Annotated in this window: 210 protein-coding genes, 1 tRNA gene, 1 pseudogene, 2 riboswitches and 1 other annotated feature (1 of these 215 cut by a window edge); of the genes and pseudogenes, 137 read left to right on the top strand and 75 right to left on the bottom strand. The window is 54.1% G+C overall.

Features of this window, described 5'->3' with window-relative positions; all coding sequences use genetic code 11:
* The 14 genes from ML541_RS03565 to ML541_RS03500 form a co-directional block, all read left to right on the top strand.
* Window positions 1–1,368, top strand: the 3' portion of a protein-coding gene (locus ML541_RS03565; protein ID WP_243370912.1) for a tetratricopeptide repeat protein. Its footprint begins 480 nt before the window's first position; 1,368 of the gene's 1,848 nt are visible here — the last part of the coding sequence; the start codon falls outside the window, past its left edge; it ends in the stop codon at window positions 1,366–1,368.
* 34 nt (window positions 1,369–1,402) lie between these two features.
* A complete protein-coding gene (gene purD / locus ML541_RS03560; RefSeq protein ID WP_243370911.1) occupies window positions 1,403–2,674 on the top strand; it encodes a phosphoribosylamine--glycine ligase in 1,272 nt (423 codons plus the stop codon).
* Between the two features lie 34 nt (window positions 2,675–2,708).
* A complete protein-coding gene (gene purE, locus ML541_RS03555; RefSeq protein WP_243370909.1) occupies window positions 2,709–3,215 on the top strand; it encodes a 5-(carboxyamino)imidazole ribonucleotide mutase in 507 nt (168 codons plus the stop codon).
* Between the two features lie 114 nt (window positions 3,216–3,329).
* The gene (locus tag ML541_RS03550; RefSeq protein ID WP_243370906.1) at window positions 3,330–3,602 is read left to right on the top strand and encodes a cytochrome c7; all 273 of its coding nucleotides are present in this window, start codon (window positions 3,330–3,332) and stop codon (window positions 3,600–3,602) included.
* A 209-nt stretch (window positions 3,603–3,811) separates the two neighbouring features.
* Window positions 3,812–5,149 (top strand): cytochrome c biogenesis protein ResB, encoded by a 1,338-nt coding sequence (locus ML541_RS03545; RefSeq protein WP_243371129.1) that lies wholly within the window; start codon window positions 3,812–3,814, stop codon window positions 5,147–5,149.
* Between the two features lie 53 nt (window positions 5,150–5,202).
* Window positions 5,203–6,051, top strand: a complete 849-nt coding sequence (ccsB, locus tag ML541_RS03540) for a c-type cytochrome biogenesis protein CcsB (RefSeq protein ID WP_243370903.1) — start codon at window positions 5,203–5,205, stop codon at window positions 6,049–6,051.
* A gap of 54 nt (window positions 6,052–6,105) precedes the next feature.
* Complete coding sequence (locus ML541_RS03535) at window positions 6,106–7,119, top strand: cytochrome c3 family protein (RefSeq protein ID WP_347710779.1); 1,014 nt, start codon at window positions 6,106–6,108, stop codon at window positions 7,117–7,119.
* 39 nt (window positions 7,120–7,158) lie between these two features.
* The gene (locus tag ML541_RS03530) at window positions 7,159–8,145 is read left to right on the top strand and encodes a cytochrome c3 family protein (protein ID WP_243370895.1); all 987 of its coding nucleotides are present in this window, start codon (window positions 7,159–7,161) and stop codon (window positions 8,143–8,145) included.
* Between the two features lie 33 nt (window positions 8,146–8,178).
* The gene (locus ML541_RS03525) at window positions 8,179–9,276 is read left to right on the top strand and encodes a 6-bladed beta-propeller (RefSeq protein ID WP_243370893.1); all 1,098 of its coding nucleotides are present in this window, start codon (window positions 8,179–8,181) and stop codon (window positions 9,274–9,276) included.
* 276 nt (window positions 9,277–9,552) lie between these two features.
* The gene (locus ML541_RS03520; protein WP_243370889.1) at window positions 9,553–10,242 is read left to right on the top strand and encodes a cytochrome c3 family protein; all 690 of its coding nucleotides are present in this window, start codon (window positions 9,553–9,555) and stop codon (window positions 10,240–10,242) included.
* 411 nt (window positions 10,243–10,653) lie between these two features.
* A complete protein-coding gene (locus ML541_RS03515; RefSeq protein ID WP_243370886.1) occupies window positions 10,654–12,867 on the top strand; it encodes a hypothetical protein in 2,214 nt (737 codons plus the stop codon).
* 25 nt (window positions 12,868–12,892) lie between these two features.
* Complete coding sequence (locus ML541_RS03510) at window positions 12,893–13,882, top strand: glycosyltransferase (RefSeq protein WP_347710778.1); 990 nt, start codon at window positions 12,893–12,895, stop codon at window positions 13,880–13,882.
* A gap of 19 nt (window positions 13,883–13,901) precedes the next feature.
* Window positions 13,902–14,846 carry a glycosyltransferase family 2 protein gene (locus ML541_RS03505; RefSeq protein ID WP_243370883.1) on the top strand — a complete coding sequence of 315 codons (945 nt, stop codon included), beginning with the start codon at window positions 13,902–13,904 and terminating at the stop codon, window positions 14,844–14,846.
* A gap of 61 nt (window positions 14,847–14,907) precedes the next feature.
* On the top strand, window positions 14,908–16,014 hold the full coding sequence (locus ML541_RS03500; protein ID WP_347710777.1) for a glycosyltransferase: 1,107 nt from the start codon (window positions 14,908–14,910) through the stop codon (window positions 16,012–16,014).
* Between the two features lie 73 nt (window positions 16,015–16,087).
* Here ML541_RS03500 and ML541_RS03495 read toward each other — a convergent pair whose 3' ends face one another.
* On the bottom strand, window positions 16,088–18,028 hold the full coding sequence (locus ML541_RS03495; protein WP_243370881.1) for a YncE family protein: 1,941 nt from the start codon (window positions 18,026–18,028) through the stop codon (window positions 16,088–16,090).
* Between the two features lie 269 nt (window positions 18,029–18,297).
* Between ML541_RS03495 and cysC the strand changes: the two genes are divergently transcribed.
* The 46 genes from cysC to ML541_RS03260 all read left to right on the top strand — a co-directional run bounded on the left by cysC (window position 18,298) and on the right by ML541_RS03260 (window position 68,431).
* Entirely contained in the window at window positions 18,298–18,945 is a 648-nt protein-coding gene (gene cysC / locus ML541_RS03490) for an adenylyl-sulfate kinase (RefSeq protein WP_243370878.1), read from the top strand.
* Window positions 18,946–18,958: 13 nt separating this feature from the next.
* On the top strand, window positions 18,959–19,756 hold the full coding sequence (gene cysD / locus ML541_RS03485; protein ID WP_243370875.1) for a sulfate adenylyltransferase subunit CysD: 798 nt from the start codon (window positions 18,959–18,961) through the stop codon (window positions 19,754–19,756).
* 9 nt (window positions 19,757–19,765) lie between these two features.
* Complete coding sequence (locus ML541_RS03480) at window positions 19,766–20,233, top strand: four helix bundle protein (RefSeq protein WP_243370872.1); 468 nt, start codon at window positions 19,766–19,768, stop codon at window positions 20,231–20,233.
* Window positions 20,230–22,029, top strand: coding sequence for a GTP-binding protein (locus tag ML541_RS18950; RefSeq protein ID WP_243370870.1), 1,800 nt, complete (start codon window positions 20,230–20,232; stop codon window positions 22,027–22,029). Before ML541_RS03480 ends, ML541_RS18950 begins: the two co-directional genes overlap by 4 nt.
* Window positions 22,030–22,107: 78 nt before the next feature.
* Window positions 22,108–22,920 carry an ABC transporter permease gene (locus ML541_RS03470; RefSeq protein ID WP_243370867.1) on the top strand — a complete coding sequence of 271 codons (813 nt, stop codon included), beginning with the start codon at window positions 22,108–22,110 and terminating at the stop codon, window positions 22,918–22,920.
* A 458-nt stretch (window positions 22,921–23,378) separates the two neighbouring features.
* On the top strand, window positions 23,379–24,155 hold the full coding sequence (locus ML541_RS03465; protein ID WP_243370864.1) for a hypothetical protein: 777 nt from the start codon (window positions 23,379–23,381) through the stop codon (window positions 24,153–24,155).
* A 344-nt stretch (window positions 24,156–24,499) separates the two neighbouring features.
* Window positions 24,500–26,575, top strand: coding sequence for an FkbM family methyltransferase (locus ML541_RS03460; RefSeq protein ID WP_243370863.1), 2,076 nt, complete (start codon window positions 24,500–24,502; stop codon window positions 26,573–26,575).
* Between the two features lie 77 nt (window positions 26,576–26,652).
* Window positions 26,653–27,651 carry a hypothetical protein gene (locus tag ML541_RS03455; protein WP_243370862.1) on the top strand — a complete coding sequence of 333 codons (999 nt, stop codon included), beginning with the start codon at window positions 26,653–26,655 and terminating at the stop codon, window positions 27,649–27,651.
* Between the two features lie 18 nt (window positions 27,652–27,669).
* Window positions 27,670–28,392, top strand: a complete 723-nt coding sequence (locus tag ML541_RS03450; protein WP_243370860.1) for a sulfotransferase domain-containing protein — start codon at window positions 27,670–27,672, stop codon at window positions 28,390–28,392.
* Between the two features lie 12 nt (window positions 28,393–28,404).
* On the top strand, window positions 28,405–29,373 hold the full coding sequence (locus tag ML541_RS03445) for a glycosyltransferase family 10 (protein WP_243370859.1): 969 nt from the start codon (window positions 28,405–28,407) through the stop codon (window positions 29,371–29,373).
* The gene (locus ML541_RS03440; protein WP_243370856.1) at window positions 29,370–30,422 is read left to right on the top strand and encodes a glycosyltransferase; all 1,053 of its coding nucleotides are present in this window, start codon (window positions 29,370–29,372) and stop codon (window positions 30,420–30,422) included. The genes ML541_RS03445 and ML541_RS03440 overlap by 4 nt, the downstream gene beginning before the upstream one ends.
* A 73-nt stretch (window positions 30,423–30,495) precedes the next feature.
* Window positions 30,496–31,671, top strand: a complete 1,176-nt coding sequence (locus ML541_RS03435) for a glycosyltransferase (RefSeq protein WP_243370853.1) — start codon at window positions 30,496–30,498, stop codon at window positions 31,669–31,671.
* A gap of 56 nt (window positions 31,672–31,727) precedes the next feature.
* Window positions 31,728–32,696, top strand: a complete 969-nt coding sequence (locus tag ML541_RS03430) for a glycosyltransferase (RefSeq protein ID WP_243370851.1) — start codon at window positions 31,728–31,730, stop codon at window positions 32,694–32,696.
* A gap of 19 nt (window positions 32,697–32,715) precedes the next feature.
* Window positions 32,716–35,385 carry a glycosyltransferase gene (locus tag ML541_RS03425; protein WP_243370849.1) on the top strand — a complete coding sequence of 890 codons (2,670 nt, stop codon included), beginning with the start codon at window positions 32,716–32,718 and terminating at the stop codon, window positions 35,383–35,385.
* Window positions 35,386–35,423: 38 nt separating this feature from the next.
* Entirely contained in the window at window positions 35,424–36,341 is a 918-nt protein-coding gene (locus tag ML541_RS03420; protein WP_243370846.1) for a glycosyltransferase family A protein, read from the top strand.
* On the top strand, window positions 36,338–37,261 hold the full coding sequence (locus ML541_RS03415) for an NAD-dependent epimerase/dehydratase family protein (protein WP_243370841.1): 924 nt from the start codon (window positions 36,338–36,340) through the stop codon (window positions 37,259–37,261). Before ML541_RS03420 ends, ML541_RS03415 begins: the two co-directional genes overlap by 4 nt.
* Before the next feature lie 13 nt (window positions 37,262–37,274).
* Window positions 37,275–38,654, top strand: coding sequence for a glycosyltransferase family 4 protein (locus ML541_RS03410; protein WP_243370839.1), 1,380 nt, complete (start codon window positions 37,275–37,277; stop codon window positions 38,652–38,654).
* A complete protein-coding gene (locus ML541_RS03405) occupies window positions 38,651–39,586 on the top strand; it encodes a glycosyltransferase family 2 protein (protein WP_243370836.1) in 936 nt (311 codons plus the stop codon). Before ML541_RS03410 ends, ML541_RS03405 begins: the two co-directional genes overlap by 4 nt.
* 245 nt (window positions 39,587–39,831) lie before the next feature.
* Window positions 39,832–40,368 carry a hypothetical protein gene (locus ML541_RS03400; protein ID WP_243370835.1) on the top strand — a complete coding sequence of 179 codons (537 nt, stop codon included), beginning with the start codon at window positions 39,832–39,834 and terminating at the stop codon, window positions 40,366–40,368.
* Window positions 40,369–40,371: 3 nt separating this feature from the next.
* Window positions 40,372–41,217 (top strand): glycosyltransferase, encoded by an 846-nt coding sequence (locus ML541_RS03395; RefSeq protein WP_243370833.1) that lies wholly within the window; start codon window positions 40,372–40,374, stop codon window positions 41,215–41,217.
* Window positions 41,218–41,234: 17 nt separating this feature from the next.
* The gene (locus ML541_RS03390) at window positions 41,235–41,984 is read left to right on the top strand and encodes a glycosyltransferase family 2 protein (protein WP_243370831.1); all 750 of its coding nucleotides are present in this window, start codon (window positions 41,235–41,237) and stop codon (window positions 41,982–41,984) included.
* The gene (locus ML541_RS03385; protein WP_243370829.1) at window positions 41,981–43,003 is read left to right on the top strand and encodes a glycosyltransferase family 2 protein; all 1,023 of its coding nucleotides are present in this window, start codon (window positions 41,981–41,983) and stop codon (window positions 43,001–43,003) included. The genes ML541_RS03390 and ML541_RS03385 overlap by 4 nt, the downstream gene beginning before the upstream one ends.
* A 92-nt stretch (window positions 43,004–43,095) precedes the next feature.
* On the top strand, window positions 43,096–44,979 hold the full coding sequence (locus tag ML541_RS03380) for a tetratricopeptide repeat protein (RefSeq protein WP_243370827.1): 1,884 nt from the start codon (window positions 43,096–43,098) through the stop codon (window positions 44,977–44,979).
* 42 nt (window positions 44,980–45,021) lie between these two features.
* The gene (locus ML541_RS03375) at window positions 45,022–46,107 is read left to right on the top strand and encodes a DUF2304 family protein (RefSeq protein ID WP_243370824.1); all 1,086 of its coding nucleotides are present in this window, start codon (window positions 45,022–45,024) and stop codon (window positions 46,105–46,107) included.
* Between the two features lie 63 nt (window positions 46,108–46,170).
* Window positions 46,171–46,836 carry a winged helix-turn-helix transcriptional regulator gene (locus tag ML541_RS03370; protein ID WP_243370821.1) on the top strand — a complete coding sequence of 222 codons (666 nt, stop codon included), beginning with the start codon at window positions 46,171–46,173 and terminating at the stop codon, window positions 46,834–46,836.
* On the top strand, window positions 46,833–47,603 hold the full coding sequence (gene rfbF, locus ML541_RS03365) for a glucose-1-phosphate cytidylyltransferase (protein ID WP_243370818.1): 771 nt from the start codon (window positions 46,833–46,835) through the stop codon (window positions 47,601–47,603). Before ML541_RS03370 ends, rfbF begins: the two co-directional genes overlap by 4 nt.
* On the top strand, window positions 47,588–48,730 hold the full coding sequence (gene rfbG, locus ML541_RS03360) for a CDP-glucose 4,6-dehydratase (RefSeq protein ID WP_243370815.1): 1,143 nt from the start codon (window positions 47,588–47,590) through the stop codon (window positions 48,728–48,730). The genes rfbF and rfbG overlap by 16 nt, the downstream gene beginning before the upstream one ends.
* Window positions 48,731–48,744: 14 nt before the next feature.
* On the top strand, window positions 48,745–50,094 hold the full coding sequence (gene rfbH / locus ML541_RS03355) for a lipopolysaccharide biosynthesis protein RfbH (protein WP_243370812.1): 1,350 nt from the start codon (window positions 48,745–48,747) through the stop codon (window positions 50,092–50,094).
* Complete coding sequence (locus ML541_RS03350; protein WP_243370809.1) at window positions 50,091–50,975, top strand: NAD(P)-dependent oxidoreductase; 885 nt, start codon at window positions 50,091–50,093, stop codon at window positions 50,973–50,975. Before rfbH ends, ML541_RS03350 begins: the two co-directional genes overlap by 4 nt.
* A gap of 13 nt (window positions 50,976–50,988) precedes the next feature.
* On the top strand, window positions 50,989–52,023 hold the full coding sequence (locus tag ML541_RS03345) for a GDP-mannose 4,6-dehydratase (RefSeq protein WP_243370806.1): 1,035 nt from the start codon (window positions 50,989–50,991) through the stop codon (window positions 52,021–52,023).
* 7 nt (window positions 52,024–52,030) lie between these two features.
* Entirely contained in the window at window positions 52,031–53,335 is a 1,305-nt protein-coding gene (locus ML541_RS03340; RefSeq protein WP_243370803.1) for an MATE family efflux transporter, read from the top strand.
* 62 nt (window positions 53,336–53,397) lie between these two features.
* Window positions 53,398–54,354, top strand: a complete 957-nt coding sequence (locus tag ML541_RS03335; protein WP_243370800.1) for a glycosyltransferase family 2 protein — start codon at window positions 53,398–53,400, stop codon at window positions 54,352–54,354.
* A 36-nt stretch (window positions 54,355–54,390) separates the two neighbouring features.
* On the top strand, window positions 54,391–55,092 hold the full coding sequence (locus ML541_RS03330; protein ID WP_243370798.1) for a glycosyltransferase family 2 protein: 702 nt from the start codon (window positions 54,391–54,393) through the stop codon (window positions 55,090–55,092).
* A gap of 106 nt (window positions 55,093–55,198) precedes the next feature.
* On the top strand, window positions 55,199–56,107 hold the full coding sequence (locus tag ML541_RS03325; protein WP_243370795.1) for a glycosyltransferase family 2 protein: 909 nt from the start codon (window positions 55,199–55,201) through the stop codon (window positions 56,105–56,107).
* Window positions 56,104–57,093, top strand: coding sequence for a glycosyltransferase family 2 protein (locus ML541_RS03320; protein WP_243370792.1), 990 nt, complete (start codon window positions 56,104–56,106; stop codon window positions 57,091–57,093). Before ML541_RS03325 ends, ML541_RS03320 begins: the two co-directional genes overlap by 4 nt.
* A gap of 31 nt (window positions 57,094–57,124) precedes the next feature.
* Window positions 57,125–58,120: a glycosyltransferase family 4 protein gene (locus ML541_RS03315; RefSeq protein WP_243370789.1), complete on the top strand. Its 996-nt coding sequence runs from the start codon at window positions 57,125–57,127 to the stop codon at window positions 58,118–58,120.
* A gap of 138 nt (window positions 58,121–58,258) precedes the next feature.
* Window positions 58,259–60,685, top strand: a complete 2,427-nt coding sequence (locus tag ML541_RS03310) for a YfhO family protein (protein WP_243370786.1) — start codon at window positions 58,259–58,261, stop codon at window positions 60,683–60,685.
* Window positions 60,666–61,448 (top strand): methyltransferase domain-containing protein, encoded by a 783-nt coding sequence (locus ML541_RS03305; RefSeq protein ID WP_243370782.1) that lies wholly within the window; start codon window positions 60,666–60,668, stop codon window positions 61,446–61,448. Before ML541_RS03310 ends, ML541_RS03305 begins: the two co-directional genes overlap by 20 nt.
* 8 nt (window positions 61,449–61,456) lie before the next feature.
* Complete coding sequence (locus ML541_RS03300) at window positions 61,457–62,389, top strand: glycosyltransferase family 2 protein (protein ID WP_243370779.1); 933 nt, start codon at window positions 61,457–61,459, stop codon at window positions 62,387–62,389.
* Window positions 62,390–62,393: 4 nt separating this feature from the next.
* The gene (locus ML541_RS18845; protein WP_279342329.1) at window positions 62,394–63,326 is read left to right on the top strand and encodes a WxcM-like domain-containing protein; all 933 of its coding nucleotides are present in this window, start codon (window positions 62,394–62,396) and stop codon (window positions 63,324–63,326) included.
* Between the two features lie 13 nt (window positions 63,327–63,339).
* A complete protein-coding gene (locus ML541_RS03285; RefSeq protein WP_243370777.1) occupies window positions 63,340–64,500 on the top strand; it encodes a DegT/DnrJ/EryC1/StrS family aminotransferase in 1,161 nt (386 codons plus the stop codon).
* The gene (locus tag ML541_RS03280) at window positions 64,497–66,134 is read left to right on the top strand and encodes a glycosyltransferase family 39 protein (RefSeq protein WP_243370774.1); all 1,638 of its coding nucleotides are present in this window, start codon (window positions 64,497–64,499) and stop codon (window positions 66,132–66,134) included. Before ML541_RS03285 ends, ML541_RS03280 begins: the two co-directional genes overlap by 4 nt.
* Before the next feature lie 57 nt (window positions 66,135–66,191).
* Window positions 66,192–66,941 (top strand): glycosyltransferase family 2 protein, encoded by a 750-nt coding sequence (locus ML541_RS03275; RefSeq protein ID WP_243370772.1) that lies wholly within the window; start codon window positions 66,192–66,194, stop codon window positions 66,939–66,941.
* Window positions 66,942–67,025: 84 nt separating this feature from the next.
* Window positions 67,026–67,760, top strand: coding sequence for a glycosyltransferase family 2 protein (locus ML541_RS03270; protein WP_243370770.1), 735 nt, complete (start codon window positions 67,026–67,028; stop codon window positions 67,758–67,760).
* A gap of 112 nt (window positions 67,761–67,872) precedes the next feature.
* Window positions 67,873–68,178: a glycosyltransferase family 39 protein gene (locus ML541_RS03265; RefSeq protein WP_243370768.1), complete on the top strand. Its 306-nt coding sequence runs from the start codon at window positions 67,873–67,875 to the stop codon at window positions 68,176–68,178.
* Between the two features lie 28 nt (window positions 68,179–68,206).
* Entirely contained in the window at window positions 68,207–68,431 is a 225-nt protein-coding gene (locus ML541_RS03260) for a hypothetical protein (protein WP_243370767.1), read from the top strand.
* A 53-nt stretch (window positions 68,432–68,484) separates the two neighbouring features.
* Here ML541_RS03260 and ML541_RS03255 read toward each other — a convergent pair whose 3' ends face one another.
* Both ML541_RS03255 and ML541_RS03250 read right to left on the bottom strand, forming a co-directional pair.
* Window positions 68,485–68,958 carry a DUF721 domain-containing protein gene (locus ML541_RS03255; RefSeq protein ID WP_243370765.1) on the bottom strand — a complete coding sequence of 158 codons (474 nt, stop codon included), beginning with the start codon at window positions 68,956–68,958 and terminating at the stop codon, window positions 68,485–68,487.
* Entirely contained in the window at window positions 68,951–69,205 is a 255-nt protein-coding gene (locus ML541_RS03250; RefSeq protein ID WP_243370762.1) for a hypothetical protein, read from the bottom strand. Before ML541_RS03250 ends, ML541_RS03255 begins: the two co-directional genes overlap by 8 nt.
* Before the next feature lie 121 nt (window positions 69,206–69,326).
* On the opposite strand from ML541_RS03250, the gene ML541_RS03245 reads away from it, so the two are divergent.
* The 14 genes from ML541_RS03245 (at window position 69,327) to rsmI (ending at window position 78,392) form a co-directional block, all read left to right on the top strand.
* On the top strand, window positions 69,327–69,584 hold the full coding sequence (locus ML541_RS03245; RefSeq protein WP_243370759.1) for a DUF3343 domain-containing protein: 258 nt from the start codon (window positions 69,327–69,329) through the stop codon (window positions 69,582–69,584).
* Between the two features lie 22 nt (window positions 69,585–69,606).
* Window positions 69,607–70,197, top strand: a complete 591-nt coding sequence (gene yedF / locus ML541_RS03240) for a sulfurtransferase-like selenium metabolism protein YedF (protein WP_243370756.1) — start codon at window positions 69,607–69,609, stop codon at window positions 70,195–70,197.
* A gap of 146 nt (window positions 70,198–70,343) precedes the next feature.
* A complete protein-coding gene (ffh, locus tag ML541_RS03235) occupies window positions 70,344–71,696 on the top strand; it encodes a signal recognition particle protein (protein WP_243370754.1) in 1,353 nt (450 codons plus the stop codon).
* Between the two features lie 50 nt (window positions 71,697–71,746).
* Window positions 71,747–72,013 carry a 30S ribosomal protein S16 gene (rpsP, locus tag ML541_RS03230; protein ID WP_012646575.1) on the top strand — a complete coding sequence of 89 codons (267 nt, stop codon included), beginning with the start codon at window positions 71,747–71,749 and terminating at the stop codon, window positions 72,011–72,013.
* A gap of 51 nt (window positions 72,014–72,064) precedes the next feature.
* Window positions 72,065–72,295, top strand: coding sequence for a KH domain-containing protein (locus tag ML541_RS03225; protein ID WP_012646576.1), 231 nt, complete (start codon window positions 72,065–72,067; stop codon window positions 72,293–72,295).
* Window positions 72,295–72,819 (top strand): ribosome maturation factor RimM, encoded by a 525-nt coding sequence (gene rimM, locus ML541_RS03220; protein ID WP_243370753.1) that lies wholly within the window; start codon window positions 72,295–72,297, stop codon window positions 72,817–72,819. The genes ML541_RS03225 and rimM overlap by 1 nt, the downstream gene beginning before the upstream one ends.
* Window positions 72,816–73,550 carry a tRNA (guanosine(37)-N1)-methyltransferase TrmD gene (trmD, locus tag ML541_RS03215; RefSeq protein ID WP_243370751.1) on the top strand — a complete coding sequence of 245 codons (735 nt, stop codon included), beginning with the start codon at window positions 72,816–72,818 and terminating at the stop codon, window positions 73,548–73,550. Before rimM ends, trmD begins: the two co-directional genes overlap by 4 nt.
* Window positions 73,550–74,143, top strand: a complete 594-nt coding sequence (locus ML541_RS03210; RefSeq protein ID WP_243370749.1) for an RNA methyltransferase — start codon at window positions 73,550–73,552, stop codon at window positions 74,141–74,143. Before trmD ends, ML541_RS03210 begins: the two co-directional genes overlap by 1 nt.
* A gap of 73 nt (window positions 74,144–74,216) precedes the next feature.
* Window positions 74,217–74,573 carry a 50S ribosomal protein L19 gene (rplS, locus tag ML541_RS03205; RefSeq protein WP_243370748.1) on the top strand — a complete coding sequence of 119 codons (357 nt, stop codon included), beginning with the start codon at window positions 74,217–74,219 and terminating at the stop codon, window positions 74,571–74,573.
* 65 nt (window positions 74,574–74,638) lie between these two features.
* Window positions 74,639–75,295: a ribonuclease HII gene (locus tag ML541_RS03200; RefSeq protein WP_243370747.1), complete on the top strand. Its 657-nt coding sequence runs from the start codon at window positions 74,639–74,641 to the stop codon at window positions 75,293–75,295.
* The gene (locus ML541_RS03195) at window positions 75,292–75,675 is read left to right on the top strand and encodes a YraN family protein (RefSeq protein ID WP_243370744.1); all 384 of its coding nucleotides are present in this window, start codon (window positions 75,292–75,294) and stop codon (window positions 75,673–75,675) included. Before ML541_RS03200 ends, ML541_RS03195 begins: the two co-directional genes overlap by 4 nt.
* A 77-nt stretch (window positions 75,676–75,752) precedes the next feature.
* Window positions 75,753–76,604: a nitrilase-related carbon-nitrogen hydrolase gene (locus ML541_RS03190; RefSeq protein ID WP_243370741.1), complete on the top strand. Its 852-nt coding sequence runs from the start codon at window positions 75,753–75,755 to the stop codon at window positions 76,602–76,604.
* Entirely contained in the window at window positions 76,604–77,425 is an 822-nt protein-coding gene (locus ML541_RS03185; RefSeq protein WP_243370738.1) for an NAD+ synthase, read from the top strand. Before ML541_RS03190 ends, ML541_RS03185 begins: the two co-directional genes overlap by 1 nt.
* Before the next feature lie 127 nt (window positions 77,426–77,552).
* Window positions 77,553–78,392, top strand: a complete 840-nt coding sequence (gene rsmI / locus ML541_RS03180; RefSeq protein WP_243370735.1) for a 16S rRNA (cytidine(1402)-2'-O)-methyltransferase — start codon at window positions 77,553–77,555, stop codon at window positions 78,390–78,392.
* Here the strand turns inward: rsmI and ML541_RS03175 are convergent.
* Window positions 78,389–79,981, bottom strand: a complete 1,593-nt coding sequence (locus tag ML541_RS03175; RefSeq protein WP_243370731.1) for a glucose-6-phosphate isomerase — start codon at window positions 79,979–79,981, stop codon at window positions 78,389–78,391. The two genes, rsmI and ML541_RS03175, sit on opposite strands and share 4 nt — an antisense overlap.
* Window positions 79,982–79,998: 17 nt before the next feature.
* Window positions 79,999–80,964, bottom strand: coding sequence for an arsenosugar biosynthesis radical SAM (seleno)protein ArsS (gene arsS, locus ML541_RS03170; RefSeq protein ID WP_243370728.1), 966 nt, complete (start codon window positions 80,962–80,964; stop codon window positions 79,999–80,001).
* A 357-nt stretch (window positions 80,965–81,321) separates the two neighbouring features.
* Between arsS and ML541_RS03165 the strand changes: the two genes are divergently transcribed.
* Together ML541_RS03165 and ML541_RS03160 are read left to right on the top strand one after the other, a co-directional pair.
* The gene (locus ML541_RS03165) at window positions 81,322–81,903 is read left to right on the top strand and encodes a cytochrome c3 family protein (protein ID WP_243370725.1); all 582 of its coding nucleotides are present in this window, start codon (window positions 81,322–81,324) and stop codon (window positions 81,901–81,903) included.
* 41 nt (window positions 81,904–81,944) lie between these two features.
* Window positions 81,945–82,397, top strand: coding sequence for a hypothetical protein (locus ML541_RS03160; protein ID WP_243370722.1), 453 nt, complete (start codon window positions 81,945–81,947; stop codon window positions 82,395–82,397).
* Between the two features lie 95 nt (window positions 82,398–82,492).
* Here ML541_RS03160 and ML541_RS03155 read toward each other — a convergent pair whose 3' ends face one another.
* The 18 genes from ML541_RS03155 to rpsB all read right to left on the bottom strand — a co-directional run bounded on the left by ML541_RS03155 (window position 82,493) and on the right by rpsB (window position 101,590).
* On the bottom strand, window positions 82,493–84,367 hold the full coding sequence (locus ML541_RS03155; RefSeq protein ID WP_243370718.1) for an MXAN_6640 family putative metalloprotease: 1,875 nt from the start codon (window positions 84,365–84,367) through the stop codon (window positions 82,493–82,495).
* Window positions 84,367–84,846: a carboxypeptidase-like regulatory domain-containing protein gene (locus tag ML541_RS03150; protein WP_243370715.1), complete on the bottom strand. Its 480-nt coding sequence runs from the start codon at window positions 84,844–84,846 to the stop codon at window positions 84,367–84,369. The genes ML541_RS03155 and ML541_RS03150 overlap by 1 nt, the downstream gene beginning before the upstream one ends.
* A gap of 281 nt (window positions 84,847–85,127) precedes the next feature.
* Window positions 85,128–86,675 (bottom strand): 2-isopropylmalate synthase, encoded by a 1,548-nt coding sequence (locus ML541_RS03145; RefSeq protein ID WP_243370712.1) that lies wholly within the window; start codon window positions 86,673–86,675, stop codon window positions 85,128–85,130.
* A gap of 88 nt (window positions 86,676–86,763) precedes the next feature.
* Window positions 86,764–87,008: a binding site (T-box leader), on the bottom strand.
* Between the two features lie 127 nt (window positions 87,009–87,135).
* On the bottom strand, window positions 87,136–87,927 hold the full coding sequence (gene pssA, locus ML541_RS03140) for a CDP-diacylglycerol--serine O-phosphatidyltransferase (RefSeq protein ID WP_243370709.1): 792 nt from the start codon (window positions 87,925–87,927) through the stop codon (window positions 87,136–87,138).
* Window positions 87,924–88,565, bottom strand: a complete 642-nt coding sequence (locus tag ML541_RS03135) for a phosphatidylserine decarboxylase family protein (protein ID WP_243370706.1) — start codon at window positions 88,563–88,565, stop codon at window positions 87,924–87,926. The genes pssA and ML541_RS03135 overlap by 4 nt, the downstream gene beginning before the upstream one ends.
* 104 nt (window positions 88,566–88,669) lie before the next feature.
* Window positions 88,670–89,686 (bottom strand): ketol-acid reductoisomerase, encoded by a 1,017-nt coding sequence (ilvC, locus tag ML541_RS03130; RefSeq protein ID WP_347710776.1) that lies wholly within the window; start codon window positions 89,684–89,686, stop codon window positions 88,670–88,672.
* A 156-nt stretch (window positions 89,687–89,842) separates the two neighbouring features.
* On the bottom strand, window positions 89,843–90,334 hold the full coding sequence (gene ilvN / locus ML541_RS03125) for an acetolactate synthase small subunit (RefSeq protein WP_243370701.1): 492 nt from the start codon (window positions 90,332–90,334) through the stop codon (window positions 89,843–89,845).
* Window positions 90,335–90,399: 65 nt separating this feature from the next.
* The gene (gene ilvB / locus ML541_RS03120; protein ID WP_243370699.1) at window positions 90,400–92,100 is read right to left on the bottom strand and encodes a biosynthetic-type acetolactate synthase large subunit; all 1,701 of its coding nucleotides are present in this window, start codon (window positions 92,098–92,100) and stop codon (window positions 90,400–90,402) included.
* 80 nt (window positions 92,101–92,180) lie between these two features.
* Entirely contained in the window at window positions 92,181–93,842 is a 1,662-nt protein-coding gene (ilvD, locus tag ML541_RS03115; RefSeq protein ID WP_243370697.1) for a dihydroxy-acid dehydratase, read from the bottom strand.
* A gap of 167 nt (window positions 93,843–94,009) precedes the next feature.
* On the bottom strand, window positions 94,010–94,699 hold the full coding sequence (gene tsaB, locus ML541_RS03110) for a tRNA (adenosine(37)-N6)-threonylcarbamoyltransferase complex dimerization subunit type 1 TsaB (protein ID WP_243370695.1): 690 nt from the start codon (window positions 94,697–94,699) through the stop codon (window positions 94,010–94,012).
* 19 nt (window positions 94,700–94,718) lie between these two features.
* Complete coding sequence (gene rseP, locus ML541_RS03105; protein WP_243370693.1) at window positions 94,719–95,789, bottom strand: RIP metalloprotease RseP; 1,071 nt, start codon at window positions 95,787–95,789, stop codon at window positions 94,719–94,721.
* 56 nt (window positions 95,790–95,845) lie between these two features.
* Entirely contained in the window at window positions 95,846–97,000 is a 1,155-nt protein-coding gene (gene dxr, locus ML541_RS03100) for a 1-deoxy-D-xylulose-5-phosphate reductoisomerase (RefSeq protein ID WP_243370690.1), read from the bottom strand.
* Window positions 97,001–97,024: 24 nt separating this feature from the next.
* On the bottom strand, window positions 97,025–97,819 hold the full coding sequence (locus ML541_RS03095) for a phosphatidate cytidylyltransferase (RefSeq protein WP_243371124.1): 795 nt from the start codon (window positions 97,817–97,819) through the stop codon (window positions 97,025–97,027).
* 26 nt (window positions 97,820–97,845) lie between these two features.
* Window positions 97,846–98,595, bottom strand: a complete 750-nt coding sequence (locus tag ML541_RS03090) for an isoprenyl transferase (protein WP_243370688.1) — start codon at window positions 98,593–98,595, stop codon at window positions 97,846–97,848.
* Window positions 98,596–98,767: 172 nt separating this feature from the next.
* Window positions 98,768–99,325 carry a ribosome recycling factor gene (frr, locus tag ML541_RS03085; RefSeq protein ID WP_243370685.1) on the bottom strand — a complete coding sequence of 186 codons (558 nt, stop codon included), beginning with the start codon at window positions 99,323–99,325 and terminating at the stop codon, window positions 98,768–98,770.
* 1 nt (window position 99,326) lies between these two features.
* Window positions 99,327–100,046, bottom strand: coding sequence for a UMP kinase (gene pyrH, locus ML541_RS03080; RefSeq protein ID WP_243370682.1), 720 nt, complete (start codon window positions 100,044–100,046; stop codon window positions 99,327–99,329).
* Window positions 100,047–100,132: 86 nt separating this feature from the next.
* Window positions 100,133–100,783, bottom strand: coding sequence for a translation elongation factor Ts (gene tsf, locus ML541_RS03075; protein WP_243370679.1), 651 nt, complete (start codon window positions 100,781–100,783; stop codon window positions 100,133–100,135).
* A 42-nt stretch (window positions 100,784–100,825) separates the two neighbouring features.
* Window positions 100,826–101,590, bottom strand: a complete 765-nt coding sequence (gene rpsB / locus ML541_RS03070) for a 30S ribosomal protein S2 (protein ID WP_243370676.1) — start codon at window positions 101,588–101,590, stop codon at window positions 100,826–100,828.
* Between the two features lie 214 nt (window positions 101,591–101,804).
* On the opposite strand from rpsB, the gene lptF reads away from it, so the two are divergent.
* From lptF to ML541_RS03055, 3 genes are read left to right on the top strand one after another with little or no spacing between them, the layout of a single operon-like run.
* Entirely contained in the window at window positions 101,805–102,974 is a 1,170-nt protein-coding gene (gene lptF / locus ML541_RS03065) for an LPS export ABC transporter permease LptF (RefSeq protein WP_243370673.1), read from the top strand.
* Window positions 102,971–104,044 carry an LPS export ABC transporter permease LptG gene (lptG, locus tag ML541_RS03060; protein WP_243370669.1) on the top strand — a complete coding sequence of 358 codons (1,074 nt, stop codon included), beginning with the start codon at window positions 102,971–102,973 and terminating at the stop codon, window positions 104,042–104,044. Before lptF ends, lptG begins: the two co-directional genes overlap by 4 nt.
* A 54-nt stretch (window positions 104,045–104,098) precedes the next feature.
* On the top strand, window positions 104,099–105,010 hold the full coding sequence (locus ML541_RS03055; protein WP_243370666.1) for an IPT/TIG domain-containing protein: 912 nt from the start codon (window positions 104,099–104,101) through the stop codon (window positions 105,008–105,010).
* A 56-nt stretch (window positions 105,011–105,066) separates the two neighbouring features.
* On the opposite strand, the gene ML541_RS03050 is transcribed toward ML541_RS03055, so the two are convergent.
* The 7 genes from ML541_RS03050 to ML541_RS03020 form a co-directional block, all read right to left on the bottom strand.
* Window positions 105,067–105,486, bottom strand: a complete 420-nt coding sequence (locus tag ML541_RS03050) for a VOC family protein (protein ID WP_243370663.1) — start codon at window positions 105,484–105,486, stop codon at window positions 105,067–105,069.
* A 6-nt stretch (window positions 105,487–105,492) separates the two neighbouring features.
* Window positions 105,493–106,221: a cytochrome c biogenesis protein CcdA gene (locus ML541_RS03045; protein ID WP_243370661.1), complete on the bottom strand. Its 729-nt coding sequence runs from the start codon at window positions 106,219–106,221 to the stop codon at window positions 105,493–105,495.
* Between the two features lie 12 nt (window positions 106,222–106,233).
* Window positions 106,234–106,737 carry a TlpA disulfide reductase family protein gene (locus ML541_RS03040; RefSeq protein ID WP_243370658.1) on the bottom strand — a complete coding sequence of 168 codons (504 nt, stop codon included), beginning with the start codon at window positions 106,735–106,737 and terminating at the stop codon, window positions 106,234–106,236.
* Window positions 106,734–108,098, bottom strand: coding sequence for a sigma-54 dependent transcriptional regulator (locus tag ML541_RS03035; RefSeq protein ID WP_243370655.1), 1,365 nt, complete (start codon window positions 108,096–108,098; stop codon window positions 106,734–106,736). Before ML541_RS03035 ends, ML541_RS03040 begins: the two co-directional genes overlap by 4 nt.
* A gap of 24 nt (window positions 108,099–108,122) precedes the next feature.
* Complete coding sequence (locus ML541_RS03030) at window positions 108,123–109,226, bottom strand: ATP-binding protein (protein ID WP_243370651.1); 1,104 nt, start codon at window positions 109,224–109,226, stop codon at window positions 108,123–108,125.
* Between the two features lie 90 nt (window positions 109,227–109,316).
* Window positions 109,317–109,565, bottom strand: a complete 249-nt coding sequence (locus tag ML541_RS03025; RefSeq protein WP_243370648.1) for a hypothetical protein — start codon at window positions 109,563–109,565, stop codon at window positions 109,317–109,319.
* Window positions 109,566–109,697: 132 nt separating this feature from the next.
* Window positions 109,698–110,666, bottom strand: a complete 969-nt coding sequence (locus ML541_RS03020) for a polyprenyl synthetase family protein (protein WP_243370644.1) — start codon at window positions 110,664–110,666, stop codon at window positions 109,698–109,700.
* A gap of 176 nt (window positions 110,667–110,842) precedes the next feature.
* Here ML541_RS03020 and ML541_RS03015 point away from each other — a divergent pair, with 176 nt between their 5' ends.
* Window positions 110,843–111,814: a response regulator gene (locus tag ML541_RS03015; protein ID WP_243370642.1), complete on the top strand. Its 972-nt coding sequence runs from the start codon at window positions 110,843–110,845 to the stop codon at window positions 111,812–111,814.
* Between the two features lie 13 nt (window positions 111,815–111,827).
* Here the strand turns inward: ML541_RS03015 and ML541_RS03010 are convergent, their stop codons facing one another.
* On the bottom strand, window positions 111,828–113,837 hold the full coding sequence (locus tag ML541_RS03010; RefSeq protein WP_243370639.1) for a sensor domain-containing diguanylate cyclase: 2,010 nt from the start codon (window positions 113,835–113,837) through the stop codon (window positions 111,828–111,830).
* A 224-nt stretch (window positions 113,838–114,061) separates the two neighbouring features.
* On the opposite strand from ML541_RS03010, the gene ML541_RS03005 reads away from it, so the two are divergent.
* Entirely contained in the window at window positions 114,062–114,691 is a 630-nt protein-coding gene (locus tag ML541_RS03005) for an XRE family transcriptional regulator (RefSeq protein ID WP_243370635.1), read from the top strand.
* Window positions 114,692–114,786: 95 nt separating this feature from the next.
* Here the strand turns inward: ML541_RS03005 and ML541_RS03000 are convergent, their stop codons facing one another.
* Together ML541_RS03000 and ML541_RS02995 are read right to left on the bottom strand one after the other, a co-directional pair.
* On the bottom strand, window positions 114,787–114,987 hold the full coding sequence (locus tag ML541_RS03000) for a cold-shock protein (RefSeq protein WP_243370632.1): 201 nt from the start codon (window positions 114,985–114,987) through the stop codon (window positions 114,787–114,789).
* 200 nt (window positions 114,988–115,187) lie between these two features.
* Window positions 115,188–116,216 carry a TIGR00730 family Rossman fold protein gene (locus tag ML541_RS02995; protein WP_243370630.1) on the bottom strand — a complete coding sequence of 343 codons (1,029 nt, stop codon included), beginning with the start codon at window positions 116,214–116,216 and terminating at the stop codon, window positions 115,188–115,190.
* 152 nt (window positions 116,217–116,368) lie between these two features.
* Here ML541_RS02995 and ML541_RS02990 point away from each other — a divergent pair, with 152 nt between their 5' ends.
* From ML541_RS02990 to ML541_RS02965, 6 genes are all read left to right on the top strand, one after another.
* Window positions 116,369–117,652, top strand: coding sequence for a 3-isopropylmalate dehydratase large subunit (locus ML541_RS02990; protein ID WP_243370628.1), 1,284 nt, complete (start codon window positions 116,369–116,371; stop codon window positions 117,650–117,652).
* Between the two features lie 18 nt (window positions 117,653–117,670).
* Window positions 117,671–118,198: a 3-isopropylmalate dehydratase small subunit gene (locus ML541_RS02985; RefSeq protein ID WP_243370625.1), complete on the top strand. Its 528-nt coding sequence runs from the start codon at window positions 117,671–117,673 to the stop codon at window positions 118,196–118,198.
* Between the two features lie 153 nt (window positions 118,199–118,351).
* The gene (locus ML541_RS02980; RefSeq protein ID WP_243370623.1) at window positions 118,352–119,863 is read left to right on the top strand and encodes a hypothetical protein; all 1,512 of its coding nucleotides are present in this window, start codon (window positions 118,352–118,354) and stop codon (window positions 119,861–119,863) included.
* A complete protein-coding gene (locus ML541_RS02975) occupies window positions 119,863–120,639 on the top strand; it encodes an ABC transporter permease (protein WP_243370619.1) in 777 nt (258 codons plus the stop codon). Before ML541_RS02980 ends, ML541_RS02975 begins: the two co-directional genes overlap by 1 nt.
* A 47-nt stretch (window positions 120,640–120,686) precedes the next feature.
* A complete protein-coding gene (locus ML541_RS02970; protein WP_243370616.1) occupies window positions 120,687–121,736 on the top strand; it encodes an MlaD family protein in 1,050 nt (349 codons plus the stop codon).
* Window positions 121,737–121,817: 81 nt separating this feature from the next.
* Window positions 121,818–122,708 carry a carotenoid biosynthesis protein gene (locus tag ML541_RS02965; protein WP_243370612.1) on the top strand — a complete coding sequence of 297 codons (891 nt, stop codon included), beginning with the start codon at window positions 121,818–121,820 and terminating at the stop codon, window positions 122,706–122,708.
* Between the two features lie 94 nt (window positions 122,709–122,802).
* Here ML541_RS02965 and ML541_RS02960 read toward each other — a convergent pair.
* The 11 genes and pseudogenes from ML541_RS02960 to ML541_RS02910 all read right to left on the bottom strand — a co-directional run.
* A pseudogene (locus ML541_RS02960) lies at window positions 122,803–123,702 on the bottom strand (sensor domain-containing diguanylate cyclase); the annotation flags it as partial.
* 1,058 nt (window positions 123,703–124,760) lie between these two features.
* On the bottom strand, window positions 124,761–126,143 hold the full coding sequence (locus ML541_RS02955) for a TldD/PmbA family protein (RefSeq protein WP_243370609.1): 1,383 nt from the start codon (window positions 126,141–126,143) through the stop codon (window positions 124,761–124,763).
* Window positions 126,136–126,411 (bottom strand): DUF4911 domain-containing protein, encoded by a 276-nt coding sequence (locus ML541_RS02950; RefSeq protein WP_243370606.1) that lies wholly within the window; start codon window positions 126,409–126,411, stop codon window positions 126,136–126,138. The genes ML541_RS02955 and ML541_RS02950 overlap by 8 nt, the downstream gene beginning before the upstream one ends.
* A 95-nt stretch (window positions 126,412–126,506) precedes the next feature.
* Window positions 126,507–127,400, bottom strand: coding sequence for a polysaccharide deacetylase family protein (locus tag ML541_RS02945; RefSeq protein WP_243371122.1), 894 nt, complete (start codon window positions 127,398–127,400; stop codon window positions 126,507–126,509).
* 62 nt (window positions 127,401–127,462) lie between these two features.
* A complete protein-coding gene (locus tag ML541_RS02940; RefSeq protein ID WP_243370603.1) occupies window positions 127,463–128,209 on the bottom strand; it encodes a substrate-binding domain-containing protein in 747 nt (248 codons plus the stop codon).
* 81 nt (window positions 128,210–128,290) lie between these two features.
* Window positions 128,291–129,331, bottom strand: a complete 1,041-nt coding sequence (locus tag ML541_RS02935; RefSeq protein WP_243370601.1) for a bifunctional UDP-4-keto-pentose/UDP-xylose synthase — start codon at window positions 129,329–129,331, stop codon at window positions 128,291–128,293.
* A gap of 66 nt (window positions 129,332–129,397) precedes the next feature.
* A complete protein-coding gene (locus ML541_RS02930) occupies window positions 129,398–130,330 on the bottom strand; it encodes a formyltransferase (RefSeq protein ID WP_279342326.1) in 933 nt (310 codons plus the stop codon).
* Window positions 130,311–131,252, bottom strand: coding sequence for a glycosyltransferase (locus tag ML541_RS02925; RefSeq protein ID WP_243370596.1), 942 nt, complete (start codon window positions 131,250–131,252; stop codon window positions 130,311–130,313). The genes ML541_RS02930 and ML541_RS02925 overlap by 20 nt, the downstream gene beginning before the upstream one ends.
* A 13-nt stretch (window positions 131,253–131,265) precedes the next feature.
* Window positions 131,266–132,429: an aminotransferase class I/II-fold pyridoxal phosphate-dependent enzyme gene (locus tag ML541_RS02920; protein ID WP_243370593.1), complete on the bottom strand. Its 1,164-nt coding sequence runs from the start codon at window positions 132,427–132,429 to the stop codon at window positions 131,266–131,268.
* A 70-nt stretch (window positions 132,430–132,499) separates the two neighbouring features.
* Window positions 132,500–134,161 carry a glycosyltransferase family 39 protein gene (locus ML541_RS02915; RefSeq protein ID WP_243370591.1) on the bottom strand — a complete coding sequence of 554 codons (1,662 nt, stop codon included), beginning with the start codon at window positions 134,159–134,161 and terminating at the stop codon, window positions 132,500–132,502.
* A 21-nt stretch (window positions 134,162–134,182) separates the two neighbouring features.
* Window positions 134,183–135,406 carry a U32 family peptidase gene (locus ML541_RS02910; protein WP_243370588.1) on the bottom strand — a complete coding sequence of 408 codons (1,224 nt, stop codon included), beginning with the start codon at window positions 135,404–135,406 and terminating at the stop codon, window positions 134,183–134,185.
* A 145-nt stretch (window positions 135,407–135,551) separates the two neighbouring features.
* Between ML541_RS02910 and ybgF the strand changes: the two genes are divergently transcribed.
* Genes ybgF through topA form a run of 4 tightly spaced genes read left to right on the top strand, consistent with a single transcriptional unit; the run spans window position 135,552 to window position 140,711 of the window.
* On the top strand, window positions 135,552–136,277 hold the full coding sequence (gene ybgF / locus ML541_RS02905) for a tol-pal system protein YbgF (protein ID WP_243370586.1): 726 nt from the start codon (window positions 135,552–135,554) through the stop codon (window positions 136,275–136,277).
* An 8-nt stretch (window positions 136,278–136,285) separates the two neighbouring features.
* Complete coding sequence (locus ML541_RS02900; protein WP_243370583.1) at window positions 136,286–137,287, top strand: LysM domain-containing protein; 1,002 nt, start codon at window positions 136,286–136,288, stop codon at window positions 137,285–137,287.
* A 57-nt stretch (window positions 137,288–137,344) separates the two neighbouring features.
* Window positions 137,345–138,427 carry a DNA-processing protein DprA gene (dprA, locus tag ML541_RS02895; RefSeq protein ID WP_243370581.1) on the top strand — a complete coding sequence of 361 codons (1,083 nt, stop codon included), beginning with the start codon at window positions 137,345–137,347 and terminating at the stop codon, window positions 138,425–138,427.
* A 16-nt stretch (window positions 138,428–138,443) separates the two neighbouring features.
* Window positions 138,444–140,711: a type I DNA topoisomerase gene (topA, locus tag ML541_RS02890; RefSeq protein ID WP_243370579.1), complete on the top strand. Its 2,268-nt coding sequence runs from the start codon at window positions 138,444–138,446 to the stop codon at window positions 140,709–140,711.
* Window positions 140,712–140,826: 115 nt separating this feature from the next.
* Here the strand turns inward: topA and ML541_RS02885 are convergent, their stop codons facing one another.
* Window positions 140,827–141,027 (bottom strand): GSU3473 family protein, encoded by a 201-nt coding sequence (locus tag ML541_RS02885; RefSeq protein WP_243370577.1) that lies wholly within the window; start codon window positions 141,025–141,027, stop codon window positions 140,827–140,829.
* A 44-nt stretch (window positions 141,028–141,071) separates the two neighbouring features.
* Complete coding sequence (locus ML541_RS02880; RefSeq protein ID WP_243370575.1) at window positions 141,072–141,284, bottom strand: GSU3473 family protein; 213 nt, start codon at window positions 141,282–141,284, stop codon at window positions 141,072–141,074.
* A 234-nt stretch (window positions 141,285–141,518) separates the two neighbouring features.
* Here ML541_RS02880 and trmFO point away from each other — a divergent pair, with 234 nt between their 5' ends.
* From trmFO to rplI, 14 genes are all read left to right on the top strand, one after another.
* Complete coding sequence (gene trmFO / locus ML541_RS02875) at window positions 141,519–142,826, top strand: methylenetetrahydrofolate--tRNA-(uracil(54)-C(5))-methyltransferase (FADH(2)-oxidizing) TrmFO (protein ID WP_243370572.1); 1,308 nt, start codon at window positions 141,519–141,521, stop codon at window positions 142,824–142,826.
* 30 nt (window positions 142,827–142,856) lie between these two features.
* A complete protein-coding gene (locus tag ML541_RS02870) occupies window positions 142,857–143,147 on the top strand; it encodes a hypothetical protein (RefSeq protein WP_243370569.1) in 291 nt (96 codons plus the stop codon).
* The gene (locus ML541_RS02865) at window positions 143,131–143,709 is read left to right on the top strand and encodes a Maf family nucleotide pyrophosphatase (protein ID WP_243370567.1); all 579 of its coding nucleotides are present in this window, start codon (window positions 143,131–143,133) and stop codon (window positions 143,707–143,709) included. The genes ML541_RS02870 and ML541_RS02865 overlap by 17 nt, the downstream gene beginning before the upstream one ends.
* 11 nt (window positions 143,710–143,720) lie before the next feature.
* The gene (locus tag ML541_RS02860; RefSeq protein WP_243370564.1) at window positions 143,721–144,419 is read left to right on the top strand and encodes a YggS family pyridoxal phosphate-dependent enzyme; all 699 of its coding nucleotides are present in this window, start codon (window positions 143,721–143,723) and stop codon (window positions 144,417–144,419) included.
* A 143-nt stretch (window positions 144,420–144,562) separates the two neighbouring features.
* On the top strand, window positions 144,563–145,402 hold the full coding sequence (gene ispE / locus ML541_RS02855; protein WP_243370561.1) for a 4-(cytidine 5'-diphospho)-2-C-methyl-D-erythritol kinase: 840 nt from the start codon (window positions 144,563–144,565) through the stop codon (window positions 145,400–145,402).
* Window positions 145,403–145,422: 20 nt separating this feature from the next.
* A tRNA-Gln gene (locus ML541_RS02850) sits at window positions 145,423–145,497 on the top strand.
* A 33-nt stretch (window positions 145,498–145,530) separates the two neighbouring features.
* Complete coding sequence (locus tag ML541_RS02845) at window positions 145,531–146,481, top strand: ribose-phosphate pyrophosphokinase (RefSeq protein ID WP_243370557.1); 951 nt, start codon at window positions 145,531–145,533, stop codon at window positions 146,479–146,481.
* A 47-nt stretch (window positions 146,482–146,528) separates the two neighbouring features.
* The gene (locus ML541_RS02840; protein ID WP_243370555.1) at window positions 146,529–147,125 is read left to right on the top strand and encodes a 50S ribosomal protein L25; all 597 of its coding nucleotides are present in this window, start codon (window positions 146,529–146,531) and stop codon (window positions 147,123–147,125) included.
* An 18-nt stretch (window positions 147,126–147,143) separates the two neighbouring features.
* A complete protein-coding gene (gene pth / locus ML541_RS02835) occupies window positions 147,144–147,719 on the top strand; it encodes an aminoacyl-tRNA hydrolase (RefSeq protein ID WP_243370553.1) in 576 nt (191 codons plus the stop codon).
* 13 nt (window positions 147,720–147,732) lie between these two features.
* Window positions 147,733–148,827, top strand: coding sequence for a redox-regulated ATPase YchF (ychF, locus tag ML541_RS02830; RefSeq protein WP_243370551.1), 1,095 nt, complete (start codon window positions 147,733–147,735; stop codon window positions 148,825–148,827).
* A 264-nt stretch (window positions 148,828–149,091) separates the two neighbouring features.
* Entirely contained in the window at window positions 149,092–149,478 is a 387-nt protein-coding gene (gene rpsF / locus ML541_RS02825; protein WP_243370548.1) for a 30S ribosomal protein S6, read from the top strand.
* 3 nt (window positions 149,479–149,481) lie between these two features.
* Window positions 149,482–149,757: a 30S ribosomal protein S18 gene (gene rpsR, locus ML541_RS02820; protein ID WP_012646659.1), complete on the top strand. Its 276-nt coding sequence runs from the start codon at window positions 149,482–149,484 to the stop codon at window positions 149,755–149,757.
* 12 nt (window positions 149,758–149,769) lie between these two features.
* Complete coding sequence (locus ML541_RS02815) at window positions 149,770–150,711, top strand: YybS family protein (RefSeq protein WP_243370547.1); 942 nt, start codon at window positions 149,770–149,772, stop codon at window positions 150,709–150,711.
* 21 nt (window positions 150,712–150,732) lie between these two features.
* Window positions 150,733–151,176: a 50S ribosomal protein L9 gene (gene rplI, locus ML541_RS02810; RefSeq protein ID WP_243370545.1), complete on the top strand. Its 444-nt coding sequence runs from the start codon at window positions 150,733–150,735 to the stop codon at window positions 151,174–151,176.
* A 54-nt stretch (window positions 151,177–151,230) separates the two neighbouring features.
* Here the strand turns inward: rplI and mutM are convergent, their stop codons facing one another.
* The gene (gene mutM, locus ML541_RS02805) at window positions 151,231–152,046 is read right to left on the bottom strand and encodes a bifunctional DNA-formamidopyrimidine glycosylase/DNA-(apurinic or apyrimidinic site) lyase (protein ID WP_243370543.1); all 816 of its coding nucleotides are present in this window, start codon (window positions 152,044–152,046) and stop codon (window positions 151,231–151,233) included.
* Between the two features lie 226 nt (window positions 152,047–152,272).
* Here mutM and glyQ point away from each other — a divergent pair, with 226 nt between their 5' ends.
* The 8 genes from glyQ (at window position 152,273) to ML541_RS02765 (ending at window position 162,878) form a co-directional block, all read left to right on the top strand.
* Window positions 152,273–153,148, top strand: coding sequence for a glycine--tRNA ligase subunit alpha (gene glyQ, locus ML541_RS02800; RefSeq protein WP_243371120.1), 876 nt, complete (start codon window positions 152,273–152,275; stop codon window positions 153,146–153,148).
* Window positions 153,148–155,214 carry a glycine--tRNA ligase subunit beta gene (gene glyS / locus ML541_RS02795; RefSeq protein ID WP_243370541.1) on the top strand — a complete coding sequence of 689 codons (2,067 nt, stop codon included), beginning with the start codon at window positions 153,148–153,150 and terminating at the stop codon, window positions 155,212–155,214. The genes glyQ and glyS overlap by 1 nt, the downstream gene beginning before the upstream one ends.
* 178 nt (window positions 155,215–155,392) lie before the next feature.
* Window positions 155,393–158,053 carry a pyruvate, phosphate dikinase gene (gene ppdK / locus ML541_RS02790; RefSeq protein ID WP_243370539.1) on the top strand — a complete coding sequence of 887 codons (2,661 nt, stop codon included), beginning with the start codon at window positions 155,393–155,395 and terminating at the stop codon, window positions 158,051–158,053.
* Between the two features lie 149 nt (window positions 158,054–158,202).
* Entirely contained in the window at window positions 158,203–158,403 is a 201-nt protein-coding gene (locus ML541_RS02785; RefSeq protein WP_243370537.1) for a cold-shock protein, read from the top strand.
* A gap of 78 nt (window positions 158,404–158,481) precedes the next feature.
* Window positions 158,482–158,694 carry a hypothetical protein gene (locus tag ML541_RS02780; protein ID WP_243370535.1) on the top strand — a complete coding sequence of 71 codons (213 nt, stop codon included), beginning with the start codon at window positions 158,482–158,484 and terminating at the stop codon, window positions 158,692–158,694.
* A 13-nt stretch (window positions 158,695–158,707) separates the two neighbouring features.
* A complete protein-coding gene (locus ML541_RS02775; protein ID WP_243370533.1) occupies window positions 158,708–159,589 on the top strand; it encodes a radical SAM protein in 882 nt (293 codons plus the stop codon).
* Window positions 159,590–159,619: 30 nt separating this feature from the next.
* Window positions 159,620–160,066, top strand: a complete 447-nt coding sequence (locus ML541_RS02770) for a YaaR family protein (protein ID WP_243370531.1) — start codon at window positions 159,620–159,622, stop codon at window positions 160,064–160,066.
* A 103-nt stretch (window positions 160,067–160,169) separates the two neighbouring features.
* On the top strand, window positions 160,170–162,878 hold the full coding sequence (locus ML541_RS02765; protein WP_243370529.1) for a choice-of-anchor D domain-containing protein: 2,709 nt from the start codon (window positions 160,170–160,172) through the stop codon (window positions 162,876–162,878).
* 304 nt (window positions 162,879–163,182) lie between these two features.
* On the opposite strand, the gene ML541_RS02760 is transcribed toward ML541_RS02765, so the two are convergent.
* The 16 genes from ML541_RS02760 to ML541_RS02685 form a co-directional block, all read right to left on the bottom strand.
* Complete coding sequence (locus ML541_RS02760) at window positions 163,183–163,839, bottom strand: fumarylacetoacetate hydrolase family protein (protein WP_243370527.1); 657 nt, start codon at window positions 163,837–163,839, stop codon at window positions 163,183–163,185.
* A 21-nt stretch (window positions 163,840–163,860) separates the two neighbouring features.
* Window positions 163,861–165,222: a sodium-dependent transporter gene (locus ML541_RS02755; protein ID WP_243370524.1), complete on the bottom strand. Its 1,362-nt coding sequence runs from the start codon at window positions 165,220–165,222 to the stop codon at window positions 163,861–163,863.
* A 16-nt stretch (window positions 165,223–165,238) separates the two neighbouring features.
* Window positions 165,239–166,198, bottom strand: coding sequence for a TIGR01212 family radical SAM protein (locus ML541_RS02750; RefSeq protein ID WP_243370522.1), 960 nt, complete (start codon window positions 166,196–166,198; stop codon window positions 165,239–165,241).
* A 3-nt stretch (window positions 166,199–166,201) separates the two neighbouring features.
* On the bottom strand, window positions 166,202–166,855 hold the full coding sequence (gene thiE, locus ML541_RS02745) for a thiamine phosphate synthase (RefSeq protein WP_243370520.1): 654 nt from the start codon (window positions 166,853–166,855) through the stop codon (window positions 166,202–166,204).
* Window positions 166,852–167,625, bottom strand: a complete 774-nt coding sequence (locus ML541_RS02740) for a thiazole synthase (RefSeq protein WP_243370518.1) — start codon at window positions 167,623–167,625, stop codon at window positions 166,852–166,854. Before ML541_RS02740 ends, thiE begins: the two co-directional genes overlap by 4 nt.
* Window positions 167,626–167,663: 38 nt before the next feature.
* Window positions 167,664–167,864, bottom strand: coding sequence for a sulfur carrier protein ThiS (gene thiS, locus ML541_RS02735; RefSeq protein ID WP_243370516.1), 201 nt, complete (start codon window positions 167,862–167,864; stop codon window positions 167,664–167,666).
* Window positions 167,865–168,025: 161 nt separating this feature from the next.
* Entirely contained in the window at window positions 168,026–168,556 is a 531-nt protein-coding gene (locus ML541_RS02730; RefSeq protein ID WP_243370514.1) for a Yip1 family protein, read from the bottom strand.
* Window positions 168,557–168,597: 41 nt separating this feature from the next.
* Window positions 168,598–169,464, bottom strand: coding sequence for a HAMP domain-containing protein (locus ML541_RS02725; protein ID WP_243370512.1), 867 nt, complete (start codon window positions 169,462–169,464; stop codon window positions 168,598–168,600).
* 90 nt (window positions 169,465–169,554) lie between these two features.
* Window positions 169,555–170,319, bottom strand: coding sequence for a cytochrome c3 family protein (locus ML541_RS02720; protein WP_243370510.1), 765 nt, complete (start codon window positions 170,317–170,319; stop codon window positions 169,555–169,557).
* A 43-nt stretch (window positions 170,320–170,362) separates the two neighbouring features.
* A complete protein-coding gene (locus ML541_RS02715; RefSeq protein WP_243370508.1) occupies window positions 170,363–171,724 on the bottom strand; it encodes a polysulfide reductase in 1,362 nt (453 codons plus the stop codon).
* On the bottom strand, window positions 171,711–172,643 hold the full coding sequence (locus tag ML541_RS02710) for a 4Fe-4S dicluster domain-containing protein (protein WP_243370506.1): 933 nt from the start codon (window positions 172,641–172,643) through the stop codon (window positions 171,711–171,713). Before ML541_RS02710 ends, ML541_RS02715 begins: the two co-directional genes overlap by 14 nt.
* 41 nt (window positions 172,644–172,684) lie before the next feature.
* Window positions 172,685–173,209, bottom strand: coding sequence for a cytochrome c3 family protein (locus ML541_RS02705; RefSeq protein ID WP_243370504.1), 525 nt, complete (start codon window positions 173,207–173,209; stop codon window positions 172,685–172,687).
* A 50-nt stretch (window positions 173,210–173,259) separates the two neighbouring features.
* Window positions 173,260–173,427 (bottom strand): hypothetical protein, encoded by a 168-nt coding sequence (locus tag ML541_RS02700; protein WP_243370502.1) that lies wholly within the window; start codon window positions 173,425–173,427, stop codon window positions 173,260–173,262.
* A 31-nt stretch (window positions 173,428–173,458) separates the two neighbouring features.
* Complete coding sequence (locus tag ML541_RS02695; protein WP_243370498.1) at window positions 173,459–173,704, bottom strand: hypothetical protein; 246 nt, start codon at window positions 173,702–173,704, stop codon at window positions 173,459–173,461.
* A 23-nt stretch (window positions 173,705–173,727) separates the two neighbouring features.
* Window positions 173,728–174,129: a response regulator gene (locus tag ML541_RS02690; protein ID WP_243370496.1), complete on the bottom strand. Its 402-nt coding sequence runs from the start codon at window positions 174,127–174,129 to the stop codon at window positions 173,728–173,730.
* 36 nt (window positions 174,130–174,165) lie between these two features.
* Window positions 174,166–174,408, bottom strand: coding sequence for a hypothetical protein (locus ML541_RS02685; RefSeq protein ID WP_243370494.1), 243 nt, complete (start codon window positions 174,406–174,408; stop codon window positions 174,166–174,168).
* 440 nt (window positions 174,409–174,848) lie between these two features.
* Between ML541_RS02685 and ML541_RS02680 the strand changes: the two genes are divergently transcribed.
* Window positions 174,849–176,264 carry a sigma-54 dependent transcriptional regulator gene (locus ML541_RS02680; protein ID WP_243370492.1) on the top strand — a complete coding sequence of 472 codons (1,416 nt, stop codon included), beginning with the start codon at window positions 174,849–174,851 and terminating at the stop codon, window positions 176,262–176,264.
* Between the two features lie 50 nt (window positions 176,265–176,314).
* Here the strand turns inward: ML541_RS02680 and ML541_RS02675 are convergent, their stop codons facing one another.
* A complete protein-coding gene (locus ML541_RS02675) occupies window positions 176,315–177,931 on the bottom strand; it encodes an ATP-binding protein (RefSeq protein ID WP_243370490.1) in 1,617 nt (538 codons plus the stop codon).
* Between the two features lie 24 nt (window positions 177,932–177,955).
* Window positions 177,956–178,411: a universal stress protein gene (locus tag ML541_RS02670; protein ID WP_243370488.1), complete on the bottom strand. Its 456-nt coding sequence runs from the start codon at window positions 178,409–178,411 to the stop codon at window positions 177,956–177,958.
* Window positions 178,412–178,766: 355 nt separating this feature from the next.
* Between ML541_RS02670 and ML541_RS02665 the strand changes: the two genes are divergently transcribed.
* Window positions 178,767–179,546, top strand: a complete 780-nt coding sequence (locus tag ML541_RS02665; RefSeq protein ID WP_243370486.1) for an IclR family transcriptional regulator — start codon at window positions 178,767–178,769, stop codon at window positions 179,544–179,546.
* An 86-nt stretch (window positions 179,547–179,632) separates the two neighbouring features.
* Here ML541_RS02665 and coaE read toward each other — a convergent pair whose 3' ends face one another.
* The 3 genes from coaE to ML541_RS02650 all read right to left on the bottom strand — a co-directional run bounded on the left by coaE (window position 179,633) and on the right by ML541_RS02650 (window position 182,926).
* Window positions 179,633–180,241 (bottom strand): dephospho-CoA kinase, encoded by a 609-nt coding sequence (gene coaE, locus ML541_RS02660; protein ID WP_243370484.1) that lies wholly within the window; start codon window positions 180,239–180,241, stop codon window positions 179,633–179,635.
* Between the two features lie 44 nt (window positions 180,242–180,285).
* Window positions 180,286–181,722, bottom strand: a complete 1,437-nt coding sequence (locus tag ML541_RS02655) for a FapA family protein (RefSeq protein WP_243370482.1) — start codon at window positions 181,720–181,722, stop codon at window positions 180,286–180,288.
* Between the two features lie 79 nt (window positions 181,723–181,801).
* Entirely contained in the window at window positions 181,802–182,926 is a 1,125-nt protein-coding gene (locus tag ML541_RS02650) for an aminopeptidase (RefSeq protein ID WP_243370480.1), read from the bottom strand.
* Between the two features lie 243 nt (window positions 182,927–183,169).
* On the opposite strand from ML541_RS02650, the gene ML541_RS02645 reads away from it, so the two are divergent.
* The 4 genes from ML541_RS02645 (at window position 183,170) to ML541_RS02630 (ending at window position 189,772) form a co-directional block, all read left to right on the top strand.
* Window positions 183,170–185,185 (top strand): FAD-dependent oxidoreductase, encoded by a 2,016-nt coding sequence (locus tag ML541_RS02645; RefSeq protein WP_243370476.1) that lies wholly within the window; start codon window positions 183,170–183,172, stop codon window positions 185,183–185,185.
* 172 nt (window positions 185,186–185,357) lie between these two features.
* The gene (locus ML541_RS02640) at window positions 185,358–187,886 is read left to right on the top strand and encodes a molybdopterin-dependent oxidoreductase (RefSeq protein ID WP_243370474.1); all 2,529 of its coding nucleotides are present in this window, start codon (window positions 185,358–185,360) and stop codon (window positions 187,884–187,886) included.
* Between the two features lie 79 nt (window positions 187,887–187,965).
* Window positions 187,966–188,613, top strand: coding sequence for a tRNA-uridine aminocarboxypropyltransferase (locus ML541_RS02635; protein WP_243370472.1), 648 nt, complete (start codon window positions 187,966–187,968; stop codon window positions 188,611–188,613).
* Window positions 188,594–189,772 (top strand): aminotransferase, encoded by a 1,179-nt coding sequence (locus tag ML541_RS02630; protein WP_243370470.1) that lies wholly within the window; start codon window positions 188,594–188,596, stop codon window positions 189,770–189,772. The genes ML541_RS02635 and ML541_RS02630 overlap by 20 nt, the downstream gene beginning before the upstream one ends.
* Here the strand turns inward: ML541_RS02630 and ML541_RS02625 are convergent.
* Window positions 189,720–190,943 (bottom strand): ATP-binding protein, encoded by a 1,224-nt coding sequence (locus tag ML541_RS02625; protein WP_243370468.1) that lies wholly within the window; start codon window positions 190,941–190,943, stop codon window positions 189,720–189,722. The genes ML541_RS02630 and ML541_RS02625 overlap by 53 nt on opposite strands.
* Window positions 190,944–191,202: 259 nt before the next feature.
* Between ML541_RS02625 and ML541_RS02620 the strand changes: the two genes are divergently transcribed.
* The gene (locus ML541_RS02620; protein ID WP_243370466.1) at window positions 191,203–192,618 is read left to right on the top strand and encodes an OmpA family protein; all 1,416 of its coding nucleotides are present in this window, start codon (window positions 191,203–191,205) and stop codon (window positions 192,616–192,618) included.
* Window positions 192,619–192,737: 119 nt separating this feature from the next.
* Here ML541_RS02620 and ML541_RS02615 read toward each other — a convergent pair whose 3' ends face one another.
* Together ML541_RS02615 and ML541_RS02610 are read right to left on the bottom strand one after the other, a co-directional pair.
* Window positions 192,738–194,279, bottom strand: coding sequence for a response regulator (locus tag ML541_RS02615; protein ID WP_243370464.1), 1,542 nt, complete (start codon window positions 194,277–194,279; stop codon window positions 192,738–192,740).
* A 2-nt stretch (window positions 194,280–194,281) separates the two neighbouring features.
* Window positions 194,282–196,462: an ATP-binding protein gene (locus ML541_RS02610; RefSeq protein WP_243370462.1), complete on the bottom strand. Its 2,181-nt coding sequence runs from the start codon at window positions 196,460–196,462 to the stop codon at window positions 194,282–194,284.
* A gap of 332 nt (window positions 196,463–196,794) precedes the next feature.
* Between ML541_RS02610 and ML541_RS02605 the strand changes: the two genes are divergently transcribed.
* Both ML541_RS02605 and ML541_RS02600 read left to right on the top strand, forming a co-directional pair.
* Window positions 196,795–197,367: a flavin reductase family protein gene (locus tag ML541_RS02605; RefSeq protein ID WP_243370460.1), complete on the top strand. Its 573-nt coding sequence runs from the start codon at window positions 196,795–196,797 to the stop codon at window positions 197,365–197,367.
* Between the two features lie 42 nt (window positions 197,368–197,409).
* Entirely contained in the window at window positions 197,410–197,598 is a 189-nt protein-coding gene (locus tag ML541_RS02600; protein ID WP_243370457.1) for a tautomerase family protein, read from the top strand.
* Window positions 197,599–197,720: 122 nt separating this feature from the next.
* Here ML541_RS02600 and hcp read toward each other — a convergent pair whose 3' ends face one another.
* Complete coding sequence (gene hcp / locus ML541_RS02595) at window positions 197,721–199,346, bottom strand: hydroxylamine reductase (RefSeq protein WP_243371119.1); 1,626 nt, start codon at window positions 199,344–199,346, stop codon at window positions 197,721–197,723.
* 306 nt (window positions 199,347–199,652) lie between these two features.
* Window positions 199,653–199,729, top strand: a riboswitch (cyclic di-GMP riboswitch).
* A gap of 138 nt (window positions 199,730–199,867) precedes the next feature.
* A riboswitch (cyclic di-GMP riboswitch) is annotated at window positions 199,868–199,944 on the top strand.
* 124 nt (window positions 199,945–200,068) lie between these two features.
* Here hcp and ML541_RS02590 point away from each other — a divergent pair.
* The 12 genes from ML541_RS02590 to ML541_RS02535 all read left to right on the top strand — a co-directional run bounded on the left by ML541_RS02590 (window position 200,069) and on the right by ML541_RS02535 (window position 224,220).
* Window positions 200,069–200,239 (top strand): hypothetical protein, encoded by a 171-nt coding sequence (locus ML541_RS02590; RefSeq protein ID WP_243370455.1) that lies wholly within the window; start codon window positions 200,069–200,071, stop codon window positions 200,237–200,239.
* Window positions 200,240–200,746: 507 nt separating this feature from the next.
* On the top strand, window positions 200,747–208,891 hold the full coding sequence (locus ML541_RS02585) for an isopeptide-forming domain-containing fimbrial protein (protein WP_243370445.1): 8,145 nt from the start codon (window positions 200,747–200,749) through the stop codon (window positions 208,889–208,891).
* A 160-nt stretch (window positions 208,892–209,051) separates the two neighbouring features.
* Entirely contained in the window at window positions 209,052–214,058 is a 5,007-nt protein-coding gene (locus ML541_RS18840; RefSeq protein WP_279342337.1) for an OmpA family protein, read from the top strand.
* 162 nt (window positions 214,059–214,220) lie between these two features.
* The gene (locus ML541_RS02575; RefSeq protein WP_243370435.1) at window positions 214,221–214,751 is read left to right on the top strand and encodes a hypothetical protein; all 531 of its coding nucleotides are present in this window, start codon (window positions 214,221–214,223) and stop codon (window positions 214,749–214,751) included.
* A gap of 2 nt (window positions 214,752–214,753) precedes the next feature.
* Window positions 214,754–216,661: a hypothetical protein gene (locus ML541_RS02570; protein WP_243370432.1), complete on the top strand. Its 1,908-nt coding sequence runs from the start codon at window positions 214,754–214,756 to the stop codon at window positions 216,659–216,661.
* Window positions 216,658–219,984: a tetratricopeptide repeat protein gene (locus ML541_RS02565; protein ID WP_243370430.1), complete on the top strand. Its 3,327-nt coding sequence runs from the start codon at window positions 216,658–216,660 to the stop codon at window positions 219,982–219,984. Before ML541_RS02570 ends, ML541_RS02565 begins: the two co-directional genes overlap by 4 nt.
* A gap of 37 nt (window positions 219,985–220,021) precedes the next feature.
* Window positions 220,022–220,717 (top strand): tetratricopeptide repeat protein, encoded by a 696-nt coding sequence (locus ML541_RS02560; protein WP_243370428.1) that lies wholly within the window; start codon window positions 220,022–220,024, stop codon window positions 220,715–220,717.
* Window positions 220,718–220,764: 47 nt separating this feature from the next.
* Window positions 220,765–221,067 (top strand): hypothetical protein, encoded by a 303-nt coding sequence (locus ML541_RS02555; RefSeq protein WP_243370426.1) that lies wholly within the window; start codon window positions 220,765–220,767, stop codon window positions 221,065–221,067.
* Between the two features lie 126 nt (window positions 221,068–221,193).
* On the top strand, window positions 221,194–221,796 hold the full coding sequence (locus ML541_RS02550) for a MotA/TolQ/ExbB proton channel family protein (RefSeq protein WP_243370424.1): 603 nt from the start codon (window positions 221,194–221,196) through the stop codon (window positions 221,794–221,796).
* 2 nt (window positions 221,797–221,798) lie between these two features.
* Complete coding sequence (locus ML541_RS02545; RefSeq protein ID WP_243370422.1) at window positions 221,799–222,308, top strand: biopolymer transporter ExbD; 510 nt, start codon at window positions 221,799–221,801, stop codon at window positions 222,306–222,308.
* Window positions 222,305–222,808 carry a biopolymer transporter ExbD gene (locus ML541_RS02540; RefSeq protein ID WP_243370420.1) on the top strand — a complete coding sequence of 168 codons (504 nt, stop codon included), beginning with the start codon at window positions 222,305–222,307 and terminating at the stop codon, window positions 222,806–222,808. Before ML541_RS02545 ends, ML541_RS02540 begins: the two co-directional genes overlap by 4 nt.
* Window positions 222,805–224,220: an AgmX/PglI C-terminal domain-containing protein gene (locus ML541_RS02535; RefSeq protein WP_243370418.1), complete on the top strand. Its 1,416-nt coding sequence runs from the start codon at window positions 222,805–222,807 to the stop codon at window positions 224,218–224,220. The genes ML541_RS02540 and ML541_RS02535 overlap by 4 nt, the downstream gene beginning before the upstream one ends.
* Before the next feature lie 904 nt (window positions 224,221–225,124).
* On the opposite strand, the gene ML541_RS02530 is transcribed toward ML541_RS02535, so the two are convergent.
* On the bottom strand, window positions 225,125–226,192 hold the full coding sequence (locus ML541_RS02530) for a nucleotidyltransferase domain-containing protein (RefSeq protein WP_243370414.1): 1,068 nt from the start codon (window positions 226,190–226,192) through the stop codon (window positions 225,125–225,127).
* A 283-nt stretch (window positions 226,193–226,475) separates the two neighbouring features.
* On the bottom strand, window positions 226,476–226,652 hold the full coding sequence (locus ML541_RS02525) for a hypothetical protein (protein ID WP_243370412.1): 177 nt from the start codon (window positions 226,650–226,652) through the stop codon (window positions 226,476–226,478).
* A 637-nt stretch (window positions 226,653–227,289) separates the two neighbouring features.
* On the opposite strand from ML541_RS02525, the gene ML541_RS18945 reads away from it, so the two are divergent.
* Both ML541_RS18945 and ML541_RS02520 read left to right on the top strand, forming a co-directional pair.
* A complete protein-coding gene (locus tag ML541_RS18945; RefSeq protein WP_347710781.1) occupies window positions 227,290–227,373 on the top strand; it encodes an SEC-C metal-binding domain-containing protein in 84 nt (27 codons plus the stop codon).
* Between the two features lie 359 nt (window positions 227,374–227,732).
* Window positions 227,733–229,190 (top strand): Fic family protein, encoded by a 1,458-nt coding sequence (locus tag ML541_RS02520; protein ID WP_243370410.1) that lies wholly within the window; start codon window positions 227,733–227,735, stop codon window positions 229,188–229,190.
* Between the two features lie 67 nt (window positions 229,191–229,257).
* On the opposite strand, the gene ML541_RS02515 is transcribed toward ML541_RS02520, so the two are convergent.
* Window positions 229,258–229,821, bottom strand: a complete 564-nt coding sequence (locus ML541_RS02515; protein WP_243370408.1) for a hypothetical protein — start codon at window positions 229,819–229,821, stop codon at window positions 229,258–229,260.
* Between the two features lie 68 nt (window positions 229,822–229,889).
* On the opposite strand from ML541_RS02515, the gene ML541_RS02510 reads away from it, so the two are divergent.
* The coding region (locus tag ML541_RS02510; RefSeq protein WP_243370406.1) for an IS256 family transposase at window positions 229,890–230,686 on the top strand (797 nt) is incomplete at its 3' end.

Here is a 230,686-nt window from a genome sequence, read left to right as displayed (position 1 = left end):
GGCTATGTCCGGTACCGGGAAGGGGATGGGCGTTCTGCATATCCGCTGTCGATCTTAGCCTTCGGCATGGGGTTACTGACCAAATCGGTGGCTGTGGTGGCTCCGCTTGTCTTCCTCGCAGATGATTTCTGCCGCGGGGATAGGAAGACAATCAGCAAACGACTTCTGGACAAGCTTCCCTACCTGACAGCCGCGGCAATCGTTGCGGTACTGGCCCTGATAAGCCAGCGCCCCGAACTGGGGGGAGGGCGTAGCGGCTATCACGGCGGGTCCCCCCTGGCGACCTTTTACACCATGCTTCCCGTGTTTGCCCGGTATCTGCAGATGCTGGTCTGGCCCGTAGGGCTGAGCGCGGTCTACGAACCGCCGATCAAAAGCGGGTTGGATGGGGAGGTTATCGGCGCTGCCATCCTCCTGGTAGTCCTCGTTGCGGCCTGTTACCTTTGTTACCGCAGAGATCGAATCCTGCTGCTGGGAACGGCGGTCTTCTTTATCGGCTTGCTGCCGGTGTCCCAGATCGTTCCCCTGATCACATTGATGAATGACCGCTACCTGTATTTCCCCATGGCAGGTGCGGGTATCTTCTTCGGCCGGTTGTCGTTTCTGGCAGGCGAAGCCATGGGGCCGGGCCGTCAGCGTATCTTCTACGGCCTGCTCTGTTTGCCGCTTCTGGTGCTCGGTGTAGCTGCCCATGAGCGGACCAAGGTCTGGCAGGATGCCGTAACCCTCTGGAGCGATGCGGCTCAAAAGACTTCCCGGAGCAAAACCGCCTGGTTCGGTCTCGGCAATGCCTGGGACAATGCCGGCAACCCCGGTATGGCCGAAAGTGCCTATCGACGGGCATTGACTATCGCCCCCGATTACCGGGAGGCTCTCGACAACCTGAGTTTTTTGTACTTGAGCGGTGACCGATTTACCGAGGCGCGGGATATTCTGGAAGTTACGGTGCAGAAGTATCCCGACCACCGGGATGCTCTGCTGAACCTGGGGACCAGTCATTACCTGATGCGCAATTTTGCTGCCGCCGAAGGGGCATTCGCACGGGCACTGGCCCTGAAGCCCTCATCAGCAGAAAACATGATGCTGCTGGCAAACGTCAACCTTCATCTGGGGAAACATGCTGCTGCCGTTGGCTGGTATCGTCGGGCAGTGGCCATGGGCTCGCCTTCCAAGGATATGTTGTACGGCATGGGGGCCTATGCCGCACTGGAGGGGAACGATGCCCAAGCCTTTGAATATCTGGACAGGGCTGTGGACGCAGGCTTTGGCGATTGCGTATACCTGCGTCATGACCCTGATCTGGAGCGCTTGCGCTACTTGCCTGCCATGGGACCGATCACGGAGCGCGTCTGCAGAGATAAAAAGTAAAAATAAGATAGCAGATGAATAACGGGAGGCTGAATTGAAAATACTCGTCATTGGAAGTGGCGGCAGAGAGCACGCACTGGTGTGGAAGATCGCCCAGTCGCCTCTGGTGGAGAAGGTATATTGTGCACCGGGGAATCCCGGCATCGGCACCATTGCCGAGAACGTGCCGATCAAGGTTGAAGATCTGACGGGACTTTTGGCCTTCGCCCGCAAGGAGTCCATCGATTTGACGGTTGTGGGACCCGAACTGCCCCTGTCTCTGGGGGTCGTGGACCTTTTCGAGGAGTATGGGCTGAAGATCTTCGGTGCCCGGAAGAATGCCGCCATCATCGAGGCGAGCAAGGCGTTTTCCAAAGACCTGATGAAAAAATACCATGTTCCCACTGCTGCCTATGAGGTCTTTACCGAGGTGGGACCTGCCGTCGACTTCATCGACAAGATTGGCATCCCAATTGTTATAAAAGCTGATGGTCTGGCCGCCGGCAAAGGGGTCATCATTGCCGGGACACGGGATGAAGCCGTTGCCGCCGTTACGGACATGCTCTCGGGCAATGCTTTCGGTACCGCAGGTTCGCGGGTGGTCATCGAGGAATTCCTCAAAGGGGAGGAGGCATCCTTCCTGGCCTTCACCGACGGTAAAAACATCATACCCCTGGCAAGCGCACAGGATCACAAGGCGGTGTATGACGGTGATACCGGTCCCAACACCGGTGGCATGGGGGCTTATTCGCCGGCGCCAGTAGTGACCCCCTCCATACATGAAAAAGCCATGGAAGAGGTTATGCGGCGTACCGTGGACGGCATGGCTGCCGAGGGGCGCCCTTACCGCGGCGTCCTCTATGCTGGTCTGATGATCGATGGCGAGAATGTGAAAACCCTGGAATTCAATGCCCGTTTCGGCGATCCAGAGTGTCAGCCGCTGCTCATGCGGATGAAATCGGATATCGTGCCGGTCTTGATGGCCGTTGCGGATAAGGATATCAGCAAGGTGCAGATCGAATGGCATGATCAGGCTGCGGTATGCGTGGTCATGGCCGCCCAGGGGTATCCGGGGGATTACGCCAAGGGAGATACCATTGCCGGGCTAGACGAGGCGGCAAAGGTCGATGACCTCTACGTGTTCCATGCCGGTACATCCCGGACGGAAGGTTCTTTTGTCACCAGCGGCGGCCGGGTCCTTGGGGTCACCGCATTGGGGACGACCGTCAAGGATGCAATCGACCGGGCCTACCGAGGCGTCGCACTCATTTCCTGGCCGGGGGCGCATTACCGCCTGGATATAGGCAAAAAAGCCATTTGTCGTTGATGGTTGACGACTCAAATACAGCGTGGAGGCCTTAATGCAGAACCCAGTCGTTTTATTGGTGATGGGGAGCGATTCCGATCTGCCGGTAATGGAAGAAGCGGCAAAAATACTGGAAAATTTCGGCGTACCTTACGAGATGCGCATCTCCTCGGCCCATCGTGCTCCCCGGAAAACCGCCCTGCTGGCTGCTGAAGCACGAGCCAGAGGCATCAAGGTCATCATTGCCGGCGCCGGGATGGCTGCTCACCTTGCCGGGGTGGTGGCAGCAGAGACTATCCTGCCTGTCATCGGTGTGCCCATGTCTGGCGGTGCGCTCAACGGGGTTGATGCCCTATATGCAACAGTGCAGATGCCTGGAGGTATTCCGGTGGCGTCCATGGCCATCGGTAAGGCCGGAGCGAAGAATGCCGGTATTTTTGCGGTACAGATATTGGCATTGGCCGATGCTGAACTGGCCGGCAGGCTTGCCGGATTCCGGGAGGCCATGGCAGCCGAAGTGGAAGAAAAGGATGCCCGGGTACAAAAGACGCGGGAAGCCTGATCCCGGGCTGCTGAAGAGTAAGCAGTTTTTTAATGAATGATTTGCCTTGACAAGAGCATCGTCCCTGTATTAATTTTCACACGTTTTTATTTTAATGTGAAGGAGGTGACTCGAATGAAAAGCATTTTTGTTGCGGTTGCATTGACGCTTTCTTGCGCAGTAGCTGCCATGGCAGCAGATACCATTACGCTGCCTGCTAAAAATGGCAACGTGACTTTCCAGCACAAGAAGCATCAGGAAGCCCTGAAAGATTGCAAGACCTGCCACGAGAAAGGTCCCGGCAAGATCGAAGGCTTCGGCAAGGATGTGGCTCACAAGCTTTGCAAAGGTTGTCACGAGACCAAGAAGGCCGGTCCGACCAAGTGCGGAGAATGCCACAAGAAGTAATTGCATGACCAATGTGCGATTCGAAGAGGGGGATGACTATTGTCATCTCCCTTTTCTCGTTTCAAGGTTCTCTTCCGTTCAAATTTTGTTTTGCTGCGGTTTGTGATTTGGTTTATACTGTCGTGTCGATTGCGGATATTCCGCTAAAATGACCATAAATAAACCAGGAGACGGCCTTGACGACGACAAACGATCGCGGAATTGCACAAATGCTGTGGGATTTTTTCTGTTCGCTGAAACTTTCCATCTTTCTCCTCATTGGCCTTGCCATAACGTCTATCATTGGCACAGTCATTCCCCAAGTGCCGGTCCCCTCGGAGTATATTCAGACCATCAGTCCCTTCAAGCTGCAGCTCTACGGCAAACTGGGATTTTTCGACATGTACCACTCCTGGTGGTTCATTCTGCTCCTCTATCTTTTGACGGTCAACCTCATTGCCTGTTCCATCAAAAGGTTGCCGCGAGTCTGGAAAATCATTTCCGAGCCGACACTGGTCATGGACGACGGCTTTGAGCGCTCCCTCTCTCTCACCCATGAGATAAAGGCCACCGGTACCGCACCGGCCCTGAAGGACAAGATGGCCGCATTCCTCAAGGCCGAGTTTGCCGAGCCGATCGTGACAGAAGTCAGCGGAGAGTACCATCTGTTTGCCCAGAAAAACCCTTACTGCCGCCTCGGCGTCTATGTGGTTCATCTCAGCATAGTCATTGTCTTTATAGGCGCGCTCATCGGCTCCTTTTTCGGGTACAAGGCATATGTGAACATCGCCGAAGGCAGTAGTGTCGATTCGGTGGAAAGCCGGTCAGGCAAGATCATGGACCTGGGCTTTTCCGTCAGGTGTGAAAAGTTCGCCGTCTCCTTTTATGACACCGGCGCCCCCAAAGAATTCAAGAGCATCCTTACCATCCTCGAAAATGGGAAACCGGTGCCCGGCTATGAAAATGTAAAGGTCATCGTCAATGATCCCCTTACCTATAAAGGAATCACCTTTTATCAGTCTTCCTACGGCGCTGCAGGCGACACGCTCTATCGTTTCTCAGTCAGGAAAAGGACCGGCGGACAGCCCGTACCCCTCATCACCCACGAGCAGGACCGGACGCCACTGCCGGATGGCAGTTTCATGCAGATTATCGGCATTGCGCCTGAGGTGGGGAGTGATTTTCCCGGTTGCTCCGGGCCGGGGGCAAAGCTGGAGATCACCCGTCCCGACGGCCGCAAGGAATATTCCATTGTATTGCTTAATCCGGCTTGCCGTGATTTCGACGAAAAACGTGGCGGTGACCTGATTTTTACCTTCGACGGCAAGGATGAAAAGTATTTTACAGGGCTGCAGGTTGCCAAGGATCCGGGCGTGTGGGTCGTCTGGCTCGGTTGCTCCCTGATGGTTATTGGCATCTGCATGGCATTTTTCATGTCCCACAAACGTATCTGGATAAGAGTCGGCAACGGTCGTGTGACGTTAGGGGGCACTGCCAGTAAGAATCCCGCGGGATTTGAACTCGTCTTTCAGGAACTGGCGGCAAAGCTCGATAGCGGCACTAAATAGCGATATAACAATCTCTTTATACCCAACTGTAGCCACAGCGGAGGAAAGATCGAATGTCCAGTTCCATGCTCTTTAACGTTACGACAATTTCTTACATGGTTTCCACGTTGCTTTTTCTGGCGTTTCTTGCCACGAAAAACAAAAATGTCGGTTTTTCCGGTACCATGGTCGCTATCTTCGGCTTCCTGCTCCAAACGGCCGCAATCGGGCTTCGCTGGAAGGAGTCCTACGACTTGGGTCGGGGCCATGCGCCGTTGTCCAACCTGTTTGAGTCGGTGGTTTTCTTCTCCTGGACAATTGTCCTGATTTTCCTGATCATTGACTTCAAGTACAAGTACCGGGCTGTCGGTTTTTTCGTCGTCCCTTTTGCCCTGCTGGGCATGGCCTGGGCTCAGCTAGGCCTCGATAGCGGCATAGAGCCGCTGGTGCCTGCCTTGCAGAGTAACTGGCTTCTGTATCATGTCATCACCTGCTTTCTGGGCTATGCTGCCTTTGCTGTTGCCTGCGGGCTGTCCATCATGTATCTAATCCGGGAGAAACAGGAGGATTCCTCTGCTTCCTCGCCGGCAGGTGGGGTAATAGCCATGTTTCCCTCGGTCAAGGTTCTGGATGATCTGAACTACAAGGCGATCATGATCGGTTTCCCGCTGCTGACCCTGGGCATCGTCACCGGTGCCGCCTGGGCGAATTATGCCTGGGGCACGTACTGGAGCTGGGACCCGAAAGAAACATGGTCCTTGATCGTATGGTTCATCTATGCCGCGTTTCTACATGCCCGCATTACCAGGGGGTGGGTCGGCAGGCGGGCAGCCATCCTTTCGGTGGTCGGATTCGCTGCGACTATCTTTTGCTACCTGGGGGTCAACCTTTTCCTGTCCGGTCTGCATAGCTACGGCAAGTGAAGTCCCTCTCTCCCGATTCGCTATTCAGCCATATTGGCGCATAGATAATTACCCATGGTGATGACAACGCCTAGTCGCTCAAATTTCAGATCTTTGGCCCTTGCTGTCCCGGCCTTGCTGTCTTTGCTGGTTCCTGGCGTCGTCAGAGCCCAAATGCAGGATTGCCGGCAATGTCACAGCGATCCGGGAAAAGCCGTGGTCACGCATGCACCATATGCTGCCGGTGAATGCTCATCCTGCCATCAGCTTGCACAGGATAAACGACATCCCGAGGACAGGGGGGCTGTCATTCTCACTGGCACCGGCGCAAGACTCTGCAACCAGTGTCATGACGCCCTAGACACCGCAAAGAATGTACATGGGCCTGTGGCTTCCGGCGACTGCATTCTTTGTCACCAGCCCCATGCATCGAAAAACGGCAACCTGCTCAACAATACCGGCATGGGGCTCTGCTTGAATTGCCATGAGAATACATTCAGTCAAAAAAAGATGCATGGACCGGTTGCCGATGGTAATTGCCTTATCTGTCATGATCCCCATCAATCCGACAATCCATTTTTTCTGAAAATGGGACTGCCTGCTTTGTGTTTCAGCTGCCACAATCCCTCGGCCATGTCGGATAAATCGGTGCATGCACCAGTAAAAAAAGGTAACTGTCTTGCCTGCCATGATCCCCATGGTTCCCCCTACCGCAAGCACCTGCGCAAAGATTTCCCAGAAGCGTTCTATTTGCCATTCAACCCGGAGAACTTCGCAATTTGCTTTGACTGTCACGCTTTGGAAATGATCCTTGAGAGGCGTACCGACAGCCTGACCAATTTTCGTGACGGTGACAGAAATCTGCATTTCCTGCACGTGAACAAGATTGACAAAGGCCGGTCATGCAAGGCGTGCCATGATCCCCATGCTGCCGAACAACCAAAGCTGATCAAAAGACGAATACCCGGGTTCGGCAAATGGGAGATACCCATCGCCTTCGACAAGAAGGCTACAGGAGGCACGTGCGTTGTCGGTTGCCATAAACCTAAATCCTATGACAGAACAAAAGCAGTGAACGATCAACAGTAGGTCTCTGTCAGAACACATCAGCAAGAGGAGAAGCTTTTTTTGAAAGGTAAACCGGCTTTATTTGCGATTCTGTTGGGCTCGCTGGTCGTTTCCTCTGCTGAAGCGGCCATAACCTTCATCTATCCCGCCCCGAAGACTCAGGTCAAACGCTCCGATTATCTGATTCTGAAAATGAACAACCCACAGATTACCGGGATCAGGATTACCGTGAACGGCCTCGCCAGCGACACGATGTTGATCGGCTCTCCCGAATACCGGAAGGCCTTCCAGGACTTGGTCATACTGCAGCCGGTCTGGGACTCTGGAAAAAACGAAATACTCGTTGAGGGGTTTGGCGGAGAGAAAGTAATCGACAGCGCATCAACGGAGATTTTTTTCAAGGACCGGCGCGCTGCTGATGTCCCGGCTACGTATAAAGCGAATGCCATGCATGTGCTCGAAACGGAAAAATATTGCAGCCCGTGCCATGATATGAATCCGACCACTACACAGATGGATAACAACCTGGACAAAAAAAACCCTTGCTATGGTTGTCACAAGAAAATGGCGACCGTCAATTTCGTCCATGGCCCGGCGGGAACGTTTTCCTGTGCCTACTGTCACAGCCTCAAGGACACCCCAAAGTATAAAGTACCTTTGCGCGATGCCCCATTATGCAATGAGTGCCACGCCGACAAGGAAGCCGAGTTCAAAAAAAGGAAATTCCTTCATGGCCCCATCGAGGCGGGGATGTGCGAAATCTGTCATGATGCCCACGGGACGAATTTTCCCAGTCAGCTGCACCAGCCCATCAACGAGCTTTGCCTTTCCTGTCACGAGTCGGTCGGGGCGGGCACCCATGTGGTGCGTTTGTCGACTGGTGGCGGCCATCCTCTGAAAGACAGGCCCGACCCATCCAAGCCAGGTTCGGGAAGGGAGCTCTCCTGTGTTTCCTGCCACAACCCCCATGGCGGGGATGTGCGCTTTTATTTCCAGAATAATTCCGACGACCGGATGCAGCTCTGTCAGATGTGTCACAATAAATAACCCGTCGTATAGACCTGTTGCAGAGGAGAAGTTATGAAAACATTGAAAGTGCTGGTTAGAAGCATTGCGTGTGGACTGGTGGCAGGGACCATCTTCGGCTGCGCCTCAGCTCCGGTGGCCGAAAAAAAGAGATTCTTCTGGCCCCCCCTGCCAGATGAACCGAAAATTGAATGGCTCGGTGCCTACAGGACGCAGAATGACATGCCTAAGACCAGCAACCAGAAGTTGTTTGAATCCATTGTCGGTCAGGAAGAGGTCGTCAAGCTCAACCGAGCCATGGGCATTGCGTCGGACGGCGCCGGCAAGGTTTACGTCAGTGACGCTGCCAGCATGCAGATAGTGGTCTTCGACTTCAACGTCAACAAAGTACATGTCCTTGGCGACAAGGACCTGAAATCGGTCATGAGGGAGCCAATAGGGATTGCACTGGACAATACTGGCAATCTCTATGTCGTCGACTCCTACAATAAACAGGTCCTGGTATTCAACAAGGACGAGGCGTTGATCAACAGGATTAAACTGCAGGAGGATGCAAAACGGCCGATCGGCATTGCCGTGGATGACCAGAGAAAGCGCTTGATTGTGGCTGATCCGGCAGTTCATAACCTGGAGGTCTATGATTTTAACGGCAAGCATATAAAGACAATAGGCAAGATAGGTTCCGAGCCGGGGGAATTCTTCGGGCCCACCTGGGTAACGGTGTTGAAGGACGGCACCATAGCTGTCTCGGAATTCAGGAACTGCCGCATTCAGCTGCTTGATCCCGAGGGCAAGCCGATCCGCACCTTCGGCAAGCGGGGCGATAATCCGGGGGAGCTGCAGATGCCGAAAGGTATCGCCGCCGATTCCGAAGGGCATATTTACAGCGTTGACGGCAAAGCCAACACAATCAACATTTTTTCGCGGGAGGGGGAATACCTGCTGACGGTGGGAGGTACCTATGCCTCGGAAAAACAGATCGCTCCTGGTGGGTTCCTGCTTCCCCAAGGCATTGCCGTCGACAAGAACGACACAATTTATGTTGTTGATCAATATAATTATCGTTTCCAGAAGTTTCAGTATATGAATCCAGAGTACAAAAAGGCAAATCCGGTAGAGCCGATGCAACCAGCGCCAGACGTTAAAAAATGACAGTGCCCTACGTCCGTTAAAAGACCGGGGAAGTAGTTATTGAACCAATTGTATTCGGGGGATTGATTCGCCTCTTTTAAAAAAGTTTGCAATAACAGTTAGTTGCTGACCTTGCGCTTGCTGGCACGCAAGTTGCTAAAGAGTAAATTAAATTTAATTTCATTCGCATTGAATGCATTCAATTTAACCGAAAGGCAGGTGACTCCAAGACAAGGAAGAGTAGCAAAATCACACAACTAACTTTAGCAACACCAATGAAAGAGGAGGATTTACCAGATGAAAAAGATTTTATCCGTATTGGCAGCAACTGCAGTACTCACCGTCGCCACGGGGGCGATGGCGGGAATCGTCACCTCGAAACATAACCTCTCAAGTGGCAACGGTCTGCCTGAGAGAGGTCAAACCAACCAGATCTGTGTCTACTGTCATACACCGCACAACTCGGTAATGACCCGCGCCCTGTGGAACAGAAACAATCCGACGGCGAGCTTCAAACTTTACACCTCTGGCGTTATCAAGGAGGATGATTCCTGGTACGCTACCGGCTCCAGCAGGACATTGGATCCGAACAGCCCGTCTATCCTCTGTATGAGCTGTCATGACGGTACGACAGGGGTTAACGCCGCCGTCGCTACTGCGCCGATCGGTCTAGACGACACTCGCCCAAGCTCTATCCCTCTTAACACCGGTTTTGGGGCTACTGACTTTGTCGCCGGCAAGGCCGCTCTGGGCACCAATCTGACCAACGATCATCCGATCAACATCATTTACAGCAAGGCTGTTGCTGCTTCTGGTACCTTGGCGCCTGCGGATGGAAGTAACAAAGTCGGTGGTGTATTGCCTCTTGCTAAAGAAATCTATCTTGAGTGCAACACCTGCCACAATGTTCACGACAATACCTATGTTCCGTTCCTCAGGGTTTCCATGGAAAACAGCAAGCTCTGTACTACCTGTCATCTGAAGTAATAGTAGCTTGACTAGCTGGCGAAAAGAGGGGGGTAACCCCCTCTTTTTTTTGCAACAACCCAAAGCGTGCTGTCATGACAAGAGTGTTCAATTTATCGGCAGTGATGCGCGGTTGGTGCCCCTTGAGTTTCTTCCCCAGTGATTTGTATGTGGACCGGTTCTCCTTCGACAGTAACTCCCCCCCATGATCCCAACACCCTCTCTTCTTTTGCCATTTCACTGTAAAAAACTATGTCATATAGCGATCAATAAGTTTTTAACTGGTTATTTGAAAATTGCAATGTAAGTTTGGTGAAAAATCGACTAGTTACTGCGTTCTGCCCTGTGTCAAAAATAAAACTGCCGAGGTATGATAATTGCAGAATATACTACGATGAAGATAAATATTTGTTTATAAGTAGTTGGGACCTTATGGAAAAAGGCAAGAAATACGTATATATGCTTCATCCCCTGTCGATTGTGCTGCTTCTCTTGGCGGCTTACTTCTTGCGTTTGCCTTCAGCTGAGGCTGCTCTCGTTGGTGAGGCCGAACTTGGTTATGTCAGCTACGATAGGGAGGTCAACGGTGCCAAAGCCGTTGATGCTTCCAGCTTCAGGCAGCGCTATTCCCTGCTCTACTCTACAGCTGGAGAGCTTGCCAATGGGCGCCTTGGCCAGTATAGACTTTCCCTCGGCTACGAATGGACCTCATTCGACACCAAGCTCAAAACTTTTGTCGGGCCTCAAGCTATCAGCGATAGCTTCTCAGTCAGTGCCGGCCATATTCTCTATCGAGGGGATGTGCGAATTGATCCCCAGGAACTCCCTGTTTTTGCCAGATTTTACAGTTACGACCTGAGTAGAAGCTCTTTTTCCAGTGATGCCGGTTTGCCCCTGCTGCAGAACGACGCGCTGATCCCTCCATCCTTAACTACCTCATTGCGTGACGGTACACGGATACTGAGTGGTTTCAACGTTGACATCGGGAACAAAGGGGGGCAGTACAACTCCATTTTCGGCCAGTTGCCTCGAATATTCATCGACTACCAGGACAATATAATCCATGACCTCAAAACCTTGACACCCGAGGATACCCGGTTGAGGAGGCTTGCATTCGTGAGCCTCAACAAAAAAGATAACTGGTTTCATGTGCGAACCACTAATTTTACCGACTACCTGAATCCGACCCTCAGTTACAAGGAGACGCAGGTCATTCTCGGAACCATCGACCAGCAAATGCAGCGGCGATGGGTGGACTTTTCGAACTGGATCAAAGTTTCTGCCGACGGTCAATACACGAAGCATCAGGAAATGAGCGACAGTTACGAATCCTATGAAGTCGATCTCTTCGGCACTGCCAGCAGATCCCGTTGGGAAGCCAAGACCTATAATTCATTCAGGCGGACCATCGATACATATGGTCTTACGTATGATACCAGAATTCCTTTATATGTTTCGGGAACCATGGGAGCTGATACTGACTGGCGGGTGAGGCTCAATATGGACCAAAGCAAAGTAAGAATTTTGAATAACTATGATACAAGAGATTTTCTTGCCTCCTACCGGATCGATACCTTCAAGAGAGAGCGATTCACCCTCATGCACTCAGGGTCGGTTGAAAGTTACGATGATTCCAATGGCGGAAAAACCCTCAGCCTTAATGGCCATTTGGAGACGACGAGCACCCGGAGATTTTCTTCGGTGTACGGCCTTTTTGCAAGTTACGATATCACCTCAGCGCGTAATCGCTCCCGTAATGCCGAAGAAAGTTCAGTTCTGACCCAGATGTTTTCTGTTAAGGGTGGCTATGCCCCAACGAACAGTTTGAAACTGGATATTACTGAAACTGTTACCATTTCCAACGGCAATGCTGCTGATGATCTGACATCCGTAAGTACTTCTTCCCAGCCCAGCTTCGTCGGCAATGAAAGCTCAGGTTTCAAGACCCCTACTGACAGCTATACGCGTTCCCGTGCCGTGGCCAGTGCCTCTTGGCAGCCAGTTGCACGTCTGAGGATTGGCTTTATTCTCACCGATGATCTGTTGCAGGCCAGGAACCGGCCGACGACCCATGCGACTGAGTTTGCCAACACCATTGATTACACAATAAAGAGCTTCAAAGTCAGGATGAATACCCGCTACGTAACCTATAACGAGACAAATAATTCTCACACGGACTTTAACGGGGACGGCAGTATTATATATTCCCCCGACCGAACCCTTGAATCTTCGGTTCAATACTCTTACAGCAATACGAACAATACTGATGGAACCGGCAGCAGGCTGACTTCTCTTAAGCAAGCAACCAACTACTACCTGTATACGGATTATGGCGTCACTCGGCGGATTCTTGAATTAAATCAAGGGCTGGAATATGATGAACAAACTTACTTTTCATACAGGGCATCGACCAAAAGTCTTATCGGCGGAATTAAGTATTATCCTCTGACCAGGCTATTTATAGCGGCCAGGGCCAAATATTCCCTTCTTTCCCATGAGGATGCCACCCAGAATATTTACAACGCCACCATCGGTTTTAATTTCAACCTCATGCAGGCAACGCTGGACTACAGCTACGGCCGTGAGCACGGCAACGGCAACCGGCTAGAAAAGCGATTCGAAGCCAATCTGAAAAAAGTCTTCTGAGAGACCGGGGTAACCCGGTTTTTCCATGTTTTCCCGAAAAATGGAACCTCTGAAAATATCTGTTATTATCCCCGTCAAACCATCAGGAGCCGTCAAAGCCTTAGGGCCGCTCTGCACTGTGGATTATCCTCAGGAGCTTTTTGAAATCCTAGTTGCTGAGGGATGCCGCCCCAGTGCCCAGAGGAATGCTGCTGCCGCTCTGGCATCCGGAGATATCCTCTATTTTCTGGATGACGATTCCCTCGTGGATCCCCATTTTTTGCACAGGGTGGCAGATCACTACCTGAAGGATCCTGCTGTCGTCGCTGTTGGTGGCCCCTCCCTGACTCCGGAAGATGATACTCTTTTTCAGAAGTCGGCAGGCGCGGTCCTGGCATCGGCGTTCGGCGGGGGGGGGAACCGGAACCGCTACCGGCTTGTCGGCAAGGCTCGACAAACCGACGATGCCGAGCTCATTCTCTGCAACCTCAGTTTTCGCAGGGATGTCTTTCTTTCTTTTGGCGGGCTTGATGAGCGGCTGTATCCCAATGAGGAAAATGAGCTGATGGGTCGCCTGAAGAATGAAGGGCGATTGCTGATACATGATCCTTCCTTGGCGGTCATGCGCAGTCAGCGCCCATCGTACCGCGCCTTTGTCAAACAAATATTTGGCTACGGGCGCGGTAGAGCTGAGCAGGTTCATGTGAGCCGGGAGATAAAAGTCTTTACCTTGGCACCATCATTGTTTATCTTATACCTTCTGCTTATTCCTGTATTCATTGCGACTCCATACGTCATCCCTTTGCTGGTCTATCTTGCCATGGACGCATTTTTTTCACTGCTGAATGGAACAAGAAAAGGGACGGGAATTGCCTGTCTTGCCGCGGTTCTTTACCCGACTTTGCACATATGCTATGGTGCCGGCTTCATTGCCGGTTTGATACGACCGCGGTTTCGCTGGAGTATTCCCTGTGCTGGCGAAATCACAATAAGAAGGATCAAGGATATTGGGCGCGGTTGGCAATCTGCAATTTAAGGAAACGGGAGAGTTCGTAGTGGATCTTAGTGTGGTAGTTCCCATCTATAATGAAGAGGAGAATATCCCAGACCTTTGCCGCAAGGTATTTGCCGCGCTGGATGGCAACGGTCTTTCTTACGAGCTGATTCTTGTGGATGACGGCTCAGTCGACGGTTCGTTCCGGGCTTTAAAAGCCATAGCAATAGAGAATACACTGATAAAAGTGATCAGGTTACGCCGCAACTTCGGCCAGACTGCGGCCATGGCCGCTGGATTTGCAGTTGCCGGCGGCAATGTTGTCGTTCCCATGGACGGAGATCTGCAGAACGATCCAGCGGACATTCCGCGCCTGGTGGCCAAGATCAATGAAGGGTTCGATGTAGTTTCCGGATGGCGAAAAAATCGCCGGGATACCTTTGTCAACCGGAAATTGCCTTCTCTTATTGCCAATCGTTTGATCTCGAAGATGACGGGTGTCCATCTGCATGATTACGGGTGTACATTGAAGGCCTATCGGAGAGAGGTGCTGGAAGGAATCAATCTCTATGGGGAGATGCACCGCTTTGTGCCGGCCCTTGCTTCGCAGGTTGGGGCAAAGGTTACGGAGCTTCCGGTTGCCCATTATCCCCGCGTGCGCGGCGTCAGCAAGTACGGTATATCCAGGACCACCCGCGTCATACTCGACCTGATGACAGTTAAATTCCTGCTGGCGTATTCCACGAAGCCGATCCAGCTATTTGGCAAGTGGGGCATTTATACCTTAGCTGCCGGTGGATTAAGCGGAGCTGCCGTTATTTATATGAAGATTTTCGAGCAGATGAGTATGAATCGTAATCCTCTGCTCATTCTGACTGCCTTCCTGCTGTTCATGGGGGTGCAATTCATCGTCCTCGGACTTCTGGCAGAATTGAATGCCCGCACCTACTATGAGGCCCAGTCCAAACCGATCTATGTCGTTAAAGAAAAGATCAATCTTGCCTGACAACCCATCAAAAATCCTCATGATAGCTCCTACCCCATACTTTTCCGACAGGGGCTGTCATGTGCGCATCTATGAAGAGGCTAAAGCTCTCAGGTCTTTGGGGATCGATGTCAGGATCGTCACCTATCATCTCGGCCGTACCATTTCCCCTATTCCCACTTACAGGACTTGCCCGATACCCTGGTACAAAAAGCGCGAGGCGGGACCCTCCTGGCATAAACCCTACCTGGATCTGCTCCTGTTTTTCAAGGCTCTGCAGATATGCAAATCCTTTGCACCCGACCTCATACATGCACATCTTCATGAAGGAGCGCTGGTCGGCTTCATGCTGAAGAAACTGCTCAAGGTGCCTCTGCTGTTCGATTACCAGGGAAGCATGACGACCGAAGTGTCGGACCATGGTTTCACCGGAAAACAATCGGCACTTCTCAAAGTTTTTGCTATCGTCGAAGACAGAATCAATCGAGCCGCCGATTTCATAATCACAAGTTCAAGTCCCAGTGCCGATGCACTAGTCAACACCTGGAAGATACCGGAAGGGAATGTCGAAGCGCTTATTGACGGCGTTGACACGGAGTGCTTCCGTCCCTATGGAAAAACGGAGAGCAGAGATGAGCTGCGGCTTCCAGTGGATGTGCCTGTTGTTGCTTACCTCGGGCTTCTCAACGAGTACCAGGGCATAGATATCCTTCTTGATGCGGTGGCCAGACTCAAAGCGCAAAAGAGGGACCTTCACTTTTTGATCATGGGATTTCCCGAAGAAAAGTACATTGAGAAAAGCAGGCAGCTCAACGTGGCTTCCGTGGTTACTTTTACGGGCAAGATCGATTATGAGTATGCTCCCAAATACCTTTCAGCCTGCGATATTGCGGTTTCGCCGAAAATCTCCCGCGCGGAGGCCAATGGCAAAATCTTCAACTACATGGCCTGCGGTTTGCCCACTGTTGCTTTCGATACGCCGGTCAACCGCGAAATACTCGGGGAGACGGGTATATTTGCGGAGTATGGTAACGCAGCCGATTTGGCGGAAAAGATCGCACTACTTGTGGCAGATGGCCAAAGGGTCAAGTCGTTGTCGAAACAGGTAAGGGAAAAGGCTGTGCATAATCATTCCTGGCGGGCGAGAGGGGAACGGCTGCTTGTACTGTACAATAAACTGATAAGGTAGGACATGGCATTTAAAAGGCCATAAAAAAAGGCAGCCGATTGGCTGCCTTTTTTTCATTATTTATTCATTCTTATCAGTTGATGGCAATGTTGTTGGCGGTAATAGTGCCACTGGTGATGGTAAGTGATCCGGTGATCAAAGTGGGCGACGTGCTTTGAGAACCATAGCTGTAATCGTTGGGCCAGCCGCCGCTCAGAATAAACGACCTGCCATTGATCAAGTTCGGATTCTCCGTGAACGAAGGGAGAGAAAGCTGAATTTCTGTGGTGGTGGCGTCTGCTGCATTAAAGGCTTCCTGGATTGTGGAGAAATAAGTGCCTTGCGGGAGCATACGTACAGGCCCAACTGGGTTCGTGTCGGAAAACACTGCAGTGACGCTGGTATAGGTGCTCATGGTGAAGGTGCAGGTGGTTGTTTTCTTGCCGTCACAGAGGGCGCCGTTGTTGATCAGGCTACCGTTGCCATCCGTGTCTCCCACCCAGCCAGCAAAAAACTTGCCGGGGTTCGGAGTAGCAGTAAGGGTGATGGGTGTGCCTTCCTGAAACAATACATAACAGAGGCTAGGTGCGGTTGACGCACTGCAGTTGACACCGGCGGGACTGCTGGTAACGGAGCCGTCGGCAGTTGAGCCGGTAGATGCTGCCTTCCTGGTGATGGAAAGATGATCGAAATCCTTGATGAAGGTAGCCTGCAATGAGTGATCGTCGGCGACTGGGCTGAAGGTGTAGGTTTTGGTGGTCTTATTATAGTTGGGGTCGGTGTCGAGGACGATAGGGGCGTTGTCGATGGAAATACTATCGACCCGGTATAGAGGATCAGGGGCAAGGGTATATGCAGGGCGGGTTGCCGGATCCACAACGGACAGAATGGTATTATTGTTGGCGGCACTGGTCGTCTTGCTGTCAGGAGAAGTAACGCTGCCGTTGCTGCCTGCGGTTGCCGTGATGGTGTAGAGCCGGGGACCTATGAAATTGCCGAGAGTAGCCGGTGATTGAAAAAAGTCAGGAAAAGCGGTGGTGTTGATAAGCTCTGTGGTAGGATTCGTGGTATCAGCAGGTACGATCGAAGAAACGCTGCCAATGCCGGAGTCGCCAGTAGTGTTGACGGCATAAATCCTATTACCATCAGGTGTCACTGCTATACCTTGCGGTGTACCGAGGTATGGCAGGGTGTATGTGGTAGTAACGCTGTAAGGGTTGGTGGCCGTACTAATTACGGATACGGAGTCGGAGCCGGAGTTGGACACGTAGACATTGGCACCGTTTGCCGCAACAGCAACGGTGTAAGGAGTTGTACCTACCGTGATAGGTGTCACGGACAGCGTGCCGGCATCTATTGCTGAAACTGTATTAGCACCGGTACCACTACCACTGTTGGCGACAAAGATCTTGACAAAGCCATTTACCTTGCCCACCGCAATGCCTTTGGGGTTGGGGCCTACGTTAATGGTATTTATCAAGGTATTATCCGACGTTCTGATAACGGAAACAGTGCCGGAGCCGTAGTTGGCGACATAGACATTGGTGCCGTCAGGATCAACAGCTACACCTTCGGGATTATTGCCGACGGTGGGGGATGCGACCTGTATTGATGCAGCCGTGGTGTCGCCGGTCAGCGCTGAGACATCGAGCACGGAAACGGAGGCTGTGGAATTGTTTGCTACATAAAGTCGTGTTCCCGCGGGGTTGATCGCTAAACCGCTGGGAGTGCCGCCCAGCGAACTGATGGTACTGACAACCGTGGGATTGGCGATGTCGTTGCGTGCGTCGATGACCGAAATGGATTGAGATGTCTGATTCGACACGAAAACATATTTCCCATCTGGGCTGACGGCTACACCATAGGGATATACACCCGTGCCGAGAGTAACTTTCTTGACGTACCTGTTATCTTTAGTGTCGATAACCGATACGGTGTTATCGCTGAGGTTGGTAATGTAGGCAAACGGAAATGCAGCGGCGTAACTCGCGCACATCAGCAGGCCTGCAAGGGCTGTAAGAAGTCTGAAATACATGGTTTCCTCCTCGTTCGGTACGATATTTAGAAGGTTATTTTTTGTGGTATATGGAATAGTCTGAGTAATTGGCATGCAATTTTAAAACCAATTCTCTGCTGGTTCGGGGCTAGTTAATGAATGTCCTCTTTACTCAATGATCGGCCTGGTAGCACGTTAAGACGGCAAGGAGCAACACAATCGCATTGCCGAAAATTCTATTTATCTTATGTCTTTTTCTGATAGGATTGCTTAATATATCTGGCTAAGGAATAAAGGGGAGATCCACGATGGTTTCCAACGAACTGAATATTGTGTGGCATGACCGGGCCCTGGGTAAAAGCGACTATTTCCACCGCAATGGACATCCCTCGTTGGTCTTGTGGTTTACCGGGCTTTCCGGATCGGGCAAATCCACACTTGCCCATGCCGTTGAAGAGGCACTCTTTGAAAAAGGGTGCTACACGTATATCCTTGACGGCGACAATATGCGCCATGGGCTCAACAGCGACCTGGGGTTTTCCGAAGCAGACCGCAGGGAAAACATCAGGCGCATCGGCGAAGTGGCGAGGCTTTTTGTCGATGCAGGCATCATTGTTCTTGCAGCATTTATTTCTCCATACCGTGAGGATCGGGATCGGGTCAGGGCGCTTTTCGAGCTTGGTGAGTTTGCGGAGATTTTCGTCGAATGCGATCTTGCGACCTGCGAAAGTCGTGATCCGAAAGGGCTGTATCGCAAGGCCCGATCCGGGGAACTGAAACAGTTTACGGGGATCGACAGCCCCTATGAAATGCCGGATGCCCCAGAGTTGGTCATCAACACTGCATGCAGCGGAGTTGATGAGTGCGTTCAGACGGTCCTTGCATTTGTGGAGAAGCGGGGGGTTATGAAAAGGGTGAAGAGTGAACCTCGAACATCGAACATCGAACTAGCGTAATGTGGGGTAGCAGATGAAGCATCTGGAAGAGTTGGAAAACAAATCCATATATATATTGCGTGAGGCTTATAAGAATTTCGACAACCTCTGCATGCTTTGGTCGATCGGCAAGGACTCTACGGTAATGCTCTGGCTGGTGCGAAAGGCGTTCTTCGGCCACTGTCCGATCCCGTTGGTCCACATCGATACATCCTATAAAATAAAAGAGATGATTGCCTACCGGGACCGGCTGGCAGAAGAATGGGGGCTGACTCTTGTCGTGGGGCAGAATAAGGATGCCTTGGAGGCCGGCATGAACCCTGCTTTGGGGCGCATGGAGTGCTGCACTGCCTTGAAGACTGAAGGGTTGCGACGCACCCTTGCCGATAAAAAATACAACGGGGTCATCGTCGGTGTCCGTTCAGACGAAGAGGGGACGCGGGCAAAGGAGCGATACTTTTCTCCAAGGGATAAAAACAACGACTGGGACTTCCGTGATCAGCCACCGGAATTGTGGGACCAGTTCAAAACCAAATTTGAGCCGGGGACCCATGTCCGGATACATCCTCTTTTGGACTGGACCGAGATCAATATCTGGGAATACATTAAAAAGGAAAGTATTCCGGTGATTCCGCTCTATTTCGATCAAGGCACCGGCCAGCGCTACCGCAGCCTTGGCTGTGCACCCTGTACCGGTGCCATTGAATCGACGGCGGGAAATGTTGACGAAATCATCGAGGAACTGCGTAATACCAAGGTGGCAGAGCGGTCCGGGCGCGCCCAGGACGCCGATCGCGGCATGGAGAAACTACGCAAGGACGGGTACATGTGAAGGCAGTGGATGGTGGATGGTGGATGGTGGATGGTGGATGGTGGATGGTGGATGGTGGATGGTGGATGGTGGATGGTGGATGGTGGATGGTGGGAAAGAAGGATCCTTATTGGGGCGGGAAAAGTGAAAGATTATAAAGAATTAGATGTCTGGCAGCGCTCTGTGAACCTTGCTGTATCTGTATATGGAATATTAGGCCAGTTCCCGGTGGAGGAGCGTTTTGGTTTGGCAGATCAGCTGAGAAGATCTGTTATTTCTGTTGCTTCTAATATAGCAGAGGGGGCGGGCAGACAAGGTAACCGGGAATTTTGCCAATTTCTATCGATTGCCGCCGGCTCCATCGCTGAACTTGAAACCCAGCTTATTATTGCACAAAAGCTGGGCTTTGCTGTCGATATAGATTTGCTGCTAGCCGAAGTTGTGATTATTCGAAAGCAGCTCAACTCGCTCCAAAAAGCACTGAGAACTGAACCGTGACAAATACATCAGTATTACCATCGACCAACGACCAACAACATTTTACCGTTGTTTTCGTAGGCCACGTGGACCATGGCAAATCGACCCTGCTGGGCCGCATCTATGCCGACACGAATTCGCTGCCGGTGGGGCAGCTGGAAAAAGTACGGGCGATTTGCGAGCAACAGGGCAAGACGTTTGAATATGCCTTTCTTTTCGATGCCTTCCTTGAAGAGCAGGAGCAGGGTATTACCATCGACACGGCCCGGACCTTTTTCTCCTGGGGTAACCGACAGTACATCATCATCGACGCACCGGGGCACAAGGAATTTCTCAAGAACATGATTTCGGGGGCTGCACGGGCCGAGGCCGCGGTACTCATTATCGATGCCGCCGAGGGGGTTGCCGAGCAGTCGAAGCGTCACGGCTACTTGCTGAGTCTGCTGGGGATCAGGCAAATAGCCGTCGTCATCAACAAAATGGACTTGGTTGGCTACGACCATCATGTGTTCGATGCGATTGCAGCCGAATATTCCTCCTTCCTCAAAGAGCTCAACGTCGTCCCCCGGCAGTTCATCCCTGCCAGCGCCAGGAACGGGGATAATGTAGCGGTCCGCAGCGAGGCCATGCCCTGGTATGATGGCCCCACCGTTCTCGAGACTCTCGGCATGTTCGAGAAACTACCTGCTGGAGAAAGCATGCCCTTGCGCTTTCCGGTGCAGGATATCTACAAGTTCGACGCCCGCCGGATCATTGCCGGCCGGGTTGCGGCAGGGATGTTGAAGGTCGGCGACAGCTTGGTCTTTTCCCCATCGAACAAGACGGCGGTCGTCAAAACCATCGAAGCATTCAACGTCCCCCATTTGCCCCTTTCCGCGGGAGCAGGCAAATCTACGGGTTTTACCCTGGACGAGCAGATCTTCATTGAGCGGGGGGAAGTCGCCTCACTGAAGGAGTCGCTGCCCGAGGTAACGGACCTTTTTCGTGCCAATCTCTTCTGGATGGGTAAAAATCCCATGACCCCCAACCGTCGCTATCTGTTGCGCCTGGCGACACGGGAAGTGGAAATGGAGCTGGCCGAGATCCACCGCATCATCGATGCAGGCAGCCTCGACCCGATGGTGGCCAAGGAACAGATTGACAGGAATGACGTTGCCGAGGTAACCATACGTACTAAAAAGCCGCTGGCGCTGGATCGGTTCTGCGATTGTGACATCACCGGGCGTTTCGTCATTGTTGACGGCTATGATGTGTGGGGTGGCGGCATTGTTACCCAGGTGCTGGATAACGAGCAGGAGACCTTCCGACGGGAGGCCCGGCAACGGGATATCGCCTGGCGCCGCGGCGAGGTTCAGCTCGGGGAGCGGGTACAGCGCAACGGACACAACCCGGGCATCATCTTATTCACGGGGGAAAGCGGCACCGGCAAAGCCCGTCTTGCCCGGCACCTGGAACGGCGGCTTTTCGACAGCGGCCGGCAGGTCTACCTCCTCGACGGCAAGAACCTGCTTCTCGGCCTTGGTTCCGATGTGACCGAGCAGGACAAGGAAGAGATGGTCCGGCGGTTCGGCGAGGTTGCCCAAATCCTGCTAAGGGCGGGGCAGATCGTCGTTTCCACCACCAATACCTTTGCGCAGGCGGACCACCGGATCATCAGTACCTTGGTCTACCCCCACCAGGTCATTTCCGTGCACATGTCCTTCACCAAAGGAGAGGTGCCGGAAAAAACCGACCTGCATTTCCTTGAATCGGACGACCTGAAAAAAGCTGCCAAGCAGATAGTGGAGAAGATGGAGGAGATGGGGGTACTGCTGTAAAGGCCGTGAATGGTGAATGGTGACGGGGTAAGGTTTTGACTTTGAATATGAGAATATAGAATATAGAGGAAAAAATAGATGCAAGCATTAAAGATGTTCAGTAATTTCATTACCGAGTTGTGGTCGCGGCGGCACATGATCATTGAACTGGCCAAGCGGGACTTCAAGACCAAATATTTGGGCTCCTACCTGGGCATGGTCTGGGCCTTCGTTCATCCCACCATATATATCGTCATCCTCTGGTTCGTCTTCCAGGTTGGCTTCAAGTCCCAGCCCCAGGCGGACTATCCCTTTGTCCTCTGGATGATGTGCGGCATCATTCCCTGGTTTTTTTTCAGCGAGTGTCTGCAGAGTGCGACCATGTCCATCATCGATAACAGCTTTCTGCTCAAAAAAGTCGCTTTCAGCATCGGCATGCTCCCCATCGTCAAGATCCTTTCCGCCTTGGTTATCCATATCTTTTTTATCGTCATGGTCTTCATCATGTTCCTCCTCTACCGTTTGCCGATCACCCTGCACAGCCTGCAGGTCTTCTACTATCTCTTTGCAACGATTGTTCTGCTGCTGGGCCTTTCCTGGCTGACCTCTTCCCTGGTTGTTTTTCTGCGCGACGTAGGGCAACTGGTGAGCATGATCCTGCAGTTCGCCTTCTGGATAACCCCCATCTTCTGGTCGGCCAAAATCCTCCCGGTCAAGTACATGAACCTGGTCAAGCTCAACCCGGTCTATTACTTGGTAGAGGGGTACCGGGAGAGCTTCATCTACAAGACCTGGTTCTGGCAAAGCCATTACATGCTTACCCTCTATTTTTGGGTAGTGACTGGCGTTATTTTTGTGCTGGGGGCAGTGGTGTTCAGGCGGCTGCGGCCGCATTTTGCGGATGTGCTTTAGAAGCGGTGATTGGTGAGGAGTGAGGAGTGAGGAGTGAGGAGTGAGGAGTGAGGAGTGAGGAGTGAGGAACCTGTTATTTAACGGTTGCCTGTTTGTTTTAACAACCTCGCACAATGCATGAAATTTTTTGTCCCCACCTAAAGACCCCCAGCTATCGGCCTTCGACCATTAAATGATTTTTGGCTTCTATCTTGCACACATCAAATCGTTCATTTGAGGATTTGAATTTTAATGTGAGTGGGTATCTTAAGACTATTTACTTTATCTCCGGATGTCCTTGTTCTGTCTGAGGCAATAAAGCGGCAAAGGTAATTATGCGTGATAAGGAAACGAAAAGGTGTGGCTCAACAAGCTTTTCACTTTACGCGAAATAAAGAAATAAACCGGTCAAAACACACAGCTGGATGTTCGGATCAGAAAATCTAAATCAAAAGGCACATAAACAGGAGGCAAAGAACATGAAAAGTTTACGGCAGAAAATGGTAGCAATGGCTGCAGTGGTTGCAGTTTCTGGGCTGATGATGGCTTCGGTGGCAGGGGCGGCGGATAAGTTGATTGTTAAAGATTCTGCAGGGGCTAACACGGTTTTTAGTGTTAGTGATAGCGGTGTAGTGGGTGCTGCTTTATGGGATACCACCACTGCTTCCCCTCTTGCCAAATTTGGTGTCGGTACGTTAGCTCCGACTTCTACCCTTACGGTTGTTGATGAGAAGGCTGGTGGGGCTCGTGGTCTCGCAGTTGGTGAGTATGAATCCAGTACCAATGCAGCGATGCTCGTTTTCAGAAAGTCACGTGGTGGTTACGGGGTTAGTAAACAGACACCTGCGCAACAACTCGACTATGTCGGCGCATTCCATGGTCAGGTTTGGGATGGTTCTTCTTGGCTAACGACTGCAACAATTAACTATTACATAGAGGGTGCGGTATCTACAGGGGTTGCGCCACAAGCCTTGCTGTTTTCAACCGGTACTACTCCTGCGGCTAAAGTTGCTCGTATTTATATAGGGTCAGATGGCAAAATTTCAATGGGAAATGGTTCTAGTGCCGCCACAATCTCAGGCAATGGCATTCTGGATATGAACGCAGATGCAGTTCGACTTCGGCAGTCAAGAGTTCCAGCGAGTTCCACTGCGGCTTGCAATCAGGGTGAAATAAGCTGGGGACCTTCCTACGTTTATGTATGTGTTGCAACAAATACATGGAAAAGAATTGCCTACGACACTGCAGCTTGGTAATTGCGTCGCATCAAAAGTGATTTGTATTTAGTTTTACTGAGGAGGGGCGGCTACGAAAGTGACCGCCCCCTTTTTATTGCTAAAAAGAGGTCGAAGGACAAGGTTAGTAGCTAACTTCTACGGAGGCGGGTGCAGCAAGTAACTTGTTGTGCCTGTGATATTTATTAGGTAAAATGCCAGATGCTTATTGATGAAGTCACTGTAGGGTAATGGTAAAACGCTTACTCTTGTTCCCTCAGTAAGTGCGTAGCTTAATAATAAAATAACACTCTAAGCAGCCATGTTTATGGGAATTGAGGCTGAAAATGGGGAGAAATGGATTGTAAGCTATTGGAAATACAACGATGAACGACGATATAGCCATTAAGGTAGATAACCTTACAAAGGTTTACAAGCTTTACCCAACACCTCTCGATCGTTTGAAAGAGTCCCTACATCCGTTTCGGAGAAAGTTCCATACAGACTTTTATGCCTTGAACGACGTCTCCTTCAACGTCAATAAAGGTGAGACAGTTGGGATTATCGGTAGGAATGGGTCAGGCAAATCTACCTTGTTGAAGCTCATCACTGGAGTGCTTACCCCAACTAATGGAAGTATATGGGTGAATGGAAAGATATCTGCGCTACTTGAACTTGGCGCTGGATTTAATCCAGAATTGACTGGAATTGAGAATATCTATTTTAACGGTACTTTCATGGGTTATTCAAAGAGGGCGATTGACGAGAAACTTGATGATATTCTCGCATTTGCCGATATTGGAGGGTTTGCTCGGCAACCTATTAAACTGTATTCGAGCGGAATGTTCGTTCGGCTTGCCTTTTCACTCGCTATATGTGTGGAACCGGATATCCTCATTGTTGATGAAGCACTTTCTGTCGGAGACATCAAATTTCAGCGTAAATGTTACTCAAAGATAGACGATCTCAAATCTGCAAATAAAACGATTTTGTTTGTATCTCATTCAACAGCGGTGATGAACAACCTCTGTGATGAGGCTATGCTGTTGGATAAGGGGAACCTGATAAGGGTTGATGAACCCAGAGTTATAAGTAAGATGTACCACGAGCTTGTTTTCGGAGAACAAATAGACAAAAGTGAAAGGGAACATCTTCCTTCTGCCACAAGCCACATGACCTCGCAGAGAGAAAAACTCAGGAATCAAGCTCTTGACCGTTTATCTAATCATCAGACTGAGCATGCGCCACAGGAACTAAGGCATGGAAATAGAAAAGCCGAAATAATAGATTTCGGCATATTTGACCTCAATGAAACTCGTGTGGCCAACCTTTCAAGCGGCCAGAACTATAGCTTCTGTTCAAGGGCCTTATTCTACGAAAGTTGTGACAAGGTTTTTGCCTCATTTGTCATACGAGATGTTCAAGGAGTGGAACTTTATTATAGCAATACTGAAATATTGCACGTTGATGTTCCCTCGCAAGTTGCAGGAGATATCCTTGAGATTCGTGTTAATGTGACGATGTGGCTTGCTAGTGGCGATTACTTTTTATCTTTTGCCATTCTTGATCGTGAAACATCTGACTTTCTAGATAGAAGAATGGACGCGTTTCACTTTAAGGTTACTTCTGACAGTATTACTTGCGGTGGATACGTGAATCTTGGCAGTGTTTTTGAGATAAAACCTTTGTTCAAGGTGGAGGTGGGTGAAATTATGAAGCCTGATCAACAACAACATACATACTACTCACAACATGGGGAGGATGTTATCTTAGATCAACTGTTCAATAGACAAAAGAACGGTTTTTTTGTGGAGGTCGGATGTATTGATGGCAGACGCTTCAGTAATACTCTTTGTTTTGAGGAGAGGGGCTGGTCTGGACTTTGTATCGAGGCTCATGCAGATTACATTGATTTGCTAAGACAAAACAGGCCAAAAAGTATAATTTGCCATTGTGCTGCTGCTGAGGGCGACGAGAATGATGCAATCTTTTATTCTAACTCGCGAGGAAGCCTGTCGACGCTAGACTGTTCAAAGGAAACTTTTTTTAAAGACAAATATGGAAAATGGTTTACTGGGTTTGAAAAACAAAAAGTTCAGAAAAGAAGACTGGACTCTCTATTTAAAGAGTATAGCATTAATAAGATTGATCTCTTGTCGCTTGACATAGAGGGATATGAAATAGAGGCCTTGAAAGGCATTGATTTTAACCTCTATAGGCCGAAAGTGTTGGTAATTGAAGCTGAAACTAAAGAGGCTGAAACAACTATTGAATCTATCATGGTTTCACATAACTATCACAAATTTTACAAACTGCATCAGAACCTATTTTTTATAGCTAATGAAGTTGAACATTTGTTGGATGGGTTTCATAAAAAGCAAATTTATGCTAATGTCACTCATACGCAACATCCCTTAGATAAGGATGGGGACGCTCTCATAACTGTCAGCTTGAGTACATGATCACAATTTTATTAAATCAGCATGAACTGTTATTTATATAATACCGTAAAGTCAATATATAAAGGCTGAATACCATTATGGGAAATAAACTTAATAATTCAAAACCAAGTTCTTCTTTCAGAGTTTTTGCGACTACAGTCAAAAGGGGTGAAGCCAACCCTGAGATGACGGGTTTCCTTTTGGAAATTGACTGGGCCAGAAACTGTGTCATTCGTCAAATACCAATTCCTATGGATACAACTAATCCGTATTGGAACTCTCGTGGGGGGAACAGAGGTGGTAGAGGCATTGTGGCCACCAAAACAAAATTGTTTGTGGCTACGGCAACATCAATACTGGTATACAACCAGAATTTGGATCAGATTGGAGAGATTTCCCACCCCTACTTAGCAGGACTACATGAGCTGTTCATTGATCATGATGGTATCTGGGTAACGTCAACTGTACACGATTTAGTTATGAAGCTTGATTTCAACGGTGCAATCATCGACACGTGGTGGGGAAGTGAGAGCCTCCTCCTTCAAAAATATTTCGGTTTTTCAGGCCGTGAACTAAATCTGTCCATGAGTTTCCCAGAAGCCACGTTCGAGAAGCAATATGACGAATACTGTAAAGATGAACGTTTGCATATCAACTCTGTCTTTGCACAAGAAGGGTCGGTGTATGTCTTATGTAATAGAAAGAACGCTATAATTAAAATTAGGCCTTTGCCGGAAGAAATAATTATTGTCGATAATGAACTCCACTCACCTCACAACCTTATAATCACCTCAGAAGGGATTGCTGTTGTTAATAACACTCAAAAGCAATCAATTAATATCTATGACCTGAGGCAATATAGATTGTTGACGGAGATTGGTACAGGCATCTTTGATCAGTCAGAATCGGAACAGTTTGCCAGCTCTGGTTGGCAAAGAGGTCTAGCACCTGTAAAAGACTCTATTTATCTCGTTGGCACATCCCCAGCTGCCATTTTTGAAGTGGATATTTCAACAAATAAAATAGGCCAGATATGTCATATAGATAGTGACGTTAGACACTGTATCCACGGACTTGCAGTGACAACTGATTTTTGATGATAATTAGGGATCGTAATGATTAATATTGCTAAGATACTGTTAAGCTTGACTTCTGAGCAAGCAGAATCAATTGAAGGGTCTCTTGCCATTACCGATAAACAGGTTATAGAAGAGTTTGTCAATAATCAAGACAATACTTTTCTTGTTAGCTTTCCTCGCACAGGAAGTCATTGGCTTCGAATGTTAATGGAAAAATATTTTAGGCGTCCTTCTTTGATCAGAGTTTTTTACTATTCAAATGTCACAAGTTATCTCACACTTCATACTCATGACATTGATTTGGATATTGAGCGGTCAAATGTTATTTACTTGTACCGTGATCCTATAGATACAGTGTTTTCTCAACTCAGTTATTATAGTGAACCAACAGATGATCAATCTCGAATCATTCATTGGTCTGATCTTTATGGTCGCCACTTGGATAAATGGCTATACCGAGAACGATTTACAAAATCCAAAACAGTTGTGACGTACCATGGGTTGAAACATAATATGGCAGGAGAATTTACAAAAATCACCGATCACTTTGGTGCCAGTTTGGACAAGGACAGGCTTAGTTCAATTGCCAATAGAATTACAAAGACTGAAGTCAAGCGGAAGACTCTCCATGATAAACAGGTTGTGCAAATAACATCGACATATGAAACCAACCGCCAAGACTTTAAAAATAATTATGGTAGCTTGGTCTGGGACTGCGTGCTCCAAAAAAGAGACTACCTGACGAAGTACTTTCCATAAGCAGACAAACCAATGACACTCGTGCGAATAGTCAAAGATTGGGAATCTCCTGACTTATATCGTCAAACGCCGGGGCACACTGGCCGTTGGGGATCTATCGACTTCACCCTGGCGCCAGTAGCGAAATGTGATTACCTTGTCATACTCAATTGTCCACCTAAAGATTCAACCGTAACAGTAAAATGTCCTTCTGGTAACATTTGGGCCATTATGCAGGAACCTCCAAATGAAGTATGGAAGCCAATGCATGCAGGAGTTAATGAATATAGTCAGATCTTTACTCAAGACATTGACCTTCGTGGCAGACGTTATATTCACAGTCAACCTGTCCTACCATGGCATGTCGATAAAGATTTTGATTTCCTTGTAAAATTTAATGTGCCTACGAAGGACCGTGCCCTCTCTTGGATTACAAGCAACTATACCTACTGGGAGGGGCATCGGAGCCGAATGGCTTTTTTAAACCAGATACAAGAGCATCTTAACTTTGACCTTTACGGAAGGGGGTTCAAGTGGATAGATGATAAATGGGCTGGCCTTGCACCGTACAAATACTCTTTAGCAATAGAAAACTTTCAGAATGCTTACTATTGGAGCGAAAAAATTGCCGATTGTTTTCTCGCTTGGACCATGCCAATTTATTTCGGTTGTACTCGGATCGAAGAGTATTTTCCAAAAGAAGCTATGATCATCATTGATATTGCAGATCCTTCTTCAGCAATTGAGCAAATTCAATCGGCGATCAGCTCAAATCTTTGGGAAAAAAGAATTGATGCAATAGCACATGCACGCGATCTTGTTCTTAACAAACATCAAATTTTCCCTTTTATAGCCGAAGCAATCATGAAACAATCACCACCACTCCTAAAAAGAGTTAAAATTTCCTCCACTACAACAATCAAAGGTTATAACCGCATTCCTCCTATTAACGAGACCAGTTTGTTGTGTCGCATTAAAAGCATGTGCACGAAATTGATATGAGAGCATCTGTAATTATTTGCACATATAACAGATCAGAATTTTTGAAACAATCCATTCTGTCAATTTTAGTTCAGGATTTCACTGAGAATGAATTCGAAATTGTCGTGGTTGATAATAATTCCACAGATTGCACTAAGCAGGTGGTTGACCAATTTATCGAATCGAACGCGAATGTGAAATACGTGTTAGAACCACGCCAAGGCTTGTCCTTCGCCCGGAATACTGGCATAGATGCAGCTAGAGGCGAGATAGTCATTTTTACTGATGATGATGTATTGGCAGGCAAAGAGTGGTTGTATAATATGATGAAAGTCTTTGATAATCTTGATGTGATGGGGGCTGGTGGTCCCCTACGGCCGGTTTGGTTGGCACCACGACCAGACTGGCTACCTGACGAACTGCTCGAACCTCTAACGATAAGCGAATTCCCTTCAGCACATGAAATAGGAGAATTCAAATGGCCGCACTATCCATGGGGCGCTAACATGGCGTTCCGCAAAGATATCTTTGCGGAGGTTGGTAAATTTGCAACAGACCTAGGAAGGATAGGGGATCGACTTCTTTCAAATGAGGAACTGGAACTTTATGCAAGAATTGAATCTAGTGGTAAGCGCATACGCTTTGCTCCTAACGCTGTGATTTACCATAAAGTTGTGCCTGAGAGACTCAAAAAACAGTGGTTTTACCATCGGCACTATTGGCAAGGACGATCCGATGCAGTTTTTGATGTCCGAAAAGGAGAAAGCACGTTAACTAAAGCCAAGCACTGTGTTGGGATAATTTCAAAAGCTCCAAACAACAATTTCACAGAACGGTGTCGATGTCGTTGGGCGAAAGGCTATATTCACCAACTCTTGCTAGCTAACGCAGAGCCTTCTATTCTTCAAATCCGAATTTTAGAGGTGATTTTTTCACAGGGTTCGTTGCTTTCAAACAAATTAAAAAGTGATTTGCCTGGAGCAATGCCCTGTATCAGCACTCAAAGAAAATCCTTAGCTTGGCAGATTACAAGGCCACTACGCTCGTTGAGTAAGCGTTTGCTTTTTTAACAAGTTATAATTGCCTACAAAAGTGCTAACCTTCCTGTATTATTCCGGAATATAACTAGCATAGAATATTATCTTGGAATACCTGATCAAAAGGATGAGCAAGTTGTTAAAAAAAAACATTATTTACTTTAGCAGATTTTACAATGACCCGGGTGGAAATGGAGGAGATAGAAGAACAGCTCAAATTTGTCAGATGCTTTCGCCTCTTGTTTTTACATTCATCAGCATGCACGACAATTCTTACGCTCTTCCATCTTGTAGCAATGTTTTAATGTCTAATGGAACAAGCCTGTTGCAGAAAGTAATTAGGAGTGCCTTCAAACAACATGTCACTTACTATAAATACAATAAGTGGAGCGACAGATACAGAGATAATGTTCTTTATTTTCATTCTCAATCTAGATCATTTATTAAGGTTATAGAAAAACTTAAGCCAAGCATACTTCTCGTTGACGATCCAATTTTTTTAGCTCCAGTTGTCTATTATGCTAAATCAAGGAACATACCTTTAGTTGCATTTTGCCACAATCTGGAAAGCTTAAGCCGCGAGCAGGTCGAATACAAATATCAAAAATACATGTTCAATTATGAACTTAATCTTCTCTCGATGTGTAGATTGGTAGTTACTATTTCAAGAGAGGAAACGTTCCTTCTAAAGAATTTTGGGCTGGATCCTGTTTTCTACCCATACTACCCAGTCAGTGATACTGTCAGGCGATTTCAGAAAGTAAGGGAAAAAAGGCAAAAGGCAAAAAAGTCAAATTTCCTTTTATTTGGTAGTGTTGGTAATCTCCCGACGTTGGATGGCATGAAAAGGCTACTTTGGGCATCAACTCAAAATAACAATATGGGACTACACAATGACCAGTTGATAGTGACGGGCTACGGCACGAATATGTTGTTAAATTATGTTACCGATTCACGTGTCCAAATTCGCGGCCAGCTATCTGACAATGAACTGGATGAAATTTTGGCCGAAACAAAAGGTTGCATTATCTACCAAGAGAATGGTTCCGGCGCTTTAACAAAAATTCCAGAGTTACTTATTGCTGGTATTCCGGTGATAATCAATTCACATGCTGCGAGATCACATTACAATCTGCCGGGTGTGTTTGAGTTTCCTACATTTGAGGGGTTGCATGAGCAGCTTAAGGCTGCTGCACGCGATGACCCAATGCCCAATGCTTTACCTAAGCCGGACACAGTATATTTGCATAAGCGAATGGCGGAAATCATAAGCTCGATTTAACTGAGATAAAAGTTGCCAGTGAGGATAAGAAACCGAATAGACGGAGTTGCTGCAAAGTGGAAAATAATCAGGCAATAACCATTGTCACTCCCACATACAATGCTGCAAAAGACATTGAAGCCTGCATTCTGAGTGTAGCCAATCAGACATACCCTCATAAAGAGCATCTGATAGTTGATGGTCTGTCTTCAGATGGAACGTTGGATATCGTAAAGAAGTACTCAGCAGAATATCCGCACATAAAATTCATTTCCGAGAAAGATAATGGCATCTATGATGCCATGAATAAAAGTATTGATATCGCTGCCGGAGAATGGATCTATTTTTTGGGTGCCGATGATGTTCTTTTTGATGAAACAGTGTTGGCAGGCATTTTTGATACTCCATATATCGGTCCTTTTGAAATAGTTTATGGAAATGTTCTTTGGGGTGATACTGGCACAATATATGATGGAAAGTTTTCTTTGCTCAAATTAATGGACAAAAATATATGTCATCAGGCAATATTTTACACAAAAGCTTTGTTCAATAAAGTAGGCAACTTTGATTTAAACTACAGGACCTGGGCCGATTATCTTTTTAACATAAAATGTTTTTCTTCTGATGAGATCAGAATAAAATATATCGATCGTATAGTTGCTAAATACGGAACACATGGGGTCTCTTCTCAAATGAACGATCCTGATTTTATGAGAGAGAAGGCTTCTATTTTAAAGGCAAACTTTCCCGAAGAGTACATCCATATAAAAGAAAGTCTGTCAGGCCTGCAGCAACAATTGATGGAGTGCGACCGACAGCTGGCAGAGCGGAACTGGAAGCTGGTAGAGCAGGGCAAAAAGTTGGCAGAGCAGGACAAATTACTGAACGAATTAAACCAGCAGCTGGCCGCAACATATTTGATGCTGGACCAGAAGCAAACTTTAATCAATGCCATAAAAACTTCCCTGAGCTGGAAAGTAACAGCACCATTTAGATTTGTAATGTCTCTTTTTAAATCGTTACTTCAATTTAGGTCAAATAGGTAAAGGGAAAAAACTTTCAAAGATGATCAAGTTAGATATTGAAACAAGATTGCCAACGCAGGTCCGGCTCAAAAACAGGAACAGATATCTTATCGAAGGCTGGATTTATGGGAAAGCCAGGATTAAAAATTTATTTGTTCTTGTCGAGAATAAGAGATTTGAGGCAGATAATATTGAAATTTTCAGATCAGACGTAATCACGAAGCATTATTATCAGGACTCAGAGTGTTATTCAGCATTTTCAGGCTTCTCTGTTCCAGTCATACTAGATCCTGTGTCTAGGAATGAAATAAAGGATGTTGTTCTGCAAGCAACTTTTAAAAATGGTGAAAACTTTACTCATCATCTGGGAACAATCGAATTAAGCCCATGGAAAGAAAAAAATCTTGAAATAAAATTGCCCGATTCCGTTAGTGCAGACCGCTTATTAGTTATTTGCATGGCAAGCTATAACCCGAAGCAATCACTATTTCAGAGACAAGTGGAAAGCATTATTGCGCAAGATTACCAAAACTGGATATGCATAGTATGTGATGATAATTCTAAAGAAGATATTAAATTAGAAATGCGAAGGCTGCTTTCTCAAGACCCGCGTTTTATTTTTATAGAACATTCTAAAAATGTAGGTTTTTATAATAATTTTGAACGCTGCCTGGAAGCAGTGCCTAATAATGCTAAATATGTTGCTCTTGCTGACCAAGATGACTACTGGTATCCGAATAAGCTGTCTAAATGCATTGACAAAATTAATGGTAAAATTCAACTTGCCTATTGTGACATGAAAATAGTTGGTGAAAACGGCACAATAATCTCTGACACTTATTGGAAAAACAGAACCAACTATTACGGGTGTGAAGATATTGATTTGCTGGCAATCGCTAATACAGTTACTGGCGCTGCCTCTGTGTTTAGGGCTTCTTTGTTAGAAAATATTCTGCCTTTCCCCCCCCGGTATGGTGCTGTATATCACGACCAATGGATAGCAGTACTTGCCTTGATGAATGGCGGTATTGCTTATGTGGACTTGCCTCTTTACGATTACATGCAATCTGATTCCAACATAATTGGTCATTATGATTTCCCTAACATATCATTGTCCGATTTCTTCGATAAACATTTCTTTAATGACAATTACATGGCCAATATCAAGCCATTGCCGCTTACGAAGAAAGCCCGAGCTCTTTTTTCATACACGATCAGATGGTCTCACAATTTCTATTTCTTCCCGTACCGGGAGGGAAAGTTCATGACGACCATCATTAATACTGCTCGCTTGCGGGTGCCCAATAACCCTCTGGAGCCATTGTTAATGAGATCCAGGACCTTTTGGGGCTTGATCAAGATGCGGCACAAGGTAAATACACAAAGAAAATCTGCTAACAACAATGAGCTGTCGTTACTGATTGCAAATATTGTCAATAAAATTTACGCATGTTGTCTTCCATTTTTGCGGCCACTTTTATCTCGATGGCTTGCCAAACAGCAAAACTTTTTGAGTGCAGTGAATAATATTGACCCATGGGTACTGGAGTTCAAAAGAAAATTTTCGGATAGACGATTTGCAGTAGTCGATAAACTGCAGCAAATCAACGTTTTGCTGCCAAGCCTGGATCCTGCGAATTTTTTTGGCGGTTATATAGGTATGTTTAATTTTGCAAAAAAATTTGCTGAAGCAGGATATTCTGTGCGCATCGTCATCACCGACCAGGACAAGATATGTAGTGCAAACCTGGATAAGATAAAAACTCACGACCAAAGCCTTAACCAGTTTTTATCAAAGGTCGAATTTGTTGCCTGTTACGATTCCGAGCAGATTCTTTCTATTTCTGATGATGACATTTTCGTCGCTACCTCATGGTGGACAGCACATATTGCACATGAGGCTGCTTTGCACACTCGTTATCGTAAATTTATCTATTTGGAACAAGATTACGAACCTATTTTTTACGAACACGGCGCCTACCGTGTTTTGGCGGAAATGAGTTACAAATTTGATTTCTACCCAGTTTTTTCTACTCAATTATTACAAGACTTTTTCATTGAGTCACGAATTTCACCGCATAATGAAGCAGGCGCTTATTTCAATAATCCTGTACTCAAATTCGATCTTGATGGCATGGATCTGAGACGTGACAGCAAAGGTAAAAAGAAATTGCTCTTTTATGGTCGTCCTCAGCCATATAATTCCAGAAACCTTTATCCCATTGGATGTCTGGCCATTGACAGAGCTGGAGAACTGGGACACTTTCAGGAAGATGAATGGGAAGTTATAGCAATCGGGGGAGATGTCGGTGAACAGATACTTCCCAGTGGAATCAAGATAAAACACATTGGTAAATTTGATCTGGAAAAATATCGCGATATATTACCCCAACATGATCTAGGGCTTGCTCTTATGGATTCACCTCACCCGAGCTTGTTGCCGATTGAAATGGCTTCAGCAGGGCTGTTTGTGGTTACTAATACCTATGGCATCAAAAACAAGGAGTTTTTTTCCCATATATCAGAAAATATCATGGCTGTACCGCCAGATCATGAATCTTTGGCTCAGGCCTTGATCAGCGCTGCGGAGAGAGTTGGCGATTTAGAACAACGCCTAGCAGGAAGCAAGGTAAATTGGCCCCATGAGTGGAATGATGCTCTGTCGCTGGATATCATAGAAAAAGCGGTTACTGCAATAAAGAATGGATAAGTCGTATACGATTCTCGGAAATTTCAGTTAGGACGTTCATGAGCGATGCCACACCAGATATTTCTATAATAATACCAACGAAAAATGCTGGTGCTCGCCTGGAACGAGTACTGGCCTCGATTTTTCGGCAGAAAAGCCAATATCTCTATGATGTAATTGCAATAGACTCCGGCTCGACTGACGGGACTCTCGAAACATTGAGAAAGTATCCTGTTGCTGTTACCCAGATAGCTGCGGAACAATTTAGCCATTCCAGAACGAGGAACTATGGCGCCTCCTTATCAACGGCAAGGAAGTATTATGTTTTTTTGAACCAGGATGCCATTCCTACTGATGAACACTGGCTTGATAACCTGGTTTATAGTATGGGACTAGAAGCGGAATTGAAGGCAGTATGTGCTGCCGAACTTGATGAAAACGCACAAGTGTTCAATGTTGCCGGTGTCGCTGCTTTTCTCTTCAAAAATTCCCTTGTTAAAGGCATTTACATCATAGAACCTTTTCTGGAGCGCAACTGGTCCGGCCTTCCCAAATACCGATTCCGACAAATGTTTCCTTTTACAACGGTGTGTGCAATATTCAATAAAGAGCACTTTAACCGTTATCCTTTTGATGAAAATACGGGATGGGGAGAAGATCTTCATTGGGCTGTCCATAATTCCAGGAGGGGATATAAGTCCGCATGTTCCAATTTTGCTCAGGTTTATCATAATCATGACTATACGGATGAAGAATTGAAGGATATTGTAAAGAGGTCGAATCTCCTGTTTGAGAATTTGTTTGGTGTTGCGTTCAATGATCAAAGTGCTCAGATGATGAGTGGTTACTGCTCGATGACCATTCCCGACTGGGCAGATTCAATACTTCAGATCCAGCAATCTGCGTTATGGAAAATACTCAGGCCACTGTTGCCTGTTTACAAAATATTACGAAAGGGACGACTCACAGGTTCATGATGAAATTCTTGATCCTCGGCGGTAACGGCTTCATCGGCTCACACTTGGTAGACAGGCTCCTTGCAGCGGGCCATAAGGTGCGGGTCTTCGACAAATATGAGGAGCACTACCGCAAGCCCATTGCCGGTGTTGACTACCGCTTCGGCGACTTCGGCAACCGGGGGCTTTTGGCTGATGCCCTGGTGGGGGTGAATACTGTCTTTCACCTTATCAGCACCACCCTGCCAAAAACCTCCAATGACGATCCGGCCTTCGATATCCAGTCCAATGTGGTTGAAACAATCTTCCTTCTGGAACAGTGTATCGTCCGGAATATCAAGGTCATCTTTGTCTCTTCCGGTGGTACCGTCTATGGCAAGCCGTTAACCCTGCCCATTGCCGAAAACAGTCCTACCGACCCCGAATGCTCCTACGGCATCACAAAGCTAATGATCGAGAAGTACCTGGCGCTTTTCAAGCTCCTTCATAATCTCGACTATACCATTGTCCGTCCATCCAACCCTTATGGCAGCAGGCAAAATCCCAATGGCATCCAGGGAGCAATCTCGGTATTTCTCGGTAAGGTGGCCCGAAATGAGCCAATCGAAATCTGGGGGGACGGGGAGGTCGTCCGGGACTATGTTTACATAGAGGATTTGGCTGAGGGTATCTATCGAGCAGCCACGAAACCTACTGAATCTCGGATATTCAACCTGGGCAGCGGTACGGGCTACTCCCTGAATGAAATTGTCGAGACGATTCGAACAGTGACAGGCCGAGAGGTGCAGGTAGAGTACAAGCCAAAAAGAACCTTCGATGTGCCGCGCATCTACCTGGACATTGCCCGAGCGAGGACAGAGCTGGATTGGGCTCCGGTTGTTTCACTGCCGGCTGGGATAGCGAAGACCTGGGAGTTTGTCATGGGGTTGCAGGTAATATGACCAGAGCCAGCGAGTGAGAGTACTTCTTACCATCCACCAGTTTCTGCCGGATTTTTCAGCCGGCACCGAAATCCTGACCCTGGAAACAGCGCGGGAGCTGAGGCGCCTTGGTCATGATGTGGCGATATTCACCGGCTATCCCGGCAGCAGAGAGCTGAAGGACGACCAACGCTTCGATCGCTATAGCTACGACGGCTTTCCCGTGGAGCGGTTCCACCATGCCTACGTTCCAATGGGACCTGTGGATAACGTGATCGAGGCGGAATATAATAATCCCTTTTTCGCTGCTCATTTTCGGGGCTTTCTGCAGTGCTGGAAACCGGACATGGTTCACTTCTTCCACCTGCAGCGGCTTTCCGCATCGGCAATCGCTGTTTGCCACGATCTCGGTATTCCGACAGCACTAACCCCCACTGATTTCTGGCCGGTCTGCTTTACTAATCAACTGCGGCTGCCCGATGGGCGGCTCTGTGAAGGCCCAGATTGTCTTGGGGGCAATTGTATTCGCCATGTGGCAGCACTATCGCCAGGGAAAGCCATTCGGCAAGTTGCCGCCTTACTACCGGATTGGGCGGCACGGCAAGCTGCTCGCCTCTCTACCTGCTCTCACCTCAAGAATCTTGCTCCATTCCGCCACGTGAAGGCGCTGGCCGGGCGTGCAGCTTTCATGGTGCAGCAATTGAACAAGATTGACAGGGTTTTAGCTCCCACCAGGATGATGGAGCGCACCTTAACTAGTTTCGGATTGCAACCGGAAAAGGTGATCTTCTGTTCTTTCGGCATTGATCTGAAGCCTTTTCAGAATCGTGAAAAGGTAGAGGGGAAAGGTCCGCTGCGTATTGGTTACATCGGCACCCTCTCTGAACCAAAAGGAGTCCACGTGCTGATACAGGCGGTGCGGGCGCTGCCGGAGACGGAGCCTGTCGAGTTGAAGATTTACGGCAGAGACAAAGACTTCCCCGCATACGCAGCAACAATTAGATCCTCTGCTGATGGCGACCGACGTATTCATTTTTGCGGCACTTTTCCAAACAATCAGATTGGAACTATCTTTGCTGATCTGGATGTGCTGGTCGTCCCGTCTCTTTGGTACGAGAATACACCACTGGTGATTTATTCGGCCCATGCTGCGGGTTGTCCTGTCATTGCAACCAACCTGGGGGGGATGGCGGAAGTCGTTCATCATGGACAGGATGGACTTCTATTTGAATCAGGTGATGCGGGTGCCCTAGCCGAGCTGCTCAAACAGGTGTGTCATGACAGGAAGCTTCTCCGGCGCCTAACAGATAATGTGCAGAAACCAAAGAGCATCGAGGAGTATGTGCAGGAGCTTTTGTGTGTTTACATACAAATGACGGGAAGCATTCCCGCTGGTAATAGTGGCACGGCATGAGCGCTGTTGACCTCCTCCTGGCAACATTCAACGGCGAGCACTACCTCGGTGAACAGCTGGTTTCCCTCTTTGCCCAGACCTGCCAGGACTGGCGAATGATTATCAGCGATGACGGTTCGACCGATGATACCCGTGCCATCATTGAATCCTGCCAGACTGCACATGGCAACGTTACTTCTCTTTCCTCAACCGACACGACCCTCGGTCCCTGCGGTAACTTCGCTCGACTTTTGCAACACTCCACTGCTGACTATGTTATGTTTTGCGACCAAGACGACGTCTGGTTGCCGCGGAAAATTGAGAAGACCCTGGCCAAGATGGGGGAAATGGAGGCTCATTACGGCAAGGAGATGCCGCTCCTTGTTCACAGTGACCTGAAGGTTGTTGACTGCGCATTGCAGCCTCTGGCGCCGTCATTTTGGCGCTATCATGGAACAAATCCCGATGCGATTGCGTTTAATCGCTTGCTGGTGCAGAATGTGGCGACGGGCTGCACTGTCATGATCAATAAACCCCTGCGCGAACTGGCTTTGCCGATCCCAGCCGAGGCACGCATGCATGACTGGTGGCTGTGCCTTGTGGCGGCGGCTTTCGGCAGGATAGGGTATGTAAATGAGCCGACCGTGCTCTATCGTCAGCACGGCAGGAATGACAGCGGCGCCAAGCCAACAGGCTTCGGTGTCGCTCTGGATAAGATCCTTAACCCATCCACACTGATCAGCCGGGATGATTTTGACCTGCAGTTGCAGCGGCAGGCGGCGGTATTCCTCCAAAGGTTTGGCGATCGGCTCCCTCCTCAACAACGGGAACTCCTTGGGATTTACTCTCGTCTCAGGGAACAAGGAAGGCTGAAAGAAGCATATCGTCGCCTGAAGTATGGCTTTCTCTATTCCAACTGGCTGATGAATATGCGTATGCTGCTACTGCGCTGAGTTTCTTTTCATCAGGTACTGGTTTATTTCCGTTTCAGCTTATGCTGCAGGGTCCTATGAGCAAATTATTCTTTTGCCGCCTCCAAAACTGGGCTGTCCTTAATCTGTCACCGCGCCATCGCCTTCGGATGCGTGCCAGATATTCATTGGTTAATTGCTATTTATCTGGGCACGGACTAGAGATAGGGGCGCTGCATCTTCCGCTTCCCTTGCCCGTTGGTGCTCAGGTCCGCTATGTGGACTGCATGGACCAGGCGACACTTCGCAACGCCTATCCGGAACTGGCATTTGTTCCCTTCGTACCAGTAGATATTGTCGACGATGGGGAGGTCCTTGCTTCCATTGGCGATGGGGCTGCGGGTTTTGTTGTCGCCAATCATGTGATCGAGCATTGTCAAAACCCTTTACAGACCTTAGAAAACTGGCTCCGCGCCGTTTCCCGCGGCAACATACTTTTCCTGACTGTTCCCGAAATGACTATGACGTTTGACCGAAGCAGGCGGCTGACCTCGATCGATCACCTGATCAAAGATTATTGTGCCGGGCCTGGCTGGTCCAAGGCCGAACACTTCGAGGAGATTTACGGGGCGAATCAACGGGGGCAAGACGAGGAATTGCCTATTTCTGAATCGGCGAGTCACCCTCACTATCACGTCTGGACGATGGCGTCTTTCGCAGAAACGTTGGCCGTGGCACGTGAAGATCTTGGTCTGCCATTTGTGGTCGAAGAGATGCGCCGCCTAGACGCAGAATTTGCCGCTGTTCTGAGAAAAACGGAGTGAGCGGTGAAAGAGGCTTTGCACGACATACTGGCGGTGGTGGTGCTGTACCGCCGGGACTTGACAAATAGCGAGACCTTTACTTCACTTTCCCGGGCTCTCCAGCGCCTGGATAGTTGTCTTGATCTCTTCGTTTACGATAACAGCCCCAACCGCTTAGGACGGGCGCCGATAGGCCGCTCCGGTATGTGGAATATCCACTACCGCCATGACCCGACCAATCCCGGCGTCAGCAGGGCTTACAACGAAGGTTGCAAACTGGCCCGGCAGCTTGGCAAGAACTGGCTTCTTCTGCTGGACCAGGATACGGCATTTCCCGACACTGCCCTTGATGTCTATTGCAAGGCAAAGGAAGAACACCCTGATGCAGAGGTATTCGTTCCGGTGCTGCAGGGGGATGGCATGATCTGCTCCCCTTGTCGCTACGTTGCCCGGACTGGGTTCCCCTTAGCCCATATTGCCCCTGGCTGGCACAGCTTCAAGGGCAAGGCTGTGGTTAACAGTGGCATGCTGGTAAGTGCGGATCTCTTTGAACGCTGTGGCGGCTTCGATGAGCGGATCAGGCTGGATTTTGCCGATTTCGCCTTCAACAAGCGGCTGAGGCGCCATATTGATGGCTTTTACGTGCTCCCTTTCCAGTGCAGCCATGGTTTTTCCGGGAGGGAAAGGTTGTCTTGTGCCGCTGCCCTGCAGCGTTTCGAGTTGTTCTGCGAAGGGGCGAGGAACTCCATTGATGGTTATGCCGATGCTGTCCTCTACCGGTTGGTGATGCTGAAGCGCTGTTTCAGATTGACGGTGCAATTCCGTTCTCTTGCATTCCTGTCACTCTACAGGAATGCTTTCAAGGATTAGGGGTCCAGTAGTGCTGTATGCCTGAAGAAAACGGCAAAATCTCCGTCTGCATGGCGACACACAACGGCGAGCGGTTTATCAGCCGCCAGCTGGAGACGATTCTTTATCAGTTGGGGCCGGAGGATGAGCTGATCATCTCCGATGATTCGTCCACTGACAGCACGGTCGCCATAATCAAAGTGCTCAGCGATCCAAGGATACGCCTGTCGGAGAGCAACACCTTTTACAATGCAACCTTCAATTTCGAGCATGCCCTGGAACAGGCGACCGGCGATATCATCGTTCTTGCGGACCAGGACGATGTCTGGATTGACAACAAGATTGCGCTGATACGGGAGACGTTCGACCGGCAGCTAAAGCGGCCGTATTTGATCGCCCTTGACGGCTATGTGGTTGACGAGGCGGAAAATATCACCCACGATTCCATTTTCCAGGTAATCAACGCAGGGCGGGGCTTCTGGAAAAATATCTACAACAACCGCTATATGGGGTGCTGCCTGGCCTTTTCCCGGGACCTGCTGGCGGTGGCGCTCCCCTTTCCCCGCCGCATCCCCATGCACGACATGTGGCTGGGGCAGTTGTGCGAGCTGGTGGGGGAGACGGAATTCGTGCCGGTAAAGACAATCATGTACCGGAGACATGGTGCCAGTCAGACCGAATTCGTTATCCGCTTTAAACCCCTTGTCCAGATCAGCCGCCGCTTCTGGCTTGCCTGGCATCTTTTGCTGAGGTGGCGCATGAGATCTGCAACGGTGAAAGACAGATGAAACCGCGCGCTTCCATCATCATCGTCAACTGGAACGGCATCGAGCATCTGCCTTCCTGTCTGGACAGCCTTGCGGCCCAGAGCTTTCGGGACTTCGAGGTTATCCTGGTGGACAACGGTTCCACCGACGGCTCGTCTGCGCTGCTAAGGGATCGCTATCCATGGGTGAAGCTCGTGGAACTGGCTGAAAATACGGGCTTTGCAACGGGGAACAATATCGGTCTTACCCATGCGTCGGGCGATTATATCGTCACGCTCAATAACGATACCTTCGCGGCTACCGATTGGCTTGCCACCATCGTTGCCGTTGCCGACGGCTATCCGGAAGCGGGAATGGTCGGCAGCCGGATCTGTTCATATGATGAACCGGACATGGTGGACTCCATCGGTGTAGGCATCTGCCGTGACGGCATGTCGCGGGGCAGGTTCCGCAGGCAAAGGTTTTCCAGCTTGGGCATGGCCGATGTGGAGGAGATTCTCCTTCCCAGCGCCTGCGTTGCCCTTTACCGACGGGCCATGCTGGAGGAAACCGGGTTTTTCGATGACGATTTCTTTGCCTATGCCGAGGATACGGATCTGGGGCTCCGTTGCCGGCTTGCCGGCTGGAAGGCCCTTTTGGCTACCCGCGCCGTCGTCTATCATAAATATTCCATGACCGGCGGCTTCTTTTCTCCCTTGAAGCTCTACCTGGTGGAACGGAACCATTACTGGGCGGCGCTGAAGACCTTTCCCCCGGGCATGCTGCTGCTGGTTCCATTTTTCACCCTGATCAGGTATGTTGAACAGGGACGGTCCATTCTGTCCGGCCACGGCTCCGGTGGAGAGTTTCTTGCCAGCGGCTCCCGGTGGGCTCTTATTGCAGCTCTGCTCAAGGGCCAGTGGCACGCTGTGCTCGGGGTGCCGCGGATGCTTCGGAAGCGCCGCTCGATCATGGGGAAAAGAAAGATAGGCAGCAGGGATATATCTCGCCTCTTGCAGCAATACCGGCTGACATTCCGGGAGCTTTTGGACAGGGGGTAACTGGCTGCCGAAAAGCTATACATTAACGGCTATTCGTGATAAGAGTCCGCATGGGCAAGAATGCCGAATATTTTTTCCATGGAAGACTTGAGATGACTGAAAAAATTTATGATTTCTTCTGCCGGCCGAGAAGGCACGCCAGCCTGTGGCATATGGCGATCATCCTCATTCTCGGCACCGTTGCTTACGCGAACACCTTTGGCGCCCAGTTCAATTTTGACGATATTTCAGCTATTCTGGGCAATCCGGTGGTGCGGAGCACCGATCTCCTGGCCGATCCCCTGGTGGTCAAGGGGATGCGGGCGGTGGGAGATCTGACCTTTGCCCTCAACTACAAGCTCGGCATGCTGCTTCAGGGCAACGGTTTTGCGGTTCAGGGCTATCATTACGTCAACCTGATCATTCATCTCATTAATGCCCTGCTCGTCTATCTCCTGGTTTTCCTGACCCTTGCTTCTCCCGTCTTTCCCGCTGACGAAACCGGGCGCAAATGGTCCGTTGCCTTCCTTGCCGCGCTTCTTTTCGTGGCCCATCCGCTCCAGACCCAGGCTGTCACCTATATCGTCCAACGTTACACCTCCCTGGCAACCCTCTTCTACCTTGCTTCGCTGCTTTCGTACGTGGGGGCCCGCCGCTTGTGGGGAAAAGGGGGGAAGAAAGCCGTTGCCGCCTTCTGTGTGGCTGTCTCGATCATTGCGGCAATCCTGGCCATGCGTACCAAGGAAATCACCTTCACCCTGCCGTTCATGGTGCTTCTCTACGAATTTTTCTTCTTCAGGGGGAAGCTGCGCAAAAGGATGCTGCTCGTCGTGGCGTGTCTCGCTGCTGCTGCGGTCGTTCCCATCAGTCTGATAGCGGTCACGGGTGGACGAATCTGGAGCAGAATCGATGCCCTGACCCGGGTGCAGACTGATATGCCACGCGCCGATTATCTCTTTACCCAATTCCGGGTGATCGTCGGCTATCTCAGGCTGCTGTTCTTCCCTGCCGGGCAGAACCTGGACCATGACGTCCCGGTATACCATTCGTTTTTCCAACTGCCGGTTGCCGTATCTTTCCTGCTGCTTGCGGCGATTTTCGCCTGCGGCGTCTATTGCGCCTGCCTGAGCAGAAATCCCGGGCCAGAGCTTACAGGTGCGGGGGGCGAAGTGAACTATGCAAGCCATCCATCGCCGTTTACCGTTTTTTACCGCCTCATCGCCTTCGGTATCTTCTGGTTTTTCCTGGCGCTATCTGTGGAATCGAGCGTTATTCCCATCGTCGATGTCATGTTTGAACATCGGGTCTATCTGCCATCGGTCGGATTTTTCATAGCCGTTGCTGCATTGGTGGTTTTGGCCATGGAACGGCTGTCCATGGGGAGCAAAAAGGCTGCCGGTGCGGTTCTGGTAGTGGCGCTGCTGATTCCGGCGGTCCTTGCGGCGATCACCTTCAATCGCAACCGGGTCTGGACTGACGAGATGACCCTCTGGCAGGATGTTGTCGCCAAATCACCGGATAAATCCCGGGCCTGGAACAACCTGGCCTATGCCTATCTCAAGCAGCGTCAGCCGAAGAAAGCGATCCCGGCTCTGATTACCTCTATCAACCTTTCTCCGGGCCATCCCGATGCCTGGAACAATATCGGTATGGCTTTGACCCAGCTGGGGACCTATGCCGGGCGCTACAGCCCGACCTATGAATTATTCGACATAAGTTCCGGGATCAACTCCGTCTATCAGAGCGAGTGGTTTGCCCTTGCCTATAACAACCTGGGGCTCGCCTACGATTCCTTGGGGGAGAATGCCCAGGCAATGGACAGCTTCAGGAAATCCATCGACATGAATCCGCGCCTGGCTGAAGCCCGCTTCAATCTGGCACTTGCCTGCACTGCCGCGGGGGACCGGGCGGGGCTGGCTGAGCAGTACAATGTGCTTAAGACGCTTAATCCGCAGTTGGCTGAGAAATTGCGTATTACCACTGGTGGTGCTCGCTGACAGTTATTTCACGGTTTTTGCCACAGATGGAGTTCGATTGTCGTGACGTTTGAAAAAATCCAGCTTTATTCGCTGATCTTCAGCGTGGTGACCTTCGCCTTCATCTTCAGCCTAGTGCAGAAGCGGCGGATCAAGGAGGAATATTCCCTTCTTTGGTTCGCCATGAGCATGTTCTTCATTTACCTTTCCCTGGACAAGCAATCCATCGACCGCTTTGGCGACCTGTTCGGCATTGCCTACAAGCCGAGCGTCCTCATGCTGTTTACCACCGGTTTTATCTTCCTGGTGCTCGTACATTTTACCGTGGTCATTACCAGGCTTTCGGAACAAAACATCGAGCTGATCCAGGAAATGGGACTTGCCCATCTTCGCGCAATCTGCGCAGTGGGGATGTCGCAGCCAAAGCAAGATACGGTACTGGTTATCGTCCCTGCTTTTAACGAGGAAGCAAATATCGCCGGTGTCATTGCGGAGTTGAAGAGCTGCAATGTGGATCTGGATATCCTGGTGATCAACGATGGCTCAACGGACAATACCTCGGCCGTTGCTGCCGGGACCGGGCAGGCGCTGGTGCTCGATCTGCCGAAAAATCTTGGCATAGGCGGCGCCGTACGGACCGGATTCAAGTTTGCCAGCCGTCAGGGCTATCAGACAGCCATTCAGTTCGACGGTGACGGACAGCATATAGCGGCGGAAATCCACAAACTGCTGACACCCCTCAAGGAGTACCGGGCCCACATGGTGATCGGCTCCCGGTTTCTGGGTAACCACGACGGATTCAGATCAACCTTCATCCGCAGGATAGGCATCAAAGTCTTTCAGATAGTGAATTCGCTGCTTATCGGACAACTGATCACCGACAATACCTCCGGGTTCCGCGCCTACGACCGCAAGGCCATTGAGTTCCTCGCCCGCTGGTATCCCGTCGATTACCCTGAGCCGGAAGCGGTTATTCTACTGGGCCGGAATGGTTTAATGATTACTGAGAAGCCGGTGCTGATGCGTGAGCGCCGTGACGGCAGTTCTTCCATTGCCGGGGTGATATCAGTTTATTACATGCTCAAGGTGCTGCTGGCCGTGTTGATGACTGCCCTGCGCAAGCCGGTCATCCATGGCAGGGATTGCTGAAGAAATCTCTGACCATTAAAATTTTATATTGCCCATTCGGCCCCTTTGCTGTATGTTCATCTCATGAACGATGAAGAAAAAAGCCTCGACAGCTACCGTGCCCTGCGGCTCATGGCGGAAATCGCCACAGAAGAGCCGATCTCCCAGCGGGAGCTGTCCCACCGCCTAGGCATCGCCCTTGGGCTCGTCAACTCCTACCTGAAAAATCTTGTTGCCAAAGGTTTCGTCAGGGTCAAGAACTTTCCGAGGAATCGGTACGCCTACCTGCTTACCCCCCAGGGAATTGCCGAGAAAAGCCGCCTCGCCTACCAGCATCTGGGATATTTTTCCAGCCTTTACACAATTGCCCGTCAGGACTACCTGGCATTGTTCAGGAGCCTTCATGGCCAGGGGATCAGGAGCGTCGCCTTTTGCGGCGTCGATGAGGTGGCTGAGATCGCCTATCTTTCCCTGCGGGAGATTGGGCTCGAATTGGCGGCCGTCATGGATGACGATGCAGCCGGAAAGATATTTTTCGACAAACAGGTGGCGACGCTGGCCATGGGACTTTTGTCGGGCAATCACCGGATAGTCATCACCTCCATAAAAAAAGGTGCAGCGCTGCGGCAGGAGCTGCTTCGGCTAGGGGCGGAGCCGGCATTGATTTTAATGAGCGGCGGAGGGGCGCATGACGACCTGAAGGAGCCGGTCAACCCCAAGCATGCGAAGGATCAAGGAGCGAGACAATGAAAGTGGTTATTCTGGCAGGAGGACTCGGCACACGGCTAAGCGAGGAAACGTCACTGCGGCCGAAGCCCATGGTGGAAATCGGCGGCAAGCCGATTCTCTGGCATATCATGAAGATCTATTCCCATTACGGCTTCAATGACTTTATCATTTGTCTCGGCTTTAAGGGGTACATGATCAAGGAGTACTTCTCCAACTATTTTCTCCATATGAGCGATGTCACCTTCGATATGTGCAATAACAGCATGGAGGTGCACCAGCAATACGCCGAGCCCTGGCGGGTGACTTTGGTGGACACGGGGGCGGAAACCATGACTGGCGGGCGGGTGAAACGGGTGGCACCATACGTGGGGGATGAAACCTTCATGCTCACCTACGGCGATGGCGTGGCTAATGTGGATATCGCGCGACTGGTTGCTTTCCATCAGCAGCATGGCCAATTGGCGACCGTCACTTCAACCCAGCCGTCAGGGCGTTTCGGGGCGCTTTCCTTCGGCACCGGAGACCGGGTGACCTCGTTCATGGAAAAGCCTGCCGGGGACGGCAACTGGATCAATGGCGGTTTCTTCGTTCTGGAGCCTAAAATTATCGACTACATACCAGGCGACGCAACCTTATTCGAACGTGAGCCTTTAGAAGGTCTGGCCCGCGATGGCGAGCTGTTTGCCTATAAACACGAAGGGTTTTGGCAACCGATGGACACCCTGCGGGATAAACATTACCTGGAAGAACTCTGGAATAGCGGTAAAGCGCCATGGAAGCTCTGGTGAGTGGCGAGATGGAGACGGTGATGGTGGCTGCGGATTTCTGGCGCGGAAAAAGTGTTTTTGTCTCAGGACATACCGGATTCAAAGGTGCTTGGCTCTGCCTCTGGCTGCACAGTCTGGGGGCGCGGGTAACCGGCTATGCGCTGAAGCCTCCCACTAACCCCAGCCTCTTTGAACTGGCGCAGGTTGGGGAATTGATGGCTTCGGTTGTTGCCGATGTGCGGGACTTGGCACGGTTGCAGGCGGAAATGACCAAGGCCTCGCCGGAAATCGTCATTCACATGGCCGCACAGCCGTTGGTCCGCGATTCGTATAAGATACCTGTGGAGACTTATGCGGTCAACGTCATGGGGACCGTTCATTTGCTGGAAGCGGTACGCAATTGCCCGAGCGTACGCGCGGTGGTGAACGTCACCACCGACAAGTGTTACGAAAACAAGGAATGGGCCTGGGGCTATCGGGAAAACGAGCCGATGGGGGGGTATGACCCCTATTCCAACAGCAAGGGATGCTCGGAGCTGGTTACGGCAGCCTATCGCAACTCCTACTTCGTCAATCAGAAATGCAACAATACCACTGCGTTGCGGCATAGTGCAGCCGTTGCCACGGCCCGTGCCGGCAATGTCATCGGAGGGGGCGACTGGGCAAACGACCGGCTTATTCCGGATGTGATCCGCTCCATTCTTGCAGGTAAGCCGGTTAAAATCCGCAACCCCCATGCCATTCGTCCATGGCAGCATGTGCTGGAGCCCCTTTCCGGGTACCTCCTGCTGGCTGAGAAGCTCCATGCGGTGGGGCCACACTTTGCGGAAGGATGGAATTTCGGCCCACGTGATGAGGATGCCAGACCTGTGGAATGGCTGGTGCAGAGGCTCTGCAACAGTTGGGGGCAAGGCGCCAGATATGTGCTGGATGAGGGTGAGCATCCCCACGAGGCACACTACCTGAAGCTGGATTGTTCCAAAGCCAAGGCTGAACTGGGATGGAGGCCCCGCTGGAATCTGGAACGCACCCTGGACAGCATCGTCGAGTGGACGCGCGGCTACTTGGAAAAAAGAGACCTACGGGAAGTTTGTCTGCAGCAGATTGAGGAATACGTAAAGGTTGCGGGGAAACCTGACGCACCTTAAGGAAAGGATAGAGTGTGGAAGAGGGAAAGAAAAAGGAAAAAATTCTGCGTGAGCAAGTGATTCAGGCTGCAATCAAATACTACGAATTCAAACACAAGGACAGCCGACAATTTTTCCCCGGCAACCGCATTCCCTATGCCGGGCGTGTTTTCGACGAAAGAGAAATTGTCAACCTCATAGACTCGTCTCTCGACTTCTGGCTGACCACGGGCAGATATGCCGAAAGATTCGAACGCGAATTTGCCGAGTTTCTCGGCATTCAGCATTGTTCCCTGACCAATTCCGGTTCCTCCGCAAACCTGCTGGCATTGATGGCATTGACCTCGCCAAAGCTCGGAGAAAGAAGGTTGAAACCGGGCGATGAGATAATCACTGTTGCCGCCGGCTTTCCCACAACCGTTGCCCCCGCTGTTCAATATGGTGCAGTCCCTGTCTTCGTGGATGTGGAACTTCCCACCTACAACATTGATTGCACACAGCTGGAGCAGGCACTGTCTGTGAATTCCAAGGGAGTGATGGTCGCCCACACTCTTGGAAATCCCTTTGATCTCCAATCGGTCAGGTCTTTCTGCGACAGGCATAACCTCTGGCTCATCGAGGATAACTGCGATGCCTTGGGCTCCCGTTATTTGTATAACGGCGAATGGCGTTATACGGGAACGATCGGCCACCTCGGCACTTCGAGTTTTTATCCACCACATCACATGACCATGGGGGAAGGAGGGGCCGTCTATACCAACGACACTACCCTGAAAAGGCTGGTCGAATCCTTCCGTGATTGGGGGAGGGACTGCTGGTGCCCGTCGGGGCGGGACAATACCTGCGGCAACCGCTTTACCCAGCAGTTCGGTGAACTCCCCCACGGCTACGATCACAAGTATGTCTACTCCCATTTCGGCTACAACCTGAAGGTGACCGACATGCAGGCGGCCATCGGCTGTGCTCAGCTGGATAAGCTCAATGGCTTTATTGCGGCGAGGAAGAAAAATTGGACTCAGTTGCGGGAAAACCTGGCAGAGCTGGCGGATCTCTTCATCCTTCCCGAGGCGACGGTAAACTCTGACCCTTCTTGGTTCGGATTCCTGCTTACGGTAAGGGAACAAGCTGGTTTTACCCGGGAGGAGATCGTCAATCACCTGGAGATGAAAGGCATTCAGACCCGAATGCTCTTTGCCGGCAACCTCATAAAACACCCCTGTTTCGATGGGATGCGTCGCAGCGGTAAGGGATACCGGGCCGTCGGCAGTCTGGAGAATACCGACAGGATAATGCACGACACCTTCTGGGTCGGTGTCTATCCCGGAATGAGCGGGGATATGATTGGTTATATGAGCGATACGATCCGGGATTACTGTACCAAATGAAGATATTGATTACCGGTGCTACTGGCTTCCTGGGAAGCCGTCTTCTGTGGGCGCTTCACCATGAGGGGCATGATCTGACCATTCTGAAAAGGAGCTGTTCCGACACTCGCCGGATTCACGACATCCTCTCCCAGATCAAGGTCTACGATTTGGACACATGCGACTTTGAGCAGATTTTCACAACGACGGGTACCTTTGACACCATAATTCATACCGCCACCTGTTACGGCCGGACCGGTGAGTCTGCAGCAGACATGCTCGATGCCAACGTCCTTTTCCCGCTCAAGCTGCTGCAGGCTGTCTCCTCATCCTGCACAACTACTTTTCTGAATACCGATTCCAGCCTGGCACCGAATCTGAATTTTTATGCCCTGTCGAAAAAGCAATTCAGAGATTGGGGCGAGATGTTCGCGAAACGCGGAAGCATCCGCTTTATCAACATCAAGCTGGAGCATTTCTTCGGCGCCGGTGATGACGACAGCAAGTTTATCACCCATATCATCAGAAGCTGCCTGCAGAATATTCCCGATTTGCAGCTGACGCCGGGGGAGCAGCGACGGGATTTTATTCACATTGACGATGTCTGCTCCGCCTATCTGCTGTTGCTGCGAAAAGCAATCGACGGTGGGGAAAGTTTCCTGGAGTACGAGCTCGGCTCGGGCAATGCCGTTACCATACGTGAGATAGTCGAGACGATCCATCGCTTGATCGGCTCCAAGACCACCCTCAATTTCGGAGGTGTTCCCTACAGGGAAAATGAGGTAATGGAGTCGAGGGCCGATGTTTCCGCTCTTGCTGCACTGGGCTGGTCTCCCAAGATACGCCTGCCGGACGGCATCCGGCAGACCATCGAACTGGAGAGGACCAACAATTCGCTCTGAAAGGAAAGACTGAATGAAACTGTTGATTACCGGTGGCTGCGGATTTCTCGGGAGTAACCTGGCAGCTCACGCCATTGGTCGTGGGGATGACCTGGTGGTGTTCGACAACCTCTACCGGGCGGGTTCCGTCGATAACCTGACCTGGCTGAAGGGGCAGGGAAGTTTCCGTCACGTGCACGGCGATATCCGCAATGTGAACGACATTGCCCGGCTGATTCGGGAATTTTGCCCGGATGCCGTATTCCATCTGGCGGGGCAGGTGGCAATGACCACCTCCATCGCCAATCCCCGCATGGACTTTGAAGTGAACGCCATGGGGAGCCACAACCTGCTGGAGGCGGTCCGCCTGTACTGCCCGGAGGCGGCGGTCCTTTACTCGTCAACCAACAAGGTCTACGGCGACTTGGAGCAGTACGGGTATGACGAGACCCCGACCCGCTATGTCTGTACCGACCGGTCGCGCGGTTTCGACGAGACTACCCCTTTGGAGTTCCATTCGCCATACGGGTGCTCAAAGGGAGCCGCAGACCAATATATGCTTGACTACGCACGCATCTTCGGACTCAAAACGGTGGTATTTCGCCATTCATCCATGTACGGCGGCAGGCAGTTCGCCACCTATGACCAGGGGTGGGTCGGCTGGTTCTGCCAGAAAGCGGTCGAAAGCAAAAGAGGCGCTCTTGACGAGCCGTTCACTATTTCCGGTAATGGAAAGCAGGTGCGGGACCTGTTGCACGCCGACGATATGATCGCTCTTTATTTCAAAGCCTTGGGAGCTATCGAAACCGCTCAAGGGCAGGTTTTCAATATAGGCGGTGGCATCGACAACAGTCTCTCTTTGCTTGAGCTTTTTTCCTTGTTGGAGGAACTGCTTGATGTGAAGCTGAATTATACCAGGCTGCCACCACGGGAAAGTGACCAGCGCCTCTTCGTGGCAGATGTTGCCAAGGCAACAAGACTTTTAGGGTGGACACCAAAGGTTTCGTCGCGGGATGGGGTGAAGCGGATGGTCGAATGGGTTGGTGGAATATCGGGAATTAAAGGCTAGAGGCCCTTTGAGAAAAATCCCGACACATATGCTGGTTGCCGGTAGTGCGTGGGCCGGCCGCCTAACAAGTGCAGCCGCAGGGCTCATCACGATTCGGTTGCTGACCGAGGGCCTCGGCACGGAACACTATGCTGTTTATGCCATCCTGAGCGGGCTCCAGGGATGGTACATGCTGTCTGATATGGGCGTGGGAGTAAGCCTGCAAAACCATATATCGGAGCGCCGGGCCAAGGATAAGAGTTATGATGATTTTATTTGGGCTGCGGCGTTGATTGCCCTATTTTTGGTCTTTTCCAGTATTGTGCTGCTCCATTTTATGGGCACCTATCTTGCTCCGAGAATATTGGGCAGTTTTCCTTTCCTTTCTACAGAAGAAAAAATACACTACTTTTTCGTTGTGGGGGCGCTGTCAATTCTGATGGGAATCGGCAGCATCGTCTACAGGATCTGGTACGCAGAGCAAAAAGGATACTTGGCAAATATTATTCCTGCTGTAGGTGCCTTATTAACACTTGCAAGCATATGGATAGTTGTACATACGCAATTGACTGCGACACAAAGGCTTTACTGGAGCTTGATCGCTTCTTTTGTGCCGATAGCCGGACTACCGGTAATCGCTTTGATTGGGAAAGCTGCTGGATGTGCCGGAAGACGGTCCTTCACCCGTGAGCTGTTGCATCACTTGGTCAAGCGAGCTTTCAAGTTCTGGTTTTTCGGACTCATGGCCGCCGGGGTCCTGCAGATTGATTATCTGCTGATGTCACAGTACCTCAAACCAAATGAGATTGTTATCTACAACCTCGGTACTAAGGTCTTCAATATCGCATTTTTTATTTACGCTGCGCTGCTCGCAGCCGTCTGGCCAGTATGTGCGGAGGCCATTGCCCGAAATGAGTGGGGCAGGGTCAGAAAATACGTTAGAGATTACAATATAGCCGGCATTTGTTTCATTTGCCTTGTGACGGGGGGGATGATGTGGATGATGCCCTGGCTGGTGAAACTTCTTGCACCGAGGCAGCACCTGGCCATTCCTACTCTTTTCACGTTAACCTTGGGGGCGTATTTTGCCATTCGTGTCTGGAGCGACACCTATGCCATGGCACTCCAGAGCATGAGTTTCCTGAGGCCTTTATGGGTTATCGTGCCGCTGCAGGCGGCGCTGAACATTATTCTGCAATTGGCCCTGATTCCACGGTACGGCATATATGGTGTTGTCTTTGGGTTAATCTGCTCATTCGCCTTGACTGTGGCATGGACGCTTCCCAAAACCCTCCATGCTCGATTTAGAGAAAATTCCAGGTCAGACATGTGAAATTGCTTCCATGGTATGTCAGGCTCAGATCACTCATGTTAACAAGAAAGTGAACAACGCTAATGCCTAGAGTAAGTATTGTTATACCTGCCTTTAATCGTGAATTATATATAACTGATTGTCTATCATCTGCTTTAAACCAGACCTTTAGTGATATTGAAGTGATAATAGTAGACAATTGCAGTACAGATAACACTTTGAATATCTGTCAGCAAATTGCACGGAAAGATAGCAGGGTAAAAATTTATAAAAATGATAAGAATATAGGCCCGGTAAGAAATTGGATAAAAGCTATTGATCTGGCAACAGCTGATATTGTTAAAATTTTATGGTCTGATGATATGATATCTGAAACCTTTATCGAGAAAACTTATCCTATACTATTGGAAAATTCAGACGTTGGCTTTGTGTTGACAGCTGCTATAGTTTTTGATGAAGACAACAAGACAAAGGAACTTGCCTACGTCATTGGGAAGCCGGGATTCCATTCTATGCAAACTTATGTGGAAGGTGTTTTGTTAGGTAATAACTGGCCGTACTCTCCGGGTTGTGCAATATTCAGAAAAACAGATCTCAAGAAAAATCTGCTGCTGAACATTCCCAATAAAATAGGTAGTGATTTTAGCATGCACGCAGTTGGAAATGACCTGACGATATTTTTGCTCACGTCACTTGACTATGAAAAGTTTTACTTCATCGATGAACCACTGTCTCAATTCAGATCCCATAGCGATTCGATTTCAACTTCTTCTAAATATGAGAAATTGATCCTTTTGTATCATATGGCAAAAGCTTTTTTTATCGAGAACTATGTGCGAGATGCAAAATTGATAAAAAAGTTCAACTCATTACTGGCTCTGAATATTAATAGATTCCCAAATAACGAAATCGGTATTAGATGCATAAAAGATTTTTATTTTAATCCAGTAAATGTTGAAATAAATAAGTCATATTACTACATAAGCATGATAAAAAAGCTTTACCTCCCTGCGATTCTTAAAAAAATGAAAGTAGTGTGAACAAATCCAATCAGTACTAATTATGCGATCATTCCTATGTTGAAAATTTTTGTAATTACAGTCGTATTTAACGGAGCTGCTGATATTGAGAAAACTATAAGAAGTGTAATCAATATGAGTGGTGACATTGATTATATTGTTATTGATGGTGGTTCCACCGATGGCACCGTAGATATAATAAAAAAATATCAAGATAGGATGATTTGCTGGATAAGCGAAAAGGACAATGGCATTTACGACGCGATGAACAAGGGCTGGGCTATCGCCCCGGACGACAGCTATGTGCTGTTCCTCGGGGCTGGTGACACACTACTTTCTCTGCCGCAGGAACCGAATCTTTCCAATGCTGACGTCATCTATGGTCGCGTGCGAATTGGCAGTGAGCGCATATGTAGCTCGACCATCGACTTCAAGCTTCGTTTTTGCAACACATTACACCATCAGGCATTGTTGGTTAGAAAAGCTATCAGTCCACAGCCTCCTTTTGATACTGACTTCCGTATTTATGCCGATTTCGACTTTAACCAGAGACTCTATCTGAAGGGTGCCCGTTTTGCCTTTTCGGAGACCTTTTGGGCGACGGCACTACCAGGGGGAGTCAGCGATCGGGTGAACTACACAGAATATTATAAAGTCGTTCGGAAAAATTTTGGTATCTTTGCCGCATTACAGGTGTTTATTCTTGAACCGTCGCTACGAATTTACAAATTCTTCCAGAAACGAGTCTTTAACCGATGACCGCTCTGTCGGCATTGCACATGCATATGCTGATCGCTGCGGTCATTTGCCTAACTGTTAGATGGTGAGACATATGGCGTTTTCCACATGCATTGAGGGGGGGCAGATGGATGCTGAACGGGTCACAACCCGAGCGCAGGAAGTCTGTGCCGTTATCGTTGCATATGATCCCGCCCCGCAACTTCTTGGAAACATCAAAGCCCTGGCCCCACAGGTGGCGGAGATTGTTGTCGTCGACAATGCCTCCGGTCCTGAGGGGAGGCGAGTCCTGGCCGAGGCGACTAAGCTTGAGGGTATCAGCCTGATCAGCAACACGAACAATCTGGGGATTGCCGCCGCCCTGAACATAGGGGTGCGCTTCGCCCGTGACCGCGGCTATCCCTGGCTTGCCACCTTCGATCAGGACAGCACAGCCCCCGAAGGATTTATAGCCGCATTGTTGGCGGCATGTAACGCCTGTCCCGACCTCAGCAGAGTTGGATTGATCAGCCCCAGGTACCGGGATCGGCATACGGGCAGAATCAGCAGCTATGCCGAGGGCGATGACGGCCCTTATGCTGAAGTTTTTACTACCATGACTTCTGGCAATCTGGTACGGATAGAGGTTTTTAACAAGGTCGGTTTTTTTGCAGAAGAGTTCTTCATGGACTGTGTTGACCACGAGTTTTGCCTTCGGTTACGCAGCAAGGGGTACAGGCTCATTGAAGCTCGGGATGCAGAGTTGGTTCATGGCCTGGGTCGCATGACCCTGCACAGGGCCTTTGGCAGGACCTTCAAGGTCTTTAATCACAGTCCGCTGCGCCGGTATTATAATGCCAGGAACCGTATCCTTGTCTACCGGCGGTACGGGTTGCAATTCCCCCGGTGGGTGCTTAAAGACTTTACCAATCTCTGCCGTGAACTAGCCGGAATTCTGTTGTTCGAGTCAGAATCACTAGCAAAAATGGCTGCCGTTATCCGGGGACTCTCGGGTGGTTTCGTGGGCAAAACCGGGAAGTATGACGGACGGTTATGAATCCGCTGGTTTCTGTGATAATCCTGAACTGGAATGGCAGGAAGTTCCTGAAGGAGTGCCTGGATTCCCTCCTCCTGCAATCGTACGCCCACTTTGAAGTGGTTTTAGTTGATAATGGTTCCTCTGACGGTTCACCGGAATATGTCCGGAGCAACTATCCCGCGGTGAAGGTCGTGGCTTTGCCGCAAAATGTTGGATTTGCTGCCGGAAACAATGTTGGGCTTGAGCATTGCCGGGGAGAATTTGTCGTTACCCTGAACAACGACACCAAAGTTGATTGGGAATTCATTTCGGCGCTGGTAGCTGTGGTAAAGGCCGATGATCGTATCGGCTTGGTAGCAGCAAAAATGCTGAACTACTACCAAACAGACAGGATCGACTCCGTAGGGCTCATGATTGCCAGCAACGGGCTCGGCTACAATAAAGGGATTGCCGAAGTTGACAGCGGGCAGTATAAAGAGCCTGCGCCGGTTTTCGGCCCATGTGGTGGAGCTGCTCTATACCGGCGTGCGATGTTGTCGGAAACCGGTTTTTTCGATGAGGATTTTTTTGCCTATTATGAAGATTTTGACCTCGCCTGGCGATGCCGCCTGGCCGGCTGGCAAGCGGTGACCGCACCTGGCGCTGTGGTCTATCATGTTCATTCTGCCACCAGCGGCGAGTGGAGCTCTTTCAAGGTCTTCCATACCCATCGCAACAAATGGTATGTCATTATCAAAAACTGGCCGACAACGGTTTTGATACAGTACCTGCCTAAAGTGCTTTTTTATGACATTGCTGCGCTGATACTTGCCGTTATGCGTGGCCAAGGGGTAAGTGCATTGAAGGCGAGACTCGATCTGGCGCGCCATATGCCAACACTGCTACGGAAAAGGAAAAAGATTAAGGGTGGGCAAAAGCTTTCAGACGGACAGGTTATGAACCTGTTCTCCCCTTACGAATCGCCAATCAGGACTTTTACGCGGAAAAGAGGCAGGAAATTATGATATGTCCAAGCCGTAGCAAGGGTGCCCGCTGATGAGGGTCCTGATAATTGCCAACCAGCGGGAATCCCTCACCGGCGGCGGCACTTACCAATCCAATGTCCTGCGCGAGCTCAGGCGGCGGCACGAGGTCAAAGTGTATGAATCGGAGGCCGACCTGGATGAGGAGTGGGATATCGCCCACTGTCTGAACCTGAAGCACCTGTCGCCGAAGGTTGCCGCGAAGGTCCGCTGCCCGCTGGTGGTAGACAGCCATGACTATTACTGGGTCCGCTATTACCACTTCTTCTGTCCCGATTTTCCGGTCCGGTTTCTGCTGCAGAAATACCGGGCCTTCAAATACCGACGCCTTTATCCCTTTGTTGACGGTATGATTCTCCATGGTCGTTATGTCTATGACCTTTACGATCATCCCAACAAGTACCTGAACTTTTACTACGGGCTCGATTACAGTGAGATCCAGACCCGCCCCTGGGAAGAAAAAGAGAACCTGATCCTTTTTGTGGGGGGAGACTTCTTCCGCAAGGGTATCCATCGGTTACTGCGGGCCTTGCCGAAAGTCCTGGAAAAGGTTCCCGATGCAAAACTGATGGTGATTGGCAATGACTACTGGTATGTAAAACTGCTTGCCCGGTTTCTGGCCCGTGGTCTTCCAGTCCGGTTCATTTACGGCATGCCTCGCGACGAGCTGTACAAAACTTACGGCCGTGCAAAGGTTTTCGTCATGCCTTCAGAGATCGAGGCAATACCACTGGTTTCTTCCGAGGCAACCATGGCCGGAGTGCCACCCGTTCTTTCCGATGCGGGGGGGAACTCCGAAATCGTCATAGATGGGGAGACAGGTTTCATAGTACCCCTGGACGATTATGACCTGCAAGCGGACCGGATCGTGACCTGCCTGACCGACAGGGAGGTATCCGAGCGCTTGGTCACACGGGGAAGAGAGTTTATTGGCCAGTTCACCACCGGCAGGATGATTAGCCGACTGGAAGATATATACCTGGATGTGATAAGGAAGGGGAAACGGTGACGCGCGAAACCGGTAGGCAACGGGGACCCCTTCCCTCCTTGGGGCTTGCGCAGGAAGAATAGATTTCGATGTTGCCACGAGTTGTGGCGGTGTCTCTATTTCACGAATATCAGTTCTGTTTGAGGGGAAAACGCACCTATGCGTAATGAGAAACCGGGACTTTTAGAGAAAGATTGGTTCTATGTGGGATTGATGGCGGTGATAGTCATTGCCTTTTGCAACAAGGTGCTCTTTACCGATCAGATCATCCGTGCTTCGGACGTCATCACCCAGTTCTTCTGGGGGGCCAAGGCGATCAAGGCACAGAGCCTTGCCGATTATCTCGCCTCAATTCCCACCATTTTCCATGCAAACTGGGAACCCCTTATGGACGGCGGGCGGACCCTTGAAGGGGGTTGGAATGCAATAGGCCTTCTTTTCCACCGTTTCCTGATTCAGCATTATTTCCCTTTCCCTTCCAGCATCGCTTGGCTGGCGGTTCTCTCCCTTTTGTGGGGGGGCATCGGAACCTATTTTTATTGCCGTCTGATAGGCATCAGCCGTTTTGGCGCCTTTACCGCCGGGCTTATCTTTTCCCTTGGGACGGAGACGGCCTCGCTGATTAATGCCGGGCATATTCAAAAGATAGAGGGAATCAGCTGGCTGCCGTGGGTGCTGTATTTCCTGGAACGGGCGATCAGGAGCGGCAGGCTATTCCACTATGCCATGACCTCCCTGATGCTGGCGGTGCAGTTTTTCAACATGCACTGGCAGATATCCTTTTACACCTGTCTGGCGGTCGGTGCCTACTGGTTCTTCCATGTGGGTGAGTCATTCGTCTCTAAAGGAAAGGGATATCTGCCGGCGTTCCGCAAGGATATAGCCCTTGCTGTGGTCATGGTGATGCTCTTTTTCACCACCATCGCCATGTCATTTGCCCCCATTTTCAGCTGGTCGCGGCAATCGGAGCGGGGGGGGGGGATGAGTCAGGAGGAGGGAATGAGCTGGTCCATGCCCCCCGAAGAGATCCTTACCTATGCCGTTCCCGGCTTCTTCGGCCTGTCCCGCCAGGAGGGGGGAGATGTACCCGCCCCCGGCCAGGTCTTTTACTGGGGAAGGATGCATTTTACCCAGACCAATGATTATCTGGGGCTGTTGCCCTGGTTCCTGGTGCCGCTTGTCTTCACCAGGCGCCGGGAGCGCACCGACCGGTTCTTTCTGTTTCTCATGGGGGCCACGCTGCTGATGGCCCTGGGCAAATATACCTTCGTCTATCAATTCATGTTCGATCATCTGCCAGGCTTTTCCACATTCCGGGTGCCGAAGATGATCCTCTTCCTCTTTGCCTTTGCCGTAGCCGTGCTCACCGGCCGGGGGGTGGGCATCCTCGCCGAGGCAGCTCCCCAGTCGCGCCCGTTGAAGTACTGGTTGGCCGGCAGTGGCCTCTTCGTCACTCTTATCGGGCTTCTGTGGCTCTGGTTTGCTTTCGGTGCGGAATCGGCGGTGCAGTTTCTGCCGGCTACCATCGGCGAACCGACCCGATACCAGTGGGGGGCGGGTCTGGCCACTGACCGTTATGGTAATGCCGTGCGCGAAGCAGGCATCGCCTTTGGTGTTGCTTTCGTTTATCTGGCGGTTCTTCTGGCCTGGGCCAAAAGATGGCTGCCGGTCCGCCTGCTGCTGCCTGTTTTGGTCATTCTCCTGCTGGGTGACCTGTGGCGGGTCAACACCAATTTCTTTGTCCTCACCGATCCGCCGGTGGCCGACAAGACGAAGACGAAAAACGATGTGGTGGCGTTTCTGGAGAAGAACATCGACCGATATCGCATGCAGCCCATGAACGAGCAGTCGTCGGCCTACTATGCAGATTTCGGCCTGGGCAATATTTCCGCTTACGTCACGGTCAGCGAAAAGAGATACCGGGAGTTCCTCGATGCCTTTTCCCTCACCGGCGCAATGCCCAACCTGGTCAATCTCAAGTATCTGGTGATGCCGCGCGGCCAGTATGAGGAGGAGAAGCAAAACCTGGCAGGCCAGTACCAACCGGTCTTCGAATCGCTGACTGGTTCGGTGGTGCTGGAAAACAGGCAGGTGCTGCCCAAGGCATGGTTGGTCCCCGAGGTACAGCTGGTGGCAAATCCAGAGCAGCAGCTGGTAATGATGCGAAATCCCTATTTCAATCCGGCCCGGACCGCCCTGGTGGAGACCCCGCCGCCCGCCGGATTGGCTCCGAAAGGACAGGGAAATCTTTCCGGTAATGTCGAAGTGGCGCTCTTTGAGCCGAACCGGATTGTCGTCAAGGTGGCAGCATCTGACAATGCCCTGCTGGTACTGGGCGAAAAGTACTACAAATGGTGGCATGTTCTGGTGGACGGGAAGAGGGAGGAAATTTTCCCGGTCGATCATATCCTGCGTGGGGTCTATGTGGGACCCGGACAGCACCGGGTCGAGTTCCGTTTCGATCCGCTGCCGTTCAAGATCGGCAAATACCTGACGCTGGCTTCCCTTGCCTTTATTGCCGGCCTGGCGGTAACAGAGTTGTGCAGGCGGAGAAAACGGGAGTGCCATGAAGGAACGATGCACTGACCGGGCACAGGATCAGGGGGAGAACGGGATCACCATCGACGAGCTCAGGGGGCATGGACTGAAAATAGCCCAGCCGGCCAACGGCTACCGGTTCTCCCTGGACCCGCTCCTTCTCTGTGCCTTTGCCGGCGTCCCGAATGGGGCGCGGGTGGCCGATCTGGGGACGGGGTGCGGCATTATGCCGTTACTCCTGGCGAGGCAAGGGAAAGGCGTTACGGTCGTCGGCATCGAATTCCAGGAATCGATGGCTGAACTGGCGCGGCAGAATATCTCCCTGAACGGCCTTGATGACAGAGTGTCGGTAGTCGCCGAAGACATTTGCAACCTGAGGAGGCTCTTTCCGGTGTCGTCCTTCGATCTGGTGGTGTCCAATCCCCCTTACCGCAAGCCCGGCACCGGTCGCCTAAGCCCAAAACGGGGGCGGGACAAGGCACGCCATGAATCTACCGCTTCCCTGGCTGATTTTCTGACCGTGGCGAAATACCTGGCAAAGCCCGCGGGAAGAATCTGCTTTATTTACCATGTTTCCCGGTTGGTGGAGCTTTTTGCCGAGGCGGCCGCCCTGAAGCTTGCCCCCCTTCGCCTGCGGATGGTCCACGACAGCGTCATGTCCGAAGCGGGCATGTTCATGGTCGAACTGGCCAAGGGGCGCAGGGGGGATGTGCTCATTGAGCCGCCGCTGCTGGTGCATGGCTACGGGAGAGAGTACAGTGACAAGATGCAAGAGATCATTGATGGACCCATGACAAGGGGTGGTGAATGAGACCCGGCGTGAAAAAATTCAGCATAGTGGTTCCAGTCTATTACAATGAGCTGAACCTTCCGGATACGGTGCCTCAGTTGCTGGCTCTGGGGGAGAAGCTTCCCCAATGGGAACTTGAGCTGGTATTTGTCGATGACGGTTCTGGTGATCGTTCTTTGCAGATTCTCCTCGATTTTCAGAAGCAGTTTCCTCTGCAGATAAGGGTGGTCAAGCTATCGCGAAATTTCGGTTCCATGGCGGCCATTCAGGCTGGATATGCTGTTGCAACCGGAGATTGCGTCGGCATGATTGCTGCCGATCTTCAGGACCCACCGGAACTTTTCCTCCAAATGATCGACCATTGGGAACGGGGGCGAAAGGCCGTTTTTGCCGTGCGCAGTGATCGCCAGGAAAGCTTGACGCAGAAATTTTTCTCGAACACGTACTATGCTTTAATCAAAAGATATGCCATTCCCGGCTATCCCGGCGGTGGTTTTGACTTCCTGCTGATCGACAGGCAGATCGTGGAAGAGGTTAACAGAATCGGCGAAAAGAACACTAATATCATGTCCCTTATCTTCTGGCTCGGCCACGACCATGTCCTGATCCCCTACGTGAGGAAGAAGCGGGACAAGGGCACTTCACGCTGGACCCTGGCGAAAAAGGTGAAGCTGTTTATCGATTCTTTTGTCGCCTTTTCTTACCTGCCGATACGCTTCCTTTCCACTGTCGGGTTTATCGTGGCTGCAAGCTCCTTTATCTACGGCGGTTTCGTCTTCTATGCCTGGGCCGCCCACAAGATAGAAGTGAAAGGATGGTCAACACTCATCCTGCTCCTTGCCTTCACTGCGGGGGTCCAGATGATGATGCTCGGCATCCTTGGGGAGTACCTCTGGCGGACATTGGACGAGACCAGAAAACGACCTTTGTATGTGATAGACACCATCTTTGATACGAGGTGACGGAATGGGTTTCTTCCAGCATGAAAAAGCAATTGTCGAATCTCACAACATCGGCAACGGTACCAGAATTTGGGCATTTGCCCACATTTTGCCCAATGCCGTCATAGGTGACGACTGCAATATATGTGACCACGTGTTCGTTGAAAATGATGTGGTGATCGGCAACAGAGTGACCATCAAGTGTGGTGTTCAGATCTGGGATGGCATCACCTTGGGTGATGATGTCTTTGTCGGGCCGAATGCGACGTTCACCAACGATCTCTTTCCCCGCAGCAAGCAGTACCCTGAGGAGTTTTCTCGGACGGTCGTGCGGAAAGGGGCATCAATCGGTGCAAATGCAACCATACTGGCGGGGATCGTCATCGGCATGAATGCCATGGTTGGTGCCGGGGCAGTTGTGACAAAAGATGTTCCTCCCAACGCCATCGTTGTTGGTAACCCGGCACGGATAACCGGTTATGTGACATCAAGAGGCAGGATGCCTTCCGAGACGATTGGCACGGACGGGACAACAAGTGGAGTTGCAGCTGTTAAGGTACCGGGAGTTTCCCTGCACCGTCTGCCGTTGGTCAATGACCTGCGGGGAAGCCTGTCGTTCGGAGAATACGACAAGCACCTGCCGTTTTCTCCCAAACGATACTTCATTGTCTATAACGTGCCGAGCACGGAGGTTCGGGGGGAACATGCCCATCGACATCTGCACCAATTCCTTGTCTGTGTCAAAGGGTCGTGCTCTGTGGTTGTTGATGATGGCCGGAACAGCGAGGAACTGCGCCTTGACAATCCCTCCATCGGTCTGCATATTCCTCCCCTGGTTTGGGCAATTCAGTACAAATATAGCAGTGATGCTCTTTTGCTGGTTCTTGCTTCCGATGTCTACCAGGCAGATGACTACATAAGGGATTACGATGAGTTCCTGCGGACACTGGAGAATTAGAGAAGAGGTTTCGATGGCTCAACAGGAAGAGAAAACAGATAATGTGCCGGCAATCCCGTTCCTGAATCTTAAAGCCGCCTATATGGAGTTGAAAAAAGAGCTGGACGAAGCCTATGAGCGGGTGATGACGTCGGGGTGGTATGTTCTTGGCGCTGAGGTCGCGGCATTTGAGGCGGAATTCGCCGACTACTGCGGCGTTGGGCACTGTGTCGGAGTCGGCAATGGCCTTGAGGCGCTGACCCTTGTGCTCAGGGCATGGGGCATAGGTGCCGGCGACGAGGTGATAGTTCCTTCCAATACGTATATCGCTACCTGGCTGGCGGTGTCTCACACTGGTGCCGTTCCCGTGCCGGTAGAGCCATGCGGAAGCACTTACAACATCGATCCTTCCCGGATAGAAGCAGCCATCACCCACCGAACAAAGGCCATTGTCCCGGTCCATCTCTATGGCCAGCCTGCTGATATGGATGCCATCCTCTGCATTGCCGACAAATATGGCCTTAAAGTGCTGGAGGATGCTGCTCAGGCTCATGGTTCAACCTATCGTGGCAAACGAGCCGGTGGACTTGGCCATGCTGCAGGTTTCAGCTTCTATCCGGGCAAGAACCTCGGCGCGTTTGGCGACGGGGGCGCGGTAACGACCGACGATAGGGAATTGGCAGATAAGATCCGACTGCTGCGCAATTATGGATCCTCGGTGAAATACGTTAATAATGCTACCGGATTCAATAGCCGGCTGGACGAAATGCAGGCGGCATTTCTTCGCGTCAGGCTCAAGCGGCTTGATGCCTGGAATGGAAAACGGCAACTGCTTGCCGCTTGGTATTTGAGAAATCTGCCCATCTCCCTGCCGCAAGTGGCCTTGCCGGCGGTACCTGATTGGGCAGGCCATTGCTGGCATCTGTTCGTGATTAGAACGGCTGACAGGGATATTCTCCAAAGGGAATTGGCCGCCAACAATATCGGCACTCTGATACATTATCCGATTCCCCCTCATCTGCAGCAGGCATATGCACCTCTCGGCCATGGCAGTAGCAGTTTCCCGATTGCTGAAAAAATGGCTGGTGAGGTACTCAGCCTTCCCATGTGGCCGCAGCTTTCTCTGGGGGCCCTTGCAGGATCTATTCTGGGCCGTACTAATCCCTTTAATGTAAACTACAAAGGACGATCATGAATCATACCGAGGAATCAACGCCTTCCAATGGCTTGCGCCCAGTGGGACAATGGCCGGCTAAGGAAATACTGCTTGTGACCGTGCTAGTGGTTGCTACCTTTCTCTATCGGGCCTATTTCATCAGAACCTACGATGTCATGTCTGCCGATGGCACAAGCTATTCCACCATGGGTAAGGCCTTTCTGGAAACGTGGGATCCGCATGTTTTCGGTACCATTGCCCCACCGCTCTACTCCATATTCATCGGGGCCTTTGACCTGGTGTTCAATGACCTTGAGCTCTCCGCCAGGCTAGTATCGGTGGTTTTCAGCACCTTGACACTCATTCCCCTTTACCTGATGGCCAGGGAGGCCTTTGGCAGGACAGCGGCGGTCACCACAGCCCTCCTTTTCGCTACCTTGCCCTTTATCCACGGGATGTCCGGCATAGACATCACTGAGCCGACTTACACCTGTTTCGTTGTGGCCGGAGCGTACGTATTCTGGCGAGGGGTAATGACGGGGAGACTGTTGCTTTATGCCGCTGCCGGAGCGTTGCTGGGAGCAGCCTATCTGGCACGGCCTGAAGCATTTATCGCCTGTGTTGCCCTGACATTGTTCTTCTTTGGCCGCAATATCCTTGGCCGAAACTGGAGCTCCCTCAAAAGGAGTTGCCTGCTCCTGGTCTGTTTCTGGTGCGGTTTCTTGATATTGGCTTCACCCTACATGTGGTACCTCCATGACGTTACAGGAAAATGGCAGTTGAGTGGGAAAAGTGGCGTCAACTCCGAGGTCATCAGAGAGTACCGCGGTACGATAACCACCAACGACCAAAAGTTTCGTCTCGATGACCATGGGAACTTTACCGAGGGAAAAGGCCAGTCCCTTTTTAAAATAATGAGAGATGAACCAGATCTATTTTGGGGCAATATCTGGAAAAATATCCGGGAATTGCCTCCAGCGTTCAATGGAGTATTTCAAGTGTACTTATGGCCGTTTATCCTGGTAGGGCTTATGACGCGTCCGCGGCGTGGAACTTCTCTGGACATGCACCTTATTCTACTAGGCATTTTGGCGCCCCTGGCCATCTATCTTCTGTTTTTTGTCCAGCCCCGGGGGTTCTACGCCTATGTACCTGGTTTGCTCGTCTGGGCAGGGGCTGGTGGGAAGAAAATAAGTGATTGGATCGGATCAGCATCCTGGCCGTTTCCTCTGGTCCTTCCCGTGGTGGTCGCACTTTCCGCCTACTACGTCTTCACCGAAATTCCGCGACCGAAACCACCCTATAATTACAATCAGGACATGGGCCGCTATGACGACAAACAGATCGGTCGCAGGCTGAGGAGCATTATCCCGGAGAATGTACCGATCATGACCCGGTCGGGTAGAATCGCTTTTTATGCAGGTAAAAAGATGATTATCCCGCCCCAGGCTGATTATCCCGATATTATCGCGTATGCCAGGAAGAACAGGGCGGGCTATCTTATTGCGACAACGCAACTCGTGGGCATGCGTCCGCAACTACAATTTCTTTTCTCCCCAATTCTGGAACCGACGAAGAATTTCACTCCGCCTCCTGAACTGGAACTGAGATACATGGGGCTTGAGCCGGGTGGATTGCCGTACCTGGTTTATCGTATAAAGGATCGTGATTAAACTCATGTGCATCAATGAGTGCATATGGTATCAGACCAGAGAGGAGATTGCCGACTGATGTTGAATAACAGAAAGGTGGTGGTTGTCCTTCCGGCTTATAATGCGGCAAGAACCCTGGAGATGACATATCGGGAAATTCCCTTCGAATTTGTGGATGACGTTGTCCTTGTGGATGATGCCAGCAGGGACGATACGGCCGACGTTGCACGCCGCTTGGGTATAAAGACTGTTATTCACGAAAAAAACAGGGGCTATGGCGGCAACCAGAAGACCTGTTACCGGACAGCCCTTGATCTCGGGGCGGACATTGTCATCATGCTTCATCCGGACTATCAGTATACGCCCAAGCTGATAACAGCCATGGCCGCCATGGTCGCCTATGGCGAATTCGATGCGGTACTCGCTTCACGCATTCTGGGTATAGGCGCCTTGAAAGGGGGAATGCCGCTCTATAAATATATCGCCAACCGGTTCCTTACTTTCTTCGAGAACCTGATGCTGGGTCACAAGCTTTCCGAGTATCATACCGGCTATCGGGCTTTTTCCCGGGAAATTCTGGAGAGGCTCCCCCTGGAAGCAAACTCGGAGGACTTCGTTTTCGACAACCAGATGCTGGCACAGATTGTCTGGTTCGGCTACCGTATCGGTGAGGTTAGCTGTCCGACCAAATATTTTGAGGAGGCGTCTTCCATAAACTTCGGCCGCAGCGTAATTTACGGCCTTGGGGTGCTGAAAACCGCTCTGCAGTTCAGGCTGGCAAAGGCAGGGCTGTGCCGGGGGAGGCTATTCAATGCTAAAGTTTGCTGAGAGGGAGACGGTCAGAATGAATGAGGCTCAGTTTATCTCGCCTGCACTATTCATTGCCGTTCGAATCCTGCAAGGAGCGAATTGATGATTGTAGCAGTCCTTCCCGCTTACAATGAGGCGTCGTGCATCGGTGCTCTTCTCACTAGCTTCTGCGAGGCTATCGAGGAGGAAGGCAAACCGTGCCGGATCATTGTCGTCAACGACGGAAGTTCAGATGCCACTGCCGAGGTCGTTTCGCGCTTCAAAGGACGGATCGACCTCGACCTGGTCAACCATGAAAAGAACAGGGGGTTGGCGGAAGCCATAAAGACCGGCCTGTTCCGTGCCGTCGAGACGTCCGAGGAGCGTGATATTATCGTTACCATGGATGCCGATAACAGCCATCTGCCGGGCCTGTTGTTCAGGATGGTGCGCCTCGTCAGGGAGGGAAACGACGTGGTCATCGCCTCGCGCTATCAGAAAGGGGCTAAGATCAGAGGATTGTCCTTGTACCGGAAAACCTTGAGCATTGGAGCCGCTCTGCTGTTCCGGCTGGTGATGCCCATTTCCGGCGTAAGGGACTATACCTGCGGCTATCGTGCATATCGGGCGGGGCTGCTGAAAAATGCTTTCAGGGAATACGGAGATGAATTCATTTCCGAGCAGGGTTTTTCCTGCATGGTGGATATCCTACTGAAACTGCGGAAATACGACCCGATCATGGAAGAGGTGCCGCTGATTCTCCGCTATGACCAGAAAAAGAGCGCCAGCAAGATGCATGTGGGAAAAACCGTGCGGCAGACTCTGCAGCTCCTTTTCAAGAGAAGGCTGGGGCTTTGACATGCGCAGGAATGTGCTGCTTTTATCAGTCATTTTTGTCCTAGTAGCGGTTGTCCTTACTGGTCACTTTCACGTTTCCGGAGTTAGTGCCGACGGGGCCATGTATTTGCAGATGGCGCGAAACATCCTGTTGGGCAAGGGGTTGGGCTGGCAGGCCCTATGGTTTCCCCCTCTGTATTCGATTTTTATAGCGGCGGTTTCTTCCATTGCCGGCATACGGGAGCTTGTCTTTGCTGCCAGCCTAGTATCCGTGGTCTGCGGCGCCGGCCTTGCCTTTGCTGTCTACTTCCTCGCAAGCAGGCTGTTCGACTGGAAGACCGCTTTCTGCGCGGCAATCCTCTGCGCTACCTTTCCCCATCTCCTCCAGGGAGTTGGCGAAGGCAGGACGATGGGCTGTCGAACGGTTCGGTCCGGGTAAAAACTACATGGTGGCTTGGAGCAAGCTGGTGTACTATCTGGATGGCTTGTGGACTCCGGAACCGGTGGCGGACCTTCCCCAACTGCTGCAGTTCGCCCGTAAGAACAAGGTAGACCTGGTGGTAAAGGAAATGGTGGGGGATAAACATTCCGATGCGGAGATCATGGCTCCACCACCCGGCTTGGTATTTGTCGGCCTGTACCGGTCGACTACACGGAATTACCAGGTGGCCTTCTACCGCCTTTGTGATTGATGTGGCGAGCAGTGCGGTGATAGCCTACTGGGGAAATTGACTGGGAGAAGACCTCAGCTTCTTTTCAGATGTGTTCCCATCAGCCCGGAGATGATTTCTCGCAGCTCCGGATCGGAAATGTCCGCGGTTTTCTCGCCAATCTGTTGTTGCTCTTCAGGGGAAAGGGCTCTGCATCCTTGTGTGGGGGGGGATGGTTGGGCAGGGGGCGCGGGGCTGCTCCCGGCTCTCAGGTAGAGATCCGTCACCAGCTCTTCGCCGAGATGCCCGTTGATTTTGGCGATGATCTCTTTTTTCAGGTAGGTCAGCTGCTGCATCCATGGTGCGTTGTCGACGATAACCGTGAGTGTTCCATCACGGAATGCTGCGGGCCTGGCTCGGGCAGCTATCTGCTCCCCCACCGACTTCTCCCAGACAAGCCATATTTTGCCTTCCTTCAGGCGCATTCCGACAGGTTTATCCTGGAAAAATTCCGTGAGCAGTTCTGCGACCGCTGCCGGTCGCTTCATACGTGGACGCTTTTCAGCCAAGGGTTTTCCTTCTGCGGATCTTCCCGCCGATGATTTGTCCAACGACGGCACTCCCCAAGGTAAAGGGAATGAGCTTCCAGCTGAAGCCTGCTTTGATCCTCAGATAGATGATGATGGGAATGGAAATGTGGACGTAGAAATACCAGCCGAAGGAGAATTTTTCGTAGCTCTGCCGCAGGTAGCCGAACGGTACGTTGATGAGCAGGGCAAGGAGCATCAGGGCGATGAATGTCAAAATAAGGTGCATTCTTTACCTCACCCGGTATACTATGGGTTTCAACGGCCTTTGTCAACGAGCTTGACAGCTGCCGAAAGGCGGTGGCCGCCCGCGTTGCTTACTTTATTCCCAGGTGTCGAAAGGATGGGTAGTGGTCCAGGACGGCGATTACGTGGCGGTTTTCAATTCCATTCATCGGGTCATGAAAGCCGAAAAGATATTGAAGCAGAAGAAGCTGGCCATCATGCTGATTCCCGTACCAAGGGCGCTGCAGTCCGATTGCGGCCTGGCCATCAGGTACGACTCTGCTCTGCGCAATGAGGTGGAAAGGGTTCTTGCCGAAGAGGGGTTCCTTCCGGCAGAGCTTTATGTGAAGCAGCATGGCGAGTACGTCAAAGTAACTACGTAATTGTATTTATCGGAGGTTGTGATTGAAAACCATTGATTGCAGAAATATGGCCTGTCCCCAGCCGGTGGTGCTGGTGAAGCGGGCCTTGGAGGAAAATCCTGGAGAATCGCTGACGGTGCTGGTCGATAGCGGCGCACCCCGGGAGAATGTCACGCGGTTTGCGACAAACCGTGGCTTTTTAGTTGCCGAAACTCCGATGGGGGTGGGATTTTCCCTGGTCGTTTCCGGCAAGGCTGGCTCAATAGAGATCGCCGAGACGGTTGCTCCGGGGGCCAAGGGCAAGACGGTCATGCTCGTCGGCTCCGACCGCCTGGGGGACGGGCCCGAGGAGTTGGGGCGCCTCCTTATGAAAAACTTCATGATTACCCTGCTTGACATTAACGAGCTTCCCGACAGTATCTTTTTCATCAACACCGGCGTCCTCTTGACGACGGAGGGCTCGGAGATCGCCGAAGTCCTGGAGAAGCTGGAGAACATGGGCTGCGAGATACTCTCCTGCGGCGTATGTCTCGATTTCTTTCACCGCAAGGACAAGCTGGCAGCCGGTTCGGTAACCAACATGTTCACCATTGCCGAAGGGATGCTCAAGGCGCAATCGGTAATCCGCCTTTGATCTTCGTCGGTGCTGCTGGTTAAATTTGTTCTTGACAAAAAGCTGGACATTCCTCTAAAGTTGCTCCTTTACAAGTGGCAAAGTGCGCTTTTTCGTTTGCCGTTGCTCGAAGTGGTCTAACATATTGAATTTGCGAAAGAGTTTTCATGTTTGATGCCCTTTCCGATAAGCTTGAATCGGTCTTTAAAAAACTGCGCGGTCAGGGGGTAATGACCGAAGACAATATCAAGGAGGCCCTGCGCGAAGTGCGCCTGGCACTCCTTGAGGCGGACGTCAACTTCAAGGTCGTCAAGGATTTTGTCGAGCGGGTCAGGGAAAAGGCTGTCGGAACCCTGGTTCTCCAGAGCCTCTCCCCGGGGCAGCAGGTGGTGAAGATCGTCCATGATGAGCTGGTTGCCCTGATGGGTGGTGACGAGGACAACAGCCTGGATTTGGCTGCCAAGCCACCGGTATCCATCATGATGGTCGGTCTTCAGGGTGCAGGAAAGACGACCAGCTGCGGAAAGCTGGCCCGATACCTGAAGTCCCAACGGCGGAAACCGCTGCTGGTCCCGGCCGATGTTTACCGGCCGGCCGCTATCGAGCAGCTGAAGACCCTGGGCAGACAGCTGTCCATGGAGGTTTTCGATTCACAGGCCGATCAGAAGCCGGTCGATATCTGCAGCAAGGCGCTGAAATACGCCGAGCTCTCCGGTTTCGATACGGTCATCTTCGATACCGCGGGTCGCCACCAGATCGACGACTACCTGATGGACGAGCTGGTTCATATCCGCGAAGCGGTGGAGCCGCGGGAGATATTGTTTGTCGCCGATGCCATGACCGGCCAGGAGGCCGTTAATGTGGCGACTGGCTTCAATGACCGTCTCGGCATAACCGGCGTGGTGCTGACAAAACTGGACGGCGATGCGAAGGGTGGTGCGGCCCTTTCCATCAAGGCGGTCACCGGCAAGCCGGTAAAATTCGTCGGTCTCGGCGAGAAGCTGGACGCCCTTGAGGTGTTTCACGCCGACCGCCTGGTGTCGCGCATCCTTGGCATGGGTGATGTGCTGACCCTGATCGAGAAGGCCCAGTCAACCTTCGACACGAAAGAGGCCGAGCGGCTTCAGAAAAAGCTGAAGAAGAGCAATTTCGACCTGGAAGACTTCAAGGCCCAACTGCAGCAGCTGAAGAAAATGGGCTCCCTGGAGTCGATCATGGGCATGATTCCCGGCATGGGCAAGATGATGAAGCAGATGCAGGGTGCCCAGCCCAGCGAGAAGGAGCTGAAGCGAATCGAGGCGATCATCGATTCCATGACCCGCCAGGAGCGGTCGAATCACCAGATAATCAACGGCAGCCGCAGGCTGCGCATCGCCAAGGGAAGCGGTACGACCGTGCAGGAGGTAAATCAGCTCCTCAAGCGGTTCACTGAGGCACAAAAGGTTGTCAAACAGCTCCAGAAGCTGGGACCGAAAGGTCTTATGAAAGGCATGGGAAAAGGGATGGGGTTCCCTTTCTAAAATAAAAAACGAAGTTGCGGCGCAGGCCGTGATAATACCAGGAGGAAAAGATGGCAACAAAAATCAGGCTGGCTCGTGCCGGCGCAAAGAAAAAACCTTTCTATCAGGTTGTGGTTGCAGACGAGCGCTGCAAACGGGATGGCCGTTTCATCGAGAATGTCGGTACCTACGATCCCAATCAAAATCCTGCGGTCTTCAAACTGGAAGAGGGAAAGACTCTTGAATGGCTTGGCAAGGGCGCGCAGCCTACCGATACCGTGAAGCAGATCCTGAAGAAGGCCGGTATCTGGGAAAAATTTGTCTCCAAGCTTGCATAATACGGTTTTTCCCCGGTACGCCGGACATTTTAACTCACAGAGGACAGCGACATGAAAGAGCTCGTAGAAACCATCGCGAAAGCACTTGTTGATGACCCCAGTCAGGTAAGAGCAACCGAGGAGATGGAAGAAGAGACTACCGTTATCAAGCTGACCGTGGCGAAGGAAGACATGGGCAGGATTATCGGTAAGGAGGGGCGTACGGCCAAAGCCATCCGCACTCTGCTCAATGCCGTTTCGACGAAGGATAACAAGAAGGCGGTCCTCAAGATAGTAGAGTAATGTCAGGCAGTATCGAAACAATTTTGATCGGCAAGGTCTCGGCGACCCATGGGGTGAGAGGACAGCTTCGGATAACCTCCTTCTCCGGTGAGCCGGACAGCTTCACGGCTTTGCGATCGGTGATGATCAAAAAACCTGGTGGAGGGATGGAATCATTTGCCGTAGCCGGCGCCAAGGCTCACGGTAAGAAGATCATCCTCAGTCTCAAGGACTTCACCAACATTAATGATGTCATGCACCTGGTAGGGCGTGAAGTGTACGTGTTGCGCGAGCAACTGCCGGCACTGGCCGATGATGAGTATTACTGGTGCGATCTTGTCGGGCTGCAGGTAACCACCGAGGACGGGGAAATCCTTGGGGAACTGGTCGATATAATCGTTACGGGCAGCAACGATGTGTATGTGGTCCAGGGGGGCGGAAATCGAGAAATTCTCGTTCCCGCCCTCGATGACGTTGTGCTTGAGGTTGATCCGGCTGCCGGGCGAATGACGGTCCGGCTTCCGGAGGGGTTGCTCGATCTATGAAATTTGAAGTTCTGAGCCTTTTCCCCGCCATGTTCGAGGGGCCGCTCACGGAGAGCATCCTCAAGCGGGCCAGGGAGAAAGGGCTTATCGAGGTTGCCCTTCATAACATTCGCGATTATGCCCTTGACCGGCATAGCGTTACCGACGATTACCCCTATGGTGGCGGCGCCGGTATGGTTATGAAGGTGGAACCGCTGGCCGCATGTATTGAGCACGCCAAGGCTGGCAATCCCAAGGCGCGGGTCATCCTTACCACCCCCCGTGGAAGGGCCTTTAGTCATGCCGTAGCCGATGAGCTGGCCCGGGAAGAGGCGCTGATCATCATCTGCGGGCGGTATGAAGGAGTGGATGAACGTGTGCGGGAACTTTTCGTGGATGACGAAATTTCACTGGGAGACTTCGTCCTGACCGGCGGCGAGATGGCGGCCATGGTGATTATCGATGCGGTTTCCCGCCTGGTGCCTGGGGTGCTGGGCAGTGAGGAGTCTGCCATCAACGATTCCTTTGCCGACGGGCTTCTTGAGTACCCCCAGTACACGAGGCCCCCTGAGTTCAGAGGTCTGGAGGTTCCCAAGGTTCTTTTGTCAGGCAATCATCGGGAGATAGAAAAATGGCGGCGACGCAAATCTCTCGCAGCTACCGCCTTCCAACGGCCCGACTTGCTGCAGAAGGTCCGGCTGACTGACGCCGACCGGAAATACCTAGTGGAATTGTCTAGGGAAACAGAGTAGTGGAGACCTTCGTTCCCGCAGTTCCCAACTTGAGCATCGCCCTTCTCCACTATCCGGTCTATAACAAGAACCGCGAGGTTGTGGCGACGGCGGTAACGAATCTCGATCTGCATGACATAGCCCGTGCCGCCAGAACCTTCGGTCTTGGCCGCTATTTCGTCATCACGCCGGTGGCAGAGCAGCGCAGCCTGGCGGAACGGATCAGGGCTCATTGGACTGAAGGTTATGGCGCCACTTACAATGCAAAGCGCAAGGCCGCCCTTGAAATCATAGAGATAGTCGATTCGCTGCAGGCGGCCCTGGACCACCTGGAGCGACAATTCGGCAAACCGGCAAAGGTGGTTGTGACAGGTGCCCGGGCACGGGAAAACAGCATCGATTGTGCGGGCCTTGCCAGACTGTTGCAGGACAAGGATCAGCCATACCTGCTGTTGTTCGGTACCGGCTGGGGAATGACTGAAGAGGTGTTTGCCGGGGCCGCTTACGTGCTTGGCCCCATCACGGGACCGGGAGCGTACAACCACCTGCCAGTCCGCTCAGCCGCGGCGATCATCCTGGACCGGCTGTTCGGCAACAGAGAGATTGACCGGTGATGAAACGGATGCATCTGCAGATTTTACTGACGAATATACAGCACATGTTGCATAGATAAGGGAGGAAGGAAAAATGAATAAGATTGATGCTATTGAGATGGAACAGATGAAGAAGAACATTCCGGCGTTCAGGCCCGGTGATACCGTGAAGGTGCAGGTGAAGATCGTCGAAGGTGACAAGAGCCGTATCCAGGCCTTCCAAGGGGTGGTGATCGGCCGTCAGAACGGCGGTATCCGCGAATCTTTCACCGTGCGCAAAATTTCCAACGGCGTCGGCGTTGAGAGAAGCTTCCCACTCCACTCGCCGTCCATCGATGCTATCGAGGTAATCACCCGTGGTCAGGTCCGCCGCGCCAAGCTGTACTACCTGCGTAAGCTGCGTGGCAAGGCTTCCAGGATCAAGGAAAAGAAATACGTGGCTGGAATGTAAGACCCAAAGCCCCGGCAGTTACTGCCGGGGCTTTTTTGCATTGCCCTCAATTATTTAGGCCAGCCATGCCCACTCTCGATCTGTTCCATTATGAAAAACCGACTCTGCTGGGATTCGATGCCATTATCCGCCGCCAAGGCTATGCCGTCCTTGCCGGCATTGACGAGGCTGGGCGCGGACCCCTTGCCGGTCCGGTGGTCGCTGCCGCGGTCGTCCTCCCTGGCGGAGTAGATCTGCCCGAGGTGGATGACTCGAAAAAACTCACCGCTGCCAAAAGGGACGAACTCTTTGACGTGATCATGGCCAATGCCCTTGCGGTCGGCATAGGTGCGAGCGAGGCCGGCGTCATCGATCAGGTCAACATCCTCCAGGCAACCCTTGCCGCCATGAAGGATGCCTTGGATGCCCTTTCCCTGCGGCCTAATTTTATCCTGGTCGACGGTATCTCCAAGGTACCGGTTCCCATTCCGCAAAAGACGGTCAAGAAAGGGGATGGCACCAGCCTCTCCATCGCTGCGGCTTCCATCATTGCCAAAGTCCACCGCGACCGGTTGATGGTTTCGTACGACGTGGCCTTTCCCCAGTATGGTTTTGCCGCCCATAAGGGCTATGGCTGTGCCGACCACCTCAAGGCCATTGCCGAGCACGGCCCGTGTCCGATTCACCGGCTGACCTTCAGCGGAGTCAAGGAGCATGTGAAAATGGTGAAAGGTGAAGAGTGACGGGTGAGGAAAAGGCCGACAACAAGACCTTGGGGGAGATCGGCGAGGCAATCGCCGTCACTTTCCTCAAGGGATTGAAGTTCTCGATCCTGGAGCGGAACTTTCGCTGCAAGTGCGGCGAAATCGACATTATCGCCAGGGATGGAAAGACAATCGTCTTCGTCGAGGTCAAGACCCGGCGCAATGCCGCCTTTGGCGTTCCACAGCTGGCCGTAACCTCTTTCAAGCAGCGGCAGATATCCAAGGCCGCCCTCACTTGGCTGGCCCAGAAAAAAATGCATGATGCCGCTGCCCGCTTCGATGTCATCGCCATTGTGCAGCGAAACCACGCGGTACCCGAGATCGAGCATATCATGAATGCCTTCGACTTGGCGTATTGAACGGGGCGAGCTCAGGCAAACGTTGCCTCCCGTCCCATGCTGTGCTAATTTAAGCCGAAAAAACGCGGAGAACGCCCATGGATTTTACCGTTGCCCTGGCCCAGATCAAGCCGAAGCTTGGTTGCGTCGCCGATAACTGCGCTCTGGTGGAAGCTGCCGTCGCAAAGGGGATAGCTGAGAAGGCGGATCTGATCGTCTTCCCTGAACTGGCCCTGACCGGTTATTTTCTCAAGGATCTTGTTCCGGAGGTTGCCCTGGCAGTCGATGCCCCCGAACTGGTCCGGCTGAAGGAGCTGTCTCGGAAGATTTCCATAGCGGTCGGTTTTGTCGAAGCTGCTGCCGATTATCGATTCTTTAATTCGGCGGTCTATTTCGAGGGGGGTGAGACCAGGCATCTGCACCGCAAGGTCTATCTTCCCACCTATGGTCTCTTCGATGAACAGCGCTACATGGCTCGCGGCGAGCAGTTCCGTGCCTTCGACACCCGGTTCGGCCGCATGGGGATGCTGATTTGCGAAGATATGTGGCATCTTTCCGCCCCCTACATCCTCGCCATGGACGGCGCCACCACCCTGCTCTGCCTGTCAAGCAGCCCCGGGCGGGGGGTGACCGAGGACGAAAACCTTGGCTCCACCATTGCCTGGCAAAAACTCACCTCCACCACTGCCATGTTCCTGAATTCCCGGGTTCTTTACTGCAACCGGGTTGGCTATGAAGACGGCGTCAATTTCTGGGGAGGGTCGGAGGCGGTGGCCCCATCGGGTGCAGTAGTCCAGCGGGGCAAGATACTGGAAGACGATCTCGTCTTTACCCGGATGGAAGAGGGCGCCTTGCGGCGGGAAAGGATCTTCTCGCCAATGATGCGCGACGAGAGCTTGAGCATTACCCTGAAAGAGCTGCAGCGGATCGATCGGGAGAGGGAGCGCTAATGACCGGACTTACTGTGAACACGGATTTGTTGCGCCGGGTGCTGGTTGGCTTCATTCGCGAAGAGGTGCGAAAGATCGGCGTGGAGCGGGCGGTACTGGGGCTTTCCGGGGGAATCGATTCGGCGCTGGTTGCCTATCTGGCAGCTGAAGCCCTGGGGGCGGAAAACGTCTATGCCTGCACCATGCCCTACCGAACCAGCAATCCCGAAAGCGAGGCCCATGCGCGGCTGGTCGCCGAGAGTCTTGGCATCAACTATCAGGTGATCGAGATTACCCCCATGATCGACGCCTATTTCGAGCGCTTTCCCGATGCAAGCAACATGCGCCGCGGAAACAAGATGGCCCGCGAGCGGATGACCATCCTCTATGACCATTCCGCTGCCCATGCGGCACTGGTCCTGGGCACCAGCAACAAAACCGAGCTGCTCTTGGGCTACGGCACCCTCTTCGGTGACATGGCCAGCGCCCTCAATGCCATCGGCGACATTTACAAGACTCAGGTCTGGCAGTTATCCGAAGCGATGGGGGTTCCCCGGGAGATCATCGAGAAGAAGCCGTCGGCCGACCTGTGGGCCGGGCAGACAGACGAGCAGGAGTTGGGCTTTACCTACCGGGAGGTGGACGAACTGCTCTACTGGATGGTGGACCACCGCTGCAGTAGGCAGGAACTTCTCAATAAGGGCTTTGCCGCAGCATTTGTCGATACGGTCAGTGCCAAGGTGCAGAATTCCCATTTCAAGCGGCGCATGCCGGTAATTGCCAAGGTGTCGAACAGGACCATTGATCGAGACTTCCGCTACTCCCGCGACTGGGGAAAATGAAAATGCGGCTTTTCGGCAAGATCTGCGTTCGCCTGCGGGGCTCGTTGTGCGGCGTACTGATGTACGCCTCCGCCTCGCCCCTTGTCTGCCTTGTTCTTGCGCGAAAATCCACATTTTCTGAGGGAAGATGACAGGAACTCTTTACATAGTCGCTACCCCCATCGGCAATCTGGAAGACATCACCTTCCGGGCCGTGCGCATCCTGCGGGAGGCCGATCTTATTGCCGCCGAGGATACCCGCCATTCCCGTAAGCTGCTCTCCCATTTCGGCATTTCCAAGCCACTGACTTCCTATTTTGATCACAACAAGACGCTGAAAGGGCGTTACATCCTCGATCAGCTGGAAAGCGGCCTGTCTGTCGCGCTGATTACCGATGCCGGTACTCCCTGCATCTCCGATCCTGGCTATCAGCTGGTTCGCGATGCGGTGGCGGCCGGTTTCGCCGTGGTACCTGTGCCCGGTCCTTCAGCTGCCATTACGGCCCTTTCCGCCTCGGGGCTTCCCACTGATGCCTTTGTCTTCGAAGGTTTTCTGCCGAACCGGCAGGGTAAACGCCGGGAGAAGCTTGCTTCCATCAAGGGGGAGCAGCGGGTGGTGATTTTCTATGAATCGCCCAATCGGTTACTGGCAGCACTTACTGACCTGCAGGAGGTCCTGGGCGAGCGGGAACTGGTTGTGGCGCGGGAGCTGACCAAGGTCTATGAGGAATTCATCAGAGGGAATTGTTCCACCGTCATCGATACCCTCCAGCATCGCACCATCAAGGGTGAGGTAGTCATTCTTGTGGCGCCGGCGGCTGAGGGCGCGGCGCACAAAGACGTAGCGTCCGTTGCCGATCTTTTGGCGCTCCTGATGGAAGACGAAGGGCTTTCCCTGAAGGATGCGGTGAAGCAGGTGGTGCTCCAGACTGGTCTTCCCCGGGGGGAGGTCTATACCGAAGCACTGAAGCTGAAGGAGCGTGATTAGCTACTGCAGTAAAATTTCTTGTCAAACGCTGTAGGTCCTTCTTCTGCGGTAACACCGTGGTCAGGGTTGGCCGCAGCATGGAGTAGAATCCGGTAGATTGTCTCCGCTTCCTCGTCGCAGCCGATGGAGGCAGCCATTTCTTCGGCAGTAAATCCCTTCCCTCGCTTTTCGGCCAGCTGCGCCAGCACCTTCCCCTGCAGTTCGAGAACCACTCCCGCCGCTTTTTTCCCCGCCTCCACTCCCGGCTGATGATAAGCGTTGATGTTGACGAGGGACGCGTAAAAGCCTACGGCACGCTCGTAAAGGGCGATCAATGCGCCGACCGTGCGCGGACTGATGGCGTCCACGGTAATGGTGATCGACTCCCTGCCGTTTTCGTAGAGGGCTTGACGAGTCCCCTGGAGAAAACCGTTCAGGTAGTCACCACTGGTTACGCCGGGCTCGACCTCCATTGATTTCCCATTTCTGTCCTTCAAAACCTCGATGAAGGTGACGAAAAAGTTGCTTACCCCCTCGCGGAGCTGCTGCACGTAGGCATGCTGGTCCGTCGATCCCTTGTTGCCATAAACGGCGATCCCCTGATTGGCCCGGTTTCCGTTCCGGTCATACTCTTTGCCGATGGATTCCATGATCAGCTGTTGCAGGTAGCGGGAGAAAAGAAGCAGGCGATCTTTGTAGGGGAGGATGACCATATCTTTAGCGCCGCGCCCGCCGGTGGCATGGTGCCACATGAGCGCCAGGACTGCGGCAGGATTTTTCAACGTCTCCCTGTTGCGGGTCGTCACGTCGCACAGCTGTGCCCCTTCCAGAAGCTGGTCAATGTCGATTCCCTGGAGTGCGGCTGGGAGAAGCCCAACCGCCGAGGTTTCCGAAGTGCGCCCTCCGACCCAGTCCCACATGGGAAAGCGTGCCAGCCATCCTTCTGCCGTTGCAGTCCTGTCCAGTTCGCTGTCCCGTCCGGTTACGGCCACTGCATGCCTGGCAAAATCAAGCCCCTTGTTCTTGTAGGCTTCCTTCGCCTCCTGCATTCCGTTCCGCGTCTCTTTGGTGCCGCCGCTTTTGGAGATGACGATGGTGAGCGTCTCCCTGAGGCCGCTGCCGATTTGGGCCAGTACCCGATCCATGCCGTCAGGATCGGTGTTGTCGAAGAAGAAGGGCAGCAGTTTGTCTTCGGCGGAGCCCAGGGAGCCGGCAACAAATTGCGGCCCCAATGCCGAACCGCCGATGCCGATGACTAGCATGCGACTGAAGCGGCTGCCGCCGGGAGGAGACAACTCTCCGTTGTGAACCTTGTCGGCGAATTCCCGGATGGCCCTGACGGTGAAGGTAATCTCTGCAGAGAGTTCTTTGTTCGGGGCAAGTTCGGCATTCCTGAGCCAGTAATGGCCTACCATCCGTTTTTCATCGGCATTGGCGATGCTTCCCTTTTCAAGGTCGTTCATCTCGTCAAAAGCCTGCTGCATCCGGGGTTCCATGACTTGAAAGAAATCCGCCGGAAAATTCATCCGGCTGATATCCAGCATCATCCCCAGTTCCCGGTATACCCCCAGGTATTTTTTGTATCTCTGCCAAAGCTCGTGCTTGTCCATAGCTCCTCCAGAGGAATTTATTTTATAAACGCGGTGGCACCGGTGCAACTGGAGCCGTTTCCGGCAGTGCAGCAGTAACAATGCTGGGAGAGAAAAAGCTCGGCACCGCTTTTTGCCGCTTGTTCCAGGTCGTCGATTTTGAGCATCGCCCCCGAGTGATCAATGATGGGGAGGCCCAGCCCCTGGTTAAAATCGCAGTTGTAGATAAACCCTTTCCAGTCGACGCTCACCATGGTTCGGCACATGATATTCTTTGCCGCGTCGGGGTTGAAGCTGGTGGCAAGCAGGTTCAGGTAGCGGGCTAACGCCCCCTTTGCCTCCAGGTATTCCCTGAAGCGGCCGATGGGCGCGTTGGTGATGGTGTAGAGGTTGTTGAAGGTAATGCCATGCCGTTCGAAAAGCTCCATCTTGTAGGCCGCTTCCAGATCTTTCTGTGAACCCGGGATACATGCGTCTCCCGGATTGTAGACCAGGTTCAGCTCATGGCGGCAGCCATAGCCGATCTCGTTCAACCGCTTCAGGGCGGCTATGGATTTGGCATGGGTCCCACGGCCCCGCTGTTTGTCCACATTTTCCTCCAGGTAACAGGGGAGGGACGCCGTAACGACGACGTCGTGCCTGCTGTAGAACGCGGGCAGCCATTCCATACCCGGTTCTTCCAGAATGGTCAGATTGCTGCGCACGATGCGCCGGGGCGAAATATCGGCTGTTGCCTCAATCAGATAGCGGAAATGGGGGTTCATCTCCGGACATCCCCCGGTGGCATCGAGATTAATGCCTGGTAGACGGGAGAGGATGCCGATTGCCTTGTCCATGACCTCTTTATCCATGATCCGTCTGCCGTGCGGAGATGCTCCCATATGACAATGGCTGCAGGACATGTTGCAGAGATTGCCCAGGTTAAGCTGCAGGGTTTTCAGGGAATCGAAGGTGATAAAAACAGGATCGAGGCGTTGCAGGCGTTCTTTGAAAGCAGCTACCATCAATGCTCCAGTGTTGCGCGTAGTGGGGAGGGAATCCCTGAAAGAGGGTTAATAATACCATAACTCCCTGCAGATTCAAGGCTGGCGCTGTTCAAAAAGCAGCTGTTCAAGAGCGGGCAGCTGTTCAGAAAGGTGTATGGAGTACTAAACCCCTGAAACATATAAACTTTGGCTTTTTGAACACGGAAAGGATGTGCAATACCTGAACATGGATTCGTGGCGAGGAAGAAAGCCATAATCGTTGGTGCAGGGAAAATTTGTCTGAAATTACAATTGATTAGGGATATATTCCATTTGGCATCGGGGTGGTACGGAGGTTGTAATAACAAAGACAAATACATTTAAGGAGGCCACGCCATGTTAGACATCATCACTATCAAATCGGGAACTATGAAGACCATGGCAGCCGTTCTTTTTGCTTTCGCCGCCATGGGCAATCCGGGTGCCGCGTCTGGAGCCATCCGCGAGACCTGTACTTTCGTCAAGCAGCTTGAGGACCCGGTCGAAAGCCGCAACTTCCGCATGCAGGTAAACGCCGCCGTGCAGGCATCAACCTCCCGCTATGGTGAATTTCAAGCGGATACCCCAGTGACTATCGTCAAGGACGGAGAGACCTTCGAGGTGGATTCCTTCTCCTACAACTGCATGAGCTGCCATGACGGTACGACCTCCCCCGCCCATGACATCAGCTTCAAAAAGGCAGCAGACTCCGGCATGTTCTCGGGCAGCCTGACCAGCCATCCCATCGGCACCCACTACGGCAGCGCAAGCTATGTCAACAGTGAGCTCCGCCGGCTGGAACAGCTCGACCCGAACATGATCCTGATTGATGGCAGGGTCGGCTGCCTGACCTGCCACAATCCCTTCAACAAAAAGGTACCCCACCTGGTGGTGAGCAATGAAGGGAGCAATCTCTGCCTGACCTGCCACATCAAGTAAGGGAAAACGGACACGGGACAGGAACAGGGGAGGGTGCAGCCATGGGATCACGATACGCAGGGCCGGAGGAAAGAGCAGGGGACGGCACATTCCGGGTTATGGAAGTGGTGATGTTGAAAAAGAGTGGCTTGGGGACAATGAAGCCAACCAGTCAGCTTCTTACCGTGGATAACACGTGGGAAACCTTGCGGTACGTCCAGGAAAACATGGATGAAATCATTGCTACGATGGTCAAGGTGAAAAGAATGGAAACGATCAGCCGCAGAAAAATCGATGAGAATGCCAGGCTTTTCGAGAAAAACCTGGAACCGCTGTTTTCGCTGATTTCCGCAACGAGCAAGGAGAACCTCATGGACAAACTGTCCAGTTCCCTGAAGAAGGCGTTGCTCATCATGGCCCTGGACAGGTATCATTGCGACAGGGAGACCATCTGCCGCGCCCTGGGCATTACTCCCGAGAAACTGGACAAGGAGATGAAGGCGTTCGGGTTATAGTCGGATTCGGCAGGGGAAGGAAGCGGCAGAATGACAGGAGGGAAGAGGATCGACTGGGAGGCGGAACGTGGTTTGTTCCGCCTCTCTGTTTTTATTCAGGGGCAATGGTTCCGCGTACGGCGGAAAAGCAGGGTGCCGCTGATCAATGCCAGAATGATGGGCAGTGCAGCGACATGTTCGACGAAGAAGACGACCGGGGTCAGGGCGAGTCGGCAAAGGACACGTGCTGCAGAATGTTCGGCGATGAATGCCGCCAGCGGAGGGCTGATCCGGTAGTAGAAGGAGACGAAGGCCCGCCCCGGTGCGTTTTTCAGCAGGTAATGATCCCGAAACTGGCGCAGCAGCGCGACCTTGGGATGGAGATAACTGCCGTAGGCGGCGGTGGCGATGAAGCAGCCGCTTTTGCCACTGCTAGCGGAACTACTAGTGCCCGATGCCGTACCACCTCCACCACCACTGCTCACCAGTGTCACCGGACCAGTGTATGGGTTGATCGCGTCCGCAAGTGTCGCAACCGGTTGGGTTGGGTCGGTAGGAGCCGTTGTCAGGCCGGTGACGTTGTTGCTGGCGAGGAGATAAATGGTGGATCCAGTAGAAATCGACGGAATATTGATGCTGCCGGAGTAGTCGTACTCTGTTGCTGCGCCTGTAGACGCCTGCACAAATCCGATAATGGCGTACGGAGCTGGCTTACTGGTGTAGCTGATGAGCAAGGAGAGCGTAGAAGAGGGTAGAATCTTCAGGTAATTGAAAGAGTAGCTGGGCAGAGCCGACAGCGTGGTTGTTGTGGACAGATCGAAACTTTCGGTTGCAGAAAAGGTATTGGCTTGGGAGAAAATTAGTAGGGGGATGAGGCTGATCTCGTTCTGGTGGCTTGCCCAGTTCTGAAGGAATAGTCGCTTGTTGAATCCTAGAAAGGCGGCGGAGAGGCTGCTACCATTAGCTTTAAGGACTTCATCAATGACGGGCAGCATGGGAATATCTGCTCCATTACCGGACCTTTTGGTTGCAAGGTTCTGCCATATCTGGCGGATCACGGAATAGGGCGGCGCCGGATTGGTTTCCGCTAGATAACGGTTGAATACCCAGCGACCGTAGCCACCATCTTTAGAAACCTCGGCCGGGGTATCCAATGGCGTAGATGGATAAAGCATGTAGTCCAGCAGGTACTTGTAGAGCTGATTCACCGAGTCATAGACCTCGTCTTCTATCCAAGTGGCTGTTGCTTCTGCGTACCACATTTCAAAGAAGTAGTTATAACCGAATTGAATGGCGTGGTGGAATTCATGTGCGGCAGTGATTTCCATGGCCTTCCACGGGGCATAGGGGGTGATCTCCTTGCCGAATTCTGTGGCCGAAAAGTCGTTGTCGATGATGATATAACTGGTGAAAGAGACGGCAGTCACCTGTGTGTCATTGTCTGTTACGCCGAATATACCGGCGTAATTGTTGGCTGGGCTGGGGCCTACATTCTGCAGATAGATGTCATAGGGTTGGTTGTTCAGTGTCGGAGGTGCCTGAAAACCCATAACGTTTACTTCGCGATTATAGACTGCCTCGAAAACGTTGGCCACCTTCTCGATCCAGTCAGGAATGCCGTTACCATCGGCGTCAGTAAGGGGAGGAGCATCGGCACCACTTTTGGCGTAGTGGATGTGAAAATGCCCGCCATTGGAAAGCACAATGGCCTCATCGGATAGAGCGGGCCTTGCCGGCAGTACTTTCGCAAGGATGTTCTTCGTCTTCGGTTCAAGCTTATTCCAGTCCCGTTTCAGGTCGTGATAGAGCCAGGTGCGGCAGCGTTCAGGTTCTGCGGATGTTTGACTGGTGACGCCGGTTAAGGAGAGAGGCGATGAGGGCAGGAGATTGAATTTCGAAAGATAAAAATCATCGAGGGGGTGGGCAGACGCAAAGGGTGGAATTGCAATGCTTGCGAAGATGATGGTACAAAACAGCAGTCTCAATTTCATCAATCGACCATCCTTTTCCCGCCTCGAATGGCGGCCAGGGTGTTTTTACCCTTATCGATCCTGATTTTTTTCGTGAAGGGTGAGAACTTCACCTCATACTGTCCGGCAGGGAGCGCCAGGAAGAGATAGCCGGCTTCATCGGTGCGGGCCATGAGCTTTAGTCCAGTGCCGGTGATTTCAATGGGGGCACCGGCAATGGGCTGATATCCTCCCTTTGCCTCCAGTTTGCCGCCGGACTGCTGCACGTAGCAGAGCAGGGCAAGTCCGCCGCTGCCGGCGGATAGTTTTGCCGGTTTCGCCGGCGCTTCATCGCTGGTTATGGAGGGGAGTAAACCGTCCTGTGCAGCTATGGCTGTGATGCCGGGGCTGGTTCCTTCCCGGAAGGAGCTGCCGGAGAAATGAAAGACGCCCGGGGATTGGGCAAAGGCCAGGCCGGCAATGGCCAGCAGTAAAATGATCGGGGCAAAGAGCTTCCTCATTGTAACCTCCGTTGTAGCGCATGAACAAAGCCTCTCCACGATATTTCAGACGGTCGCAAAAAGCAATGGCTAAAAATCGGTGGTGACTCGTCCGGCGAGATGTGGCGATCCAAGTATTCTTGTTATCTCTTTCATTGCATATCGGTTTCCAGGCCCTGTTGCTTGATGCATCTTTAATAGCGGGTGCGGATGGTCAGTGGAACTTTGTCGGACAAAAACAAAAGAGCCCCTCCTCCGGCGGGAGAGGGGGCTCTTTTGGGTGCAGGGGGGGGTATTGGGAATCAGAGGCTGTCTATCTGCCGTTCGGCCTTGAAGTGCAGCTTGTTCAGAGCATCGATATAGGCCTTGGCCGATGCCTCGATGATGTCGGTGGATGAGCCTTTGCCGATGACGGTGCGCGAACCTTCGGCGAGGCGGACGTTTACTTCCCCCTGGGCATCGGTGCCGCCGGTGATGGACCCGACGTTGTACTGCTGCAGCTTGGCCTTGGTTTTGGTCAGCTTCTTGATCGCCTTGAGCGTTGCATCGACCGGCCCGTCTCCCAGTTCGGCGGTGCGGACCGGGTTCCCCTCGATCTCCATCTGGACGGTGGCGGTGGCCACGGCAAAGGAGCCGCAGGTGACTGTGATGTGGCTCAATTTGTACATCTTCTCTGCGCGCATGATTTCATCGGCAACGAGGGCATCCAGGTCTTCGTCGAAGACCTCCTTTTTCAGGTCGGCCAGGGCCTTGAAGCGTTCGAAAGCCTGGTTCAGTTTCCCGTCATCCAGGTCGTAGCCCAGCTCCAGCAGGCGTTTCTTGAAAGCATGCCTACCTGAGTGCTTGCCGAGCACGAGGGCGTTTGACTTGAGACCGACCGATTCGGGGGTCATGATCTCATAGGTAGTCTTCTCCATGAGTACGCCGTGCTGATGGATGCCGGCTTCATGGGCGAAGGCGTTGGCGCCGACGATGGCCTTGTTGGGCTGGACGACGATGCCGGTGACGGTGGTGAGCAGGCGACTCGCCGGAGTGAGGTGCTCGCTGGCGACGTTGGTCCGAAAAGGAAGAATGTCCGGGCGGGTCTTGATGGCCATGACGAATTCTTCCAGAGAGCAGTTGCCGGCGCGCTCGCCGATGCCGTTGATGGTGCATTCCACCTGGCCTGCTCCCGCCTGGGCGGCGGCGATGGAGTTGGCGACGGAGAGCCCCAGGTCGTTATGGCAGTGGACGGAAATGACAGCATTCTCTATGTTGGGTACGTTGTCCTTCAGGTATTTGATGATGTTGAAGTATTCGAAGGGGATGGTGTAGCCTACCGTGTCGGGAATATTGACGACGGTGGCCCCGGCATCGATGACGGCACCGACCACCTCGGCAAGGAACTTGATCTCTGTACGCACCGCATCTTCGCAGGAGAATTCCACGTTGGGGGTGTAGGACTTCGCTCTTTTGACCGCCTTCACGGCCGAATCGAGAACCTCCTTCGGCGACATCTTCAGTTTGTATTTCATGTGAATATCGGAGGTGGCGATAAAGGTATGGATACGACCCTTTTCACCCGCATACTGCAGGGCTTCCCAGGCACGGTCGATATCCATGAAGCTTGAGCGGCACAGACCGGCTATTTCCGGCCCTTTGACTGTCTGGGCGATTTTCTTCACCGCTTCGAAATCCCCCTCGGAGGCGATGGGGAAACCCGCCTCGATCACATCTACCTTCAGTTTGATCAGCTGGCTGGCGATGCGCAGCTTTTCGCTGATGGTCATGCTGGCGCCGGGGGACTGTTCGCCGTCCCTCAGGGTAGTATCGAATATCTTGATGGTTTTGTGTTCGGATTTTTTTGCCATGGGTTTCCCCTCCTTTTATTTTGGCGATCCTATTATTCCACAGGATTTCCTAAATGCGAGCAACTGAAACAAAAAAACCTCCGCCCCGACAAGGGGCGAAGGTTTTAACTCCGCGGTACCACCCTCATTCGTCCCCAATCGGTTGTACCGACTGAGGGACCTTATTCAGCCCTTGACGCGGGCGACGTCTCCAATTACACAGGAATCGGGAGTGATTCCTTTTCACGGGAGAGGCTCAAAGGCGAGTTCACCGCTGCCACCTGCTGACTTGCACCGACCGTCAGCTCTCTCTGAGGTGACTGAACGACTACTACTCCTCATCACAGCCTTTTTGAAAATGTATCCAGATAATAAGAAAATCCCTTCAAGTCTGTCAAGGGATTTCTCAATTAATTCCATAAGTTTTGCGATTATAAACTAAGTTTGATTTAAATAAATATAGATGGATTTCCTATCGGGCTCAGTTTCCCTTCTTCGGCCGCAATTCCGCATGCCCCTTGTGCATGGCCCGCTTGAGCCGGATTCTGCGCGGCAGCGTCAGCACATAGCCGAGCGGTCCCGAGAGCATATAGCCGCAGAAAATGACAAAGAGCATGATCACTGGCTCTGCAGCAATGACGATCAGCAGGATGACTGCCATGACCAGGAAGGCGAACGGCTGGCGTTTGATCAGTTCCGGGTCCTTGAAGGAATAGTAGCGGACGTTGGAAACCATGAGCAGGGCCAGAAAGTAGATCAGGAGGAGGATGGCCAGCTTTTTAAACGAACTGGGCCAGCCGAAATGGTAGAAAAGAAGTACGGTCGCAGAGACCATGCTGGCGGCCGCCGGTGTCGGCAGGCCGACGAATCGCTTGCTTTCCACCGTTTCCACCTGGACGTTGAATCGGGCCAGACGCAGGGCTGCGCAGGCAACGAAAAGGAATGCCGCCAGCCAGCCGATGCGGCCGAAGGGTTTCAGCGCCCAGGCGTACATGAGCAAACCTGGGGCGGCGCCGAAGGAAACGAGATCGGCCAGGGAGTCGAACTCAACGCCGAACTTGCTGGCTGTGCCGGTGAGCCGTGCCACTTTGCCGTCGAGCCCGTCGAAAATGGACGAGGCCAGGATCCAGAGGGCGGCGGTTTTATAGTCGTAATTGAGGGTGGAAACCATGCAGTAGAAGCCGGCAAAGAGACTGCCGGCGGTGAAGAGGTTAGGCAGGATGTAGATCCCTTTGCGCATCCCCCCTGCCACATCCAGCTTTTCGTTGCTCATGCCAATACCCCCAGAACGGTTTCGCCGGCTACGGTCTTATCTCCCATTTTTACCTGCAGTTCGGTTCCGGGGGGAAGATAGACGTCCAGCCGAGAGCCGAAGCGGATCAGTCCGTAGCGCTCGCCTCTCTTCAGTATTGTGCCGATGACGGGATAACAGACGATACGCCGGGCGATCAAGCCGGCAACCTGGACGACGACTAGCTGGGCGCCGCCGGCCGTCTCCAGAACCAACCCTTGCTGCTCATTTTCAAAAGTAGCCCGCTCGTGGCGGACGTCAAGGAATTTCCCCGGCCGGTAAAACTGATCGACAACTTTGGCCGATATGGGGACGCGGTTGATGTGCACGTTGAAAACGGACATGAAGATGCTGATTTTCAGCATCTCCCGGTCGAGGTGCGGTTCCCGGGCGTTGCCCAGATAAATGACGACACCGTCGGCAGGAGCGACCACAGCCTTTTCATTTTCGGGAGTAATCCGTTTAGGGTTGCGGAAGAAGAAGGCGATGAAGAGGGTGACAACCAGGAAGAAAACGGCGACGGCTTTCCAGCCGACGAGGAATAAAACCGCTGTGATCAGAGCCGCTCCCGCAATGAAGGGGAGCCCTTCCATGGCGAAGGGAACATTTCTATTACGCATTACCTATCCTTGTACGAGCTTAACGTGAAAGAGGCCGGTCCGGGCAATCGACAATAGCGGGTGTCGATGCTCGAGTCCGGCCTCCGGTGCGACTAAAGAATGTATCAGTTCTTGCTCTTGTCAACGATCTTCTGGATCCAGGGCATCATGCTCCGGAGCTTCTCCCCGACCTGCTCGATCGGATGGGCAGCGTTGAGGCGACGACGGGCGGTCATTTCAGGATAGTTGGACATCCCTTCGAGGATGAACCGCTTGGCATATTCGCCGTTCTGGATATTTTTCAGGCATTCCTTCATGGCAGCGCGGCTTTGGTCGTTGATGACCCTCGGGCCGGTGACATATTCACCGTACTCGGCATTGTTGGAGATGGAGTAGTTCATGTTGGCGATGCCACCTTCGTGCATCAGGTCGACGATCAACTTCAACTCGTGCAAGCACTCGAAATATGCCATTTCAGGGGCGTAACCGGCCTCCACCAGGGTCTCGAAGCCGGCCTTCACCAGCTCAACGGCGCCGCCGCAAAGTACGGCCTGCTCGCCGAACAGGTCGGTCTCGGTTTCATCCTTGAAGGTGGTTTCGATGATGCCGGTGCGGCCGCCGCCGATGGCGCTGGCGTAGGAAAGGGCCACGTTGCGGGCCTTGCCCGAGGCGTCCTGAAACACCGCGATAAGGTCGGGAATTCCGCCCCCCTTGGCGAATTCCGAGCGGACCGTGTGTCCCGGTGCCTTGGGGGCTATCATGATGACGTCCAAGTCGGTGCGGGGTACGATCTGGTTATAATGGATGGCAAAGCCGTGGGCAAAGGCCAGGGTGGCGCCCTTCTTCAGCTTCGGTTCGATCTCGTCACGGTAGAGGCAGGACTGGAACTCGTCAGGGGTCAGGATCATCACCAGGTCTGCCGAGGCAACGGCGTCGGCAACGCTTGCCACCTTCAGGCCGGCATTCTGGGCCTTGACAACCGACGCCGAACCGGCACGCAGCGCAACGGTCACGTCAACGCCGGAATCCTTCAGGTTGCAGGCATGGGCGTGCCCCTGGGAACCATAACCCACGATGGTGACTTTCATCCCTTTGATGATCGCGAGATCGCAATCCTTGTCGTAATAAACGTTCATGTGCATCCTCCAGATTATTATTTGACTTTGTTTCTGCTGCTGGAGCGTGGATTTTTCTCAAGGTCAAGGCGGACTAGGAATCGCGCGGAGGTGTAGCAGCGCTACGCCGCACAAGGGATTCCGACGGCCAACGCCGACCTTGTGGAAAAGCCGCGCTCCTTTTTACCCTTTCCACCCTTTGGCGCCTCTTCCTATGGCCACCGCTCCCGTCCTGACCAGTTCCTTGAGCCCGAGGGGGCGGAGCAGCTCCAGAATGGCGTCGATCTTATGTGGTGCACCCGTTGCTTCGATTGTGTAAGACTTAGTGGTGACGTCGATGATCTTGGCCCGAAAAATATCCACTATCCGCAATACCTCGGCGCGGTTCCCGTCTTCAGCGGTCACCTTGATCAGCGCCATTTCACGGTCTATGGCATTCCCTTCGTTGAAATCGATGACCTTGATGACGTCAATCAGCTTGTTGAGCTGCTTGCAGATCTGCTCCAGGATCTGCTCGTCACCACGGGTGACGATGGTCATGCGGGACATTTTTTCGTCATTGGTGGGAGCGACCGAAAGGGAATCAATATTGAAGCCGCGGCCGGAGAAAAGACCGACAACACGGGAAAGCACGCCAAATTCGTTTTCCACCAGCACTGATATTGTGTGTTTCATGTATATCCCTCCGCTTACGTTCAGGGGCGACCATTTTGCCCATCATGGAGCAGTGACCCGTCCGATCAGGATGCCAGCACCATCTCCGTCAGGGATGCTCCGGCGGGAACCATGGGAAGGACCTTTTCTTCCCTGGCGACCTTGAACTCCATGATGACCGGCCCTGGAGCAGCGAATCCTTTTTTGATTACCTCTTCGACTTCTTCAGGCTTGGTTGCCCGGAAACCCTTGGCGCCAAAGGCGTCGGCCAGCTTGATAAAGTCGATGGGCAGCTCCATGCAGGTTTGTGAATAGCGTTTGTCGAAGAACAGTTCCTGCCACTGACGGACCATGCCGAGAAAGTTATTGTTCAAAATGCATATCTTGACGGGAAGGCGGTTCTGGACCAGGGTTGCCAGCTCCTGCATGTTCATCTGAAAGCCGCCGTCGCCGCAGACAACGATCACCTGCCGTTTGGGGAATGCTGCCTGGGCACCCATGGCAGCAGGGAGGCCGAAGCCCATGGTGCCGAGGCCACCTGAAGACAGCAGTGTTCTTGGCCGGCTGAACTTGAAGAACTGGGCCGTCCACATCTGGTGCTGCCCCACGTCTGTGGAGACGATGGCGTCCGGTTTGCTCAATTCCCGCAGTTTCTGGATGACCAGCTGGGGCTTTATTACGGAGGCGCTGCCCTTATAGGTCATGGGATGCTTGGCTTTCCATGCCTCTATTTCCTGTAACCAGGGTACAATCCCCTTGTGAAAGGCTGCAGCCTTTTCTGCCTGCCCGGAAAGGACCTTCAACATCTGTTTGAGCACGTCCTTGACGTCACCGACAATGGGCAGGTCGACTCGGACGTTTTTCTTGATGGAGGTCGGATCCACGTCGATATGAATGATCTGGGCGTGGGGCGCAAACGAGGCAATCTTGCCGGTAACGCGGTCATCGAAGCGGGCGCCGACGGCGATCAGCAGATCGCAATTGGAAACGGCCATATTGGCGTAGTAGGTGCCATGCATGCCGAGCAGTCCCAGAGAGAGGGGGTTTTCTTCGGGAAACGAGCCCAGACCCATCAGGGTGGTGGTGACGGGGGCATTGAGCAGCAGGGCAAGCTTGGTAAGTTCATCGGCGGCATTCCCCAGAATGACCCCGCCGCCAACGTAGATAACCGGCTTTTTTGCTTCCAGAAGCAGTGAAACTGCCTTCTCCACCTGCTTTGGGTGGCCGCCGACAGTGGGCTTGTAGCCGCGGATATCAACAGAATCCGGGTATTTAAATTCAGCGGTTGCTATCTGCACGTCCTTGGGCAGGTCGATGAGCACCGGCCCTGGACGTCCGGTCCTGGCTATGTAGAAGGCTTTTTTGACGATTGTAGCCAGGTCGTTCACATCCTTGACGAGAAAATTATGCTTTGTGCAGGGGCGAGTGATGCCGATGATATCCGCTTCCTGGAATGCATCATTGCCGATCAGCCCGGTTGGCACCTGGCCGGTAATGATGACCATGGGAATGGAGTCCATATAGGCAGTGGCGATGCCAGTGATGGTGTTGGTGGCGCCGGGGCCGGAGGTGGCAATGGCTACGCCGACCTTGCCCGTTGCCCGGGCATAGCCGTCGGCGGCATGGACACCGGCCTGCTCATGGCGGGGCAGGATATGGCGGATATCCTTGAAGGAAAAAATCTCGTCATAAAGATTGATGACCGTTCCGCCCGGATAGCCGAAGACAGTATCGACCCCTTCAAGCTTCAGACATTCGAGAAGAATTCTTGCCCCGTTCATTTTCATGATAAAATCTCCTGCCGCTGTAAGACCGGATATGCGGAATTACGAGCTCTATGCTGCATTGTGCCGAGTTATGGTTGCGGTTAATCTGCGGAGGTAACCGCGCCGGTATTGGCAGAGGTGACGACCTTGGCATAGCGGGCCAGCCAGCCGGTGCGGATTTTCGGTAGCGGGGCCTGCCAGGCACTGCGGCGCTTTGCCAGGGTCTCGTCATCGACCAGGAGCTGCAGGCGGCGATTGGGAATATCCAGCTCGATCCGGTCCCCTTCTTCCACCAGGGCGATGGGGCCCCCTTCTGCAGCTTCCGGGGAAATATGGCCGATACAGGGACCACGGGTGCCGCCGGAAAAGCGGCCGTCGGTAATGAGGGCGACGGAATCCCCCAGGCCCAGCCCCATGATGGCGGCGGTGGGGGCGAGCATCTCCCGCATCCCCGGTCCCCCCTTGGGGCCTTCATAGCGGATGACGACACAGTCGCCCGCCACTATCTTCCCTCCCATGATGGCGGCCATGGCCGCCTCCTCCGAGTCGAAACAGCGGGCGGTGCCGGTGAACTGCATCATTGCCGCCGAGACCCCCGACTGCTTGACCACCGCACCCTTGGGGGCGATGTTGCCGGAAAGGATAGCGATACCCCCTTCTTTCTTCACCGGATTGCTCAAAGGACGAATCACAGTTTCATCCACATTGGCAATGCTTGCTGCGAGCTGCTTGCTAGTCAGCCCCATCACTGTGGGATTATCCTTGATTTTCTCTCCCAGCTGCATGAGCACGCCGGCGACACCGCCAGCTGCATCCAGGTCTTCCATGAAATGCTCACCGGCAGGATTCATTGAGGCCAGTTGAGGCGTTTCCTTGGCGAGGAGATCGAAGGTCTCCAGGGGGAGCTCGACCCCTGCCTCGTGGGCAATAGCCAGAAGATGGAGTACCGTATTGGAAGATCCCCCAAGCGCCAGATCGACGCGGATGGCGTTTTCAAATGCCGCACGGGTGAGGATGCTGCGGGGGGTGATGTTATTTTTTACCAGATCGACGACACGCTCTCCCGAGGCGAAGGCGATGCGCCGTTTCAGTGCCGATACCGCCAGGGCGGTACCGCAGCGGGGAAGACTCATTCCCAGTGTCTCCGTGAGAATGGCCATGGTGTTGGCGGTGAAGAGCCCCTGGCAGGAGCCCATGCCGGGGCAGGCGTTGTCTTCGCAGACCTGCAACTCGTTAGCGTCGATAACGCCGGCTTTGTAACGGGCCATGGCTTCAAAGGTGTCTGTAACAAAGGAGTATTTGCGCCCCTTCTCGCCGCGGCCGCTCATCATGGGGCCGGCGGTAATGACGATACAGGGAATGTCCAGGCGCGCGGCAGCCATGAGCATGCCGGGGGTGATCTTATCGCAGTTGGTCAGAAGGACCAGCCCGTCGAGGCGGTGGGCCTCGGCCACCGATTCAACCATGTCGGCGATTAGTTCGCGGGTCGGCAGGCTGTAGTGCATCCCCTTGTGTCCCATGGAGATGCCATCGCAGACGCCCGGGATGCCGAAGAAAAAGGCATAACCACCGCCGCTGTGAATGCCCTTCTCGATGTATCGTTCAAGATCCCGCATGCCCACATGGCCCGGGATGAGATCGGTAAAACTGGTGGCAACACCGATGAACGGCTTCTCCATCTGGCTCTGGGGGACGCCGGTCCCCTTGAGCAGCGCCCGGTGCGGAGTTCTCTCCAGCCCCTTCTTGATCATATCGCTACGCATGGTAAACCCCTGACTGCACGAAAAGTGAATTTCGAAAATAATACATAATCCGGCAGCTGTCAACTCCAATAAAATAACGTTATAACGAGGTTTTAATGTAGAAAGAGGCCCATTTGCCCGATGGGGGCCATGAGACCGCTACCTCGGCAAAAAACCTGTGTAAATGGTCAGGGACGAGCCTGGAGCTTGGCCAGTTCAGCTTCGGAAGGCCTGATATAGGTGGGATTGAGTTCGGCAAGGGGGATTATTTTGCCTTTGGCGAACAGCTCTGCTGCCAGAAGTGCCCCGGCAGAGGCGCGTGGCTGGTTCACGTGCCAGGGGGCGAAGAGGGCATCTGCTCCCATGGCCGTGGTGATAAGGTTGCGGTATTTCTCTGCCCCTTCGCCGACGAACACGGCTGGGCCGGGTACTGTTTTCAGAAATTCGGCGGGAGGAAGGACACAATCGGCAGCCAGCTGCTCCGGCAAACTGCTGCAGCGATAGATACCGGCGTAGACTTCGTTTTTTCGGGCATCGAAAAGGGGACAGACCGGGAAGGAACTCCAGGGAATATTTCCTGCCAGCATGGCGAGCGAGGAAAAGCCGACCACCGGCTTGCCCGCAGCCATGGCCAATCCTTTCACAGTGGCCACTCCCACACGCACGCCGGTGAATGAGCCGGGTCCCAGCGCCACGGCAAAACCGTCGACGTCGCCGACCTCCATGCCCGCGTCTCTAAACAGGGTGTCGATGCAGGAAAGCAGGCGGTTGGTGAGGGTCCTGTCGAGTTGGAGCAGGTATTCTCCTGCGACGCGCCGATCCAGGGTCAGGGCAACGCTGCAGGTGCTGGTGGAGGTATCGATGGTGAGAAGCTTCACTGGGCTTTCCCGATGTTCTTCACTGATTTTGCGCCATGAAATACCGGGCAATGTCGTTATAGAAAGCCAGAACCATTAAGCCGATCAACAGGACCAGACCGACCTGCTGGGCAATCTCGCGCGCTTTGGCGCTGATCGGCTTTCTGAAGACGAGCTCCCAGAAGTAGAAAAAAAGGTGGCCGCCGTCCAAAATCGGGACGGGAAGCAGATTGAGAATCCCCAGGTTTATGGAAAGCAGTGCGACGAAGGCGAGAAAGCTTACACTTCCTTCAGCGGCCTGCTGACCGGCCATTTTGACGATCATGATTGGCCCGCCGATGGTTTCCAGGGGAATAGCCCGTTCCACCAGTTTGACCAGGGAGAGCACGGTTATTTCGATGACATTCCAGGTCTGGATACTTCCCTTGACGAACGCCTCCACGGGACCGAAATGGTCGATGACGATTTCCCCTGCGGAAACAATGCCCAGGACGGGGGTGGTAACCACGTCACCCAATAGATTCTTTGCCGTCCGTTTTTCGGGGGTTACCCGGAAGGTGAGAGTCTCTTTCCCTCTCTGCACCTGCAATTCCACCGGCTGTCCCTTACTTTCGACAATGGTGCCGGAAAGATCTTCCCAGCGGTTGACCAGCTTGCCGTTAATGGCTGTGACCAGATCTTTGGGCTGAATTCCGGCGCGGGCAGCGGGTTTGTCCTTGACGACCTCGCCGATACGGGTGGTTGCTGCCGGAACGCCGATCATGTAAACGACGATGAAGATCAGATAGGCAAAGAACAGATTGAACACCGGACCGGCGGCGACAATGACGATCCGCTGCAGAGGTGGCTTGCCGGCAAAGGACCGCGCCTTGTCCGTATCGGCAAGTTCGGCATCCTCCCCTTCGCCGACCATTTTCACATAGCCTCCCAGGGGGAATGCCGAAATGAGGTACTCTGTTTCGCCGACCTTCTTGCCGATCAGCTTAGGGCCGAAGCCGAGGGAAAATTTGTCGACCCCGACACCGAACCACTTGGCAAATATGAAATGCCCCAGTTCATGGATGAAGATGAGAGCCCCAAGGGCGATGATGGCGGATATCACGCTCTGCATGCGCTTCCCCTGTACGATAGCGGTGAGTGAAGTCTACTGCTTCCGGCCGGGCATTACTAAAAATGTTTAAGCAGTTCCGAGCACTTTTCGCGGCTCCATTGATCGATGTCGAGCACATCCTCGATGCTGTCGAGGGTGCGGGGATCGTGGAGATCCATGGCCTTTTCGATGGCCCGGGCAATATCGGTGAATTTGATTCTGCCTGATAGAAATGCTGCTACGGCCACTTCGTTGGCGGCATTCATGACGGTGGGCATGCTTTCGCCGTCCCCCATGGCCCGGTACGCCAGCTGCAGGGCAGGGAAACGGACGCTGTCGGGCTGGAAAAATGTGAGCCCGGAAAGCGAGGTAAGATCCAAGGGCTTGACGCCGGTCGGCACCCTGCCCGGATAGGTGAGGGCATAGGCAATCGGCGCTTTCATATCAGGCGTGCCCAACTGGGCCATGACACAACCGTCAGTATATTCTACCATGGAATGGATGATGCTCTGGGGGTGGATGTTGACCGCAATTTTTTCAGCGGGCATGTCGAACAGCCAGCGAGCCTCGATCACTTCCAGCCCCTTGTTCATCATGGAGGCGGAATCGATGGTGATTTTCTGCCCCATGCTCCAGTTGGGGTGGTTGAGAGCATCGGTTACCGTGACCTGCCCCAGTTTTTCTGCGGAAAGATTGAGGAATGGTCCGCCGGACGCGGTGAGGATAATCCGCCGTACATCTTCCTTGCGGTGTCCCTGGAGTGACTGAAAAACGGCGCTGTGCTCGCTGTCCACCGGGTAGAGCTTGACACCGCGTGCCTTGACCATGTCCATGATCAGGCGTCCCGCCGTGACGAGCGTTTCCTTGTTGGCAAGGGCGATGTCTTTCCCGGCTTCGATGGCCGCAGCAGTCGGCACGAGTCCGGCCGCCCCGACGATAGCGGCGACGACCATGTTGGTATCCGGTGCTGTTGCCGCTGCAATCATTCCTGCCACCCCGTGCATAATGGCGGTCCTGTTGTCAGGGAGCATTTCCTGGAGCTTCAGCGCCAGTGCCTCATTCTTTACGGCAACAAGCTGGGGGGAAAAGGCTGCGATCTGTTGCAGTAAAAGATCGAGGTTCTTTCCCGCGGTAAGTGCAACAACCCGGAACTTTTCGGGATGGGCGGCAACTATTTCCAGGGTGCTGACGCCGATTGAGCCGGTGGAGCCGAGGATGGTAAGATTCTTCATTGCACCTCACTTTGCAGTTTCAGATCACGGTCTGAAGATGAAATAGGCATAGTAAAACGCAGCCGGAGCGGCAAAGAGAATGCTGTCGAGGCGGTCGAGGATGCCGCCATGGCCGGGGATGATGGTCCCTGAGTCTTTAACGCCGCAGCTTCGCTTGAGCAGTGATTCGAACAGGTCTCCCAATTGGCCCAGGACACCGAGCAGGATCGCGGCAAGGATGCAGTGCAGGTATGTCAGCTGAGGAAAAACGGCCAGCTTGAAAATGACTGCTCCGGCAATGCTGCCGAGAATGCCGCCGATCGAGCCTTCGACGCTCTTCTTTGGGCTCACTTCCGGGTAGAGCCTTGTTCTGCCTAGGGCAGAGCCGCTGTAGTAGGCGGCGCTGTCACCACACATGACGATAACCAGCATGAGCAGTATCCACTCCCTGCCGAAAGAGAGGTTTCGTAGCAGGATGAGATGTCCGAGGAGTAGTGGCACGTAAACGAGTCCCATCATCAGCAGGGCAGATTCACGGGCGGCGTCACGGATGTCGTCGAACCGGAAGAGCATGTGCAGAGCGAAGGCAAGGACGAAGGCCGTGATGGCAGCGAGAATTATCAGGCGGTCGCCGGCCAGAAAGGAGAAGAGGACCACCGCGCCGGTGGCGGCCGCCACAAGCCAGTCGCTTTTCCTGCCCGGCAGGGCCATCTGGTAAAACTCCATCAGTCCGAGAAAAGAGATGACGATGATGAAGCAGGAGAAGGCGAAGGGAGTTCCCTTGACGATGAGCAGGATGAGCAGGGGTAAAAGAACGATTGCCGTAGCTAGCCGTTTGATAGATGACTCCTCTTCCGTACTGTGCCTCAGCCGGGAAGCATTCCTGCCCGGAGTTGATCGCTGGTCTTGCCGAACCTGCGTTCCCTCGACTGGTAATGGCGGAATGCCTTGTACAGTTCCTTTTTGTCGAAATCCGGCCAGTTGACCTCGCTGAAATAAAGCTCGGTGTAGGCCAGCTGCCAGAGGAGAAAATTGCTGATGCGCATTTCACCGCTTGTTCTGATGAGAAAATCGGGTTCCGGCATGGTTGCCGTATAGAGATACCTGGGGAAGGTCGTCTCGTCTATTTCGTCGGGGCTGATGGTGCCGGCAGCGACCTCTTGGGCAATCTTCCTGGCGGCGCCTGCTATTTCCTGGCGACCACCGTAGGAGAGGGCAAGGGTCAGCACCATTCCAGTGTTGCCTGCGGTTTGTTCTATTGCGGCGCCGATTTCCCCATCGATATCCGCCGGCAGTTCGGCACGGTTGCCGATCACATTGAAGCGGATGTTGTTGTTCATCATCCGGTCCAGTTCCGAGCGGACAAACTTCTTCAGCAGGGCCATGAGGGCTTTGACTTCCGTTTTCGGCCGCAGCCAGTTCTCGGCCGAGAAGGCGAAGAGGGTCAGGTAGCCGATCTCCAGCTTCGAGCATTCTTCCACAATGAGGCGGACCGTTTCCACCCCCTTTTGGTGTCCGACGATCCGTTTCAGCATCTGCTGCTTTGCCCAGCGTCCGTTGCCATCCATTATCACTGCCAGATGGCGGGGGAGGTTGCTCTTGTCCAGTCTATGCATACACCTTCCTGGGATATAAGAACCGTGTCCTTGAGAGGACGATCCTGTTACCGTGTCAGTACGCTGTTCGAGGCAGGTCTAGGAACAGCCGCAAATAAAAAATCCCCTGGAAGAGGGGGACATGCTGCCGGCACTAATCGGGTAAATATGCCGTATTCCGTCGAGGAGGCATTTAAACCTCCATGACCTCTTTTTCCTTATGGAGCAGTACTTCGTCGATGCGGGTAACATGGGCGTTGGTCACGTCCTGCACATCCTTTTCCGCCCGCTTCAGGTCGTCTTCGGAAATCTTCTTTTCCTTTTCCAGCTTCTTCAGGTCATCGATGGCGTCGCGGCGGATGTTTCTTACCGCCACTTTCGCATCTTCGGCGAATTTTTTCAGCTGCTTGACGATGTCTTTGCGCCGTTCCTCGGTGAGGGGGGGGAGGTTGAGACGGATCAATTTGCCGTCATTGGCCGGGGTGAGACCAAGGTTGGCATTCATGATGGCCTTCTCGATGGGGGCGATCATCTTTGCATCCCATGGCTGCAGGGTGATGGTGCGGGGTTCGGGGATGGCAAGTGTGGCAACCTGGTTGAGGGGAGAGGGTGTGCCGTAGAAATCGACCTTTATTTCGTCGAGGAGGCTGGTGCTGGCCCGGCCGGTACGGACCTTCTGGTATTCCTTGCGCAGGGCGTCAATGGTCTTGTCCATATGGCTGCTCATGCCGTTGATGACATCCTTGGTCATGCTATTCTCCTTTCACTATGGTGCCGATGGGCTCGCCGCATACGACTTTTTTCACGTTGCCGTCGGTGGTCACATCGAAGACGATGATCGGAAGGTTGTTGTCCATGCACAGGGAGGTGGCCGTTGCATCCATGACCTGCAGCCCCTTTTTCAGCACCTCAATGTAGGTGAGTTCGGTGAATTTCACCGCCTCGGCATCCTTCTTCGGATCGGCAGTATAGACCCCGTCAACCTTGGTCCCTTTCAGGATCACTTCGGCACCCACCTCCATGGCCCGGAGGCTGGCGGCAGTATCGGTGGTAAAATAGGGGTTGCCGGTGCCTGCGCCGAAGATTACGACGCGCCCTTTTTCCAGGTGCCTGATGGCCCGGCGGCGGATGTACGGTTCCGCCACTTCCTGCATGGCAATGGCGGACTGGACCCGGGTATCGACACCGACTTTCTCCAGTGCGTCCTGCATGGCCAGGGAGTTTATCATGGTGGCCAGCATCCCCATATAGTCGGCGCTGGCGCGATCCATCCCCTTGGAGGATGCTGCCAGTCCGCGGAAGATGTTGCCCCCGCCGATGACCAGTGAAAGCTGTACTCCGCAGGCAACGACCTCTTTTATCTCGTTGGCGATGGTCGTGATTGTTTTTGGTTCGATCCCGTAGCCCTGGTCACCGGCAAGCGCCTCTCCGGAAAGCTTCAGAAGGACCCTTTTGTATCTTAGTGTGCTCATATTTGCTTACCTTCGCATGGATCCAGTCTTGTATCTACCATACAAAAGAGGCCGACCACTCAGATGGCCGGCCTCTTTGTTGCCTGTCAGACGCCGGCAGCGGCAGCAACTTCTGCTGCAAAGTCGCTCTCTTTCTTTTCAAGCCCTTCGCCCAGATTGAACTTGGCAAAGCGCCTGATACTGATGTTCTCGCCGATGGTGGCGATGGTCTCGTTCAGGTAGGTCTGGACAGTCTTGTCCGGATCCTTGACGAACGCCTGCTCGAGAAGGCAGATGTCGCCATAGAATTTGTTGACCTGCCCTTCGATGATTTTCTCGACGATGTTGTCAGGTTTGCCGCTTTCCTTGGCCTTGGCCCGATAAATATCTTTTTCCCGCTCAAGCACTGCCGGATCTACTTCTTCGCGACGCACATAGAGCGGCGACGCAGCAGCGATATGCATGGCGATGTCCTTGACAAAGGTTTGGAAACCTTCGTTTTTGGCGACGAAGTCGGTCTCGCAGTTGACTTCGACGAGGACGCCGATCTTCCCGCCGGCATGGATATAAGAGCCGACCAATCCTTCGGTGGCGGCCCGCCCGGCCTTCTTGGAAGCGGCGGCCAATCCCTTCTTGCGCAGGTAATCAACAGCTTTCTCGTGATCTCCGCCGGTTTCCGTCAGTGCTTTCTTGCAATCCATCAGGCCTGCGCCTGTAGCTTTTCTCAGTTCATTAACTTGGCTAGCTGTGATGCTCACTGTATCCTCCACGGGCATTACTGGTAATGCGTTTGTTATTATTTATGCTTCGGCAACCGTTTCCCCGGCTGCTTCTTCAGCGGTGAATTCTGCTCCCTCGGTGTCCGTCTGGAGCTGGGTGTTGCGTGCCTGTGCCCCTTCGATCATGGCGTCGGCAACCTTGCTGGTGAGCAGACGGATGGCGCGGATGGCATCGTCATTACCCGGGATGACATAATCGATGTTGTCCGGATCGCAGTTGGTGTCAACGATGGCGACGACGGGAATGCCCAGTTTCTTTGCTTCGCTGACGGCGATTTCCTCGTTTTTCGGATCGATAACGAAAAGAAGACCCGGGAGCTTGTTCATGCCCTTGATGCCGCCGAGGGTCTTCTCCAGCTTGACCCGCTCCTTTTCCATCTGCAGTGCTTCCTTCTTGGTGTAGGCTTCGATGGTGCCGTCAGCGAACATGGCATCAATCCGCTTCAGTCTTTCGATGCTCTGTTTAACGGTGGCAAAGTTGGTCAGCATGCCCCCCAGCCAACGGTCATTGACAAAGAACATGCCGCAGCGCTGCGCCTCTTCGGCAACGGAGTCCTGAGCCTGTTTCTTGGTGCCGACGAAAAGTATCGTCTCCCCTGCCTGAGCCGCATCGACAACGAAATTGTAGGCACTCTTGAAGAGTCTGACCGTCTTCTGCAGGTCGATGATATAGATCCCGTTACGAGCGCCGAAGATGTACGGCTTCATCTTCGGGTTCCATCTTTTTGTTTGGTGACCGAAATGGACACCGGCTTCCAGCAGTTCCTTCATGGTGATGTTCGACATTTTTCTCTCCTTTGGTTTTCCCTCCGCCGCTCCAGACTTCCACCGGAATCCACTGGGGACACCACCGGTTATAAAGAGGGCGTGCGAATTTTAAAATAGCGAATTTGTATAGCATAATGCGATGGCGTTAGCAAGGTAATTTTAGCGTTCACGGGGCACGGGACGTTCGCTCTCCTTTACTTCACCTGGTATCTCATGTATCATGCGGCAGCTTATGAACAGAACCCTTTATCGTTATATTCTCAAGGAGATACCCCCTCCGTTCTTTCTCGGAGTTGCAACGTTTACCTTTGTCCTGCTCATGGGCCGCCTGCTCCGGCTGACGGACATGGTTGTGACCAAGGGGGTGCCCCTTGGCGACGTCATACGAATGATCCTCTATCTGCTCCCCTCTTTTCTCCTGGTTACCATTCCCATGGCTTTCCTGCTCGCTATCCTCCTTGCCTTCGGCAGGCTCTCAGGCGACAGTGAAATCGTTGCCATGAAAGCGGGTGGCATCAGCCTGTACGGCCTGCTGCCGCCGGTTTTGTCCCTTGCGGTTCTTACCTACCTGGCCGGCGCCTATATCAATGTCTTTGCTGTCCCCGAGGGCAACACCGCCTTCAAAAATCTGCTGATACAGGTGGTGGAGGACCGCGTATCCCTCGGTGTGAAGGAAAAAGTTTTCAACGATGATTTTCCTGGCATTGTCATGTATTGCGACCGTTATGACGAACCGACCCAGGTTATGACCGGCATCATGATCCAGGATGAACGTGACCCTCTTGAGCCTTCTACCATTATTGCCGCACGGGGGGCCATTCATGCGGACCACGGGACGAGATCGGTCCGACTGCATCTGGCGGATGGAAGCATTCACCGCACTTCGGGGAGAGAAGGGTATCGCCTGGTGCAGTTCAGCGATTACGATCTGCATATGAATCTGAACCAGGATGCCCAGCCGGTCAAAAGGAACGAGCAAGACATGTCCCTGGCCGAACTGCGCGCCGAGTGGAACTCCCCTTCCACTGACGACAAAAGGAAGCAGGAGATGCGCCTTGAGTACCATCGGCGCTTTTCGCTCCCCTTCGCCTGCCTGATCTTTGCACTGGTCGGCATGCCCCTCGGCATACAGAACCGGCGGTCCGGAAAGGCGGCCGGTTTTGCCGTCAGTATCTTTCTACTTCTGGTTTATTATATCATCCTTTCCGCAGCTAAAACCCTGGGGGAGAAGCACCTGCTGAGCCCGTTCCTTGCCGCCTGGATTCCCAATCTGCTCTTTCTCTGCGGCGGCATCTACCTCTTCCGCAAGACCGCCGCGGAGGAATCGATTCCGCTGTTCGACTTCCTGGCCCGTGCTACTTCGTGGGTGCGGCGGTTGACCCGGAAGGGGGACGGCCGATGACGATCTTCAGCCGATTCGTCGCTGCTGCATTTGCACGGATCTTCTTACTTTGCCTGGGCACGTTTACCGCCATTTTTCTCGTGGTAGATTTTCTGGAGAAGATAGGGCGTTTTGCCGGCGCTAATCCCGGGTACATCGCCCTCTTTTTCCTGACCAGGATTCCGGAGGTATTCTGCCAGACGTCGGCAATGGCGGTGCTGATGGCAACACTTCTCACCCTCGGCATCTTCTCCATGAGCAGCGAGTTGACCGCCATGCGCGGTTGCGGGCTCAGTCTCGGCCGCATAACCATGCCCATACTGGTTATTGCCTTCATCGTCAGTCTTCTCAACCTGGGGGTTAACGAGTACGTCCTGCCCCAGTGCATCGTCCAGGGGCAATATATCCGACAGGTCCTGATAGAGAAGAAGAGCCCCAAGCTTTTTTTCCGGCAGATGAACATCTGGCACCGGGATGGCGCCTACATCCTGAAAGCAAAGCTTTTCGAACCGGAAACTGGCTATCTCAAGGGGGTTACCCTCTGGAAGATGGAGGCGGGAATGCAGCCCGAAGAGCGATTGGAAGCTGCCGTGGCAAAACCGATGGCCGGCGGATGGCTGCTCGACGATGTGGTCGTCCGACAGTTCGGGAAGAACAACATCATCGGGACCAGCAAAATCTCCTCCGTGGCTGTGCCGCTGCATCTGAAGACAGCCGATTTTAAGGTCATGGGAAAATACTCGGACAACATGGGCATTCGGGAACTGGCTGCCTATTGCGAGAAACTGCGAAAAGGGGGCTACGACCCCACCCGCTATGTCGCCCAGATGCACGGCAGGATATCCCTGGCCTTTGCTCCGCTGGTGATGGCTTTTCTCGGCGTTCCCTTTGCAGTTCGCCGCAGCCGCTCCAGCGGCATAGCCGTCGGCATCAGCGCCAGCCTGGGCATCGGCTTCGGTTTCTTCATCCTCAATTCTATCGTCCTGTCCTTCGGCCAGGCCGGGGTGCTGTCGCCTCTTGTTTCGGCATGGGCGACCAATGCCATATTCCTCATGATCGCCATATGGCTTGCCCTGAAAGCTGAAAATTGACAAGGTTGCAGTCAGTGGTTTAATTGCCGTAGCCGCAACGAAGGAGGGCCGATAATGAGATGTGCCGCCATTGTTTTACTACTTGTGCTGTTGGGCGTCCCCCTCTGCTCTTTTGCGGCAAACGGCCGGGTCTTGCCAAAAAAGCGCGCTGTCGCCACAGAGGAGCGAGCCCCTGCCATGGGTATCCTCAGCATCATTCCCGCCCAGGGGGAGCCCGGAACCACCGTCACCCTCAATGGAACCGGATTCAGCGACAAAACGGTCGCCTACCTGGGCAGCCTCGCTATGGCCACCAAGGTGACCAGCCCGAAAATACTCACCTTCGAAATTCCCGACCTGCCGCCGGGGCTGTATGCCCTGTATGTGAAACGTGAGGACGGTGCCACCAGCAAGGCCTACAACTTTACCCTGCAGGCGCAGAAACCGGTGGTGACCGGGATTTCGCCCGACGTGGTCAATAACTGCGGGAGCGGGAGAGAACGGGAAGTCACCGTCAGCGGCAGGAACTTTCGCGAGGGGGGGCAGGTTCTGCTGGATGGTGCCGTCATAGGGAGCAGGTATCTGGGCAGGGAGGCCATTGTCTTTGCCGCACCGTCCCTGCTTGCCAGCGGCCTGCACCAGATTCAGGTGAAGAACCCTTCGGATGAAGTTTCCGGAGCCATTGCACTGTTCGTCAACAGCAGGCCTGAAGTGCTCAATGTGAGTCGGGGAGGGGACTTCGTCAACTACTACGAGCTGATTATCGACGGGCGGAACTTTCTCCAGGGCTCCATGCTCGTTGTGGATGGGACGAGATTATCCACGGGAGACGTCGTTCCCGGGGGGAGGGAACGGGTCATCTTCGCCGATTGCACTCGGCTCGTTTATCAGCGCCATCCCTACGATTCAACGCCGAAGAACATCAGCCTGCAGGTGGTCAACCCTAACGGCGAAGAAAGCCCGGTGGTCTCGGTGAATGCGCCGTAAATCCTGTTTTGCCTGAGGCCTTCGCAGTTGCAGGACCTTCATCAGTTTCAGGTTAGCTAGCCGGTGATGGTTTCCAGGGGCTGCTCCAGCACCACCAGATAACCGTCGGGATCGAAGCACCATAACTCGAAAACCCGGTACGGCTTCAATTCCAGGGGATAGAGTATCTCCAACTCCTCATCCAGCAATGCATCGTAAATCTCTTCTATTTCATCCACCCGGATATGAATGGTCATTCCCACCCCTTTGGGGAAGGCGGTCAAGCGATCTTCCAGTATGGCGTGCGCATGGAGCACCGCCGATTCTTCCACGAAGATCACCTTCCATCCGTCCTGGACCATCACCAGGTGTTCCGGCGCACCGGGAGATGTGAGGGCTCTTTCTATGGGCATCTGCAGGATTCCGCCATAAAAAGCCTCGGTTACTCCCAGATCGGAGACCACCAGCTGTATGGAAACGCGAACCTTATCCGGCATGACCTGTCACTTTCCGCCGAACCAGATGGTGGCGTACCTGCTGAAGAGGGAGAGGTTGTTGGTGAAGATAAGGACGCCGACAACCATGAGAAAAATACCGGTGATAATCTCGAAGAGACGAATGTATTTTTTGAAGCGGGCGAAGAGGACGAGGAATTGATGCAGCGCAAGGGAGGAGAGGAAAAAGGGGATGGCCAGCCCCATGGAGTAGGCGAGCAACAGGGAAACGCCACGATAGATGGTGCTTTCAGTGGCGGCAACCATGAGAATTGAAGCGAGGATCGGCCCGATGCAGGGGGTCCAGCCGGCAGAAAAGGCGACCCCGACGATGAAGCTGCCCAGGAAGCCCGCCGGCTTGCGGTGCAGGGTCAGCCTCTTTTCTCCCATGAGCATGCCGATGTCGAAGATGCCGGTCACATGTATGCCGAAAATGAAGATCAGCACACCTCCCACCCGCTGTAACAGGGTCATGTGGGATTGCAGGAATGAACCGATATAAGTGGCCGATGCACCGAGCAACACAAAAATGCAGGTAAATCCGGCAATGAAGCAGAGGGAATGGATCATCGTCAGCCTTCTGACATTGTGGGAAGGGTGCTCGGCCTGCAGGTCGCTGAAGGAAAGCCCGGTGATGTAAGTGATGTACGAAGGGATGAGCGGCAAGACGCATGGTGAGAGAAAAGAAAGAAAGCCGGCGATCAGGGCGCCGAAAATGGTGATGTTGGACGATGTCATTGCAGATTCCTTCTAACGGGCTGCCAGCTCATTGAAATAGGCCACCACCTGCGGATCGCTCCAGTCCATGCCGCCGACGACCTTTTTCACGATCATGCCGTTTTTGTCCAGAACGAAAGTTTCGGGAACCCCAGTGGTGCCGTAACGCTTGCTCACGGCATTATCTGTGTCCAGCAGGGCCGGCAGCATCATTCCCGATTTCCCGAAGAAATTTTCGACGGCCCCCTTGCCCCCCTCATCGATGGAAACGGCAAGCATCTGGAAAGGCTTACCCGCCATGTCACGGTTAAGTTTCATCATGGAAGGAATTTCTTCCCGGCAGGGGGGGCACCAGGTTGCCCAGAAATTGAGAAAGACCACCTTGCCCTTGAACTGGGAAAGCTGGACCTGACGGCCGGAGAGATCTTGCAGGGTGAAATCGGGAGCGGCTTTTCCTTCGATGGCCGGTTCGCTGCCGCGTGTACATGCAGCGAGCAGTGCGCAGAGTATCAAGGTTGCAAAAAAGACCTTCTTCATTTTTTTCGCTCCTGTGGCGTAATGTTGTACTTCTCCATCCGGTAGATGAGGGTGTGGCGGGGGATGCGCAGAAACCGTGCGGCGGCAGTCTGGTTCCAGTCGCTCCTTTCAAGCGCCTCGACGACGATCTCCCGTTCGAGCTGCTCCAGGGAATAACCCGATTCGGGCAGGTTGATGATCCCCCCCTCCGGGGCTTTCTTCGTGCCGAGAATCTTCGCAGGGATGTCGCCGATATCGATGGTGTCGCCGTTGCGCATGATCAACAGACGTTCGATGGTGTTTTCCAGCTCTCGCACATTGCCGGGCCAGTGGTAGCGCTTCAGGGCTTCCAGGGCTTTCGGTGTAAAGCTGACCCCAGTTCCGCCATGCTTGGCGGCAAAATGCTTGATGAGCAGCAGCACGTCGTCGGCCCGCTCCCGCAGAGGGGGTAGATGGACCGGAATAATCGAGAGGCGGTAAAACAGGTCTTCGCGAAAGGAGCCTTCTTCGATTGCCTTTTCCAGATCCACATTGGTGGCGGCAATGACGCGAATATCGATCCTGCGCGGCGATGTCCCCCCCACCGGCTCCACGACCCTTTCCTGCAGGGCGCGCAAGAGCTTTGGCTGCAGATCGACCGGCAGCTCGCCCACTTCGTCCAGGAAGAGCGTGCCGCCGTCGGCTGTCTCCAGTTTACCGGTCTTGTCCCGTATTGCCCCCGTAAATGCTCCCTTCACATGCCCGAACAATTCACTCTCCAGAAGCTCCCTCGGGATGGCGGCACAGTTTATGGGTACAAAGGGGCAACTGCGGCGGGACGATAGAGAATGGATCGATTTCGCCACCAGTTCCTTGCCAGTGCCGGATTCTCCCGTTATGAGGACCGTTGCGTCCGTATCGGCTACCTTTCTGACAACATGAAAGACCTGTTCCATCCCCGGTGAGATGCCGACAATGTTCCTGAATTCCGCGCGCTCAGTCAGCTCTTCCTTGAGGAGCCGGTTCTCTTCGGTCAGGCCGCGCAGTTCCAGTGCCTTTTTCACCACCAGCTTCAACTGATCACGGTTGAAGGGCTTGGTGATGTAGTCGTGGGCACCGAGTTTCATGGCCTCGATGGCGGTGTCGATGGCGCCAAAGGCGGTAATGACGATAACCAGTGTTGCCGGAGACCGCTCCTTGACGGCGGAGAGGACCTGAAAACCGCTGATACCGGGCATCTTCAGGTCGGTAATGACCAGGGACGGAGCGTGTTCGGCAAAAAGTGCCAGTCCGCTCTCGCCGTCGACTGCGGTGATCACCTCGTATCCTTCTTCCTGGAGATTGTATTCCAGGACCCGGCGCAGAGAGGTGTCGTCGTCAATGAGAAGTATTTTTGCCGTCATTGTTGCTATGCAGCCCTCGTTTGTTTAGGCGGGTAAGCTCACGGTGAAGGTCGCTCCTTCCCCTTTGGTGCTGGTGACCCTGATGGTACCGCCGTGGCTTTGGATGATCTTCTGGGTTATGGCGAGGCCCAGGCCCGTACCCCCCCGTTTCGTGGTGAAAAACGGCTGAAAGATCTTGTCGAGCAATTCCTGGTCGATTCCGCTGCCGTTATCGGCAAAAGAAATCTCCACGAGCGGTTGGTTTTTACCTGCATGGAGAGGACCGACGGCAGTGACCAAGACTTCTCCGCCGTTTCCTGCCGCCTGCAGGGCGTTCATCAGCAGGTTCAGGAAAACCTGCCGTAGTTTTTCCCGGTCTCCCCTGATCGGCGGAATGTCTGCAGGCTGCAGCCTGACTTTCGCTCCCATTGATGCTGCTTCGGCGGAAATGAATGCAATCAGCTCACGAAGCTCCAACATTATATCACATCTATTCTGCTCCACCCGTACCGGAGCGGCGAGGCCGAGAAAATCCTCGACAACCCGGTTCAGCCGATCCGCTTCCTTCAGCAGGATCTCAAGAAACTCATATTTCTTTTCGCCGGGGGTGAAGCTGTCTTTGAGGATCTCGGCTGTTCCCTTGATGGAGCCCAGAGGGTTCCTTACCTCATGGGCAAGTGTCGCCGACAGCTCTCCCAGGGCCGAGAGCCGTTCCGACCGCCTCAGTTGCTCCTCCGTTTTGATCAGCAGGTCGGCCTGCTCATGGAGCTTGCGGTAGGATTCTTCGAGTCCCTTTGCCGTTCTTTCCAGCTCTTCCCGCCGTGCTTCCTCACGCTGGGCAAGCAGGCCGGTAACCCCTCCGACCACATTGTAAAGGATGATTTCCAGATATTTTTCCAACTCCAGGGAGGGATGAATGCCCCATTGAAAGATGATGTGCGGAACATACATGGCACTGACGGCAAGTGAGGCGATCAGGCCGCCACGCAAGCCGAACCACAGCCCCGACAGAATGATAGGGAGATAATAAAGCCTCTGGAAGACGTCGTGCAGCATCGGCAGGTGCAGCGGCGTAAGGTAATGGAGCAGACTGATGCCGAGGATGGAGGATGCTGCAATGAGGATGCGGATGTTTTTGATGTGTCGCATGGAGGATATTTCTAAATGATGTGGGGATGGAAAGCAAGGTTTACCTGCAGGAAATGCCATGGGAAGGAGATTTCCGGGGCAGGATAACTGTCAGACCCTTGTGGTCCTGGGTTTGGAAGGATACCTTCTCAGTTGCCTGGAAACGACGGCAAGGGGGAGAAGTCTTTCGTGCTTTTTCAGTGCTTCGAGCATGGTCGGTCCGTCGCTTATGATGATGTCGTCATCGTCGAAAAAAGTCTGGGCAAAATAGCTGCCCTCTTTGCGACAAAAGACCATGATCTGGTATTGTGCGCCGTCAAGTTCCATGTGCGTCTGATGGATTAGTTGAACTTCGGACATTTGTACAGTCCCTCTTGATGATAGAAACAATTAATTCAAAAAAGCAGTATCTATGCCAAGAAAGGAGATCGTTCCGTGTGGCCGGTGGGGGGAAAGGGGGAAAAGGGGATTGTGTTTTAGCTGTGAAAGTTGCTATTTGACGCGGGTCAGGACGTACTCTGCAAGCCCCAGAAGGGCATCCTTCTCAGGTGATGTGGGGAACACTTCGAGATGGCTCTTGCAGCGTGTAACAAATTCGTTGGCAACGGCGACGGTATGGTTGATGCCGTCATATTTTTCCACCAGCTGCAAGACCGTTGAGAAATCGTGGTCTTCTAGCAGGTCTTTTTCGATGATGGCACCGATCTGCTTTCGTTCTTCCGCAGTGCACCGTTCCAGAGTGTGGATCAGGGGAAGCGTTATTTTCCCTTCCTCAAGATCATGGCCGATGCTTTTGCCGAACTGCTCTTCACTGGCCACATAATCCAGGGTGTCGTCCATGAGCTGGAAGGCGATGCCCAGGTCCATGCCGAACTCTTTCAGTGCCGCCTCATGCCGGGGAGACGCCTGTCCGAGAACGGCCCCCGCCTGACATGCCGCCGATAAAAGAATGGCGGTCTTTGCCTTTACCACCTCCACGTACCGTTCAAGAGTCAGGTTCAAGTCGCTGGTGCAGATCAGCTGCAGTACCTCTCCTTCGGCGATGATGGTGGTAGCGCCGGAGAGTATCTTCAGTATATTCAGATCTCCGTCGGCGACCATGAGCGAAAAGGATTTGGAAAAAAGGAAATCGCCCACAAGAACCGACGCTTCGTTGCCCCACAAGGTATTGGCGGAAGCTATGCCGCGGCGGAGATTGGCATTGTCGACAACATCGTCGTGGAGAAGCGTTGCGGTGTGGATAAATTCGATGACGCTGGCCAGGGCCACATTCCTGGTCCCGGTATAACCGCACAATTTTGCCGAAAGCAGCAACAGAGCCGGCCGGATCCTTTTGCCGCCGCTGGCGAGAACGTATTCCCCAACCTTGCGTATGAGCGGGACATCCGACTCAAGATCCTTTTTGAACTGTAACTCTACATTTATAAGATCTTCCCCTATAAGGGCAAGTGCTGCTTCCATTACCAGACCTCGGCTCGATTTTGGCCAATACTATAGGAAAGACTTAACCGTTGTCAAAGCTTTTCTGGCCGGGGCCTTGCCGGAGGCAGACCTCCAACGCCTTCATTTCTGTTGCTTTTTGAACATGCTTGAACTACCATTTCGTCGCCTTTTATTCACCTTCGGCGAGAGCCCCCATGACCAATTCTTCACCCCATATACTGGTAGTCGATGATTCCCCTTCATTTCAGAAAATGATCTGCAGCCTGCTGCTGAAAAAGGGGTACCGGGTGACCTGCGCCTCCTCTGGAGAGGAAGCGATCAGGCTTTTTCAGGCAGAAGAGTTCACCATGGTGTTGACTGACATTATATTGCCGGGGATGAGCGGCCTGAACATGCTCAAGCTGGCAAAGGAAATGAAGCCGGAAACGGACGTGGTGATAATTTCCAGCAACGCTTCATCCTTCACCGCCATAAAGGCACTCAGACTGGGGGCATACGACTATATCGTCAAACCTCTGGATGACGAGGCCATTCTCTACAACGTTGTTGCGAGGACTTTGGAGAAACAATCGCTCACGATTGAAAACCGGCGCTTGATCCGTGACCTTTCCGAAAAGAATCTTGCCCTGGAAGAGACCCTGCAGATGATGCGGGCACTGAATTCTGCCTGCGCCGCCCTGGCTTCCATTACGGACATCGGCACTATTCTGCGAAAGCTGGTGGAGAATGCGGTGGCACAATTGAAGGCGGAAAAAGGGTATTTGCTGCTGTTGGACAGGACGGGGGCCAGGTTTTCCATGAAGGTCTGCGTCGGTATCGATCATGTCTTTGCCAAGACCTTCAGCATGCACAAGGATCAAGGCATCTCCGGTTTGGTTGCTGCCAACAACAAGCCGCTTTCCATTGAATCGGACATCCCCGCATCGCTTACCGTAAGGCTCCTCGAGGAGGATACCAGCGGCGACCTGTTCAGCACGCCCGGAATACTGTCGGTGCCGTTGCAGATCAAGGATCGCGTCGTGGGGGTGGTGAATATATCCGGACGCCCTGGCGGCACTATGTTCAGCGAGATAGAGGTGGATTTTGTGACAACCCTTGCAACCTATGCAGCCATTGCCCTCGACAATGCCGGCACTTGTTACCGGTTGAGAAAAAACGGCACCTGATCTTCTTGCCGCATCAGTCCTTATCCATGACATGACGGGCTACGACGACAGTATTCCTCCCGACGGTCTTGGCCTCATACAAAGCCACATCGGCTGCATGAACCAGTGAAGTGAAGGTGTGCCCGTCTTCCGGGAATGACGCGACGCCGATACTGGTGGTAAGCCTCCCCAAGGGAAGATTTTCCTCTTCGGGGAAAACTTCTCTTTCAATGCCTGCACGGATGCGTTCCGCTACCGCCAGAGACTCCATTTTCGAAGTGCCGGGCAGAATGGCGCAGAACTCTTCTCCCCCATAGCGTGCAACCACATCCATATCCCTCAGCGATGCCTTGATTATGGCAGCGGTCTTTCGCAATACCTCATCACCGGCAATATGGCCGCACAGGTCGTTATAAATCTTGAAATGATCCAGATCTATGAACAATATTGTCAGGTTGAGCTTTTGGCGGATGCTGCGGGTCAATTCCTCTTCGAGGCGATTTTTGAGGAAACGGCGGTTATAAAGGCCTGTCAGAGCATCGGTTACCGCCATCTTTTCGAAAATGACCGATTCCTCAATGACCAGTGTCCTTTCGATTATCAGCGATGCAAGATTGGCAAAGGAGGTGAGAAGGTCCTTGTCGGATTCGGTGAAGACTCCCAAGTCTCCCTTGTCGGAGAGATTGAGGACGCCGATGGTTTTGTCCTTGAGCTTGAGGGGAATGGAGATGAGGGACTTGGATTTGAAACGAGGCCTGTTTTTGATGCCGATCCTGGTGTCCTTTTCAATATCGTTGACCAGCAGTGGAATGCCTGTTTTTGCCACCTTGCCGGCTATGCCTTTGCCCACCTTGACCGTCATGCATTGGGCTAGATTAAGGCTCATACCCATGGTAAAAACGATATGCAGGTTTTCACCGCTTTTGTCCATGAGCATGATGGAGCCCTGGGTTGAGTTGAGCAGGTCCGCTGCCAGTTCCAGTATGGTCTTGTAGAGTTCCTCCTTGTTCTCGGCAAAGAGGAGGGTATTGGTCACGGATAAGAGCCTGTTCGACAAGGCATTCAACTGCAGATGCTCCGTTTCCTTCTTCAGCTGTCTTATCTTGGCTGCGGCCTTGGCGGCTAAAAGTTCCACCAGCAAGGCATCCACAGCCTGCGGTTCGTTGTCGAAAAGGGAAATAAAGCCTATGTGACTGCCCTCGGCTTTCAGCGGGAATAAGGTGACGTTCTGGGCGCTCACTCCGCTGAATAATGCCGCCGTTTCCTCGTCAAAATTCAGAGGTTTCTTTATATGGTCCTTTGTTAAAAGTTCTCCCAGCCGGTCTTTGGCAATGTCCTCGACTCTTTCCAGTCCCATTTGACCGACAAAGGAGTAGGTTCCCCTATCTGCATCAAGCAGTGCCAGGGCGACTTTGGGGAAATGAAAGACAAAGGCGAGCAGTTCAGTAGTAAACGATACGAGGTCGTTTACCGATTTCAGCTCGTCCATTTGTTCAAGAAGACCGACGACCATTGCAAGACGGTTCACCGTCTGATCGTACAGAGACTGATACATCTCCCCCGGGTGCAATGCCGGCAGCATCTCATGGATATGCTCGGCTAACTCTTCCAGTTCGTGGACGGTTGCTACAGGTAGCCTTTCCAGTTGGCTAAGGAGGGAAAAAACATCGACTTTGTCAGCCCTCGACAGCCGCTCCAGCTGCCAAAAGTCGATCAGCTTGTCTCTTACGCCGTTGCCGACCAGGCAAAAATCGGTGTCGCCAATGTTGAAGGATACGACAAAACTTAAAAAGCCCCCGTTGTATCTATACACGGCGGTTTTCTTTGCGGGCAGTTCCGGTTTCAACGAACGCCCGATAAAATTCAGACCGATTTCATTGCTGAGAGCGTCCTGAACGATGGAACCGCAGGGTAGGAACTCATCAGCCGCAGAGGAATCTTTTTTTAGGCAAAAAAGATTAAGATTGTACTGTGCTAGAAATGGATAGCTTTTGAGTTTTGCCAGCAGTTCAGCCGGTGGGGCTTCTTGAGCATTTTCTACCATGGCCGAAGGCTCTCCCATAAAGCTTAGTGCCAGATGCGTGCCGAACTGCAAACAAACGATATCAAAGACATAATACAACTAAAAATACCAGCATTTCAGCGTTGATTTTTGCGTTGCATCATCAGGGGGAACGGATTATAAATATTGCTGTGAGCTATGTTTCGCATGAGTATATTAACTGAGAGATACGCTGTCAAGATTATGTAAACTGTCTAAGGAAGAGTATGTCTGAAAAGGAAACGAACCATAAGCTGGGCTTGCGTATTAAGGAGATTCGCCAGTCCAAAGGCATGACGCAAAAAGAGTTCGCCGATTCACTAGGAATTGTTCAGGGTTTTCTCAGCGGTGTCGAACGGGGTAAGAAAAATATTTCCGACACCCTGATAATCGCCTTGTGCCACACCTACGGGATCAACAGTGGGTGGCTCAAGACCGGGCAGGGGGAGCAGTTCCGCACATCGCACCCCAAGGCGGCGCGTTCCTCGGATGTGCCTCTCTTCAAAAAGATACCCCAGGATTTTCCCCAGTTTTTCGTAAAGGAGGATATTTGCGAGTACCTCTCCCTGCCACAGGGGACCGAAGGTTCCTATGCCATATTTTCAGCCGGTGATTTTATGGCACCCACCATCTGTGATGGAGATCTGGTGATTATTTCCACAGAAAGCGAGATCGAAAACAGGGATATCGTTCTGGTGAACAATCGGTGGGGAGAAGCCATCCTGAGGCGCTACCGGGTTGTCGGTGCTGATATATTCCTGTCGCCGGACAACCGTTCCTACGCCCCCTTCAAAAAGGACAGCAAGCTGAAAATACTGGGCAAAGTTGTGGATGTATGGCGCCGAATCAAATTTTAAGCTCTTTTTCAGAAAGCTTTTTGCTTCGTTTCACGACGCAAACTAAAAAACCTCGCGAAAGCGAGGTTTTTTAGTTTGATCTATATGGGCTCTGCTTAGATTTTCTTGACGTTTGCTGCCTGCAGGCCTTTGGGACCATTGGTGACGTCAAAGGTGACCGCTTCACCTTCGGTAAGCGATTTGAAGCCCTCTCCCACTATGGCAGAGAAATGTACAAACACATCTTCCCCATTTTCCTGCTCGATGAATCCGAATCCCTTTGCATCATTGAACCATTTTACTTTGCCCTGTGCCATTTTTACTGCCTCCTTTTGTTGCCTCCGGGTCTCTGCCGGATCATGTTAATACTGCAGTTTCCGGAGTCTTGGGCAGGAAAAACGTCAAAGTCGGAGCTTTGTGTGTTTCCATCGACCATCGACAAACGAACTTCCGAAACTTGCCGCAAAGTAAAATTAACAGTATGTAATTACTTTGTCAAGAGCTTTGCCCGTATTTTTTAAAACATGTTTATTCTGCCGATGAATGCCATCAACAGGCCGTAGTGCTGGTGGTCGAACTGGAAAGTTATGCGGGGGAGCTCAAGAAGGTCCGGCTCATCCTGCTCTTCCTGCAGCGGGGCTGTTGCGATGATTTTCGTGCCGGCATGGTGCAGTTCGGGAAATTCCTTTTCCAACTCGTCGAGGTTTGCCCTGGTAAGTTCCTTGTTGAGTCTGACAATCAATCGCCCATTGACGAACCGCAGAGAATGGTAATTGCGGTAGAACTCCTCGATGACGCTGACCGCTTCCTTTTCACTGCGGGTAATGGTGAAAATGGAGAAATCCTCGGCAGAAATGAAGCCCCTGCCCAGCATGCGTTCCTTGATGAAAATGAACCACTGCTCCCAGTAGCCATCCTCATCGTCAATGAGGACAAGGGGCTTGGGCGAGGTCTTGCCGGTCTGGATCAGGGTAAAAACTTCCATCGCCTCGTCCAAGGTGCCGAATCCTCCTGGAAAGACGGCAATGGCATCTGCTTCCTTGACAAAGGCGACCTTGCGGTTGAAGAAATATTTATAGGTAATCAGGCGGGGGTTTTCCAGCATGAACGGGTTGGGGGCCTGTTCGAAGGGTAGCCTGATATTGACGGCAAAGGAATTCTCGCCTCCGGCGCCTTCATTGCCCGCCTGCATGATGCCGGGGCCGCCGCCGGTGATGATCATGTAGCCCTTGTCGGCAAGCAGCCTGCTGAACCTGACACATTTCCGGTATGCGTCCTCATGGGGTTCAGTCCTGGCCGAGCCGAAGATGGTAACCTTGGTCTTGTGTCGATACGGTCCGAACACCTTGTTGGTGTAACGCATCTCCTTCATGGTGTTGCTGAGAAGCTTCAAATCGGCAAGATAGTCCGTATCCTGCCCCGCCTTAAGCGCCGAAATAATCATTTCCCGGACAATTTCCCGATGATGAATATCCCCGGCTATCCCGATGAGGGTATCTATTGCGTCATCTATCGCTTCATTCGTTCTATTGAAACTCAGTTGCATATGGGTTCCTTTTAAATTAAGACAATATATCATTTGCTCGGATGTTAGGCAAATGTTTACTATTATTGAACAAATATTAAATTGATTTGTTCGTGGTATTTGTTTACATTACGGGCGCAACGCAACGTTACTCATTGAAAGGATGCATTTTTATGGGAATGACCATAGCCGAGAAGATATTCACGTCGCACCTGGTGGATGAACCCTTTGCGGGAACCAGGGTTTTGAAGCTGGATGTTGTCATGTGTCATGAAATCACCACCCCCATAGCCATTGATGACCTGATGGCCAGGGGAAAAGACCGGGTCTTCGATCCCGGCAAGATAAAAGCGGTTATCGATCACGTGACTCCGAGCAAGGACAGCAAGACCGCCACCCAGGCCAAGATATTGCGTGACTGGGCACGCCGGCACGCCATCCCCGATTTCTTCGATATCGGTGCCAACGGTGTCTGCCATGCGCTCTTTCCTGAAAAGGGCTATATCCGTCCCGGTTACACGGTCATTATGGGTGATTCCCATACCTGCACCCACGGCGCTTTTGGGGCTTTTGCTGCCGGTGTCGGCACTACCGACCTGGAGGTGGGGATTCTTAAAGGGGTCTGTGCCTTTCGCGAACCGAAGACCATTCGGATCAATCTCAACGGCACGCTTCCCAAAGGGGTCTATGCCAAGGACGTCATCCTCCATGTCATCGGCACCCTTACGGTCAACGGCGCTACCGACCGGGTGATGGAGTTCCGCGGCCCGGTGATAGACGCGATGACCATGGAGTCGCGGATGACGCTGTGCAATATGGCCATAGAGGCCGGCGGAACATCTGGTATCTGCATGCCTGACGGGGTGACGGTGGATTACCTGTGGCCCTTCATCGAGAAGGAGTATGCCTCACGGGAGGCTGCTCTGGCGGCATTCAAAAAGTGGTGGTCAGATGACGACGCCGTCTACGACCGTGTGGTGGACATCGATGTGTCAGCCCTCGAACCGGCGGTCACCTTCGGCTATAAGCCGGATCAGGTTAAGGTCATCGGTGAAATTGCCGGTACCCCCGTCGATCAGGTCTACCTGGGCTCGTGCACCAATGGCCGCCTTGAGGATCTGCGTGTTGCAGCAGCGATTCTCAAAGGAAAGAAAATCGCCCCGTCGGTTCGCGCCATCCTCTCGCCTGCTACGCCAAAGATATACCGCGATGCCCTAAATGAGGGGCTGATTGCCGTCTTCATGGAGGCGGGTTTCTGTGTAACCAATCCCACCTGCGGCGCCTGTCTGGGGATGAGCAATGGAGTCCTTGCGGAAGGGGAGGTCTGCGCTTCCACCACCAACCGGAATTTTATGGGGCGCATGGGCAAAGGGGGAATGGTGCACCTCATGTCACCCGCGACTTCGGCGGCTACCGCCATCGAAGGTAAGATCGCCGATCCGAGAAAATATCTATAATCAGTGAGGGAGAAATATATGAAAAGCTTTGCAGGCCCAGCGCTCTTTCTTGACCGCTCCGACATCAACACGGACGAGATCATCCCTGCCAAATACTTGACCGAGATTACCAAGCAGGATTTGAGACCATACATTCTGGAGGACCTCAAGCTGCCGGGGTTCGATCCAAAGGGGGAGAAAACCTCCAGTGCTCGGGTCATCGTCAGCCGCGCCAATTTTGGCTGTGGCTCCTCCCGTGAGCACGCACCGTGGGTATTCGAAGTGAACGATATCAATGTCGTCATCGCCGAATCCTTTGCCAGGATCTTTCGCCAGAACATGTTCAATTGCGGTATGGCAGCCATCGAATTGCCGAAAGAGGGGCTGGATCTTCTTTTCGGTTATGCCGGGTGTGAAGACGCTGCCATAGCGGTGGACATCGAAGCCCAGAAAATTACCGCCAACGGAGGAGGAAAACAGCACGTGCTGTCTTTTGAGATTTCTCCCTTCGATAAAGCCCTCGTTCTTGCCGGAGGCTGGGTCGACTACGCCGACAGCAAGTACTGATTCGGCTCCGTCACTTGATTTGTACCGAAAAGACCCGCCTTCGCCGGGTCTTTTTTGTTGACTAACCTTTGTTCATGAGGATAATATTCCCAGTCTCCCTGCCGGGTTATCGTACTCACTTCGCCCGGGAAAAGGGCATCCTCCCGGAGGGGTATGCATAATATAAAAACAGCCATAGTTGTCGTTTTTTTCTTGCTGATCATGGCAACGGCTGTGTTCGCCGGGACCGGCGACAACGGTGCCGATACGGGGACGATCTTCACCTTATGGCCTTTGGTGGACTACCGGGACAGCCCGAAGGACCACTACCGCAACCTTTCCCTGCTGGGCCCGCTTTTAAAGTTCCAGCAGAACAAGGATGATCACGACACCGCCGTTCGGCCGCTGCTTTACCGGACTGCGAACCCGCAGAACGAAACCAGCTCGACCGATTACCTGTATCCTCTGGCATCCAGGACTGTCTCTTCCGAGGCAACCACCTTCCAGGTCCTGAAGCTGGTGCAGAGCAACACCTACCGCAAAAATGAGCCGGAACGGGAGCATGACTCCATGTTCTTTCCCTTCTACATCAGTGGAAGGTCGGAAAAATACGGCCCGTACACCTCCGTTTTTCCGTTTTATGGTGATATCTATGAACGGTTCTGGCGAGACGAGTACCATTACGTACTCTTCCCCCTTTATGGCAGGACGGTAAAAAAAGGTACCACCACCCGCAATTACCTTTATCCGTTCTTTTCCACGATCCGGGGCGACCGTGAGAGCGGCTTCCAGTTCTGGCCTCTTTATGGGCAGGCTGCCAAGGAAGGCTCCTACCGCAGACATTTCGCCCTCTGGCCCTTTATCTTCGTGGAGGACCAGGGGCTGAATACGGATAACCCGACCCACAAACTGTCGGTACTTCCCCTTTATTCGGCCACCGACTCGCCTCAGAAGGTGTCACGGTCATACCTCTGGCCTTTTTTCAGCTACACGGATGATCTTGTCGAGGATCAGCATGAGGTGGATTACTTCTGGCCCTTCTGGCTGACCGTGCGCGGCAGCAAGAAGAATGAGACGAGGATGCTTCCGTTCTACTCCATTGACCGGGGCAGAGAATACCTTAAACGCTGGTTCATGTGGCCGCTGCTGAGACACGAGGAAATCCGCTCCGCCTCTTACAGCCAAGACCTGGACCGGGTGCTCTTCTTTCTCTATTCGGACAGCAGGGAGACCTGGTCCAAAGACGGCGGCGAACGGCGGCGCATGGCCTTCTGGCCGCTCTATATTTACAGGAAGGATACCCGCGGGGTTAAGTCCCTGACCCTGCCCGCGCCGGTGGAACCCGTGTTGGACAGGGAAGGGATAGAGAAGAACTGGGCGCCCCTGTGGCGGATTTATCACCAGCGCTGGAATGACGCCGGGGATTCAGCAGTGTCGTTCCTCTGGAACCTCTATTGGCATGAGGTTCGTGATGGTGCCGTAGCATACGAGCTCTTTCCGCTCGTTCAGTTCCAGTCCGGCAGCAGAATGAGCGATCTGAAACTACTCAAAGGGCTGGTGGGATATCGGAACAGCGATGGAGCGAAGCAGCTGCGGCTGTTATGGCTTCCCTTCGGCTTCAGTTGGGGAAACACTGCTGCAAAGAGCAAGACAGAGGCGACTGCGACGCCAAGGAGCATGCAATGATGGCTGGTGCCATTGACAGAATAGGTAAAAGGATCATCGTGTTCCACGAGATCATCGGCGAAATGCTGATTCTTTTGGGCCAGACGGTCTACTTTTTCCGGGAGGCGCCGCGCAACATGGCCAGCATCTTTGCCCAGATGGCCATAATCGGCTATGAGACGCTGCCGGTTGCCTCGGTCATGGCCTTCTTCGTCGGTATGGTTCTGGCGCTTCAGACCGGCGTCGAGCTCAACAAGTACGGCAGCCAGGACATCATCGGTGCCATCGTGGGGCACTCCATGGTCAGGGAGCTGGGGCCAGTCATGACCAGCTTTCTCGTGGCGGGTCGGGTCGGATCGGCAATGGCTGCGGAACTTGGCGTTATGAAGGTTTACGAGGAGATCGATGCCCTGAAAACCCTGGACATCAACCCGGTCCGCTATCTTGCCATGCCCCGCTTCATTGCCTGTATCGTCTGTGTTCCCGCCCTCGTTATCTATTCCGACTGCATCGGCATCATCGGTGGCGCCATCATCAGCAATCTGCATCCAAAAATTTTCGTTTCCTATTCCACCTACTATGACAGTCTGACGGCAGCCTTGAAGTTTCACGAGATCGGCAACGGACTGATCAAAGCCTTTGTCTTCGGCGCCATTGTTGCGCTAGTTTCCTGCTATGTTGGATTCAAGACCTCGGGGGGAGCCCGAGGGATCGGCATCTCGACGACACGATCGGTGGTATTGTCCTTCATGCTCATCCTGGTGGCCGACTATTTCCTCACCAGGCTTTTGATGTAAGAATTCATCGCAGTCATTTTTGCTTGTTTTTACTGGAGGTCCAGCCGATGGCGATTTCAGTTGAAAAAAAAGTAGGCATCTTTTTTATCATAGGACTGATTCTGTTCGGCTTCATGCTGGAAGTGGGGGAGAAATGGAATCCCTTCGAAAAAAAGATCATGTACAAGACCTTTCTCACCAGCATAACCGGGCTCAAGGTGGGGGATCCCGTGCGCCTGGCAGGGGTGGACGTGGGGAAGATCGATAGGATCACCGTTCTTGAGGAAAAGGTCCAGATCGATTTTCAGGTGAAGCCTGGCACCAAGATCAAAACCGATTCGGTCGCCACTCTGCGCCTGACGAACCTTCTCGGAGGGCAGTTCCTCGGCATTTCCTTCGGGTCGCCTGGTGCACCGGTTCTCCCCCCGGGGGGGACGGTGCAAGGGCGGGACGTGGCCAATATCGACATTATCGTCGATAACGTCAGCGAGGTGGTCAAGGATGCCAAGGTGCTCATCACTCAGCTGAACGACAACCAAAACGAGGTCATGGGCAAGATCAGCGCCATTCTCGACGACAACCGCACCAACCTGAAGAGCTCCATTGCCAACATCAACAGCATCACCACCAAGCTCGACCGGGGAGATGGGGCGCTGGCCATGCTGCTCAACGACAAGCTGCTCTATGACAATTTTCGCGATGCCTCCGGCAGCCTGAAAAGCATTGCCTTCAAAATCGACAAGGGAGAAGGCACCATCGGCAAACTGGTCAACGATGACCTCCTGTACAGCGATGCCCGGTCTGCCATGGCAAGGATCAACGACAGCATGAAGGACGTCAAGGATATCGCCGCCAAGATCAACCGGGGCGAAGGGACCATGGGCAAGCTGGTCAACGACGAGGCCCTTTATAATGAGGTGCGGGATGCGTCAAAGAACATCAAGGAGATCACTCGCAAGATAAACGACGGGGAAGGCACACTGGGTAAACTGGTCAACGAAGACCAGCTGTACCGGGATACGACCGCCACCCTGAAAAAGGCGGAAAAGGCCATGGACGGGTTGGGGGACACCGGGCCGATCCAGGTTCTGGGGAGCGTCATCGGCACGCTTTTCTAAAAGAAATTGTTATCGGGCTAGTGAAAAATAAGTGAAAAATGGCGCGGTCAAAGCGCCATTTTTCTTGTGGGGGAGGGATTAATGGACGATGTTCTTTCCATTGCAGTGGGCACGGTAACAATGCGTCCCTATGTCTTTGCTTTCTTTGCCGCCTTTCTGGTGGCGGCGGTACCTCACCTGGGGTGGCGCAAGACGTTATATTTCGCGGCAGCAGGCTACGGCATGTCATTTCTTTCCGAGTTCTGCTCCATAAATACCGGCTTCCCCTATGGCTGGTACTACTATATCGAGGCCACCAAGGGAAAGGAGCTCTGGATTTCCGGTGTTCCCTTTTTCGATTCCCTCTCCTATGTATTCCTCGCCTACTGCAGCTATACCACCGCGCTGCTGGTTGTCTCCCCCATCAAAGCCTGCCGTGGGGACATCGTCACCCTGGAAACGCGCTCCATTCGCAAATCGTTCCCGGTATTGCTGCTGGGGTCGCTATTTCAGGTATTTCTCGACATAATCATCGATCCGGTTGCCTTGCAGGGGCACCGCTGGTTTCTGGGGAAGATTTACGGGTATCGGGAAGCTGGCTATCACTTCGGTGTCCCGTTTTCCAACTATGCGGGCTGGTTTCTCGTCAGCATGGTGATGATCTTCGCTCTGCAACGGATCGATGCCCGAACCGGGGCACCTGGCAAAAAACCGAAAGGTGCATGCGCTCTTCCCTTCCGGTCGCTTTATGGACCGGTGCTCTATCTGTCCGTTATCGTCTTCAACCTGACCATAACCTTCCTGATTGGCGAGCGGCTGATGGCCATGACCGGCATTTTCATCTTCACCCTGCCTATCGCTATTTCTGCCGTTCTGATTGCTCATAGGGCCAACCGCTATACGGACGAGGAATTGGCCGAGCATTTGGCCGACTATCCCCATATGGGCGGTTGTGGAGCAGAGGGAGGAGCTGTCTTGCATCGTGATGCATGATGCCTTTGTCTGCCGGCAACTCAGCAGCGGTTTCACTGGTGGAGGGAAGTGTCACGCCGGGAGCGGTGGCAACCGTGTCTGAAGCGGAGGCGAGAAATATATCATTTTCTGCTGCCGTTACCAGAGCCTCGACATTTTTTCCGTCTTCGGGGAAAGCAGCTATGCCGAGGGCGACACAGGCATCAGCTGTCAGGGTGCAATCCTGTTGAAGAAGGGATGGGGCGACCCTTGCCCTTATTCTTTCCCCCACCAGTCTCGACTCCTTTTTACCCGTATCGGGCAGCATGATACTGAAGGAACGTTCACCGCACCGGGCAACGACATCCATCTCCCGCAACATTCCTCCCAGCACATCGGCAACGGCTTTCATCGTCTTGTCCCCCGCATCTCGGGAACCAAGCACCTCAATATGGAGCAGAGCCAGATTCCTGTTCTGCCTTTTGCAGCGGCTGACCTCTTCCTGCATCCTTCTGAGCAGAAAACTGCGGTTATAAAGCCCTGTCAGCGGATCGACGACCATCGTCGATGGGCAGCATTTCCAGGTTGCCTTTGCCTTTGCGTGATGAACCACCCCCGCCACATGATCGGCAAAGGAGGAAAGGGTTTCAAGATCGTTCTCGTCGAAGGTATTACCGTTTTCCTTGTCGGCGATATTCAAGACGCCGATCACTTGCCGGTTGTAGCTGAAAGGGAGGGAGACGAAGGATTTGGTCCTGAAGCGGGACCGGTTCAACCTGGCCGTGCGCACATCGCTTTCGATATTGTCGATCATAAGGGGAGCAGCTCCTGCAGCCACTTTGCCGGCGATCCCCTCGCCGACTTTGACGGTGAAACTTTTTGCCAGATGGGAATTGATACCCCTCACCGCTTCGATATGCAGGTCTTCGCCGTTTTTGTCCATGACCATGAATGAGCCGCTGGCGGCGCCGACGAGCCCGGTGGCCGCATTGAGCAGGGTGTCGTAGAGCTCGTTGTGATCGTCGATCTTCAGCATGGAGCTGACCAGATCGAGCATCTTCTGGGACTGGCTCTTGGCCCTGAGCAGTTGCTCTGCCTGGAGCAGTTGCTGCAGCCGTGTCGCCACTCTGCTGCAGACAAGCTCAATCAGCGAAACGTCGCCTTCCGCCAGTTTCGTGTCCAGCAGGACTACCAGTCCGCTGTCATCTCCCTTAGCCAAAAACTGCAGGCAGGTGGCCATATCGGCATTCTGCTCCGGAAAAACCGAGGCGATTTCGCTTCCCAGAACAAATGTCTTACCCGTAGCCTCTCCGGGGAAAAGATTGTGGAGCCGGTGCGGCAGGATTTTGCAGGTCACGGCAGGGGGGGGCTCCCAGTCACTGGCAGGGAAGAGTTCACGGCAGGCATTACCGGTGAAAACGATCCCGAGACGGGGCAGGTCGAAAACGATGATCAGCGTGTCGAGGAAAAGAGAGATGACGGCAGCACTGGTGGTTATTTTGTCGATCTCTGCACAGATACCGGCCACTGCCGAAAGTTTATCCAGGACATTATTGGCGGGGGCTACCGCATTTTCGGTTGCTTCCTTGATAAGACGAAGGACCCGCTCTGCCGTCTCTTCCACATCTTTTTTCCCTGCCACAGGATATTTCTGGAGAAGTTCAAGCAATTCAACAGGGTCCCGCGATGTCATTGCCGCCAATGATTCGACCCCTCCCAGGTCCAGTACTTGATCCCTGACGCCGCTTCCGACCAGGCAGAAATGAGCTTCGTCAGGCAGCGAAAAGGGAGCGGCAAAGATAAACAGCCCTTCCGGAGAACGCAAGGTGGCCGGCCGGTTGCCGATACATGCAATGTCGAGGATCTCGTTGAAGATTGCGAGGGGGAGGCCTTCGGCGCAGGAGGACGCGCCAAGGCCGGTACACAGCTCCCAGCTGCCGAGGGTGTTTGGGACGGCACTCCTGTTCCTGAAGAGCAAGAGGTGGTAGCCCCGGAGAAATGAATGCCCCTCTAGGGCTGCCAAAAGGCTCGCTGGATCGGGCAAAGCGGCGCTTGTCGACGCCTCGTCCCTTGTGACTTGCGCACAGGGGAACATCAGGCGGTGCCTCCCACGGTGATTTCCGCTATGAGGAGGGTCGGTTGGGCATCGGAAACGGGAACTCCCTGCCCTTCCTTACCACAGGTGCCGATGCCGAAACCCAGGTCGGTGCCGACCATGGTGATCCTGTTGAGGACATCGGGACCGTTGCCGGTCAGTGTCGCTCCCCGGACCGGCTCACCGATCTCTCCATTCGAAATGAGGTACCCTTCCGAAACCTCGAAAACGAAGTCGCCGTTCACCGTATTGACTTGGCCTCCACCCATTTTTTTGACGAAGAGCCCTTCCCTGACGCTGCGGACAATCTCTTCAGGTGGGGTGGTGCCCGGCGCAATCAGGGTGTTGGTCATACGGGCAATGGGTTTCGTCTGATAGGACTCCCGCCTGCCGTTTCCCGTCGAACGGCAGCCGTCTTTCATGGCGGATAGCCGATCGTACATGTACCCCTTCAAAATGCCGTTTTCCACCAGCACTGACCGTTGGGCGGGGGTCCCTTCATCATCGAAGGGAAAGGAGCCGCGGGCATTGGCAATGGTTGCATCATCGATGACGGTAACCAGAGGGGATGCAACCTGGGTTCCCTTTTTCCCGGCGTAAACCGACATGCCCCCCTGGACCAGATCCGCCTCTAGGCCGTGGCCGATTGCTTCATGGACCATGGTCCCTCCCGCTTCGGAGGAAAGGACCACTGCCATGGTACCTCCCGGTGCTTTCCGCGCGCCCAGCATCATCAGGCTGCGCTTTGCCGCGGCCAGAGCGAGTTCTTCGGGGGGTTTCGTCCTGAGGAGTTCAAAGCCGTACACCCCGCCGACCGCCTCGTATCCAGTCTGGACCAGGGAGCCTTCAGCAGCCACCGCCTGAACCGTAAAAACGGTGCCGGTTCTGGCGGATTCGGTAAACTCGCCGCAGGAATTGACAATCTGGGTTCTGGCGGTGCCGTCGCGATACATGGCCGTTACCTGGCGTATCTTCCGGTCCAGGGCGCGTGCGGCCCGGTCTGCGGCGGAGACGGTGGCGATTTTCTCCCGCAGCGGAATGCCCTCCGGCGGGAGGAGGATCGGAAAGCCGGTGCCTACCCTCTTGCGCGTCAAGTCGATTGCCTGTTCGAACCGCTTTCCCTTTACGGCGCGACTTACCGTTTCGGCCAGTGCCAGAAGCGACTCTTCGCTAATCTCGTTGGTGTAGGCATATGCCGTTCTCAGGTCGGAAATGACCCGGATGCCTACCCCCCGGTCGGCTCCGGCTAGAACCCGCTCTATCTTCGCGTCTTCGCAGACGATGACCGTGGAGTTTCCTTCTTCGAAATAGATATCGGCGAACTCCCCCCCTCCGGAAAGGGCGCGGCGCAGTATGGCGGTGCAATCGAAACGATCAAACATGAGAGTACTCCCGGCAGTCTGGACGGTACTCAATGGACGAGGTGAAGTGTGGAGGCTCTACCTCGCAGAACGAGATTTCGGCACGAAGGGCGTGCAGGAGCTTTTCCAGTTCATTTTCCAGCCCGCAGGGCACGGCGATACGAATGACCCCCTTTTTACCATCCTCGGTGCTCAGGGTGGCGAGTCCTTCATAGGCTTCCAGGATGAACTTGAGATACACCAGGTCCTTGCTGTCCATCTGGAAATAGCGCACGAGGCATTCGGGCATGACCGCTCCTTCAGAAAAACTGCGATACGTTACCATCAGGGAGGATAAAAAACAATAGAAAGATTAAAGGAAGGTAACCAGGTTGACGCTGGGGGTCATTGCTGCAGGGCTACCGATCCGGCCCGGCCCGGCAATTCTCCCATGGCCAGAGCCGCTTCGGCTGCATGGGCGCCATATTCTGCAGCGGCTTCGGCCAGAGTAATGAAGCGGACCTGTTGGTCCTTCAGGCGTTGCAGAAGATTGACGAAGCGGTCAGCCAACACCCCTCCTTCCAGCTCTGCATGGATGGTGTGGACGTTTAGTCCCGGCTTGAGGCATGAAAGATAATGGTCATTGATGGTTTCGGCCGTTATGCCGTTCTCGCCGATCAATTCATCCATGGTGGCCCAGGTGGTGGGAATCTGCAATGTGGCAAAGCGCCTGTTGCCCCATACCGGATAGAATGGAGCGGTGCCGCGGGAATCGCTGCAGTAGGCGAGCTGCAAAGCATCCTGGATTTCCAGGGAATCGGCCGAAACGGTCCAGCCGGGCGCCGCGGTCGTTTTTGGGCGCTCGCCCATGATCTGCTCGTAGAGGGCGAAGGCCCTCCCCATCTCCATGGCCACGGTTTTTTTCGGCATCCACGGCAGCAGGTCGTGCCATTTTACATGGTCCCAGCAATGAATGCCGGTCTCGTGCCCCATTGCCGCTACTCGGCGCAGGATGTGGGGGAACGCCGAGGCGATCATCGGTGGCGGGAGTAGAGTCCCGTACAGCATCGTCTTAAGGCCATAGGCGGAGGGGGCGCCGGTGCGGAGCATCTTCTTCAGGAACCCTTTCCTGGTGAAGATGCGGCGGATCGCCTTGCCCGAATTATCCGGTCCCATGGAAAAATAAAAGGTGGCCCTGATCCCTGCCGACTCCATGATCTCCAGCAGTCGGGGAACGCCGTCACGGGTGCCCATATAGGTGTCAACATCCACTTTGAGGGCTATGGTCGATTGGCTCATGATAGTCGTCACTCCACTCGGTGCAGTGGTCAAAAAGGTTCCTGCAGCTATACCCGCACAAGCTACTGGATATATGCGGCATCTTTCAGTATTCCGATAAGTTTGTCCGTCAGGGGGGATGGGTTGCCTTTTGTCACCAGGATGACCGGCGAGCTTACCTTCGGTGTCTTCGGCACCTTGACGCCGGGGGCGATGAAGCCGCTGGGGGCTATGCCGATGGCGCCGGGGGTCTCCATGACAACCTTGCGGACTTCTTCAAAACTGCCGACAGAGCGAAACTTGGCTGCAATGGGGGCATCCTTGAGGATCCCTTTTATGAAGGCCTCATTCTCCGCTGCCGATGTCCCATCCCAGACAACAACAATTTCGCGGTCGGGCCCGCCCAACTGGTGCCAGTTCCTGGTTTTGCCGGTAAAAATCGATCTCAGCTGTTTCTGATTCAGCTGCTTGATCCTGTTGCCCTTGTGGAGGAAGATGACGGTACTGTTCTTGCCGACCGCCACCTGGTGCAGCGAAGCGGTCGGCACGACGACCCCTTTCTGTGCAGCATCATGGAGGAGATCCTTCAAGGAACCGGTAGCCATTACAGCATCGACCTTTGCTTCGTTCAATAGTGCAAGCTCTTCGCCCGGCTTGATCTGGATGATGGCAAGGGGGACCTTGGTCTCCTCCTCGAAGGTCTCTTTCACCGGCAGGAGAAATCCGCTGATGGTCGTATCGTCGCCGCCGACCTTCAAGGTGGCAGGAGCGGCACAGCCGCCTGCATAAAGGAGTATCGGCACGAGAGCCGCACGAAAATACCGCTTCATAACACCTTCCCTGATTTTTTTCACAGCAAAGGCCGCTTTCGATGAAAAGCGGCCGCAGGTGAGCAACATGCCGTTGGTATCTTACAGCAGGTTGTCTATCTTTTCCTTTTCCTCGACAAGATAGAACTCCAGGGTTTTACGCAGGGCATCGTCTATGGCGGTTGCAGGCTTCCAGCCCAATTTCGTTTCTGCATTCCTTACCGACGGTACTCTGGTCAGCATATCCTGGTATCCCTTGCCGTAAAAGGCATCGGAGGTCACCTCGATGATCTGGCATTTCTCGGCCCGCTCCCGGTATTCCGGATACTCCTTGACCATATCCCGCAGCTTCACGGCCAGCTCTTTGACCGAGAGATCATTGCCGGGATTGCCAATGTTGAAGATGCCACGTTCGGCGCAGCCGTTCTTGTTTTCGATGATGCGCATCAGGCAGTCGATGCCGTCCTCGATGAAGGTGAAGGAGCGGCGCTGGCTGCCGCCGTCCACAAGCTGGATCGGTTCCCCCGCCAGAATATTGTAGAGGAACTGGGTCAGTACCCGGGAACTCCCTTCCTTGGCGGTGCTGATGCTGTCCAGCTTCGGTCCGATCCAGTTAAAGGGGCGGAAGAGGGTATAGCGCAGGCCGTCGTGTTCGCCGTAGGCATAGATGACCCGGTCGAGCATCTGCTTTGCGCAGGAGTAGATCCAGCGCTCCTTGTTGATGGGACCGAGCATGAGGGGGGAGGTCTCTTCGTCGAATTCCCGGTCAGGACTCATGCCGTAGACCTCGGAGGTGGAGGGGAAGATGACCCTTTTTCCGTACTTGACGCATTGGCGGATGATTTTCAGGTTTTCCTCGAAATCCAGCTCGAAGACCCGCAGTGGATCCTTAACGTAGGTAACCGGGGTAGCGATGGCGACCAGTGGCAGGACCACGTCGCATTTCTTGATGTTGTACTCGATCCACTCCTTGTTGATGGTGATGTCCCCTTCCAGGAAATGGAAGCGCGGGTGGCCGATGGAGTGCTCGAGCTTGTTGTCGCTCATGTCCAGGCCGAAGACTTCCCAATCGGTGGTTTCGAGGATGCGGTGGGTGAGGGCGTTGCCGATAAAACCATTGACACCCAGAATTAAGACTTTCATTGCATCTGCTCCTTTTCCGGCACCGACAACGGGCCGTCTGCGGCCTTCTCGAAGCCGGTTGATTTTTTATTCAAACCTTTTGCCGGGCATAGTTGCGGTAAATTCGGCAGCGGTGGTTTCCATTTCACCACATACCTGCAAGCTCTTTATTGCCAGAAGTCCTGCGCCGGTACCTATCAGCAAAGGCTCGGTGGCGACCACTTCTCCAGGCTTGCCCTTACCTTCTACTGGCCATGCCTGCCAAATGATGACCTGCTTCCCCTCCAGATAGGTGAAGGCGCCCGGGTAGGGATGGGTAACGCCGCGGATCAGGTTGTAGATCTGCACAGCCGATTTGGTCCAGTCGATGAGGCCATCGGCCGGCTTCCGGCCGCCGCAGTAGTTGCCTGCCTTCAAGTCCATGGGGATGCGGGGCGCGGCTCCCGTTACCAGTAGGGGCCAGGCCCTGCGGATAACGGTGACCGCTGCTTCCGTGACCTTGTTGAAGACGTCGAAGGAGGTGTCGGTGAAGGATATGGCTACCTTTTCCTGATCAACGATATCGCCCGCATCGGGCTTTTCCACCATATAGTGAAGGGTGGCGCCTGTTTCTGTTTCGCCGTTGATCACCGCCCAGTTGACCGGCACCCGCCCTCGATAGCGGGGCAGGTAGCTGCCGTGCAGGTTGAGGGCGCCGCGCCGGGGAATTGCCAGCACGTTGGGCTTGATCATATTGCGGTAATAAAAGGAAAGGATGAAATCCGGGGCAATCTTCTCCACTACGGCAATGTTCTCCGGCAGGTTGATGTCGCTGGTCAGAAAGGGAATACCCTCTTTTTCCGCCAACTGCTGCACCGATCGGAACCAGATCTCCTCGGTGGGGGAGTCTTCGTGGGTGAAAATCATGGCGATCTTCGCCCCCTGGCGGATCAATTCCTCCAGGCAGCGATAGCCCACATTGTGATAAGCGCAGACGACGATGCTTTCTGAAGCGTGCACCTTATTCTCCCCCGAATCCATGGAGTTTTCTCACTACGTACCGGGGCCGCCTGCGCACTTCCTGGTAAATCCTCCCAACGTATTCCCCCACCAGTCCTATGCCGAAGATGATGATGCCGATGAAGAAAAAGAGGATGGCGAAGAGGGTGAAGACTCCTTCCACCTCGGCGCCGATGATGAAGCGCCTGACGAGGAGAAAGAGGGCAAAGGCCATGGAGGCGAGGGAGGTTAGAATGCCCATTAGGGCGAAGAGCTGCAGCGGGACTACCGAAAAGCCGGTCATCAGGTCGAAATTGAGGCGAACCAGCCGGTAAAGGGAGTATTTACTTTCCCCCTCTGCCCGTTCCGCATGGGCTACCTGGATTTCCGATGGATTGGCGGAGAAGGTCTGGGCCAGGGCCGGGATGAAGGTGGTGGTCTCCCGGCAGCGGTTGATGTTGTCGATGACGTTACGATGGTAGGCACGCAGCATGCAACCATAATCGCTCATCTGCATGCCGGTCATCCTGTTGGTGGTGATATTGACGATGCGCGAGGCCGCGCGACGGAACAGGGTGTCCTGTCGTTTCTGGCGGATAGTGCCGACCACATCGTGCCCCTTCTCGATCTCCGCCACCAGCCGGGGAATTTCCTCCGGCGGATTCTGCAGGTCTGCATCCAGGGTAATGACCATGTCGCCGCTGCTCTTTTCGAAGGCGGCAAGAATGGCCATGTGTTGGCCGAAATTGCCGTTGAACTCGATGACCCGCACCTCGGGGTAGGTTGCTGCCAGCTGCCGGAGAATGGCGAGGGAGTCGTCGCGGCTGCCGTCGTCGGTGAAGATGATCTCGAAGGGGTGTCCCAGCTGCTGCATGACCGGGTAAAGTCTGTTGATGAGCGGCGGGAGATTCGGCTCCTCGTTGTAGACGGGGATGACTACCGTAACATACGGTTTTTGCTGCATGACTTGTCCTTACCTACTTTCTGTTGCCGGCAATAACTGTTTTCACCGCTTCAACCACGTCCCGGGCATCGTCATCGCCCATTTTCGGGAAGAGCGGCAGTGAAAGGATGCGATCGGAGGCGTAATCGGCATTGGGGAGACTTGCCGCCTCCTGGGGCAGGTTCTCCCGGTACCAGGCATGATGGTGGATCGCCTTGTAGTGCAGGCCACTGCCGATGTTCAATTTCTTCAGCTCGTTCATGAACTGGTCCCGATCGATGCGCAGTTGTTCGATGCGCACCAGTGGCGTATAGAGATGCCAGGCATGGCGCTGTTCGTAAGGGGCATAGGCCGGCAGCGCCAGTTCGGGCACATCGGCAAAGGCGTGGTTGTAATATTCGGCGATGGCGGTGCGCCTGGCGATGAACTGGTCCAGTTTGGGAAGTTGGTGAATGCCGATGGCTGCCTGAATATCCATCATGTTGTATTTGTAGCCGGGGAGCATGATGTCGTAGTTGGGGGTGCCGCTTGCTGCAAAGCGTTTCCATGCCTCCCTGCTCATGCCGTGGAACTTGAGGAGTGATACTTCTTCCGCCAGGGATTCGTCCCGGGTGCAGACCATGCCCCCTTCTCCGGTGGTGATGTTCTTATTGGGGTGGAAGGAGAAGATGGAGATGGTCTCCAGAGAGCCGATCCGCTTGCCTTTGTATTCAGTGCCGGCGGCATGGGCTGCGTCCTCGATGATGGTGAGGCCGAATTCCCGGGCAAGGGCGAAGAGCGGGTCCATGTCACACGACTGTCCGGCAAAGTGCACCGGGATGATTGCACGGGTGCGGGGAGTTATTTTTTCTCTGATTTTCGAGATATCGAGATTGAGGGTGCCCGGTTCGATATCCACCAGCACCGGTTTGCCGCCGCAGAGGATAATCATGCTCACAGTGGAGGCGAAGGTCATGGGGGTGGTGATAATTTCATCCCCCGGCTGGATCTTCAGTGCCAAAAGGGTCAGGTGCAGGCCGGCTGTGGCTGAACTGAGGGGTACGGCGAAGGGGGACCCCACATATGCCTTGAATTCTTCCTCGAAGCGCTTCACCTTCGGGCCGGTCGTGATCCAGCCCGATTTGAGGGAATCGACTACTTCGGCGATCTCATCATCTCCGATGGTCGGGGTGGAAAAGGGTAAGAATTCTTGACGCACTTGTAACCTCCACTGCCGCTCTGCGGAACATGAAACTATTGCACAAAATGGCGCAGTATACCATCAGTTTTTATTGGTTGGTGATGAGGATTCGTCTTCCCTGTCTCCCCAGTTCTTTCATGGGAGTAGTGAGGACTTTTTTCAGGACTGGCAGCTCACGCTCCTGGATCAGGGCGAAAACGGGCCGTGGCGAATTCCACAACTCGACGAATCGCCTCAGGTCAATGAACCATGCTGACTGGTCTCCAAGGTTGCTGCCGAATTCCAGTTCTCCCCGGCCACCGACCACGACAACCCGCCGCCCGGCATAAAAGGGGAGCCCCTGTTCGTATTCGAAGGTGGCTACCACTGCATCCTTGCCGGCTTTTTCACGAACCAGCAGGGCGAGTTCCCGTGATGATTTTCGCTGGACGATCTTCGCATAGATGACCGGGGGGGCGAAGAGACCGAAAAGGTAGGCGAAGAGGGCCATACTGCAGAAAAGCACAACAGCTTGCTTCTTCAACACGGCAACCAGGGGGGGGATTCCCAGGCCGAGCAGGCAGAGACCGATGATAATGCTTCCCTGGACCGGTATCTGCGGTTTTGGCGCCACAAAGGGATAGAACAACCCGGCGATGCCGAGCAGCGTCAACAGTATACCGGCTGCGATAGCATTAGCTTTCAGCGACTTGATTCCCTGCTCCAACGCCGAAACGAAGGCACAGCCGATCAGGACGGCCAGAGGCAGATAGACGGGCAGGATGTAGGGAACTAGCTTTGAATTGGACTTGGAGAAAAAGGCGAAGATGATCAGGACCCAGAGGACGAGGAAGAGCCGGGCATCGGCGCCGACGGCCTTTCTTTGCTTCCAGGCATTGCCGACGGCGGCAGGGATGAAGAGAGACCAGGGGAGCATGCAGCCCAGAAGCACGGGGGCATAGAACCAGAACGGCTTGTAGCGGCCGTGCACCTTGGTCAGGAATCGCTCGAAGTGCTCATGGATGAAGAAAAAACGGGCAAATTCCGGGTTTTTTGCCGATACGGCGACGAACCAGGGGGCGGCGACGAAGAGAAAGAGCAGAATGCCCGTGGGGAGGCGCATCTCTTTAAGAAGCGACCAGCGGCGGGTAATGAGCAGGTAGCAGAAAACGATGGCGCCGGGCAGGACGATGCCGATCAGCCCCTTGGCCAGCACCGCCAGGGCGGCGAAAATATAGAACAGGTAGTAGTAACGCCCTTTTTTCTTTTCATTGTCTTGTATGGCGATGGCAAAAAATGCCAGTGCAGCCGTCAGACAGATGGTCAGCGTCGTGTCGGTTATGTTGGTGCGGCTCTGAATGAGGAATCCGGCCGAGGTCCCGAGAACGAGGGCGCCATAGAGCCCTTCCCGGCGGCCAAATAGCTTCCTACCCAGGAAGTAGGTGAGCATGATGCCCAGGATTCCCCAGAGGACGCCGCTGAAACGCCCGGCGAACTCGGTAAGGCCGAAGATCTTGATGGAGAGCGCATTTATCCAGTAGTGGAGGGGCGGCTTTTCGAAATATTTAACGTAATTGAGGGTGGGGGTAATGAAGTCCCCCCGTTCCAGCATTTCTCTCGGAATTTCCATGTATCGTCCCTCGTCGGTCTCCAGCAGGGGGAGCCGGCCGAGGGATTGGAAAAAAGAGAAGCCAAATACGACCAGGAGCAATCCCAGATCGCGGGAGGAGCTTCCGTCCTTGCTGCGGAAGAACTCTATCAGGCGTTGCATCTACACTGTCCTTTTATTGGATTATTGTGTCGCAAGGAATTTCGCACGTCTGACCAGATCGTATCTTTCCGCATTGAAGGGCACTCTTAGGACAATGCGCTGGTTAGGATTGGCGGCCGGCACCGATTGGCCTTCTTCGGTTATGATCTCGCCGATTTTGTGAAAACCGGAGGAAAGGGCCGGGCCGATAAATTCGAGGGTGTCTCCCACCGTGATCCGGTTGCGTACTTCCAGAACGATTGTGCCGTCCGGAAGTACGTCCTGGACGATGGCGACGAATTCGTGGTTCCTTATATAGCTGGAATGGTACTGGTGGTCAACATCTTTCGGGTGCCCGAGGAAAAAGCCGGTGGTGTAGCCCCGGTGGCTGATCTTGCACAACTCCTCCAGCCATATTTCTTCGCATCCGTACCTTTCAGGATGGGCGAAGAGCGTGTCGAGGGCGTACCGGTAGACCCTCAGCACCGAAGCCACGTAATAAATCCCCTTCATCCTCCCTTCGATCTTCAGGGAATCGATGCCGGCATTGACTAACTGGGGCAGGTATTGCAGCAGGCAGAGGTCCTTTGAATTGAAGATGAAGGTGCCGTTATCGTCTTCGAAAACAGGGAAATATTCCCCCGGCCTTGTCTCCTCGACGATGGCGTAATTCCACCGGCAGGGCTGGGTGCATTCCCCCTTGTTGGCGTTTCTGCCGCTCATGACGCTGGACAGTAGGCAGCGCCCCGAGTAGCTGATGCACATGGCCCCGTGAACGAATGCTTCCAGCTCCAGGGTTGTCCTTTGCCGTACCTCTTCCATTTCCGTCAGGGACATTTCCCGTGCCAGGTTGACCCGCCGTATGTCCTGCTTCTGCCAAAAAAGGGCACTTTTCCAGTTTGTGGTGTTGGCCTGGGTGGAAAGGTGGATGTCTCGATGGGGCGAAACTTCGCGGATAGTCTCGATAACTCCCGGATCGGCAGCGATGTAAGCATCGAAGGGAATCAGGGCCATTTCTTGCAGGTACTGGGTCAGCGCTACCAGTTCGTCGTTGTCCGGATAGGCATTAACCGTGAGATATACCTTGACGCCATGTTCATGGGCATAGGCGACCGCCCCGGCAAGCTCGGCGGTGGTGAAATTGTCAGCCAGGTTGCGCAGGCCGAAGCTTTTCCCTCCCAGATAAACGGCATCGGCGCCGTAATGGACGGCGATGCGCAGCTTCTCCATGTTTCCGGCAGGAGCAAGCAGTTCGGGTTTCTTCATCGTGTACCTCTGGATCTTTGTTTTACGATTTGCGGCTGCGATGGTAGCACAAACCGCTTGGTTGTCCTATCTCAAACCGTGCTTTCTCCTTGACAAAAAACGCGAAAAGGCTTTAATTATGTTAATTTTTCGTTAAGGAGTTGGCATGCGGGCCTGGAGAGCGGCTGTCGGCGCGATGTTCTTCGCACTCCTTGCAGGGTGCGGCAGTAACGATCTCGTCGTCAAAAAGCAGATGGAGATGGAAGCGAAACTGGAGCAGTTGGCACAGGCGAATGCCTCCGCCAATACACGTCTTACGACCTTGACCACCGAGGTGAAGGAACTGCAGAACCGACTGACTGCAACGGCTGCGGATATGGATGCAATGAAGCCTGGCATGGCCGAGTTGAAGGCTTCCATTGAGTCGATAGACGCCATGGTTACGGACCTGAACCGGCCGAAGACATCCAAGATCGAAGTGGTGAACCGGGAGGCGGCTGCGGCCGAGGGGAATCCCGCCCATCAGGATGCATACGTGAAGGCCTTCGGGCTTTTCAGCGCCAACAATTATAATGCGGCCATAGATGCCTTCGAAGCGTTTATGAAAGCCTACCCCGACAGTGAATACGTGGGCAATGCCATGTACTGGGTGGGTGAATGCTACTATACCCAGCACAATTACAACGAGGCGCTCGAAGCGTTTTCCAAGGTCACCACCACCTTTCCCAATGGCAACAAGGTTCCCGATGCCATGCTCAAGATCGGCTACACGTTGATGGGTATGAATGAGCCGGCCAAGGCAAAGGAATCGTTGCAGGCCCTGGTGGAAAAATATCCGAAAAGTCAAGCTGCCGCAAAGGCCAGAGAGAAATTGGTACGTCTTTCAAAGTGAGGTGATCTATGAAGAAGATCCTTTATGCCGCATTCCTCCTCCTTGCCCTCTATTTGCCAAGCCTGGCAATTGCCCAGGATGAAGAGCCGACCATTTATGTGATCAAGAAGGGTGACACCCTCTGGGGCTTGTCTGAACGATTCATCCGCGATCCCTTTTACTGGCCGAACCTTTGGGAGCGCAACCAGGTTATCACCAATCCCCACTTCGTCTTTCCGGGCCAGCGGGTGAAGATCTATCCGGATCGGATCGAGGTTGAGAAGCCCGCGGAAAAGGTCGCCGAGCCCAAGCAACCACAACCGGTGGAGAAGAAGGAAGAACCTGTGCCGGCCAAAACTTTTGCCGTAACAGGAGGCGAAGGTTTCCTCATGGAGAAGGCCCAGACCCCTGCAGGTTTCATTGTCTCCACTTACCAGAACCGGCAGATGGTGGGAGAGGATGATGTGGTCTATACGGACATCGGCAGGAGAAACGGCGTCGAAGTGGGTAGCCGGTTCTCCGTCTTTAAAAGGGTCGGACCCATCACCCATCCCATCAGCAACGTCGTTCTTGGCGACAAAGTGGTGCCTTTGGGGACCCTGCAGCTTTCCGAACTTGAGGAGAAGGTTTCGAAGGCCATAATCACCAAGTCTTTCCAGGAAATAGGCGCAGGGGCTTTCCTTACGCCCTACCGCCCCGCCAGGAAGGAAGTGGCCCTGAAAGCCGCAGACAAGGAACTGACGGGCTATATCGTCGAGACGAAAATGGGCAACAACGCCGTTGCAGCCGGCGATGTGGTTTACCTGGATCTTGGCAAAACCCAGGGGGCAGAGGCGGGCAACCTGCTTTACATCGTCAGGGATGTGGTTCCAGACCAGAAGTACGCCCTGGATAAGATCGACAAGCTGCCGGTGGAGGTGATCGGCGCCCTGGTTGTCGTCGAAACCGGTGAAACTACCTCCACTGCCCTCATTGTCAAGAGCATCGAAGCCATCTATCGCGGTGATCGGGTCGAGCTGAAGAAGAACTGACATCGCCACCATTCGCAAGGGGGACTGACACCGGGTGTCGGTCCTTTTTTTTCTCCTATGGATCATTATTACTGGTTTGCCCTCAAATCCGTTCCGGGCGTGGGCAACGTCACCTTCCGCAGGCTCCTGGAGACGTTCGAGACTCCGGAGCGCGTGCTCAAGGCTTCATCTGAAGAGCTGGGGCGGGTCAGGGGGATTTCTCCCTCCCTGGCAGCGTCCATTGCTGCCCATGATTACCGGCGTATTGCCGATCTGGAGTGCGTAGCGGTGGCGAAGAACGGCGCCCGCATCGTTGACTTCATGGCAGCGGATTACCCGAAGATCCTGCTGCAGATCAGCGATCCGCCCCCCTACCTGTATGTGAAAGGGCACCTGCTTGGTGCGGAGACTTCCCTTGCCATTGTCGGCTCCCGTCGTGCCTCCACCTATGGGTTGATGACCACGGAGCGGCTCGCCGGCGAGCTGGCGCAGAATGGCGTTACAGTGGTCTCGGGGATGGCCAGGGGGGTGGATACGGCTGCCCACAGGGGGGCGTTGAAAGCCGGAGGTCGGAGCATCGGCGTCCTCGGCTGCGGCATCGATCTGGTCTATCCGCCGGAAAACCGCCCCCTCTTCAGGGAGATGGAAGAAAAGGGAGCGCTTATCTCCGAATTTCCAATGGGCACCACCCCCCTGCCGGAGAACTTTCCCCGCCGCAACCGCATCATCAGCGGCCTCTCCAAGGGAGTGCTGGTGGTGGAGGCGGTGCAGAACAGCGGGTCATTGATTACCGCACGTTGTGCCCTAGATCAGGGGCGGGAAATTTTCGCCATTCCTGGTAATATCAACAGTAGTAATTCACGGGGGACGAACCTGCTGATCAAGCAGGGGGCGAAACTGGTGGAAGAGGTGGGGGATATTCTGGAGGAGCTGCACCTGCCGAAGACAATCGCTGGTGAGGCGCCTGCCGGTGACAGCTTCAGCCTCACCCCCCAGGAGGCAGGAATCTTCACCCTGCTGGCCGAAGCGCCGCTGCACATGGATGAAATCATCTTCAGAAGTGAATTGACAGTGTCCGACCTTTCGGCTATTTTACTCCGCCTGGAGCTGAAGGGGGCTGTGGTGCAGCTTCCCGGCAAATATTTCTGCATATCAAAATAATTATCGGTGAAATACTATGTCCCAACACCTTGTCATCGTCGAATCTCCGGCCAAGGCCAAAACCATCGAGAAATTCCTCGGTCCCGATTATAAAGTGCTGGCCTCCTTCGGCCATGTGCGTGCCCTGCCCAGCAAGCAGGGGTCGGTCGATATCGAACACGATTTCGAGCCGAAGTATGCCGTTCTTCCCGAGAGCAAGAAGCACATCGACGCCATCAAGAAAGAGCTCAAGCAGTCGGATGTGCTGCTTTTGGCTACAGACCCCGACCGGGAGGGAGAGGCCATTTCCTGGCACCTGCTGGCGGCGCTGGGGCTGGACAAGAAGCCCGCGATCGACGTCAAGCGGGTCGTCTTCCATGAGATAACTAAGGGGGCCATCGTCAATGCGGTGGAGAACCCCCGGAGCATCTCCCACGAGCTGGTGGACGCCCAGCAGGCCCGCTCGGTGCTGGACTACCTGGTCGGCTTCAACCTCTCCCCCTTTCTTTGGAAGAAGATCCGCTATGGCCTTTCCGCCGGACGGGTCCAGTCGGTGGCGCTGCGCCTGATCTGCGAGCGGGAGAAGGAAATTCAAGCATTTATCGAGCAGGAATACTGGACGATCGGTGCCGACCTGTCCACCTCGGGCAAGCAGCGCTTCACCGCCAACCTGGTGGAGGCGGACGGCAAGAAGCTGGGGAAATTCGACATCCCGAATAAAGATGCTGCCGCCAGCTTGATCGGTATACTCGGCAAAGCCAGTTACGCCGTGGAGAAGGTTACCAAAAGCGAACGCAAGCGCCAGCCTTCTCCCCCATTCACCACCTCCACCCTGCAGCAGGAAGCGGCACGCAAACTGGGTTTTTCCGCGAAAAAGACCATGTCCATCGCCCAGAAGCTGTACGAGGGGATCGACATCGGCGAGGGGACCGTCGGTCTTATCACCTACATGCGTACGGACAGCGTCGTTCTCTCCCAGCAGGCACTGGACGAGGCCCATCAGGTCATCACCAGTCTCTACGGCAAGGAGTATGCCCTTGCCAAGCCACGGGTCTTCAAAAACAAAGCGAAGAATGCCCAGGAGGCCCACGAGGCGATCCGTCCCACCTACATCAGTAAAACGCCGGTGGAGCTGAAAAAGTTTCTTTCGTCGGACCAGTTCAAGCTCTACGACTTGATCTGGAAACGGGCCGTTGCCTGTCAGATGGCGGAAGCCCTGCTAGATCAGACCTCGGTGGACATCGGCGCCGGTAAAGGCTATAAATTCAGGGTCGCCGGAACGGTGATCCGCTTCCCCGGCTTTATGAAGCTCTATATCGAGGGGGTGGACGACGAGGCAGAGGAGAAGGAAGGGGTGCTACCGCCGCTGAACGAGGGGGATGCCTTGCAGCTCAACGAACTACTGCCAGAGCAGCATTTCACCCAGCCACCGCCGCGCTATACGGAGGCGACCCTGGTCAAGACACTGGAGGAATACGGCATCGGCCGGCCATCCACCTATGCCAGCATCATGAATACCCTGGTGGAGCGCAAATATGCCCGCCTGGACAAGAAGCGCTTCTTTCCCGAGGATGTGGGAATGGTGGTCAGCGACCTCTTGGTCAACCACTTCACCAAGTACGTGGATTACAACTTCACCGCATCCCTGGAAGAGGAACTGGACCAGGTTTCCCGGGGGGAGAAGAAATGGAAACCGCTCCTCCACGAGTTCTGGCAGCCGTTTCACAATCTTCTCAAGCAGAAGGAGGGGGAGGTCAACAAGTCGGATCTGACCACCGAGGCCACCAACGAGATCTGCCCCGAATGCGGCAAACCGCTGGTGGTGAAGCTGGGCAAGTTCGGCAAATTCTTTGCCTGCTCGGGCTATCCCGAGTGCAAGTACATCCGCCCCCTGGACAAGGACAAGAAAGAGCCGGTCGAGCCGGTCTTCTCCGAGGAGAACTGCGAGAAGTGCGGCAGCAGGATGCTGATCAAGGAGGGGCGTTTCGGCAAATACCTGGCCTGCTCCGCCTATCCCGCCTGCAAGAACATGCAGCCGCTGGTAAAACCGAAGAGCACCGGCATCAAGTGCGTCGAATGCGGCGAGGGGGAGCTGACCGAGAAGAAATCCCGCTATGGTAAGATGTTTTATTCCTGCAACCGCTACCCCCAGTGCAAATTCGCCCTCTGGGACCTGCCGGTTGAAAAACCCTGCCCCAAGTGCGGCTTTCCCCTGCTGGTGAAGAAGGTCTACAAGCGGGAAGGGGAGTTCCTCAAGTGCCCCAAAGAGGGGTGCGATTACAAGGAGGGGGGCAAGGAAAAGTAGCCCCTGCACCGACTGAGCGAGCAGGCGAAGGAGCGATCATTCGCTTTTTTATATAGAGTATCTGCCATCCGGTTTGCTGCTTCAGCTGCAAAAACGCAGTTATTTCGGAGATAATCTAGTTAAGATAACGATCGTACCGCCGCTTCCCCGGTCCGCCATAGGGCTGCATCTTTTGCCTGATGGGATCTTCTCCTATGCAGGCCCAGCCCGATGATCTCTCGAAGGCCACTATCTGGTTCAGCTCTATCAGCCGGCCGACTACCGAGGTCGGCACCGATGCAACGACTCCATCCGCATATATGACCCGTATCTTCACGGCGATTTCCTCCCCTGTAACTGTTTTGGCGTCACCATGAGCCGCTACCCCACATAGTTGTCGTAGTCGGTCTCCCGCTTCTTCGATCCGCCATAGGATGCGCTCTGGTAATCCTTCCGCAGCGGTCCCTGCTCGATCAAGACCCATCCGCTGGATCTCTGGAAGGCATGGATTTCTTTCCTGGCAATCCGGTATTCCAGCGAGCGGGCGGGCACCGTCCCTATGCTGCCGTCGTTGTAAATGACCCTGATGTCCACGATAACCCCACCTCCGTATTGGGATGGAACTCAAGTAAAAAGTATACCCCATAATGGCGGCATGTGGGACGTCCGACAGCTATTTCAACGAGCGGGTATTGGTATCGGCGCAGATCCGCGATGATTGAACTTGTAAATAGCCAACCCATTTGGTACACAGTATGAATCGGCGCCGGGACGGACCGAGGGGCGCCGTTGCCGATGGTGAAGGCAAATACACTTCAGAGATTGAGCATGAGCAACGAAATTACCATTATCGGCGGTGGACTGGCCGGCTGCGAGGCCGCCTGGCAGGCTGCCGAACGTGGCGTGGTGGTGGCACTCCACGAGATGAAGCCGGGAAAATACTCTCCCGCCCATCATCTCCCCGGGCTGGCCGAGCTGGTCTGCTCGAACTCCTTGCGGGGGGAATCCCTGGACAATGCGGTCGGTCTCCTCAAGGAGGAGCTGAAACGCTGCGGGTCCCTGTTCATGGCTGCCGCCCTGGCCACCCGTGTCCCTGCCGGCGGGGCACTGGCCGTCGACCGGCAGCTTTTCTCCTCTTACATTACCGCAAAGATCGCCCAACACCCGCTGATTCGGGTCGTAACCGGCGAGGTCGGCGAAATCCCCGGGAAGGGCATCGTCATCATCGCTTCCGGACCGCTCACCAGCGAGCGTCTCGCCGCCGGCATCGCCACCCATACCGGCAGCTACCTGTATTTTTACGATGCCATTGCTCCCATTGTCACTGCAGAATCCATCGATTTCAGCAAGGCTTTTCGCGCCTCCCGCTACGGCAAGGGTGAGGGGGACGATTACCTGAACTGCCCCATGGACGAGGCGACTTACAGGATGTTCGTTGCCGCTCTGGTGGCGGGAGACAAGGTTGCCGCCAGGGATTTCGAAAAGGTGGTACACTTTGAGGGATGCATGCCCATCGAGGAGATGGCTGAGCGCGGACCCGAAACGCTGCGCTTCGGCCCCATGAAGCCGGTGGGGCTCGCGGACCCGCGGAGCGGCGCGGAACCGTATGCGGTGGTGCAGCTCAGGCAGGAAAACCGTGAAGGTACCCTGTTCAACCTGGTCGGCTTCCAGACCAAGCTCACCTATCCCGAGCAGCGGCGTATTTTCAGCATGATTCCCGGACTGGAGCAGGCAGATTTCATCAGGCTCGGCTCTATGCACCGCAACACCTTCATCAACGCGCCGCGGCTTCTGCTGCCCACCTTCCAGCTGCAGGACACCTCGCGCATCTTTTTCGCCGGCCAGATCACCGGTGTCGAGGGCTATGTGGAATCGGCGGGGAGCGGCTTTCTGGCAGGCATCAACGGTGCCAGACTGGCACAGGGGCTGGTGCCGACGGTGCCGCCGCCAGCGACGGCCCTCGGGGCATTGGTTCACCATATTACCAATGCCGAGGCGCGGCATTTCCAGCCGATGAATGTCAATTACGGCCTTTTCCCCGAACTTGCCGGAAAGGTCAAAAAGAAGGAAAAACGGGCCAGGCTGGCGGAACGGGCCCTAGCCGAACTGGCAGCCTGGCAGGAAAATATCCGCTGACCGGAAACGTTCCTCAACTACGAGGTATTTATGGACAGAGATAAAGAGAAACAGGAAATCTCCCTCATCGGCCGGCTTTTTTCCTTGGAGGCCTTGCTGATCCTCATGGGTATTTTTTGCCTCGTCTCCGGCGTGACTACCGGTGAGGCGACCCAGGTCTTCTGGGGGGTGATGATCATCGGTGGCGCCGTCGTCCTGCACTTCGTCAGGAAAAAGGACTGGAAAAAGCACTGGGAGGAGCAGGAGCGGTTGAAGGCCCTGTGCGAGATGAGGGAGCGGGAAAAAAAGGAGAGGGAGCACCGGGATGCCGAAAACCTTTAATATCGTTCTGGCATCGGCGTCGCCGCGCCGCGTGGAACTACTTGCTTCTGCCGGGATCGATTTCCAGGTGATGCCGGGCGACGTGGACGAAAGCCTCATGCCGGGTGAAAGTCCCGAAGAGCATGTGCTGCGGCTGGCCCGTTCCAAGGCGGAAACAGTTGCCGGGAAAGGGCATGGACGTTTTTTCATAGGTGCCGACACCATTGTTGTCTGTGATGGGGAGATCATGGGCAAGCCTGCGGATTCCGCCGATGCGGAGCGGATGCTGAAGAAACTCTCTGGTGTCGCCCATGAGGTCATCACCGGCTTTGCCGTGATCGACCGGGAAACAGGCAATATCTCTGCCGAAGCGGTGCGGACAAAGGTTTTTTTCAAGCGCCTGCGAGATGGGGAGATTGCGGCCTACATCGGCACTGGTTGCCCCTTCGACAAGGCGGGAGCCTACGCCATCCAGGGGGGCGCTGGCCACATGGTGCAGAAGATCGAAGGCTCCTATTCCAATGTGGTCGGACTGCCCCTGTGCGAGGTGGTGGAAGCACTCCGGAAAATGGGAGCCATCTGACGGGGGTAACGATGTCCATAGCCGGTAACCTGGGGATAATAGAAGAGAAAATCGCGGCAGCTGCTGTCAAAGCGGGCCGTGCGCCGTCGTCGGTGCGTCTCGTGGCCGTTTCCAAGATGCAGTCGGCCGCCGCAGTCGATGCGGCCGCCAGGGCGGGACAGCGGCTCTTCGGCGAGAACTATGTCCAGGAGTTGGCGGCGAAAAGCGAGGAGGTGCGGGAATCGGTGACCTGGCACTTCATCGGTAGCCTGCAGTCCAACAAGGTCAGGCTGATTGCCGGCCTGGTGACGATGATCCATTCGGTGGACCGGCTGTCCCTTGCCCAGGAGATCGACCGGCAGTGGGGGAGACTGGGCAAGGTCTGCGACGTGCTGGTCCAGGTGAATGTTTCGGGGGAGTCCACCAAATCAGGCTCTTCCTCCGGGCAGGTGCTTGATCTGGTGCGGGATATTTCCCGTCTTTCCCATGTGCGCATCAAAGGTCTTATGACTATGCCCCCTTTTTTCGACGATCCGGAAGGGGCGCGTCCTTTTTTTCGGGAATTAAGGCGACTCTCCGGGCTGATCGGTGACGAAGGCATTGCCAACGTGGAGATGACGGAACTTTCCATGGGTATGTCCGGAGATTTTCAGGTGGCCATAGAGGAAGGTGCCACCCTGGTCAGGATTGGATCGGCCATTTTCGGTGAGAGGATCGCTCGGGTACGCTGAGCTTCCGAATAGAAAAGTTGCCAGGGGGCGCAGACCGTGTGCCTCCTTTTTTTGTGCCGCGATTTCGGATTTATTTGCCCTTGATTTATGGTCGGATTTGCATTAGAAAAGCGGTCTGCCACTAAAGGAAGGATGGGGAAGCAATGAAAACCATAGAATGCAAAGCCCCGGCGAAGGTCAATTACCGGCTGGATGTACTGCGCCGGCGACCGGACGGGTATCACGACCTGCGCATGATCATGCAGCGTATCGACCTCTGTGACGACATCCGCATTTCCCTGTCGGATACCCCCGGAGTCCGGGTGAGTTGCGGCAAGGAAGGGGTGCCCGATGGGCCGGGCAACATCGCCTGGAGGGCGGCTGATGCACTGCTCAAGCTTTCGGGGCGATCTACGGGCATCGATATCCAAATTGTCAAAAAGATTCCGGTGGCTGCCGGTCTCGGCGGCGGCAGCAGTGACTGTGCCGCAGTCCTCATGGGATTGAATGCGATCCTCGACCTGCATCTGACCGACGAGCGGCTGATGGAGATAGGGGTCACGCTGGGCGCGGACGTCCCCTTCTTCATCTTCAAAAAAACGGCCCTTGCCGAGGGAATAGGGGAGAAGCTCGCTGCCGTCGATGCGGCAGCCGCATGGCTGGTGGTCGTCAACCCCAATCTCCCCGTTTCCACCGCCTGGGCTTACCGAAATTTGCAATTGACAGCCAGAAAAAATGAAGATATTATTCCTCGCTTCTATGGGAGTGTGGCGGATATCTGCGCGATCCTCGCCAACGATCTGGAGAAGGTCACCATCGGCAAGTTTCCCGTCATCGAGCAGATCAAGCAGCAGTTGCTCCACGAGGGTGCCGCCGGTTCGCTTATGTCCGGCAGCGGCTCAACGGTCTTCGGTGTTTTTGCCGAAGAAGCGGTCGCCCGCAAGGCTGCAGAAAAGTTTTCCCGGGAGAGCAACTGGTTCGTAGCAGCGGTAAAAACGCTATAAGCGCTTGAAAGAAGAGATATTGGGGCGTCGCCAAGCGGTAAGGCACCGGATTTTGATTCCGGCATTCCCAGGTTCAAATCCTGGCGCCCCAGCCACTAAATTTGTTGGAAAAAAAGAGGTCGCAGTCAATGGAAAACAAGATCAGGATCTTCAGTGGAAACTCCAACCCGGCACTGGCCGAGAAGATCTGTGAAAGCCTGAAGGTGCCGTTGGGGCAGGCAAAAGTAAAGACCTTTTCCGACGGGGAAATCATGGTGGAAATAGGTGAGAACGTCCGTGGCCGGGATATCTATGTCGTCCAGTCCACCTGTGCTCCCACCAACAACAACCTGATGGAACTTCTGATCATGATGGACGCCTTGAAGCGTGCTTCCGCCGCGACCATCACCGTTGTCATTCCCTACTATGGATACGCCCGTCAGGATCGCAAAGCCGCACCTCGTACCCCTATTTCCTCCAAGCTGGTTGCCGATCTTATTACGACCGCCGGTGCAGATCGTGTCGTTACGGTGGACCTCCACGCGGGCCAGATACAGGGCTTCTTCAATATCCCCGTCGATAACCTCTATGCCGCTCCGGTTCTTATCGATCACCTGAAAAACCGGTTCCCCGATGGCTCTGACAAGATCGTAATGGTTTCCCCCGATGCAGGTGGTACCGAACGTGCCCGGGCTTTCGCCAAGCGCCTTGGCTGTACCCTTGCCGTTATCGACAAGCGCCGTACCGGTCCCAACGTGGCTGAGGTCATGCATCTCATCGGCGATGTCAAGGGCAAAACAGCCATCATTCTTGATGATATGATCGATACCGCCGGAACCCTGACCCAGGCGGCCAACGCCCTCAAGGCCCACGGCGCCGAGACGATTTATGCCTGCGCCACCCACGGCGTCCTATCCGGGCCTGCAATCGAGCGCATCAATAACTCGGTCATCGAAAGGATCGTTGTCACAGACACCGTTCCGCTGGGGGAAAAGGCCACCCAAACGCAGAAAGTCATGGTTCTTTCCGTGGCTAACCTGCTGGCCGAGGCCATCAGGCGTATTCACGTGGATGAATCTGTCAGTTCGCTGTTCATTTAAGAGCGCAGCGGCTGCATATAAATTAAAATGTCAACATCGGAGGATGTATGGACCAGAGGGTATTGAACATCGAGTTGAGAAGCAAGACCGGCAAGGGCATTTCCCGCCAGCTGCGGAGAAACGAGTCTCTCCCGGGCGTTGTCTATGGAAAAGGGATCGATTCCGTTTCCGTGTCCCTGAAAATCAAAGAGTTGAGCAGTGCCATTGCCGGTGAAGGTGGGCGCAACCACATTCTGACCCTGAAAGGGGGCGGAAGCCTTGACGGCCAGATGGTCATCGTTGCCGACCTGCTCCAGGACAGCCTGAAAGGCACACCCCTGCATGTGGACCTGCACAAGATCAACCTTGCCGATAAGGTCAAGGTCAAGGTGCCGATCAATCTGGTCGGTAGCGCCGTGGGTGTCAAGGAAGGGGGCCTTCTCGACTTTGCCCTGCATGAAATCGAAATAGAGTGTCTGCCATCCCACATACCCGAGCACCTGGACGTGGATGTGACCGGCGTGGCTCTTGGTCACTCCATTCACATCGGCGACCTCAAAGAACTGCCTGGCCTCAAGGTCCTCGGTGACCCCAAGGCAGCAATCGTCAGCGTCCTCGGCAGGGCCAAGGAAGAAGAGGCTGCTGCTCCGGTTGCAGAAGCTTAATCAGCTTCTGGTGTAGATATGGCTGTAAAACTTATTGTTGGGCTGGGGAACCCCGGCCCAAAATACCAATGGACCCGCCACAACGCGGGTTTCATGGTTTTAGACCGCCTTTCTTACCTGGCTGGTATCGCCGTCTCGAAGAAAAGCTTTTCAGGCCTTTGCGGAGAAGGAAACTGGCTGGGGGAGAAGCTGATTCTTCTCAAGCCTCAGACCTTCATGAACCTGTCCGGCCGTTCCGCCGCCGAAGCAATCCGATTTCACAAGCTTTCACCACACGACCTCATTGTCATCCACGACGATCTGGATATCCCCTTTGGCCGGGTCAAACTGAAACAGGGAGGGGGGCATGCCGGCCATAACGGCCTGCGTTCCCTCACCCAGGAATTGGGCAGCGGCGATTTCATCAGGGTCCGCATCGGCATCGGCAGGCCGGTCCACGGGGACGTGGTCAATTACGTTCTCAACAATTTCCCCCCTGAAGAACTGACGGCATTGCCCAGGCTTCTGGACGGCGTCGTCGATCTGCTGGAAATGCTGGCCAAAGAGGGGCTGCCCAAAACCATGAGTCTGTATAACAACAGAGATCTGATTTAAATAGAGGTACACCATGGGTTTCAACTGCGGCATAGTCGGCCTCCCCAATGTGGGGAAGTCCACCATCTTCAACGCGCTGACGTCGGCCGGTGCCGAATCGGCCAACTATCCCTTCTGCACCATTGATCCCAACGTGGGGATCGTCCAGGTTCCAGACGAGCGGATGAAAAAACTGGCGGAAATCGTACATCCCGAGCGGATTCTGCCGACCACCATCGAATTTCTCGATATTGCCGGTCTGGTCAAGGGGGCAAGCCAGGGGGAAGGGCTGGGCAACAAGTTTCTCGGCCACATCCGCTCGGTTGATGCCATCGTCCATGTGGTCCGTTGCTTTGAGGACGAAAATGTCGTCCATGTGAGCGGCGGAGTCAATCCCATCAACGATATCGAGGTGATCAAGACGGAGCTGGGGCTTGCGGACCTGGACAGCGTGGAAAAGAAGCTGGTGCGGGTGGAAAAGCTGGCTAAAAGCGGCGATAAGAAAGTGAAGGATGAGGCTGATTTTTACCAACGGCTGAAGACTGCCGTTGAGCAAGGTAAAAGGCCCCAGGAAGCAGTAACGAGCGACGATGAAAAACAGTGGCTCTATGAGCTTCACTTGCTGACCGACAAGCCGGTGCTTTACGTGGCTAATGTTTCCGAAGATGATCTGGACGGCAAGCATCCCTTTGTCGCCCAGGTGCAGGAGTTGGCCGCTAAGGAAGGGGCCAAGGTCGTCAACATCTGCGGTCGCATCGAATCGGAGATTGCCGAGCTGGACGGCGAGGAGAAGGAAGCCTTTCTTGCCGAGATGGGGCTGAAGGAGTCGGGGCTCGACCGGTTGATCCGTTCCGGTTATGAGCTTTTGGGCCTCATTACCTATTTCACCGCCGGGGTCAAGGAGGTCCGTGCCTGGACCATTACCCGCGGTACCAAGGCTCCCCAGGCGGCCGGCGTCATTCACTCCGACTTCGAGAAGGGTTTCATTCGGGCCGAGGTGATCGCCTACAAGGATTTTATTGCAGCCGGCGGCGAGGCCGGGGCAAAGGAAAAAGGACTGATGCGGCTGGAGGGGAAGGAGTATGTAGTGCAGGACGGGGACGTAATGCACTTCCGCTTCAACGTCTAAGGAGGAGCGCGACTTTTGCGCCTGGCGGCGTTAATCTTCGGGTCTCCTTGTGCGGCGTACTGGTATACGCCTCCGCGCGATCCCTTGACTTCCTTGCCCTAGCGAAAAATCCGCGCTCCTGCACCTGGGTGCGTGTGGAAGAAAAACCTTGAATTGTCGAATAAACTGTAGTAAAAATTTCAGTTTCCAAAGAGCGGCCTTTGTGCCGTATCTCCTTGCTCCGGGTTGGTCCGGGGCTAAATTAACCGTGAGGAGGAAGTACCAATGAGGATGTATGAAACCATTTTCATCGTCCAGCCGGACCTCGGTGAAGAAGAGCTGAAAGGCATCTCCGCCAGGGTTCAGGAAGTCATCGCCAGCATGAAGGGCGAACTGAAAAGGCTGGAAGATTGGGGCGCAAGGAAGCTTGCCTACCCGATCGAGAAGTTTGCCCGTGGTCGCTACTATTATCTCCGTTTCGACGGCGATGCAGCGTTGATCGCCGAGCTTGAGCGGCGCCTGAGACTGAACGACAAGGTCATCAGGTATCAGAGCGTCAAGCTGGAGAAGGAAGCTCCGGCTGCTGCCGCCATTCCTGCCAAGGTTGCCGAGGAAGAGCCTGTCGAGGCCGCTCCCGAAGCCAAAGCAGAAACGAAAAGCGAGGAGGAATAATAGATGAGCGACGAAAGAGCACCCCAGAGAAGCACTGGTCCCCGCAAAAAGAGACCTTTTCAGCGGCGTAAGGTGTGCCGCTTCTGTGCGGACAAGCAGGTAACCATCGACTATAAGGACCCGCGTACCCTCCGCTACTTCATCAGCGAGCGTGGCAAGATCATTCCGAGAAGGATCTCCGGCAACTGCGCCAAGCATCAGCGTGAGATCACCGAAGCGATCAAGCGCGCCAGAAACATCGCACTGCTGCCCATTGCCGGCAGCCATGCAGCCCAGTAACGGTAGGTTTAAATGAAGCTTCCCGTATCGGGGACTGCATTGGATATTGTCAAGGGGAGCGTCATAACCCTGGCGCTCTTCCTCGCCTACCTCACCCTGCCGCTTTTCGGCCTGCTCCCGGGGCTTCTGGCCCCCGCGCCGGGCATTTTCTATTTCCTCAAGGGGGGTAGAGCGGTAGGCTACGGGATAGCCGCTGTTTCCTTGGCGGTACTGGCTGCGTACGATCCGGCTTCCGTTGTGGTCTATATACTCCAGTGCGGGATCATTACCGTGGCGGTAGCCGAATTTCTCTCCCGCAACAAGGGGGGGAGCAGGTCCATTGTTTATGCGGTAGCCATCAATGTCGTCGTCATGGCGGCTGCTGCGGTTGTATTCTCGCTGACCACCGGAGGCAACATTCACCAGCAGGTGGTCAAGGGAATACACAACAGCATTTCCCAGACTGCCTCCCTTTACGGCAAGGCCGGTGTGGGGGCGGACGAGCTCAAGACTCTGCGCCAGTCAATGGAGCAGGCGGGCGATTTCATTACCAGGACCTATCCCTCGCTCATTACGGTGAGCCTCGGTTTCATCGCCGGCATCAATATCCTGGTTCTGAAACGGCTGGCAATCCGGGGGGCGCTGCCCCTCTACCTGGGGGACTTCAAGAAATTCAAAAACCCGGACCAGTTGGTCTGGGTTTTGATTGCCGCCGGGTTTGCCATGCTGATCGACAACGGCATGGTAAAGCTGCCGGCCCTCAATCTGCTGATCGTCACCCTCTCAGCCTATTTCATCCAGGGGATGGCGGTGATGCTTTACGCCTTCGAGCGTTTTGCCGTACCGTTTTTTGTAAGACTCATATTTTACCTGCTGCTTTCCCTGCAGCCGTTTCTGACGTTGGCGGTGGCAGCATTGGGTATATTCGATTTATGGGGCGACTTTCGCACCACAAAAAACAAGGAAAACCTGTAAATTCAGGCTAGGAGGAAAAACATGAAGGTCATTCTCAAGGAAAATCTGGACAATCTGGGCCACATTGGCGACATCGTCAAGGTTGCCCCCGGCTATGCCCGCAACTACCTGCTTCCCAAAGGTCTTGCCCTGGAAGCAACCACCAAGAACGCCAAGGCGCTGGAGCATGCCAAGAAGCATCTGGAATACAAGAAGAATAAAGTATTGGAGCAGGCAAGAGCCCTGGCGGCAAAAATCGAAGGCATCTCCCTTTCCCTCAGCCATCAGGCTGGCGAAGAAGGGAAACTCTTCGGCGCCGTCACCAACATGGAACTTGCTGAGAACCTCAAGGCCCAAGGGATCGAGATCGACCGCAAGAAGATCGTTCTTGCCGAACCGATAAAGCAGCTTGGCGACTTCACTGCCATTGTCAGGATTCACCCCGAGGTGAACGCCACCCTCAAGGTGACCATTACCAAGGCATAATCAGGCGAGTTGGTCCTATTAAAAAGGCGGCACGGGAAATCCGGCCGCCTTTTTCTATTTCTGGCAATGGGGGCAAAAATAGGTGGACCTTCCCCCCAGGCGGATAGTCTCGACAGCCGTTCCACAGCGTAAACAGGGCAATCCGCCCCGGCCGTAGACCTGGAAGCGGTAGGGAAAGTAGCCGGAGGGGGCATCACCGGTGACGGTACCGGTAATGCTTTCCTTGCCGGCTTTTACAGCCTCCGCAATTACTTCCCTGATGGCTTGCGCCAGAGAGTAGCAGCGATCTCGGGACAAACTGCTGGCAGGGGTCTGTGGGCGGATGCCGGCGCGGAAGAGGGCTTCGCCGGCATAAATGTTGCCGATGCCCGCGACGACTTGCTGGTCCATGAGTAGCTGCTTTACGGGGATCTTTCTTCTTGCCGATTTTTCCAGGAGATAACCGCCGCTGAAAGCATTTCCCAACGGTTCCGGTCCGTGGAGGGCAAGTAGTGGATGTTCAAGGGGGGAATCTGTTGTCCAGGCTATGGTGCCGAAGCGGCGGGGGTCCCTGAAGCGCAGCAGGTAACCATCATCCAGCTCCAGGTCGAGATGATCGTGCTTTGCGGCCGGAATACCGGTGGGGGCGACGAAGAGGGTTCCCGTCATCCCCAGGTGAACGATGATCGTTCCCCGCGTGCAGCGCAAGAGGAGATACTTGCCCCGCCTATCCAGGGAGATGATCTCTTGTCCTGCCACAAGCGCATTCAGATCCGGGGGAATATGGTGGCGCAGCTTTAAGGTCCGGACAACGGCGCGGACGATCTTTCTACCAACCAGGTGCGGCATCACCTGGCTGCGTATGGTTTCCACTTCGGGAAGTTCGGGCATGGCGCAAAATTCCTCAACTGAATGAAAAACGAGTATAGGGAAAAATGGCTGGTAAAATCAAGATGCTGCCCTTTAATCAAGCACCGATAATCCTTGACACTAGGGCATTTAAATTGTAAGCTACCGCGTCTAACCTGCTGTATACAGTATACTTTTTTCACTGCCATCAAATCCGCTTTTACACAGATTAAAATAGAATTCCGTTGTGCGCCGAGGAGGTAGTGTGCTGACCTTTCAGGATCTTATTCTTTCCCTTCAGGGATACTGGGCAGGGCAGGGGTGCGTCATTCAGCAGCCCTATGACTGCGAAAAGGGTGCTGGAACCTTCAATCCCGCCACCTTTCTTCGGGTGCTGGGGCCGGAGCCCTGGAACGTGGCTTACGTGGAGCCCTCCCGACGGCCCACGGACGGCCGCTATGGTGAGAATCCCAACCGTTTGCAGCATTACTACCAGTTCCAGGTCATCATGAAACCCTCCCCTATGAACATCCTAGACCTGTACCTGGATTCACTCCGCTCCTTCGGCATCAATCCCAACCAGCATGACATTCGCTTCGTGGAGGACGATTGGGAGTCGCCGACCCTTGGTGCCTGGGGGCTTGGCTGGGAGGTCTGGCTGGACGGCATGGAAATTACCCAGTTCACCTATTTCCAGCAGGCAGGGGGCATTGACCTGAAACCGGTGTCGTCCGAAATTACCTACGGCTGCGAGCGGATCGCCATGTACCTGCAGGGGGTGGACAATGTCTACGACCTGGAGTGGGTGAAGGGGGTCAAGTACGGCGACATCCACCATGAAAGCGAGGTGGAATTTTCCACCTACAATTTCGAGGAAGCGGATGTGGAGATGCTCCTCCAGCTCTTCAAAATGTACGAGAAGGAGTGCATCCGCCTGGTGGAGAAGGGGCTGGTCTTGCCTGCCTACGACTATGTCATGAAATGTTCCCATACCTTCAATCTGCTTGATGCGCGGGGTGCCATTTCCGTCACCGAGCGCGCCTCCTATATCGGCAAGGTGCGTAACGTGGCCAGGCTCTGTGCCGAGGGGTACATGCAGATGCGTGAGCGGCTCGGATTCCCGCTTTTGAAAGGAGGCCGCTAATGGCAAAAGAGTTATTCCTTGAAATCGGGACTGAGGAAATCCCAGCCGGCTTCCTGCCCAAGGCCATGGCCGACATGGAAGGGCTGATCAGAAAAGAACTGGAAACCGCCCGTATCGGCTTCGGCGAGGTCAGGACCATGGCGACGCCCCGCCGCCTTGTCCTGGTGGTCAAAGATGTTGCCGAGCAGCAGACTGACGCGGAAATTACCACAATGGGGCCGGCAAGGAAGGTTGCCTTTAACGCGGACGGTACCCCCACCAAGGCAGGGGAGGGTTTTGCCCGCGGTCAGGGGGTGGATGCCTCTGCCCTGGCCATTGTTGCCACGGAAAAAGGGGACTACGTGGCGGTGACAAAGAAAGAGATCGGTGTCGCCACTGCAGGCCTGCTTGTGGAGATCCTTCCCCGGCTGATCAACGCTATTCCATTTAAGAAGTCCATGCGCTGGGGAGACCAGGATGTGCGTTTCGCCCGCCCCATGCACTGGATTGTCGCCCTCTTTGACGGCACCGTCGTGCCATTCGTCTTCGGCAATATCCAGAGCGGCTCCATGTCCCGCGGCCATCGCTTCATGGCCAACGCCCCCTTCCCGGTCCGCGATTTCGGTCACTACCTTGAGGAGTGCGAGCGGCACTTCGTCATCCCCGATCCGGAAAAGCGCAAGGAAATTATCCGCCGGGAAATCGAGCGAGTAGCAAAAGCTGCCGGCGGAAACGTGCTCCCCGATGAGGGACTGCTGGAGCAGGTAACTTATCTGGTAGAATACCCCAGTGCCGTTCACGGCACCTTCTCCGCCGACTTTCTGGCCGTACCACGGGAGGTGCTGATCACCTCTATGCGTGAGCACCAGCGTTACTTCTCCCTGGTGGACGGAGCGGGCAAACTTATGCCAGGCTTCATCACCATCAACAACACCCTGACCGAAGACCCCACCGTGGTCGTCAAGGGAAACGAGCGGGTCCTGCGGGCCCGTCTTTCCGATGCCCGCTTCTTCTTTGAGGAGGACAAGAAGGTCCCTCTGGAAAAGCGCGTCGAGGCATTGAAAAGCATCGTTTACCAAGCCAAACTAGGTACCTCTTATGAAAAGATGGAGCGGTTCAAGCAATTGGCAAAATGGCTAGCCCATAAACGAGATGCGCTGTTCATAGACAAAGTAGGCAGGGCTGCGAAGCTTTGTAAAGCTGACTTGGTTACTGGGATGGTCGGAGAATTTCCAGAAGTACAGGGCATCATGGGGCGAGAATACGCACTGCATGATGGAGAAGATGCTGAGGTGGCAAATGCTATAGCCGAACATTACTTGCCTATTCAGGCAGGTGGCGAACTTCCTGCCTCCGATATTGGGGCCTTTCTCTCCTTAGCTGATAAAATGGATACCATCTGTGGTTGCTTTGGGGTTGGTCTTGTTCCAACTGGCTCGGCTGATCCCTATGCCTTACGTCGGTCTGCTTTGGGAATCATCAATATAATAATCGAAAAGAAATATAATGATTCTTTAAGCGAATTCATCAGAGCCGCTATTAATTTACTTCAAACTAAACTAACCCGTGATGAAGGTGATGTTTATAGAGATGTTCTTGAGTTCTTCAAGGGGCGATTCGTAAATTTAATGATGGATCGTTTTCCCGCAGATGTTGTTGAGGCCGTTGTCGCTGTTTCCTTTGATAACCTTGTCCAGACCACTTCGAGGATACGAGCCCTGTCTGAATTTAAGAATCGACCCGATTTTGAACCATTCGCAGCAGCATTTAAGCGTGTCAGCAATATTGTTAAAGGCCCCGTGGTAGTAATAGGTGTCTCTGAGGATGCTTTTGAGGACAAAGCTGAAGGCCAGTTATACAGTGCCTACCTTAGTATACGCAATGGAATCAATGAAAATATTGCGGCAGGAAATTACCTCGAGGCGCTGACCCAGATTTCAACACTCAAAGTGGCGGTCGATGAATTCTTCGACAAGGTCATGGTCATGGCTGAGGACGAAAAGGTAAGAAACAATCGACTGGCGCTCTTGCATGAAATAAAAAGTCTCTTTCGAGATATAGCAGACTTCGCGAAACTAACCGCTTAGCCGAAAGGCAAGCGGTTTTTTTGTCTTTTTAATCTGGCTAAAGCATCTTTGAATATGCCTGAAATTTTTTTAATGATGATGAAGAACCGTTGACTTTTAATAAAAATCAGCCCTTGAAAAACCGGATGGAGACCGTATCTTTAGAAAGGTTTCAGGGAAAAAAAAGAGGAGGAAAGAGATGGCAGCAAAGTATGTTTATTTCTTTGGCAATGGCAAGGCGGAAGGTCGCGCGGAAATGAAAAACCTGCTCGGGGGCAAGGGGGCAAACCTGGCCGAAATGACCAGCATTGGTCTGCCGGTCCCGGCTGGCTTTACCATAACCACCGAGGTCTGCACCGAGTTTTACAAGAACGATCGCAACTATCCTGCCGGCCTCAATGGGGAAGTGGCTGAGAATCTGCGCCAGGTCGAGGAACTGATGGGGAAGAAATTTGGCGATGCCAAAAATCCGCTGCTCGTTTCGGTCCGCTCTGGTGCCCGTGCTTCCATGCCCGGTATGATGGATACCATTCTCAACCTGGGGCTTAACGATACCACCGTCCAAGGGATCATTGCCCAGAGCGGCGACGAACGTTTTGCCTACGATGCCTATCGCCGTTTCGTCCAGATGTATTCGGACGTGGTCATGGGCATGGACAAGGACGAACTTGAGCATATCCTGGAGAAAAAGAAGGAAGAAAAAGGGGTCCACCTGGATACGGACCTGACCGCCGCTGACTGGAAGGAGCTGGTGGGCAAGTTCAAGGCGAAGATCAAGGAGACCCTGGGCCAGGAATTTCCAGAAGAACCCCAGGCACAGCTGTGGGGTGCCATCGGCGCCGTCTTCGGCTCATGGATGAACCAGCGGGCCATTACCTACCGCAAGCTGAACGGCATCCCTGCTGACTGGGGGACTGCGGTAAACGTCCAGTCCATGGTTTTCGGCAATATGGGGAATGACTGCGCCACCGGCGTCGCCTTTACCCGCGACCCATCCACCGGCAAGAACTACTTCTACGGCGAATACCTGATCAACGCTCAAGGCGAGGACGTGGTTGCCGGTATCCGCACCCCCCAGCCCATCAACAAGGCCAATGGCGACAGCCCCCTTCCTTCCATGGAGGAGACCCTGCCCGACTGCTACAAGCAGCTTGTGGAGATTCGCTCTATCCTGGAGAAGCATTACAAGGACATGCAGGACATCGAGTTCACCATCGAAAAGGGTAAGCTCTACATGCTCCAGACCCGTAACGGCAAGCGCACCGCCTCTGCAGCCATCAAAGTGGCGGTGGACATGGTCAAGGAGGGGTTGATCGACGAAAAAACGGCGGTGCAGCGTGTCGCCCCGAACCAGCTAGATCAGCTGCTCCACCCATCCCTGGACCCCAATGCGGCGAAAAAGCTCATCGCCAAGGGTCTGCCTGCTTCACCTGGTGCGGCTTCGGGCGAGGTGGTCTTCACTGCGGACGAGGCGGAATCGGCAGCCAAGATCGGTCACAAGGTGATCCTGGTGCGGGTTGAAACCAGCCCCGAAGACATCCACGGCATGCATGCGGCACAGGGCATCCTCACCGCCCGGGGCGGCATGACTTCCCATGCTGCCGTCGTCGCCCGCGGTATGGGCAAATGCTGTGTTGCCGGCTGCGGCGATATCAAGGTCGATTATAATGCAGGGCAATTTGTCGCCAACGGCGGGGTAGTGGTCAAAAAGGGTGACGTCATCACCCTGGATGGCTCCACCGGTGAAGTCATGCTAGGGGCCGTGCCCACCGTCGCCCCGCAGATGACCGGCGATTTCGCCACCCTCATGGGCTGGGTGGACAAGTTCCGCAGGCTCAAGGTGCGGACCAATGCCGATACCCCCAAGGATTCAAAGGTCGCCCGGGAATTCGGCGCCGAAGGGATCGGCCTCTGCCGGACGGAGCATATGTTCTTCGAGGCCGATCGTATTGCCGCGGTCCGGGAAATGATCCTTTCTGACGATGTGGAAGGACGGCTCAAGGCACTGGCCAAGATTCTTCCCATGCAAAAAGGTGATTTCATCGGCATCTTCCGCGAGATGAAAGGGCTGCCGGTGACCATTCGCCTCCTGGATCCGCCGCTCCACGAATTCCTCCCCCAGGAGGACAAAGATATCGATGACCTGGCGAAAACCATGAAGGTGACGCCGAAGGTGCTGAAGAACAAGGTGGAATACCTCCACGAATTCAACCCCATGCTTGGCCACCGCGGCTGCCGCCTGGGACTTACCTTCCCGGAGATCTACGACATGCAGGTCCAGGCGATCATGGAGGCTGCTTGCGAGCTGGTGAAGAACGAGGGTTTCCAGATCGTCCCGGAAATCATGATACCCCTGGTGGCCGTGGACAAGGAGCTGAAAACGCTCCGTGAAAATGCCATTGCCGTCTGCGAGGATGTCATGGGCAGGTACGGCGTGAAAATCGACTACCTGATCGGCACCATGATCGAGCTTCCCCGCGCCGCCCTGACCGCCGACGAGATTGCCCGTGAAGCGGAATTCTTCTCCTTCGGCACCAACGACCTGACCCAGACTACCTTCGGTCTCTCCCGCGACGACGCGGGCAAATTCCTCCCCTTCTACGTGGAGAGCGGGCTTTTGGAGAACGATCCCTTCGTATCCCTGGATCAGAACGGGGTCGGCCAGTTGGTGAAGATTGCCTGCGAAAAAGGGCGGGCGACGAGACAGGGGATCAAGCTCGGCATCTGCGGTGAGCATGGCGGTGATCCCGAGTCGGTCATCTTCTGCCATAAAATCGGTCTCGATTATGTTTCCTGCTCGCCCTTCCGGGTGCCCATTGCCCGCCTTGCCGCTGCCCATGCGGCATTGGGCGAAAACTGACCGTTTGTTTCGTGGAGGCGTGGTGGACCACGCCTCCACATCAAATATCTTGACCCTTTCGGCAAAACGGTGTAAATACGCAGGAGATTCCGCGGGCCCCGGAGTAAGCCCTATTCAAAGAACACGCGGTTGTAACAGGAGAGCGAAGCATGGCAAAAGGTGTGGTGAAATGGTTCAATGATGCGAAGGGGTTCGGGTTTATCGAGCAGGAAAACGGCGAAGATGTCTTCGTTCATTTTTCCTCCATACAGGGTGACGGGTTCAAATCGCTGGCCGAAGGGCAGGCGGTGACCTTCGATGTGATCCAGGGAGCGAAAGGGCCGCAGGCGGCTAACGTCACCAAGGATTAATCATCAAGTCTCAACGACAAAAGCCCCGAAGCGATTCGGGGCTTTTTTGTTTGGACAGGTCTTGATCAGGAGGTAACCATGCGGCATCTGCTATTGCTTCTGGCTGTCGGGACATTCGGCCTTGGCGGCTGTTCCGGCGACCAAGGTAAGAAACTGCTGGAAACAGCACAGTTCGAGGAGAAGCAGCATAACCTGGAGCATGCAAAACAGCTCTATGAAGAGATTTTCAGGAAGTATCCGACGGGCGAGTACGGCAGGATCGCCGAGGAACGGCTGAAAACGTTGAAATAAACTGGATGTGCACATGCCGAACTACATTGAACCGCTTTTTCGCCCCCCCAGTGAGGCCAACAGCCTCATTTTCCAGATCACCATCGGCTGCTCCCAGAACCGGTGCACCTTTTGCGGAATGTACAAGGGAAAGCCGTTTCGACTGAAGCCCCTTGACGAGGTCCTGGCGGAGATTGATTCAATGCCGGCCGCCTACCGGTCCCAGGTGAACCGGGTCTTTCTTGCCGACGGTGATGCCTTGGTCTATCCCTTCGATCGCCTGATCCGAATCCTCGATCACCTCTCCCTGACTTTTCCCCAGCTGACCAGGGTAGGCTCCTACGCGTCCCCCGCCAGCCTCACGGGCAAAACGATCGATGAATTAGCCGCTTTACGGCAGAAGAAGCTGCGCATCGTATATTTCGGCCTGGAATCGGGGGACGATGCGACACTGGCGGCGATCAACAAGGGTTTCAGCGCTGACGAGATGGCTGAACAGGCGTTGAAGGCTCGGACTGCAGGCATGAAGATTTCCGTCACCGCCATCCTCGGGCTTGCCGGCCGAGACCGGAGTCTCTGCCACGCCCAAGCCACCGCCGCGTGGGTCAACGGGGTCAATCCTGAATATTTTTCACTCCTCACCCTTTTCCACCGCCATAATGACGACTTCATCAGGACTCTCCGCCAGTGCACCCGAGGTGAACTGCTCCTGGAGGCCCGGGAATTGCTTTCCTGTCTAAATCCGGAGAAAACCATTCTCCGCTCCAACCATGTATCCAATTTCCTCAACCTGGCCGGCACCTACCCGAAGGACCGCTTGCGGTTGGTGGCAGAGGTGGATACCGCAATTGTCTATGCCCGGAGTATCCCGAGGTACGCGGATGCTCCCCCCGAGTATGCTGAAGAGTACTATTGATGTGTATGGATACCTGTGCAGGAGACACTGATGCGCATTAACGAAAAATCGGGATCACGGCAGATCGAGAAACGGACCAAGGGTAGCTCCGCCAGTAAGGCCGGCGGCGCCGCAGGCTCCCCCTTTGCCAGAAAATTGGGGATGATCTCCCGGGATGCCGACGATTATGCCGGGCAGTTGCAAGAGTTGAAGGAGGAGATAGATCTGGCCGGGGACAGCCTGGAGCAGGAACCGACCATCGTCAACTTCAAGCGCTTTCGCAGCCTGATCTCCGCTTTCGCAAAGAAAGTCACCTCTGAAGCATACCGACTGGAAATCGCTGGCAGTCCAGGTCAGCGCTGTCACGAGGTCGTCACCGTCATTGACCGGGAAGCGGATGCCCTCTACCACCTGATCATGCAGGAGCAGAAGAACCACATCAAGATCACCGCACAGATCATGAAGATCAAGGGGCTGGTGGTCGATTTCCTCCTGTGATGTCCCCATTGCTGTCGGCATCGTAGTTGCTAAGGAAATGGCGCAGGCTGAAGATGTTATTCTCATTATTCCAGCCCCGTAATGGGCTGGGCAGGAGGGTTTCATGACACTGGTGAAGGAAAGATTCTCCGTCCTGTTCTTCCTGATGACTTTTTGTTTCTGTAGCAGCAGCTGGTTTACTCCGAACACTGCCAGCGCCGCCAACCAATGGACCAGCCTCGGCCCTTGGAATGGCGATGTGGAATGCCTGCTGGCAATTCCCCCGTCCACCATCTATGCCGGCACCCATTCCGGCGGTGTTTTCAAGAGTAGTGATGGCGGTGTCACCTGGAGTGCCGCCAACAACGGCCTAGGGAATCCCACCGTCCTTGCTCTGGTGGCAGACCCAGCGCAACCGGCCACCATCTATGCGGGAACCTATGACAGCGGCATATATAAAACTACCGATGGAGGAAGCAGCTGGGCGCGCCTCAGTGCTGCGCCGGCAACCGGTTTTGCCCTCGGGGTCGATCCTGTCGGGACCATCTATGCCGGTACCTTCGGCAACGGCATTTACAAAAGCAGTGACGGCGGGGTCACCTGGCAGTCAGCCAATGGCGGGATGACTACCGCCCAGGTATATGCCTTTGCCATAGATCCGGATGTGGCCACCACCCTTTATGCGGGAACTGCCAACGGCATCTTTCGGAGCGATAATGGCGGAACCAGCTGGAGCCAGGTTGTGAGCACGAGCTGGACGCGGGATTTGGCGATTTTAGCCCCGGGGCCTGGTCAGAAAAAAATCTATGCTGCCACCGATAACGGTGTCCTTGTGAGCAGCGACGGCATGACCTGGACCTCCGCCGGCCTTGCCGGCAGTTCGGTACATGCCGTCGTTGCCCATCCGGCCAACCTGGATACGGTCTTCGCGGGTACCACTGCCGGCATCTTCAGCAGTGTCAATGGTGGCGGCACCTGGACCCCTGTCGGTGGAGACGTTGCCACTCTCGCCATCCAGTCGCTGATCTATGATCCTGCCGACGCCGGCTACGCCACGCTCTTTAGCGGAACCATGGGAGGGGGCGTTTTCAAAAGCAGCAATGGTGGAAGCCTCTGGCAGAGCACCAATCAAGAGCTGGGCAACACTTTCATTCAGTCGGTGGTGACCGATTCCGTAGCGCCGGCAACGGTCTATATCGGTACCAACGATGGCCTCTATAAAAGTACCGATGGCGGCACCAACTGGACTTTGAGCACCAACGGGCTGGCTAATACGGACGTGGAGGCATTGCTGTTAAATCACGCAACTCCTAGCCAGCTCTATGCCGGTACCTGGCAATCCGGCGTGTTCAAATCTACTGACGGCGGGGCGACCTGGACGGCGGCCAACGCCGGCATCTCCTCTGCCCAGGTGCATGCCCTGGGCATGGATGGGGTAGACCCGCAGCGCCTCTATGTCGGCACCGGCAGCGGGATCTACATCAGCACCAATGCCGGCAGCAGCTGGGGCGCCTTGGCTAACGGCATTCCCTCCAACGCCGAGGTGTTTGCTGTTTTGACAGCGGCCGATTCCGTTGTTTATGCCGGGACCAACAGCGGATTCTACCGCAGCGGCGACCGCGGCGTTTCCTGGACCCAGAGCAATGCCGGCCTTGCCCCATGCGGGGTCGTCTACGGTCTGGCTGCCGATCCCGCTCTGGAAACCACCCTCTACGCTGCCACCTGCGGCGGCATCTACAAAAGCAGCGATGGTGGTGCCAATTGGAGCCTGGCAAGCAGCGGCATAGGGCAAATCATGGTTTACAATCTCACGGCGACAACAACCGCTCCCGTTACCTTTTACGCAGGAACCGAGACGGGCGTCTTTGCCAGCAGCGATCACGCCGCTACCTGGAGTCCCGTGGGAACCGGTCTGACCAACGGCGACGTCTATGCCTTTGCCTTGAGCGGGACATTGCCGCCGACACTATATGCGGGAACTTGGGGTGGCGGGGTTTTCGCAGCGACCAGTAGCCAGGATATCTCTGTGTCGCCGGCTGCCTTGAATCTGGGCTATCGAGTTGCGGCACAAAACTCAACCACCCAGGCCGTCACCATCGGCAACGGCGGGGCTTCCAACCTGATCATCAGTTCCATTGCCGTCGCTGGTACCGGTGCCGCCGCTTTCAGTATCGCTCCCGGCACCTGTGACAGCCTGACCCCAACCATATTCCCCGGAGGGAGCTGCACGGTCAATGTGACCTTTGCTCCATCCTCCGGACAGGACTATGCAGCCACTCTCGATATTTCGTCAAATTCCACGGCATCACCTGTGGTTAATGTCGCTCTTGTTGGAAGTGGCGCCTATCCCCTTTCGGCCTATCTCGCCGGCAGCGGCAGCGGTACCATTTCCGTTTCCGCCCCGACAGCTGTGGATGCCGGGCTGACCTGCGCACCGTCGGCAGTATTCTGCGGCGCGTACCCTGCCGGCACCTCCATTACCCTGACCCCCAATCCCGCCGCCAATGCCACCTTTTCCGGCTGGAGCGGCTGTCCCATGACCATGGGGAATTCCTGTTTCATCTCCCTGAACAACGCCGTCAACGCCACGGCAACTTTCACCCTGGCGACCCTGCAAAGCCTCTTGGATACCGCCGCGGCCAACGGCACGATTACCCTTACCACCATTACCTATGCGGAGTATGCCGTCATGAACCGCCCAGGTGTCAGTTTGACCTTGAGCGGCGGGTGGTCAGACACGACCTTTGCAGGGCAAACTGGGTACACGACCATTCAGGGAGCCTTGACCATCGCCAATGGGACACTGGTCCTGGACAACATTCAGCTGCTGTAGCTCGATCCAGCGGCTCAGTAAATAAAAGAGGCCTGCATTCCCTTGGAATGCAGGCCTCTTTTGCACCTTCAATTACAGCCGCAGCTACCACCATTGCTATCGCCGCCTCCGGCCGACAGCTTCCTGCCGCACTTCTGGCACCGCCAGAAGAGGCCGCCTCAGCCGGGGAGCAGGATCATCTCTGCTTGGCAGTCCGGGCAGATCTTTTTCGACTCCATGGTCACCTCCACAGGATTTATCTTAATGAGGAGGTTAACGTCTTGGCGCCGGAAAAGTCAAGAATGCAAGAATTATAATAATATGATTACGCTACGTTTATCTGTAGCTGCCCCACGCCGGGTATCTCCGCTTCGATGCTGTCTCCCGACCTGACCGGGCCGACCCCAGCCGGGGTCCCTGTGAGAATGATATCCCCTTCTTCAAGGGTGAAAATGCCGGACATGTAGCTGATCATGGCAGCAACAGTGTGGATCATCAGGGAGGTGTGGCCGTCCTGCCTGAGCTCGCCGTTCACCGCAAGCCTTATCTGCAGATCCTGTGGATCGACCACCGCTTCCGCAGTGACGAAGCCGGAGAGGGGACAGGCTGTATCGAAGCCCTTGGCGATATCCCATGGCAGCCCCTTCTTTTTCAACTCCGTCTGCACATCCCGCAGGGTCAGGTCGATGGCAAGGCCGTAGCCTGCAATGTGCTCCAGCGCGTTTCCGGCGGGTATGCCTTTGCCCCCCTTGCCGATGAGCACGGCCAGTTCGGCCTCGTGGTGGCAATCGTTGGAGTGGGGGGGGATGACGATGGATTCCCCCTGGAAAATGACCGACGTTACCGGTTTCATGAAGATGACCGGCGCCTGTGGGGTCTCGTTGCTCAACTCCTTGATGTGATCCACGTAGTTGCGGGCGATGCAGAGTATCTTGCCGATCCGGTACTCTTTCCCTGTGCCGTTTATGGTGATGGTTTTCATGTTTTACCTCTCAAATAAGGGTCAAAAGAACCCCGCCTTGTTGAGAAACACCAGTGCCACGAGCACCGGCGAAACGTACTTGATGAGGAAATGCCAGGCGGGATAGAGATGGAATCGTACCGCCCCCTTTTCCAATTCTCCCTTGGCAAGCCCGCGGGTCAGCGCCCAGCCGGTGAAAATGGCGATGAACAGCCCACCCAAGGGGAGGATATAGTTGGTGCAGAGGAAGTCGATGGAATCCAGGAAGTTGCGCCCGCCGATGAAGTGCAGGTCCTTGAGCATGCTGTTGGACAGGGCCGAGGGCACCCCGACCAGAAAGATGATTCCCCCCATGATGAGCGTCGCCTTTTTTCTCCCCCATTTGTTTTCATCGCAGTAATAGGCGACTACAACTTCCAGCAGGGAAATGCTGGAGGTCAGGGCGGCAAAGACCAGGAGCAGGAAAAAAAGCACGGCGATCAGCACACCTCCTGGCATCTGGCTGAAGAGGATAGGGAGGGTCTTGAAGACCAGTCCTGGTCCAGCGGCTGGCTCCATGCCGTAGGTAAAGACGATGGGGAAGATGGCCAGACCCGAGAGTAGCGCCACCAGGGTGTCCATGAAGCAAACGGTCACCGCCACATTGGGAATGCTGGTCTTTTCCTCGGCATAGCTGCCGTAGGTGAGCATGGCTCCCATGCCCAGGCTGAGGCTGAAAAAGGCATGACCGAGCGCTTCCAGCATGGCCGGGGGATCGAGCTTGGACCAATCGGGGGAAAAGAGAAAGGAGAGGGCCGTGGTGCCGCCGGGGGATCTGAGCCCCATGGTGGCGAGAATCACCAGGATCATGAAGAGGACCGGCATCATAATCTTATTGGCCCGCTCCAGACCGCTCTTGACGCCGCCGATGACAATGAAGACCGTCATGCCCATGAAAACCGCCTGCCAGAAGAGCTGTCTCACATCGCTGGCCAGCAGGCCGGTGAAAAGCTGAGGCACCTTTGCCGCGTGCTCCGGAGTGAAGGTTCCCTGCAGGGCGAGCCACAGATAATTGACCGCCCAGCCGGCAATGACGCAGTAATAGGAGAGAATGAGGAAACCGGCGATGATGCCGAGCCATCCGGCCAACACCCACCGGCCTTGATTGAGTTTTCTGAATGCCCCCACCGGGTCCTTGCGGGTGTGCCTGCCGATGATCATTTCGGCGATCATCAGCGGGATGCCCACCGTAACGATGCAGAAGATGAAAAAAAGGACAAAGGCTCCGCCGCCGTGCATGCCGGTTATGTAAGGGAATTTCCAGATGTTGCCGAGGCCGATGGCCGAACCGGCCGAGGCCATGATGAATCCGAGGCGGCTGGACCAGAGACCCCTTTTGTGGGTCGGTGATGTGGACTGGATCATTGAAACCTCATGTGCTTCAGAGATTGCTCACGTGCAATCCGCCGTCAGCCAGCTTGCAACCCTGCCATGTACCCCTGCGTTTCAATTCGTTCACCACGGAGTACCACATCTGGTTGTTCTTCAGGTTCCAGTTGGGCGCAACGCGGATTGCCTGCGGGGCCGACCCATAGAGTCGCTGAATGGTCATGGTTGGCGGAATCAGTTCCAGGAAGTCACAGATATCCGCCACGTATTGCTGGTGCTGCAACGGGATAAAGCGGCCCTCATAGTACCACTGGGCCAGCTGGGTCCCCTTGACGGCGTGGAGCTGGTGGATCTTCAGGGAATCCATCGGCAGTGATGCCATCAGCTGGGCGGTGCGGAGAAAGTCGTCGTGGGTCTCGCCGGGGAAGCCGTGGATGAGGTGGGTGCAGATTTCCATGCCCCGCCCGGCAAGGCGTTCCACGGTTTCCAGGTATTCGGCAAGGGTATGCCCGCGATTGATCCGCTGCAGAATCCGGTCATCCATGGACTGCAGCCCCAGCTCAACGCAGACGTAGCTGGTCCGGGCCAGGTCGGTGAGGAGTTCGACGGCGTCATCGCCGAGGGCGTCGGGCCGGGTCCCCACGGAAATACCCACCACCTCCGGGTGGGCCAGGGCGCGGCTGTACAGGTCGTGGAGTCTGTCCACCGGTGCGTAGGTGTTGGTGAATTTCTGAAAGTAGATGATGAACTTTTCGCTGCCGAGCCTTTTCCGGTGGTAGGCCATCCCCTCTGCCATCTGGGTTTCAATGGGTATTGCCGGTACCGTCCCCCCGGGAGAAAAGGAGCTGTTGTCGCAGTAGATGCAGCCCCCCGTGCCCTTTGCACCATCGCGGTTGGGGCAGGTGAAGCCGCCATCCACATTGACCTTGCTCACCCGGCAGCCGAAGCGCCGCCGCAGGTATGAGCCATAGGAATTGAAATGCAGATCGTGATGAATCAAGGGGGTGATCATATTTTAAAGGTCGGATTCCTGGGAGGGGAGAAGGCCGAGCAGGTTACGGGCAGCCAGACGCGGATCTTCGGCCGAAAGCACGGCGGAGACTACGCCGATGCCGTTGGGGGATGCGGCCATGACTTCTGCAACGTTACACGGTTTTATGCCGCCAAGGGCGAATATGGGTATCTGGATGATGTTGGTAGCTTCCTGCAGCTTCTTTATCCCCACCGGTTCACCATATGGAGCCTTTGAGGGGGTGTTGTAAATGGGGCCGAAGGTGATGAAGTCGGCCCCTTTTTCCTGGGCGATGATGGCCTGGACCTGGTTGTGGCAGGAGACCCCGATCAGCTTCTTTTCCCCGAGCACCATCCTGGCCCGGTAGATGGGCATGCTGTTGTAGCCCAGGTGGACGCCGTCCGCATCCACGGCCAGGGCGATATCGATACGGTCGTTGATGATGAGCCGGGCGTTGTGGCGGCTGGTAAGCTTGCGCATTTCGTAGGCGAGCTCGTACAGCTCCTTGCTGGACAGGTCCTTTTCCCGCAGCTGGATAGCCCTGATCCCTCCCCGGAGCGCTTCTTCGACGACGAATTCCAGGTTACGGCCGTTGGTCTGTTTGCGGTCGGTAACCAGGTAGAGATTGAAATCTATCCAGGGGGAAGAGGATTTCACTCGATTATTCCTTCAATGGGACTGGAGGCGGTTGCATAAAGTTTCTTCGGGATTCTTCCCGCCTTGTAAGCGAGACGCCCGGCCCGCACCGCCAGGTTCATGGCCTCTGCCATTGCAATGGGATCTTTGGCGCCGGCAATGCCGGTGTTCATCAGGACGCCGTCGCAGCCGAGCTCCATGGCGATGGCGGCATCGGAGGCGGTACCAACCCCTGCATCGACGATTACCGGTACCTTGACCGTTTCCATGATGATGCGGATATTATAGGGGTTGCGGATGCCTAGGCCGCTGCCGATGGGCGCACCCAGGGGCATGACCGCTGCACAGCCCATGTCTTCCAGCCTTTTGCAGACGATGGGGTCGTCGGTCGTATAAGGCAGGACGGTGAAGCCTTCTTTGATCAGCACCTTGGCCGCCTTGAACAGCTCTTCGTTGTCGGGAAAGAGGGTTTTTTCGTCCCCGAGCACTTCGAGCTTGACGAAATCGGAGAGGCCTGCTTCTCTGGCCAACCTGCAGGTACGGATTGCGTCTTCGGCGGTGTAGCATCCGGCGGTATTTGGGAGCAGGGTGTACTTAGACGTATCGATGTGGTCCAGGAGCGATTCCTTGCTCCGGTCGGAGATGTTCACCCGGCGGACGGCGACGGTGATGATTTCGGCCCCCGAGACCTGGATTGCCTTGACCATCTGCTGAAAGTCGGCATATTTGCCGGTGCCTACCATGAGGCGGGAGCTGAATTCGCGTCCCGCAATGACGAGTTTATCGGACATGTTCTATCTCCTGGGTGAGACTCGGGAATGGGCGCCGGTTACCGGCCGCCGCCGACGAAATGGACAATCTCCAGCTGGTCGCCGCCCTTGAGCAGTGTGGAGTCGTAATCGGCTTTGGGCAGGATATCGAGATTGAGTTCCACGGCAACCCTTTTCGGGTCGATGTCTATCTTTTGCAGGAAGGAGAGGACGGACATCTCTTCGATGGCGGTCTTTTCCCCGTTGACGGTTATTTCCATGCATGCTCCGAGTGTTGTACTAGCGGTCGGGAAACAATAAAAGCCGCTGACGCGGCTTGTGATTTGTGTTGACGCCTGCGGTAAATTACAATGTTACCCGGCCGGTGTCAACTCTTTTCTTGGGGTAGAGTATTGTTTTTAAAGGGATTTGCGTCAACCGTCTATTGTTGCAGCCGCTGTTTTCTGCTTGATTCCTCCAGGGCTTCCATTTCTTTCCGGATCTCCTCATTGCAGAAGGTCCAGATATGGTAGCTTTCCAGCCCTAAAATGGTGATTCCCGCGGCGAAAACGGCCCAGATGTTATCGGCCAGCGTCCCTCCCAGGCTGTAAAAGATGTAGAAGCCCGAGAGGTACCCCACATGGGCCATGCCGCTGTAACTGTGGGAGCCCCCCATCATCCTGGAGAGAATGAGAATGATGGCGGAAAAGGCATAGAGCAACAGGGCGGTGCTGATCATGTTGGCCGACGGCGGTGTGCCGAGAGCGGTGCGCACCTGGGGGGAAATAGTGGGGAGAAAGTCGAAGTCCCGTATTGCGCCGATGCTGACGGCGATGAAGGCTGCCATGGCATAGAGACCGCGGCTGGACTTGGCCTTAAGTCGCCGGATATTTTCCCGGTGCTCCGCAGAGCCTGGAAGCTCAGCCAGTGGCTCTTCCTTTTGCTGGTCATGTGGCGCGGGGTGCTTGGTCATGCCGGCATTTTCTCCGGTGCCTGCTGCGGCATTGATAAACGCTATGGGGCGCTTCCAGCCTCCGCAACCGGCTCGTGGTCAGTTTTGCGACTGCCTTTGATCTTCCTCAGCTCCTCTTCGGCCACTTTCAGCTGGCAGGCGATTGACCTGACATCGCAGGCAAGATCGGTCAGCTCGCCGGAAATGCCTGAAAGATCATGGGACAGACTACCACTGTTCACCTTTGATGTAAATGTCCTGATTTGACGAAGGGGGACGAACACCTGTCTTCTCAGGAGGGCTGCCACCCCTCCTATCGACAGCAGCAGAATCATGATGCTGAATATGATCATGCGGCTCTGCAGGAGAGTGAGCGTACTGTCCAGGTGCTCTGCTGATATGCCTATATCGAGGATGCCCAAAATTTTCTGGTCGGCACCATGGAAGTGGCACGATGCCGTGTAGCAGGCCGGGTCATTGTAAAGGGGGGATGTGATGGCAATAATCTCTTTGCCACGGGGGTCCTGAAACCGCCGTGCCCGTTCCATCTGCTTGAGTGTAGATTTTGCTACCGGTCCGGCATGGCAGCCGATGCAGCCCGAGGCCTTTTTATCCACATAGGTCAGGACCTCGCCGTGTTTGCCGGAGAACATGATCAGCCCCTTCTTGTTGAAGATGCGCACATGTTCCAGTTCATCCTGGCTGCTGATATTTTCAATGATGTTGCGCAGGGTCTCCCGATCCCCTTTGAGCATGGCATAGTGGGTCGAGCGGATGATGGTATCGGCAAGCTTGGTCTCGTAGGAGACGGCGTCGTTGATCATGTCGGCCTTCAGTGCCGAATAGAGCAGGATGCAACAGACGACGACGAATCCCGTTATGGCTATTGCTACCGGTACTATGGCTCTGAAGGTCAGGCTCTTTAACATAGGTACCTCCTCCCCCGGGATTGCAATCCTCGAAGATCGGTGGGATGGGCCTCCCTTTGGAAAAAAGAGGCCCTTGAACACCTGTCTACGTCAGACCTTGTGACATCGATCGCAGTTTTCCTTCACCGTGAATGCGGTTTTGCTGTCGTGACAAGCGCCGCAGGATTTCCCTTTTTCCATCTGGGCCATGGAGATGCCTTTACGACGGTCACCCAGGCTGTAGATGGCCGAATGACAGTCCTTGCAACCATATGCTTCCAGGTGCACGTCGTGGCTGAAGTGCACATTACCTGCCCCGGCTATTTTATAGGTCCTGTCTTTCACCGGGTGGCAGCGAGTGCACTTGTTCAGGGCAAAGCTGGTGGTGCCGTTATGGCACGCCCCACACGATTTTCCTTTTTCCATTGCGGCCATGCCGATTCTTTTGTTGGGCCCGGCATTGAAGATAGTGTTGTGGCAGGCATCGCACTGCATCGTTTTCAGGTGTGCGTCGTGGCTGAATATGGTCGGGCCGGTCTCCCTGACCTTGTAAGTGATGCGGCGCACCTTATGACAGGCGGTACAGCGGGAGAGAGCAAAGGCCTTGGCGCCATTGTGGCACATGCCGCACGATTTCCCCTTTTCCATGTCTGCCATGGAGTAGCGCACGTTTTCTTTCAGGTTGCTGTTGTGGCACGACTTGCAGCTTACGTTTGCCGATCTGGCCGTTTTCTTCTTCAGGTGCGATGAATGGCTGAAGGTGACCTTGCCAGCCTTTACCGTTTCGAACGTCTTGTCCCTGAGTTCCATGGAGTAGGCCAGGGTGTGGCTGCCAAAGAGCATTGCCAGAATGCATGTTGCCCATCGGACTCTCATGACTGTCTCCTGTTACCTGGATTTGTAGATGCGCATGTCATTGTCATTGAAAAGAAGCCTCTTCATTGGTCTTGTAGCTGGTACCCACGGCTAGTCGTTCTTCACCCGCATATGCCTTGGCGGTCCTGGCCGTTTCAGCAACCGGTTCCAGCTCGTCAGCCGTTTTCCAGGCATAGAGGATGGGCAGCCGATAGAGGATGAAGCGATAGACGACGATGTAGATGGCAAAGATGGTCAGAGAGATGACCGCCTCGCGCCAATGGGGTATTTCACGCTCGGCGAGCTTCCAGTTGAAGGTGATCATGGCGGTGTTGACCCTGTTGAGCACGACGCCGAACACGGTCATGAAGGCACTGAAGCGGACGACTCCGACGAGGCGGTTTTTGATGCCGTAGGCAAACAGTACCAGTGGGGCGATGACACCGATGAACATTTCCAGCATGAACCACTGGCCCCAGCCGGTTGCCAGGTATTCCCACTCGTTGTCGTGGGCAATGCCGATCAGCTTGATGGTCAGATAGGTGGCAAGACCCATGCTGGCCCCTTTGGCCAGGGAGATGGTCAACCGGTCGAGATTCTCCTTGAAGCGGTCATCACAGCGCCAGGTCATGGTCTTCACGGCGATGGTGCTGACAGCGATGACCATGCAGAGGCCGCCCGGCAGTGAAGAGACGAAAAAGTGCAGCCACTGGAAGGATGCCGAATACCAAAGGGGGTGTACCTTGCCGGGCGCGTAGGTAAAGAGTGCCCCCAGGGCGCCCTGGTGAAGGGTGGAAAGAATGATGCCCGCCACGGTCAGCCCCAGGGTAATCTTCCTCACTCCCCGCTTGCCGACCGGAAAGCCAATCCACTCGAAAAAGGCCGATGAAACCTCGGCGACCTGCACGGAGAGGTAGGTGGCCACGTGCCAGGCAACCAGGAACAGTACCGCTGCCGGGCCGAAGGAGACCACCATCGGGTAGGGGAGGCGCCATGGCTGGCCGAGGTCCACCAGCAGGTAAATGACGGCGAAGAGGTAGCCGAGAAGCCCGTTCAGAAGCCCGAGGCGCTCGATGGGCTCGAAGTCGTGCCGGCCGAAGACCTCGACTGTCGTGCCTAGCTGAAAGCCCGAAGAGGAGAGGGGAACCATGGCGAAGAGCCCGAAGCCCAGAAACATGCCCCACGGGTAGTCGCAGGAGCTGTGGGTGACCCAGCTCAGGCCGAAGAAGAAACGGCCGAGAATGATCGGGATGCCCACTGCGAATATGGCTGCCAGAATCCAGTTGAATGGATTGCGCAGGGCCTGGGCCATGTACTGCTGGGGGGTGAGGCCGAGGAAAAGCTTTTCCTTCAGCGTCCATTTTCTTTCGTTCTTCCGGTACATCGAATCGACCAGTTCTTTTCCTTCCTTTTTATATCTTTTCATTGTCGGAATCCTCCCGGGTTGATTTTGACTGATCATGCCCATGGCCTTCGTCGTGCCCCTTGTTGCGGGTGGAGAGCAGGTGGAAGCCGGTAAAGAGGGCCGGCCAGATTGCCAGCACCATGGGTACGGTGCCGAGGAAGTCCTTGACGTTGGAAATGATCGGTTCATTGGCCAGGGTCGTATCGAACCCGACCTTATCGAAGGGGACGCCGGAAAGGTAAAGCCAGCCGGTGCCCCCCACTTCTTTCTCCCCATAAATGTGGTCCACATATTTGTCCGGTGTCTCCCTGATACGTTCGTGGCCCATCTTGATCAGGTCCTTGCGGTGACCGAAGGTCAGGACCTCCTGGGGACAGACTTCAACGCAGGCAGGGGGCTTGCCGTACTTGACCCGGGTGTCGTAGCAGAAGATGCATTTTTTCACCACCGGGTTCGTGGCGCTGGAATAGCTGTAGCCTGGGACGTTGAACGGGCAGGCGATCATGCAGTTGCGGCAGCCGACGCAGACTTTGGGATTGTAGATGACTGCCCCCTCCTTGGTTTTCGTATAGGCATTGACGAAACAGGAGGTAAGGCAGGCCGGTTCGTTGCAGTGGTTGCACTGGATCTTGCGGTAGACGGGCCCCCCTTTGTTTTCATAGCGGTTGACGACGGTGTATGCCTTTTCCGTCGGTCTCCTTTTTTCCTCGAACACCGACGTATCGTCGAATGGGACCTCTGGTTCGGGAAGCTTCTGCTCCTTATTGCAGGCAGCCTCGCAGCTGCGGCAGCCGATGCAGCGCGTCAGATCCACCAGGACCCCCATTCCTTCGGAATAACCTTCAAAAGAACCACTCCCCCAGGCCTTCTTGGCGGGCAGACCAAGGGAGGATGCTGCTCCGCACAGCATGCAACCTTTCAGGAAATCTCTCCTCTTCATAATCGTCTCCTTGGAATACGAGGGTTTGTTGTGTGCATACGCTAGTGCTCCTTAGCTGCTTTTCCGGTCTTTTTGGGCGCGAAGCTCCCGGTATTATAGAGGGCTTCACCGGTCTTGTTCATGGGGTGGCAGTCCTTGCAGCCCGTCGGCCCACCCATCTTTTGGTGGCATCCCATGCAGTTCAAGTGGTATGCACCCTTCAGTCCCGGCTTGTCCTGATGATAGAGCTTCATCTCTGCCTGTTTCTTCCGTTGAGCTTCTGCTGAGAAGGGCTGCGCCGCATGGCATCCCCGACAGGCAACGACCTTGGTTTCGCTGCTGTTCTGGTGGCATCTGACGCAATTTGCATCTTCAACCAGGTTGCCGGTAGTGTGGTGATGGCATCCGGCACAGTCCTTGAGCAGCCGGATATGGCCGGCATGGTTGAACTGGACGCTGTCATAGAGGTTTTTCAGGGAGTCGAGGGCTATTCGGTCCGGTAAACCGGCTCCCAGGCTTACCGAAGGGATCGCGGCCAGCGCAATCATTAAAAGCATTGGTTTTACCCAGTTAAATCCTGTGTCCATGTGGGGGTCTCCTTTTGAATGAGTATGCAGTTCCTGTGACAGGCAATGGCTCACCCGTGTCTGTCTCCGTCCTTGTGGATATATCGGTAAAAGATGGGAAATCCGACGAAGAAGGCGATGCAGATCAGGTATTCCACCCCTTTTATGTACTGGTAGAAATCCACCAGGGTGAAGACTTCCTTTATTTCTCCCATGGATGACAAGGCTTGATCGAACATGGCATTTCCTCCCTTTTCTTTAGTGATCAGGTCAGTGCCTGATTTCGACTTTAGCTTCCTTTTCTTTCCCTTTGCCCGTTACCAGCTCCTTGACGATCCCCCACAGTGTGAGGAAGGCGGGAATCATCTGGATGACGACGACCAGCGCACAGAAGCCGAGGAAGGCCAGGACCAGCAGCCCGCTGTTGTAAACACGGGTGGTGCTTGCCGCAAAGGCCTGGGGGACCGTCAGTATCGAGAGGGTCAGGGTAATTATCATTGTCTGTAGCGTTTTCATGGTTGTCTCCTTTTTCATTTTATTCACCCTTGAGGTTTGTGAGTCTTGTTTCCCTGCAGGTTTTCGAAGGCGCATTCCACTGCCTGGCGGATTTCCTCCCGGTCTTCGGGTTTCACCGGTTTCAGTGCGTGGTAAAAAATGCCTTCCTTGCGCAGCTTGCGCATCAGTGGCAGAGAGACTTCATTTGAAACGAGGATAATGGTCAGGTTCTGATCGCATTTCTTCAGAAGCGGCACCAGGTCCGTTGCCGTCAGTTCGTCGAATTCGCTGCTAAGCAGTACCACCTGGGCCGTCTTCTTCAGGATGCCGTAAAGCACGTTGGCTGCGGAATTGGTGACCATGACGTTGTATCCGGCTTCGATGAAGAGGTCTGCCATGGATTTCCGGCTGTCCAGATCTTCGTCTGCTATGAGAAGTCCTTGCATGTCTCAACCTCTCCCTTTGTGGTTTCGCAGCTACCTTCACGAGGTTTTGTCCGATTTCTTCGCCAGAACCTGTTCTTTCGGAGCAATGAAAATTCCTTTGAGCATGGAAAAGAACAACATGATGCCGGGTATCGCCTGAAAGACGATGATCAATGCCCCGAAGCCCAAGAACAGGTACAGCAGCAGGCTGGGCTCAGTTTTTTCCGCCCCGTTGGCCGCAAAGGCCGTCGAGATGCTACCGATAAAAGCCAGAAGTGCGTTTTTAGCCGTTGTTTTCATGACATCCTCCTTTTGCCTGCTCGGTAAACTTTCTTGCTTATACGTACTGCATTGGTTATGCCTGATGAATTATTTTTAATTATTTATGTAAAAGAGCCCGAAATTACGGCTGGTTTTGGTTGGATAATTGGTGTCCAGGCTGTGTGCTGGGCAGGATTATGTATGGTAAATTTATACGCCATGCCCTTGTAGGCCCGCGGCAGGGTGGCTGGCCGGCATGTATTCCTGCTCCAGCTGGGCTTTCGTGGCGGGAGTAGGGCGATGTATGGTGAAAATATACAGTTGTATTTTTTTAACTATGGTGCTTTCATGGCTAAAATTTCATATTGTCGGCTGAGCTACTTGACTTGTATTTGGGGGTTAATATAATTAGGAAAGGCAAATGTATGTGTTCTTGGGGCGCCATCAAAGCTTGTTTTCCGAAAACGAAGGGATGCAGTATGGCAGGCAGACGCATAATGGTCGTTGATGATGAGGCCATCATCAGGGAAGGGATGAAGCGTATTCTCAGTGGCAGCGGCTTTCTCGTCGAAACATACGCAAACGGTTACCTGGCCCTGGAAAAACTGCAGGAATCCATCTTCGATCTGCTCATAACGGACCTGAAGATGCCGGGAATGGGGGGGATGGATGTATTGAAGAGTATCGGGGTGCTGCAGCCGGAAATGCCGGTCATTGTCATTACCGGCTATTCATCGGTGGACACGGCAGTCGAGGCCATGAAAAACGGCGCCGTGGACTATGTGGCCAAGCCCTTCACCCCGGACGAAATTCTTGCCAAGGTCAGCAACGCCCTGGAAAAGAAAGCGGTCCTTGTGGACGATATGTATCTGCGCAAGGAACTCCGCGACAACCATGGCTTCGACCGGTTTGTCGGTGCCAGTGCGGAAATGCAGAAAGTTTACCGCCGTATCATGCAGGTGGCACCCACCGACAGCAGCGTCCTCATAACTGGGGAGAGCGGTACCGGTAAGGAGCTGGTGGCCTCCGCCATACACAAGAACAGCCAGAGAAGGAAGCAGCCCTTTGTGGCCGTCGACTGCACTTCGCTGGCGGAAAACCTCCTTGAGTCGGAGTTGTTCGGCCATGTGCGAGGATCGTTTACCGGTGCGGTCCAGACCAAAACTGGACTTTTCAAGGTTGCCGACGGCGGCACCCTTTTCCTGGACGAGGTGGCCAACATCAGCCTCACTACCCAGGCAAAACTCCTGCGTGTTCTTCAGGAGCGCGAGGTGACCCCCATTGGGGGCACTCAGCCGGTCCCCATAAATATCCGCCTTATTACCGCCACCAACAAGAACCTGAAGACCATGGTCGCCGAAGGGAGTTTTCGGGAGGATCTGTTCTTCCGGCTCAATATCATACCGGTGGATTTGCCGCCGTTGCGGGAACGGAAAGGGGACTTGCCGCTTTTGATCGCCCACTTTCTCAAGAAATTCGCCGACGAGATGGGCAGGGAAGTCAGAGGCCTTGCGCCCGCTGCCCTTGCCCTGCTGGAAGAATATCCTTTTCCCGGCAATGTGCGCGAATTGGAAAACATCATAGAGCGGGCTGTGGTGCTGGTGGAGGGTGGGTTGATCAAGAAGGAGAATCTTGAATTGACCCTGCCGGAAGAAAGAGAATCTTCCTCTGCCTGCAGTGTCGTTCCGCAGAGCGTGGATGAACTGAAGGAACGGAAGCGGCACCTGCGTGAGCTTGCCGTCGAGCCGATAGAGAAGGCATTTGCATTGAACGCCTTGAAACGCAACAACTGGAACGTGACGAAGGCCGCTGAGCAGACCGGCATGCTCCGGCCGAATTTTCAGGCACTCCTGAAAAAGCTGGGTATATCCATCAGAGGCCAGTTGGATAGCTGATTCCGCGAGATTAACGGCCGAATTACCGAGGAGTTTCCCTCTTCAGCGCGCTATACCAATAGCCCGTTTTTGCCGGATTTATCCCCGCCCCAGGCTACATCAACCGTATCATCCTCTTTTATGGGCACCCTGATGGTAAAGGTGGTCCCGCTTCCTATCTCACTCTGCACGCATATTTCACCGCGATGGTTGCGGATGATGCCATAGGAGACCGACAGACCGAGGCCGGTTCCCCTGTTTTCCTTGGTGCTGAAAAACGGGTCGAAGATCTTCTCTAGGTTTTCTGCCGGGATACCGCAGCCCGTATCGGATATGGCCATGAATTCACCGAGGCCGTCTTCGGTAATGCCGGTCCTGACATGGAGGCTGCCCCCCTCCCCCATGGACTGTCCGGCGTTCAGCAGCATGTTGATGAATACCTGCTCGAACTGGTTGGGGTCCAGCATGATATGGGGCAAGTTCCAGGCATAGTCCTTGATGATGGTGATATTCTGGAACAGTATCTGGTGCTCCACCAGGGAGAGGGCCAGATCCATGATGTCATTGATCGACGACGGCCGCTTCTGGGGAAGGGACTCCCTGGAAAAATCCAGCAGCCCCTTGACGATTTTGCCGCAGCGCTCCGTTTCCTGGACGATGGTCTTCAGGTCGTCCTTGAGCTCCGGATCGAGCTTCGGGTTATCGTTGACCATGGAGGAGAAAACCAGGATGCCGGTCAGTGGATTGTTCAATTCGTGAGCGATGCCGGCTACAAGCTCGCCGATCGATGCCAGCCGGTCCGAGCGTACCAGTTGGGCCTGCATTGCGGTGATCTTTTTGGTCCGTTCTTCCACCTTTGTCTCAAGATTCTTGGCCCAGTCTTCCAGTTCATCCCTGGCCTGTTTCAGCTTTACCGTCATCCTGTTGAAGCTTTTTGCCAGATCGCCCAGTTCGTCCCCCGAGGCAAGTGTTACGGATTCGTCCATCTCTCCCCTGGCCAGTTTTTCCGTGTGCAGCAGCAGTTGCTGTACTGGCTGGTTTACCAGCCGCTGAATGAAAATGGTCAGAAACAGGGAGATGAGTCCCATGAGCAGAAAGACAGTGGCTATGGTTGTGCCGCGGTAGGTGGCTAGTTGCGCATTCATATGGTCCAGGGGGATGGTGACGTCGAGCACGCCGAGCACCTTTGTGCCCTGGGGGTGGAAATGGCAAGACGCGGTAGAGCATTTTTCGTCATTGTATATGGCCTTCGCCAAGCCGAGGAGTTGGGTGCCGTCGTGCCGGGTGAACTGCCTGCTTCTGTTCATGGAGGATGCATGGATGGCGGGGTGGCCCGTTGCATGGCACATGTTGCAGGCCTCGTCTTTTTTATCCAGAAGGGTGCCGATTTCACGGCGCTGGGTGGAACAGATGATGGTTCCGGTCTTGTCCATCAGCCGGATGTTGACTATTCCCGTTTGCCGGCCGATTTCTTCGATGATCTCCTGGGTTCGCCCCCGGTCGTCAAAGAGCATCTGGTGCTGGGTGGCACGGATAACCGTGTCCCCGAGCTTGTCCGCATAGGTCACCGCCTCTTCCAGTAGGAGCTTTTTCAGGCTCTGGAGATTTATATAGGCGAAGAGGGCCATGAAAATCAGCAGGACCAGGTTTATCCCTATGGCAAGTTTCGGCAGGAGGCGCAGGTTCAAATATTTGACTCCATCGGTCTGAAGTTAACCTCGGATAATGTAGACGGAACATTTGGCGTACTTTGCAACCTTGTGGGAGACGCTCCCCAAGAGCTTTCTCTTGAGGAATCCTTTTCCGGAGCTGCCGATGACGATGACATCGATTTCTTCACTTTCAGCGAATTTCAAGAGTTCCTCGGCGGGATCGCCGTAAACTACCTTTATTTCCAGTGGAATGCCGGCCTCCCTTGCGTCTTTTTCAATCACATAGAGGACCCGCTCCCGCAATTGCACCCATTCATCGGACTCGGTAATGGGTGCCGTCGGCACAAAATCGGTGAAGGTATTGCGTGGGGCATTGGGTAGGACTAGCATGGCATATATCTTGCTCTTGAATTGGCTCGGGTTTCCGGCGGCCATGCGCACTGCTTCTTCGGCAGCCTTGTCGGAAAGAGGCGAGCCATCAATGGCGACGAGAATTTTTTTTCTGAGATTGAGCATCTGACGATACCTCCGCAATTATAACAAGAGAAAAATGAATCGATTCCCATTGCATGAGATTTAGTTGATTTAATGGCGATTGCCAACAGGAAAAAAGAAAAATAGTTCTGAAAATTATAATTTTTCTTTCTTGACAAGCATAAAACGCTATTCTATATTCTCAAAAATAATAAAAGAAGCAAATGTAAATTTTTAAAACGACTGAATATTTTATCCTTTTGCCCCAAAATACGAATGGGGTCCTGCTGTACGTGCCTGAGCTGAGCCCCGGCACTGGTGCATAAAATACCATTGACATCTCTAATAAAAAAGCATATGAAATCCTGTTGAATTCTAACAGGAACAGGTGTTACCAATGGCGAAAAAAGAGAAATCGGAATACATTATTCAGGCTGTTTCCCACGCACTGGATCTTCTCGAACAGTTTCATGACGATGTGGACGAACTGGGCGTCACCGAGCTCAGCAAACGGCTCAAGCTGCACAAAAACAACGTATTCCGCCTCCTGGCCACTCTTGAGTCCAGGAATTACATCGAGCAGAACAAAGTTACCGAGAACTACCGTCTTGGCCTCAAGACGCTGGAACTGGGGCAGACGTTCATCAAGCAGATGGGGTTGTTGCGCCAGTCCCGGCCGGTTCTCGAATCTCTGGTGCACGACTGCAACGAGACCACATATGTGGCTATCCTCAAGGAATTCCACATCATTTATCTGGATGTGGTTGAAACCGATCTCACGGTAAGAGTTGTTCCCCGTGTAGGCGCACGGTTGCCGGCATACTGCACCGCTGCCGGCAAGGTACAGATCGCCTACATGACCGACGAGGAATTGGCCAATTTTCTGCCGAAGGAGATGAAGCGGTATACGTCGAATACCATCATCGACAAGGATGAGCTGAAGAAGCACTTGGTCCAGGTGGCCAACCAGGGATATGCCATAGACAACGAAGAGCTTGATGTGGGTGTGAAATGCGTCGGCGCGCCGATACGCGACTATACCCGCCGCATCATCGGTGCCGTGAGTATCTCCGGTCCATCCATGCGCTTCACCGACGACCGGCTGGAAAAGGAACTTATTCCCAAGGTTATCCAGGCTTCCGAAGAGATATCCTCGAAACTCGGCTACCACAAGTAACCGGAGATTTTTCTGCAGATAAAACAAAGCCCCCGTCTGCCATTGCGGATGGGGGCTTTTTCTTTCATTGAACTCGTCTCGAAGTTCTATGTTTTTTGCTTTTGCAGGACTTCCCGATTCCAGGTCTCCTGCACCTGGGTTGCCAGCTCTTCCATGCTCCCCCGATTGTCGATCACCACAGAGCCATGCAGCTTTTTCACCTCCATGGGCATCTGGGCCGCTACCTTCTGGCTTGCCTCTTCCCTGGTGATCTTGTCCCTTGCCATGACTCGTTTCAGCTGGGTTTCCCGGTCCACGTAAACAACCCAGATTTCGTCCACCCGCGATGATGCACCTGCTTCTATGAGCAATGGCGCCATATAGATGACGACCGGCTTGCCAGACTGCTTGAGGCGCAGGAGCTCGTCTTCCGCCCGTCTGCGTATGGCGGGATGGGTAATGGCTTCCAGTCTCTGTCTGGCGGCGGGATCAGCAAAGACAATCTTACCCAGGGCAGTGCGGTTGATGGTACGGTCTGTATTGAGGATGCCGGTGCCGAATTCGGCGACGATGGCGTTATAGGCAGGCTCGCCAGGGGTGACCACCTGGCGCGACAATTGGTCCGCATCGATGACCGGAACGTCCATTCCTTTCAATAATTCGGCTACGGTACTTTTTCCCGAGGCGATTCCCCCCGTGAGGCCGATTATGCGCACTGCCTTCTCCCGTCTGTTTCACATCTTCGGTCGCTCGACCGCTGTCAGTAGACAATCCCTTCTTCGCTTCTCGTAAAGGTTTTTGAATCCAGGTCGTCTTCAATAATCAATGTTTTGTCGCCGACCATAATCTGGGCGCCGAAATAGATGGTATTTTCCACCTCCACCCTGGCGTTGTTGATCAGCTCAAGCCTTTTTTGCAGTCTTTTCTTCTGCCGGTTCAGCTCTCCGATTTCGGTCTGCAGCAGGCCATGAACCTTCTTCTTGAGCGCTGCGACCCCGGGGTCCACTTGCGACGGATTTTCATGGATATATGCCAGAGTCTTTTCAACCTCTTCCAGACGCTTTTCCTTGTCTAGGAGCTGCTGTTTCACCGTCGCCATTTTTTCGCTGACGGCCGGATCGACACCGACCTGGATCCTTGTGGCAACGTTGGCAGGGGAACCGACGACGATGGCATGAACAAGGGTGGCGGCGCGACAGATGCCCCCAATGATATGACCCTTGCGCATGCCTTTTTCACCCACGATTATGGCATTTCCGGCGGTAATATCGCTTTTCATGGCAACTTCACGGATCACCACATCCTGTCCGGCTTTGATCAGGGCATGCTCGGCAAACTGGGCGGAAATCGACCCCTGGGCGCCGATGCGGCAGATATCGGGATTTAGCTCTCCCCGGTCGTTTCGCACCTCTTTCTGGCCGATGATCCCCCCTTTGATCTCGATATTTCCACCGGCCTCGACATTTGCCGCTTCAACCACGCCTCTGATGAGAATATCTCCAGTTGCGGTCACTTCCATCCCTTCCTTGACGTCGCCGGAAATATCAACCGTTCCGTTAAAATGCAGATTGCCGGTGGAAAGATCCACCGTCTTGACATTCAGGACCGGTTCGACGATGACCCCCCGATCGACCAGGACCGGCAGCCCGGAAAGGGCCGCAAGCAGGAGCTCACTGTCGTCTGGTGCAGGTGCAGTGCCGCTCAGATTGGTGGCAAAGGGAACATCCACGCCGTCGACGGCTGGCAGTATGGCGCCAAGCAGGTTTTCGCCCGCAATTCCCTTTGTCGGCGGCATGCGCCGCAGCAAAGGATCTCCTTCATTGACACTGACAATGCCCCCCGTATTGCGGTAATCCACGTTGCCTTCCGTGTCCGCCAAGGGGCAGCGTTCCTTCATTTCGGGGATCAGGCTGACGAACTGCGAATCCTCTCCCGGTTGGGGGGGACGTCCTGCCGCGATCAGTCTGCTGGTCGCCTCACCCTCTTCAACTGCATTTTCAATATCATCGAGGAGGATTCCGGCAACTACTCCCGCTTGAGAGAGGGCCTGCAAAACCTGGTCTTTTGTTACCGGCGCACCTCCATGGGGTGGGGTGATGGTGACATGTGCCGACATCAAATCCGGGTCAATGGATAACGTGAGGGTGCCGTCCCGCGCTTCTCCAACCGATTCTGGCTTTTTCGTCTCTTCCGTCATGGCAGCTGCCCCTGTTTCATGTCTGATTTTTTACTAAAAATATCGGCAGGGAACAGGGTTATCTTTAATCCTTCTGCATTCACACGGCCGGTTTCCCGTCCTCAAGGAGCGTCTCCCTACTGCCGTCGGATAGAATGGCCGTCAGGGTAGGATGGTAGAAAACATAATCTTCGTGAAAGGGGGTGCTGACGGTGCCGCCGAAACCGGAATTATCACCAAGGGCGATGTGAATAGTGCCAAGGATTTTCTCAGCTTCCAGAATGTTGTCCGGCCGGCTTGCGCGGTCGTTGGTGCCGATTCCCAGTTCTGCGATATTGCGATTGTTTCCGCTCTCGGCGAATTTTTCTTCCAGGACTTTCCGGTACGGTTCATCTCCCTGGATATCCACCACCATTCCCTTTTTGACCGTCAGCACCAGGGGGGTAGCCAGTTTGCGGGTCGGAGCGTATTCAAGTACCATTCGCCCCTCGGAACTTCCTTCCAGTGGGGCCAGATATACCTCTCCTGCCGGAAGGTTGCCGAAGCTGCCGGGGATCATCAGCAGTCCGTCGTCTCCCTCTGCCGTCCGTCCTTCTTTGCCGATCAGCATGCGGGTACCGTTGGGTGTGGCAACCTCTACAGCCACAGCGCGGTTGACTGCCGCGGCCAATTTGGCGGTTCTGTCGGCAAGTGCCTTCCAGTCCACCTGCATGGAAGTGAGAAACATTTCCGGGTCGAAGTGGGGGAGACTGGCGAATCTGGCACCTGCGGCGGTGGCAAGGGAACGGAAGCGGGTATGGCTGGTGGAGTTGTTGGCCAGGGCGATGATCACCCGGGCAACAGCATCCCTTCCTGCTGTAACCGTGCGTCTGGCTGCTTCCAGGTCATTGGCTGAGGCAGACTTGGCGATCAGCCGCTGCAGGATGCCTGCTTGGGCCAGTCGGTCGATGGTATCGTCACCCATGGCTGCACGCCAGAGCGTATCGGGTGGCTCGGCTCCTGAAGCGGTAGTTGCCGGAAACGAGACGAAGGAGGTGTTGCCATAGGCATGTTCGGCAAAGGCGGCAGCAGCGGCAGCAGTTTCATGAAGTCGCCTTCTTCGGTCGGCATCTCCCGGGGAAGGAGATTCGTCGGCACGGATTTCATCGCTGAAGACCAGGATCCGTTCGCCCGGGGTGATTCCCATGTTGACGGTAAAAAGAGATTCGAAAGCGGCAGTGTACATGACAGGTTCTCCTTTTGACCGGAGGAAAGGGATGACTGCTGGTACTTATATAACAGAGCCTCTTTCAGCTGGCAACCATTTGCGGAGCGAGCCTAAAGCTGTGATTTTTCCCTTGATTACCCAGCCCTGCTGTGCTATTTATTTGCATACTGTATACAATGGTTAGTTGGATATTTATTTAATAAATACAATAAGATATAAGCTTTAACAGGTATAATTTAACAGGTTTTTGCGGAGGCTGATGTGGCACAGGTGGTTTTTTCCAGCTGGGGAAGAAATATTGTCGACAATCGCAGCGGCGAGGCGAAGGACGCCCAGTTCCGGCTGCCGGTTACCTATGACGGGGAACGCCCCCTGGCAGCGTTCATGGCCTGGGATGGTCTCATCATCTTCGATCGGAACGTGGATGTGCCGGCCATGGCAGCCGAATACATGCGGCGCGTGCAGACCCTTTACTGTTGCGGCAAATGTACGCCGGGCAAAAAGGGGACAAAGGTCCTCATGGACACCCTTGCCTCTATCATCGGCGGAAATGCCACGGAAGCGGATCTCGATACTATCGAAGATCTGACCAGGCTCCTGGAAAACTGCAAGTGCACCCTCTGCCAAAGCTCCACTATTCCGGTCCTTGATGCGGTGAAATATTTCCGCGAAGATTTCGTTGCCTACATCAACGGGGCCAAGAAACCCGGCGGTACTTTCCGCTATGTGGAAAAATACACCGCTCCCTGTCAGGACAAATGCCCGGCCCACATCGATATCCCTGCCTATATCGAAGCGATCAAGGAATATTATTATGACCACTCCCTGGGTGCCATCCGGGACAGCATGCCGCTTCCTTCGGTCTGCGGCCGCGTCTGCCCCCACCCCTGCGAGACCGCCTGCCGGCGCAAGAATGTGGACGAGCCGATCAGCATCATGGTCCTGAAAAGAACCGCTTCCGATTATGAATGGAAGCACAAGTTCCAGCCCCCCATGCAGCCGAAGCCGAAAAAAGGAAAGACCGTTGCCGTGGTCGGAGCCGGTCCTGCCGGTTTGGCTGCTGCATATTATCTTGCTCTGGAGGGATATCCCGTTACCATCTACGAAGCCCTCCCCGAAGGCTTCGGCGGCGGCATGGTTGCCGTCGGCATTCCCCCTTACCGCCAGCCCCGTCACCTGCTGCAGCGGGACATCGACATCATCGCCTCCATGGGGGTCGAGATCGTCTACAATACCCGGGTCGGCAAGGATATTTCCCTGGATGAGCTGAAGAAGAAGTTCGATGCGGTATTTCTGGCTCCCGGTGCCCATCGCTCCAAGCCGATGGGGGTGGAAGGTGAAGATAAAGGATACAAAGGCTTCCTCAGGGGGGGGATCGATTTCCTCCGTGAAGCCTACATGGGCAAACCCACCGGCATGGGGAAAAAGGTCGTTGTCGTCGGCGGTGGTAATACCGCCATCGACTGTGTGCGTGTCGCCCTCCGTGAAGGAGCCGAAGTATCTACGCTCCTCTATCGCCGTTCCCGGAAAGAGATGCCTGCCGATGTCTGGGAGGTGGATGGTGCTGACGAGGAAGGGGTCACCTTCGAATTCCAGGTCTTGCCGACCAAGCTGATCGTTGACGGCAACAACCAGATTACCGGTGTCGAATGCGTCCGCATGGCCCTGGGCGAACCCGATGCCTCCGGCCGCCGCCGTCCTGAACCGGTGCCCGGCAGCGAATTCGTCGTCGAATGCGATACGGTCATCCCCGCCATCGGTCAGGACCCCGATCTCAGCTTCATCCCGGCCGATATGGGTATCGACATCACCAAATGGAATACTATCATCACCAAGTATGTTCCATATAAAGATGCAGCAGGCAAGGATCTCAAGGACGGCATGGGCAACTACCAGTCCAGAACCCTGATCACCGACTGCAATGGCGTCTTTGCCGGCGGCGACGCCGAAATCGGGCCGCTCACCGTTGTCGCCTGTATCGGCAGCGGCCATCGTGCCGCAAAGGTCGTGCAACGCTGGCTGGAAGAAGGAAAAGCGTATCTCACCGACGACGAATACATGGAAGACATTCTCAACTACCTGGGCGTGTACGACAAAAATGAGAACGTTTCCTGCCTCGATTCTGCAGCCCGCGCCCATCAGGGCGAGGTGCACGGCAAGGAGCGCGCCAGCTACAAGAATTATTGCGAGGTGGAGTTGGGCTTCACCGACAGTCAGGCGGTGAAGGAGGCACAGCGGTGTTTGAGGTGTTACCGCGTTGCCATGGTCGCCGTATAGGGAAATGCCACTTTTCCGCCCTGGCGGCGTAAGTCTTCGTGATTGCTTGTGCGACGTACCTGCCGGTACGCCTCCGCGCAATCTCTCGACAGCCTTGCCAGGACAAAAAATTGTCCTTTCCAATTGATAGATATACAGAAATAAGACCTGAAATAAATCTGAGGTAAAGATAATGGTTAACCTGATAATTGACGGCAAGAATGTAACAGTGGCCAAGGGGGCGACTATCCTTGAGGCTGCGGCGACCGTGGGTATCAAAATACCTACCCTTTGCTGGCTGCAGAAGGTTTCCCCCACCGGCGCCTGCCGCGTCTGCGCGGTCGAGGTGGAAGGGGTCGAGCGAACCATGACCGCCTGCAATACGCCGGTCAAGGACGGCATTAAGGTCACCACCCAGTCGGAGAGGCTGACCGCCATTCGCCGCAAGGTGATGGAGCTGATGCTGGTCAACCATCCACTGGATTGCCCAGTCTGCGATGCCGGTGGCGAATGCGGCCTCCAGGACGCCTGCTACGGCCTGGATGTGGCAAAGCAGGAATATTCGGCGCTCCTGGAGCGGCGCGCCATCCGCTACGATTGGCCCTTGATAGAGAGCGATCCCAACCGCTGCATTCTCTGCGAAAAATGTGTCAAAGTGGATCACGAAATTGTCGGTTGTGATGCCATTGCTCTGCGTAACCGCGGCGAGGCAACGATTGTCGACACCATCGATGGCAAGCCGCTCAACTGTGAGTTCTGTGGTAACTGCGTTGCTGCCTGTCCCACCGGTGCACTGATCAACAAGCCCTTCAAGTTTCGGGGCCGCCCCTGGTCCTTCTCGGTTACGAAAAGTGTCTGTGCTTTCTGCAGCAACGGCTGCCAGATCGAATACCACTCCAGGAACGGCCGCGTCGCCCGCGTCACCAGCGAAGACAGCACCTTCAACAGCGGCAACCTTTGCATCAACGGGCGTTTCGGTTACAGCTATCTCAATTCAGCCGACCGTCTGACGGTGCCACTGGTGGCCGAGGGGGGGAGACAGGTCTCGGCCGACTGGAACAAGGCCATGGCCGTTGCCGCCGGCAAGCTGCAGGAAATCATCAGAACCTCTGGCGCCGATGCCGTGGCAGGCATCGCCTCACCCCGCGTCACCAACGAAGAGAATTTCCTCTTCCAGAAATTCATGCGTAGCGCTATAGGCACCAACAATATCGACTCCGAGGCGCGTTTCGGCTATGCCGCCGCTCAAACCGTGCTCAGAGAGAAATTGGGATTGACCGGTGCCAGCGCAACCATCGACCAGATCGACCGTGCCGGGGCGGTCCTCGTCATAGGCACCGACCTCAACGCCGAGGCGACCGGCGCCGAGTACCGGGTCATCAAGGCTGCCTTTAAAAACGACGCCAAGTTGGTGGTCGCCAACATGCGCCAAGTGAAGCTCCGTAAATGGGCGAACAGCATGTTGCAGTACCGCCCCGACAGTGAACTGGCCCTGATCAACGGCTTGATGAAGGCCATTATCGACGGCGGCCTTGAGGATAAAGATTTTATTCAGGGCAAAGTGGCCAATTTCGAGGCGCTCAAAGCAGTGCTTGACTCACAGTCGCTATCCGATCTTGCAGCCGCTGCCGGCGTGGGAGAAGGCGACCTGCGTGAAGCCGCTGCCTTCATTGGCGGCAAAAAGAGTGTCGCCATACTCTTCGGTGGTGACCTGATGCGCAGCAATGGCGCTGCGGAAAAGGTTGCAGCCCTTGCCGACCTGGCTCTCCTGGTGGGATGTATCGGCAAGGAGGCGGGGGGCCTGTTCCCCGTCGATGCAAAAAACAACACCCAGGGGCTGCTCGATGCGGGGGCTGCCCCGACCCACCTGTCCGGTTATCAGGCAGCCGCTGCCAAGGGGAAGGATTTCTGGCAGATCATCGAAGGGATCGAGCAGGGGACCATCAAGGCTCTCTATGTGCTCGGCAGCGATCTGGCATCCTATCCCGACAACAACCGCATCAAAAAGGCACTGGCCAAGCTGGAACTTCTCGTCGTCCAGGATATCCTCGACAACGAGACATCCAGGATGGCCCACGTGGTCTTTCCCGCATCCGCTGCCGCCGAAAAGAGCGGCTCCTTCACCACGACCGACAACCGGCTGCAGCTTTTGGGCAAGGCAGTCGATGCAACCGGCGATGCCCGTGAAGACTGGGATATCCTCGGCGAACTTTACAACCGCCTCACCAATGCCGGACAGATGCACCGCCCGGCTGAGCTGCTTGAGGAACTCAAGGCCCTCTCCCCACTCCATGCCGGAGACGTACCGGTCATCGAGGGGCGCAGCATAGCCATCAACGCCAAAGCATTCCAATTGAAGCAGAACCTGACCTTTTCGGCAGCTGCTTCGACCAAACCCGCCGTTCAGGCTCAGTACAGTCTGCTGGTGGGGCCCATCGGCTACCATAATGGCACCTCCACCACCCGCTCCCAGAATAACCTCAGCGTCTCACGTGAAGGCTATATCGAAATATTCGTCGGTGATGCCGCCAGGCTCGGGATTACTGACGGTGCAGTGGTCAAGGTAACCTCCCCTGCAGGGACCATCAGCGGAAAGGTGAAAGTCAGCGAAAAGCTTCAGCCCGGGCTGCTCTTTGCCCCATCCCACTTCCGCGAGCTGAATGCCAACTCCCTCCTCCGGGGCAGCGCCAATCTGGTTGCCGTTACGGTGGAAAAGGCCTGAGCGGAAACGACAACAACGAATGCAGAAGCCCCTGTGCAGAGCGCCCAGGGGCTTTTTTACGTGTATAGAAAGAGAAAACGTGGGAAATAGATCCAAAAGGGCAGAGCGTTGCCGACACTGCAGGATGCACAACCATTTGTGCATCTGTCACCTGATTTCCCACTACGAACTGGCTACCAGGCTGGTCCTGGTCATGCACCACCGGGAGGTGGTCAAGACTACGGCCACCGGTCCCCTTGCACTTCTGGCGTTAAAAAACAGCGAGTTGCGCATCCACGGCCGCCGGGACCAGCCACTCGATTGCAGCGACCTGATGGTTCCCGAACGGAGGACATTAATTCTATATCCAGGCGAAGATGTTCCCGTACTGGATGCAACGCTGCTGGCTCAGGACTGCCGCCCGATAACTCTGGTGGTGCCGGATGGCAACTGGCGGCAGGCCTCGCGCATGGGACGCAGGCTTCCAGGGCTGGAAAAGGCTGCCCGGGTTCGGCTTCCGGCAGGGAGGCCGAGCGAGTGGGGTGTACGGCGGGAGCACCATGAGGAAGGTCTTGCCACCTTTGAAGCCATTGCCCGGGCCATGGGCATCGTCGAATCCCGAACCGTGCAGGAGGGGATGGAGAAGCTGTTTCGCCAGATGGTCCGCAGAACGCTCATTGCCAAGGGGGCTGGAGGGCGAGCCCCTCTTCCGGACGAAGGGAGAGCCGATGAAATACCCCGTCAGTGATCTGATCGAGAAGGTTCATTTTCCGCCCATTTCCGAGGTGAAGGGGTGGCTGGCGGCGGCGCGTCCCGAATTGCCTCTTGTGGACCTGTGCCAGGCTGTGCCCGATTATCCTCCGGCCCCTGCGTTGAGCGAACATCTGGCCGGATTGACCGCCGATCCCCTCACTGCCCGTTATTCCCCCGACGAGGGGCTTCCCGAAGTGCGTGAGTCGATCTGTGCCCGGTACGGCCGGACCTACGGCGCGAAGCTGGACCCGGCGCAGCTTTGCCTGACCATCGGTGCCAGCCAGGCCTTCTGGCTTGCCATGGTTACCCTGTGTAGGAAGGGGGATGAGGTGATAGTGCCCCTCCCGGCATATTTCGATCATCCCATGGCACTGGAGATTCTCGGCATTCGCCCCGTCTACCTCCCATTCGACGAAGCTGCCGGGGGGCTGCCGTCAGTCTTGGGGGTAAAAGCCCTGATCACTCCCCGCACCAGGGCAATTCTTCTGGTGACCCCCAGCAATCCTACCGGTATGGTGACCCCGCCGGCAACCATTCACCAGCTCTATGAGCTGGCGGCCGAGCACGGCCTGGCACTGGTCCTGGATGAGACCTACAGCGATTTCATTGCAGGCGGCGCCCGTCCCCACGACCTTTTTGCCCGTGCCGACTGGGGTGACCACTTTGTTCATATCGCCTCTTTCGGTAAAACCTACGCCCTGACCGGCTACCGGGCCGGCATGCTTGCTGCTTCCAAAAGGTTTATTCATCACGCCCTGAAGGCCCAGGATACCATGGCCGTCTGTCAGCCGCGGATCACCCAGCACGCGGTGCAATTTGGCGCTGAGAACCTGGACGAATGGGTGAGGCAGAACAGGGTGATGATGGAAAAGCGGCACGATTGCTTTTGTGCGGAATTCAACCAGCCGGGCAATGCCTTCAGGCTGGTGGCGAGCGGGACGTTTTTCGGCTGGGTGCGCCATCCCTTTCAGGGGAGGACCGGCAGAGACGTGGCGAAAAAGCTGGTGGAGGAGGCTGGACTGTTGACGTTGCCCGGTGAGGCCTTCGGCCCGGGGCTGACCGATTATCTGCGGCTGGCCTTCGGCAATATCCGGCAGGAGCTCATTGGCGATGCGGTGGAGCGGTTCCGTAATTTTCGGCCTGGCCGATGGTGAAATAAAAGGTCGCACCCCGGTCGACGGCCGCTTCCCCCCAGACTCTGCCGCCATGATGGCGGATGATGCGCTTGACGGTGGTGAGGCCGATGCCGTTTCCTTCGAACTCGTCGATGCGATGCAGTCTCTGGAAGGGCTCAAACAGCTTGTCTGAATGTTCCATGTCGAATCCCGCTCCATTATCGGAAATGAAATATACGCTTTCCCCGTTCATGTGCCGTGCTCCGAAGCGAATCACGGTCTTATCCTTCCTAGCGGTGTACTTCCAGGCATTTCCCAGCAGATTTTCCAGAACCGTGCGCAGCAATACCCGGTCCGCTTTTGTGGTTAATCCCTCGTCAATCAAAATTTCACTATTTTCCCGTGGAAAAGCTTCGCGCAAATCCTGGATAATCTCCCAGGCTAGCCGGCTCAGGTCCACGTCCGTCACCGACAGCCCAGTCAAGTTCATTCTGGAAAAGTTGAGCAGGGCCTCAATCTTCCCTTTCATCCGGTCGGAAGCGGCGATGATCCTTTCCAGATAATGGTGCGCGTCTTTGCTGAGACTGTCGCCACAGTCCTCCAGCAAGGCGTTGCTGAAGCCGATGATGCTGGTCAGTGGGGAGCGCAGATCATGGGATACGGCAAAACTGAATGATTCCAGTTCCTGGTTTGCCGCCTGGAGCTGGCTGGTGCGTTCCGTTACTCGTTTCTCCAGCTCCAGCCGCAAGTTTTGCACCTCTTTTTCCGCCGCGAGGCGCCCCTGCATTTCCTGATTGAGACGCTGGTTCAGCTGAAAGAGTCCGGCGCTGATGACCGAAGCAACTTCCCCCAACTGCTCGCGATTGTCTGCGATCTGCTGTCTACTCATGTCCCGTACGTTTACCTGCACTGGATTCCTCCTCCCACCGGGTGCATCGGTGGTGTCCGCCAAGTCTCCGGCAGAACCGAACCTGAACTTAAAGCCGGTGCCGCACAGGGCGGCTGCATCTTGCGAAAAGATTGCCCACTGGCCCGAGGTAAGACAGAACAACAGGTATCCGGCAACGATCACCGCCACAATGCCCACCAGTGCGGTGAATGCGAATCCGATAGAATGAGAGACCGAGATGTACGCAGCGGCGACAACCAGGAGGATCATTGCAAGGGGTAGAGCTTTCGGCTGGGGGGGATGATGGACTAGGACTTTCATGGTTTATCCGCCTTAGCTTCGTTCGGAGAAGTGAATAGAGAACATAATTTACTAATAAATAAAGAGAAATAATTAATTGACGATAATTTTAACATGAAAAGTTCCTCTGGCAATAAAAAAAATTGGTGTTCCATGGTCGGCCGGGCGGTTGCTTCCAGCCGCCCTTTTTTTCCCTGAACTGCGTTGACAAAAAGAAAGTCTATTCTAGAGTTATTAATAAAATATTATTAATGTTTGATTGTCATAAAGGAGGCATGTTGTGAAGAAAATCAGCGTAGTGATCGCTCTGATTCCCCTGATCATCCTTTTGCTATTCTCTGCAGTCATGGCTGAAGGCATCCGGCCCGGGGCTTTCACCGTTTCAGGCATCATCGGCGGCTACACCTTCGATGGCAGGCAGCATATTGAAACCAGGCCTGTCTTCGGGGTGCGCGGTGGTTACAATTTTACCAAGCACTGGGGAGTGGAAGCGCTGTTTGACTATGTCCGGACCGAATCCACCAGGACGGATCAGGACATCAACCTGTACCGTTACGGGGGGGAGGTGCTCCTGCATGCATTCCCGGACAACAGGCTGGTGCCGTATCTGGCTGCCGGCTATGTGGGGTTGACGAGGGATGGTGAGGGGCAGCATTCCGCCAGCAAGGGGGCTTTCGATTACGGAATCGGCGCCAAATATTTTCTTACAGACGACCTTGCCCTGCGTGCAGATTTCCGCCACATGGTATTTCGTGAGGGGACAAAATTCCAGCGGCCCGGGGAATATCACGAAGAAGCGACCCGCTTCAACTATGAATACACGGTCGGCCTTGCCTGGCAGTTCGGGGGCATTCAGCCTGCGGTACCGGTCGCTCCGGCGCCCCCGGAGTTAAAGGCCGTTCCCGCTCCTCCGGCCGAGGAGGCTCCTCCTGCCCCTGTCCCGGCGACAGAGCCAACTCCGGGCCGTTACAAGTACTGCATTACCCTGAACCTGCAGTTCGATATCGACAAGGCCGTTATCCGGGCGGAGGACTCCCGGGAAGTGGCCAAGGTCGGGGAGTTCATGCAGCGGTATCCTGATACGACCGCCGTCATAGAGGGAAACACTGACAACGTGGGCACTTATGAGCATAACCTGGAACTGTCGCGGAGGCGGGCCGAGAGCGTGGCCGACTACCTGGTGGAAAAATTCGGCATCGACCGCTCTCGCCTCTCCACTACCGGTAACGGATCGAAAAATCCCGTTGCCGACAATGCTTCCGAGGAGGGAAAGCAGAAGAACCGCCGCATCGATGCCATCATCGACTGTGCCTTCGATGCAACGAAGATCACACCGCCGGAACGCCTCTGCATGTCGCTGCTGGTGGAATTCGATACCGGCAAGGCGGACATACGTCCCCAGTACCATGACGAAATAGCGCGCGTTGCTGACTATATGAAACAGTATCCAACCACGACCGCGCTTATCGAGGGGCACACCGATAATACCGGCACTGAGGAACTCAACCGGAAACTTTCCCAGGAAAGGGCGGAGAGTGTGGTGAACTATCTGGTGGAGAAATTCGGCATAGAGCGGTCACGCCTCTCGGCCAAGGGGTATGGCTCTTCGCGGCGTCTTGCCTACAACACAACCCCGGAAGGGCGCAAGAAAAACCGAAGGATTAACGCCATAATCGATTGCGTGATCAAGAAATGAAAGGTTCGTCCGAGCGTTTCGGGGAAAGAAAGGGATGTCACGGCTGCCTTCCCCGGAAAATCTGAAGAACCAATGAAAGGGGACGGCGGCCTCCTTCCTTACCGGGAGGAGGCTTCTGTTTATAGCCCCAAGGTGAAGTAGATGGTCGTGCCCTCGTCTAATCGGCTATCCGCCCAGATCCTACCCTGATGCTTCTCGATGATGCGCTGCACCGTGGCAAGGCCGATGCCGGTCCCTTCGAATTCGCTGGGATGATGCAGGCGTGAAAAGGGTTTGAAGAGATTGTCTGCATAGGCCATGTCAAATCCCGCCCCGTTGTCCCGGACAAAGTAGACCGGCTCTCCCTCCCGCTCTTCCAGCCCGATACTGATCAGCGACTCAGGCTTTTTCGAGGAATATTTGAGGGCATTGCCGAGGAGATTGTGCATGCAGAGGGTGAGGAGCTTGCGATCTCCCCGTACTATGGTTTCGGGTCTGTTGTCGAAATGGATGGTGCGGCTGCCGTATTCATCCATCAGGTCGATCATCACCTGCTGGGAGAGATAGGTCAGGTTGACCGGTTCAGGAGAGATATCCGCCCTGGTCAGCCGGTACATCATCAGCAGGGCGTCCACTGCCGCCTTAAGTTGCTGGGTGGAAAAGCCGAGCCTCTCCAGGTAATAGGGAATGTCCTGCACATCCTGGGCTTCCAGACATTCGGCAACAGCCTGGTGGAACCCTTCCAGCCTGGCGATGGGAGCACGCAGCTCATGGGAGATGGCGTGGCAGAAGGCTTCCATCTCTCTGTTTGACTGCTCCAGGTCCCAGGTCCGTTCCTTAACCCGCTCTTCCAGTGCGGCATTATGGCGTTCGATGTGCTTCTCGTACCGTTTCTGCTCTGTCACGTTGCGGGCGACGCCGAAGGTGGAGGTGATGTTGCCCTGGTCGTCATGCAACGGACCTCTGGTGGTCAGAAAAAAAAGGGTTTCGCCGTTCTTGTCTGCTATGCTTTCCTCAAAATTCATGAGATTGCCGCTATTGATTACCAGGGAATCGTTTCTGCGGAAGATTTCTGCCGTTTCGTGAGGAAAAAGGGCATAGTCGTCGTGGCCGATAATCTCGTCGGCGCTTTTGCCCGTGGCGACCGTGGTGGCCGGATTTACCTGCAGGTAACGCCCTTCAAGGTCCTTAATGAATACCACGTCGCAGTTGCTCTCAACGATTGAGTATAGAAGCTCCCTGCTCTCCCGGAGTTGTTTCTGATGCTCTTTCAGCTGGCGTTCCATGGTCAGCCCGGCCATGGCGCTCTCCATGGTGGTGAAAAGCTTCTGCTTGTCCACCGGTTTGAGGATGTAACGGGTAATACCCAGTTCGATCGCCTTGATGAGGTGGCGGGTGTCACTGTGGGCAGAGATGATGATAATGACCGCTTCGGGGCGCATCTCCTTGATCTTTTCCGCCATGGCGATACCGTCCACGTGGGGCATGTGGATGTCGCTCAAAACCAGGTCGGGATTCTGCTCCAGGTACAGCTTCAGCCCATCTTCGCCGTTTTCCGCCGTCAAAAGCTCGCTTTCGGGAAAACCGATGGCGAGCATGGTGGACAAGAGGTCCCGTGAAAGGGGGTCGTCCTCCACAAAGAGAATTTTCATGCCTCTGCCGAGACATACTGTCTTTTCCATCTTCATACCTCAATCTTGAATTCTGCGCCGTTACCGGTGTTGCGAACGGTGAGCATCCCGTTCATGTTCTTTTCGATGATTGTTTTCGCCATATGCAGGCCGATGCCGGTGCCCTTGTCGGGCCCCTTGGTGGTGAAATAGGGATCGAAAATATTGGGCATGATCTCGTCCGGTATCCCCCCGGCATTGTCGGTGACAGTGACCACCGTTTTGGCGCCTTCGGTCCCAAGCCTGATGGTGATGTGCGGATGCGAGATGTCTTCCCGCTCAAGAAAGGCATCTCGGGCATTGATCAGGATATTGAGGAGGATCTGGGAAAAATCGTTGGGATAGCCGTCCACGATCGGATCATCTTCTGTGCTGACCTGCATGGTTATCCCCAGATCCATGAAGGTCGCTTCCACCAGCGACTGGGCTTTTGCCACGACGTCGGCCAGCCTGAAGTGGGTCCGGCACTTTTCAGGCCTGAAGAAATTGCGAAAATCATCTATGGTCTGTGACATGTGGTTGATGAGCTCCATGGACTTCTGCACGTTGTTTTCAAGGAATTGCAGGTCCACCCTGCCTGCCTCGTAGAAGAGGGGTATCCTCTGAAGCAGGAGGGCCAGCGAGTTGAGGGGCTGGCGCCACTGATGGGCGATGTTGCCCACCATTTCTCCCATGGCGGCATGGCGGTTCTGCTCCATGAGCATGCGTTCCCTCTGGTGAAGCTGCTCCATGGCTTTCAGCCGCTCTTCGCTTTCCCGGGCCAGTTTGAGCTCCGCCTCCAGGCGGCGGCAGGCCATATCCACATTATCCAGGGCGAAACAGATATTGGCTGCCAATTGATGCAACAGACTGATCAGCTGCCGGCTGAAAAATCCCGGCTCCTCCGCATAAAGGGTGAATGCGCCGATAACGGTCCGGTGCAGCCTGAGGGGAATGGAGGCCGCTGCGCCGAATCCACGATGTGCCGCTTCATCACGCCATGGCGGAAAACCCTCCCTGACGATGTCGTTGCAGATGCTTAACGCCCCGTTGTTCAGGGCCGCACCCGTGGCGGGCATCTGTGCAAGCTGTTCCGAGGAAACGGTGGCGAAAAGCTCCAGGAAACCGTCGTTCACCCCGCTCCAGCTGTCTGCTCTGATTATTCCCACATCGTCAAGAAGGCCAATCCAGGCCAACTTGAAACCGCCATGCTCAACGGCCACCCTGCAAATCTCCCCGAAGAGGGAATTGCGATCGGTGGTATGGACAATGGTTCGCGTTGTTTCACTCAGTACGGCATAAAGGCGATTCAATTGCAGCAGTTGCTGCTCCGCCCTTCTTCGCTCTTCCACCTCGGCCTGAAGTGAGCTTACCATCAGGGCAAGCTCACCGGTGCGCTCCATGACACGTTGTTCCAACTGGACATTAACCCTGTGCAGGTTTTCCTCAGCCAGCTTCCGTTCGGTTATGCCGGTCCAGAAAATTGATATCCCCTCGGGGGAGGGGAAGATCCTGATGTCGTACCAGTTGTTGCCGGCACCCCACGAGATTTCACGATTTCTGAAGATGCGCTGGGTCATTGTCCGGCGGTAATCCGTTTCCAGCTGGGTATTGATCAACTCAGGGAATGCTTCCCAAAGATTGCGCCCCGTAAGTTCATCGTGCTCATATTCGCTGTTGCGCGAGGCTTGCCGGTTGGCATAGGTGATTTCCCACTGGTAATTGACGGCGAGGAAGCCGTCGCTGATGTTCTCCAGGATATCGGAAAGCCTGGCCCGGGAGCTCATGATCTCGTCGTTCCATCGCTTCTGTTTGCCTATGTCCTGAATGACGAAGGTGAATCGGGGGCGGCCGTCGTCGCCAGAATCGAGTGAGGCGATTATGACGGAAAGCAAGTGCTTGCTGTTGGCGGGAGCGTGCTCATATTCGAAGCTGACCGGCAGCTCCTCACTGTGGCAATGGCGGCATTGCGCGGCCCACTGGGCATTGGCAATGGTAGTGGCGCCGAGGAGAGGCTTTCCATTTGCAGGCGGGACAAGGGTAAAGAGCCTGGCCGCTGCATTGTTGACTTCCAGTGCGAGAACCACATCTTCGGCAATCTCAATGACCCCTGCGGCGAAGGGAGACGTGTCGTAAAAATTCCGCAGAATGGCTCTGGCTTCCTGCAGTTCTCCTTCCACCTGCTTCTGTTCAATTCTGACTCCGGCAGTGGTCATAATTCTTCTCCGGATGCAACGATGAAATCCCCGCAGGCTTCGGCTCATCCCCTTGCTCCCTGGGTTCCTTTGCGGGATGGCTTGAGTACCATGTCCATACCTGGGGCCGAGGTAAATATAATGATATGCAATCAATTAACTAGCATGAATTTGGCTTGTCTGGCTACAAAATTATCAAACAGGATTGGCTATGGAATGCCTGATGGGAGGGGGTAAATACTGCTTGACAGGAACAGTTCGACCGGACTAATGTTTTTGTCGGTTTCAGCCGCAGTCCGGCTGCGGCACCAACGGAAGAGCCCATATGTGGAAAAATGCAAGGAGGTACATCCATGAAGCAATCTTTAGGGGCAAAAACCCTGCTATTTCCCACCCCGGTCCTGATGGTGGGAACCTATGATCGTGAAGGCAAACCCAATATCATGAACGCGGCCTGGGGTGGCATCTGCTGCTCCCAGCCCCCCTGCATCGCAGTTTCCCTGCGCAAGGCGACCCATACCCATGCTGCCATCGTGGAAAGAAAGGCCTTTACCGTCGGCATCGCAACGGAAAGACAGGTGAAAGAAGCGGATTACATGGGGATCGCTTCGGGACGCGACGTGGACAAATTCGCCGTCGCCGGCCTTACCGTCGTCAAAAGCGAATTGGTCGATGCTCCCTATGCGGCGGAATTCCCCTTCGTTCTGGAGTGCCGACTGCTTCATACCCTGGAGATCGGCTTGCACACCCAGTTTGTCGGGGAAATCATTGATGTGAAGGCCGATGCCTCCGTGTTGGGCGAGGATGGCCTGCCGGATATCGCGAAACTCAAGCCCCTGATTTACGATACCGGCCATCGCGGCTACTACGGCATCGGGGCGTGGCTTGCCAATGCCTTTTCCGTCGGCAAAAGTCTGGCAGAATAACCGGGCGCACACACTACCATTACTAGTAAAGGAGAATTTTCCATGCCATTTATCAGAATAGATATTGCATCTAAACTTTCCAAGGAGCAGAAGGCGCTTTTGGCAGAAAAAATTACCGAAGCGGTCGGTTCGGTGACCCAGGCTCCGGCCCATGTCACCTACGTGATCATCAACGAGCTTGAGCATGAGGATATTGCCGTGGGGGGGACCCTTCTGGCCGACCGTGCGTGAAGATGGCCACAGGCAGTAGGTGCTGATGATAACGCCGACCCGGGCCAGCGATAAAAACGAAGGGGCAACAAAAAAGGGGCAACTGATGAGGTTGCCCCTTTTTTGTGCCTGTGCAGGTTCGGCTAGCCGAGGATCTGCTTCAGGTCCCCTTCGGCGGTACCGATGGGGCCGATATTGAAGTTTTCCACCAGGAAGTTGAGCACGTTGGGGGTGATGAAGGCCGGAAGGCTCGGTCCCAGCTTGATGTTCTTGATCCCCAGGTGGAGCAGGGTGAGGAGGATGGCCACCGCCTTCTGCTCGTACCAGGAGAGGATCATGGACAGGGGCAGATCGTTGACGCCGCAGTTGAAGGCTCCTGCCAGGGCGACGGCAATCTGGATGGCCGAATAGGCGTCGTTGCACTGGCCGATGTCAAGCAGGCGCGGAATGCCGCCGATGTCGCCGAAGTCCAGCTTGTTAAAGCGGTACTTGCCGCAGGCCAGGGTGAGGATGACGCAATCCTTGGGCACCTTCTCCGCAAACTCGGTGTAGTAGTTACGCCCGGTTTTGGCGCCGTCGCAACCGCCGATGAGTAAGAAATGCCTGATCTGGCCAGCCTTGACTGCGTCGATGACCTTGTCTGCCACGCCCAGGACCGCATTGTGGCCGAAGCCGGTGAGGATCTCCTTGCCGGGCTTCTCTTCGAAGCCGGGTAGTGCCTTGGCTTTCTCGATGACTGCGGAGAAATCGTAGCCGTCGATATGCTTCACGTCCGGCCACTGGACCAGGCCCCAGGTGAAGAGACGGTCCTTGTAGCTGTCGGCGGGGCGCTGTATGCAGTTGGTGTTGAAGATGATGGCGCCGGGGAAGTTGATGAATTCCTTTGCCTGATCCTGCCATGCACCGCCGAAATTGCCTGCCAGATGGGCATATTTCTTCAGGCCGGGGTAGCCGTGGGCGGGGAGCATCTCACCGTGGGTATAGATGTTGATGCCGGTCCCTTCGGTCTGCTTGAGGAGCTCTTCCAGCATGCGCAGGTCGTGGCCCGAAACGAGGATCGCCTTGCCTGCCTTGGTTCCCAGCTGCACTGGAGTCGGCACCGGATGGCCGAAGCTGTCCGTATTGGCCTTATTGAGGAGTTCCATGGTGACCAGGTTGATCCGGCCGCATTCCATGGCCAGATTGACGAAATCCATGAGACCGAGGCTCTTGTCCAGTGTGGCGGCGAGGGCTTTGTGGGTGTAGGCGTAGATTTCGTCATTCTCAAGGCCGATGACCAGGGCGTGGTGGGCGTAGGCGGCATAGCCCTTCATGCCGTAGAGGATAATCTGCTGCACCGAATTCACGTCCGGATCGATGCTTTCGTCCTTGACGCCGTGCTCCTTGCCGAGAGCGACCAGTTCGGCAGTGGTGCCGGCAGCGAATGCCTGAGCAGCCACCGGAACAGTACCGGTGTAGGGACCGCCGTTGGCAGTTTCAAAAAGCTTTTGTGCCTTGTCGCGGAGCTTGGCGGCGGTGCGCACCAGCTTGGCAACTTCTTCGGCGCTGAAGTCCACGTTAGTGACGGTAGTGAAGAGTCCGTCGAGCATGAACCGGTCGATCTCCTGATCCTTCACCCCTTTTTCGCGCGCCTTGTCGGCCCAGAAGGCGATCCCCTTCATGGCGTACACGAGCTGGTCCTGAAGCGCCGCCACATCCGGCTGTTTACCGCAAACACCAACCCTGCTGCAGCCGCCGTTGGCAGCCTGTTCACACTGGTAACAAAACATGTCTGACATTTTCTCCTCCTTTATTGCTGTTTTTGTCGTGCATAAGCCGAAAACCCGAAGAATATTTTTCATTGTGCTCTCTTTCCCGTAGATTACTTTCGATGATGCAACCATATCCTTTTCGGTCCGGCAAAAGTTTGACGAAAGTCAATAAAGTAAAAAACAGGAAAATTCCCTGGAAAAGGACGCGCTGGTTGATAAGCCATTGAAATAATATTTCTATTTTGGGCTTGTTAAAAAAACATTGATTTTCTTCGAGCCATTTGTTAAAAAAAAGCAGCTTTAATCTAAGAGATCACTAAAGGTTCTCCGAAAAGGCAAAACCAGAGTAATCTGGTGACGCAAAGCCACGGGTCCTGACAAAGGATGGCCGGGTTGCCGAAGAGATGAGTTCAAGCATCCTGGCACCCGGCATAGTACGGATACAAGGAGCACTCTCGTCTTCGGAAGATGATAGTGCTCTTTTTTATTCTGGTACATCCAAGTAAAGGAACAGATTCACAGGTTCAGCTTAAAAAGGTTCTCCGAAAAGGCAAAACCAGAGTAATCTGGTGACGCAAAGCCACGGGTCCTGACAAAGGATGGCCGGGTTGCCGAAGAGATGAGTTCAGCGTCTTGGCACCCGGTATAGTACGGATACAAGGAGCACTCTCGTCTTCGGAAGATGATAGTGCTCTTTTTTTATTGTCTGAGTGATAGAAGAAACGGCTGGAGGGCTACACATGGCGGTGGAGAAGATAGTACGGAAATCGGACCTTGACCCGGAGTGGAAGCGGAAGCTGACGGAGTGCCTGAAGGAAATCGGCCTGCTCTCGGCGCCGCATCTTCAGGTCACGGTTAATGTTGCCGATTACCGTGTCTGCGATGTGATGAAGCAGGAACGCCTTAAATAACCTGTTCCACCAAAGCGATATTAGAAGAAGAAAGCGGTAAGTCTCATCCCCACGGGGCAAGTGATACCCCTGGGCAAGTGAAACCCGCGCTAACAGTCGAATCAATCGGCTATGGCGCGGGTTTTTTCGTTTCTAACTGTACAGAACATCCTCAATCTAAGAGGGCCAATGGAAATCCTTATGCAGGTAACACTGTCCGTATCAAAAATCTATCGAAACCTCATTACTGTTGCCCTGCTGCTCCTGGTGCTGGACGCGACCTCGCCAGCTCAGGCGGGGACGGATATGTGCAGTGGCTATCCCCTCGTGAACGGTTTCCACATAGTCGACGGTAATGATCCCAGTCTAAATGCTCTAACTCTTCCTTCCTCGATCGGAATTGACGCTAATTGCAGGTTCCAGAACTTTCCGTTATCCGCCAAATGGCCACAGGGACTGACTTCCACCCTCAATTTTAAATTTGATGGTTACCTGGCAATTTTTAACAATGTTTACTACGGCGGTAATATGGCGTGTTCAAATACTACCACCAAGATCTGGTTTGTTAACCCCGGTGCGATTTATGATCCCAATAACAGCTGCCAGAGTCTTTTCATACCCGTAGAGGCCATCGCCAAGCAGTCCCCCGCAGCAACAGCCAGTGTCGGCGTGCCCTTCACGTACACACTAACGATCCCGGTCATGTATGACCCGGCCACGGGCACGTGGTACAACAACGCGTCGCCCAACTACCTGGGCAACATCAGAGTCACCGACGATCTCACCGCAGCTGCTACGGGCGCGGAAATGACCCTTGTAGGCATCAATGCCTACATCAAGGGCAGCGGTGCCCCTGTGCCGATCACTAACAATGGTGACAACAAGCACCTCGACTTCACACTTCCCGACATCGCTGCCGGGTCTCAGGTTGTGGTCGAGATAACGGTCGTCCTCGACAACACGCCAACAAACACGGCAGGAAAGCAATTTATTAATACTGCCCCCTGGCAGTTCTCGAGGCTTATAGACGGGGTACTGTATTCCCCCCTTCCGGGTCAGTCGGGCGTTTCGTCGCCGATGATAATTGCCGATCCCGACCTTACGCTTACAAAGACAGGCTCGGCGCAGACCGTCAACCTAACGTCGCAGGTGAAATATACGCTCGATGTCCAGAATAACTCGGGCGCTGACGCGTGGAATGCCACGATCACCGACAACCTCCCGGCCGGCATGAGCGCCTACTCACCCCTGTCCACGGTGACCGCCCGGATCTTTGCGGCTGACGGAGTCTCCCCGGTCTCGGCTTCACTGGTCAAGGATACCGATTTTACGCTCACCTGGAGCGGTGGCAGCGGTTCTCCCGGTCAGCTCAACCTGGCTATGCTCGATACGACCAAAATCGGCCCCAATCAACACCTGATCATCAGTTACCAGGCACAGGTCGACAGCACTGGTGTCGCACCTGGCACGACACTTACCAATATCGCCGGTGCTACCAGATGGTTCAGTGCGAGCAGCACCTCTATCGTTCGTCGTGAGTATGACAAGACGATCACGGACGGCACGCCGGGCACTAAGGATTTCCAAGATGCCTGGAGTGTTACGGCGGCGCAGACCGGCTATTACTTTCAGAAGACGGTCCGGGACCTGACCACAGGTACCAACCAGGCCACCACGGCCTTTCCGGGCGACAAACTGCGCTACACCTTGCTGCTTCAGAACTTTACATGGCCGGCGCTCAATGGCATCACAATCACCGACAGCTTACCTGCGGGGTTGGGTTCGATTTCAAACGTTACCATTACCCCGGCGGGCGGTTCAACAAGCGTCACCTCGAACTCTATTACCATTACCGGCCTTGATCTTCCTGGGGGAGCAACAACCAATTCGCAGATCCAGATTGACTTCGATGCCACGTTGGACTCAAACCTCACCAACGGCACGGTCATTTCCAATCAAGCGAACCTGACCGGCACCGACGCGCTCGGCAAAACATGGACCGGCCCCAGTGATGATCCATCTGTAAACGGCGCGGTTCTGCTCGGTCAAGGTGGGGATCCTACCCGGCTGACGATCCAGGCGCCAGGTGCGCTGTCGAAGGCGAATAACCAGAGCACCGCGACGATTGGCCAGCAGTTCAGTTACACAATCAAAGTGCCCGTGACCCCCACCAACGTGCCCTTGTACGATGTGAAGATTCTGGACAACCTGGCACTCTCCGCCGCCAATATGACTTTTGTGGGCGCACAGGCCACAATATCCGGCGTTACCAGGAACCTGACCAATACCGGCACGCCAACCAATATCGTTCTCCAGGACCTGAACTCCGGTATCGATATTCCCGCGGGCGCCCAGGCGGAAATCCTGGTGACGGTGGCCTTGCAGAACACCACCACCAACCACAGTGGCCTGACATATAGCAACACCGCGTCGTACACCTATGACAAGTTAAGTGGAGACAGCGCGACGCAAGCGAACGGCGGTGCGGCAACCACCTCCGCCATGACGGTGGTCGAGCCACACCTGGCCGTTGCCAAGATCGTCGATTATGCCTCTCCGGCAGGCAAATCCATATCGTCTCCTGCTGCACCAGGAGACGTGCTCCGCTACACGGTCACCATCAGGAACGACGGCAGCTCCGAAGCCTACGATACAGACCTGCTGGATTACCTGCCGACAAACGTGACGCTGATTCCGAACTCGGCTACAGCCCAGATCAACGGTATCCCGGTCAGCGGATTCAAGTCGAATCCGACCTCCGTTTCCGGTGGCGCCCTGGCGTGGGGCAGCCAGAACGGTGACACCAACCTTGATATCCCCACCGGGGGGACCCTGGTCATCACTTACCAGGTGAGCGTCTTGCAGACGACCGGGGCACCTGTCACCAACCATGCCTATGTGGACTGGACCTCGCTCTCCGGCTCGATCGCGGGAGAGCGTAGCGGCGCCGGTTGCCCCAATGTGACGGCACCGAACAACTATTGTTCCGGTCCCGCCTCTGCCGCCGTTTCCTCCATCGATCCAACCACCTTCACAAAATCGGTCGTCTCCGACTCCTGGACCACCGCACCAAGCACCGGCACAGATTCAACCCTGCGCATTGGCGACACCGTCCTCTACAATCTTGCTCTGACCCTGCGTGAAGGGGTGACACAGAATATCATGGTCACCGACCAGCTGCCAGCCGGCCTTGCCTTTGACGGCGTGGTAAGCATCACTCCTGCGCCCGGCAGCAGCAACTTTACTTATGCGGTGGCCTCCCAGCCGGCGCCAGGGAGTACGGGCACCCTGACCTGGAACCTGGGTAACGTTACCAACGTCGTTGATAACAACCCTGCCAATAATACCCTCATTATCCAGTACCGTGCTCACGTGGTGAGGGACATCCTCGCGCAGTCCCCCACGGCCCAGCAGCTGGCCAACAATGCCACCCTCAGCTACGCCATCGACGGCTTTGCTGCGACGCCTAAAACCGCCAACGCCACCGTCAACATCTGGCAACCGATGCTGAATGTCTCCAAAAGTGCCGTAACGGCCAACGGAAACACGGTCATTACTGCAGGCGAGCCAGTCACATATACGGTGAAGATTGCCAACAGCGGCGCAGCCCCGGCCTACAATACCATCCTGGCCGATACGCTGCCGGTGGGGATGCGTCAGGCGGGTGTTAGTACAAGCAGCATTATATTGGTCAATACCGTGACCAATGCGGTAACGGCCACCCTCCCAACGCTGGCTCCGACCTATAGCTCGGTCACCGGTGTCGCCACCTGGAATTTCGACACTGCCGGTTCCTCCGCTCTCTACGCCATTCCGCCGGGCCAGACTTTGCAGGTGGTCTACCAGGTCAAGACCGACAGCGGCCTTGGTGCGGGAATGACTCTGAACAACCAGGCACGGGTCACAAATTACTACTCCTTCGACAGCCAGGATGTCCCTGCTTCCAGTGTGGTTACAAACCGGCAGGCGTATGGTCCGACCAGCACAGCCGCGGTCCAGCTGACCAGTGCCTCGGCGACGGCACTGTCGAAGCAGGCCCTGGTAGCCACAGCTGCCATCGGTCAGCCCTTTGCCTATCAAATTAGAATCCCGGCCACGCCTCAGCCCACTGCGATGTATGACGTGCGTATCCTGGATGACTTGCGCTCCTCCGTCACCGGCGTGGACCTGAGTTTTGTCAGCGTCCAGCGCGTGTCAGGTCCGTCCTTTACCCCGGTGAATACGGGCACGGCCACAAACCTCATTATCCAGGATACCGTCAACGGTATCGACATCCCTGCGGGGCAGCAGATAGTGGTCAATGTGACGGTGATCCTTGCCAATTCCGCAGTCAACACCTTGGGAAAGCAGTTCCAGAACACCGCCACCTACACCTACGACAGCGTGAATAACACCGCAGCCACGCAGGCTAACGGCGCCCCTGGCGCAAGCCCCGCCATCACCATTGTCGGACCTGCGCTGAACATGCAGAAGAGCGGGCCTGCCACCATCAGCGCCCTTGCCCCCGGCACCTTCACGCTGAATGTACAGAATACCGGTGGCAGCACCGCATGGCAGGCGACCCTGACGGACATCCTTCCGAATGTATCCAGCCCATCTCCGGGCAGCATGTGCGGTTCTGCGCCGACCAACGTTACGGCACGGATCTACCAGGCCGACGGGGTTACGCCTGTCTCCGCATCGCTTGTCAATGGCACGGATTTTATCGTCAGTTTTGCCGGTGCGCCTGCCTGCACCTTCACGGTTGCCATGAAGTCATCCGCGGCAGCGATACCGCCGACGGATCGATTGATTGTTACCTATAGCGCATCGCTCGATCCCAACACGGCCGGGGGGATCACTCTGACAAACGTTGCGGCCGCGACCCGGTGGTTAAGTGCTGATCCGGCCGTTACCGCGCCGGGCAATATACAGACCTTCACCGCCCCGTTGACCAATGGTACACCTGGCGTCCTGGATAATCAGGACGCATTCACGGTGACCACCTTGGCGCCACTTCTGACATTTGATAAGACCGTCTACAACGCGACCACCGGTCAGTCCGGTGCCAACGCCAGGCCCGGAGATACGCTGCAATACACCTTTAAAATTCAGAATATCGGTTCTCTGGCAGCATCGAATTTCACCTTGACCGATGAGTTGGACAAGCTGAATCCGTCCGCCATGTTCGCCTCCGGGACACTCAAGATCCTCTCCGTTCCGGCAGGCGCGAATACCTCATTGACAACACCGAGCGGTGGGACAAAGGGGACCGGTCTGGTGAATATCGGCAATCTCTCCGTTGCTCCCCAGGGGCAGGCGGGTGACTCACTGGTCATTCAGTTCCAGGTTACCCTGGCGCCGGTCATCAACAGCGGTACCCTCGTCCTGAACCAGGCCCAGATCGGCTCCAATCTGATGCCGACCCAGTCAAGCGATGATCCGTCCATCACCGGTGCGGCCAATCCGACCCAGACCCTCATCACCTCGTCGCCGGTCTTCCAGGTCCTGAAGACGGTGCAGGACATCACCTCCGGTACTGCCACCTTCATGGCCGGCGATACCCTGCGCTATACCATTACGGTGAAAAATATTGGTACCGAGAATGCCACCGGCGTGACGCTGCGGGACCTGATACCCGCCAATACGTCCTATGTGGCCAACAGCACCATGCTCAACGGCAAGGCTGTTGCGGACCTGAGTGCCGGCGTCAGTATTCTGCAGAATGGTTTGCCGATAAATTCTCCGGCTGATTTGACTGCAGGGGCAATGCCGGCGACCGCCGGCACGGCAACGAACATGGCCACGGTCACCTTCCAGGTGGTGGTCAGCAGGAACGTGGTGGCCGGTACCCTCATTTCGAACCAGGGATTTGTCAATGGATCAGGGGCAGGGAGCGGCCCCTTCGTCGAACAGCCCTCCGACAACCCGGCTACTCCGGTGCCGAACGATCCCACGACGGTTGTGGTGGGGAACTTGCCGTTGGTCTACGCCCTGAAGACGGTTCAACTGGCTGGGGACGTGAACGGCAATGGCCTCGTCGATCCGGGTGACACCCTTCAGTACACCATCACCCTTACCAACTCTGGAGCAACCCAGGCTTCTGGGGTGATATTGACCGACGCGATTCCAACCGGCACCACTTACGTGGCCAATTCGGTACAGATGAATGGCGTGGCGATTGCTGATTCCACCCCCGGCATATCGCCACTCGCCAACGGCATCGGTGTCGTCTCCGCAGGGATCACTCCGCCGTCACCCCCCTCGTACGGTGGAACTCTTGCGGCAGGCGGCACCGGTGTCGTCAGCTTCAAGGTACAGGTTGATTCGGGTGTTGGGTCCGCCACCATCATCAGCAACCAGGGCAGCGTGGCGACCACCCAGTTGCCGGTGCTCTTAACCGATGCCGACGGCAACTCCACCAATGGCTATCAACCGACGGTCATTGTCGTGGGTAACACCCAGCAGCTTTCCATCACCAAATCGGCGGTGGTGGTTGGCGGCGGCGCTGCCCTGCCGGGAAGCGCACTGGAATATACGATCCAGGCCACAAATATCGGCCAGGTCCCGGCCACGAATGTGGTTATAACCGATGACCTGACTCCTCTCCTGGCACAGGCCACGTACGTCAATGGTTCCGCGACCATGAACGGCTCCGTTAAAGGGGTCAGCTTCACATCGCCGGTGGTTACCGCCAATTACGGCGCTACCTATGGAACTCTTTCCTCCGGCAGTTCCGTGATTCTACGTTTCAGAGTGATTTTGAAAACCGTGGCGAGCGGCAGCGTCATCACCAACACCGGCCAGGCAGCCTGGAACACTCCTGTCCAGACCGCCAATGCCAGCACCTCCGTCACTGCTGGCGGTATGCCGGGAAGCGCGAGCCTTAATGGCCTGGTCTGGCAGGACGCCAATTTCAACAACAGCCAGGACAGCGGCGAACTGTCATTGGCTGGCTGGACTGTGGACCTTTATCAGAATGGCGGACTTGTGGGCACGTTAACTACCGATGCCGATGGCGCCTATCATTTCAGCGGCGTCACACCAAACGCCGGTACGTCCATTACCTACGAGCTGCGCTTCCGTGCTCCAGGGGCTGGTGCGAGTACGGCAATGTTGGGCTGGTGCAGTTCTCAATTCACCAATGGTTTACAGCGCATCTCCAACATCGTAGCCGGTTCTGGAGGGTTTCTGCAGGACCTGGACCTGCCGCTGACCCCCAACGGTGTGGTCTACAATTCCATCATGCGTACACCGGTAGCAGGCGCGACACTGACCATGGTCCAGGCGTCGAGCAACTTGCCTGTAGCCAGCAGCTGCTTCAATGATCCGACGCAACAGGGACAGGTCACGACCAGCAGCGGCTACTATAAATTCGATCTGAACTTCAGCGATCCTTCCTGTCCCACCGGTGTGGACTACCTCATTCAAGTTACTCCGCCGGCCTCAGGATACCTATCCGGCGTCTCAAGACTGGTTCCCGCCGCATTTAGCACCGCTACCACATCGTTTTCCGTCCCGGACTGCCCGGGAAGTGCGGCGGATGCGGTGCCGACTACATCCAACTACTGCGAAGCGCAGGTCTCCGCACTGGCACCGGTCATTTCAGTGCCCGCGGGAACGGGTACCGCTTACTACCTGCGTCTCACCCTGAACAATCTCCAGCCAGGATACGGCCAGATATACAATAACCATCTCCCCATCGATCCGACCCTCGACACGGCCATTGCAATCACCAAGACTGCAGCCCTTGTTGACGTGACGAAGAGCCAGCTGGTCCCCTACACCATCACCCTGAAAAACACCCTGGGCGTTACGTTACAAAACCTGAGCGTGGTCGATACCTTTCCCCTCGGCTTCAAATATGTGGCCGGGTCGGCACGTTTGGACAAGCTGAAGATCGAGCCGGTGATGAATAACCGCCAGCTGATCTGGAACATTTCCCAACTCTCCAGCAGTACGACCCATACCATCACCTTCCTCATGATCGTCGGTTCCGGCGTTTCCGAAGGGGAATATGTGAATCGCGCCCAGGTCATGGACAACGCCACCGGCACCATTGCCTCGGGAGTTGCCGCTGCGACGGTGCGCGTCATTGCCGATCCGGACCTGGACTGCACCGACATCATCGGCAAGGTCTTTGACGATACCAACGCCAACGGTAACCAGGATGCCGGGGAGAAAGGGCTCCCCGGTGTGCGCACCGTGACCGCCCGCGGGCTCATCGCCACTACCGATGAGTATGGGCGGTTCCATATCATCTGCGCGGTGGTCCCGGACGAGGACCGCGGCAGCAATTTCATTCTCAAGCTGGATGACCGGACCCTGCCCACCGGCTACCGGGTGACCAGCGAAAATCCCCAGGTGCAGCGCGCCACTCGCGGCAAAATGCTCCGCTATAACTTTGGCGCTACCATCCACCATGTGGTCTCTATGGATATCGCCGACGGCGTCTTCGAACCCGGGACCACCAAGCTTCGAATGCAGTGGCAGCCGAGGATCGACCTGTTGTTGAAGGAATTGCGGAAAGCACCGTCGGTGCTGCGGCTGTCCTATCTGGCGGAGAACGAAAGCCGTGGACTTGTCGATGACCGCCTCAAGGCGCTGAAAAAGGAAATCACCGGCAAATGGGACGGCGGATACCAGCTCACAATTGAAACCGAGGTTTTCTGGCGGCGAGGGTCGCCCCCCTGATGCGGACGCAGCCGGTTGACGGAAGAAAAACTACTCTAACCTGTTCTGATAGACGGATGGATTAATGGTGAATCGTGGCATCGCCCTAACATGTATGCTCCTTTTGTGTGTAGCCGGTGTGAAAACCGTGGTCTGCGCAGAAACCTCACCTGTGAAAACGATGAACGGGAATGCGGGAACCAGAGAGGCCGCTACGTCCGGGGAGGCGACCGAGAAGCATCTGCCCAATGACCAGGCCCTGACCCCCTGGCTCCTTGACCCCTCCATATTTGCGGAGGACCAGGGGGACCGCACCGAGAAACGCCTGGTTCCTGAGAAGGAAGTGAAGACCATCAAGGTGATGAACGTGGTCCCTCCCATCCGTTTTCGTACCGGCCGGGCTGATATTCCCGACGAGTATGTGGAGCTTTTGCGGGGGGTGCTGGAAAAGATGCGCGGCCGCCTCAACGTCCGTCTTCACTTCGTCGGCCACGCAGATCCCCAGGCGCTCATCGGCCCCCTCAAAGCTAAATATGGCGACAATACCGGCCTCTCTCGCGAACGAGCCGGGACCGTGGCCGAACATTTCCAGCGCGCCCTCGGTCTTCCGCCGGAAGCCATCTCCTATGAAGGGAAGGGTGACAGCCAACCGATTGCCAGCAATGCCACAGAAGAGGGGCGGGCGCAGAACCGCCGGGTGGAGGTAGAGGTCTGGTATGACGAAATCGGCGAGAAGATGGTGGAAAAGGAAGTAGTCGTTCCCAGCCAGGTGAACCGGGTCAAGATCTGCCGCACCGAGACGGTCTGCAAGATGCGCTACAAGGAAGGGAATGCCCATCGCGTCCGCGTCAGGAACCTGATCGCCCCCATGCACTATGACGCGGCCATGGTCACCGTGCCGGAAGAATTTCAGCACCAGATCGGGCAGGCACTGGTCAACCTCCGTGGTAAGCAGAACATCGCCGTAAAGTTTATTGCCCACAGCGACAATGGCTCCCTCGAGGGGCGTGATGAGCGTATCTATGCAGATCAGAACGGGCTGTCGAAGGCGGTGGCCCGGCGTATTGCCCTGGCGGTCCAGGATGCGCTGAAGGATTCCAAGGTGAAGGTGGAAAGCGACGGCAAGGGGGCTTTACAGCCGGTGGCCACCAACGACACAGCCCAGGGGCGTGCCATGAACCGGCGGGTGGAGGTGGAATTCTGGCACGATGACGCGCTCCAGGAACTCCCCGATGAACCGCAGCTCTGCCCGGAGGAGGCTGGAAACCAAACAGTCACCAGGGTGTACGATCCCCCCTCGGGAGCCATTGCGCCGATCCTGTTCCAGGACGGTAACCCTGTCGTCCCTGATGGCTATACGGACCGGTTGCGACAGCTCATGGACGAGATCAAGGATAAAACCAATGTTCGCCTGCGCTTCGTCGGTTATATCGCCGATGAAAGGCTTGACCGCCGTACTGCGGCCATTTATGGCGACGATATCGGCTGGTCCATGGCGCGCGCCCGCCGGACCATGACTGCCGTGGGCGAGAAGATGGGGCTTGACGCCAAGCACATGGAGTTCGAGGGGCGAGGTTATGTCCAGTCGGCAGATCCGGTGAATACGGGATTTACCCAGTCGTCGGTGTCGCAGGTCCAGGTGCAGATCGTTTATGACGAGCTGGTTCCTCTCAATGATTACGAAGGGGTTGATATTATTCGCATGACCCGCGAAATTAACACCGCTAACCCCTTCAGCCTCAATCTCATGCGTATCTCCGTGGATGGCAAGCAGGTTGACGATCCGAACAAGAGCATCCCGGATGTGCAGCGTTGCACCGACGTGGCCCTCGATTCTGCCAAAATCCAGTTCAAGTACGACAACCTGAAGGCGGAGCCCCGGCTGAATATAACCGCCTGGCCACGCAGCATCCGCTATCAGGACATTCCCGAAACAGATGTTGCCGAAAACCTGGTCCGTTTCCGCCTGTACGCCAACTACCACAGCTTTATAAAAAAGGCAGAGGTGAGGGTATTCGATGAGACTCAGTCTGTCCGTGATACCCCCGTTGCCGTCATTCCCATCGATAGCGAATGGATCGGGACATGGCAGCCCAGTTTTCCATCGTATTCAGCTCCGGGCCGGGAGCTGAAATATCTGGCCCGCGTCTACGATGGGAATGGCAATTTCGACGAGACGACACCCCAGCCCTTGTGGGTGATCGATCACCTCGATCCTTCCATTGCCAAGGCTGATACCGACAGGGAGCTGTTGGCCGGATACGGCGGCAGCCGCATTGCCGTGAGGAATATTCCTGTTGACGGCGGAATGGTCCAGGCATACGGCAGCGCGATCCCGGCGGGATACCGCGCCTGGCTTGCCGGATACCCTGAGCCAGTGGACGGAGAGGGACGCTTCATCGCCGAGGAAATCCTGCCAAAGGGGATGCATACCGTGGAAGTTGCCGTGCTCGACAAGGGCGGCAGCGGTGATCTTTTCCTGCGCGACCTGGAGCTGAAGAAGAAGGATTGGTTTACCGTCGGAATTGCCGACCTGACCCTGTCGGCCAACAAGACCGACGGTCCTGCCCATTTGCTCGCTCCGGACAAGCTCCAGTACAGTAGCGACTTCAATGCCCAGGGACGGCTTGCCTTCTACACGAAAGGGCAGTTCGGTGACGGCTGGGGGCTGACTGCCAGCGCGGATACACGGGAAGGGCCACTTGACGAACTTTTCAGCAACTTCCTGAACAGGTCGCCCGAGGCACTTTTCAGGCGTATCAACCCAGAGTACCATCTCCCCACCTACGGCGATGACAGCACGGTTCAGGAAGACGCGCCGACCAGCGGCAAGTTCTACGCCAAGCTGAAAAAACAGGACAGTTACGGCCTCTGGGGCAATTTCAAGGTGGGCTATACGGACAATGATCTTGCCCAGGTGGACCGGGGGCTATACGGCGGCAATCTCCATTTTCAACCCCAGGGCATCACCAGCTTCGGTGAAAAACGCCTTCTAATCGACGGTTTTGCCGCCCAGCCGGGGACGGCGGCGGGGCGGGACGAGTTTCGCGGCACAGGCGGCTCTCTCTATTACCTGCGCCGGCAGGACATTCTGCAGGGTTCGGAACGGGTGCGTATCGAGGTCCGCGACAAGGACTCGGGTGTCGTGCTCGAGGTCAAGGACCTGGCGCCGAATCTGGATTACGACCTGGACTACCTGCAGGGGCGACTGCTACTGACCCAGCCTCTGAGTTCAACTGCAGCCGATAATCTTCTTGTACACAGTGAGTCCATTGGCGGCAATCCTGTCTTTCTCGTCGTCCGCTACGAATTTACCCCCGGGGTGGAGGACCTGGACACGATCACCTATGGTGGCCGGGCCCACTACTGGCTCAGCGATTATGTCAAGGTGGGCGTGACCGGCAGCGAGGGGACTGACGGCGGTAACGACACCAGCCTTGTCGGCGCGGACCTTACCCTCCGCAAGTCATCCGCCACCTGGCTCAAGCTTGAGACCGGCCGCAGCCAGGGTTCCGATCTCTTCACTTCCAGTTCAACGGATGGCGGCTTCAACAGTACTGTCCAGACCACAGCCGGTCCCGGTACCGCTGCCATGGCCTACCGGATTGATACAAGCCTGGACCTGCAGGATGTCCGCAAGAACTGGCGGGGCCGGCTCACCTTGTACGATCAGGTGTTGGAGGCGGGATATTCGGCGCCCGGGCAGGTTGCCGGCCGGGAAACCTCTCTCATCGGCGGTACCCTGAACCTCCCTTTAACCGACCGGATTGGGCTTACAGTCAAAACCGACCAGCGGACGGTGGACCAGGGGCTCGGGACAAAGTCTGCAGAGCTGAATGTCAATTACCAGGTGGACGAACAGTGGAAGCTCAGCTTTGGTGCGCGCGGGGACAGGCGCAGGGATGAGTCGACGGTGGTTCCCCTGACCCAGGAAGAGGGAGATCGCATCGACAGTGTCGCAAGAGTCACATACGATTCCAGGGCGCGCTGGGACAGTTATCTCTTCACCCAGAAAACCGTTAGGACATCCGGGAACCGCGAAGGTAACGACCGGATCGGCATTGGCGGCGCCTATCGGCTAACCGACCGCTTCAAGGTCAATGGCGAGGCTTCCGAGGGGGACCTGGGTGTGGCTGGCCGGCTTGGCACCGAGTATCTCTACAGTGACCGGACCACCATCTATCTCAATTATGCCTTGGAGAACGAACGTTCCGACAATGGTGTACAGGCCAACAAGGGGAGCATGACGTCGGGCTTCCGCACCCGTTACTCGGACAGTGCCAGTGTCTATGGGGAAGAGCGTTATACCCACGGCGATGTCCCCACCGGTCTTCTCCATACCTACGGGGTCGATCTCTCCCCCACCGATCGTTTGAATTTCGGCAGCAAGGTGGATTTCGGCACGTTGCAGGACAATGAAACCGGTGCCAAAACAAAAAGGAAGGCTGTAGGCGTCAACGTCGGCTACGGATTCGACAAGGTGAAGATAGCGAGCGTTCTTGAGTTTCGGGTGGATGATGCGGAGCAACCGGATACCAGCACCATCGAACGCACCACCTGGCTCCTGAAAAACAGCTTCAGGTATCAACTGACCCCTGACTGGCGGCTGATCGGCAAGCTCAACTACTCCCAGAGCACGAGTTCCCAGGACCAGTACTACGACAGCAGCTATACCGAGGGGGTGGTGGGCTATGCCTATCGGCCGGTCGACAATGACCGGCTCAACGCCCTGTTCAAGTATACCTTCTTCTACAATGTACCGGCAGCAAGTCAGATAAGCGGCACCAGCACCACGGCCGGCGTGCTTCAGCGCAGCCATATCGCTTCGGTCGATGCCATGTACAACCTGACGGAAAGATGGACCGTGGGGGGCAAGTATGCGTACCGGCTCGGGCAGGTGAGCGTGGACCGGGTCAACCCCGAGTATTTCGACAGTCGCGCCCATCTCTTCGTGCTGCGCGCTGACTGGCGTTTCATCCACAGGTGGGACGCCATGGTGGAAGGGCGACTGCTCGACCTGCCCGATGCCCATGACCGGCGAAGCGGCGTTCTCCTGGGGCTCTACCGCCATCTGGGCAACCACATAAAGATCGGCGCCGGCTATAACTTCAGCGATTTTTCCGATGACTTGACTGATCTGGGTTATCGGCACCAGGGGCTGTTCATCAATATTGTCGGGACCATTTAGTGTGACTTCTGCAGTTTACATAACTCCCCCTGACCCCCTCTTAACCTAAGAGGGGGGACTGTTGCACTGCCGGCTAAAGAACGTCCCTCCCCTTAGTTTAAGGGGAGGACAGGTGGGGTTCGAAGGAAATTTGACAAAGCGGGATCAATCGAGGTGGCAACTATGTATAAAGTTCTGAAGGTGATCGTTTTGGGAATATCGGCACTGGTGGTAAGCATTTCTTCTTATGCCCAGGAAGCCCCCAAGGAACAAGTAAAGGGACTGGATGAACAGGTGCAGGAGATCAAGGGCGATGTCCTTTCCATTGCGGCAGAGCTGAAGCAGCTGGAAGAGAAGCTGCTCTACCCGTCGGACACCCAGCTTGCCATTTTTGTGTCGGTGGCTAAAGGGGAAAAAGTCCGGCTTGATGCCGTCGACATCAAACTGGACGGTACGTCGGTGGCCCATCACCTGTATACCTTCAAAGAGCTGGAAGCGCTGCAAAAAGGTGGCGTGCAGCGGATCTATGTGGGCAACGTCAAAACAGGAGATCATCCGCTGCTGGTGACTGTCATAGGAAAATCAGAGGGGGGCTCGGATTTCCAACGGGAGGAGAGCTTCAAGGTCACGAAAGAGGTGGGTCCGAAGCTGGTCGGGGTTGTCGTGGCCGGAACGGGAATCGGCAGCAAAACTATCACCCTGAAGGACTGGTAGCCATGATAAGGCTGATCCTCATACTGGCCTGCCTGCTGTTGGCAAACATTACACAGGCAGCCGATCTTTACACTGCAAAGGGTTTGAGGGATGTCTACTTTGCAGAGGCGCTCTATCACTCCTTTCAAGGGGATTGGTTTGAGGCAGTCGCACGGCTCGACACCGAGTTGGGGCAGCACCGCCGGGTTGACGAACCGGGGCTCGACAAGCTCCATTATCACCTTGACCAGGCGGAGTTCGGTGTCGGAGACTTCGAGCTGGGCTATCGCATGCATCTGCGGGCAGGGCGCGCCATAACTGCGGTGATCGAGGGGAACGTGGACGAGCCGGTGCGTAATGAGGCGATTTACCGGCTGGCGCGGCTTTACTTCCAGAAAGACCAGCAGGAGGACGCCCTCCACACCTTGGAACGAATTCGCGGCGCCATTCCCCCATCAGTCCGTGATGACCTGCAATTCCTGCGGGGGCAGGTCCTGATGGCCAACGGCAGGTTCCCTGAAGCGGTTCATCTCTTCAAAGACCTTCAGGGGGTGAAGAGCCTGGAAGGATTTGCCGGCTATAACCTGGGGATCGCCCTGATGAAAGAGGGGAAAGAGCAGGATGGGCGGAAGTATCTGGATGAGGCAGGCCGGATTCCAAGTGATAATCCGGCTACCCTGGCCATCAGGGACAAGTCGAACCTGACTCTCGGCTACAAGCTCCTGGATGCCAACGACGCTGAAAACGCCAAGCTGGTCCTTGACCGGGTGCGCTTGAGCGGGCCTTTCTCCAATCGGGCTCTGCTCGGTTCGGGATGGGCGGATGCCTCCCATGCACGGTTCGAGAGAGCACTTGTTCCCTGGACCATCCTTGCCGGGCGCGAGGCCACTGATCCTGCGGTCCAGGAAGCCCTGCTGGCCGTACCCTATGCTTACGGGAAACTGAGTTTTTACGGACGGGCGGCAGTGCTCTACGGCAAAGCGCTTGAGTCGTTCGGCAAGGAAGTGAACAAACTAGGCGCGTCCATCACTTCAGTCAAGGAAGGGAAATTCCTTCAGGCCCTGGTGCGGGAGGAGTTGAAGCAGGATGCCGACTGGGTCGTCAAGCTGCGAAGCCTCCCGGCAGCGCCTGAAACCTATTACCTGCTGGAACTGATGGCTTCCCACGATTTTCAGGAATCCCTGAAGAACTACCTGGACCTGAACGAGCTGCAAAAGAAGCTCACCATCTGGCAGCGGGACCTGGATGCATTCGAGGACGTGATTCAGCAGCGCCGTTCTTATTACCAGCCGCTGCTTCCCCAGATCGACCGTGCCTTCAGGGAACTTGACTCACACATGCGCCTGCGTCTCGAGCAACGGGCCCAGGTGGAAAAGCGCCTGAACGCCATGTTGACAGCGCCTCGCCCCGATTATCTGGCTACCGCGGGGGAACGGATTGCCCTCGAAAAAATAGGCGGTCTGGAAAAGGTTATGGCTGGGAACGGTGCCTCCGCAGAGACCACCGACCGGCTCAGCCGTTTGCGGGGGATACTCCTCTGGGAGATAACCACAGGATATGACCAGCGTCTTACCGATGCCTACAAGGATCTGCATGACCTGAACGAAGCGGTGGACGGGTTGAAGAAGCAGTATAACGCCTTTGTCCGTACCCGTCAGGCTGCCACGCAAAGTTATGAAGGATACGATGATCTGATTCGCCGGGAGCGCGGTCGTATTATATCGGCTCAGGAAAAAGTGAAGGTCCTGATGGCACGTCAGGGAAGCATGCTTGAAACCATGGCGGTCAATGAACTGACCAGGCGCCGCGAGCGGCTTGAACAGTTCCAGATCACCGCACGCTTTGCCATAGCGGACAGTTATGATCGTGCCGCCAAGGCCCAGAGTGAAAAGAGTGTTGGCAACCAGACCGAGAAGGGTGTCGGCAAATGAAGCGAATCGTACTTTTAGTCTTTGCAATCCCGACGATCCTTACCGCATGTCAAACGGTGAGCAGCAGGGAGACCATTGCCCAGTTGCGTAACGTGAACCTCGAGATCAGGGAAGAGGCGATTGAAGGGGGACTTGAGAAAGCGATGGAGAGTTACCAGCGCTTCCTGGAAGATACCCCTGAATCGGCGCTGACCCCCGCGGCAATCCGTCGTCTTGCCGACCTGAAGATAGAGAGGGAATACGGCTACCTTAATGCACCGGCGGCTACGGTCGGACGGGAATTGGCAGCTGCCATGCCTGCTCCGGAGCATGCACAGGTTCCTAAAAGTCCTGTTGCCGGTTCGGCAGAGGCTCCGAAACTCGCCCATGCCGAGTCTCAGTGTGATTTTGAAAAAAGAGCGGTCCAGAGTCCGCAGCTCTCTGCCAAGGGAGGAACGCCGGCCGGTCTTCCCGAAGCCGGCGCCGAAGAGCTGGAGAAATCGGGGGCCTGGGAGGCAATCGCACTCTACAAGAAGCTTCTCGACAAGTACCCGCTTTACAAGGGTAACGACCAGGTTTTGTACCAGATGTCCCGCGCCTATGAGGAACTGGGGCAGACAGAGGATGCCATGGTGGTTATGAACCGGCTGGCCCATGATTTCCCCACTTCTCGCTATATGGATGAGGTGCAGTTCCGACGGGCGGAATATTTCTTTACCCGCAGGAAATATCTCGATGCGGAAGCAGCCTACAAGAGCATCGTCGAGATGGGAGTCGGTTCCCCCTATTACGAACTTGCCCAGTACAAGCTTGGCTGGACCTTCTACAAACAGGAGCTATACGAGGATGGCCTGCAGCGGTTCATTGCTCTCCTGGATCACAAGGTTGCCTCGGGTTACGATTTTGCCCAGACCAAAGACGATCTGGAACGGAAGCGTGTGGATGATACGTTCCGGGTTATCAGCCAGAGCTTTTCCTATCTTCACGGCGCCGAATCGGTCATGGAATTCTTTGATGCCAACGGCAAACGTATCTATGAGGACATCGTCTACAGCAACCTTGGTGAGTACTACTTCGAAAAAAGCCGTTTCGCCGATGCTGCGGCCTCCTACAACGCCTTTGTCAAGCGCAACCCGTTCCATCGCGTGTCGCCCAAGTTCCACATGCGCGTTATTGAAATCCACCTGGCAGGGGGGTTCCCGACTCTGGTGATCGAAGCAAAGAAGCAGTTCGCCAGGAATTACGGCTTACAGGCCGAATACTGGCAGCACTTCAAACCGGCTGCCCGTCCCGATGTCCTTGGTTTCCTCAAGACCAACTTTACCGACCTTGCCCGGCACTACCATTCCCTCTACCAAAGCCCCCAGCATGGCAAGGACAAGAGGGAGAACTTCCAGGAAGCCCTGCACTGGTACGAGGAATTCCTGATCTCGTTCCCGAAGGATGTGGAATCGCCGGCGATCAACTACCAGATGGCCGAACTGCTGCTGGAGAACCGGGCCTTTGCCAGAGCAGCCGTGGAATACGAAAAAACGGCGTACGACTACCCGCGCCACGAAAAGTCGGCTGCTGCCGGTTATGCCGCCATTTATGCCTATCGGGAACATCTGCGCGAGGCCAGCCCGACGGAGAAAGACAAGGTCAGGCGGGAGACCGTGCGGAGTTCGCTCAAATTTGCCGAGACTTATCCGGAGCACGAGAAAGCGGCGATTGTCCTCGGGGCTGCCGCCGACGACCTGTACGATATGAAGGATTACGAGCCGGCTCTGGCTGCAGCCCACAAGCTCATCCAGGCGTTCCCAAAGGCTGAGGCAAGTGTTCTCAGATCGGCGTGGATCGTTGCCGGCCATTCCTGCTACGAGCTCCAGCGTTATGGGGAGGCCGAGGCCGCCTACGTGAAGGTACTGGCCCTGCTGTCCCCGGAAGACAAGAGCCGTGCAGGCTTCGTCGACAATCTGGCAGCATCCATTTACAAACAGGGCGAACAAGCCAACGCCCTCAAGGACTATCGTGCCGCTGCCGACCATTTCCTGCGTGTCGGCCGAATGGCGCCCACGTCGAAATTCAGGGTCAACGCCGAATATGATGCCGCCGTGGCGCTGATCCAGTTGAAGGACTGGAAAGCGGCCGTCACCGTCCTGGCGGGTTTCCGTGATCTTTTCCCCGGGCATGCGCTGCAGCCTGAAGTCACCAGAAAGATCGCCTTTGTTTACAAGGAAGACGGGCAGCTTGCCCTTGCCGCCAATGAATACGAGCGGGTAGAGCGGGAATTCAAGGATGAAGAGGTGAGGAGAGGGGCTCTCATGCTTGCGGCGGACCTGCATCAGCAGACAGGGAACAGCAGGCAGGCCCTCGCCGTTTACCGCCGGTTTGTCGGCTATTTTCCGCAACCGGTCGAGGTCAACCTGGAGATGCGCAACAAGATTGTTGAAATCCTCAAGGGGGAGAATGATCAGAAAGGTTACCTGAACGAACTCAAGGAGATGGTAGCCATCGATGCAGCAGCCGGAACCGGGCGCACGCCCCGGACCCGGTACCTGGCCGGCAAGGCCGCGTTGGTACTGGCCGAACTGACCTATGACCAATTCGTCGAGGTGCGGCTGGTCAAGCCCTTTGAAGCCAACCTGCGCAAAAAGAAAGAGTTGATGAAGACAACCACCCAGGCCTTCAACAAGCTTGTTGAGTATGAAATCGGAGAGATCACGGCTGCGGCGACATTCTATCTCGGTGAGATTCATGCGCACTTCAGCAAAGCCCTGACCACCTCCGAGCGCCCGGAAGGCCTTAATGCCCTGGAACTGCAGGAGTACGAACTGGCAATCGAAGAACAGGCGTTTCCATTCGAAGAAAAGGCGATCCAGATCCACGAAAAGAACCTGGAACTGATCTCCATGGGCATCTACAACTCCTGGATCGACAAAAGTCTGGGAAGATTGGCCAAGCTGGTGCCTGCGCGATACGACAAGCCTGAGGTTGCCAGTGAAATTGTCACTTCGCTGGAAACCTATGCATTTGAAATTGAGAGACCGACACCGCCGGCAATCGTTGTGGTGAAAACCGAGCCCCCGTCTGTGGCCCCTGCCGCTGCAGCGACAGCTGAGCAGGGAGGGTCAGCGGCAGGCGCCATAGTCTCTCATGCTGCCGAGGAAACTCAGAAGGCGGAAGCAGCGCCGCAACCCAAGAAAGAGGCTGCGGTAGCCTCCCGGCGTGCCGGTGGAAATGACAATGGGACAAATGCCAAAGAGAAGAAACATGCTCGTCCGAAGAAAAAATCGGCTGCGAAAAAGGCTGCAGCCCAGCAACGTGCCAAGGGGAATGGAAATGGAACTATTGCCAAGTACTGATGCAATGGGGGGAAGAGCGCAGTGGAGGAGTTTGAACATGCTAGCACTTGCCATTCGTCAACTGCTGTTGGCGGCAAGCCTCTCGTTGCTTGGATGCGCTACTGCGGGCAAAGCCAAAGTAGAACCGATTGAAGCGACGCCTGTCCTGGCAGAAAAGGTTCCCACTCCGCCTGCAGGACCTGTGGTGATGCACTTTACGGACGGGCGTGAAGGGTTTCAGATCAAGGAGTTTTCCTCCATGGGCGCGGGGTTGCGCGCAGACTTTGATCAGGCATCTGCCCTGTTCAAGGAGGCAAAGTACGACAAGGCTATCGAAGTGCTGGAAAAAGTGGTCGCCCAATCACCGGAAATGACGGCGCCACACATCAACGTTGCCATCGCCTATGGACAGATAAAGAAGCCTGAGAAGGCCGAACCCCATCTGAAAAAAGCCCTGGAATTGATTCCTGGGCATCCGGTGGCAAGCAATGAGTACGGATTGCTGTTGCGCAAGGCTGGGCGCTTTGCCGAGAGCCGGCAGATTTATGAAAAATCGCTGGTGGTGTTCCCCGAATATCCGCCGATACACCGGAATCTCGGAATACTCTGTGACCTGTATCTGAACGACTCTGCCTGTGCGCTTAAGGAGTATGAGTTTTACACCAAAGCCATGCCCAAGGATGAACAGGTCAAGCTGTGGATTGCCGGGTTGAATGCACGTTTGGGGCAGCAGTCCGGTAATGCAAAGCAGTAACGTTTGGGAAGACGGTAAAGGGGATCTGCCATGACAGGGGGTTACATATGCAGCTGAAGTACGTTCTTTCGGTTTGCCTGGTCGTTTGTTGGGCAGCCATGGCACTGGCAGACGATACTAAAACCGGTGAGTCTAAAGGAGCTGGTGACTCCGGGCCCAAAATGGTCGGTGGTATGTCAATTGTCGGCAACGACGAGGCGCCGAAATCGCTGTTCATCGTTCCCTGGAAGAGTTCCGAGCTGGGTGTGGAGACCAGCCTGAGCAGAACACTGGACCAGCGTGATGAACCGGTGGATCGCGATGTCTTCCAGCGGGAGCTGGAATTCTACCAGGTCAGCGTCGGCAGGTGAATTTTTAGAGGGCCGGCAGGTTTAGAAGCAATTCCCGCACTCAGCGGGCTATCAAACAGGCAACATCAACAATGAAGGAGGCAGAAGGTGTCAATTATCAGGTTTTTCAAGAGTGGTGGGTTTTTCATGTTTCCGATTCTGATCGTGCTGGCGATCGGTCTGGCCATTGCGTTTGAGCGCTGGGTGCAACTGAAACGTGTCCGGGACGAGAACAAGAAAATGTGGGACCAGCTGCATCCGGTGCTGGCTGAGGGTGATTTTGAAAAAGCCCGCGAAATGGTCAATGAAGACAAATCGGCCATCTCGCAGATGATGGGTATGGGATTGGCACGCCAGGGGGCGGTCAAGCGACGGGAAGACGTGGAAATCGCCATGGAAGAGAGCCTCATGGAGATCATTCCCCAGTTGGAAAAGCGGACTCCTTACCTGGCGCTCCTTTCCAATATCGCCACCCTTTTTGGACTGCTCGGTACGATCATGGGTCTGATCCAGGCATTCGGTGCAGTTGCCACGGCAAGTCCCGCCGAAAAGGCCGCCCTGCTCGCCGCCAGCATTTCCGAGGCGATGAACTGCACCGCCTTCGGCATCATGTCCGCAATCCCGCTTCTGTTGCTCCATGCGCGGCTTACAACGACTACGGGGCAAATAGTGAACAGCATGGAGATGGCATCGGTAAAGGCGCTCAATTCGATCTCCACTTTCAGCAAGCGCCAATTTGACAGGGCTTGATTATGACCAGACGGCATCGTCGGAAAAAAGGGGAACATGAAGATTTCGACACGGATATCATGCACCTTTTGAACCTTACTCCATTGATGGACATCATGACGGTATTGGTGGTCTTTCTGCTTATTACCGCCGTTTTCCTGAGCATTACCATCCAGGAACTGACTGTCCCGACCGCCGCCGGCGGAGCTGCTTCGAACCGGCTGAACTTTTCCATCGAGGTGATTGTCCGCAAAGCAGGACTGGAAGTTGCCAATGGTTCGTCCGTGGTGGCTGCGATTCCGAAGAAGGGCGATCAATACGACCTTGCAACGCTTGCCGCCATACTCGTTCGCCTGAAGTCCCAGTATCCGGACAAGGAAGACGCGACGGTACTGATGGAGCCCGATATTAAATACGACTATCTCATCGAGCTCATGGATGCGGTGCGTGAAACCACGGTGAAGAGCGAAGGCAGCAACCAGCTTCAAAAATATACCCTGTTTCCCAAGGTTTCACTGGGGGATGCACCATGAGCGATATAAAACGATTGCAACGGATGGCGCGTAACAACAAGAAGGGAGACGTCAAGGGTCTGGGCATAAACCTGATCCCGATGATGGATGTCCTGACAGTTCTCGTTTTCTTTCTGCTTTTTCATTCATTCAACGGCACGCTTCCCGATGCAAAGATAACCTTGCCATCATCCGTTGTGGAAAAAAAGCCAAGGGAGACGGTCTCACTGGTCATAACTCCAGAAGTGGTCATGGTACAGGGGGAGCCGGTGATTAATACCACAAAGGTTCTCGACGAGAGCGCATACGGGCTGCGACAGCGGCTGGAGGAGCTTCGCAGCAGTATCGAGAAAACCTCAAAGACTCCTCCCGACAGCATGGAAGTGACAATACTTGCTGATAAAGAGACACCGTTCAAGGTAATCAAAAGAGTAATGTCAACCTGTACAGCTTCTGGATATGGCAAGATTTCCCTTGCCGTTGTCCAGAAAGAACATAAAAAAATAGCGGGGCTGCAGTGAATACATCGATACTAGCGCAGGAATTGGCATCGCTTAACGTGCAGATCGAGCAGGTTCGGGGAGTGCACGCCAAGCTTGAGAGCGAGTTGCGGGGGGTAGAGGCCGAGCTGGAGACTTTTGCTGCTGATCGGCTGCGGTTTGACGCCCTGCGGGATGCATGCAGCGCCCTTGCCCGACTTGACGAGCTGGAGGCGGGCCAGCTTTTCTGGGGGGAACTGGCGGAGATCAAGGGTATCCCCGCACACCTGGAGCGGCTGAGGCAGTGCGTTGCCGAATTTGACGGTGAAATGCGCGGGCTCCTGGAAAAGCAGGCGCATCTCAAGTCACAGGTAGACCAACTGGACGAGGAACTGGAATATCTCCACGACGATATACGCAATGCTTACGCCCGCGATGAACGGCGCAAGGATGAATTCGTTATTGAAAGGGAGATTTCCCCGGTCCCCCATCATCCATTGATCATGCCCTGGAGCCACGACAGCGAGGGTGAACGGCGCTTTCGCCGCTCCGTGCTCATCGCATTGCTCCTCAGCTTCTTTCTCACTGGCATCATAAAAATTGTGAAGCTGCCGGCGCCTCAACGTCCTGTTGTGGCCCAGGTCCCGGAACGGTTGGCGAAACTGGTCAGAAAAGAACCAATAAAACCGGAGCCGGTGAAAAAGCCCAAGGAAGAGAAAAAGGATGAGCGCAAGGAAGAGAAAAAACCGGAAGAAAAAGTGAAAGAGACGCCAAAGGATGAGATAAAAGCGACCCCGGCAGAAAGGGTTGCTGCGAGGACCAAAGCGGAAAGCAGCGGGGTCATGGCATTCAAGAACACCTTTAAGGATCTTATGGACGAAACCCCTGTTGCCAAATTGGGGGTTGAAGCGCGTCTGAGCAATTCGCCACAGGCAGCAGGTGCCGCGCAGGCAAGCCGTTCTCTGGTGGCTATGCAATCGGGGAGCGGTCCCAGCAGTGGTGGTATCAGCAATGCCGCGATCAGCCGGAACATAGGCGTCGGCAACGGTGGAGGCGGAGGAAAAGGCATCGGTCGCCAGGGTGGCTTTGCGCGGGTTCAGAGTTCCATAGCCGGCCTGCCGGGGAAGGAAGCCAAGTCGCTCACTCCGGGGGCTGGTCGCTCACGATCCGATGAGGAGATCCAGATCCTCTTCGATCGCTATAAGGCAGCGCTTTACCGCCTTTACAATGCCGAGTTACGCAAAGATCCGACCCTGCGCGGGAAGATGGTACTGCGGATCACCATCGAACCAAACGGGGCAGTCTCTGCCTGCGCGGTGGAGTCAAGCAACATGAACGCGCCTGATTTCTCCGCTCAGATCGTCGAAAGGGTTAAGAAGTTCAACTTTGGCGCAAAAGACGGGGTCCCCAGGACAACGATCCTCTACCCCATTGACTTCCTCCCGGCGCGGTAAAAGGGCGCGGGGTGGCCGGCATAGGGCGTAGCTGGTGACGGCAGCATGGAAAAAGGGCACGCATCTCCCTTGAAAAGAAGAGAGGCCCTAAAACAAAAGAAGCCCTGACAAACAGGGCTTCTTCTTTTTAAAGAAAGTGTTGCAGGAGAAAAGGACGGGCAGCCAGGGATGCGACAGGCAAAGGGGTAATTGTTGCTGCGCCTAATGACTGACCAAGATGCACAAATGCCTCTCCGAATTGGCGGCAAACTGATTGCGTAACAAAAACAGAGAGGCAACAACAATGTAACTTGAAGGATATGTTGGCAACTTTTGGAAGCATAATCTGGCACATCGTTCGCGAAGAATCAGCTGTTTGCAAGACCTAGTGGAAGCTCGTTATGAACCATAAAGTGGCAGAAAGTTCTAAAAAGGAAGCATAAGTGGTCAGAAAGTTCTTGTCGGCTTTTTAGGCTTCAATCCGACCATCTAATGTGGCGGCTAAAGATAATAGTTTTTCAGAGGTGATTATGCTTCTAGCATTATCTAAAAAAATAATTTCTAAACATACTGCAAAAATGACGCAGCGATCAGGAGATCTTGGGTTGCGAAATAAAGCGCTATAATGTCAATATGTTACATATTGTATGCGCACAATAATCTTGCTGTGGTAAGTCATAATAATCTTGCTTTGGTAAAGCAATCCCGGCGGAATTGCACATTTAACAATTGATGATCATATGCCGACGTCCGCCGATGCTGGAAACTTAAGGGCGTTTGAGTAGAGGGGAGGTGGCTAAAAAGTAATGCCTTTTTGCTTAGAAATTAGAAGGCCATTGCCGCGATTTTGGCGTGGTCACTTCACCTGCGTAAGGAACTTCTTCTTTTATACTTAAACAAGGTTCCAGCGGATAGTCGAACCCTTTCATCGTTGGTCGTGGAAGTCGTTCACGATCCTATCTATGACTTTGGAGCCAAACTCCTTCCCCATATCCTCAAGACCAGCCTCAGCAAACCGCTTCCACCTAGGGCCACAAGATACAAGGTTCGCCCATGCTGTTAGGATATCGTCAGGTCGTTCCTCATGTAAGGCTGAAAGAATTTGATACGCCTGAAGCAAGTCCTTGTTTGCCTTGGCTGTTTGGGTTATATCTCTAACTTGCGAGATGATCAGCTTATGCAAAGCATATCTTGCCGGATGGGGTACATTGACCAGGACGGGATCGGTATCGATTAGCACAGCAGGAATCATATCCTCAACTAGGTAGTTTAGATAGCTGAGGGGTTGAGCAGCACAATTAAACCGTGGGATCATAACAGGCGCATCGGAATCCGAGGTCTTTGGCGTCAGAATGTCAAGGCGCAATTGGCTCTTTCTGATAGTAAACATCGTTGAAGGGTGCTTCAAGTTTAAGGCTGGTACAGGGAAAAAACCCATCTTTAGGCTGTCTATTACATCAGGAATGTCGGACTGTGTTTGTGGTAGAGCAACCGAAACTGATCTTTCGGCAGAAAGATCAACATCCATAGGCAAAATGGTGCCTTGAAACCTTCGAATTCCGAGCATAACGCCAATCGCTGTGAAAGCGTGTCTCCCAATAACAACAGCCCCTGCCCGAAAAACAGCAGCTTCAGCTAGAGCTTTAATGACACGAACCATTGCCTTGTCGGTAACGACACCAAACCCTGCCTTCACCTGCGCTCCTAGCCGCCGAATATTCTCTCTGGCTTCCTGTGACTCAGGTTTGCCTTCTTTATATCGTTGGATCAAGGCATCCGTCTGCTCGTTTTTTTTGCCAACATAAACATAATGAAGCTTCCCACCAGGCAGATAATGCGAAAAATAGACATATTGTTCGCCACCAATAGTCTTGGTAGTAAAATTTCCATTTAAGTCGGAAATGGTGCGGGAAGCTTCAAGTATCTGCATCATCTCCAAGAGCTCCGCATAGAGCGTCCTCGTTTGGATATCAACACGGTTGATATGGTTCATAAGTGACCTCGTGATAGTGATTAGGCATGGGCAACAAATCATATGGTAAAGTAATTTTTTTTGGTGTTACAATAAAAAAATACCTGCGATAACGAGAGGTAAAATAATAACCTATGTTTATTAAAAACATAGGTTATTACATTATATTTAAGGCCATTTCCAAGCCCCTGAAAGTTTTTGCGCCACCAGTTTGGCGCAAATGTTAGGTTTTGCGCCAAAGTTGTGGCGCAAAAAACGGCTCCCATCATTTTTTAGAGATGACACGGCGGAAGAATGGCGCTAATTAGGCTTGCCGATATCGTTTGGAGTGAAAACTCAAAACTCCTTTGATGAAGATGGCTGCTTTACCATTGATCCAACGCGCTGAGCCGATCAAAGAAGTAGAGTGACAAGATCTGGCGGAAGGAATCAACACTGCAATAGATAGAGAATCGGCGCTCTTCATATCGATGTATTCCACATTGACTCCTCAATCGCGGATGTTGTTACAAGCGCTGGCGGCTGAGCCGACCAAACACCCTATGGCGTGGGATTATCTGACTCGTCATCGGTTGTCGAATGCAGCTACTGTCCACTGGTTGCCCTTGTGATTGCCGATCACATTGAAAGCAATGAGCTTGGAGAGATAATTTTTCAGACTTGGTCTAAATTTTTGTGGAGGTCAATCCCGGAATTGATTATTCAGACGTTGTCTGAATAATTCGGTCAGGTGGCCAACATTGATGGAATTTCCTCATCTGGCTCAAGTTGACAGACCCAAAAGGGAAACTGTTGGCAACAGTTTGAAGGGAAGATTGTCCAGATAACGTCTGGACAATCATTCAAGTCCTGCTTTTGCGGTTTTATGACTTTTAATGCCAGAGAGTATAAAAGGCCATTTCCTGTCCCTGTCACCTTTTGCGCCAAGCATGTGGCGCAAAAGGCTCCCATCATTTTTCCGGAGAATTGGCGCTAATAAGGAAGGTTTTTGCTACACATTGTCACCTTCGCAAAGAAGTTCGGACATTTCGAATCGATAGAATACCGCACACTAAACCAATTGTTAACCAACCGTTTAACTGGGAGTATTATACTGGTAGTTAAATGACGAAAGCGTAATGCGACCCCCCTTTCCAAGAGGGCGCAACGATTTGTGCTCCTGCGGTAGCAGGGCCAAATTCAAGAAGTGCTGTGGGAGGTAACTCCATGAGCAACGGAATTGAAATTGAGTGGATGCCAGAGCCGGAAGAACCAGCGGCTGAATCGTACCCATCCCTGATATACGAACCAAAAAGGGTACGTTGCATCGTTGACGAACTTCGAAAAGCATCGATTACAAGTTTCGATGGTTAATCATGACAGCCATCATTTACATGGGACTATGCTATTCGTGGTCTGCAGGCCCCGATTGTGGCTCTTATGCATGGCGACGTGTTTTGTGAAACTATAATTGCCAAACCATCAATAATAAAAAATATTGACAATAAATAAAATAATTAATATTTAGAGGTGAATTAATAATAAAAAATAGTCATTTTCGGCTTCCATGGAGACCGTTAAAATGAAAAAATTGCCTTTGTTTTTTCTCTCTGACCAGCAACAGAGCCAACAGACAGTTCGTGCAGTTAAGGCTGGTCGCGCCCGAAAAATAGGCCCTTCCCTTTATACATCTAATACACTAGATGCTCCTGAGCACATCGTTCGGTTACATGTTTGGCAAATCATTTCACTCCTGCTTCCTGGAGCAGTCGTTAGCCATCGGTCAGCCATTGAAGGAAGTATTTCGCCAGCCGGAAAAGTGTACCTTACTGCCGGGTATAATCGAACAATAAGGCTCCCAGGTCTTGATATTGTGGTTCTAAAGGGTCTAGGCCCGGTTGCGAATATGGACAATCCACTACTTGACCTTTTTATCGCGAGCAAGGAAAGGGCGTTTCTTGAGAATTTATCAGCTACAAAAGTAAGAAGCGGGGCAGAATCTAAAGTTTTGTCGCAGCTTGAGATAGAGGAAAGGCTATCTCAGATACTGGAACGCCAAGGCGAGATGGAGTTGAATAGGCTTCGGGACAAGGCCCGCCAGGTGGCGCAAGAGCTTGACATGCATGCAGAGTTTAAGAGACTAGATGCCTTGATAAGGATTCTACAGGGTACGAAAGAGGGGAAGCTAGTTTCGCCTCGATCTGTGGCGCACAGTGTTGGCGACGGTTATGATGCATCCGCTGTTCAGCGATTCGCCGTGCTTAGGGCGGCGCTGGCCGATGCGGTTTTCCCGAATAGGTTGACACCAAGTGTCGCAAGTAAGTCTTTTTACAACACGGCATTTTTCGATGCGTATTTCACAAATTTCATTGAAGGCAATGAATTTGAGGTCGAGGAGGCGCTCAAGATAATTGACTCAGGCGTAGTACCGAGTGATCGCCCTGAGGACGGATATGGTATTCTAGGTACCTATAAGGTAGTAAGCAGGATTGATGAAATGTGCATTGTGCCGAAATCCTTTGATGACTTTCTGGATATCCTGACAAAGAGGCATGCGATTATCATGGAGGGGCGACCAGACAAGCGCCCTGGGCTGTTTAAAGAAAAGCCAAATGTCGCAGGGTTAACTCGATTCGTAGAACCGCCGCTGGTGCGCGGCACGCTGCGGCAAGGTTACGAATTTTACCGAGGTCTCCACCACCCTTTTGCGCGGGCACTAGCGATGATGTTTTTTGTTTCGGAAGTCCATCCTTTTGATGACGGCAATGGCCGTATTGCACGTGCCATGATGAATGCAGAGCTTGTAGCGGAAGGTCATACTCGGGTGATAGTCCCAACAGTGTTTAGAGGTGAGTATCTGTCAGGACTTAAGAGAATGACGGAACAAACTGACCCAACCGCCTTTATCCGACAGCTTGAGTATTTGCAACAGTTTGTAAGCAGGATTGATTTTTCTGAAATGGATCAATCTATTAAAGTGTTGCGGCACTGCAACGCCTTTGAAAAATCATTTGATGATGTCAGGTTGCGGATGCCGTAGCCAGAGCCTTGGTGAGGGAATCCACCATCAGCGTGACACTAACCTTTTCCACTCCAAACGTAACCGGCTAAACCACCACAGGGGCTCCTTCCTTTTCACCAACAGGTTGCCATAAGTTAAGTGAAATAAGGGCCTTTTTAAACTTAGCATACAGAAAAACAGTCCTAAATGGTTCACCCACTATAAATATAATTAAGCAGTACACTATGCTTCCGCTGAAGAATAACCACATCTGATATAGCTGTTTTGAGTTTAGAAGGTTTATGCCTATGATCGTAAACAATAAAGTGATTATCAAACCAATGATGAAGGAACATACTGCAGCAAGAATGTCCACATTACGAAAATTTCCCACTGCCTTCATTTCATGGACTTCAAAATAGGTGTTCATACGTTTTAGCTCGGACATGCGGAAAACGCCTCGTTCGTAAAGATCCATGATAAAACTGGCTTTAACAGGGTTTGTGTAAAATCCAGAACATAACCTGAATATTTCCTGCTGCCTGAGGTTCAGTATGAAACGATGCTCAGGAGAGGCAGCTTCGCATTTGTCTAGCAAATAAGAATAGCGGTTAAGTCTTAAAGGGAAAAGATAACGTAAAATATTTTTCGCTTTTATAAAAAGCAACACGGCAGTGCCTGATTCCGGTTAGAATTGCGTCGCCAAACGAAAATTCGACCCGAAAGGAGTACACTGCCGTGGAAGAACAGAATACACCAAAGGCGCAAATCATCCAACTGAATGAGAATGCTGTCCGTGATCATCTGGGAGAAATGGTCAGAAGCACTGTCGAAGACACCCTTAACCGTATGCTTGATGCCGAAGCAGATCGCTTATGTAACGCTGAGAAATACCAGCGGCATCAAGCCAGAACTGATACCAGAGCCGGCCATTACCAACGTAAACTCCATACAAAAGCCGGAGAAGTGACTCTGAACATGCCTAAACTTCGGCGACAGACCTTTGAGACGGCGATCATCGAACGCTACCGCAGGCGTGAAGCGTCCGTAGAAGAGGCATTGATCGAGATGTATATAGCTGGTGTGTCAGTTCGCCGCGTCGAGGACATAACAGAAACCTTGTGGGGGACCAAGGTCAGCGCTGGCACCATCAGTAATCTCAACAAGAAGGTCTACGCCAAGATCGAGGAATGGCGCAATCGCCCGATCAAAGGAGAGTTTCCTTACGTATATCTGGATGGGATCGTCCTTAAACGCTCCTGGGCTGGCGAAGTGACAAATGTGTCCGTTCTGGTGGCGATCGGTGTCAATGACCAGGGTTATCGCAAGATCCTCGGCGTCTGCGAAGGGGCCAAAGAAGATAAAGCCGGCTGGTCCGGATTCCTTAGACACCTTAAAGAGCGTGGGCTCTCAGGAGTGCGGCTTTTCATCACCGACGCATGTATTGGTCTTGTCGAATCTCTGGCCGATTTCTACCCTGAAACGAAATGGCAGCGCTGCATTGTCCACTTCTACCGCAATGTTTTCAGCGTCGT

The sequence above is a fragment of the Geotalea sp. SG265 genome (assembly GCF_022808985.1).
Classification (GTDB): domain Bacteria; phylum Desulfobacterota; class Desulfuromonadia; order Geobacterales; family Geobacteraceae; genus Geotalea.
This window is presented reverse-complemented; position numbering and strand designations above follow the sequence as displayed.

Excerpts from the sequence above, each read along its gene's own strand:
- purE (WP_243370909.1), top strand. The coding sequence starts at position 2,709 with ATGCAGAACCCAGTCGTTTTATTGGTGATGGGGAGCGATTCCGATCTG.
- ML541_RS03550 (WP_243370906.1), top strand. The coding sequence starts at position 3,330 with ATGAAAAGCATTTTTGTTGCGGTTGCATTGACGCTTTCTTGCGCAGTA.
- ML541_RS03545 (WP_243371129.1), top strand. The coding sequence starts at position 3,812 with ATGCTGTGGGATTTTTTCTGTTCGCTGAAACTTTCCATCTTTCTCCTC.
- ccsB (WP_243370903.1), top strand. The coding sequence starts at position 5,203 with ATGTCCAGTTCCATGCTCTTTAACGTTACGACAATTTCTTACATGGTT.
- ML541_RS03535 (WP_347710779.1), top strand. The coding sequence starts at position 6,106 with ATGGTGATGACAACGCCTAGTCGCTCAAATTTCAGATCTTTGGCCCTT.
- ML541_RS03525 (WP_243370893.1), top strand. The coding sequence starts at position 8,179 with ATGAAAACATTGAAAGTGCTGGTTAGAAGCATTGCGTGTGGACTGGTG.
- ML541_RS03520 (WP_243370889.1), top strand. The coding sequence starts at position 9,553 with ATGAAAAAGATTTTATCCGTATTGGCAGCAACTGCAGTACTCACCGTC.
- ML541_RS03515 (WP_243370886.1), top strand. The coding sequence starts at position 10,654 with ATGGAAAAAGGCAAGAAATACGTATATATGCTTCATCCCCTGTCGATT.
- ML541_RS03510 (WP_347710778.1), top strand. The coding sequence starts at position 12,893 with ATGTTTTCCCGAAAAATGGAACCTCTGAAAATATCTGTTATTATCCCC.
- ML541_RS03495 (WP_243370881.1), bottom strand. The coding sequence starts at position 18,028 with ATGTATTTCAGACTTCTTACAGCCCTTGCAGGCCTGCTGATGTGCGCG.
- cysC (WP_243370878.1), top strand. The coding sequence starts at position 18,298 with ATGGTTTCCAACGAACTGAATATTGTGTGGCATGACCGGGCCCTGGGT.
- cysD (WP_243370875.1), top strand. The coding sequence starts at position 18,959 with ATGAAGCATCTGGAAGAGTTGGAAAACAAATCCATATATATATTGCGT.
- ML541_RS03480 (WP_243370872.1), top strand. The coding sequence starts at position 19,766 with ATGGTGGATGGTGGATGGTGGATGGTGGATGGTGGATGGTGGATGGTG.
- ML541_RS03470 (WP_243370867.1), top strand. The coding sequence starts at position 22,108 with ATGCAAGCATTAAAGATGTTCAGTAATTTCATTACCGAGTTGTGGTCG.
- ML541_RS03465 (WP_243370864.1), top strand. The coding sequence starts at position 23,379 with ATGAAAAGTTTACGGCAGAAAATGGTAGCAATGGCTGCAGTGGTTGCA.
- ML541_RS03460 (WP_243370863.1), top strand. The coding sequence starts at position 24,500 with ATGAACGACGATATAGCCATTAAGGTAGATAACCTTACAAAGGTTTAC.
- ML541_RS03455 (WP_243370862.1), top strand. The coding sequence starts at position 26,653 with ATGGGAAATAAACTTAATAATTCAAAACCAAGTTCTTCTTTCAGAGTT.
- ML541_RS03450 (WP_243370860.1), top strand. The coding sequence starts at position 27,670 with ATGATTAATATTGCTAAGATACTGTTAAGCTTGACTTCTGAGCAAGCA.
- ML541_RS03445 (WP_243370859.1), top strand. The coding sequence starts at position 28,405 with ATGACACTCGTGCGAATAGTCAAAGATTGGGAATCTCCTGACTTATAT.
- ML541_RS03440 (WP_243370856.1), top strand. The coding sequence starts at position 29,370 with ATGAGAGCATCTGTAATTATTTGCACATATAACAGATCAGAATTTTTG.
- ML541_RS03425 (WP_243370849.1), top strand. The coding sequence starts at position 32,716 with ATGATCAAGTTAGATATTGAAACAAGATTGCCAACGCAGGTCCGGCTC.
- ML541_RS03420 (WP_243370846.1), top strand. The coding sequence starts at position 35,424 with ATGAGCGATGCCACACCAGATATTTCTATAATAATACCAACGAAAAAT.
- ML541_RS03415 (WP_243370841.1), top strand. The coding sequence starts at position 36,338 with ATGATGAAATTCTTGATCCTCGGCGGTAACGGCTTCATCGGCTCACAC.
- ML541_RS03405 (WP_243370836.1), top strand. The coding sequence starts at position 38,651 with ATGAGCGCTGTTGACCTCCTCCTGGCAACATTCAACGGCGAGCACTAC.
- ML541_RS03400 (WP_243370835.1), top strand. The coding sequence starts at position 39,832 with ATGGACCAGGCGACACTTCGCAACGCCTATCCGGAACTGGCATTTGTT.
- ML541_RS03390 (WP_243370831.1), top strand. The coding sequence starts at position 41,235 with ATGCCTGAAGAAAACGGCAAAATCTCCGTCTGCATGGCGACACACAAC.
- ML541_RS03385 (WP_243370829.1), top strand. The coding sequence starts at position 41,981 with ATGAAACCGCGCGCTTCCATCATCATCGTCAACTGGAACGGCATCGAG.
- ML541_RS03380 (WP_243370827.1), top strand. The coding sequence starts at position 43,096 with ATGACTGAAAAAATTTATGATTTCTTCTGCCGGCCGAGAAGGCACGCC.
- ML541_RS03370 (WP_243370821.1), top strand. The coding sequence starts at position 46,171 with ATGAACGATGAAGAAAAAAGCCTCGACAGCTACCGTGCCCTGCGGCTC.
- rfbF (WP_243370818.1), top strand. The coding sequence starts at position 46,833 with ATGAAAGTGGTTATTCTGGCAGGAGGACTCGGCACACGGCTAAGCGAG.
- rfbG (WP_243370815.1), top strand. The coding sequence starts at position 47,588 with ATGGAAGCTCTGGTGAGTGGCGAGATGGAGACGGTGATGGTGGCTGCG.
- ML541_RS03350 (WP_243370809.1), top strand. The coding sequence starts at position 50,091 with ATGAAGATATTGATTACCGGTGCTACTGGCTTCCTGGGAAGCCGTCTT.
- ML541_RS03345 (WP_243370806.1), top strand. The coding sequence starts at position 50,989 with ATGAAACTGTTGATTACCGGTGGCTGCGGATTTCTCGGGAGTAACCTG.
- ML541_RS03335 (WP_243370800.1), top strand. The coding sequence starts at position 53,398 with ATGCCTAGAGTAAGTATTGTTATACCTGCCTTTAATCGTGAATTATAT.
- ML541_RS03330 (WP_243370798.1), top strand. The coding sequence starts at position 54,391 with ATGTTGAAAATTTTTGTAATTACAGTCGTATTTAACGGAGCTGCTGAT.
- ML541_RS03325 (WP_243370795.1), top strand. The coding sequence starts at position 55,199 with ATGGATGCTGAACGGGTCACAACCCGAGCGCAGGAAGTCTGTGCCGTT.
- ML541_RS03320 (WP_243370792.1), top strand. The coding sequence starts at position 56,104 with ATGAATCCGCTGGTTTCTGTGATAATCCTGAACTGGAATGGCAGGAAG.
- ML541_RS03315 (WP_243370789.1), top strand. The coding sequence starts at position 57,125 with ATGAGGGTCCTGATAATTGCCAACCAGCGGGAATCCCTCACCGGCGGC.
- ML541_RS03310 (WP_243370786.1), top strand. The coding sequence starts at position 58,259 with ATGCGTAATGAGAAACCGGGACTTTTAGAGAAAGATTGGTTCTATGTG.
- ML541_RS03305 (WP_243370782.1), top strand. The coding sequence starts at position 60,666 with ATGAAGGAACGATGCACTGACCGGGCACAGGATCAGGGGGAGAACGGG.
- ML541_RS18845 (WP_279342329.1), top strand. The coding sequence starts at position 62,394 with ATGGGTTTCTTCCAGCATGAAAAAGCAATTGTCGAATCTCACAACATC.
- ML541_RS03285 (WP_243370777.1), top strand. The coding sequence starts at position 63,340 with ATGGCTCAACAGGAAGAGAAAACAGATAATGTGCCGGCAATCCCGTTC.
- ML541_RS03280 (WP_243370774.1), top strand. The coding sequence starts at position 64,497 with ATGAATCATACCGAGGAATCAACGCCTTCCAATGGCTTGCGCCCAGTG.
- ML541_RS03275 (WP_243370772.1), top strand. The coding sequence starts at position 66,192 with ATGTTGAATAACAGAAAGGTGGTGGTTGTCCTTCCGGCTTATAATGCG.
- ML541_RS03270 (WP_243370770.1), top strand. The coding sequence starts at position 67,026 with ATGATTGTAGCAGTCCTTCCCGCTTACAATGAGGCGTCGTGCATCGGT.
- ML541_RS03265 (WP_243370768.1), top strand. The coding sequence starts at position 67,873 with ATGGCGCGAAACATCCTGTTGGGCAAGGGGTTGGGCTGGCAGGCCCTA.
- ML541_RS03250 (WP_243370762.1), bottom strand. The coding sequence starts at position 69,205 with ATGCACCTTATTTTGACATTCATCGCCCTGATGCTCCTTGCCCTGCTC.
- ffh (WP_243370754.1), top strand. The coding sequence starts at position 70,344 with ATGTTTGATGCCCTTTCCGATAAGCTTGAATCGGTCTTTAAAAAACTG.
- rpsP (WP_012646575.1), top strand. The coding sequence starts at position 71,747 with ATGGCAACAAAAATCAGGCTGGCTCGTGCCGGCGCAAAGAAAAAACCT.
- ML541_RS03225 (WP_012646576.1), top strand. The coding sequence starts at position 72,065 with ATGAAAGAGCTCGTAGAAACCATCGCGAAAGCACTTGTTGATGACCCC.
- rimM (WP_243370753.1), top strand. The coding sequence starts at position 72,295 with ATGTCAGGCAGTATCGAAACAATTTTGATCGGCAAGGTCTCGGCGACC.
- trmD (WP_243370751.1), top strand. The coding sequence starts at position 72,816 with ATGAAATTTGAAGTTCTGAGCCTTTTCCCCGCCATGTTCGAGGGGCCG.
- rplS (WP_243370748.1), top strand. The coding sequence starts at position 74,217 with ATGAATAAGATTGATGCTATTGAGATGGAACAGATGAAGAAGAACATT.
- ML541_RS03200 (WP_243370747.1), top strand. The coding sequence starts at position 74,639 with ATGCCCACTCTCGATCTGTTCCATTATGAAAAACCGACTCTGCTGGGA.
- ML541_RS03190 (WP_243370741.1), top strand. The coding sequence starts at position 75,753 with ATGGATTTTACCGTTGCCCTGGCCCAGATCAAGCCGAAGCTTGGTTGC.
- ML541_RS03185 (WP_243370738.1), top strand. The coding sequence starts at position 76,604 with ATGACCGGACTTACTGTGAACACGGATTTGTTGCGCCGGGTGCTGGTT.
- rsmI (WP_243370735.1), top strand. The coding sequence starts at position 77,553 with ATGACAGGAACTCTTTACATAGTCGCTACCCCCATCGGCAATCTGGAA.
- ML541_RS03175 (WP_243370731.1), bottom strand. The coding sequence starts at position 79,981 with ATGGACAAGCACGAGCTTTGGCAGAGATACAAAAAATACCTGGGGGTA.
- arsS (WP_243370728.1), bottom strand. The coding sequence starts at position 80,964 with ATGGTAGCTGCTTTCAAAGAACGCCTGCAACGCCTCGATCCTGTTTTT.
- ML541_RS03165 (WP_243370725.1), top strand. The coding sequence starts at position 81,322 with ATGTTAGACATCATCACTATCAAATCGGGAACTATGAAGACCATGGCA.
- ML541_RS03160 (WP_243370722.1), top strand. The coding sequence starts at position 81,945 with ATGGGATCACGATACGCAGGGCCGGAGGAAAGAGCAGGGGACGGCACA.
- ML541_RS03155 (WP_243370718.1), bottom strand. The coding sequence starts at position 84,367 with ATGAAATTGAGACTGCTGTTTTGTACCATCATCTTCGCAAGCATTGCA.
- ML541_RS03150 (WP_243370715.1), bottom strand. The coding sequence starts at position 84,846 with ATGAGGAAGCTCTTTGCCCCGATCATTTTACTGCTGGCCATTGCCGGC.
- ML541_RS03145 (WP_243370712.1), bottom strand. The coding sequence starts at position 86,675 with ATGGCAAAAAAATCCGAACACAAAACCATCAAGATATTCGATACTACC.
- pssA (WP_243370709.1), bottom strand. The coding sequence starts at position 87,927 with ATGAGCAACGAAAAGCTGGATGTGGCAGGGGGGATGCGCAAAGGGATC.
- ML541_RS03135 (WP_243370706.1), bottom strand. The coding sequence starts at position 88,565 with ATGCGTAATAGAAATGTTCCCTTCGCCATGGAAGGGCTCCCCTTCATT.
- ilvC (WP_347710776.1), bottom strand. The coding sequence starts at position 89,686 with ATGCACATGAACGTTTATTACGACAAGGATTGCGATCTCGCGATCATC.
- ilvN (WP_243370701.1), bottom strand. The coding sequence starts at position 90,334 with ATGAAACACACAATATCAGTGCTGGTGGAAAACGAATTTGGCGTGCTT.
- ilvB (WP_243370699.1), bottom strand. The coding sequence starts at position 92,100 with ATGAAAATGAACGGGGCAAGAATTCTTCTCGAATGTCTGAAGCTTGAA.
- ilvD (WP_243370697.1), bottom strand. The coding sequence starts at position 93,842 with ATGCGTAGCGATATGATCAAGAAGGGGCTGGAGAGAACTCCGCACCGG.
- rseP (WP_243370693.1), bottom strand. The coding sequence starts at position 95,789 with ATGCAGAGCGTGATATCCGCCATCATCGCCCTTGGGGCTCTCATCTTC.
- dxr (WP_243370690.1), bottom strand. The coding sequence starts at position 97,000 with ATGAAGAATCTTACCATCCTCGGCTCCACCGGCTCAATCGGCGTCAGC.
- ML541_RS03090 (WP_243370688.1), bottom strand. The coding sequence starts at position 98,595 with ATGCATAGACTGGACAAGAGCAACCTCCCCCGCCATCTGGCAGTGATA.
- frr (WP_243370685.1), bottom strand. The coding sequence starts at position 99,325 with ATGACCAAGGATGTCATCAACGGCATGAGCAGCCATATGGACAAGACC.
- pyrH (WP_243370682.1), bottom strand. The coding sequence starts at position 100,046 with ATGAGCACACTAAGATACAAAAGGGTCCTTCTGAAGCTTTCCGGAGAG.
- rpsB (WP_243370676.1), bottom strand. The coding sequence starts at position 101,590 with ATGTCGAACATCACCATGAAGGAACTGCTGGAAGCCGGTGTCCATTTC.
- lptF (WP_243370673.1), top strand. The coding sequence starts at position 101,805 with ATGAACAGAACCCTTTATCGTTATATTCTCAAGGAGATACCCCCTCCG.
- lptG (WP_243370669.1), top strand. The coding sequence starts at position 102,971 with ATGACGATCTTCAGCCGATTCGTCGCTGCTGCATTTGCACGGATCTTC.
- ML541_RS03055 (WP_243370666.1), top strand. The coding sequence starts at position 104,099 with ATGAGATGTGCCGCCATTGTTTTACTACTTGTGCTGTTGGGCGTCCCC.
- ML541_RS03050 (WP_243370663.1), bottom strand. The coding sequence starts at position 105,486 with ATGCCGGATAAGGTTCGCGTTTCCATACAGCTGGTGGTCTCCGATCTG.
- ML541_RS03045 (WP_243370661.1), bottom strand. The coding sequence starts at position 106,221 with ATGACATCGTCCAACATCACCATTTTCGGCGCCCTGATCGCCGGCTTT.
- ML541_RS03040 (WP_243370658.1), bottom strand. The coding sequence starts at position 106,737 with ATGAAGAAGGTCTTTTTTGCAACCTTGATACTCTGCGCACTGCTCGCT.
- ML541_RS03035 (WP_243370655.1), bottom strand. The coding sequence starts at position 108,098 with ATGACGGCAAAAATACTTCTCATTGACGACGACACCTCTCTGCGCCGG.
- ML541_RS03030 (WP_243370651.1), bottom strand. The coding sequence starts at position 109,226 with ATGCGACACATCAAAAACATCCGCATCCTCATTGCAGCATCCTCCATC.
- ML541_RS03025 (WP_243370648.1), bottom strand. The coding sequence starts at position 109,565 with ATGTCCGAAGTTCAACTAATCCATCAGACGCACATGGAACTTGACGGC.
- ML541_RS03020 (WP_243370644.1), bottom strand. The coding sequence starts at position 110,666 with ATGGAAGCAGCACTTGCCCTTATAGGGGAAGATCTTATAAATGTAGAG.
- ML541_RS03015 (WP_243370642.1), top strand. The coding sequence starts at position 110,843 with ATGACCAATTCTTCACCCCATATACTGGTAGTCGATGATTCCCCTTCA.
- ML541_RS03010 (WP_243370639.1), bottom strand. The coding sequence starts at position 113,837 with ATGGTAGAAAATGCTCAAGAAGCCCCACCGGCTGAACTGCTGGCAAAA.
- ML541_RS03005 (WP_243370635.1), top strand. The coding sequence starts at position 114,062 with ATGTCTGAAAAGGAAACGAACCATAAGCTGGGCTTGCGTATTAAGGAG.
- ML541_RS03000 (WP_243370632.1), bottom strand. The coding sequence starts at position 114,987 with ATGGCACAGGGCAAAGTAAAATGGTTCAATGATGCAAAGGGATTCGGA.
- ML541_RS02995 (WP_243370630.1), bottom strand. The coding sequence starts at position 116,216 with ATGCAACTGAGTTTCAATAGAACGAATGAAGCGATAGATGACGCAATA.
- ML541_RS02990 (WP_243370628.1), top strand. The coding sequence starts at position 116,369 with ATGGGAATGACCATAGCCGAGAAGATATTCACGTCGCACCTGGTGGAT.
- ML541_RS02985 (WP_243370625.1), top strand. The coding sequence starts at position 117,671 with ATGAAAAGCTTTGCAGGCCCAGCGCTCTTTCTTGACCGCTCCGACATC.
- ML541_RS02980 (WP_243370623.1), top strand. The coding sequence starts at position 118,352 with ATGCATAATATAAAAACAGCCATAGTTGTCGTTTTTTTCTTGCTGATC.
- ML541_RS02975 (WP_243370619.1), top strand. The coding sequence starts at position 119,863 with ATGGCTGGTGCCATTGACAGAATAGGTAAAAGGATCATCGTGTTCCAC.
- ML541_RS02970 (WP_243370616.1), top strand. The coding sequence starts at position 120,687 with ATGGCGATTTCAGTTGAAAAAAAAGTAGGCATCTTTTTTATCATAGGA.
- ML541_RS02965 (WP_243370612.1), top strand. The coding sequence starts at position 121,818 with ATGGACGATGTTCTTTCCATTGCAGTGGGCACGGTAACAATGCGTCCC.
- ML541_RS02955 (WP_243370609.1), bottom strand. The coding sequence starts at position 126,143 with ATGTTTGATCGTTTCGATTGCACCGCCATACTGCGCCGCGCCCTTTCC.
- ML541_RS02950 (WP_243370606.1), bottom strand. The coding sequence starts at position 126,411 with ATGCCCGAATGCCTCGTGCGCTATTTCCAGATGGACAGCAAGGACCTG.
- ML541_RS02945 (WP_243371122.1), bottom strand. The coding sequence starts at position 127,400 with ATGAGCCAATCGACCATAGCCCTCAAAGTGGATGTTGACACCTATATG.
- ML541_RS02940 (WP_243370603.1), bottom strand. The coding sequence starts at position 128,209 with ATGAAGCGGTATTTTCGTGCGGCTCTCGTGCCGATACTCCTTTATGCA.
- ML541_RS02935 (WP_243370601.1), bottom strand. The coding sequence starts at position 129,331 with ATGAAAGTCTTAATTCTGGGTGTCAATGGTTTTATCGGCAACGCCCTC.
- ML541_RS02930 (WP_279342326.1), bottom strand. The coding sequence starts at position 130,330 with ATGGATTCGGGGGAGAATAAGGTGCACGCTTCAGAAAGCATCGTCGTC.
- ML541_RS02925 (WP_243370596.1), bottom strand. The coding sequence starts at position 131,252 with ATGCAGCAAAAACCGTATGTTACGGTAGTCATCCCCGTCTACAACGAG.
- ML541_RS02915 (WP_243370591.1), bottom strand. The coding sequence starts at position 134,161 with ATGCAACGCCTGATAGAGTTCTTCCGCAGCAAGGACGGAAGCTCCTCC.
- ML541_RS02910 (WP_243370588.1), bottom strand. The coding sequence starts at position 135,406 with ATGAAGAAACCCGAACTGCTTGCTCCTGCCGGAAACATGGAGAAGCTG.
- ybgF (WP_243370586.1), top strand. The coding sequence starts at position 135,552 with ATGCGGGCCTGGAGAGCGGCTGTCGGCGCGATGTTCTTCGCACTCCTT.
- ML541_RS02900 (WP_243370583.1), top strand. The coding sequence starts at position 136,286 with ATGAAGAAGATCCTTTATGCCGCATTCCTCCTCCTTGCCCTCTATTTG.
- dprA (WP_243370581.1), top strand. The coding sequence starts at position 137,345 with ATGGATCATTATTACTGGTTTGCCCTCAAATCCGTTCCGGGCGTGGGC.
- topA (WP_243370579.1), top strand. The coding sequence starts at position 138,444 with ATGTCCCAACACCTTGTCATCGTCGAATCTCCGGCCAAGGCCAAAACC.
- trmFO (WP_243370572.1), top strand. The coding sequence starts at position 141,519 with ATGAGCAACGAAATTACCATTATCGGCGGTGGACTGGCCGGCTGCGAG.
- ML541_RS02870 (WP_243370569.1), top strand. The coding sequence starts at position 142,857 with ATGGACAGAGATAAAGAGAAACAGGAAATCTCCCTCATCGGCCGGCTT.
- ML541_RS02865 (WP_243370567.1), top strand. The coding sequence starts at position 143,131 with ATGCCGAAAACCTTTAATATCGTTCTGGCATCGGCGTCGCCGCGCCGC.
- ML541_RS02860 (WP_243370564.1), top strand. The coding sequence starts at position 143,721 with ATGTCCATAGCCGGTAACCTGGGGATAATAGAAGAGAAAATCGCGGCA.
- ispE (WP_243370561.1), top strand. The coding sequence starts at position 144,563 with ATGAAAACCATAGAATGCAAAGCCCCGGCGAAGGTCAATTACCGGCTG.
- ML541_RS02845 (WP_243370557.1), top strand. The coding sequence starts at position 145,531 with ATGGAAAACAAGATCAGGATCTTCAGTGGAAACTCCAACCCGGCACTG.
- ML541_RS02840 (WP_243370555.1), top strand. The coding sequence starts at position 146,529 with ATGGACCAGAGGGTATTGAACATCGAGTTGAGAAGCAAGACCGGCAAG.
- pth (WP_243370553.1), top strand. The coding sequence starts at position 147,144 with ATGGCTGTAAAACTTATTGTTGGGCTGGGGAACCCCGGCCCAAAATAC.
- ychF (WP_243370551.1), top strand. The coding sequence starts at position 147,733 with ATGGGTTTCAACTGCGGCATAGTCGGCCTCCCCAATGTGGGGAAGTCC.
- rpsF (WP_243370548.1), top strand. The coding sequence starts at position 149,092 with ATGAGGATGTATGAAACCATTTTCATCGTCCAGCCGGACCTCGGTGAA.
- rpsR (WP_012646659.1), top strand. The coding sequence starts at position 149,482 with ATGAGCGACGAAAGAGCACCCCAGAGAAGCACTGGTCCCCGCAAAAAG.
- ML541_RS02815 (WP_243370547.1), top strand. The coding sequence starts at position 149,770 with ATGAAGCTTCCCGTATCGGGGACTGCATTGGATATTGTCAAGGGGAGC.
- rplI (WP_243370545.1), top strand. The coding sequence starts at position 150,733 with ATGAAGGTCATTCTCAAGGAAAATCTGGACAATCTGGGCCACATTGGC.
- mutM (WP_243370543.1), bottom strand. The coding sequence starts at position 152,046 with ATGCCCGAACTTCCCGAAGTGGAAACCATACGCAGCCAGGTGATGCCG.
- glyS (WP_243370541.1), top strand. The coding sequence starts at position 153,148 with ATGGCAAAAGAGTTATTCCTTGAAATCGGGACTGAGGAAATCCCAGCC.
- ppdK (WP_243370539.1), top strand. The coding sequence starts at position 155,393 with ATGGCAGCAAAGTATGTTTATTTCTTTGGCAATGGCAAGGCGGAAGGT.
- ML541_RS02785 (WP_243370537.1), top strand. The coding sequence starts at position 158,203 with ATGGCAAAAGGTGTGGTGAAATGGTTCAATGATGCGAAGGGGTTCGGG.
- ML541_RS02780 (WP_243370535.1), top strand. The coding sequence starts at position 158,482 with ATGCGGCATCTGCTATTGCTTCTGGCTGTCGGGACATTCGGCCTTGGC.
- ML541_RS02775 (WP_243370533.1), top strand. The coding sequence starts at position 158,708 with ATGCCGAACTACATTGAACCGCTTTTTCGCCCCCCCAGTGAGGCCAAC.
- ML541_RS02770 (WP_243370531.1), top strand. The coding sequence starts at position 159,620 with ATGCGCATTAACGAAAAATCGGGATCACGGCAGATCGAGAAACGGACC.
- ML541_RS02765 (WP_243370529.1), top strand. The coding sequence starts at position 160,170 with ATGACACTGGTGAAGGAAAGATTCTCCGTCCTGTTCTTCCTGATGACT.
- ML541_RS02760 (WP_243370527.1), bottom strand. The coding sequence starts at position 163,839 with ATGAAAACCATCACCATAAACGGCACAGGGAAAGAGTACCGGATCGGC.
- ML541_RS02755 (WP_243370524.1), bottom strand. The coding sequence starts at position 165,222 with ATGATCCAGTCCACATCACCGACCCACAAAAGGGGTCTCTGGTCCAGC.
- ML541_RS02750 (WP_243370522.1), bottom strand. The coding sequence starts at position 166,198 with ATGATCACCCCCTTGATTCATCACGATCTGCATTTCAATTCCTATGGC.
- ML541_RS02740 (WP_243370518.1), bottom strand. The coding sequence starts at position 167,625 with ATGTCCGATAAACTCGTCATTGCGGGACGCGAATTCAGCTCCCGCCTC.
- thiS (WP_243370516.1), bottom strand. The coding sequence starts at position 167,864 with ATGGAAATAACCGTCAACGGGGAAAAGACCGCCATCGAAGAGATGTCC.
- ML541_RS02730 (WP_243370514.1), bottom strand. The coding sequence starts at position 168,556 with ATGACCAAGCACCCCGCGCCACATGACCAGCAAAAGGAAGAGCCACTG.
- ML541_RS02725 (WP_243370512.1), bottom strand. The coding sequence starts at position 169,464 with ATGTTAAAGAGCCTGACCTTCAGAGCCATAGTACCGGTAGCAATAGCC.
- ML541_RS02720 (WP_243370510.1), bottom strand. The coding sequence starts at position 170,319 with ATGAGAGTCCGATGGGCAACATGCATTCTGGCAATGCTCTTTGGCAGC.
- ML541_RS02715 (WP_243370508.1), bottom strand. The coding sequence starts at position 171,724 with ATGAAAAGATATAAAAAGGAAGGAAAAGAACTGGTCGATTCGATGTAC.
- ML541_RS02710 (WP_243370506.1), bottom strand. The coding sequence starts at position 172,643 with ATGAAGAGGAGAGATTTCCTGAAAGGTTGCATGCTGTGCGGAGCAGCA.
- ML541_RS02705 (WP_243370504.1), bottom strand. The coding sequence starts at position 173,209 with ATGGACACAGGATTTAACTGGGTAAAACCAATGCTTTTAATGATTGCG.
- ML541_RS02700 (WP_243370502.1), bottom strand. The coding sequence starts at position 173,427 with ATGTTCGATCAAGCCTTGTCATCCATGGGAGAAATAAAGGAAGTCTTC.
- ML541_RS02695 (WP_243370498.1), bottom strand. The coding sequence starts at position 173,704 with ATGAAAACGCTACAGACAATGATAATTACCCTGACCCTCTCGATACTG.
- ML541_RS02690 (WP_243370496.1), bottom strand. The coding sequence starts at position 174,129 with ATGCAAGGACTTCTCATAGCAGACGAAGATCTGGACAGCCGGAAATCC.
- ML541_RS02685 (WP_243370494.1), bottom strand. The coding sequence starts at position 174,408 with ATGAAAACAACGGCTAAAAACGCACTTCTGGCTTTTATCGGTAGCATC.
- ML541_RS02680 (WP_243370492.1), top strand. The coding sequence starts at position 174,849 with ATGGCAGGCAGACGCATAATGGTCGTTGATGATGAGGCCATCATCAGG.
- ML541_RS02670 (WP_243370488.1), bottom strand. The coding sequence starts at position 178,411 with ATGCTCAATCTCAGAAAAAAAATTCTCGTCGCCATTGATGGCTCGCCT.
- ML541_RS02665 (WP_243370486.1), top strand. The coding sequence starts at position 178,767 with ATGGCGAAAAAAGAGAAATCGGAATACATTATTCAGGCTGTTTCCCAC.
- ML541_RS02655 (WP_243370482.1), bottom strand. The coding sequence starts at position 181,722 with ATGACGGAAGAGACGAAAAAGCCAGAATCGGTTGGAGAAGCGCGGGAC.
- ML541_RS02650 (WP_243370480.1), bottom strand. The coding sequence starts at position 182,926 with ATGTACACTGCCGCTTTCGAATCTCTTTTTACCGTCAACATGGGAATC.
- ML541_RS02640 (WP_243370474.1), top strand. The coding sequence starts at position 185,358 with ATGGTTAACCTGATAATTGACGGCAAGAATGTAACAGTGGCCAAGGGG.
- ML541_RS02630 (WP_243370470.1), top strand. The coding sequence starts at position 188,594 with ATGAAATACCCCGTCAGTGATCTGATCGAGAAGGTTCATTTTCCGCCC.
- ML541_RS02625 (WP_243370468.1), bottom strand. The coding sequence starts at position 190,943 with ATGAAAGTCCTAGTCCATCATCCCCCCCAGCCGAAAGCTCTACCCCTT.
- ML541_RS02615 (WP_243370464.1), bottom strand. The coding sequence starts at position 194,279 with ATGGAAAAGACAGTATGTCTCGGCAGAGGCATGAAAATTCTCTTTGTG.
- ML541_RS02610 (WP_243370462.1), bottom strand. The coding sequence starts at position 196,462 with ATGACCACTGCCGGAGTCAGAATTGAACAGAAGCAGGTGGAAGGAGAA.
- ML541_RS02605 (WP_243370460.1), top strand. The coding sequence starts at position 196,795 with ATGAAGCAATCTTTAGGGGCAAAAACCCTGCTATTTCCCACCCCGGTC.
- ML541_RS02600 (WP_243370457.1), top strand. The coding sequence starts at position 197,410 with ATGCCATTTATCAGAATAGATATTGCATCTAAACTTTCCAAGGAGCAG.
- hcp (WP_243371119.1), bottom strand. The coding sequence starts at position 199,346 with ATGTTTTGTTACCAGTGTGAACAGGCTGCCAACGGCGGCTGCAGCAGG.
- ML541_RS02590 (WP_243370455.1), top strand. The coding sequence starts at position 200,069 with ATGGCGGTGGAGAAGATAGTACGGAAATCGGACCTTGACCCGGAGTGG.
- ML541_RS02585 (WP_243370445.1), top strand. The coding sequence starts at position 200,747 with ATGGCGTGTTCAAATACTACCACCAAGATCTGGTTTGTTAACCCCGGT.
- ML541_RS18840 (WP_279342337.1), top strand. The coding sequence starts at position 209,052 with ATGAACGGGAATGCGGGAACCAGAGAGGCCGCTACGTCCGGGGAGGCG.
- ML541_RS02575 (WP_243370435.1), top strand. The coding sequence starts at position 214,221 with ATGTATAAAGTTCTGAAGGTGATCGTTTTGGGAATATCGGCACTGGTG.
- ML541_RS02570 (WP_243370432.1), top strand. The coding sequence starts at position 214,754 with ATGATAAGGCTGATCCTCATACTGGCCTGCCTGCTGTTGGCAAACATT.
- ML541_RS02565 (WP_243370430.1), top strand. The coding sequence starts at position 216,658 with ATGAAGCGAATCGTACTTTTAGTCTTTGCAATCCCGACGATCCTTACC.
- ML541_RS02560 (WP_243370428.1), top strand. The coding sequence starts at position 220,022 with ATGCTAGCACTTGCCATTCGTCAACTGCTGTTGGCGGCAAGCCTCTCG.
- ML541_RS02555 (WP_243370426.1), top strand. The coding sequence starts at position 220,765 with ATGCAGCTGAAGTACGTTCTTTCGGTTTGCCTGGTCGTTTGTTGGGCA.
- ML541_RS02550 (WP_243370424.1), top strand. The coding sequence starts at position 221,194 with ATGTTTCCGATTCTGATCGTGCTGGCGATCGGTCTGGCCATTGCGTTT.
- ML541_RS02545 (WP_243370422.1), top strand. The coding sequence starts at position 221,799 with ATGACCAGACGGCATCGTCGGAAAAAAGGGGAACATGAAGATTTCGAC.
- ML541_RS02540 (WP_243370420.1), top strand. The coding sequence starts at position 222,305 with ATGAGCGATATAAAACGATTGCAACGGATGGCGCGTAACAACAAGAAG.
- ML541_RS02530 (WP_243370414.1), bottom strand. The coding sequence starts at position 226,192 with ATGAACCATATCAACCGTGTTGATATCCAAACGAGGACGCTCTATGCG.
- ML541_RS18945 (WP_347710781.1), top strand. The coding sequence starts at position 227,290 with ATGCGACCCCCCTTTCCAAGAGGGCGCAACGATTTGTGCTCCTGCGGT.
- ML541_RS02520 (WP_243370410.1), top strand. The coding sequence starts at position 227,733 with ATGAAAAAATTGCCTTTGTTTTTTCTCTCTGACCAGCAACAGAGCCAA.